The sequence below is a fragment of the Candidatus Zixiibacteriota bacterium genome, from assembly GCA_034003725.1.
GTDB lineage: Bacteria > Zixibacteria > MSB-5A5 > GN15 > FEB-12 > WJMS01.
The window spans coordinates 57,672-288,357 of the sequence record JAVEYB010000004.1 but is presented as its reverse complement, the minus strand read 5'-3'; the positions used below and the strand labels follow the sequence as shown (position 1 = coordinate 288,357).

Here is a 230,686-nt window from a genome sequence, read left to right as displayed (position 1 = left end):
TCGCGAGGTGAGCGGCAGGGGGATTGAAGGGGTGGTCGACGGCCGGACAATCCGTCTCGGGAGTGCGGCCTGGACCGGACACGCAGACGAAGGCGGCAGGGGTGATCTGCTGCCGTCGGAAATGCGCGTCTACGTTGCGATCGACGGGCGTCCGCTCGGCTGGTTCCGGTATACGAGTACTATCAGGGAGGGGCTTCGCGAGATAATCTCGTCGCTGGGGGAACGCTACCGTTTGGGCATGTTGTCCGGCGACACGGAGAGCGAGCGCGCCCGGTTGGCGCCGATTTTCGGCGAAGGGGTGGAGCTTCGATTCCGCCAGTCGCCGCATGACAAACGCGATTATATCGAGAAGCTCACGGCTCGGGGAGCGAAGACGCTGATGGTGGGGGACGGTTTGAACGACGCCGGTGCACTGAGCGTCGCCCAGGTTGGAATTGCCGTGACCGAGGACGACGCGGCTTTCTCGCCGGCATCGGACGGTATCGTGAGGGCCAACGCGCTGCCCCGGCTGCCGTCGGCACTTCGGCTCGCCCGGCGGAGTGTCGGCGTGATAAAGGTGTGTTTTGGCGTTTCGCTTCTGTACAACGCGATCGGGTTGTATTTCGCGGTACAGGGTCTGTTGTCGCCGGTGCTCGCGGCGATCCTGATGCCGGTGAGTTCGGTGACGGTCGTGGCGCTCTCGACGGTCGCGATCAGCAGGATGGCGCGCAGGGAGGGGTTGGCGTAACGATGGACGTCATGTACGTATTGATCGGGTTTTCGCTGGTGGTCGCGCTGGGGTTTCTGGCGGCCTTTTTCTGGGCGGTCCGGAGCGGGCAGTTCGACGACGTGTTCACGCCGGCGATCCGGATGCTGTTTGAACATCAGAGAACAAAAAAGAAAGAACATAGAGAATCGTGACGGAGGAACGGTATGGCGGTTGAGTCATTTTCGTATGACAACAGGATCGTCCGCAATTTCGCCATTGCAACGGCCGTGTGGGGGGCGGTCGGGATGCTGGTGGGGTTGCTCGCCGCATTGCAGTTGTTTTTGCCGGAGTTGAATTTCGGGATCGGGCATACGACGTTCAGCCGGATCCGCCCGGTCCATACGAACGGCGTGATATTCGCCTTTGTGGGCAACGGCATATTCATGGGCGTGTACTATTCGCTGCAGCGGCTGTGCAAGGCACGGATGTACAGCGATACGCTCAGCGCGATCAATTTCTGGGGGTGGCAGCTGATAATCCTGGCCGCCGTGCTGACGCTGACCTCGGGCTACACGACCGGCAAGGAGTACGCGGAACTGGAATGGCCGATCGATATCGCGATTGCGATCGTGTGGATCGTGTTCGGATGGAACATGATCGGCACGATCATGCGGCGCCGGGAGCGGCATATGTATGTCGCGATCTGGTTTTACATCGCGACGTTCGTGACGGTGACAGTCCTGCATGTGGTCAATTCGATTGAATTACCGGTGACGTTTCTCAAGAGTTACCCGGTCTATGCCGGCGTGCAGGATGCGCTCGTGCAGTGGTGGTACGGGCACAACGCGGTGGCGTTCTTCCTGACCACGCCGTATCTGGGGTTGATGTATTACTTTTTGCCGAAGGCGGCCAACCGGCCGGTCTTCTCGTACCGGTTGTCGATCGTGCACTTCTGGTCGCTCATTTTCATCTACATATGGGCCGGTCCGCATCATCTGTTGTATTCCTCGCTGCCGGACTGGGCGCAGTCGCTGGGGATGGTGTTTTCGCTGATGTTGATCGCTCCGTCGTGGGGCGGAATGCTCAACGGTCTGCTGACGCTTCGAGGCGCCTGGGACAAGGTGCGCGACGATCCCGTGTTGAAGTTCATGGTGGTGGCGGTGACGGCATACGGGATGGCGACGTTTGAGGGGCCGATGCTGTCGATCAAGTCGGTCAACGCCATTTCTCATTTCACCGACTGGACGATTGCCCATGTCCATGTCGGCGCGCTGGGGTGGAACGGCTTTTTGACCTTTGGGATTCTCTACTGGCTGATACCGAAGCTGTACCGGACACAGTTGTTTTCCCGGAAGCTGGCCGAATATCACTTCTGGATAGGTTTTCTGGGGATTCTGTTGTACGCGGTGCCGCTGTATTTCGCCGGCATCACCCAGAGCCTGATGTGGAAGCAGTTCACGGCCGACGGCGTGCTGCAGTACGGCAACTTTCTCGAGACGGTGCTGCAGATCGTCCCGATGTACGTCACCAGGGCGGTCGGCGGCGGTTTGTACTTGATCGGTGTGCTGTTGATGGCGTACAACCTTCGCATGACGGTCAAGCAGGGATCGCTGCTGCAGAATGAAGAGGCGCAGGCGCCCGCACTGGTCGATCTGACGCATGAAGAAGAAGGACATCCGTACCGGCATCGCTGGTTGGAGCGCAAGCCGGTCCAGTTTACGATCCTGTCGCTGATCGCGATCCTGATCGGCGGGATTATCGAATTTGTTCCGACGTTCCTGGTCAAGTCGAACATTCCGACGATTGCGAGCGTGCGACCGTACACGCCGCTCGAGCTGGAGGGGCGGGACATTTATGTCGCCGAGGGTTGCTACAATTGCCACTCCCAAATGGTGCGGCCCTTCCGCTCCGAGACCGAACGGTACGGCGAATATTCAAAAGCGGGCGAATATGTGTACGATCATCCGTTCCAGTGGGGATCCAAGCGGACCGGGCCGGACCTGCACCGGGTGGGCGGCAAGTACCCGGACGCCTGGCATTACAATCACATGATCGACCCGACATCGACGTCGTACGGATCGCTGATGCCGCCGTTCCCGTGGCTGGCGACCGATATGATCGACGTGCGTGTCATACCGTCGAAGATACGGGTGATGCAGCAACTGGGCGTGCCGTATCCCGAGGGGTACGACGCCGACGCGATCGATGATTTGAACCGGCAGGCGGAGACGATTGCCGAGGGGATCGTGACGGCGCTTCGAAGCCAGGATCCCGATATAACGGTGGACAGGCACGCGAAGATTGTCGCCTTGATTGCCTACCTGCAGCGTCTCGGCACGGATATCAAGGCGCAGTCCGCCGCACAGGCGGGGATGTAGGAGGGCGCGATGTATAAAGACGTTTTGCAGTCGATAGCGGGCGTGGAGCAGTATCCTGTTGTGGCGCTGGTCCTGTTCCTTGCGGCGGCTGTCATGATCGGTATCCGGGTAGTCCGTCTGCGTAAGGAAGACATTGCTTTTTTCAGCAGGCTGCCGCTGGAGGACGGGACGGAGCGCACCGGTGATCACACTGAACAGGCAGGGAGTAAGTAGTCATGGCTGAACATGTCGACGGGCTGCTGGATCACGAGTACGACGGGATCAGGGAATTGGACAACAATCTCCCGCGCTGGTGGCTGGGGTTGTTTTACCTGACAATCGTTTATGCCGTGCTTTACATGCTGTATTACCACGTTACGGGAATCGGGTATTCGCAGGCGGAGCAGTATCTGGCCGAGGTCGATCCCACGTTCGTGCGGATTTCATCGGCGGACAGTCGCGTGCTGGGGGTGTTGCCGGAGTACCGTTCGCCGTGGTTCGCTCCGCGACGGGACCAGACGCCGTACCGCGCGCTTTTCGCCTCGGGCGAAGTCAAGCCGTATGTCGAGTTGACGCCGGAGACGGACACCACGCAGTACGTTGCGTTGACGGAGCCGGAGCGTCTGGCCGCCGGCCAGGTGATTTACACGCGCAACTGCGCCCAGTGTCACGGTGCGCGGGGGGAAGGAGGAATAGGGCCGAACCTCACCGACGACTACTGGCTGCACGGCGGGACCTTCTCCGGCATCACCAAGTCGGTCATCTACGGATGGCCGTCGCAAGGCATGATTGCATGGCGCGGGCAGTTGAGCCCGGACCAGATTCTCGAAGTGGCAAGTTTCGTGCAGTCGTTGCGTGGTACGACTCCACCGAATCCGAAGCCGCCGCAGGGCGAATTGATCGTACAGTAAGCGAGGCGGGATGGTGCAGCATTCAACCGAACAGAACAGTTTTCGGGACACGATCGCGACCGCGGAGAAGTCCGGGCGACGTATCTGGATATTCCCCGCAAAGCCGAAAGGGCGGCTGTATTCGGCTCGGACGGTCGTCGCGGTGTTTCTGCTGGCGTTTCTGTTCGGCGCTCCGTTTGTCAGGGTTAACGGTGAACCGCTGGTTCTTCTGAACGTCCTCGATCGCAAGTTCATCATTTTCGGCCTGGTCTTCTGGCCGCAGGACTTTTACCTGTTCGGGCTCGCACTCATTACGTTCCTCGTGTTTGTCGTCCTGTTCACGGCGGTGTTCGGTCGGTTGTTCTGCGGGTGGATCTGTCCCCAGACGGTGTTTCTCGAAATGGTCTTTCGCCGGATCGAGTACTGGATCGAAGGCGGGCCCGCCCGACAGCGCAAGCTGGCGGCGCAGGCATGGAATACCGAGAAGGTTTTCAAGCGTAGTGTCAAGGCCGTGCTGTTTTTCGGCATTTCGTTTCTGATCGGCAACACTTTCCTCGCATACATCATAGGAACGGATCAATTGTTTCGGATCGTGACAGCTTCCCCGACCGAGCACTTGGCCGGGTTTGTGGCGGTGTTGTCTTTCAGTTTCTTGTTCTACTTCGTGTTTGCGTGGTTCCGCGAGCAGGCCTGCACGCTGGTGTGTCCGTACGGGCGGCTCCAGGGTGTGCTGATCGACGCCAACTCCATCGTGGTCGCGTATGACCGCACGCGAGGCGAGCCGCGCGCCCCGATGGAACGCGGATCGCGCGCAGCCGAGCTCGGCGACTGCGTCGACTGCCTGGCCTGCGTGCACGTCTGTCCGACCGGTATTGACATTCGCAACGGCACGCAGCTCGAGTGTGTCAACTGCACGGCCTGTATCGATGCGTGCAATCGGACGATGCGTAAGGTGGGGCTTCCCGAGGGGCTGATACGGTACTCGTCGGAGGCGGCAATCACCCACGGTCGGCGATTCCGCATTACCGGACGAGTCGCCCTGTACACGGTGGTGTTTGTCCTGCTGTCGTCACTGCTGACATACCTTCTGGTGACCCGTTCCTCGGTGGAGACCACGGTGCTTCGAACACCGGGGTCGATGTATACGGAGACCGAGGACGGCAGGATACGCAACCTGTATACGGTGAAGATTATCAATAAGTCATTCGAGCGCGTGCCGGTGGAGCTGCGCGCGGCCGCGCCGCGCTCGGCGACTGTACAGATGGTGGGTACGGGGCTGGTGGTGGAGCCCGACGGCATGGTGGAGTCGGCCTTTTTTGTCGATATCCCACGCGACCAGATTTTCAGTCAATCGACCCTTGTCACGATCGAGGTGTACTCGGCGGGCGAAGTGGTAGAAACCGTTCGTACGTCGTTTATGGGGCCGGGAAGGAGAGCTGAGCCGTGAGCAAACAAAACGTCAACGCCGGCTGGGGTACCGGCGTGTGGGCTTTGTACGGCGTGTTTGTGGTATTCGTGCTGGCGCTGGTGGTGTTTGCTTCGGTTCAGAGCATGGATCTCGTAGAACCGGATTACTACCAGAAGGGGCAGCGCTACCAACAGCGGATAGACCGCATGAACCGGGCAGAGAGTCTCGAGAAGTCGCCGACGATACTATACGAACGCCTCCAGCAGCAGATCACGGTGACATTCCCCGCGTCCGACGCGGCCGTGCCCGGCGGGACAATTACGCTATTCCGGCCGTCGGACGCCGGCAAGGATGTGGTCGTTCCGATTCAAACCGACGAGAGGTCTCGGCAGTATGTGTCGACCGCGAGCCTGGCGCGGGGGCTGTGGCGGGTGAAGGTGGAGTGGCGCCTGGGTGATGCGGACTATTACCATGAAAACGTTGTGTTTGTCGATTAGGTAAGGAGTGACGGTGGAACTGTGGACGGCATTGGTGATCGGGTTGGCGGGTAGCCTGCATTGTGTCGGGATGTGCGGCCCAATCGTGCTGGCGTTGCCCGCAGCCGAGGATTCCGTACTCCGGAACGCGCTCGGACGACTGGGTTACAATCTCGGCCGGGTGCTTACGTATTCGTTTCTGGGGCTGCTGTGCGGATTTGTCGGAAAAACGGTCCGGATGGCGGGGTATCAGCAGGTCCTGTCGATTGTCCTGGGAGTCGTTTTGCTCCTGGCGGTGGTTTTGCCATCGAAGTACGGTCAGTACCTGACCGGGGCGCGTCTGCACGGCGTCATTCTCGGCACCTTTCGGCGATTGTGGCGGGCGCTGCAGGCACGCCGATCGGTGGTCGCGCTGTTCGGGATCGGGGTGCTGAACGGGTTTCTTCCGTGCGGACTGGTATACGTGGCGCTGGCCGGAGCGCTGGCGACCGCGGCGCCGCTGAAGAGCGCGGCGTATATGGCGATGTTCGGACTGGGGACCATTCCGGCGCTGCTGGCGACGGCGATCTTCGGCACGCTGATCGGCGTGTCAATCAAGCGCCGGTTATACAAGCTGGTCCCGGCGGGGATCGTGGTGCTGGCGGCGTTGTTTATCCTGCGCGGACTGTCGCTGGGGATTCCCATGATCAGTCCGAAGATGGTGGCGACGCCGGAGCACGAGGTCACGATGGAGTGCTGTCACCCGTCGCAGCCGGCGGCGGATTCGTCGGGTCAGTGAGATCCGGACACGGCCGGCGGCATGCGGCCGACTGCGCCGATCCGTCCGGCGGTTAATAGTCAATGTGGACCGATAAATTCTTTCTTGTGCCCCGGTCAGGCGCGATGGTATGTTGTGCGGGTCAGGCCGGAGAAGCACACACGAAAGCGTCCGTATGGAACACGTCACTGTCCTGTTGAACAAAATATCGGAAGGCAACGAATCGGCGGTGAATACGCTTTTGCCGCTGGTGTACGACGAGCTTCGCAAGCTGGCGCAGTGGCAGTTGCGGGGGGAGCGGTCGGATCACACGCTCAACGCGACGGCTATCGTCCACGAGGCGTATCTCAAGCTGGTCGACCAGCGGAACGTCACGTGGCAGAACCGGGCACATTTTATGGCGATTGCGGCGCAGGCGATGCGGCGCATCCTGATCGACTATGCCCGGACCCGGCAGGCCGAAAAGCGCGGCGGGGGACAGCCGGTGGTCACCCTCAATGAAGAACTGATGCAGCGCGAGGCGAGGGCGGAGGAGCTGATTCTGCTCGACCAGGCGCTCGACAAACTGCGCGAACACGACGAACGTCAGAGCAAGGTTGTCGAGTATCATTTCTTCGCAGGCCTGACGCACGAAGAGGTGGCCGAGGTGCTGAAAGTGTCGGTGGCGACCGTGCGTCGCGACTGGCGCCTCGCGCGCGCCTGGTTGAGCGTGCAGTTGGGCGAGGGGTGACCCGGGCGGTGTCCATTCGGTTGCACCATGCGAGCACGCGGCCGGACGTATCAATATGACCATGCCGGCATCTGACGCACAGTCTGACGCGATCCGCGGCGTGCCGCGGCAGTTCAAGTACTACGACTTCATCATGGCGGTCTTCGTGACCGTCCTGCTGTCCGCGAACCTGATCGGTCCGTCGAAAATCTGGTCGTTTTACGGATTCGATTTCGGCGCGGGTATTCTCTTTTTCCCGATCAGCTATGTGTTCGGCGACGTTCTCACCGAAGTGTACGGGTATGCGCGCGCCCGCAAAGTCGTGTGGGCGGGATTCGGCGCGCTGGTGTTTGCGTCGGCGATGTCGTGGGTGGTGTTGTCGCTGCCGGCGGCCGAGGACTGGCCCCACCAGCAGGCGCTGGAGACGGTATTCAAAACCACGCCCCGGATCGTGCTGGCATCGATCCTCGCATACTGGGTGGGGGAGTTCGCGAATTCGTATGTGATGGCGAAGATGAAAGTTCTCACCAGGGGGAGATTTCTCTGGGTACGAACGATCGGTTCGACCGTGGTCGGCACGGGGATAGACTCGGCGATTTTCTATCCGGTCGCGTTCCTGGGAGTGTGGAGCAATGAGCAGGTGATCGGTGTGATGCTCGGCAATTACGCGCTGAAGGTATTGTGGGAAGCGGTCGCGACGCCGTTGACGTACCGGGTCGTGGCGTTTCTCAAACGGGCGGAGCGCGAGGATTACTTCGATTACGATACCGATTTCACGCCGTTTTCGATTCGGACGTAGGGGATGACATCGGGATACGGGCGGGAAGCGTAGACAATCGGCACTATTTTGTTGACATCGGGCGGGAGAAAAGTTATATAATCTCCAACAAACTCTTTTTTTGCGAGGGCTTGTGAAATAAATCACAATATCTGCCTATGAAGACCAAGCCGACAGTTTCAATCCTCGCGGCCGGTGAGTTTCCGAAGCTCTTCGACGTCCTCCACGAGTTGGGATACCAGATTATCGGGCCGACGGTTCGAGACAACGCGGTTGTTTACGAGCCGATCGACACGGCAGACGAATTGCCGGAAGGGTGGACGGACGAGCAGAGTAACGGCCGTTACCGGCTGACCCACGGGAAGCGTAAGTCGTATTTTGGGTACGTGCACGGTCCGTTCAGTTGGAAGACGTACCTGTACCCGCCGTCACGACCGCTGTACCGGGCCCAGCGGGAGGGGAACCGATTTGATATTGCAGCCGAGAACGGGGGAGCGCCGAAGCAGGCGTTTCTGGGGGTGCGCTCCTGCGAGCTGGCGGCGATTCGCATTCAGGACCGCGTTTTGCTGAAAGGACCGTTTGTCGATACGGCATATCGCGAGCGTCGGCAAAACGCGCTCATCATTGCGGTTAATTGCACCCGTGCCGGTGGCACGTGTTTTTGCGCGTCGATGAAGACGGGGCCGCGGGTGAGCGACGGGTATGATTTGGCGCTGACCGAGTTTGCGGAGGGAAAGCAGCATTATTTCGTCATGGAGAGCGGTTCCGAGCAGGGTTCGGCGCTGCTGAGTCGTTTGCCGGTGTCGCCGGCGAGTGCGGAGCAGATTGCGGATGTCGCCAAGGCGGTCGATAAGGCGACCCGGCAGATGGGGCGGACCCTTGATGTCGAGGGGTTGAAGGAGTCTCTGTACAAGGGCTTCGACAGCACCCAGTGGGAGAAGGTGGCGGGTCGCTGTCTGACGTGCGGGAACTGCACGCTGGTGTGTCCAACCTGTTTTTGCGTTACGGTAGAAGAGGGCACGGCGCTGACGGGGGAACAGGCATTCCGGGTGCGTCGCTGGGACTCGTGTTTCACGGCAGACTTTTCCTATATCCACGGCGGCAGTATCCGTGCCAGCGACTATTCCCGGTATCGCCAGTGGCTGATGCACAAGCTGGCCTACTGGCAGGACCAGTTCGGGGAGATCGGCTGTGTCGGATGCGGGCGCTGCATCACCTGGTGTCCGGTGGGGATCGACCTTACCGAAGAGGCGCGCGCGGTGCAGACGCAGCGCTAAGGTGTCGGCAAACCGAAAGATAAGGATGACGAGTATGGAGAATCTGGAGCGAATCCTGCAGGAACATCCGTTCCTCGAGGGACTCGAAAAACGGCATCTCTCGCTGCTGGTCGGGTGCGCGTCGAACGTCGTATTCAAAGAGGGGCAGTGGGTATTTCGAGAAGGCGAGCCGGCGGATAATTTCTATTTCATTCGTGAGGGCCGGGTGCACGTGCAGACACACGCCCCGCATACCGGGCCGGTGATCATTCGGTCCCGTGAGGCCGGGGAGATTTTCGGCTGGTCCTGGCTGGTTCCGCCGTACAAGTGGCACTTTGACGCCCGGGCGGTCGAGTTGACGCGGGCGATAGCGCTCGACGGCAAGTGTCTGCGCACGAAGTGTGAGGAAGATCACGATCTCGGCTATGAAATCATGAAGCGGTTTGCGCTGGTCATCGCCGAGCGACTGGAAGCTACCCGACTGCAACTGCTGGATGTATATGGCAACCAAAACAAAAAGTGAACTGCCGGCCCTGCACGGTGACGCGGATCCGATGCTGACGCGGCCGTTTCTTATCCGGCGATTCTATACGGAGTCGCACGACACGTTTTCGCTGGAGCTGGAGCCGCTCGGCGGGGACCGGGAATTCCGTTTTGCCCCCGGGCAGTTCAACATGTTGTACGTGTACGGGGTCGGCGAGGTCCCGATTTCGATATCGGGAGATCCAACGAAACCCCGGGCGCTCGTTCACACGACGCGCGAGGTGGGGACGGTAACGCGGGCGATGCGCCAGTTGAGGGCCGGCGAGACCATCGGCGTGCGAGGACCGTACGGCTCAAGCTGGCCGGTGGATGAGGCGAAGGGGCGCGATGTCGTTCTGGTGACCGGCGGGATCGGGCTGGCACCGCTTCGCCCGGTCATTTATTACCTCCTTGCCAACCGGGAGAAGTACGAGAAAGTGGTGTTGTTGTACGGCGCCCGGACGCCGGAGGATATCCTGTTCCGCAAGGATCTCGAGCACTGGCGTTCGCGGTTCGACGTTGAAACACACCTGACGGTGGACCGGGCGTCCGGTTCATGGCGGGGCAACGTGGGCGTGGTGACCCAGTTGATCAAGCGGTCGCCGTTCGATCCGCTGCATTGTCTTGCGATGGTGTGCGGCCCGGAGATCATGATGCGTTTCACGGTCAGCGAGTTCGAGAAGCGCGGCGTGACGGCGGACTGCATGTACCTGTCGATGGAGCGTAACATGAAATGCGGAATCGGCCTGTGCGGCCATTGCCAGATAGGTCCGACGTTCGTGTGCAAGGACGGGCCGGTGTATCGCTACGACCGCCTCGCTGACATCTTCATCAAGAGGGAGATGTAATATGGCGCAACCGAAGAAACCATCGCTGGCCGTCTGGAAGTTCGCGTCGTGCGACGGGTGTCAGCTGTCGCTTCTGGACTGCGAGGACGAGTTGCTTGCGATAACGGAGGTGATTCAGATCGCCAATTTCCCGGAAGCGTCGCGCGCCGTCAAGAAGGGTCCCTACGACATATCGCTGGTGGAGGGGTCGATAACGACGCCGCATGACGCCGAGCGTATCCATAAGATCCGCCGGTCATCGAAGGTTTTGATTGTTATCGGCGCCTGCGCCACGGCCGGCGGGATCCAGGCGCTCCGCAATTTTGACGACGTTCGCCGGTACATTCCAATGGTGTACGCGCATCCCGAATATATCGAGACGCTGAACAAGTCGACCCCGATCGCCGACCACGTTTTCGTGGATTTCGAGCTGCGCGGCTGTCCGATAAACAAGTACCACCTGGTCGAGGTGGTGAACGCGTTCCTCAACGGCCGGAAGCCGAACATTCCCAACTACAGCGTTTGTGTCGAGTGCAAGCGCACGGGCAATGTGTGCGTGATGGTGTCGACCGGCGTCCCGTGCCTCGGTCCGGTGACACAGGCCGGTTGCGGTGCGCTATGTCCGGGTTTCGATCGCGGCTGTTACGGCTGCTTTGGCCCCAAGGAAACACCCAACACGGACGCGATGGCCAACTGGCTGTTTACCCTCGATCGTCAACCCGCCGACGTTATGCGGGCGTTCCGGGGATTCAACGCCTTCGCGGAACCGTTCCGAAAGCAGAGCGAAGCCTATGATAAGTAAGACGATAAAAGTCGATTACCTGGCGCGTGTCGAGGGCGAGGGGAAGCTGCTGGTCAGGATCAAGAACGGCAAGGTTGTGGAGGCCAAGCTGGGGATATTCGAGCCGCCCCGCTTTTTCGAGGCTTTTATGCGGGGACGCTATTTCACCGAGGCTCCCGACATCACCGCGCGCATCTGCGGCATCTGTCCGGTGGCATACCAGATGAGTTCGTCGTATGCGATGGAGGATGCCTGCGGTGCGACCGTTGACGGTCAACTCCGCGCGCTTCGCCGCCTCATCTATTGCGGCGAATACATCGAGTCGCACGCGCTGCACGTGTACATGCTTCACGCCCCGGACTTTCTCGGCTACGAGGACGCCATCCAGATGGCGAAAGATCATGCGGAGACGGTCAAACAGGGGCTCCAGCTCAAGAAGATCGGCAACGACCTGATGATCGCGCTCGGCGGCCGCGAGATTCATCCCATCAACACCCGGGTGGGAGGATTTTACAAGGCGCCGACCAAAAAGCAGTTGCAGAAGTTTGTCGATCCGCTGAAATGGGCGCTGGAGACGTCGCTTGCAACGGTCGGCTGGACTGCGCAGTTGCCGTTTCCCGACTTCGAGCGGGACTATGAATTCGTCTCGATGCGACATCCCGACGAATATCCGTTCACCGAGGGGCATGTCGTTTCCTCGAAGGGGATTGACATACCGATAAGCCGGTTTCTGGATACATTCGAAGAGATTCATGTTGAACATTCGACCTCACTCCAGGCGAAGGTAATCGAGCGGGGCGACTATCTGGCCGGCCCCATGGCTCGTTACGCCAACAATTTCGACAAACTTCCCGAGGTCGCCCGACAGGCGGCGCGCGAGGCCGGGTTAGGGGAGGTGTGTCGCAATCCGTTCAAGAGCATCATCGTTCGCTCGGTTGAACTGGTGTTTGCGTGTCACGAGGCGCTCCGGCTGATAGAGCAGTACGAGCCGCCCGACCGTCCGTTTGTCGAAGTCGTTCCACGGACTGGAGTCGGACACGGTTGCAGCGAGGCGCCGCGCGGATTGCTGTATCATCGATACCGCATTGGCGCCGACGGCTTGATTCAGGAGGCGCGGATTATCCCGCCGACCAGCCAGAATCAGCAGGCGATCGAGGAGGACTTGCGCCGATTCGTCGAAAAGAATCTGCACCTGTCGACTGAGAAGCTGACATGGCAGTGCGAGCAGGCTGTTCGGAACTACGATCCGTGCATTTCGTGCTCGTGCCACTTTTTGAAATTGCAGATCGAGAAAGACTGAGAAACGTCATCATATGGCGGATCGCCACAAGACAGTGCTGATAGCGATCGGCAATTCGTATCGGCATGACGACGGGGTCGGGCCGGTGGTGGGGGAGCAGGTTGCCGCGTTGGGTCGTGATGATATCGAGGTAGTGACCGATATAGGTGACGGCACCCGTGCGGTTGAGGCGTGGGACGGCGCAATGCGGGCGATTTTGGTCGACAGCACCGTTTCCGGGCGGGAGCCGGGGCACATATGCTCGTACGACGGGTTACGGGACGAAATCCCCGAGCATTTGTTTCGAGCCTGTTCGACTCACTGCTTCGGCGTGACCACATCGATTGCGCTCGGTCGCGCCCTCGGTCGTCTTCCCCGTCAATTGACGGTATACGGGATCGAAGGTCAGGACTTTTCGATGGGGCCAGGTCTCAGTCCTGCGGTCGTCGAATCGGCCCGTCGCGTGACCGAGGAGATCCTGCGGACGATCGGGCCGCAATCGCGCTGAGTGCGCTCGCGGTCGCCTTCGCGCAACAGTGGGAGGTGAGGTGCCCACGGTAACAGACGGCACCAAAGTATACCCTGTCGATGAGTCCGGCTTTCTGCTGGATTCTTCCCAGTGGGACGAGTCATTCGCCAGGATATCGGCGCCACGGGCCGGTCTGTCCGAGGGGTTGACGGAGGCACACTGGCAGATCATCCGGTTCATTCGGGAGACGACTGCGGAGTTGGGCCGCTGTCCGCTGGTGTATCAGACGTGCAAGATGAACGACCTCCGCCTGACCGATCTTCGTCTGCTATTCCCTGCGGGATATTTGCGCGGCGCGTGTCTGCTGGCCGGTATCACGTATCGCCAGGCGCCGCCGGGAGCCGGCGACCGACTCGACGAGTTGCCGGGACCGAGAGATCATCGGCAAGCGTACGAGGTGGACGCGCTTGGCTTTCTGATTGATCCGAACAGCTGGGACGAGAGCTACGCGGTGGGAAAAGCCGCGGAGCTTGGCATGGGGATGCTGTCGGATTCATGCTGGAAGATCCTGTTCTGGCTCCGGCAGCAATACAAGCTTTCCGGTCGGGTCCCGACCATATACGAGACGTGCGAGGCGAACAGCCTGGAGTTCGATGAACTGGAGCAGTTGTTTCCCACCGGTTATCACCGCGGAGCGGTCAAGCTGGCCGGTCTTCGAGTTCACTAACCGACCGGGTCGGCGATGTCGAACTAGCGTGCCTCCCGATCGCGCGCCGGTCGCTGCATCAAACCGGCCCGAGGTATGCAACGGCCGGAGTTGACCCGACGGTAATATCCTGTTACATTGATAATCCGGGATGTGACCGTTTCAATAGCGGCGGCAACGGACGCGGGTTTAACCGTGCCGTCGGACATACACGGGGGAGTTGTCTGCGGTATCCGGCGTGGATGGGAGGAGCGATCTTTGCCGGACAGCCTGCATGCGACGAGCGCCGGAGCCGGTGTTGTCCTGTCCGTCGAAAATCGCGTATTGAGACGAAACCGACCGAAGTCTCAGAGGGACGTCGTGCAGGAGTATGGAGCAGCGCGTAACCGTCACGGACTATGATCTGATCGAGCGTCTGTCGGAGACGCCGATCAGCGAGGCGTGGCTGGCGGTACACCGGTCGACCGGCCGAAAGTGTTTTCTCAAACTCTCGCGGCCCGACTCGCCGCTGGGCGGGCAGGTGGCCGCCGAGCGCTTGTATCATTCCTATCAGCAGCAGCGAATACTCCGCTCGCGGCTGCTCATCACTGCGAAGAGCCGCGGGTTCTTCGAAGGCCGGGAATTCGCGGAGTATCCCTGGCTTGACGATGCGCACCGGCAGGTGCTCACGACGGCGACATTCTGGCGTCGATTCCCGGAGAGCCTGACGGGCATCTGTGCGGCGGTCGATCTGCTCCACAGCCTGGGTCTGGTCCATTGCGATCTCAAACTATCGAATTTTCTCGTTTCGTCCGATGACAATGCGGCGTCGGTGCGTCTGATCGATTTTGACTTTCTGATGCCGGCGTATGCCGATCTCGAGCGGCGGATTGTGGGAACGTACGAATACATGGCGCCCGAGATCACGGCCGGAGAACGGGTGAGTCCGGAATCCGACAACTACTCGATCGGGGTTCTTGTGCGCCGCTGTCTTGCCGACGCACCGCCGGATCATCCGCGCGTTCAGGCGCTGGCGACGCTGTCCGAGCAGCTTACGCAGCCGGATGCGCTGGACCGCCCGACATGGCTGCTGGGGGCGGTGGAACGGTCCGGGGCTGTGGATGCCGCAGCCGTTCGGTCGGCAGAGAAGTGCGTGCTGGCGTCGGGGCTGATCATGCGGCTGTACGAAGTCCGGAGTCGATTGGCGGCCGGGTTGATGCGACCGTCGGAATTCCTGAAGGGGCAGAGATGCCTGGGCCTTCCCGACGAGCTGCTGCAGGAGTTGGATCGTGCGTTTGGCCGTTCGCGCCGCAGGACGATTGTCGCCGCCCGGCGGTTCGTTGGCGAGTCGGAAGTTCGCCACCTGGCGGATTCGTGGCATATCTCCGCCCCGGATAAGGCGTACGAGCGGCTCTACGGCGCCCTTGAAGCGGTGGCGTCGCACGACGGACAACACCTGGAACTGCAGAAGTCGGTTGACCTCTCCGATGCGCTTCAGGACGCGCGGAAACTGAGAGCAGAAAACAAACCACTTCGCGCCTATCTGCGCCTGAGTCCGGCGCTCGACCACGCTCGCGGAACAAACGTCGCAGTGTCGGCAGAACTGCGTGCCGACGGACTAATCGAGGCCGGTGAACTGTGTCTTCTGCTCACGCGGTCCGGAGACGCGCTGGCGTGTTTCCGGGAAGCGTCGGGCGTGCTGGCGGCCGGGTCCGACCGGTACTACCGGGCGTGCAGGGCAATGGTGCAAATTGCGGCGACGGTCGGCGAGTCGGCCGGCGCATCGCAACTGGTCGACCGCGTATTAGGGGAGTTTGGTCCGGGGGAACGAACGGCCTGGAAGCTGGAGTTTCGACGGCTGCGGGCGTTCCTGGACGGTTCGCTCGGTCAGCCGCAGAAGGCCGACAAAGACCTTAGTCTGCTGCTGGAGGAGGCGGAAAAGATCGGCGATCTCGAGCTGGTGGCGAAAGTGCATCTCACGTGCTCTGCCGTTAAAAGCCACATGGGCAAGCACGAGGAGGCACGCTTGCATGCCATTCTGTCGGCGGTGACAGCGAGACGGGCGGGATCCACCGACGTGTTATTTAGCGCGTACACGAGTCTGTGTATTCTCGGGCTGGACGCAGCCCGGTACGGGAAGGCCATTCGCTACGGAGAGCGCGCGCTTCGACTTGCCGTCACACCGCTCACCCGGCTGTTTCTCGGGACCCTGCATCTTTCGCTGACGGCCCTGTATGCACGGTTGTCTGAATTCGAGCGTGGCGAGGCGTCACTGAGCGACCTCCGCTCGCTGTTCGCGACTGAGGTGACCAGCGGTCGTCTTGCGCAGTACTATTGGTCGAGGGGCTGTCTGTTGTTGTTCTGGGGGAAACTCCGGGAGGCGGAGACGCATCTCCGTCACGCGCTCTCGATACTGTCGCCGGCGGGATCGTTTCGCGAGTGGAACAACACGCTGACAAACCTCTCCGATCTCGAGTTGTACCGGGGGCGCCATGATCGGTGCCGACGCATGTCCGAGCAGGCGGTGGCGCTTGCCGAGCAATGCGAAGATGTTCCGGCGCGCGCGGAGGCGTACTACCGCCAACTCGTCGTAGCGCTGGTGGAGCACAAGCAGGGGAGCGACGAGGATTACCTCGCGACGCTGTCGCTGCTACTCCGCACGGGGTGTTATGCCAACGGTGCGGTGCTGCTGCTGTTTATGATTCTGTACTGCGATCGTTCGACCGTGCGGCAGGCGCTGAGTATCGCGGCGGACGCGTTTCCCGTGATGGAGTCTTCCGGTGAACCGGTCATGAAGGCGACCGCGCTCTTGCGTGGGATATGCGAAGTTCCGGAGGAAACGCCGACGGACGCCATCCCGGATCTGAAGCGCGCGTACCAGATCCTGATGGCGAACGGGCGGCGGTTTGCGGCGATGCATATTTGCCGCCGTATCGCCGATCTGTACGCGGCGGGGGCGGAATCGAAGGTGGCGCACAAGTTCTATCTGCAGGCCAGGCACCTGGCGGACGCGATGGACAACAGGGTGTTTACGGCTGCGATCGAGCCTGACCTGACCCGGACGAGCGAGCGCGACACACTGGCGGCGGGTCGCCTGCAGGCGTTTTTGAATATATCCCGCATCCTGCGTCGGATCGACAATTACGAGCGGGCGCTGCAGGAAGTTGTACGATTTGCCGCAACCGAGACCGGCGCGGAACGCGGCGTGTTGTTGCTGCAGGCAGCCGGAACGGGCGAGTTCCGGATCAAAACCTCCCTCAACTGCGATCTGCAGAGCCTTCAGGACATAACGGACTTCAGCCGTTCGATACCGGCTTTTGTCGCGCAGCAGAGATCGCCGCTGTTGATCGACGATGCGATGCGCGATGAACGAACGCGCGACTACCGCAGCATAATCGCCCACAATATCCGATCCGTGCTGTGCGTGCCGGTGTGGTCGGACGAAGAACTGGTGGGAGCGCTGTATCTGGACCACCACACGATTCCGGCAATGTTCGACGAATCCGATTTCACATTTGTCACCGCGCTGAGCAACTTTTTGTCGGTGATTCTGGGGGCGGTCGAAAAAGTGCGGACGGTATCGGTGAAAGCGGCGCAGTTGACGGAGGATCTCGTGAGGACGGGCGCAGGCCCGGAGATCATCACGAAAAGCCCGAAAGTCCGCGCGCTGCTGGAGGGGCTGCAGACGCTGGCGCGGACCGGGTCGCCGCTGTTGTTCCAGGGCGAAAGCGGAACCGGCAAGGAATTGTTCTGCGATCTGGTGCACCGGCTCAGCCGCCGCGCCGACCGGCCGTTCGTCAAACTCAATTGTTCGGCGGTGACGGAAACGATGTACGAAGCGGAGTTATTCGGAGTCGCCCGGCGGTCGGTAACGGAGGTTGATGGTCGGCTCGGGAGATTCGAGATGGCCGACGGCGGCACACTGCTGCTCGACGAAGTCGGTGACATGTCGAAAGCGATGCAGGCAAAGGTACTCCGCGTGCTCGAGACCGGGGAGTACGAACGGGTCGGGAATCCGAGAACACATTACTGCGATGTACGCATCATATGTGCAACCAACCGCGATCTGGAGAAGATGGTCGCGACCGGGGAATTCCGCCTGGATTTGCTGTATCGGATCAACCAGATGACCATCGTCCTGCCGCCGCTCCGAGAACGCACGGAAGACATCGCTCCGTTGACCGCGTATTTTCTCGAGAAGTTCTCGCCGACGCCGTCGCACCGGCCGCGAATCGGCGAGGGGATCATGAACCTGTTCATGAGATACCAGTGGCCGGGCAATGTCCGCGAATTGAGAAACGTCATCGAACGGTGCTGCTTGATGCGGCCCGGCAAGGACGTTCGCCTCGAAGACCTGCCGACAGCGCTGCAGGATTTCCGCCGTCCCGAGGTGGTCGACGCGCCGAAGCGTTCGCGGAAGGTGATGCTTGACGCGCTGCGGTCGGCCGACTGGGATGTTGCGGTCGCCAGCCATCGTGCGGGCATACCTTCGAAGGAGCTTCAGGGTCTGGACGAGGTCCAGGAACGCACGTTCATTCGACATCGTCTGGAAACGCACCGGGGCAATATCTCCCGCGCCGCCCGCGCTGCCGGTATTCCGTTGACGACATTTCGCCGCCGCATGAAGCGGTATCACCTGTAGCCGGCGCGAGTGGCTAGCCACAATCGCTCCCGCACCGGCCAAAGTGGTCAGGCGCGGTTTCTTTAAGTACTACCCGCACAACACACGCTTCTTCACGCTGACCACAAGCGGTCAGTTTCCCGGTCAGGGACGGCAGCGTCCGGGACCATATCCTCATGCATATCCTCTTATACCGCACGGCGTTACGCGACCTATCGAATTGTGACGGCTTGGGCACGCTGCGTGACATGGCAGTCAACGAGACGCCAAACCATGTCACACGCGGCATAGGAGGTCGCCATGTACGACCGTTCAATCGCATCACGCATCATCGGCTACGCCATGGTTCTGCTGGTCGCCTGGATGATCGGCAACACGCTCGCGCCGGTCTCGTCATTCGCCGACGGCCATAGGCCGGAGCCACCAATCGGAACCGACACGCTCAGACAGCCGGATACGTTGACCTTAGCTAACTACGAGGATTCGGAGCTGGACACCTGGGATCTGCTGCTGATCATGGCCGGGCAGTTGGCACTGTAGCACAGACGCCCGCAGGGAAACTCCGATGGCCGTCACGGGAGGACACATGAAAAAGCTCGACAAACTACTGATACTGCTCAACCTGTTCTACTCGCGCAAGCGAGTATCGATGGAAACCATTCGGCGGGTGTGTGAGATTCCGGAAAGAACCGCCTACCGGTATCTCAACACATTGTCCGAGGCGAACATCCCCATCTACTACGACCGGGAGAGCCGGGCTTATCAGCTCAACCGGCAAGACGATGTGGAGATGGGGAATCTCGACATTAACGAGCAGGTACTGATGGTGCTTGCCCTGCGCGTGCTCGGCAGCACGCTTCCCGAGGCATACCAGGAGGCGCTGACCCAGCTATCGCGGAAAGTCTTCTCGCGCTTGAGCCTGCCATTGGAGGAGGTGTGGCACGCGATGGACAAGACGATCCGGGCCGACGAACTAGATCGCGAGCAGGTACATCGGCTCGCAACAACGGCGCTGATTCTCGCCGCCATACAGGCGAATCGCCCGATCCGTCTGCTTCGGTCGGAGGGCGGCAGCGGCGATCAGTGGCACACAATTGAGAAACCATCGATACAGTTCGGCGACGGCTGGTGCCTGATAGACCGCAACCCGGACGGCCGACCGTCGGCGGTGGCGCTGGAATCGATCGCCACCGTGACCATCGAATAGACGCGGCCGTTCGGTTTTAGAAGGCGTGCCCCATGCTGAAATACACCTGACCGGCGGGTTCGCCCGACTTCCGATCGAGATTTATCCCCCAGTCGAGGCGGAGAATCCCGATCGGCGTGCCGGCACGAAGGCCCGGACCGGCCGAGGCCCGCAGGTCGCCGATCGAGAAGTCGGTGATCGCGGGGAAGACATTGCCGACATCGAGAAACAGCGCTGCACCGAGCACCTTGTAAATGATTCGGCGCACCTCAATCACATTCCAGACAAAGATGAATTTGCCCCCGAGCGGGTTTCCGAGGTTGTCGACGGGCCCGGCTCTCTGGTACTCGAGGCCGCGCAGGGCAGTGGGTCCCCCGGCAAAGAACCGCTCGCTGATGGGAATGTCGCCCGACGATCCAAACGCATCCTGCCATCCGACGCGTGCGGCGCTGGCGAATGTCGTGTAGCGGCCGGCGGGCCAGTAGCGCTTGGCATTCATCTCGGTTCGGGCAAAACTGTTCGTTCCCCGAAGAAAGCCGCCCGCCAGCTCCGCACGAATATCGACAAGACTGCCCCTCCGGGGATCAAACGGATCGTCGCGCGTATCGTTCGCGAACGAGACCGACAAACTCCGAATCCGCGGATCGATATCATCGGGGTAGTCAAGCGCCTCGACTTTGGTCAACGAGGTGTTTTCGAATCGATAGGTAAACGTGAGCGTGCCGTTCTGCAGCACGGAACGGCCTATTGCCGCCCGCCAGCCGTACCGCGTGAGATCGTAGCTGGGTTCCTGCTGCAGTTCGAACAACGCGTTTATGTCGGTGCGCCACCGGGAGCCGATAGTCCGTGGTTCGGTGAACGAGGCGGTGATACCCTGTTTGATGAAGCTGGCGTCGATACGGCCGCCGAGCTGACGCGCGGTTCCAGCGAGGTTTCGATGTGAAATCTCGATGCGGACTCGCGGCTTCTCCACCGAGCCGTAACCGGCGGCCACGTTGAATTCTCCATACATTGACTCAGTCACCTCGACGACGACATTGCGTCGGTTGGCGGCCCCCGGCGCCGCTCCGTCGGGCCGTACGAAAACGCTCTCGAACAGCCCGGTGAGGTAGAGCCGTCGCTGCGCCTGCAGCAATTTGCCGTACGACAGGATGTCGCCGGCCCCGAATTCCAGTTCGCGAAGCACCACGTGTTCGTTCGTCATGTCCAGCCCCGCGATCAGGACGCTGTCGATCGTCACCTGCCGATTCTCTGAGACGACCAGATCAATGACCGCCCGGTGTGTGGACTCGTTCACTTTCATTGCCGGTTCGACGCGCGCATCGAGATAGCCCGTGTCCGCGTACATGCGAAGCACCGCGAGCGTTCCGTTTTGCAGCGCGACCGGGCTGCACGGATCACCCGGCTTCAGCGGGATACGGGCGAGGACCGTCGAGTCAGCGAATACGGTGTTGCCGAAGACGGCGAATGCCTCGACTGTCGTCTGCGGGCCTTCGTCGAGCGCAAACCGGATGTCAACCGTGTTGGTCGCACTGTCGAGGGTCACGGATGTATCGCTGATAAACGCATCGAGGTGCCCGTGGCCCCGATAAAACGCGAGGACATTGTCGAGATCGTCATTGAACAGCGCCTCGTGATAACGGGTGGAGGAGAGGAAGCCGGGAGGGCGGGTGGCCATGAGTTTCAGCAGCCGGTCGTCCGTGAACAACGAGTTTCCGTCGATCGAGACGATTCGCACTTTCGGGCGGTCCTGCCGCTGCGGCGCCGCCGATACACCGGATGAAACGCCGGCGACAATCACTCCGATGATGCACAACAGCCGCGTCATTTGAACCTCAGTCCATACTTGATATTCAGGACCGCTTCGCCGGTCTGGCTGGTCTCCCCTTCGACCGACCAGCGATCGGACAGGCGGTAGTCGAGCCTGATTGTCTGGTCATTTCGTCCGCCGACTCTCGTGGAATAGGTGACCTTGACGCGCTGGGACAGACGTTTGGACACCAGTACCTGAGCCCCGCCGTCGCGCTCCGAATCGAACAGATTCCCCTGTACCGACACTTCACTGAGTCCAAATGCTTCCTCGATCTGTCGCGAGGCGTATCCGGCGATGCGACGGCTGACCAGCTCACCGGCGCGGTCGACCAAAACATCCTGCTGGCTCCGACCGGTAAGCTGCTCGCGCGTGGCGCCGACCGTCAGCAGGGAAATGATGTCCGACCGGGAGAGGTTCGGGTGGGACGGCGACGTAAGACGCAGTTGGTACTGATCGAGCGGCCCCGTGACTTCGAGCGCGATCACGTAAGTGATGGCTGACGTTCCGGAATACCCGGTCACTTCGGCGGTGGCGGCGAAATCGAGATCGGGGTTGATAGCCGCGGGGTCCGAGAACAGCGCCACTCCCCGTACGATATTGAATTCACGATCCAGGTACAGGATGTAGCCTTCCTCGATCCTGATGCGCCCGGTGAGGTTTGGATCAGCCACCGAGCCCACAATGCCGACACCCGTGCTCAGGCGGATATGAGCAAGGTTGTTGTCGATCCAGAGCGGACCGGAGTTACGAAGGCGGATATCGAGCGTGGTGTTGCGCTGCCAGGGTGACGCCGTGCGCTCGACCTGTTCGACTGACTTCAGCCACGCCACCACGTCGGTAAGGTCGAAGCTACGGACAAACCGCGTCTCCGCCAGCGCGACCGGTCCCCCCAGCGTGAATGAGCCCGCGGATCCCGCGTACTGGATATCTGCGGAGTCGACGCCAAAAGCGAAGAGTTTTTCGCTCGAAGCGGTAATGCCTCGTGCATATGCGCGGACGTCGGCCGATGTAAGGGAGCTGTCGTCGAAACGAAGCCAGCCGCTCATCCACATGCGTCCGGCCCCGACGTGCGCGGAGAGCGTGTCTATCACGACCTGGTCGCGTGTGAACGTGATGTCGGCCGTCCCGTCGGTTATGGCGCTATCCAGCAGTGCGGCTTTGACCGCAAGATCGCGGATCGAGAGGAACCCGTTCAGGGCCGGTCGGTCGAGGGAGCCCGACGCCGTTATCCGGCAGATCAGGTACCCTCCGATCGTATCGATCTCCGGAAGGAAAGAGCGGAAGGGTTCAAGGCGAAGGGTATCGGACTGGGCAAGAAGTTCCAGGCTGTTCCGTGCGACTGAGCCGTTGAGCGTCAGGCCGCCATACTGCTCGGTTTCAAACGACAGGGAAAGGTCCAGCGTGGTATCGCTTCGAAGCATCAGTGACCCGCTCAGAGCCACCGGGGAGCGGCGGATGTGCGCCCGGGCCTGTTCGACCAGGAGTATCGAATCAGCCAGTTGGAGGTTCACCTGTATGTCGGACAGCGTATCCATCCCCGGCGCAGCGACCAGTGAGGCGTCCTGCACGCCGACCGTACCTGAGACGTGAGGATGGTCGATGCTACCGTCAACCGCAAGATCAATCGACATGCGGCCATCAAGGGCGCGTCCTTCGCCGATGAACGGCGTGAGCGCATTCAGATCGAAGTCACGGGTTGATATCTCGGCGCGGATAGCTCCGGACTGGTCGATTGACGGCATACCGTCGCGATCGCGCTTGAGCGGGACGGACGCTTCCAGGGTCAACCGTTTGCCGAGGCCGTCGACAATACATGAGTCAATCGTGAGCGCTTCCGGTGAGAGGGTGCTGCGAAACGTGACTGAGTCGAGTGACAGCGCATCGTACCGGGGTTGATGAACAGAAACGAGAAGTTCCACATCGGGTCGCTGCAGTGATCCGCGGAAGGCTCCTTCGAAACTGAGCGTGCCGTCGATGGGGAGAGAGTCACTGACGACGGCGAGCGCACCTAATGAGATCCTCTCACCACGGGCAACGACAGCAATCGCGGCGGAATCGGCCAGATTGAAGTCGATTACGACCCACCCGGCATCGATAGTTTTGACAGTCACGCCGTCGTCTGAATCTGCACCATCATCCCGGGGACGGCTGTCTGCCAGCCGGAGATCAACCGCGCCGACGAGGCTGTCCAGATCGCAGAAACCAGACAACGAGAGGCTGAGAGACCGCGCGAAAACGGCGGCCGTGTCCAGCACTGCGGTGCGGTTGTCCAGTCGCACGGCCATAATCGCCGAATCCAAGGAGTAAGAGCCGTAGTGAAACGATTTGAGTACGGCCCGCGCTCGTGCCGTCGGGCGGTCGACCGTGCCCTGGGCCGTGGCCGAATACGCCACACTCCCGTGAAGGGAGTCGATACCAAAGGGCGGGGAGCTTTCATCGATCGAGTCGATCACGCCCTCAACAAAAAAGGACCGAACAGTCAGTCCGCTGTCGCCGTACGTGAGATCGGCGGCGAGCGTGTCGACCGGGAATGATCGGTAAGAAAGCCGCGAGCCATGGATGTCGGCCGTCAGTTGCGGATGGTCGGTTGTACCGGCGATCGTTCCGGAGCCGCCCAGTTTTCCGCGCACCTCGGCAAGATTTGCCAGTCCGGCAACGATATCCAGTCGCGGCACGTTCCATGCGAAGCGGCCGTCCAGGGTTTGGTCGCGGATGGTAGTCTGAGCTGTCAGCGACAGCTCGTCCAGCTCGATTGCCACAGAGAGATTGCCCTCTCGAAGATCGACCGTTCCGTTCAGGTCCGGCAACGCCGTTTCACGGAACGCGAGTTCGCGGCCCCCGATATGCGCCTGCACCGTCATATCGGTGAGGCCGTCACCGGTACGCGATGCCGTGATGGACCCGTCGAGCCGCCCACGGTATGGTGAAGGACCGTCATACAGGGCTCCCCACAGCTCGGCGGCGTCGATCGAGACGAACGAGAGGCCCGCATCGGCGCGCACGACGCTGTCCAGCACAATCGTCATGCGGCCGGCAACCGTCCCTCCCAGTGTCGGCACGTGAATCGTATCAATCGTCAGGGTGTCGGACGCATATGACAGGCGGAGATTCGACTGCCGAATCCCCACCGGACCTGCGGTGACCGCCGGCAGGCTTACTACGGCGTCGCTTTTGGGCGAGTGCAGATCGCCACCGGCCTGAACAACAACATCAAGATCACCGGACGGCTGCACGGTCGGGAGACCGAAGTACCGTGTGAGCGGCTGGAGCAGCGAATCGGTGCGGCCGCGAACGGTCATCGATGCGGCAAACGACGTATCCGCAGCGAGCAGCAGCGTGCCCGATGCGTCGACATTCAAGCCACCGATAGATGCATGCAGCGTGTCCAACAGCACGGAATCAGGGGACACTATCATCCGAGTAAACGCGGCGACCGATGGTAGCGCGATACTGTCGATACCGGCAGTGATGATCGGTAGCTCGATTTCACACAGATAGCTGTCGGCTTCGTCATAGACGACGGAAAGCGAACCGAAGCGCAGTTCACAGTCGACAGCCATCGGTATGTCTCGGTAGCGAATCGTGAGCGCCGACACTGTCGCTTGTTCAACGATGACCGGAAGCTTCAGGGCGCCGGCATCGTCTTCGGGCGGTGCAGGGGCAGCGGTCGAATCTTCGACGCTTTCGAACGGAAGAATAAGCGTACCGCCGCTGTCTCGAAGGAGTTCGACATGGACGGAATCGATGATAATCGATGAGAGTGTAAACCTGCCGGATAAAACGCTGAGGATTCGGTACTGGAGGTCGATCCGTCCCACCGATAGAGAGCCGAAGCGGTCGTCATTGCCGCGTCCGTCGATTCGCACGTCGCGCAGTACGGTCGACGAGAAAACGTCAGTCTCGAGCGAACCGATAGCGACGGATCGACCGAGCGCCGTCTCGAGCTGGTTCGCTGCGAAAGACTTCAACCATCGCTCCCCCGGCGGAAGCGACAGGAATACGGTGACAGCAACTGCCATCACCAGCAGTGCACCGGCTCCGAGTGCCGCGTATTTTGCAAGCTTTTTGAGCATTAACCGGGGGACCGGATTAACCGGACTCTCTTTCGACGTATCCCTGTATCACATGACTGAGACTTACGCGCGTTTCACCGCTTTTTATCATTATACCGGACGAGGTGTGCCCCGCCGAGTATGGCTTGACAGAACCGCCCGTGTCGACCATGATTATAGCATGAAGAAGCGCTCGGTACAATATGTCGCGTGCATTCTGGCATCTTTGGCGGTAGGCGTACAAGCGGGCATCACCGCCGAGGCGCAGGCCGACTCAACGATGGCGCGCTTGCGAAAGGATATGATCGAGTCGCACCTGGCGCCTCGCGGAATCTCGAATGAACGGGTGCTTGGCGCATTCGAGCGAGTCGAGCGGCACCTGTTTGTCGACAGCGCCTTTCGCATTCACGCGTACGAGGACTATCCGCTGCCGATCGGCGCCGGACAGACGATTTCTCAGCCTTACATTGTCGCGCTCATGACGCAGCTGGTCGATCCCCGTCCCGACGACACTGTTCTGGAAATAGGCACCGGCTCAGGGTATCAGGCCGCGATCCTCGGAGAGCTGGCCGCACATGTCTACACGATCGAAATAGTCGATTCGCTCGCGCTCGTCGCGGCATCGCGGCTCGACAGCCTCGGTTATGACAATATCACGGTGCGAAGCGGCGACGGCTATGCCGGTTGGCCGGACCACGCTCCTTTTGATGTGATCGTGGTCACTGCTGCACCTGCAGAAATCCCCCAGCCGTTGCTGGACCAACTGGCCGAGGGGGGGCGACTCGTGATCCCGGTGGGCGAGGATTGGCAGGAACTGCTGCTGGTGACAAGGGTCGACGGAAAGCTCGTCACGCGGAAGATAACCGACGTGCTCTTTGTCCCGATGACCGGAGAAGCCCAGAAAAAAACAAAGTAGTCGGCGGAAGGTCCCGAGTTCGCCGGGAGACGCAATGGAAACGTTTCGATTTGATCTGTTCGGCAAGGAGATTCCTCGCATCGGGCTCGGTACATGGGCTATCGGCGGCTGGATGTGGGGCGGCACGGATGAGCAAGAGTCGATTCGCACCATTCACGCCGCGATAGACAAGGGCATCACGCTCATCGATACGGCGCCGGTGTATGGATTCGGCCGTGCCGAGGAGATTGTCGGCAAGGCGCTCGAAGAGCCCGGAGGAAGGGACAGAGTCATACTGGCGACCAAGGCCACCCTCGAGTGGAAGGATGGGAAAGTCACTCGAAACGGATCGAGCGAGAGAATACGGCACGAGATCGATGAATCTCTTCGTCGCCTCAAGACCGACTACATCGACATTTATCAGGTGCACTGGCCGGACGGGCTGGTTCCAGTTGAGGAGACGGCCCGGACCATGCGCGAGCTTCTGGAATCGGGCCGAATCCGTGCCATTGGCGTGAGCAACTACTCATCGGAGTTGATGGCCGAATTCTCGCAATACGCCCCACTGCATTTCTGTCAGCCGCCGTACAACCTGTTCGAGCGGGGGATCGAAGACGACGAGCTGCCGTGGTGCCGGAACAACGACGTTGTCCTGCTTACCTACGGTGCGCTCTGCCGGGGATTGTTGTCCGGCCGGATGAGAGCCGATACGGCGTTTGTCGGAGACGATTTGCGCCGGTACGATCCCAAGTTCAGGAAGCCTCGCTACGGGCAGTATCTTCAGGCCGTTGAGCGGCTGGATCAACTCGCCCGAGATCGACTCGGCAAACGGGTCATACATCTGGCGGTGCGGTGGATTCTCGATCGTGGCGCCCATGTGGCGCTCTGGGGTGCGCGTCGGCCCGAACAGCTCGCCCCGATCGACGACATTATCGGGTGGTCGCTCGACTCCGACACTCTACGCGCGGCGGAACAAATCGTGGAGGAGACTATATCGAACCCGGTCGGTCCGGAGTTCATGGCGCCGCCCACTCGTCGAAAGCCCGCCCTGTAGAGCGGCTCATCATCATGGCCGCCGAGGCACACCGATGAAAACGCAGTACGACGCCGCCGTGATCGGTTCCGGCCCCAACGCACTTGCCGCTGCGATTTATCTGGCCCAACAGGGCCTGTCTGTCATCGTGCTCGAAGCCGCCGCGACGCTCGGGGGAGGTGCGCGAACAGGCGAACTGACGCTTCCCGGATTCCATCATGACATCTGCTCGGCAGTGCACCCGTTGGCGGTTGGTTCGCCGTTTTTCCGGACGCTGCCGCTGGAGCAACACGGGTTATCATGGGTCTATCCGGAGATCAACTGCGCGCATCCGGTCGACGACTCGACCTGTGCGGTTCTTGTCGGAGATGTCATGCAAACGGCGGTGCAGCTCGGCAATGATGCCGAGTCGTACCGACAGCTCATGGTGCCGATAGTCGCACAGTGGGACGGGCTGGTCGATGATTTGCTTGCGCCGCTCCATGTCCCCGGAAGACTTCTCCCTGTATTACGGTTCGCGCGTTTGGCGGTGCAATCCGCCACCGGCTTAGCGGCCCGGCGCTTTCGAGGCACGCAGGCGCGCGCCCTCGTGGCCGGATTGGCGGCCCACTCCATGCTTCCGCTCGACGCTCCCATCAGCGCCGCCGTGGCGATCGTGCTCGCCGCAGCCGGGCACACCGCAGGCTGGCCGTTCCCGCGCGGTGGCGCGCAAGCCATCACTGACTCTCTTGCCGCCTATGCGCGCACCTTGTCCGTGGACTTTGAAACCGGCCGACAGATCCGCTCACTTGCAGAGATTCCCCGCGCCCGCATCGTCTTGCTCGATTGTACGCCGAGGCAGTTTTTGTCGATCGCCGGTGAGCGACTGCCATCGCGGTATCGACGGGCCCTCGAGGGATATCGCTACGGTCCCGGCGCGTTCAAAATTGACTGGGCGCTCTCGGAACCTGTGCCGTTTGCCGATGAAAGGTGCCGGCGCGCCGGGACCGTTCACATCGGCGGGACACTGGAGGAGATCGCCGAATCCGAGCAATCGGTGTGGAACGGCAAAACACCGGAGCGGCCGTTCGTATTGCTCGCACAACCGTCGGTTTTTGACTCAACCCGCGCTCCGGTCGGCAGGCACACCGCGTGGGCATACTGCCACGTCCCCAACGGGTCGACTGAGGACATGACGACCCGGATCGAGCGCCGGATAGAGCGGTTCGCCCCGGGATTCTGCGACACGATACTGGCACGGCACACGATGAAGGCGACGGATCTCGAGGCGCATAACGCCAACTATGTCGGCGGCGATATAAACGGCGGGATTCAGGACATTCGGCAGTTGTTCGCCCGCCCGGTTTCGCTGTTCGATCCGTACCAAACGCCGCTGGACGGCGTGTTCCTCTGTTCGTCCTCGACGCCGCCGGGGGGCGGGGTCCACGGGATGTGCGGATATCACGCGGCCCGGTCGGCCCTGCGTCATCTCGCCGGTCGATAGTTGCTGATCTCCCGCAAAAAAGGTGCAATTGATCCGCGATTTTGGCGTATATTGGAACTTCGCCGACGGGAAGTCTCCCGGAATCGACGCTGGTACCGGCTGAAGGGTGGAAAGGACGAACGATGAGTCTTTTGGTACTCGAGAATCTCAAGCTGTCGCTGGGCGGCAAGCCGATATTGAACAACGTATCTGTCGACTTCTGGGATGGTCACGTTCACGCGGTGGTTGGTCCCAACGGCGCCGGAAAGTCAACGCTGGCCGCCACGATAGTCGGGCTAAGCGGATACACGGATATCGAGGGGGACATTAAATTCGACGGGCATTCTATCCGGGAGCTTGGTATCGACCAGCGCGCCCGCAAGGGCATCACGCTGGCCTGGCAGGAACCGGCACGATTCGAGGGACTCCGGATCGCCGACTTCATAAAAGCGTCGGCGCACGGAAACGGAGTCGATGTCGATGCAATCCTTACTCAGGTCGGCCTGAACCCGGACAATTACCGGAGGCGGGCGGTCGACAAGACCCTTTCCGGCGGCGAGCGCAAGAAGGTCGAACTGGGATCGATTCTCGCCATGAAGCCGAAAGTGGCGTTGCTCGATGAACCGGACTCGGGGATAGATATCGAGTCGATCGAGCGAATTTTCGACGCCGTGCGGTTGCTCAAAGAGCAGGGGACGACGGTTATTCTGATCACACACAGTCTGGCCGTCCTCAATCAGGCCGATCACGCGTTTCTGATGTGCCACGGCCAGGTGGTCGATAAAGGGACGGTCGGCAAAATCCGCCATTATTTCGAAGACAAATGCATTCCCTGCGACCACCAGAATGTCCCGGAGCTCTATGGTCTGGGAGAACGCCCATGAGCAGCCAACTGAATGTCATCAACGACCTGTACGTGCACTCGGGCCGCGATCCTCATGAACTGGACGATCCCGAGGTTGCCCACCTAGTGGTTAACGAAAACCGCGTCATGGGACTACATGCGGTTCCGGGGCTGCAGGTCGATGTGGAGGAGCTGAGCGACGGGATTTCGGCGGTCATCACACTGGCGGCGGGAACGATCGTCGCCAAGCCGGTGCACCTGTGTTTCGGGATGACTCCCGAACGTGGCGTCCAGCGAATCAACATGGACGTGTCAGTCGAACGCGGGGCAAAAATATCCCTTCTGGCCCACTGTGTGTTTCCGTTCGCCGTCGACGTGCAGCACATCATGGAGGCGCGGATACGAATCGGCGAAGGCGCCGAGTACCGATATTTCGAGAAACACGTTCACAGTCCGGCGGGTGGAGTGAAGGTGTACCCGAAAGCCAGGGTGGAGGTTGCTCCGGACGGGTTGTTCCAGACGGAGTTCGAGTTGATACAGGGGCGGGTCGGGCTTATCGATATCGATTATGAAGCCGTTTGTGAGGCGCGCAGCCTGCTCGATATGTCAGCGCGCATCAGCGGCCGCGCGGACGACGTGATCAAGATAAGCGAGACGGCCAGCCTCGTCGGCGAAAAGGCCAAAGGCGTGCTGACGTCAAAGATCGCGGTACGACAAAAAGCACGGGCGGAGGTGTACAACAAGCTGATTGCCAACGCCGCGTATGCGCGCGGTCATGTCGACTGTAAGGAAATCGTCCAGGACGACGGCATCGCCACCGCCGTACCGATTGTCGATGTTCGTCACCCCAAAGCGCACGTCACGCACGAGGCTGCGATCGGCAGTGTCGACAGCAAACAACTCGAGACGCTGATGTCGCGGGGGTTGTCGGAGGACGACGCGGTGGAGATTATTATCAACGGGCTGCTGAGCCGGTAGTAAATGAAACGGCCGGCGGGCAGTGACGCCGCCGGCCGCAGCTTATGTTCGGTTTTGTAAGGCGTTATTCCTCGCCGGGACGATTGGACACCCACCATACCAGGCGGGCAAGCACAGCGAGCGCCGCACCCAGCAGGACGATTGTCAGAACCATACGAAGTCTCATCTCCTTTCGACCGGCCATGTGCGCGTAGTGCCGGTCTCGACATACCAGCCTCGAACACCCGGATTCGAGAAAAAGTTTCCCAAGTATCGTCGATTCCCGGAATTCGTCAAGGGGTCTGCGCAACAAAAAACTTCGCTATCGAATGATTTTTTGCGACAGTTTGGCACGGTCTGCCGTCTATCTAGTGAAATCCCCTCAAGGCATTATTAATCAACATGTTGCCGGGGAGGTGAAACATGTGTGGCAAAGTCCTGTTGGTAGTAGTGGTGGCCGCCTTTTCGGCAGTACCTGCCACAATGGCCGGGGATGCCGGAGGTCGACTCAACGGAGTTCTGACTCAGAAGGACAATGGGCTACCCGTTGCCAATGTCGCGCTACGACTCGTCGGTACCGACTTCCGTGCCGTCAGCGATCAATCCGGCTACTACGAGTTCACCAACCTCAAGCCCGGCAGCTATTGCGTGGTCATACGACATTGGGAATTCGACACGGTTGATATGATCGATATCCCGATAACCGCCGGATCAACGACTACGCGCGACATCAGCATGGTGAAGCAAAAAGGGAGTCTTCCGTTCCTCCTTAAAATCGATGAGGATACTACCTCGGGAGGGATACAGAGCGTTGATGAACTTCTGGCTCAGGTGACCGGCGTACAGACTTATGTTGAAGCGCCAGTGTGGATCCGAGTTGCCTGCGCACCGGAAATCCCATGTACCGTTGCCGGCATTCCGCCCACTCCCGAACCTCCGCCCGCCTGCGAAGACGCTGCGGTCGATACCGTCCGGTCAATCACAGAAGCTACGCCGCAACTCCCCGTGGTCGTTGAACTGGCCCAGAATTACCCCAACCCCTGCAATCCGACCACGACTATTCGTTTCGGGCTGCCATCGCCGGGTGAAGTTCGGATCGACATTATCAATATCCTCGGACAGGTGGTGAAGCGGCTCGTGCGGGCGGACATGCCGGCAGGCTACCACGACGTGGAGTGGAACGGTCGGAATGACGGAGGCGGCGCGGTTGCGTCGGGAGTCTACTTCTACCGGTTGATTGCAGGCAAGACGACGCTCAGCAAAAAGATGATACTATTGAAGTAGGGGGGCGGGACTACCCGCGATTCGCCGGGGCGGGCCCTCGCACGAGGATTTCCGCCCTGGCGGTATTCTCGCGCGATCCGAGCATATACAGCGTGTCGCCTTCGGCGAGCCGGTCCGACCCGGCGGGGGACGAGATCACCTCGTCGCCGCGACCGATTGCTACGAGCGTGACGCCACATTGGGCGCGGATGTTCAACTCGCCGAGACTTTTTCCGACAACCGGCGATCCGGAGGGGACGCGCACCGTTTCAATCCGCAGTTCCGGGAGATTCAGCTGGAGGTCGCGCAGCGTAGCGGTCCCCTTCGAGAGAGACCGAAGCATCTCGTAGCTGTGCGACCGGATTTCGTTTGTGAACTTGACGATTTCGTCGCGCGGGACGAGGTACCGGGTCAACACGCGGGTGAAAATCTCGACCGAGGTTTCGAACTCTTCCGGAATAACTTCGTCGGCGCCCAGTTCCATGAGCGGCCCGACCTCGGCCACGAACCGCGTGCGGACAATCAGGTGCAGTCGGTCGGACTGACGGCGGATGGTGCCGGTGATGTTGCGGGTAGCGACAGGATCGGAGATCGCGACCACCACAACCCTCGCCTCGCTGATGCGGGCCTGATTCAGCACGGCGATACTGGTGGCGTCGCCATACGAAATCGGCTCGCCCTGTTTGCGGCTGCGTTTTACGGTGTCGGGATTGGTTTCGATAATCACGTACGGAATGCGGGCGCTTCGGGCGGCGCGGGCGATATTCTGGCCGTTGACGCCGAAACCGATAATGACGAGGTGATCCTTCAGGGAGTGCAATCCGTTGGCGGTTTCTCCAGCCAGCGACCGGTACGCCCCGTCGCGCAGCTGACGAAGGCCGGGCCACTCGGCAACCGAGTCGGCGATACGGGGGGCGAGATTGGTCAGCAGCGGGGTCGCAGCCATCGTGATAATGGTGACCGCAATGAAAGTCTGGTATACCTCACCCTTGATGACGCCGTATTCAACGCCGACCTGAGAGAGAACAAAGGCGAACTCGCCGATCTGCCCAAGGGCGATACCCGCGATGAGGGCGGATCGGACCGACAGTCCCAATGCCAGGGCGGCGCCGCCGACTATGAGGGTCTTCACTACGTAGATCCCGGCTGCGATAGCGATAATGGCGACGGGCTCCTGGATCAGGAACCCCGTATCCAGAAGCATGCCGACGGACACGAAAAAGAAGCTGTTGAAGACGTCCTTAAAAGGGACGACCCCCTCGAGCGCCTGATGACTGTACTCGGAGTCCGAGATGATGAGGCCCGCGAGGAAGGCTCCGATACCGATAGAGAGCCCGAGTTCGTTGGTCGCCCACGCGATCGTCATGCAGATTACGACCACACTCAGCAGAAACAGCTCTCGACTTCGAGTCCGGGCTATGAAAAACAAGACGTTTGGTACGATATAGCGCGCCCCAACATACACCAGGGCCATGATCACCAGCAGCTTGACGATCAATCCGCCCAGTTCCCCGGCGATGCCTCCGGCTCCCGCTACCAGAAGCGGGGTGAAAATCATGGCCGGGATCGTCGCGACGTCGTTGAAGATCGATATCGAGAGCGTCACCGATCCGTGCGGCGTTGTCAACTCGGCGCGATCCTGAAGCGCGCGCATCGGGATGGCGGTGCTACTGCAGGCGATCAAAAACCCCATAAACACCGACTCGCCCTGGCTGAGGCCCAAATACCGCGAGACGATCCAGGTCACGACGATAGTGGTGACTACCTGCAGCGAGCCGCCCAGCAGGACGGCCCGGCGCATGCGGATGAATTGCTGGAACGAAAACTCCAGGCCGATCGTAAACACCAGCAGGATCACGCCCACACTTGCAAGCTGTTCGACGGCGCTGATCGAACTCACGAACCTGAGCCCCGACGGTCCTATCAGCACGCCGGTGACGAGATATCCCACAATCGGTGGAATGCGGAGGCGGTGACAGAGTATGAGCACGGCGATTGCCGCGCCGAAGATAACCAGAATGTCCTGCAAAAGGGGAATTTGCGTCACTGACTTCTCCAACCGATGGTCAAATGTACTGCCGGAATCATGTGCATGGAATAAACCTACTCCGCGGTCGACAGACAATAAAAAAGGCGGCCCTTCATTGTCGGGCCGCCTCAATTTGGGTGCACTTTGCGATCAGAAGGCCGAAATGAACCCGATCAGGAACTGGTTTTCTTCCTCTTCGATGTCATACGTGTTTTCGACGATAAGTCGAAGGTTCGTACGAAGCACCCATCCAAGGTGGCCGGTGATTCGTTCGTAGTCCTGATTGTCGTCGTCGGAGTCGACCCAGTTGTAGAGCGCGGTCGCGTACCAGCGGCTGCGGTCGCCGTCGGGCCAGTACAGCAGTTCCGCGAGCCCGCCGTCGGTATCGATAAGCCTCGACGGCTTGTCGGCGGTAAACCATGGGTTGTCGTCGCGCCGGCGCAGGTATTGGCCGTTCAGCTCGAACTTGTCAACGGCGAGAGTCCCGTTCGGTCCCAAAAGCCACAGCTCGTTTCGTACGGATACGTACCCGGCTCCGGGGCGCCGCCTGCGATTGGTGCGGACGCAAGCCCTGCGACCAGCATCGTCGCCAGAACCGCGCCACGGAATGCCGATTTTGCCCTAAAATGAATCGTCCACAACGTGTCTACAGTGAATACATGTGCCATGGCGGGGTCTCCTTCCCGGTGGAACGGTGGCATCCTCAACCTGTCCGCGGCTGACACGGCCGAACGGTGTGCTCAATACGCCGGTATCATAGGCTGATTGATCCATACTGTCACGCGGTGCTCTTTCCAAAAGAGATACTGCGGGCGACTTTTGACACCGAAAAAAAGGCATTGATCTGCGGGTCGGCGACGAGTTACGTAGGGGAGACGAAAAGGAGATTCCCAGCTATGATTGATGACATAGACCGCCAGATCCTCAGCCTGCTGCAGCAAAACGCCCGAATCCCGAGTTCGTCGATTGCCCGGAAAGTCGGCATGGCGACATCGGCGATCGGCGAACGCATGCGCAAACTGGAGGAGCGGGGCATTCTGACGGGTTATGAGGCACGGATAAGCGCGGACGCGGTCGAACTCGGTCTGACCGCGTACATTTACGTGCAGACGAACGAGCCGGTGGGAAGCGATGAAACCGCGGAACAGCTCGTCGAGATACCGGAGGTACAGGAAGTGCATAATATCGCCGGCGAGGACTGCTACCTCATCAAAGTGCGGGTGAAAGACACGCCGGCGCTGTCGCACCTGCTTCGCGACCCGATCGGCTTGATCAAAACCATCACGTCGACGCGAACAACTATTGTTCTGGAAACGTATAAGGAGACGTCGCGTTTGCCGCTGGGAAATATCGACGTCACCAAACGAAAGCGAAAGTAGGAAGGACCATATGGCGCCAGACTATCCGCCCATTCGCCGTCAGGACCGGGCCAAAGAGGACACGTGGGTCGTACAGCACATCACCGAGGCGCCATATCTGGCTTTAGCCCTTATTCGCGACGGGCGGCCCCATATAAACACGAACACGTTTGTCTACCTCTCCGAACCGCATGCGATTTACTTCCACACGGCCCCCAACGGCACGCTTCGCACAATCGTCGAGAGTACGCCCGATTGCCCGGTGAGCGCGACCGCGGCCGCCATGGGGCGGCTGTTGCCGGCGGAGGAGGCGCGCGAGTTCAGTGTCGAGTTTTCGTCGGTCGTGCTTTTCGGCACGATTTCGATCGTGGACGATATGGCGGAGCGCCGCCGGGGGATGGAAGCGCTGAACCGGAAGTACTTCCCGCACCTCGAGCCGGGCCGGCATTATCGCCCGGTGACCGATAAGGAACTGTCGCAGATCACGGTGTACCGAATCTCGATCGAACACTGGACCGGCAAGCAGAAGGCGGTTGCCGCCGACTTCCCCGGCGCATTCCTCTACGGCTCCCCGCCGACGGACTAACCCGCAGGATTGCCGCACTTTCAAACCGACGAGTATTTCGAAACATTTATGTAAGCGCTTACGTAAATGTCCGCAAACAGGTGACCAAGAAGGGATTTGCCTCGATGTCCGATCTGGTTCGTCGACTCGGCCCGCTGGCGTTTGCCAGCCGTTTGAAACGGCTGAGCGACCGGTTATATCGGGACATGTCACGAGTATACGCCGAACTCGACACCGATTTCGAGTCGCGCTGGTTTCTGGTCTTGTACCTGCTGGCGGAACAGTCGCCGCTGGGTGTGACCGATGTGGCCGACCGGCTGGGGCTGACGCATCCGGCGGTCAATCAGATTGTGGGGGCGATGTCGCGGCACCGACTGGTGCACTCGCGGCGCGATCCGACCGACGAGCGCCGCCGCCTGCTGTCGCTGACACCGGGCGGACGGCGCCTGTTCGAGCGCCTCCGGCCCGTGTGGCAGATCGTCTCCGAGAAATCAAGGGACGCGATGACGGAAAGCGGGCTGGATTGGATTGAGGCGCTCGACCGGCTTGAGGCGGTCCTGGACGAGCGAAGCATGTATGAACGGGTTTCGACAGCGCTGCGGCGGGATGCGAAGGCAAATCCGGCACGCAGGCGGTCATCGAGATAGTCAGACCAACATGCAGTGGAGGTAAAAACGACGATGGAAGTTTACGTGAGGCGGGGAGCAGGTGCTCTGCGTACGGGGCTGGTTGTGGTCGCCGCGATTGTGGCCGTGCTCGTTTTTGCGGACACCGCCCGGTCGCAGGCCGTACTGCAAGGGCAGGGTGAAGAAGTAAGGCGGTGCGATGACGCCCTTCGCGCCGAGATCATAGATTCCATCGCTTTGGCCCTGAATGAATATTACGTGTTTCCCGAGATGGCCAAAGAGATGGAAAAGACGATGCGAAAGAACCTCAAGCAGGGAAAATACAAGGACCTGAGTACCGTTCCCGAATTTACGTTTGCGCTGACTGAGGATCTGCGCGGAGTCTGCCACGATCGACACCTGGGAATTCGCTACCTCTCCGACGAGGACCTGGCGCAGATGACGTCCGACGAGCCGACGGACGAGCAGAAGGCGCAGAGGCTGGAGGAGATGCGGAAACGGCTGGCCAAACAGAATTTCATGTACAAGAAGATTGAGATACTCGAAGGCAATGTCGGGTACCTGAAATTCAACCAGTTTGTCGATGCATCGATGGCCGGACCGACGGCAGTGGCGGCGATGAACTTTCTGGCCGGCTGCGACGCCTTGATTATCGACCTTCGCGATAACGGGGGCGGCTCGCCGTCGCTGATCCAACTGATAACCAGTTACTTCTTTGACGAGCCCGTGCACCTGAACAGCTTCTACATCCGAAGGACGGACTCGATCAAGCAATTCTGGACGGCGGCCTCGGTTGACGGACCGAGGCTCAGTCATGTCGACATCTATGTTCTGACCAGCAATCGCACGTTTTCGGGAGCCGAAGAGTTCAGCTACAATCTCAAAAACCTCAAACGAGCGACTCTTATCGGTGAGACCACGGGTGGCGGGGCTCATCCGGTGGAAAGCCACTTTTTTGCCAGCCTGAACGTGGGGGCGGGTATTCCGTTCGGACGCGCGATCAACCCGATCACGGGCACGAACTGGGAGGGCACCGGTGTCGCGCCCGATATCGAGGTCCCGGCGGCTCAGGCGCTGGACCGCGCCTATATCGAGGCGCTGGGAAAGCTCAAAGAGAGAGCGACCGATCCGGAAATCAAACTCCGGTACGATTGGGTGATCGCCGGCCTCGAGGCCGCGTACAAGCCGGTTGTCATCGATTCTGAGAAGCTGGCGTCCTACGCGGGCGTTTATGAGGACCGCCGGTTGTGGGTCGAGGGCGGCGCGTTGTGGTATCAGCGCGGCGACCGGCCCAAAATGAAGGCCGTGCCGATGACGGAAACCTTGTTCCGGTTTGACGATGTGGATTACTTCCGTATCGAGATCGTCACCGACGTGACCGGCAACCCGGTCAAGGTGGTTGGCCACTATGACAACGGACAGACCGATGAATCGATGAGAACTGCTGAAGGTTGATGTTGCCCTGTCCTCCAGTGCATTCTTAGTGTCTCTCCCGCGGACGGCCCGTCGTTCCCAGTAGCGGCGGGCCGTTCTTTCATCCGCGATTCGGTCAAACAAACAGGGAGTATCTTCGTCTATCATGTGCGCACGTGCGCGCGGGATCGCACGGCGGCGGTTCCCTCAGTGCCGTCGCCGAAAGCCCGATATCGGCCTCCTCCTTGGCCGAAAACGCCGCGTGCGAGATGCCGGCAGTCGGCGCGTTCTGGCCGCGAAGCCAGGGAAATCGGAGCGTGTCGGCGCCGCAAACCCAATGCCCGGCTGTCCGCGGCCGACAGTTCGCGACAGCGCGCAGCAGCATTGAAGCAGCGACCGGGGAGGCGGATGTCGGTTGGTGTGCCCTTGGGTTCCGTTCCCCGATACGGATTGACCGATGTCGGCGGCGGAGCAGCGCGATCAGTTCCGTCGCGCCCCCCGGTCGTCAAAGAAAAGCCCCCGCGCGTTGCAGGGGCGTTCGATCGAGCTCGCGTGGCTTCGATCAGTATTCTTTGACGGCGGCCATGATATCCAGCACAGCCTTCTTTCCGTCGGCGAAATACATCACCGTATTGTCCGCAGCAAACAGCGGGTTGGGGATCCCGGCAAAACCGGGAGAGAGACTCCGCTTCACCACCACTACCGTGCGGGCCTTGTCGACGTCGAGAATGGGCATTCCCGCGATAGGTGATTTCGGATCGGTCCGTGCGACCGGGTTGACAACGTCGTTGGCGCCGATCACGATCGCGACATCGGTCTGCGCAAAGGTCGGGTTGACCTCGTCCATTTCCTTGAGCTTGTCGTACGGCACATTGGCCTCGGCCAGCAGTATGTTCATATGTCCGGGCATCCTCCCGGCCACCGGATGGATGGCAAACTCCACTTCAATGCCGCGCGACTCCAGCAGGGTCGACAGGTCCCAGACAGCGTGCTGCGCCTGCGCCACGGCCATGCCGTAACCGGGAACGATCACGACGCGCGACACGCCGTCGAAAAGCATCGCGATCTCCTCGGCGGACGTCGCCTTGACCTTGCCCGCGTAGACTTCGTCGGCCGACGCCGTTTCGCTGGTCGGGCCGAGCACGCCGAACAGGACGTTGGTCAACGAGCGGTTCATCGCCTTGCACATGATGTTGGTGAGGATGATCCCCGAGGCTCCGACCAGCGACCCGGAAATGATCAGAACGTTGTTGTTCAATACGAAACCGGTCGCGGCGGCGGCGATGCCCGAATAGGAGTTGAGCAGGGCAATCACGACCGGCATGTCGGCGCCGCCGATCGGGATAACGAGCGTAACTCCGAGAATCGACGCCACGCCGATCAGGACCCAGAATGCCGTGGTCATCGACGGGTCGATCACAATCCAGACGCCCAGCGCGACGCTGGCTGTCGCGAGGACCGCGTTGAGGTATTTCTGACCCGGGAAGAGCACGGCGGCATCGCCGATCAGTCCCTGCAACTTGGCAAAGGCGACCAGCGAGCCCCAGAAGGTCACGGCGCCGACGACTGCGGTGGCGACGGTGGCGATGGAGAACTGCAAATCGACTGAGGCGCCGATATGTCCGCCGAGCGTTTCGACCAACGCGGCGGATGCAACCAGCACTGAGGCTATCCCGCCGAAGCCATTATACAGCGCCACCAGCTGCGGCATCGCCGTCATCTCGATTTTCACCGCCAGAATCGCGCCGATCGCCGAACCGACCGCGACCCCGATGATAATCATTTCATAACTGACGATATGGCGGTCGAGCAGCGTCACGACCACGGCGATAAACATGCCGAGCGAACCGAGGATGTTTCCCCGAACCGCCTTGCGCGGGTGTGCCAGGCCTTTGAGTCCGAAGATGAACAGCACCGAGGCGAGCAGGTATGCCAGATTGACCAGTGACAGCATGGATCAGTCTTTCCTCTTGAACATCCTGAGCATGCGATGCGTGACGAGAAAGCCGCCGACCACATTGATGGTTGCGAAGATCACCGCTGCCAGGCCGAGCCATGTTGTCAGGGTCGAGTATTGCGTTCCTGCCGAGATCATGGCTCCGATCAGCGTAATGCCCGAAATCGCATTCGAACCGGACATGAGCGGCGTGTGCAGGGTCGGCGGGACCTTGGTGATGATCTCAAATCCGACAAAGACGGACAGCACGAATATCGTCAGCAGGATGACAAACAGTTCCATCAGTTAACGCTCCTTTCTGCGTCCGAACCGGGTCCGTTGAGCAACTGATTCACGCGGTCGTTGACGACCGAACCGTCGCGGGTCAGCAGCGTATCGCGGATGATCTCATCGTCCGTATTGACAGTCAGGGCGCCGTCTTTGACCAGCGTTCGCACAAAGGCCAGCAGGTTTCGGCCATATAACTGGCTGGCGTGTCTGGGTACGGTGGACGGCAGGTTGGATGGTCCCATGATGACGACCCCGTGTTTTTCGACGGTCCTGTCGACTTCAGTCAGTTCGCAGTTACCGCCGCGCTCAGCGGCAAGATCTATGATAACCGAGCCCGCGGTCATGTTGCGAACCATGTCTTCAGTGATGAGGATCGGAGATTTCTTGCCGGGTATAGCGGCGGTCGTGATAACGACGTTGACGTCCTTAACGACGCGCGCCATCAACTCGCGCTGCTTTTTATAAAAGTCTTCACCAAGCTCACGCGCATAACCGCCTTTGTCTTCTGCGTCGGCGGTCTCGATTTCCATCTCGACGAAGCGGGCGCCGAGTGAGAGTACGTGCTCTTTCGCGGCGGGTCGTACGTCGTATGCCTGGACGAGGGCGCCCAGCCGCCTCGCGGTGGCAATGGCCTGCAGTCCGGCAACTCCCGCCCCGATCACGAATACGCGCGCCGGAGAGATCGTGCCGGCCGCTGTCATCAACAACGGAAACATGAGGTTCAGGTGATCGGCGGCCATCAGGACGGCCTTATAACCGGCAACGGTAGCCATTGACGACAGCGCATCCATGCTTTGCGCCCTCGTGATGCGCGGAAGCAGCTCGATAGCGAACGCCGTGGCGCGCGTACCGGCCAGTTCGCGAATCGCCCGAAACGATGCCAGCGGGTCATGGTGACCGATCAGGAATTGGCCCGGCTGCAGACGCGACAAATCATCCCGACCGGCCTCGACATTGGCCCCGTACCCTCGTACCTGCACGATGATCCGGCTCCGGCGAAACAGCTCATCGCGCGAGTTCACGATGTCGGCGCCCCGGGACGTGAAATCGGAGTCGCCGAATCCCGCGGCGGCTCCTGCAGAGCTTTCGACGATCACGGAAAATCCGAGCTTGGCGAACGATGGCACGAGATCAGGAATCAGGGCGACCCGGCGTTCACCCGGAAACGTCTCTCGGGGAACACCGAGGATAAGAGTCGGTTTGGCGTCAGCCATCTGTCCGTGGCACCTCCTTGCCTGAGAACCACCCGCCGCGGTCCCGGTCCGCCCGGTCGCGACCGGCTGGTTTGGTGAGGGACAAGAAAGGCGCGAGGGCCAACCGCGTCAAGCCTTAAACAGGGGTAAAACGGACCATTGTTGCCCAATATTCGCACACCCCGCCACGACCGTCGATCCGGCTCTGCAACGAAGGTAAGTTTCGGTCTCGCGATTTGTCCTCAACTGCACTCCTGTTCCGCCGATGTTATTCATAGACACGCCAAGACATCATCGATCAGAGACCATGACAACCGTACTGAGGTGTTTGATTCCACATCCGGTGGGTCGCTCCAGACTGGGTGGGAGGAAGTATTCATGTCGATACTCGTGATCGGACAAGACGAAGAGACCGTCAAAGCCATATCGTCGGCGCTGGACGATTCTGAGTGCCCGGTGCAGCGGGCCGCCGACGGGACCGAGGGATTCGCGCGGCTTTCTTCGCGCGCACAGTACAAGCTGATCATCACCGATCTGGCGATGCCGGGGATGGATGGTTTTCAGTTGCTGAAAGTGGTGCGCGGTAATCCCCGGCTCCGCGGGACACCGGTGCTCGTCTGCAGCGCATCCTGCGACGCGCCGACCGTGCTCAAGGCAATCGAAGCGGGAGCCGAAGATTTCATCGCGAAGCCGGTCGAATCCGACTCATTGCGAGACAAACTGCATCGTCTGGTCTCCGACGCATACGCGGATGTGCTGATCGTCGACGACGATCCGGTAATACGTGATTTACTGATGAAGATACTTCACCGCGAAGGCTTTTCCGCGGTGGCCGCCGCCGGTGTCGATGCAGCGATTGAAGTACTGAAAACCACTCGTGTCAGTATTGTCATTTCCGACATCGAAATGCCGGAGCGCAGCGGACTGGACCTGCTGAAACATATTCGGGAGAACCTTCCGCGCCTTCCGGTGCTGATGATCACGGGCAAATCGGAAAAGTACGGGCAGGGAAAGATCCTCAGCGCGGGGGCTTCCGGATTTATCGCCAAGCCGTTCAAAAACACGGAGATCGTCGAGAAACTGATTTCCCTCCTGTGAGCCGGGTCCGGGTGATATCCCCGTCATTCCGGCGTTGCTTTTCCAGTCGATTACCGTATTTTCCCGACACATGACAACGAGCCGTGACATGGTGTCGGGATGAAGCACTTCCCCTACGAATTTGAAAGCCGCAAACCGATCCTCTTTCATCCGGAGCCGCTGGAGAAGATCGCGGGCGACTTCCTTGAAATCGGCCCCGGTCGCGGTGACTTTCTCATGGCCCTTGCCGAGAGCTACCCGGATCGTCACGTCGTAGCGGTCGAGCTTGCCCGGAAGCGGTACTACCGACTCGTCCCTCGAATCACGAAGCGTGGGATCGGCAACATCACGCTGATTGGTGCGGCTGCGCAGATCGCCATTCCCCGGCTTTTTATCCCGAAGTCCTTCGAGCGGGTCTACGTCCTGTTCCCCGATCCCTGGCCGAAGGATCGACATGCACCGCATCGGCTGCTTACTGCCGAGTTTCTCACCATGCTGGGCGGACTGCTTACGAGTACCGGGTCGTTTTTTTTCGCGACCGATTTCGAGCCCTACGCCCGGTGGGTGGTCGAGAACCTCGAAGCGGTGCCGGTGCTCAGGAATGTCGGCGATCCCTTCGCCCGACAGGGGCAAATCGAGGACTACTTTCCCTCGTTTTTCGAGCAGAAATGGCGCGAGGAGGGGAGGAAGATATTTTATCTGCGCTGCGAGCGTCTCACGCCAGCCGGATGAACTTCGGCGTCACGACCACCAGCCCGTCCTTCTGGAGCGTCAGGGCGGCCTCGCGGACATCATCGACCGACCGCGCTGTCTGAGCCGCAATCTTCGATATCGACACCCGTTTTGCAGTCGTGAGCGCCCGGACGATCGCGCCGCGAATCTGGCGGCGGGAGCCCTCAAACCTGTTTTGTGTCGTGAGTGGCGCAATGTAATCGAGGTCTTTTCGGAGCGCGACCCGCGCATAGTCCATCAGCGCATTATGCCAGTCGCGCGCACGGCGTGGCGGGAGGAGCCGGCGCGCCAGTTCTTCCAGATCGGAGCGCGGCGTATTCGGATCAAGCCCAAACTCGTGGACGAGCACTTTGCGGATGTTAGTGTCGATCGTGACACACGGGCTGTTGAAGGCGAAAATGGCGATCGCATTCGCGGTATAGTCGCCGATACCGGGCAGGGTTTTGAGCACGGCCGGGCTCGACGGCGTTTTGCCGCCGAACCGTTCCACTATCTGACACGCCATCTGACCGAGGTAAATCGCGCGCCGATTATAGCCTAATCCCGACCACGCTTCGAGCAATTCCTGCCGAGAGGCGTGTGCCAGCGCCTCCCATGTCGGCCAGCGGCGAAGCCAGCGCTGATACTTGTCCACCACCCGTTCCACCTGGGTTTGCTGAAGCATGAGTTCGGCTACCGTGATGGCGTACGGGTCGCGTGTCTCGCGAAACGGAAGGCTGCGGCCGTGCTGCCGGTAGAATGCGAGAATCTTCCGCCGGAACGCAGTTACTTTCTGATGACTGATGCGCACGGGTTCCACTAGTCGGTAACGTTGTAGTCCGGGTCAAGCTGTTTCAGTTTTTTGTACAGGTGGGAGCGTTCCAGTCCCAGCTCGCGCGCCGCCTGCAGCATGTTGCCGTCGCACCGTGCGATGGTGTTTCGAATATAGTCGAGTTCGAATTGCCGACTGGCCTCTTTCAACGTAAGGCGAGTCTCGGTTGCAGCGGGAGTCGTCATCAACGGTTTGACATCCTCTGCGCGAACCGGATCGTGATCGCAATAGATGTTCACGCGCTCCATGAGATTTTTCAGCTCCCGCACGTTGCCGGGAAACGGGCAGTGTCGGAGGTACTCGACCGCTTCGGTGGAGAGCTGCCGTGGTTTTGCGCCGGTTTCTTCGGCGAACCGCGCAAGGAAGTACTCGCCGAGGATGCGGATGTCGTCGGGCCGCTCGCGCAGAGGCGGCACATGAAGGGCAACCACGTTGAGACGGTGAAACAGATCGGCGCGAAATCTCCCGGCCGACGTTTCCGCTTCGAGATCACGGTTGGAAGCCGCGATTACGTTGCCGTCGAACCGCTGGTCGGTGTCCCCGCCGACCGGCGTGTACTGGTGTGTCTCCAGGACGCGAAGAAGCTTTGCCTGCGTTTCGGGCGGCATTTCCGAGATCTCATCGAGGAAGATCGAACCGCCCGTCGCTTCGGCGAACCGTCCGGCACGACGGCGCGCGGCTCCGGTAAAGGCGCCGGGGAGGTGGCCGAACAGCTCGGACTCGACCAGTTCCGACGGCAGGGCGGCGCAGTTGAGCGCGACAAAAGGGCCCTCGGCGAATCGACTGCTGCGATGGATGAGGTGCGCCACCAGTTCCTTGCCCGTTCCGTTTTCGCCGGTGATCAGGAACCGACCGGCCATGGCCGCGACGCGGACGACGTTTTCGCGAAGTTTGCGGATCGAAGACGAGACCCCGATCATGTCGCCGTACACGCGCGAGCTGAGCCGGTCCTTTTCGGATCTCAGGCGGCGGGTCCGGGTGACGTTGTCGATTAAGACAAGCACCCTGTCCAGCGAAATCGGTTTTTCGAGAAAGTCATGGGCGCCTTTTTTGATCGCGGCCACCGCGACATCGATATCGGCCTGCCCGGAGATCATGACGACCGGCGGTGGAGAGACCACGCCGACAATCTCACCGAGTACCTCCACGCCGTTGCCATCCGGCAGCAGTACATCGAGAAGTACCAGATCGAAATCCGCCGGCAGGAAACGACGGGCCTCGGCGCAGGTCGACGCCGTGACCACATGGTGGTCGCGCCGCTCCAGTGCCGACTTCAACGAACGACGGATATTCTCTTCGTCGTCAATGACCAGAATGCGGGCCATGTGTCCTCGGAAGTGTGATGGTGATTACTGCGCCCGACGAGTCGTTAGCCAACTGCATCAGACCGCCGTGGTCGTAGACGATTCGCTGGCAAATGACCAGCCCCAGCCCGAAACCGCCGCTCTTCATCGATACGCCGGGTTCCGCCCGGCCCGCGAGAATCGCCTCAGGAAAACCGGGACCGGTATCCCGGACGGTGAACAGCAGTTCATCTGGTGTCGCTTCCGCCGTCACGGTAACGGTGACGTGCGGACCGGTTTCGAGAGCGTTCTTTATCGCATTCACCAATAACTGGCGGATTTGATCCGGGTCAACGGTGACCGGATCATCCGGAGTTGTCGTGGTGCACGTGAGGCGTCCGTCGGCAATTTCGTGCCGGTAGAGCGTTGTCAGCGGCTGGAGCAGGTGATCGACCGGTACGGTTGCGAACTCGGGCGCCGGCATTCGCGCGAACGCAACGAACCCGTCGAGCAGCTTTATCAGGCGGCCCAGTTCGCTTTTTATGGTTTGAGTCGTTTCTGCGAGGGTCCGGCCGAAATCAGGCAGTCTGTCTTCGTACGACAAGCGAAGGTCATCGACCGCGATTGCGATGGGCGTCAACGGGTTCTTGACTTCATGGGCGATTTTGCGCCCGACCGCTTCCCAGGCCGCGATTTTCTCCGCGGTAGCCAGATCCTCGCGGGCGCGCCGCAGGCGAAACATCATGTCGGTAAAAGAATCGGCCAGCTTGGCAAATTCGCCTTCTTCGTACGCCATGACCGGTGTGGAAAAATCGCCGGCGGCCACCCGTTCCGAGGCCTCGATCAGGTTTTTGATTTCGCGCGTGGCCCTGCCCGTAAGGTACCAGCCGATCGCAAGCGCGCCCGCAACCGAACAGAGCAACACGAGACCGATAACTGTCACCAGCGAACCCGCTTGCGGTTCAACCGCAGACGGGGGAAAACCAGCCACAACATAATAGCCGCCATCGGCGCTGCCGCTGAGCACGGCCTCGATCGAATCACCCCGGTCGTACAGCGTGAGCGGCGTCATACGCGCGAACGTGTCGTCTCGCGACCGGGCAAATACGATAGATACTGATCCATCGATAATGCCTTCAAGCATGCGGCGGTCGGCTTCGTCGAAAAACACTCCCCCGTACAGCAACAAACGGTCGCTCAATTCGAGGCACGCCGCGTCGGCTGCATGAGCGCCGGAGAGATCATACTCAACCGTCGGAAAAACGTCGGCACGATCATTCGGGACGGTGACCTGCCGGTCGATCAGGCCCGGTCGACCTGCCGAGGCCCGCACCCTGCCGGTGCGATCGATTATTTCGAGAAAATCGAGTATCGACGAAATCGATTGAATCGACGTGACCAGCGACTCGTCGGCGGTCAATTGCAGTACCGCACGGCGGATCGACGGGTCATCCGCCGCCGTTTGTAGGGCAGCACGAAGTTGTGCCTGCCGCGATGACTGGAACGGACGAAACGTCTGCAGCGAGCGATCGGCGCGACGAATCTCCGCCTGCCGCGCCTGGTGGGACGTGTAGACGTACATCACCGCCACCGCAACAATCGGCGGTACCAGCGCCACCAGCAGCAGCGATAGTCGCAGGCGACCGGAAAAGCTCACCGCGCTCCTCCGCTAGAATCTGCCGGAGGCGCCAACCGGTACGCGCGAGACAGGTTGATGCGCCCGGTCGCATCGGCCGCGAGGCCGCCGATATCGCGTGCGCTCAGGACATGAATGACCGGGCGAAACAACGGAAATACCCCCACGTCCTCGATGATCCGGCTCTCGGCGAGCCGAAGATACGCGTATCGCTCCCCGATTCCAACGCTTCGTGCGCGATCGAGATGAGCGCGAACCACGGCCAACGACTCCCGCAACCCCGGCGTTTCGACGTCGGATTCCTCCAGCCGCGCCAGGACGTACCGCAGCGTGTAGCCGTCGTCATACAAGTCAACCGGCGCAAACATGAAATAGCAGTCGCTGACCGTCCGGTCGGTGACTATCTGCGAGGTCACCCGTTCGCGGGCGAGGATGTCGGCAAAATAGGCGGCTGTAGACCGAAGCGAGGGATCGGTGATGCCAATTACAATATCGCGGCGGTCACCGAGCGCGGCGTGTAGCAGCTCGCGCGCGCGGTTCGGATCGCAGGCAAACGGTCGCGACTTGCTGTCAAGGGCGGGAACGAATGTCGATGTCCCGACCGGATTGTCGCCGCTGAACATGAGGCCCAGCCGGGAAGAGTCATACGCATAGTAGAGTGCGGTCGTTAACAGCCCGCCCGAATTGACAGGTCGATCCGGATTCGGCATGAGCACCACAATCCACGGCGCGGCCACACGCAGTGCGCCTGCTCCCGTGCGCGCGACCGGTTCTTGATAGCTGAAATATCCGTCGAGCATACCGCTCTCGAAGTCGAAAAGCATCTGGTCGCGCGCCCGATCACCCCAGCCATAGGCCTTCACCTTCACTCGGTCGGCGGCCGGCAGCGTGAGCGTGTCATTCACGAGAAACAGGTCAAACCACGGTCCGATCGCCTGTCCGAACACGAGGGGGGATGTCGTATCGACCGAGTAAGTCTCGATTTGAATTTCCATCAGTGGGGCCATCAGGCTGTCGCACGACAGCCCCATCTGGTGCGTCACGGCAATCCCCGGAACCGAGAATTCGATTTGCCCCTCAATGACGGGTTGTCCGTCACGGAGCGCGAGGTAACGGCAACCGGGATACACGAAAGACTCCGTGCCAACCGGGAAGTAGAGGCGATTCAGTGTGCACTGCACAATGTGCGTCACGATGGTATCAGCGCGTGTAACCGGGCCGCTCATTGCGGCGAGGGCCACTATCAACACGACGCGGGCGAGATTCCTCATTGGTAGTTCTCCCAATGAGTTATACACGCATGCGAAGACGTCCGCGACAACAAGTTTTTTTCTGTGCACAAGTGTGTCAAGGTTGACACGCGTATCCTGCTGTCCCACATAAGGTCACTTCCCGCTACGTTCATAGTGTGTCAGCAGTGACACGTTTTGGTGGGTTGCGGCTCCCGCCCGGCAAGCCCAACGCATTACGCTGCAACATGTTACGATTTCCGGCATCACGTGTGCAAGGTCTCCGGTCGCAACCAACCCGAAACCCAAAGGAGTAGATTATGAATACCACAGTTCGCACCAAAATGATTGCGATCGCAGCGCTGGTGGCGGTCGCAGGGCTGATCGGATGCTCAGATGAAAAACCCACCACTCAGCCTACACCCATGCAGAAGCTCTCGCAGACGATTTCGAGCACGGTCGCCGAGAGTCTCATTCACGCCGTCAAGGCCGGGTCCGACTCGACTGCAGCCGGCGATATCCATCAGCCCGGGCTCGCCCTCGATGGCGCGGCGGCCCCGACCGACATCCGTCCCGGCAAAGACATGATCGTGATCGGCACAAATATCTTCGCCGTGACTGACGATGGCATCATGGTGTACGATTTCGTGTCTCACGAACGTCGGTTGATCCCAACGGAGTACCGCCTCGCCACACTTGCCTCGCACGCGGGAACGCTGTACGCGGGAGGGGACGGACTGTTTGTGGTCCAGGACTCGACCGTGCAGCCGGTGGACATTGATCTCGCCGGTGAGGTCACCGCGCTGGCGGGATTCAGCTATCGCCTGCTGATCGGCACGACTGACGGTTTGTACTCCCGGAGCATTTTCGGCGATGAAGTGATGCTCGAAGACATGTCGATCACGGCAATCGTGGCGGCGGGCGATAATGTCTGGATCGGGACCGACGGCGCCGGACTGTACCAGTTCGACGGCGTCGATTTCCGGCAGCGCTATCTGCAAAGAGACCCGTCGCTGCTTGATTTCGTCACCACCGTCGATTTCAACCACGATCATTTGTACGTGGGCACGACCGTGGGGCTGTTCGTATTCGACGGTGGACGCTGGACTCAATACGGCGTTGCCGACGGCCTGCCGAGCGAACGGATATCATCGATCGATGCATCCGACTGGGTGGTAATCGTCGGGACCAATCAGGGCGTCGGCACGCTGTACGACGGTGAGTGGACGACAATTGACAAGCTGGCTTCGGTCAACGCCGTGTCGGTTGTCCGGTACGGTCGAAAGATACTGGTCGCGACGGGGGAAGGCGATGTGCTGGTGAAATCCGGCCCGGCGGTGAGACCCTTGCTCCAAAGGTCGGATACCGCGACCATCGATGTCTTTTCCGCGTTGAAGTAGCGCTCCCGGGGGGAGGGTAACCGCACCCGCCCGGCTCCGAATACTCCACGGGGCCGGGCTTTTTTTGCGTCACACGTCTTACTGCGCGACCGCGTAGACACGCGGGGTCAGGGTATCTCCCCGCCGCTCGTGCACCGGATGCGGCTGGCCGTCGGCAGGAATCAAATCGTCGAGCCAGAACGCGCAGTCATTGCGATAGAACATCATGAATCGCCCTTCGTCCTCCTGATAGCGGGCGCGGTGAAACTTGAGGAAGAAATAGTCGTGGTTCAGACCCACGATTTCGATTTTTCCAAGCGCATGCGACATGACATACCGCGCTCTCTTGGCGAGCCCGGACACCCGTTTTTTGGCGGCCTCGATCGTCGCGTACGCCTCGGCGATCGGCACGGTGTACGGACGATTGCCGGCGGTCGGACGACACTGGAAAAAGTAATACGGCGGTACGCCGACAAACGACAGCCTGGCCATCAGCTTCACGAGCGCATCCGGCGTATCGTTGGCCCCCCGGATGATCGGTGTCTGGTTGGCCATGACCACTCCGGCACGGTGCAGAATCTCCAGCCCCAGGCAGGCGGCGTCCGTCAGCTCCTGGACGACGTCAAAATGCGTGATGACATAAATGCGCTTTCGGCGCGTGGAATAGCGCGCCAGCACCGCCGGCAAATCGGGATCATCGATGATCCGATACGGGTTGAATGCCGGGGTTTTGCTTCCGATTCTGATGACGCCCACGTGATCGATCGTACGCAGCTCCCGAATAATCGTCTCGAGCCGTCGTGTCGACAGGGTAAGCGGGTCGCCGCCGGTGAGCAGGACGTTGGTGATCGCTTTGTGTTCGCGGATGTAGTTGATGCTCTCCGTGAAATCCGTGATGCGCTCTTCGCCGGCGTTCATGAAAAGTCGCTTCCGGAAGCAGTACCGGCAGTACCCCGCACAGTTTTCGGCGCAGATCAGCAGCGCCGTGTGCGGATACTTGTGCTGACATCCGGGGGCGACATAGTTGGCGTGCTCGTTGCACGCGTCCAGCTCTCCGTCGACTTCAAGTTCGGTCGGATCGGGAATGATTATGCGCCGGATCGGATCGTCGGGGTCGTTCCAGTCGATCAGGGAGAGATAGTAGTCGTTGGCCCGAAAGCGGTACGCGTCGGTCACGTGGTGAAGCTGCTGTCGTGCCCGCTCATCGAGCCGGTCGACCTGATCGATATCCGTGAAATACCTGATATCTTTCATGGCAACCTCCTTTTCGGCCAGGCGTGAGAATGACACGATGTCTTGCCGCACAGTGTTGGGTTCCGGCGGCCGAATCATTCCGGAACAACGGGGGACAACAAGCAAGTCGTCTAGCGCAGGTACCTTATTATACGTCACGATTGACGCGACACCAAGATTTTTCGACTAAGAAATCCACTATTGTTTGTCTCTTTTTCCGGGCAACAACACAACGAGCCGTATAAGTTACTGAAAATCAGCATGTTTCGACGAAGAGTGACATCCTGCCGTGACACGGTCGTCAGAGTGAAAGATGGTAATGTGTATCGGAATAGCTACGAAGGAGGCGGCGATTGCTCGCTCGGCGCCCCCGTCGCTGCACTGCTCGGGCACCGCAACCTCGCCGTGCGAATGTGGATATCGTTGCTAAAGTCGGTTCATTATTGAGTTTTCCCGGCGAAATTGATATCCTGATGCTGTTGTCCGAAACACTGCGGGCCGGGCAACATTCTCTATATAGAATCTCGAACGCACAATCGTCTGATCATACCTGTACCAAAAGAGGAGTACGCCTATGGCGGCAGAACGCCTGCGCAGCAAGTATGGACTTGATACGCACAACATTCTGAACGTTCGCAAGGAGCACTGGAACCACAACACGCCGCTTCTGTACGAAGACATCATCAAAAACGGTGAAGGATACCTGACGCACCTGGGGCCGATCGTAGTGCGGACGGGACTGCACACCGGACGAGCCGCCAGGGACAAGTTCATTGTCGAGGAGCCGAGCAGCAAGGACCACGTGTGGTGGGGAAAGGTGAACAAGCCGATTTCTCAGCAGGTCTTCGACAACATGTTTCGCCGCTTCCAGGCGTACCTGCAGGATCGCGACGTCTGGATACAGGATTGTTTCGCCGGGTATGATTCGCGCTACCGGCTGCCTATTCGGGTGGTGACGATCCGGGCCTGGCATTCGCTGTTTGCGCGCAACCTGTTCATTCAGGCGAAACCGGAGGAACTCGTCGATCACAAGCCCGAATTCACCATCCTCCACGCTCCGAATTTCCAGGCGATCCCGGAGATCGACGGCACGAACTCCGAAGCGTTCATTCTGTTGAACCTCGCCAAAAAGCTGGTCCTGATCGGTGGAACCAGCTATGCCGGCGAAATCAAAAAATCGATCTTCACCGTGCTGAACTACCTGCTGCCGCTCGACAACGTGCTATCCATGCACTGCAGTGCCAATGTCGGCGAGAAGGGAGATGTCGCGGTTTTCTTCGGTCTGTCCGGCACCGGCAAGACGACCCTTTCCGCGGACCCGAAGCGAAAGCTCATCGGCGACGACGAACACGGATGGAGCAAGGAGGGTGTGTTCAATTTCGAGGGCGGCTGCTACGCGAAAGTGATCCGTCTGTCGAAAGAATCCGAACCGGAAATCTACGAGACGACGCGGAAGTTCGGTACCATCCTCGAAAACGTGGGTTACGATATGATTACCCGCCGGCTCGACCTGGACGATGACAGTCTGACCGAGAACACCCGTGCGGCGTATCCGCTGTCGCATATTCCCAACGCGCTGAAAGAATCCATGGGCGGTCATCCGAAAAACATCGTCATGCTCACGGCCGATGCGTTCGGGGTGTTGCCGCCGATATCGAAGCTGACCCCGGAGCAGGCCATGTACCACTTCATATCGGGATACACGGCCAAGGTAGCGGGGACGGAACGAGGCGTCAGCGAGCCGACAGCGACCTTCTCGGCGTGTTTCGGCGCGCCGTTTATGGTGCTGCACCCGTCGCGGTATGCGGAATTGCTGGCGCAGAAGATCCGCGAACACAAGGTCAACTGCTGGTTGGTCAACACCGGATGGACCGGCGGACCGTACGGCGAAGGACACCGGATGCCGATCAAGCATACGCGCGCACTGCTCAACGCGGCCCTCGAGGGAGCGCTGGATTCGGTCGAGTACCGGACCGACGAATTGTTCGGTCTTCGCGTGCCGACCCGTTGCGAAGGCGTGCCGTCCGACGAGCTCTGGCCCCGGAACACATGGAAGGACAAAAGCGCCTACGACGAGAAGGCGCGCAAGGTGGCGGCCATGTTTGTCGAGAATTTCAAGCAGTTCGAGTCGGAATCCTCGGATCAGATCAAACAGGCCGGTCCCCGGCTCTGATACCGTACGGGGAATTTCATTCCTCAAAGAGAAAGCAGGCCGGTCGAATCGACCGGCCCGCTGTTTTGTGTGGGCTCGTGGCGATTACTTCAGCAGAAGCATCTTTCGAGTCTCCGAGAATTCATTCGACTCGAGGCGATAGAAATAGACGCCGCTGGACAAACTCCGGCCACTCTGGTCGGTCCCCCGCCAGACAAGTCGATGCGTCCCGGCCGGCCAGGTGCGATCGGTGAGCGTGCGAACGGCCTCACCGAGAATGTTGTAGACCACCAGGCGTACCGGGCCGCTGACCGGCAGTGAAAACTCGATCGTCGTGGACGGGTTGAAGGGATTCGGGTAGTTTTGCGCCAGCGCATACTCCATCGGCAGCGCCGGTTCATCCGGATCGCCCGCGCCAAGCGCCGGGAATACGTAAACCTCGCAGCTGTCTTCGTCGCCGAGCGCACCCGGATCGGTCACCTCCAGCCGCAGCCAGCAAACGCCGGCGTAATCGACATCGGCGGTCAGCGTCAGAACCCCGGTGGCGCTGTCGAACGCGACAAAGAGCGAGTCGTTGGTTACACTGAACGTGTAGGTCAGCAGCGTGTCGTCGCTGTCGTCGGTCACCAGCGCAAAAATGTCAAGTGTGGCCGAGTCGTTGGCGTCAAACCCGACGCTGTCCGGAAGATCAACCACCGGCGGAACGGCGGGCAACGCCGTTACCGTGACTGAGACAGTGTCGAGAGCCGAACCGCCGTCGCCGTCCTCCACATCGATCACCAGATCCGCGCTTCCGACAAATCCTCCGGTTGCTGACATGGTAACGATACCCGTGGCGAGTGTCCACGACGCGACCAGAGAATCGTTGCCGGTCGTGAACGTGTACGTCAGCAGGGAATCATCGGTCTCGGCGTCGGATACCGCCGCGAATATGTCAAGCTCGTAGGTCGAATCGGTTCTGAACTCCACGTCTGCCGGCAGACCGGTGATCGCCGGCGGCGTGTTGGAGGCAGTGACGGTAACGGTGGTGGTGTCGGTCGCCGACGCACCGTGCTCGTCGGTTGCCGTCAGGACCAGTTCAACCGCGCCCGTGAAACCGCTCTCGGCGGTCAGCACCAGCACGCCGGCTGCGTTCAGGTCGTACAACAGCGAGTCGTTTGAGACCACGAAATCATACGTCATGTTGGTGTCGCTGGTCCAGTCGTCGCTGACATAGTTCCAGATCAGCAGATATCCGGTTGTGTCGTTTGCGAATTCAAGGGTCGACGGCATGGCGGAGATGACCGGCGCTTCGTTGTCGATCGAATCGGTCACGATCCACAGCCCGTCGGCCGTGAAGTTCGTGTCAAAGATCACGCCGTGCTGTGACAGTCCGAGGATACCGAGGAAGTTGCCCGTCCGGGCGTTGTACGCGCAGACCTTGAAGCTGTCGCCCACACTCGGGATGTATCCGTCGATCAGGTCGATGTCAAGGACTCCGCCGAATCCGGCATTCTCGGTGATATACAGCTGGTCATGCTCGGTGGTTGCGGTCAACCCGGCAATTTCGATATTCAGCTGGGCGTCGGTGTCCATATCGAAATTGTTCGTCTGCATATTGATCCGGCCGGGCGACTCGCCCGGTTCGATGTAACCGTCGAAAGACAACGTGGTCGTATACAGGTTCATCGAACCGGTCCCCGTGACGCGCCCGACTATCGTATTGGTGAACGATCCCTGGTCGATTGTCAGCGTCGCCAGGTTATTCAGGTTGATCTCGCCTGAGTTCGACAGCGTGCCGCCGCCCGCCAGCGTGAACTCCATGGCCGCGTCGCCGACCTCGAGCGTTCCGCTGTTGCTGTGCGCGGCCGCGGACTTGTTTACCACCAGCTTGAGCCCGCTCGATCGAATCGTGCCCTGATTGACGACCTGCGCCGTCAGGTAACGCTCACCGCCGGTAGACTGACCGGCATCCGAGACGATAACGCCGCTGGTGCTGTTGGTGAGTGAACCCGACGAAACCGCCAGCGTGGCTGTCGTGACGTCATTGGCAGCCTCGGAGGTCAACAGGATCGTGCCGTAGTTCGAAAGTCCATTCGAAATAGTCAGCGTCGCGGAACCGAGCGAATTGCCCAGCACGACCGTCGTGTCGCCGATACCGTTGCTGAACGTCCCGCCGATCGTGTTGGTCAGTTCGGCCACGAGCATCCCTTCGTTGACGACGCCGAAACCGACGCTGGAGCCGCCGGCGAAATTCAAATCGCCGCGATTCAGTATCGCTCCGCTGCCCGTTCCATCGGTGCCGCCGAAATACAGCATATTGTCGTTCGTGAGCGTATCGTCAATCAGCAGCGTCGCCTCCCCGAGGTACATGCGCGCCGCGTTGCTGACCGGTCCGGTAACATGAATGGTATCGTTGTCATTGTCGAACCTGCCGGTTCCCGTGATGGAACCGCCCGCGAGCGTCGCCCTCGTGCCGTTAAAAACAAACTGGTACGTGGTATCGATCGCGATGTCGCCGGTGTGTGCGAATTTGTCGCTGACCGTGACATTGCCGCCGGTAAGGGTGATCGAGCCGGCGTTCTCGTGCACCGCGCCGCTCTGCGATATATACAGCGATGCTCCGGTGACGTTTATAGCTCCCGCATTGATCAGCTGGGCCGAGATGTATCGCGACCCCGCCGGAGAACCGGTTCCTGCCGCAGCGGTGATGACGCCGTCGGCGGCGTTGACGAGCGTGTCAGCCAGGTTCAGAAGGCTTACGTACGACGCCTGCCAGCCGGACTGCGTCAGTTCGATCTCGCCGTGGTTCACCCATGAATGGTCGAATGCGACTATGCACCAGTTCGAGGCCGTCGCTTCAGACACCACTTTCGATCCCGGCATCGACACGAATTCGCCCGCAAACTCTCCGTTGATCGTGGCGTGCACTACGCCGTCGTTGATGCACTTCACGTCCACGTCGGAGTTCACCAGTTTGAGCGAATCCAGGTTGACGATCGGTGCGGAGCCGATCAGGTTGGCGTTGACCATGTACAACGTGCCGTCGTTGTATAGCGTATCGGCCAGCGACAGGTTCGTATTCGCGCCGGTGAGTTCGATTCGCCCGTCATTGAGAAACGCCGCATCGAAATATACCTCGGCACTCTGGAATGTGAGCGTCCCCCCGTTGGCAACTCCCGCGGTCGAGATCCAACAGGTATCGCCCGCGAACGCGAGCCCCGCACCGGGATCGGTCGTAATGTCTCCCGTGCTCTCGAACGTCTGGTCGCTGGCGAGCTGGCTGAAACCGATTGTGCCGCCCTGCGCGTACATCATGCCGGAGTTGGTATGCGCGGCGCCGTATGCCATGATGCTCATACCTGTCGACACCGCCGTGATCGTCCCGGCGTTCTGAATCTCCGCTTCAAGCTGGCGGATTGACGCCGAGGAGAAGCTGGCTCCGAGCAGAGCGTTTATCCGGCCCGTCGGTTCGTTTACCAGCGGCTCGTTGGGAACCGTCAGTATGGCGGTTGTCGTGGTAACCGGCCATGACGACGTCATGTCGATCGTGCCTCGGTTGGTGAAAGTACCGGCGACCGTCAGGTCGGCGCTGGCAGTCGGGTTGCCTTCGAGCGTCAGCGTCCCGGTGGTGTCGTTGAGAAACGTCCGGGCGAACGAACACGTGTTGGTCACCAGCATGGTCGCAGCATTGGTGATCTTCAGTTCGATATCGGAATTATCGCAGCTGATAGTTCCGTCGTTCGTGAGAATGAAATCGCCGCTGGTGTGAACGGCGGAACTCTGAAGATCGAGAGCGCCGTTGCTGTCGATATTCAGCGATCCGTTGACCGTCAGCTCCCAGCTGTTGCACAGCAAAGTCTGCGTTCCGCTGTAACCGCCGAGATTGAGACCCTGCACGGTTGCGTTGGTATTCAGCGTGACGAAAAACGTGCCGTCGTAGTTGATGTAGGCAATGTCCGTCGCCGTAGGCGGCGTGCCGGTGTTCCAGTTGGAGCCGACATTCCAAAGGCCTCCCGAAGGATTCATCCAGTAAACGTGGTCCGCCTGAACCGAACCGCCCGTTGCCAGCAGCAGGCAGAGCAGTCCACAGAGCCCGACAATCGAATTTTTAGACAGAAGCATAATCCCGCTCCTCAAGGGTAGCAAATAGGGTTGTTTACACATTGTATGGAGTATATCGGAACATGGAGTCAGTGCTTGACAATAACCGGTCAAAAAAGGAGTCGCGGGCAGACGATACCACGTTGATCGGGTGACTGCGGCCGGATTGGCGCGCAACGGAATATCGGGGCAAATCCGGCGACCGCCAGCGTGCATTATTCCCTTTGCGTACGGACCGGGGAGCGTTATCCTCCCGCCATGTCGTTGTCCGCGAAGCATCCCGGAATCCCGCCGCTTGCCACGCTCGTCCTCGGAGCCGTGCTGATAAGTTTCGCCCCGGTGTTCGTCAAGATGATCGACACCGTCTCGATGGGGCCGACTGCAATTGCTTTCTGGCGAACCCTGATCGGCGGCCTGGCGCTGGTGCCGCTCGCGGCCGCGGCCGGCCGTTCGCTGATCCTCCCGAAAGGACTGTGGAAATTCTCCCTTCTGGCGGGGTTCGTCTTTTTCATCGATCTGTTCGTCTGGCACAAGTCCATACTGTACACTGGCGCCGGAATGGCGACCATTCTGGGCAACACACAGGTCTTTGCGACCTCGCTGCTCGGTGTCCTCATCTTCCACGAACGGCTTACCGCTACCTTCGTCTTTGCCGCTCTGAGCGCCATGGCCGGAGTGGTCCTGCTGGTCGGGGTCGGGGGGGAAGTGGCACTCACGACCCGATATCTCGAGGGTGTGGCCTTCGGCCTCGCGACCGGGATCGCCTATGCGAGCTACCTTATCACGCTGAAGCGCGCGTCGCACCAGCCCCAGCGCCTCGAACCGATCGCCTTCATGGCGTGGACGTCGTTGATATCCTCGGTCTTTCTCGGCGTCGCGGGGGTCATCGAAGGTGATCCTATGATGCCGCCGACCGTGCGCGATTTCGCGGTCGTGAGCGTGCTTGGTATCGTGGTACAGGCAGCCGCGTGGATGATTATCGTCCGGTCGATGGCGCGCCTCGAAGCGTCCCGGACCGGTCTCGTGCTTCTGCTGCAGCCGACCCTGGCCACGGTGTGGGGGATGCTGTTTTTCGCCGAGCGGCTGGGACCGACTCAGCTATTGGGGGCCGCAATCACGCTGGTGGCGATCTATGTCGGCGCCCAGCGGGCCGCGAAAGTGGGCCTGCCCGAGGACAATCGATAAGTCTGCTGCCCTAACAACCATCGTCGGCCATGTTCACCTTCGGACGTGCCGCGATAAGCAATACGGAGAATCCGATGAAAACCCTGCAATTGAAGCCTGCTCGTGGCTACGACCCCAAAACCCAGGGGAAAATCGGCCTGCTGGCCGCCCAGTTGGATGATCAGTTGAGGTCGCTTAAAGTCGACATCAAGCAGATGACCGTCGAGCACCTCGAGTGGCAGATGCGGCCCGGCATGAACACCATTGGCATGCTGCTGGCGCATCTCGCGCTGGCGGAGGTCTGGTGGGTGGCGGTCGCGGCAAACGAGATTCCGTGGGAGCCGAAAGGCAAAAAGATCGTTGTCGACGTGTGCGGGTTCGAAGACGATGGTCTGCCGCTGGCAGCCGATGGCACGCACCCGGAATACCTTCGCGGCTACACGCTCGAACGGTATCTCGCGGTCCTGACCAAAGCCCGCCGGAGAGTGCATCGCGAGCTGAAAACATGGCGCGACCGCGATCTGGACGCCTGTTATGTCACCCCAAAAAAATCGAAGATCTCCTACGGGTGGACGCTGTATCACGTGCTGGAACACTTCTCCGGCCACTACGGTCAGATTCTGCTTCTGAAACATCTCATGCGCGACGCCGGCGTACTCCCCGGGTAGTCGCGAGACGCTCCGGCCTGACACGGAGCCGAGGGTCAGCTCTTTGAGCAATTCACCCGACCCGACGGTTTCTGCGGCAACCTGACCGCACGCGCTGCTGACACGCACCGGCTAAGGATCGTGCGTGGTGTACGTCCTCGTGCACCACGGTTCTCTCCGGAATGCCACGGATCGTGCGTGGTGTATGTCCTCGTGCACCGCGGTTCCCCCCGGATGCCACGGTACGTGCGTGGTGTACGTCCTCGTGCACCACGGTCCCCCTCGGACGCCACGGTACGTTTCACAATCGTTCGCATTAACCTCCTCTCCCTGTTGACAGAATAGATTGAATTGTCGATCATTGACACTGTGCATTGGCTCTCTTGGCCGACAACCCCGTATCCGATCGACCGCGCACCGACAACGTAATCGTTTCGCATGTTGGAGGAATCGTGAAATCAATCGCCGCATTGATCCCGCTGGCACTTCTGATTAGTGCTACGGCGCAGGCCGACCAGTACGTCCCCGGCGTCACCGGCTACGGCGTCAAAATGGGCCTCGACTTTGCCACCATCGGCACCAATATCTCCGAGTTTGAAGGCTACGACAGTTTCGTAGGAGGGGTGATCGGTGTCTTCGTAAACTACGGTCTTTCACCCAAAGTCGCCCTTCAACCCGAGTTGTATTTTACCGGGAAGGGCGCCGGAGGGGAAATCATCGGTGGGCGCAACTGGAGACACCAGTACTTCGAGTTGCCGGTGCTGTTGAAATACTGCTTCTCACCGGACCGAACCGTGAAACCGCATCTGTTCTGCGGACCAGCTATCGCTTTGTTGACCTCGGCCGAATTCCAGTCGAGTATCATTTCTGACGTCCGGGACATGGGCGATGCCTCGAACTCCTTTGATCTTGGCTTTGCGTTTGGCGGCGATTTGACCTATAAGCGATTGGTCTTCGATCTCCGCTACACGATCGGCATGGTCAAAGTGTATGATCCCGACGAGTGGAACGAGATCATGGATTCCGAGAGTCCGTCCGACCTGTACCACATGGCGAGCGACGAACACATCAAAAACCGCAACGTCGCCCTGACTATCGGCTTCCGCCTTTAGTGCCGTCGGGTTTGCGCGCGGTCCGGTGTGATGCTGTCCGGTTGAGGTGCTGTCGGGCGACCCGCCTGACGGCACTGTCGGCCGAGTAGCCCACCCGTCTGGGCTTGTTGAAAAAGCCTATGCGAGTGCTGTCAGGCGACCCCGCCTGACGGCACCGGTTTGCCTGTCTGTAGGTCGCCAAAGCGACACGTCATGACGTTTCGGACTGGTTCCCGCGCGCGAGTGTTCTATAAAAGCCGGCATTTTTCGGATCACCATCGAAGTTGCGGGGAAAGTGCGGGAAAAAACACTCAAAGTGATTGAAAGCGGTAGCGAGTCATAGTAGCTTTGGCATAGCCGATCAAAAGCCACGAATAGCCGAGTAGCCCACCCGTCTCGGGTGGGATTGCTTTTCACTGACCGGCGCTGTCAGTCTGACGTGCTATAATCCGACATGACCAACCTGCGTCACTTCGACAACCTCGGTACGGCCAGATTCGTAACCTTCTCTTGTTTCCGAAACTATCCGTACTTAAGTGATAGTTTTGCGCGCGATATCCTGATTCGAAGCCTGGACCATCTTCGCGTCAAACGCGGCGTGCGGATCATCGCATGGGTCCTGATGCCGGACCACGTTCACCTCGTACTGCTCCCCTCAGATGACACGCGCCTGGGTCATGTGATCGGGTTACTCAAGAGCTGGACATCGCAGCAGATTATGCGCTCACCCGAATCAAGGATACCGGTGCTGAGACGAAACGACGGGAGTCCGGCCGTCTGGGAACGCCGGTGCTTTGATCACAACTGTCGCAATGAGCTGGTCGTGCGGACGAAGGTCGAGTATTGCCACAGTAATCCGGTCAGGCGGGGATTGGTCGAGCATTCGTCGGAATGGCCCTGGTCGAGTTATAATTGGTATCGGGGAGAGGGGCAGATACTGCTTGAGATCGATGGGATGTAGTTGCCATGTACCCACCCCGGAGGGGTGGGCGACTCGATCGGACGAGTGACTCGATTGGGTCTGCGACTCGATTGGGCGAGTGTCTGATGAACCCACCCCGGAGGGGTGGGCGACTCGATCCGAACCTTAGGCTGGAATGTGCATCCTCGGTCTGTTTGAACCAACAAAAAGGCGGCCCCGCTTTTTGCAGGGCCGCCTTTGTGATTCGAGCGTCGTAAATCGCGCTTATCCCACCAGCACCTTTTCCAGCCGTTCGGCCAGGTAGTCGATGTCGGCGTCGGTCAGGACCAGCGGCGGAGAGATGCGGATCGTCTTGCCGTACGAATCGTTCGCCAGCACGCCGATCTCCAGCAGCTTCCGGCAATACTTCATCGCGTCGCCGTCGTTGACCTCGATCCCGATAAACAGCCCGAGCCCGCGCACTTCCTTCACCTTGTCCGAGCGCGAGGCGATCTCGTCGATCCGGGCTTTGAGCTTTTTGCCCATCTCGGCGGCGCGCTGGGGGAGATGCTCGTTTTCGAGCACGTCAAGCGCGGCGTTGCCCGCGACACAGGCCAGCGGATACCCGCCATAGGTGGAACCATCGCGACCGGGCTGAAAGACCAGATCCATCAGCTTGCTGTTGGCCACCGTACACGACAGCGGCACCAGCCCGCCGGAAATCGCCTTGCCGAGCGTGATCGCATCGGGGATGACGTTTTCATGCTCGAAACAGAACATCTTGCCGGTCCGTCCGAGCCCGACCTGGATTTCATCGAAAATGAGAATGATGTCGTTTTTGTCGGCGAGTTCGCGCAGCCCTTTCAGGAAACCCTTTGGCGGAAGATACATGCCGCCTTCGCCCTGACCCGGCTCGATCAGGATACCGCAGGTGTTGGGCGTGATCAGCTTCTCTACCGCGGCCAGATCGCCGTACGGGGCGGTCTTGAATCCGGGCGTCAGCGGCCCGAAACCTTCTTTGTATTTTTTGGTCGGTGAGAAGGAGACCGTCGTGATCATGCGTCCGTGGAAGTTGCGCTCGAAGACGATAATCTCCTGCTTGCCGTCCTCGATGCCCTTCTCTTTCCAACCGTAGTAGCGGGCCAGTTTGACCGCCGTTTCAACCGATTCCACCCCGCCGTTTTTCGGCAGGACTTTGTTGCCGTTGGCGCCGAAACGCGGGCCAAGCTGCGGAACCATGGTGGCCAGACGCTTCAGGAATACGCCGAGACTGTCGGTATAGACCACGTTGGAAATCACCGAGGCATAGTGCCCCTGCAGGGCCTGTACAAGCGCGTTGACAATGTGCGGATGGTGGTGACCCTGGTTGGCCGCCGAGTAGGCCGCAAGGCAATCAAAGAACTTCTTTTCTTCCTGGTTGGTCAACCAGCAGCCTTCGGCCTTGCGCACGACCAGATCAATACGACCGTAATGGTGCGCCCCGAAATTTTTCTCGGCATGAAAGATATCGGAATCGGGCAGCGCCGAAAAACCAAACGGCGCTTTGGTCATGGTGTTGATCGTAGCCATGTCGTCACCCCATTTCAGTCTAAGAGTTCATCGATCAGCAAACCAGCAATCATATATACAATAATCGGCAGGATTGTCAAGTGTTCTCTCTATCGCAGGTGACACCGTAATATTTTCGGTATATAGCATTATATACGAAAAATATTCTGTTCCGTTTCACGGGAAATCGTTGAAAAATCGAGCGTCCGGTCTAATAAAAACCCGTTTTGTCCCGATATATCCGAGTGACCGGGCAGTTCCGACAATTGCTTATGCCGGAGAGTCTTACGTCGCCGTCCGGGGAGTTGTCCACACGACCGATCGGCCCAAAAACAGGCGTGAATTGATCGTTTTGAACAAAAATGGACAAAATAACCTTGCTTTTTCGTCCTGTATGCGTATGTTCCGCGCAAACGGTCTGGACAACACAACGAGGGTGTATGCCGAGGGTTGTTGATAACGTGCAGCTGGGGCCGATGATCTGGAAAATGCGGGTCGAGGTCCCTCGACTGGTCTCGAAAGCCAAAGCCGGACAATTCGTTATCCTGCGCGTCAACGAACAGGGGGAGAGGGTCCCGATGTCTATCGCGGGGCTCGATCGTGACGAAGGACTGCTCACCATCATTTATCAGGTAGTAGGGAAAACCTCGGCCCTGATGACCACCGTTGGGGCCGGCGGAACCATCTCCGACTGCGTCGGACCGCTCGGGATTGCCTCACATGTGGAAAATTGGGGAACCGCGTGCGTGGTCGGCGGCGGGATCGGAATCGCGCCCGTCTATCCGATCGCACAGGCCTACAAAGAAGCCGGTAACCGGGTCATCAGCATAATCGGCGCACGCACGAAAGATCTGCTGTTCTACGAGAAAGAACATCGCGCGGTTGCTGACGAGCTGCACGTGTGCACCGATGACGGTTCGTACGGTCACAAAGGATTCGTTTCCGACGTTCTCGGTTCGATGCTTCGCGACGGGGTGAAAATCGGCATGGTGATGGCGATCGGTCCGGTCCCGATGATGCGCGTGGTCACGAACGTGACGAAAGAATTCGAGGTTCCTACGTGGGTATCGTTGAATCCGCTGATGGTCGACGGTACGGGCATGTGCGGCGGTTGCCGCGTGACTGTCGGCGGTGAAACAAGATTCGCGTGTGTCGACGGTCCGGATTTCGACGGCCACCTCGTGGATTTCGACGTTCTCACGAGCCGGTTGAGCGCATACAAGGACCACGAACGCCGGGCGATGAAAAAGCTCCTCGAAGACCCCAATTGTCGACTGACTAAGGCGGTACGGCAGTTTACATATCCGGGTGAGAAAAAGGCGTGATGACAAGGGTGGATGTGTAATGGTTGACAAGATCGACAAAAAAGAGCGGATGAGAATCCCACGGGCCCAGATGCCCGCGCAGAAGCCTGAGGATCGGGTCCGCAATTTCAACGAAGTACCGTTCGGGCTGACCGAAGAGCAGGCGCTGGTAGAGGCCTCCCGCTGTCTCGAGTGCAAAAAAGCGCCGTGTATCGACGGCTGTCCGGTTGAGGTCGATATTCCGGGGTTCATCAACTTGGTTCTCCAGAAAGACTACGCGGCAGCCGCGCGCAAAATCAAAGAGACCAATTCCCTTCCGGCGGTGTGCGGGCGCGTCTGTCCGCAGGAAGAGCAGTGCGAGATCAAGTGCGTGCTGACGAAAAAATTCAAGCCCGTGGCGATCGGCCATCTGGAACGCTTTGTCGCCGACTACGAGCGCGAACACGACCTCGTGCAAATCCCGGCAGTGGCCGCGCCGACCGGGAAAAGAGTCGCCGTGGTCGGATCCGGTCCAGCCGGGCTGACGGTGGCGGGCGACCTGATCAAGCTCGGTCACGATGTGACCGTGTTCGAGGCCCTGCACAAACCGGGCGGCGTGCTGGTGTACGGCATCCCCGAATTCCGTCTGCCGAAACATATCGTGCAGGCCGAGTGTGACGTATTGAAAGACACCGGGGTCAAGTTCGAGAACTCGACCGTGATCGGGAAGATGGAGACGATCGACGAGCTGTTCGAGATGGGTTTCGATGCAATCTTCATCGGGACCGGCGCCGGTCTGCCGAATTTCATGGGCATTCCCGGCGAGCAGTTGATCGGTATCTATTCGGCCAACGAATACCTGACGCGCTCGAATTTGATGCGGGCGTTTGACGAAGACGATTATGACACGCCGATCATCCGGGGCAAAAATGTCGCGGTGCTGGGCGGTGGTAATACGGCCATGGACGCCGTGCGGACATCGAAACGGCTAGGGGCGGATCATTCGTACATCGTCTACCGTCGCTCCGAGGCCGAGATGCCGGCGCGTGCCGAAGAGATTCATCACGCCATGGAAGAAGGGATCGAGTTCCACATGCTCACGACCCCGATCCGGTTTATCGGCGACGAGCACGGACGGGTCAGGCAGATGGAGTGTCTCCGGATGGAACTGGGTCCGCCCGATGATTCGGGTCGACGCCGCCCGGTGCCGATCGAGGGCTCGAATTTCACCATGGATGTGGATCTGGTCGTGGTGGCGATCGGCAACAGCTCGAACCCGCTGATCCAGTCGACCACGCCCGGCCTGGAGACGAACCGCTGGGGGAACATCACGGTGAACCCGGACACGATGCAGACCTCGCGGCCGGGCGTCTACGCCGGCGGTGATATCGTGACCGGCGGTGCGACCGTGATTCTCGCCGCGGGCGCCGGTAAAAAAGCCGCCCGGGCAATTCATCAGTACCTGATGAGCGGCGCGCCGAAGTGAGCGCGGTTGATTGATGACGATTGAAAGGCGGGCCCGAAGGGCCCGCCTTTTTTTGTGGGGGTGTGGTTTCCTTCGATGGAACAGAACGGAGTTCTGTCACTCCTGCGAAGGCAGGAGTCTATCTTCTCCGTGCTGTCAGGCGACCTCACATCACCCACAACGTTTTTCCTTTCCCGATCCTGCGACGTTTGTATAAATTGGTACAATCACACGATCACCATCGAGTTGGTGGGGACAACGAAGGGAAGGCTCAGTTGGCAGCATCGGAACAGGTACTATCGCGCGTTTGGTGGGACCGATGGTGGAGAGTCGGCGGTGTACTCCTGGTTTTCCTGGCCTCGTTGATTTCCATTAGCTGCTACTCCTTCCACCACTATGAGACCGGCTATGAGAGCCGTGAGGCGCAGCACGGTGCACTTGAGATCAGCGTGGTGTCGGAGGAATACCTGGTCGAACGCCACGGTGATCCGGCGCGTCTCAGTCGCGCCGCTGCGACCGAGGAACAGAAGGCCTACTATCAGAACTTCCAGCCGGCCGACAGCAACATCGACTATGTGGCCCTGGACGTAGTCTACTATTTCGATGGAGAGTTGTCCTCATTGGCTGAGCAGGACGGCCGGTATTTCGATTTTTCGATCAAGTCTATTCAGGTGGAGCAGGATGGGACCGTGACTCAACTTGGAGTTGACTCCTTACTTGTCGAGAATGAGCGATACGGCGGGCGGGATATACTGAGTATCGCGCCCTTGCCGTTTCACAAGTCAGTCAAAGAAGCGACGATCACGATCGATTTCGAGATAGTCGGCATTATTGACAAAATCGTGTACGAGGATGTTGCCCTCTCTATCCCTGTCACGCGCAAGAAGGGCCGGAGAATCGACAAGTACTAGTCCTCGTAGGGCGGGTCCGTCTTCGAACCCGCCATGCCGTCACCCTTCGACAGGCTCAGGGTGACGGGGTGTTGGCTCAGGGTGACGTTGGGGAGGGCACGCGGTGATGTCACCCACCCCAGAGGGGTGGGTTACTCGGATACTCAGTCAACTTCTTCTTCTTCTTCGGACCGGCTGGTTTGTGCGATGCAAGGGCAGCGAAGCGATAAGGAACGGGACCGATGGCGTACAGACGCTTCAATCTAAATGAATCGGCGAACGAGTATATCTTCGAGCAGCTCCACTGGGGAGGTTCTGTGGCGCGAGCCTTGCTTGGAAGGATTACCCCCAGCGAGGGGCGCGTGCACACTTACCTTCCTCACAATTACGATGACAAAGCACTCTACGAATTCGACCGATTACAGATAGTGAGTTCGGAGAACGTGGACCGGTTTCTGATGTCGGCCATCCGATCACATTTGAGCCTGGACTCGACCAAGGTCGCAGTAGCGGAAAACGCAGGATTCAACCGTGGCGATCCTGTGGTTGAGAAGTTCACGTCACGTATGTGCTTCGAAGGAGATAACATTTACCATCTCTTGCTTCCGACGGACTCCGACGAAATGATTGTGAGGGACCTAAACGAGTCTGGAGGCAACTGGCTTGATCTGATTTTTCTGTCGAGTCTACCAACTGGTCTCAGTCTGGAGCCTCAGGCCGAAATCGGATCAGTGGTCTTTAGTCATCTTGCCCGATCCACTCTCACAATCATCTGTAGGGCATATGATGCGGACAGTTATCTATTCTGGGAACTGGGAGACGAAGCAGGGTAGACAAAGTCCTCGTAGCCGTCACCCTTCGACAGGCTGGGTCGCCCACAGCAAGTTGTGGGGGACTCTTGCCTCGAGCGGACCGGAATGACACATCGTTGATGTGTCTTCCGAGAAGATAGATTCCCTCTTTCGAGGGAATGACATGTCTGCGGCCTGTTCGGTCGTCACCCTTCGACAGGCGCAGGGTGACGTTGTGGTGGTTCAGGGTGACGGTGGGTGAGTCAGAGTGATGTTGTCAGGGTCACGCGGCGCACGAGGACGTACGCCAGGCGCGTCGGGTCATGCTTCGACTCCGCTCAGCATGATGGCGTATACCGATGCCGGGCTGCAAGCAGCCTCGGCCTACTCGCTTTCACATCTAATCTGGTTAGGCGGGGTCGGTCGAGAGGACCGGTTGGCGCTCGCCGCGCTGGACCAACACGATCGCCACGAGAATTACCGCCGTCGCAACCAGCACCCGCCAGTCGAGCTGTTCCGCCGCCCACCACCACCCCACCAGCACCGCCACCAGCGGATTCACGAAACTGTGTGTCGCGACCAGCGTGGGCGAAACCCGCTGAAGTAGCCAGATGTAGGCTGCAAACGCCACGATCGACCCGAACGAGATCAGATAGGCCAGTCCGAGCACCGATTTTAACGAAATATCCTCCCAGCGCAACGCTCCGAACTCCCCGGTGAACCCGGCCGTGCAAGTCAACATCACCCCTCCGCACAACATAGGCAGCGCCGCACGCGCCATCGCTGTTTCGGGGAGTCGGAGCCTCGGCGACAGGCAGACCCCGAGCGCCCACGATGCGGAACTCACCAGCACTCCCACGGTTGCCCACGCCGTGGTGGACACCGAATCCAGTTCAGGGATAGACAGGACCGCCACCCCGGCTACGCCGAAAAGCAAGCCCGTCCCGTTCAATCCGTTGATTCGTTGTTGCCCCATCGCGGCTCCGATAGCCAGGATCCACATCGGCTCGCTGGCGATCAGCAACGCGGCCAGACCGGATGAAATATACTGCTCGGCCCAGTGAAGGATGCCGTGGCCGATCAGGAAAAACAAACCGCCCAAAACACAGCCCGCCACCCAGTGCTCACGGCGCGGTCGGTACCCGCGCGACCAGGCGATCGCCATGAGAATAGCCCCGGCCGTGAGGTGCCGGACGGCGGCAGTCAGAAACGGGGGAATGGTTTCGACCGCGTAACGGATAGCGAGGTAAGTCGTCCCCCACACGACATAGATGGCGACAAAGGCCAGCGCCAGCGCGAGCATGCTCGCGGGCTTGATGGAGCCGGTCGGCGTTTCGAGTTCAGGCATTGAGATACTCTCCTCTGTCCGGGCGGCTGAACACTAACGTTTCGGGACATGATCAGTCAATTCGTTTTTTCGCTGGGCCGGGTCGCCCGCCCGCCGCGGCGGGTTTCGGACAAATCACGCTCTGTGCGCCACGTACACTGCTTCCACCTGTGGCCCACCCGGGGTTCGCCCCCACAATCAACGTGCGTGGCGTACGTCCTCGTGCGCCACGCCACAGAACAAACACCGCCACCAGTCCGCCCGTCCCTTCCGCTTGAAACCTCAATCCGCCGCCCCTACCTGCGCCCATACCTACATTTTCCCTACCAACTCGATGGAGAAAATGGTCCGCCTGCTATAGCAGAGAGGAGGCCTTATGCTGTTTCCCAAAACACTACCGTATTTACATCGCAGGGGTTGCCCCGCATCTCGGTCCAACCCCCTGTCCTGCGTGCGCTTGGGAGAAAAGAAAAAATGGGGCCCCATTAAAAATGACAAAACAAACCCATTTCGCTGTAACCGCCGCTCACGCATTTCGATACGGCAGACTTTTGCCCTTTCATTACTCCCCCCGTAGATTTTGGGCACGCTCTGCCGCGGTCACGGGTTCGTTTGACTGGCGGTCGTCCTGTGCTCTTGGTGAACAGAATGAATTGCACCGGTACGGTCCATGCCTCGCGATGATCGCGGCGCGTTGACTAATTCCGGCTTTGCGCTATATTATGGTCCCTGACAATAACCGACTACATGGACCTTACACAATGGCACGCACACCGAAGACTACATCCCGTCCGTTTGTCGTTCGACGCTCGGGCATCCAGGGCAAAGGTGCCTTCGCAACCCGGCGAATCCGCAAGGGACAGCGCATTATCGAGTATACCGGCAAACGCTTGACGACTGCCGAAGTCGACGCGCTGTACGATGACACGGCTATGGAGCGCCATCATACCTTTCTGTTCAGCGTCGATGAGAACACGACCATTGACGCCGCGCAGGGCGGCAACGAGGCCCGGTTCATCAACCACTCCTGCGACCCCAACTGCGAGGCGGTGGATGAAGACGGCAGGATCTATATCGAGGCGATCAAAAACATTCAACCGGGAGTCGAGTTGACCTACGATTACAATTTTGAACTCGACGAGCCGTACACCAGGGAACTGCGCGACTTCTACGTCTGCCGATGCATGACGCGCAGTTGTCGGGGCACGATCCTCAACGTGACTCCGAACCAACAGAAGAGACTGGAAGCGGCCCGGAATAAAAGGAACAGTCGCAACAACGGCTCGCGGCCCGGCGGCAAAGACACCAAACGCCGGCGGTCGGGCGGCTAGCGGCGGTGGTTCCACTGCCTCGCCCCATGATTTCGTCAGAAGACATCAAACGGCTGGCCCGGGAGGCCGGGTTCGACTTGTGCGGCATCACGACGCCCGATGTCATTCCGGAGGCCAGGCAGGCGTACGACCGCTGGCTTTCCGAGAAGTACCACGGCGAGTTGACCTATATGGAACGCGATCCGGATCGCCGCAGCGATCCATCGCGCCTGATGCCCACTGTCCGCTCCATCGTTATGCTGGCCCTCAATTACTATCAGCCCGACTCTGATACCGTCCCCGAAGGGTACGGGCGGGTATCGAAATACGCGCGGGGAAAGGACTATCACAAAGTCATCGAAAAAAAGACGCGCCGCCTGATACGGTCGATCGAGACTGCGGCCGGGCAGGACGACATGCCGCAGTGCAAGTGGTTCGTGGATTACGGCCCCATGCTGGAGCGCGCGTACGCACAGAAAGCGGGGCTGGGATATATCGGCAAAAACGGTATGCTGATCAACCGCCGCTACGGCTCGTGGTTGTTCTTGTCGGAAATCATCACCTCGCTGGAACTGACTCCGGACAATCCGCACGGCATCGATCACGGCAAGTGCGGCAAGTGCCGGGCCTGCCTGGTGCAGTGTCCCACGAAGGCGATTGTCGCCGACGGAGTGGTTGACGCCCGGCGATGCATTTCCTATCTGACAATCGAGCGCCCCTCGGACATCGCGGAAGAACTCCGGCGCGGGATTGGCGACCGGATATTCGGCTGCGATGTCTGTCAGACGTCGTGCCCGCACAACAACCGACGGTCTCGGGTGAGCGAGCACGCGGAATTCGCGGCGTCGGCCGGGGTGGGAGAGTTTGTCGACACGCGGCGCGTGCTGAAGATGAGCACCCGCGAGGAATTTCTGGAACTGACAGCAGGGACGCCGCTGACCCGTCCGGGGTTGGAAGGCCTGCGGCGCAACGCAGAAATCGTGGTAGAAAACCGGCGGCGGGCGCAGTAGCACACGGGAGCGCTCCGGCGCGGCCCGCCCGGCCAGTCAATGGGGCTGAGTGCAGCGGACACTCGGGCCTCGCTCGGGCACGGAATTCGGCCGGGGGCACGGGAAAAACTTCGGCCCCGGACTTGCGAAACGCCGGCAAATCGCGCACATTATCGCCATGGCAACTATCGCCCCCTCGATTCTGGGAGCCGATTTCGCCCGGCTCGGCGACGAGATTCACAGCGCCGAGGCGGCCGGTGTCACGTTTTTCCACCTCGATATCATGGACGGCCACTTTGTGCCGAACATCTCCTACGGTCCGGATATCGTGCGCACGATCAACCGCCTCACCGACGGGTATCTGGATGCGCACCTGATGCTTACGGAGCCGGAGAAGTATTTCGAAGCGTTCGCGCGGGCCGGAGCCGACGCAATCACGTTTCACCTTGAGGTGCATCCCAACCCAATACCGTACGCACGCCAGCTGCGCCAGATGGATCTGCAGCCGGGCCTGTCGGTAAATCCGGACATGCCGATTGAAAAGGCGCTGCCGTTCCTGGAGCACTTCGACTTGCTGTTGATCATGTCGGTATTCCCCGGGTTCGGGGGACAGTCGTTTATCGAGGATTCGATCGCCCGGGTGCGCACGGCGCGGGAGTATATCGATGCGCACGGTCTAACCACGCGCATCTCGGTGGACGGAGGAATCGATCGCTCCAATGCCTCACGGGTCGTGGCCGCCGGAGCGGATATTCTGGTCATGGGTACCGCATTCTTCGGCAGTGATGACCGTCAGGGACTGGTCAATCTCGTACACTCACTCACGTACAGCAAAAGTCATATATCATGAAACACGGACTGTTTCGTATTCACACGGCGGGTGTCCACGCGGCGCACGGTCGTGCGCTGGCGCGCGCCACTCGAGACGATGTCGTCCGCCGGCTGATGTCCCGCGATCCGTCGCCCTTGGCGTCAGACGCAAAAGTGCGCGCTCTCATCAAAAACCGTCTGGGCTGGGTTGACAGTGCGTCGATGATGAAGCGCGCGGTGCCCGCGATCGAGCGGTTCACGGACGGTGTGTTCCGGGATGGGATATGTCATGTCATTCTGATGGGTATGGGAGGATCGTCGCTCTGTCCGGAGGTCTTTTCACTGACCTTTGGTCGGCACGACCGGGTGAAGACGTTCCACGTGCTGGACAGCACCGACCCGGCTGCGGTCAAAAAGGTGCTGCGGTCGATCGATCCGAGGAAGTCGCTGGGAATTGTCGCGTCCAAGTCGGGCGGCACGGTGGAGACGCGGTCACAGGAAGCCATCCTGCTTCAGGCGTTTCGCGATGCAGGAGTGGCAAACCCCGGGCGCCACATGGCGGCGATAACGGACAAAGGCAGTTCGCTGGAGTCGTGGGCGAAAAAAAATGCATATCGGGCAGTATTCATCAATCCGAGCGATATCGGAGGAAGGTTTTCTGCGCTTTCATATTTCGGTCTGGTTCCGGGTGCTTTTACGGGGCTGGACCTGCGGGCGCTGCTCGATTACGCGCTCACCATGCAGCAGGTTCTGATCGAGCGGGATGGAGAAACCAATCCCGCCCTCGTACTCGGGACGATCATGGCGGCGTCCGCAAAAGCAGGTCGCGACAAGCTGACTTTCCTGGCTTCACGAGCATGCACGCCGTTTGTACCGTGGCTTGAACAGTTGATCGCAGAGTCGACCGGCAAGAAGAAAAAGGGCGTGGTTCCGATCGAGGGGGAGCCGGTGTACGCTGCCTCGCGCTATGGAGCCGATCGCCTGTTCGTCACACTGCGACTGAACTCGGAGCGACCGGTGATCAGCGCCGCACAGGAGAAGGCACTGAGTCGCTCAGGTGCGCCCGTCGTTGAGATCGTGCTCCGCGACCGGCACGAACTGGGCGGGCAGTTCCTGCTGTGGGAGGCGGCGACGGCAGTCGCCGGGTATCATTTTGGAATCAATCCGTTTGACGAGCCAAATGTAACCGAGAGCAAAGACAACACGAATCAGCTCCTCGCCGAGTACGTGCAATCGGGTGCGTTACCCTTTCCCGATCCGGTTGGATCATTTGGGAAATTCAGCGTACTTCTGTGTGACGGCAAGAAGCGAACTCGGCCTTCGGGCAAGTCAAACATGCGGACGATGGTGCGGCGTTTTCTCGACGGGATCGCTGCGCCGGAATACGTGTCGATCCTTGCCTATATGTCGTCGAGCCGGTCAAGCGAGAAGGCACTCAGCGAATTAAGAAGAAAAATCACGGGCACGTATCGAGTGGCCACGCTTCGCGGTTACGGGCCTCGATATTTGCATTCGATTGGCCAGTTGTACAAAGGCGGGCCGTTGGCGGGCCGTTTCATCATTCTGGTGCGCGCGCGCTACCAGAGACTGCGCATTCCGGGTGCGCCGTACGATCTCGGGACGCTGATTTCGGCACAGGCGCTTGGCGACATACAGGCGCTTCGAGCGCGAAGACTCCCGGTGCTCGTGATCGCCGTGGAGGGTGATCTCGGCGGTGCACTGGCGGAATTGACACGAAGCATTTGATCGGACTTCCATAACTGCAGGATGGGAAAGCGAGCATGTTCGATTCGTGGCGAGGATTCACGGAGGAGAAGTTGTCGGCCACGTGGCGCGACACACTGACGGAACAGGCCCGGAAGGCGCGCGGGCACATACTGACCATGACGACGCTGGCCGGATCGGGACATCCGGGCGGCTCAATGTCGTCGCTGGAGACGTTTCTCACGGTCTACAATTTCGCCCGGGTCGATCCGTCCGATCCATACCGGGACGATCGCGACCGGGTTATCGTATCGCACGGACACACCTCGCCGGGAGCGTACGCATCGCTGGCGGCGGTGGGGTTCTTTGCTATTGAGCCTGCGCTGCACGGTTTTCGACAGGGAGGCTCACCATTCGAAGGACATGTCGAGCAATCAGTGCCGGGAATCGAATGGGATACGGGGAACCTTGGGCAGGGGCTGTCGGTGGGCGTCGGCAAAGCAATGTATGCGCGGCTTTCCGGATTGAGTTTTCACACGTACGTGATGATGGGCGACGGGGAGCAGCAGAAGGGGCAGGTGTCTGAAGCGCGGCGAGTGGCGGTGAAGTTCGGGTTGACCAACCTGACGGCATGGGTGGACTGCAACCGCCTTCAGATTTCCGGCGCGACGAGCGCAGTATTGCCGGTCGATATCCGCGCCTCGTGGGAAGCGGACGGTTGGCGGGTGATCGAGGTGGACGGACACGATCTTGACGCGGTGTACGACGCTTTTTATCGCGCAACGCACTCAGAGGACGTGCCGACGATGATACTTGCGCACACGGTGATGGGTAAGGGCGTATCGTTTATGGAGAATAGGGAGGCCTACCACGGCGCGGCGATAAAAGAAGAGCAGTTGCCTGCGGCGCTCGCGGAGTTGGGATTGCCGCCGGTAGACCTCGCTGTGCTTCGGGCCAAACGGCGCGAGGGGCCGCCCCCTCTTTTTGAGCGGTCCGCTCGCCGATTTCTCGAAGTCAACCCCGGCGAGCCAATCACACTGAACGTGGGCGAGCGAAGCGACAACCGCTCGGCGTGGGGCCGCGCGCTGCTGTCGGTGGCGGATGCAAATATGGATCGAGACGACTTCGTGATGGCCGTTTTCGACTGCGATCTTGCCGGGTCGGTGAAAACGGCGGCGTTCGAAAAGAAATATCCCGACAGCTTCTTTCAATGCGGGATCACCGAGCACTCAACAGCGACGATTGCAGGTTCGTTGTCGGCGGAACGAGCGTTGTCGATATGGGCGGATTTCGCCATGTTTGGAGTGGCCGAGAGCTACAATCAGGCCCGCCTGAACGATATCAACCATACCAACCTGAAGCTCATCTGCACGCACACGGGAATCAACGTGGGCGAGGACGGCAAGACGCACCAATCGATCGACTTCTTCGGACTGCTCAATTCGACGTTTGGCTGGAGAGTGATTACTCCGGCGGATCCGAACCAGACCGATCGCATCGCCCGCTACGTGCTGACACATCCGGGAAACTTCGGCGTGTTTATGGGTCGCGCGACGATGGATATCATTCCGGATGAGAACGGGCGGCCGTTTTTCGGCGATCACTACACGTATCGGTACGGCCGGATGGATGTCGTGCGGACCGGAGAAGATTTGGTGCTGGTCACGGCGGGCAATATGATGGCCGAAGCGTTCGCGGCGTGGTCGGCGCTCGACAAGAAGGGTGCCCGGATTGCGCTCGTAAACGTGAGCGATTGGTCGGACTTCCACGCGGATGATATCGCGATGATTGGCGAGTACACGCGGGTGGTCACGCTGGAAGATCACAACGTGAAGACGGGTTTGGGTGCTGCTCTCACCGTGGCGCTGCACGATGCGGGGTTCACTCCGGCCGTGACGCGGCTCGGCGTGACGCAGTACGGATCATCCGGGACGCCCTCCGAGCTGTATAAGATGCTGAAACTCGACAGCGGTTCGGTGGCAGTGACGATACAGAGAATTCTCGACCGCGAGCCGGTTCGCCGGTGAGAACGGATAGATGGGCGACGGGGCGGGCGACGTTCGCCGATATAATAGGAACTAACGATGCTGATAACGACGACGAACCTGATTGACGGCAAAACAATTACCGCGTACCACGGCCTGGTGAGCGGGGAGGCGATCCTGGGCACCAATATCTTCAAGGACATCTTCGCGTCGATCCGCGATATCGTCGGGGGGCGGTCGCAGGCGTACGAGCAGGAGCTGGGCAAGGCCAAACAGATCGCGCTTGACGAAATGACGGCAAAGGCGAAGGCTATGGGTGCAAACGCGGTGATTGGTGTCGATATAGACTATGAATCAATCAGCATGGGCTCAAGCAACATGCTGATGGTGGCCGCATCGGGAACCGCGGTCACGTACAAATAAGGCCAGAAGCGGCGGTTGAACCGGGCTCCCTCGAACGGCCCTGTGACCGCCCGGGCAAAGGAAGCCTATGTTAGCCGGGTATGTCAGCGCCAACCGGGTTGACCTGGCTCGGGTAAACCGGCAGGCCAGCGTGGTGTCGCTGTACGAAGAGTCGCGGTTTGTCAGCCGTGACTACAAGAGTCTTGAATCAATTCTCTCCCTGTATCTGAAGAGGCAGAAGCCGGAGATATCCACCATATGTTTTGGTGTGGCGGGCCCGGTCATTGGCGACGAGGTGCGGCCCACCAATCTTTCGTGGAGAATCATCGGGGAGGAACTGCGACAGCAGTTCGGCTTCAAGTACGTCACGCTGATAAACGACATTGTGGCAACGGCTCACGGCCTGGCGCATCTCGGCGCTGACGACTTTTTCGCGCTTAACCACGGGCATGGTTCGCGTACGGGCAATATGGGATTGATCGCCGCCAGTTCCGGATTGGGTGAAGCGATCATATACAACAACGGCGGTCCGCCGGTCCCTCAGGCGTCCGAGGGCGGCCATGCCGACTTTGCGCCCGGCAGCCAGCTCGAAGCCGAGCTGTGGGAGTACGTGTACGCCGATAAGGGTTATGTCGAGGCCGAGGATATTGTTTCGTGGACCGGTCTCGAGTTGATTTACAATTTCCTGACCGAAACTCAGGGGATGCACCGTTCAGAATGGTTCGACAGTGCCCAGTACCGGGCATCGGCGGTGATCGAGCAGGCCCTGTCCGGGCAGGACGAAACAGCCAATCGCGCACTCGAGATTTTCATAGACTGCTATGCATCGGAGGCGGCCAATCTGGCGCTGAAAGGGATGACACTGGGGGGAATCTATGTCGGCGGGCAGATTGCGCCGAGAATCCTCACGGCGCTCGACCAGGGGCGGTTCATGCAACGGTTCGTTAAGCCCGGGAAGATGGAAAGCCTATTGGCCGACATTCCGGTGCGGGTGATTATCGAGGACCGGGCAGCGCTGATTGGCGCTGCGGCAATTGCCCGGGGGCTGTAGGGCAGGTGATGCGAGCGGCGGCGCTTTTCCTTCACGGACGTTATCTGCGGCGCGATCTCGGGTTTTACCGCACGCTGGCTCAGGGGCGGTTCACCGTTGCGGTCGACGGCGGTTACCGATTCTTCCACGCCGCCGGGATCTTTCCGAATATGCTGGTCGGTGACTTCGATTCCCTTCGACGTGTTCCCTCCAATCTCCCGGAACGAACGGTGGTGGCGCGCATGCCGATCCGCAAGGACGCCACGGATGCCGAGCTGGCTGTGGAATATTGCTTGGGCGAGGGTTTTCAATCCATCGATATCGTGCAGCCTTCGTTTGGCGAGCCGGATCACTATCTCGGCAACGTGATGTTGCTTCGGCTTGTCGACCGGTGGAGTCGGCGCGGGAGGGCTCGAGTTCGAGCGCGCCTGGTTGGACGCGCCGAGGAGATCCTTTTGATTCACGATTCCCGCGTGACTTTGCGTTCGTGTTCCGGGGACCGTGTCTCGCTCATACCGTTGTCATCGCGGGTCCGGTACTCCTGTACCGGTACGGACTACGCAGCGCACAATGTGCTGGTTCGGCCGGGGCAGACGGTGGGGTTGAGAAACGTAATCACGGCCGCCGTGGCCAGGTTCAACGTTGTCGGAGAAGCACTTCTGATCCACCGGTGGGAGGTGAGATGACGCGCCATGCTGACGGCAGCGAGATTCAGAGCGGTCAAAAACGGCCGACGATCAAGCTTGACATCCGACCCTGACCGCATATATTCGTGTTTCCCAAGAGGCTGTACCGTTCAGGCGGTGTGGCCGATACAGAAGAAAACTGGGAGATAGTCCAATGGTAGGGCATACGGCTCTGGACCGTAGAATCTGGGTTCGAATCCCAGTCTCCCAGCTTTTTTTATGCCTGATCCGATCGGATCTCTGACCTTTCCTTCACCGGTAAGCCCGGCACTCCGTGGTCCTTCGACGAACTCACACGCAGTACTCGGCGCAATTTCAGAATGTTACCGTTACTCCACGGGCCTGGAGGGCGGGAATGTGCGTGTTGATCGACTCTTGTGACAGGTTATTGTTATCCAGCGCCACCTGATCCCCGTTTCCCAGTCCATAGTTGCTTACAAGCGCTCCTATATCCTCCACCTGGTTGTTCACGAGGGACAAGATCGCCAGATTCTGGAGTCCGCCGAGCGGCTCGATGTCCACGATGTCGTTGTAGCCGAGATAGAGGTACTGCAATCGAGTACAGGAAGCCAGCGGGGAGAGGTCGACGGTGTGATTCCCCATCAGGAACGCGAATTCCAACTGCCCAAGCGACTCCAGCGGCGTCAGATCCGCCGTACCGATAAAACTGGCAGCAAGCAGATGCACGTTTGACAGTGACGCCAGGGGTGACAGATCGGTAATCGGATTGTTCGATAACTGCAGTTGGGTCATTGCGACCAACGAACTCAACGGCGATATGTCGGCGATACTATTGTGCTGCACGTTGAGATTCCACAGCGAGTTGAGACCGGAGAGAGGGGAGATATCGGTTATCGTGTTGTTATTCAGGTGAAGGTACTCCAGTCCGACGCAGTGTTCGAGTCCGCTCAGATCGGAAATTCCCCGGTTGGCCGCCGTGAGTGAGTCGATGAACATAAGCTCGGACCGATAGATGTCGCCGACGGGTTTGGCAATGGCGGTGCGAATGGCCGTCTCCAGTGCCACATCAGGGAACGACACCACGATGTCGGTGTATGGCCGAGCCCATGGGATGTTCGATACGGGAGACCAGTTTTCAGAGTTGTCCTGCGTCTTCACTGCGAAGTAATAAGTGGTCCCTTCGCTCAGTGCGGATACCACGGCCGATTGCCGCGCACCGGCCGAGTCCGGATCGGGCATGTCCGAGACAACGCTTCCCCCTGACCATGTCTCAAGGTCAGTCCGTTCGGTCGAGTAACGCAGTTCATATCGGTACGCGATGCCGGTATAGAAGTCCTCTCCCGGAGCAATCCAACTGAGCGAGACGGAATTCGCCGTTACACTGTCGACGGTGAGATCCGTCACCGCGCCGGGCGGCACGATGTTGTCGATCCACTGGACGGATACGCCGCGCGACCTGAGGGTTGGAATGTGAGACACAATCGATTCATGTCCCAGCGGATTCAGAGACAACGCGACAACGTCGCCGTCGCTGACCCCGGTATTTGCAGTCAGCGGACTGATGTCGTGGACGCCGTTCGCCGCGAGATTCAGACTGTTCAGTTGGCTCAGTCCCGCCAGAGCGGCGATGTCGGTTACGGCGTTGCCCTGGAGATTGAGGTCGGTCAGAAGAGTTAGATTGGACAACGGTGAGATGTCAACCACGTCATTGGAACTGAGGTTCAGTGCCGTGAGCACGGTGAGCGAAGCAAGCGGCCCGATGTCGGTTATGGTGTTCTGGCCGGCACCGAGCTGGGTGAGACCAAGCAGGGTACTCAGAGCCGAGAGGTCGGAGATGTCATTGTTGGTGAGGTTCAGCGAGGTCAGTTTGTCACAGTGCTCGAGGCCGGTGAGGTCCGCGATCGCGAGGTCGGCGGCGAACAGGTCGGTAACTTCGAGGAGATCCGACTTGAGGATGTCTCCGGACGGTTTGGCAATTCGGTTGCGGATGGCCGTCTGCAGCGATGGATCCGGGAAGGTGACGACGTAGTCGGTGAAGCACGTGGCCCTGACACAACTGGAGAGCCCGTCGTCATTGCCGTTCTCGTCGAAAACGCGGAGTATGAAGAAGTATGTGGAGTCAGTCAGGAGGCCGCGTACTTCGAATATCTCAGTCTCACCCGCCGGTTTTGGAGCGGGCAGCCCGGTTATGTGCACGGCGGAATCGTAATTGCCCCAGTGGATAGCCGTTGACGACATCCTGAGATCATAGCCCGTGGCGGTGCCGGTGGTGCCGTCGTCACCGGTCGCAGTCCACGTGAGCGTAACCGAGGAGTCGGTGAAACCGGCAATTATCAAATCGGCTACTACCGCCGGTGCGACACTGTCATCACCCTCGTCGTCTCCCGACGCGTTCTTGGAACAGCCCGACGCCATCATGATGATGCATGCGGCATAGACGCTAACCGAGGCAGTAAGGTACCGCGGTAACATAGTAAGGTCTCCTCACTCGACGTACCCTTGCGTGCAGGGGCACCAATATGTGGACAGCCACTTGTGGGCCATATGAGCCACGATCAGGGGGATTGATTGCTGCGTTGGTATGAGCTGAATATATGGAGTTAGTGGCCCATTTTGCAAGAGCTTCCGGGGCCATTGGGGAGGCGGCGGGTCGACAGGCAACAGAACACCCGCGCCGCGGCTGGCGGTTTCGGAGTAAGCTCAATTTTGCAACTGAAATTACCCGCGCGGGTGTCCCCCGGTCAGGCGCCCCCTTTTGCGTCGCCTGACATCTCCTCGAGACGGACTGTCGCTCCTTGCATACGACAGGCACAGAGTGCCCCCTGGAATCTGTCCCGATAGCATAATCGCACTTTTTCAGATAAGCACAACGGGGCATGACAAGGTGTTAACTGGGTATAAAAGCCCCCCAAAAAGCTTGCTATCCGGCTGAACTGCAGTATATTGCCGTTGTGGATATCAGGGGGACCAAGGCAGGCTGAGACGTGCATTTAAGTAGGAAACGTGTCCGGATGTGCGCGCAGCTATTGCGCTTCCGGTAGATGCCTGAGAGTCTGCTGAGGGATCGGGGAAGTCAGGTCACCCAAAGGGGCATCTCATGTCGGACGACAGTCGCAAATCCACAAAGGTATCCTTTTCTGAGAGTGCGGTTGAGTCCGGCTGCGGCGACGTGTCGACGGTTGGCGGACGCGGGCCGGGCCGACGGGCGCTTCAACTGCGGCGTTCGGCGCCTGAGGAATCACTGGAGATCGCAGCTGCTTCGGCCGAGGAGAGTGTCGACTGGCACATGTGGGTGGGGGCCGACGGGAAGGCGCGGTGGATGAACCGGGCAGTGGAGCGGATTACCGGGTACACGGTCTCAGAGTGCCTATCCACGCCTGAGTTTCCGATTCCGGTTATCCACGAAGAAGATCGCTTCCGGGTATCACCGGCGTTTACCCCCGAATCCGGGTTACCGTCGGGGCACGACCGGGAGTTCCGGATACGCCGCAAGGACGGGACAATCGCGTGGGGGGCGGTGTCATGGCAGATGATCTGCGATCAGTCGGGGCGCACACTGGGGATCTGCACAAGTATTCGTGACATCACTGAGCGCAAGCGGGCAGAGGAAGTGCTTCAGGGGACGAAAGCGCGGCTTGACGTACTGCTCGCGTCAAGTCCCGCCGTAATCTACACGTGCGGGCCGCCGCCTGCGTATCCAACGACTTTTATCAGCGACAACATCAACGGAAGGTTCGGTTACCGGCCGGATGACTTTTACAAGGACGAGATGTTCTGGAACAAGCGGGTTCATCCGGAGGATCTGGAGCATGTTCGGACACAGCTCGAGAGGATTCAGCGCGGTGAGTCGGTATCGTACGAGTACCGCTTTCAGCATAGAAACGGTGCGTACATCTGGCTTCGCGACGACATGACGCCTCTGCATGACGACGACGGTCGCGTGGTCGGGCTGATCGGCAGCTGGTTCGACATTACGGAGCGCAAGTGGGCCGAAGCGATGCTGCAACGCGCACACGACGAACTGGAACACCGGGTGCGCGAACGGACCGTACAGCTGGCCGACGCAAACCAGGAACTTCTGGTTGAGCGTGAGAATCTCCAGAAGAAAAACCTCGCGCTGAAGGAGATTCTCAGTCAGTTCGAGACCGGAAAGCGGGAGATCGCGGAACAGATTCAGAGCAACATTTATCAGATCGCCATCCCGTTGATCGACCACCTCCACGGGCAGACCATGCCCGGCGCAGAACACTACCTGACACTGCTCAAGAGCAGTCTTGTGGATATTATCTCGCCCTTTGTGGGTCGTCTCGAAGAGCACTCGACCCGGTTAACACCGCGGGAGCTGGAAATCTGCAACATGATCAAAAACGGACTTACCAGCAAAGAGATTGCGGCGGCACTCCATAACTCAATCGAAACGGTATTCAAGCAGCGAAAGATCATTCGCAAGAAGCTCGGTATCGCCAATCGCAAACGCAACCTGACGTCGTATCTGCGCTCTCTGGAACGCAAGGGAGTGACAAGATAGGTCAATGCGTCATGACGTGACGCAGTCTCCCGCTTCAAATCTGCACACTGCACTGAGATTCTTACCAAACCCTCGGATTACTCCTAAATGTTTTCGCTAATTGAACGATATGTTCTCTAAGGCGCGACAGAACCACCGATAGAACGATACTCGCGGCCATTACCTCACCGGGGCCGGTGGCTGTCCAATACAAAGACAAAGATAACGCTACTAAAAGCGAGCATGGTTCGGGCTTGTCCAATGGTCGAGTCCGACTTTGATGGAAAAGGACGGTTTGGTCCCCCGGGGACCAAACCTGACGCACACTCCCCCTCTTCCCTGAACCGGACGGTCGGTCGGATCGACTCTCCGCAGGGTTTGACCCGACCGATCCGTTCGGTCCGGTAGAAACGGGAAAGGGGGAAAGAAAAGGGGCAAGAGTCATAGAGTCGCGGGGCTAGGACCGACCGACAGTCTTCCACGCTTCATACGTACAGAAAAATCCTGCCGCTTCAGGCAGGGGGCACACTCCACTCGCCACTCACTCCGTAAGAGTACCTCTCGGCCCGCTCCGCCGAGGGGTATTCCTTTTGTCTACGGTCTATGAGGAGGGGTCGAAAACGGCGGCAAAGGCTGAAATCGCTAATCGGATTTCTGCACTTTGGCCCAGCTGTCGCGCAGAGAGACCGTGCGATTGAAGACAAGCCGCCCCGATCGCGAATCGACCGTGTCGACGCAGAAGTAGCCCTGCCGAAGGAACTGGAAGCGGTCGCCGGGGGTCGCATCCGCCAGTCCCGGTTCCAGCTTGCAGCCGGTAAGAACGGTCAGCGAATCGGGATTGAGGTTATCGGTAAAATCGCGGCCTTCGGGGGCGTCTTCCGGATCGGGTGTAGAGAAGAGATGGCTGTACAGCCGCACTTCGGCATCAATCGCATGCGCAGCCGATACCCAGTGCAACGTTCCTTTGACTTTTCTGCCGTCGGGCGTTTCGCCTCCCCTTGAGGCCGGATCATAGCTACAGTGCAATTCGGTGATTTTCCCCGTGCGATCCTTGACGATATCCGTGCAGGTGATGAAATACGCTCCCTTGAGCCGGACTTCGCGCCCCGGAGCCAGGCGGAAAAACTTCTTATGAGGCACTTCCTGAAAATCTTCTCGTTCGATGAAAATCTCGCGGCTAAACGGCACGTGTCGGGTGCCCATGGAGGCATCTTCGGGGTTGTTTTCGTGCTCAAACTCCTCGGTTTGCCCTTCGGGGTAGTTGTCGATTACGACCTTCAGCGGATCGAGGACGGCCATTGCCCGTAACGCGCGGCGGTTGAGATCTTCGCGGACGCAATCCTCGAGGAAGGATATTTCGACCGTAGCATCTTTGCGTTTGGCGACGCCGATCCGGTCGCAGAAAGTGCGGATGGCCTCCGGTGTATAGCCTCGACGGCGGAGACCGGAGACCGTGGGCATACGTGGGTCGTTCCAACCGGACACGTGGCCGTCCTTGACCAGTGTCAGCAGCTTGCGTTTGCTCATGACTGTATAGGTCAATTCGAGTCGGGCGAATTCAATCTGCCGTGGATGACTGGTGACCGGGAGATTCTCGATGAACCAGTTGTAGAGGGGGCGATGGTCCTCGAATTCGAGGGTGCAGATCGAGTGAGTAATGCCCTCGATAGAGTCCGACTGACCGTGGGCCCAGTCATAGGTCGGGTAGATGCACCAGGCATCGCCGGTGCGATGATGGTGGGCGTGGAGGATACGGTACATGACCGGGTCGCGAAGGTTGATGTTCGGAGACGCCATGTCGATTTTTGCGCGCAGCACTCTGGCGCCATCGGGAAATTCGCCGTCGCGCATGCGGGTAAACAGGCCCAAATTCTCGTCGACGGAACGTTCCCGGAAGGGGCTGTTGGTGCCGGGACGGGTCAGGGTGCCTCGATACTCACGGATCTGATCGGCGGAGAGATCGTCGACATACGCCTTGCCGGCTCTGATCAAGTGCACCGCGTACTGGAACAGCTGTTCAAAATAATCCGAGGCGTACAAATCGCGTTCCCCCCACGAGAAACCGAGCCACCGGACATCTTCTTTGATCGAATCGACATATTCCTGCTCTTCTTTGGTCGGGTTGGTATCGTCGAATCGGAGGTTGCATCGGCCATTGTAGCTGAGTGCGAGCCCGAAATTAAGGCAGATTGACTTGGCGTGCCCGATATGCAGATAGCCGTTCGGTTCCGGGGGGAAACGGGTGACGATCGATTCATGTTTACCGCTCTTGAGGTCGGCGTCAATGATTTCCCGGATGAAATTGCCGGTGACAGCGTTTTTTTCGGTATCCATATTCGCATTACTCTCCGTCTCGAAATCGCACTTCCCACAGCCGATATCGGCAGCAGTTCGGGGAATGTAATCAATTTGAGCCCCGAACCAACCAAAATGTCGAATGCCGGCAGGGGGGTGGTGAGGCGAAAAATGTACTAAAGGTGAAATATTGTGTATTTTTTCGGCCCGGCGAGCGCTCACTGATATAGACAGCGTGTGGTCACCCCGCACTGGGCCACGCGCTCACGGTTCGACTTCAGTCGAATCAGGTAAGGTACCCCAATAGGGCGTAGACGCTCCTGATACGCGAGTCAAGCCCGACGCACAGAAAGGTGGGTCTTCCTCACAGACCCACCTTTCATTTTAGGCGCCTGGGCCAGTGGTGCAAGACTATCGTAACCGTATGTGCCGGGCTCAAAAAGATATATATTCCGGCAGGATCTGGACTACGGAGTACGCATGAATCGATTTGATCAGGACAGTCGGGACGCCATTGCACAGAAGGGCACGATGCCCGAGGCAGAGCGGTTACGGCGAGCCTTTGATCTGGTCTGGGATAACCAGATGGAGGAATTCCCGGAGCAGGCGACCGGGGCGGGGTACGGTCGCTACCAGGATCGGTGGACGGACTGGGCGGACAGCGCCATCGAGCGGCGCCGTCAAAGGCCCGTCATCATCAAAGCGCTTCTTGGATCGTTTGACCGCGACAGCTTGTCGGAGGGAGATCAACTCAGCTACGATTTGTTGATGCGACAGGCGGAGATAGCCGAGCAGGAATCGCGGCATGACGACATCCTCTTGCCAATCAGTCAGATGCACGGCCCGCAGCAAGAGGTGCCTCGTATCCTCGAGCTTATGCCGATGCGGCGAGGCGAAGATCGCGCGGCGGTATTGGCGCGGCTGGAGCGAGTCCCGGCACTGATCGACCAGACGATCGTGCTGTTGGAGCGCGGACTGGGCAAAGGGGTGACATTTCCAAAAGTTTGTCTTCGCGACCTGCCGTCGCAGGTAGCGGCGCTCTTGACGGCTGCACCGGGGGAATCTGCCCTTCTTGCGTTTCTGTCGCGCAGGCCTTCCGGTGTCGGCGAGCAGGTGTGGAGGGAGTTTTCCCGATCGTGCGAATCGCTGTGTCTGCAGGTCGTAATGCCGGCATTCAAGCGATTGCAGGCGTTTCTCACCGAGCGGTACATTCCCGGCTGCACGGAGCGAACCGGCTGGCTGCACATGCCGAACGGGGCCGAATGGTATCGGTTTATCGTGCAGCGGGAGACCACGACGGATCTGTCACCCGATGACATTTTCGGGATCGGTATGACCGAAGTGGCTCGCATACGGGCGGAGATGGAGCGGGTCATGCGACAGACCGGATTTGCGGGGACGTTCGACCAGTTCTGCGAGCACCTGCGAACGGATTCGAAGTTCTTTTTCACCTCGGCCGATGATCTGGTGAGGGCGTACCGTGATATCGCAAAGCGTGCTGATCCTGAGTTGGTGAAGTTGTTCGGGACACTTCCGCGCCTCCCGTACGGGGTCGTGCCGATCCCGCCGCATGCAGAGAAATCTCAAACGACGGCGTATTACCAGCCGGGGGCTCCAGCGGCCGGCCGCCCCGGCTATTACTACGTCAACACGTACGATCTGCCATCGCGGCCGAAGTGGGAAATGGAGGCCCTGAGCCTTCACGAGGCCGTGCCGGGACATCATCTCCAGATCGCGCGAATGCAGGAGTTGACCGATCTGCCCGAGTTCCGTCGTCAGAGCTGGATCACCGCATACGGGGAAGGCTGGGCGCTGTACGCAGAGAGTCTCGGAGCCGACATGGGGTTCTATAGCGATCCGTTCGCTCTGTTCGGCGCGTTGACCTATGACATGTGGCGGGCCATCCGGCTGGTCGTCGATCCGGGAATGCACCACCGCGGCTGGTCCCGGGAGCAGGCGATCACGTTTTTCCGACAGAACTCCAGCAAGAGTCTGCATGACATTACGGTGGAAATCGACCGTTACCTGGTGTGGCCCGGACAGGCGCTGTCGTACAAGATCGGGCAGTTGAGGATTCAGGCGATGCGGGCTGATGCCGAGGCGACTCTCGGTGAACGGTTTGACCTCAGGGCATTTCACGACACGCTGTTGGGGTCCGGGTGTGTACCTCTCGACGTACTGGAGTCGCTGGTGCGGAGGTGGGTCGCGGCACAGCGGGAGCGCTGATGGTTCGCTTATGGCAGTTAAGTGATTGGATGAAGCCAGACGGTACGATACGCAAGAGCGGGTGATGGCAGGCGGGCAGGACGACAGCACCAACAGAACGAGTATGCTCGGCGGTTTGGTTGGCCGCTGCCGGGCCAATGATCCGGCGGCGTGGCAGGAGCTGATAGATCTGGTCACGCCGGTGATTCTCTCGGTTTGCCGCAGAATGCACCTGAGCCAGGAGGAGAGTCTCGACATTTTTGGTCAGGTGTGCTTTCTACTACTGAGCAATATTGACCGGCTGCGATCGTCGGAGAAGCTGTTCGGCTTCGTGGCCAGTATTACGCGCCACGAGGTGTACTCGCAGGTACGGCGGCGGCGGATATTCGTGGACGGCACCAGCGATCAGGCGCAGGACAGTCTGGTCTATGAGGAGTCCGGGCACGACGAGAGGTTGGTGGAGGCGGACCGGACGCGAATCCTCATGGAAGCGCTTGGCCGCCTCACCCGTCGCGAATTTGAACTCGTGAAGGCGCTGTTCCTTGACGAGGCGGAGCCGACGTACCAGGAGATTTCAACGCGGCTCGGGATACCCATTGCGTCGATCGGCCCAACGCGGGCCCGGGCGCTGGCGAAGCTGAGGAGGTTCTTACAGCGGAGTAACAAGGACTTATGAAATCGACGTATCAAACACGCAGGAATACGACTCCTCGTTAGTGGTGACGCCATGGAGATTAATCAGGACATCGTACGTCAACTTCTCGCTTACCATCGCGGTGAGCTTGACGAAGAAACGCGTTCAGAGTTGAAAGGCCGGATCGAGACAGATCACGAGCTGGCCCAGCTACTGGCAGTGGTGGTCGAACTCACGGCAGCGACGCGGACATCGGATGACTCGTTGAGTCAGTCCGCGCGGAGCCTTTCCGCGTTGATAATCCGGGACTATCTACGAAAGAAGGCGTCGCCGGGTTCAATTCAGGGGGTGGTCGTCTTTGACTCATCGGTGGTGCCTCTTCCCGACGGGGTGCGTCCGGCCGCGGTCGACACGCGCCAGCTTCGATTCAAACTGGATGTCGGAGATCTCAGTCTGGCGTTGTACCCGCTGACGATGAATTCGTTTGAGATGGTTGGCCAGCTGGCAGGACAACCGGCGGGGGATCGCCTGACGATTGTGCTGCGTCAGGGGAGAAAGCTGCAATCAGTAGATGCTGACGAGCATCATCTCTTTCGTTTTGCGCGAGTTGCGGGTGGTGATTCGCGACTGGCCGTTGTTCGATCCGGCGAGGAAATCGCCTTCATTCAAATTGACATATGATCACGCTGGCTGAGTTATCGACGCTGCGATCCCGTTCCGCGGTTGAGTCTTTTCTCACGACACGGTATTCGGAAGACAGCGAGGCGGCCGTCAGGGCACTTGACGCCGGGTTAAACGCTGTTCTGCGGAACGACCTCAAAGACGCCAGGCTTTATGTCAGGCGGGCGGCGCGGGTGTTTGCCTGTCTGCCGGACCGGTACCGGCCACGGTTGCTGGCGATGGAAGCACGACTATTCCACTTTTCCGGTCGGCACCAGGAAGCCCTTCGCAAGTACCTGGCAGCGCAGTCGGCGTATCGGTCGCAGCGGGAGTCAGTGAATGTCGCCCGTCTGAACCGGGTGTTGGCCGAGGTATATATGTATCTCGGTCAGTATCGTGAGGCCCTCCTGTCGGGGCGAAAGGCGATCCGGTATTTCGAGTCCCACGAGCTTTTATCCGATGCCGCACAGGCGATGACCAATGTCGGCAACGTCTATCACCGCATGGACAACAACAGGCTGGCTTTGCACTACTACGACAAGGCCCGGGCTATATTCGCCGGACAGGGCGGCGTACCGGTGGCGATTGTGGACTACAATCGCGCGAACGTCCTGACGAACCTCTTCCGCCTTTCCGAGGCACGCACGTTATATGAAGGCGCGTCAGCCATATATGCGTCGGCGGGGTTGACGATTCCGGAGACACTTTGCCGGTACTCGATCGCGTACCTGTGCTTTCTCGATGGTCGGTATACCGAAGCGTTGTCGCTGTTCGAACGGGTACTGGACCGGTTCGAACAGGTTGGTGATATGCGGTCGGCGGCGGTCACAAGACTTGATCTGGCGGAGCTGCATCTGCAATTGAACCAGTACGGGTCAGCAATAACGCTGGCGGACGAAGTGGCCGGGCAGTTTCGATCGCTCAAAATGGGATACGAAGAGGGGAAGGCCCGGTATTTCGCAGCGTCGGGGCAGCTCTCGCTCGGTGATAATGCGGAGGCGGCGGCCCGCTTACGGGCGGCGGAGCGGATTTTCATTCGTGAAGGAAACGAACTGTGGCAGGGAATGGTGCACTTCGCACGTTGTCGGCTGTTGATGGCGCGGGGGCGGTACCGCGACGCGGCCGATGAGTCGACCCGGGCCCGTCGGCTGTTCCGGCGGAGCCGGGACGAACGCCGAGCGGTAGACGCCGACATCGCGCAGTTGGGAGCCCTGCTCATGTCGCGGCGGGGTGTCGCCCCGATGCGGGTGGCCCGGAACCTGCTGGACATGACCCTGACGCAGTATCAGCAGTATAGCGTCCAGAGGCTGCTGGGAGATTTCCATTACCGCCGGGGGGATTATGTCACTGCGCTCAATCACCTGCGACCGGCCATTGAGGCGGTCGAATCCATGGCGTCACGACTGAACTATGACGACGTTCGCCATTTCTTTGTCGCCGACAAGCTCGATAGCTATCGACATCTGGTTCACAGCCTGCTCGAGTTAAAGCAGACCGATGACGCTTTCGTGCACAGTCTGGGGGCGCTGTCGCTGGTCAACCGGCCGTCGGCAGTGACCCGACAGCTTCGAGCAGAGATACCACGATCCGTAGCCGACGAGATCGATAAACTGAGGCTGACGTTGCGGCGGTATCAGCAGTTTCCCCGAACAGGACAGAGGTCGGGATCGACTCTCGTCAACGTACGAGCGACTGAGCAGCGTCTGTGGGCGCTGGAGCGGAAAGCGAGGGCCTCGGTCTCGACGACTGTAACCCGCGAGCGGGTGCACGGAGGTGATGCTTTCGATGTTCATTCGGCGTTGCGGCCGGATGAGACGCTGGTGCACTACACAATGCGGGGCGGGCGGATCGGGGCTTTTGTAGCGGCGGCCGGGGACACCACATTTGTGCCCATGGAAGTTGACAGCGACCGACTGTACGCTGATGTGAGAAAGCTGCATTTCCTGTTCGAGACCGCTGTACGCGGTCGGAGCGAAGGGCCGGTACGCACGGGGACCGCGGTCGAGAGTCTTCTCAGCAGCCTGCACAGCAGTCTCGTCGCTCCGTTCGGAGGGCTCCTGCGCACACCTCGTTTAGTTGTGCTGGCCGATGGGGTGTTTGTGGAGGTTCCGTTCGGGGCGCTCGGCAGTACGAGTAATCCGCTCGGTCGGCAGTTCGATCTTCGATTGATAGTCGACCCGGGGCAGGTGACCCGTCGGAGCCCCGAACCAAGCGACTGGAGTACGCTGAGCCACGCCGTGTTTTCCGTGTCGTCGCCGACATTACCGTCGGCCGATGATGAGGCGAGGGAGATTGCGGGCCTCTTTCCGCGGGCGCGGTTATACTCGGGGGAGGCGGCAACGTGCGATGTTCTGAGGCGAGAGTTGATGGAGGCGAACGGACTGGTGCATATTGCGACTCATGCCTCGCGCTCGTCCGAGAATCCGTTGTTTTCGCGGATGCTGATGTACGACGGTCCGTTTTTCCCGTTTGATTTGTTCGGGACCGGGGTAAGGGCCCAAATGACAACGCTTTCTGGTTGCCAAACGGCGGCTCCGGGGTTAAATTACGGTAACTCGTTCAGTCTGGCCAGGGCCTTCTATCAGGCGGGGAGCCGATACGTGTTGGCATCGCTCTGGCCGGTCAGCGACAGTCTGACCCGCGTCTTTATGGTTGAGTTGTATCGGTCGCTGCAACGGGGGAAAACTGTACCGCAGGCTTACACCGCAGCCGTCGACACGCTTCGAGCACTTGCGCCGTCGGTTGCTTACTGGGGTTCCTTTGTATTGCTCGGGTTGTGAGGACTCGGGCCAAGTGAGGGTGACATGATTCCGTCATGGCTGATCCGCAGCACCGCTGTCGGGTTCCTGCTGCTTTTATGTTTGGTTTCGACAGGCATCACAGAGACGATTGTTCCGGGAGAAGCGATTGTCAAATTCAAGGTCGGGGGTACTCCGAAGAGTATTCTGAATCATCCGGGTATTACGATCGCCGACAGTATACCGGACGAGCAGACATACTTGCTGGAATTCGATACCACGCGTCAGGTGGGCGGGATTATCAAGATGCTTCTCAAGAACCCCCACATCCAGTTTGCGCAACCAAATCATCACTACGTTTTACCGGAAGTGCAGCAGATCTCGATCGGATTTCCCGATCAGGAGCGTCCGGTGTTTTCGTTTGGTACGAACCCGCCGACGTATTATGACCAGACCGGGGTGTACGCGACGGGGCTTGATTCCGCTCAGGTCCTGGCGAGCGGGGCAGGCGTGACGGTCGCAGTGATCGACAACGGAATTTCGTTCGATCACCCCCTTATGCAGTCAAGCCGCGTCCTGGGAGGACACGACTTCATTGATAACGACAACGATCCGAGCGAGGAGCCGGGGACGATGTACGGTCACGGGACTTTCGTCACCGGTTTGATTCTTCTGGCGGCTCCGGATTGCCAGATCGTACCGATTCGGGCCTTTGACGGCGACGGGGTTGGCAGTGAGTTCAACACCGCGAAGTCGATTCGGAAAGCGATAGAACTCGGCGCCCAGGTGATAAACATGAGTTTCGGGACGTTTGAGCAGTACCCGGTACTCGCGAGCGTTGTGGACCGGGCGTTGTCGGCGGGTGTGGTACTTGTGGCGGCCTCGGGCAACTACGGGACGACCGTTCCGTTGTATCCAGCGGCATTTGGATCCGTGATTTCCGTGGGGGCGGTAGACACACAGGACCAGAGGGCTCTTTTCTCGAGCTACGGCCCGACGCTTGATCTGGTTGCGCCGGGAGTGAACGTGTACAGCAGCCTGGCCGGGGAATACGAGTGGGGGACCTGGAGCGGGACCTCCTTTTCGGCTCCGTTCGTGACGGGAACGGTGGCCCTGGTACTCGAGCGGACTGGTCCGTTGTCGTCGGCCGCGATCCAGAATCATCTACGACTCACCGCGCGAAGCACACTGCTCTGGGGTGAGCTTGATGTCCCTGACTCTTATTTTGGGTGGGGCGCACTGGACGCGTATGCGGCGGTTGCCGACGCGGCCAAAGGTGATCTGGACAATTCAGGGGTTGTGGATGCCACCGATCTTCGCATTCTGTCCAGACTCGTGTTTGCCGGGGGCCAGGGACACCACGGACGCCCGGTGAGCGTGCGCCAATGTGACTTGAACTGTAACAACGGTCTTGATGCCGGCGATGTGGATCGGCTGGCTGCCTATTTGTTCCGCGGCGGCCCCGCGCCTCATCGGTGCACTGAATGACGCTCGAGATACTAATCAAAGCAGCGATTTTCACAGGCCCGCCGCACGGCGGGCCTTTTTTTGTGATCCAAAGTCCACATCGTCACAATTCGTGGTATTTTTTTGCGCTCCGGTCACTCATCCCTATAGCGTGACAACAAGGTCTCGGTCGGTCACACTTGTTTGCTCACGTCAGATGAAAACGGGGCAGAGCCGCGTTTACCGCGGCTCTGTTGCCGTTTTTGTCCCTGGGAGGCTGCGCTCAATCAGTTCACGCACATGGGAACGTTAATACGCGTGTCGGCAACCCCAGACCCTCAGGAGGAGCAATGAAGCGTCTCCTCACCGTCACGCTGCTGTGTTTGCTTGTGACATCGCCGCTGCAATCGGAACAGATCCTGCCGGTCGATCCGGGTAAGTACCTGAATCAGCCCTCCCTCATCGGATACGTCCCCAATGAGTTTGTGGTTATTCGGGACGACAACGCTGCGGTCGACCACAGCAGAGACCGGCAATCTCGCGTAGCTACGATGGGACTGTCCGACTTCGATCAACTGGCCGATCGGTATTCGGTCACAACCCTTCGACCGCAGTCTCCGGGATCGGATCGCGCCGATCGGGGTGGGGATGTGGCCACCCGGTCGCTGGCACGGCACTACAAGGTACGGTTCGATTCCGGGAATCTCGACGAGGTCACGGCTGCGTACGCAGCGCTGCCGACGGTGAAGCGCGTAGAACCCATCGGTATCCACGCGCTGTATGCAACACCGAATGATACCTATTACGATAATCCGCCGGCGGAATTTCCGTATGACCAGTTGCATTATTGGGATACGTACGGCTATGTGGACCACATGTACATAGCCTACAGCACCGAGCCGTCAGCTCGGGTCGCGAATTTCTCTGAGTCCCCCACCTCGGGGACCTATCCACTGACGGTGCAGTTTACCGATCGGTCAACCGGCGCCCCGACTTCATGGAACTGGGATTCTGGCGATGGCGGAACATCGACGTCGCAAAATCCGTCGCACCAGTATCAGGCCGCGGGCACTTACACGGTGTCGTTAACGGTCTCCAGTGAGTACGGATCGGACGTTGAAACCAAGTCGAACTACATCACGGTTAGCGAGCCGCCGGTTGGTGGCACGATGCACGTGCAGAATATGGTAGCAGGACGAACCAATGCGGGTGTCAAATGCAGTGGTACTGCTACGATCACCGTGTTTGATAGCAATGGTCAACCCGTTTCGGGGGCCACGGTCAATGCGAACGCCACCGGTCCCGTGGGCGGTTCATTCAGTGGCACTACTGGGACTGACGGCAACGTGCAATTCACAACCGGCAAGACAAAGTGCTGCACCGGCGAATGGTGTTTTGAGGTTACCGCTGTACCCCATGCGTCGCTGACCTATGAACCATCCTCAAACCTGGTCACCAAAGCCTGTGAGAGCGGATGGGTGTACGGGGAGGGCGCAGGTATGTCCGCCTCGCTGCCCCACGAGTTCGGATTGATGCAGAATTACCCGAATCCGTTCAATCCGATCACCGAGATCAGCTTCGCGATACCGTCGACGTCGCACGCAACATTGAAAGTATACAATATCACCGGTCAGCATATCGAGACATTGGTTGACGGCGTGATCAGCGCCGGGTTCCATACAGTAACCTGGGACGCCGCAGAATATTCAAGCGGTGTGTATTTGTACCGGCTGAGTACGGCGGAAAGAAACGAAACGAAGAAGATGATCCTGCTGAAGTAAGAGAGCCGTTAGTTTTACATTCAGCGATCATCGTTTTCGCCAGCAACCCCGGCCCGGCGGTCTAACAGCCGCCGGGCTGCTGGCTTTTGGGCGGTTTTATCGAATCAGATCTTCCACAGGTTTCCTCTGCGACGGATCGGGCAGTTCTCCGGCAGGATATCCGAGGGGTGTGACGGTGGCGATGTAATGATCGTGAGGGATGCCGAGCGTGACTTTGACGTCATCTCGATCCATCGCTGCGATCCAGCACGTTCCGAGTCCGTGGTTGAAGGCGGCCAGCAGAAAGTGGTACGCCATGATGCAGGCGTCCTGTATGTGGCGCTTTGATAGGGCGGGGTCGGCGCATATTGCTACAGCCATCGGGGCGCGCGAGATCGGTGCACTACTGTCGCCGCGGGTCTTGGCCAGTGCGGCAAGGACGGTCAGGTCGGTTATGAACTTGAAATAACAGGGCTGTGAGTTGCGGGATGAGGGAGCATAGCGGCAACTATCAACAATCTGCGTCAGTACCTGCCGGTCTATGGCACGATCCTCAAACGAGCGAATGCTGCGGCGGCGGCGCAGCATCTCATCGCCGATGTTATGCGGAGGAATCTCGTGGTCAAAGTGCTGGAATTCCAGCGCGCGGCCTTCGGGGTCCCTGGCAAAGAACTGGTAGATCCGATACCTGTCGTTGTATGCCGGCGCGGATTCCGCTTGAGGGGCGAGGAGATTGTACATGCGATCGACGTCGCGACGATTCGCAAAGAAGAAGGTGAGCATGAGATCGCATTGCGGCGTATCGCGCTCACAGAAACCGAACAGTAGATTGCCGTGCCGGAGAATTATGCAATCGCGTTGGTCCAGCCAGACTGAACAGCCGACGATCGAGCAATAGAAGTCCCGGACTGCTGCCAGCTGTCCGGTCTTCAGGAAGACGATACCGGACATCAATCCCTCCTGACGGCCTCCGTAGAGGCCCGTGTCGTTCCAGTCCCTTATTAATGCCATTGTAACGACGGTTCTGGTGAGCATGCAAGTGCAGGATGCATGGGCCATTACGGATTTCGAAACTCACTGCGCCCCGGACTTGTTGAAGTTTGGAGGACCAGAAAAAGAACGATAAGAAGGTCCTATTTTTCTCTCAGTTCTTTAAGAGAGATTACCGAAAATATGTGGTAACCTCCACGTCACTTGCCAAATATCTGACCCGGGCAGGTCACTGGCGTGGATTCAGTGGCCTAATATGAGGAGAAAGCCATGCTTAAGTTCTTGGTAATTGCGGTTGTAGGGATGGGGTTGCTGTTTTGCCCGGTTTGGGCCAAGGGCCAGGCACCGGACGGACCGAGGTCAGAGTTTTCCGTCGGTCTTTCACTGGGATACCACTACGGGGTATCGGGACAGATACACGGCATGGTTCGAGGGTTCGCAGAGGACTTTCCGCTGTCAGCGCGACTGGCGATCGGTTACAGCAAAGCAGGACCCGGCAGTGCGCTCGATTCTCGGCGCATATTCATCAATGACGCCACCAACGGTTTCCCGGAGAAGTCGGGCCGAGTTTGGGAGTTCCGAGGGGACCTGTTGTACCCGGTGCGTCTTCTGAATTTGGAGCGGGCCTATATATTCGGAGGGCCACGCTATGCGATGTTCACAGGCAATTTCAAATTCGTAGGAGGGAACGAGGACTTCGATGTTCGCAGCGACCAGTGGGGCCTCGGGACGGGTCTGCAGGGCTTCTTTCGAATGAATCCGCGCGTCGATCTGGTCTTGACTCTTGGAATCGACTACTTCTTCGAAAGTACATTGACCGGTCATGATACGTCGTACAGTCCGGACGGGGAGGACGTCAACCCACGCGACGATTACACGTTTGATGACGCCGATGCGGCAGTGAATCAGCCGGAGCTGGAATTCCAGGCGATGTTCGGGTTCAGCTATAGCCTCTGAGAAGCACCACCGGGACCGGTCCATTCCCCGGTCCCGGTACGTCATGACCGGACCGACTTATCGGCGGTTATTCCTGAACGACTTGTCGGGGTACCGGGGAGGTGAAGGCACAACCACTGGTTCGTCGGCGATTTTTTTCATGAGGAACGTTATCGCCGAGTCGAGCTGAGCGTCAGAGCCCCTGAACGTGGCATGCGGCAGGTTGTCGACCTCGATATCGGGCACAACGCCCACACCCTCAATCATCCATTCGCCTTCCGGTCCATAGACGCCGGATTCGGCCGCCGTGGCGATCCCGCGATCTACCAGCACGTTGCTGCTGGACAGCCAGATCTCGCCGCCGAGCGTACGCGTGCCTATAATTGTGCCCAGGCCGAGGCGGCGAATGCCTTCGGTGAACATCTCGCCATCGGAAACCGTTTGTTGATCGCAAAGCACGACAATGTGTCCCGCAAAGGAACTCTGCATATTCGGGTACGGCTCTCCGACCCGCCCGACCCAGTAGAGCCAGGGATGCCGGAGCAGGGTGGTAAGGATCCAGCTGTCGATATTGCCGCCGTGGTTGTGGCGGGCATCGATGATGAGGCCCTGCCTCTCGATCACCGGATAGAAGTCACGCGCCCACCGGCTATAATCGCCTTTGCCCATCGCGCGAAGATGGACGTAGCCGATCTGCCGATCCGATTTCTCTTCGACGCGGAGCCGGCGAGTGAATTCCCAATCACGGTAGCGGAGATCACCCGCGCTCGATAGGCTGAGCGGTTCCACTATGACGGACCGTGGATCGTCCGATCCGCGAGGGCGGACGGTCAGCAGTACCTGCTTGCCGGCTTGTTCGCGCAGCAACAATTCGTGGCCCGGCACGGAGAGGGTCGCGACACCGTTGATGTGGGTAATCACGTCACCGGGGGAGACGTTGACGGACGGCCGGGCCAGCGGGGCGACGCCGGATGGTTCGTCGGGATCGGACCGATAGACATAGTCGACGCGGTAACCGCCCGCCGATTCGTCGCGGATCAAAATCGCGCCGAGCGACGCAACGGAGATATTGTCGGTTCCCTCGCGCATGTCGCCGCCGTAGACGTACATGTGAAGTGACGAGAGTTCGCCGATCATTTCGCCGAGCAGGTCGCTCAACTCCCAGCGATCGGTGACTCGTTCCACCAGGGGGAGGTATTTGTCGCGCACTTTCGGCCAATCCACGCCGTGCATGCTTTTGTCGTAGAAGTAATCACGTTCCAGACGCCAGGCATCCATAAACATCTGCCGCCACTCCTGTGCGGGATCAAATGCGAAGGTCCAGTCTGCCACGGCGACTTTGTATTTCGCGAGATCCGACGGCGGAGCGGTGCCGGCATCGATCACGTAGGTATTGTCCCCTTTGCGGATCATGAGCTTTTTGCCGTCGGCGGACAATTCGTAAGTGGAGACGCCTTCCATCAGCGTCTTCACCTCAGGATCATCGTTTTTGATCTCGATTGTCTTGAGACTGCGACTGGATTCTCCGCCGCTCTCCCACGAGAGCCAGAAGAGTTGCTTTTCATTGACACTGAGTGAGCCGTAGTTTCCGGGCGGTACGGGTACGTCGAGCAGTCGTTCGACGATCCCGACAGAGTCGACCTCTACGACCTCCGTGCTATCGGCAGCCGAGTCGGCTTTTTGCCGGGCGGTCAGCTCGTTGGTCGGTTCGAAGGGGGACAAGAGACCGTCTTTCAACGGGATCATATAGATCCGGGTCTGTTTGTCGAGGAATGGGAACGGCTGGCGGCTCTCCCAGGGGTGTGATACCAGTGAGTTTTCGTGCCGGTTGGACAACAGGAATATCCACTTCCCATCGGGTGAGAACACCGGACTGCCGTCGTCATAGCGATCGCTGGTGACGGCAATGTTGCTGCCGGTTATGCGGTCGTAAATGCGAGCCTGCCACAGCATTGCGCCGCTTTCCCGCGAATAGCCTATCCAGCGGCTGTCCGGAGACCACGTGGGACTCGAGGGACTCCAGCGGGGAGAGCTGTCGATTACGGTGTGCCGGCCGGATTCAATATCGAAGAACCAGAGTCTGTTGTTCTTGTCGGTGTGGGCGACGTATTTGCCGTCGGGTGATGGGTAGCCTTCGAAACGAAGCACCTCACCGCCCGTCGTCATTTGTCGCGCGTCGCCGGTTCCGTAAGCCGGCAGCGACCAGAACTCAACCTCGCCCGACTCGTCGGAGAGGACCAGGACCGATTCGCCGTCGGGCATGAACCGGGCATCGCGGTAGCGAACGGCGTCGTTGTGTGTGACGCGCACAAGTCGTCCTTTATTGACGGGCGCCACGAAAACTTGTCCCCGGGCGGTGAATGCGACCCTGTCGCCGGTTGGGGAAACACTGCTCGATGTCACGTAGTCCATCGGTTTGTCCACCCACTGCTCGCGGAGCTGATCAAAGTCGGACGTCAGGTGAATGTCGAGCTTCGTGTCGCTTCCGGTTGCTATGTCCAGCACGTGGAGGTCTGCGCCGAGCTGGTACGCGATCCGCCCGTGGGAAAGTGAGGCGTACTTTGCATCGAAGTCGGCGTGGAACGTGTGTTGTTGGAGATCTTCGCCGGCCTCGGTCATGGACCAGACATTCATGACACCGTCGCGGTCCGAAAGGAAGTATACCCGGCCGTCGAAGTACATCGGGTTTCTACTGGTACCGTCGAAATCCGCCGTCACTTCCGAAGCCTCGGTGTCATCCGAGGCGAATCGCCAGATCGACTGCGCCATTCCGCCCCGGTAGCGTTTGGTGTAGCTTCCGCTGAAAGGGAATCGCGTGAAGAACAGAGTCCGTCCGTCAGGCGCGTATGTCCCTTCGGCAGCCTGGGCCAGTGGCAGGCGGACGATTTCGGAGTTCTCCGGATCTACCGCTGCGAGTTCCAGCTCGGGCAACGTGGAGAAGGCGCGGGTAGCGAACAGGACCTTGCCGTCGGGTGTCCAGCCGACGACATAAGAGCCCTCGCCGTTAAACGTGAGGCGACGGGGCAGTCCGCCCGCGATTGGCATAACGTATACCTCGGTCGGCCCCTCGTAACGTCCCGAGAAGGCCAGCAACCGTCCGTCCGGCGATATAGCGGGGCGGTATTCGAGATCGGGATGGGTGGTCAGACGTTGGGCATCGCCGCCCGCTGCAGACGCCAGCCAGAGGTCCCCCTCGGCAACAAAGACCAGGGCATCGCCGTGGATGGCCGGGTAACGCAGGTAGCCGGGCCGTCCCTGCGTCTGCGATTGGACAGTGGACAGGAGCATGAGAACGAGAACGGAAACCAGCAGAATATACCGCAGATGATTCATGTGATACTCCACTTCGGACATTAAGCATGCGGCCGATTATTTGTGCATTGGCGGAAGGTAGGAAAATCGCCAGGGCGCTGTCAATGACTGCGGCCGGGGGACTGCGGTCGGGTGGGCCCGATGGCCCCTTTTTCGCCCGGTGATGAGAGCTCTCGGACCCGTTTTTCGCGTAGTGAGAAGACCGAATCGGGGCGGCGTCCGACGGCGTCCCGGGGGTTGGTGAAAAGATGGGCTTGACGGGTCCATAAATACCAGGCAGCGAGAACCTTTACCCTGAGATGACCGTCTACGGGCGGTACCTTGACGTTCGCATGAATGATAACTTCATAGGTCACTATAGGATACTAAAGAAGATGGGCGCCGGCGGCATGGCCCGGGTGTATCTGGCCGTGCACCGCGACATTCCCAATCTTCGCGTGGTCCTCAAGATCCTGACCGATCACCAGCTGGCCGACCGGTTCAAGCAGGAGGCCGACAAGCTCGCGCTGGTCGACGGGCATCCAAACATCTGCCGTATCCGGCACTTTTTCGACCACGGCGAAGACCTGGTGATCGCCATGGACTACATCGACGGTCCGACGGTGGAGCAGCGGATCCGTACGACAGGTCCGCTGGGATACGACGAAGCGATAGCGATCATCAGCCAGGTGCTGGATGTGCTCGAGTTTGCGCACTCGCGGGGTATCTCACACCGGGACATCAAGCCCAGTAACATCATGATCGATGAGCATGGGCGCGTGAAGGTGATCGATTTCGGGATAGCCAAAGGGGAGCGGGACCCGTCGATGACGGCGGTCAACGCCTACGCGGGGACACCCGATTACATGGCCCCGGAGCAGTTCAGTCCGTCGCGAGATACGAATTACGCCCTGGCCGACATCTATGCGGTGGGCGTGACGTTTTATGAGATGCTGTGCGGGGAACTGCCTTTCGACGCAAAAGATCTGTTTGCAATTCGCGATGCGAAGATGTTTCAGGAGCCGAAAAACCCGCGACGGTACCGGCCCGATATGTCAAAGCATTTGGAACAGGTAATCCTCAAGGCGATGCACCGGGAGCCGGAGAACCGCTTCCAGTCTGCGCGGGAAATGAAGGAGTATCTGCTGGCGGGGGCCGCCCGAGATACGTCGCGGCGAACACCCCCACCGACGCCGGCTCCGGTTGCCGTCTCCAGGGAGCCGAGAAAGCGGCGACTTCCGGCGTTTCTGCTGGGAGCGGTGGTACTGGCGGGGTTGACAGCTGCGGGGTATTACGTCGTTCCTGGCATGCTTGCCGAGAAGTCAGCGTCCGTTGACCGCGATATGGACGTGCCGGGTCAGATGCAACCCGAGCAAACGCCGGAGCCGGCAACTGGAATCTCGTTGATATCGCCAATCGAGGGGGCGGAATTTTCCGACGGAGACCGTCCCGAGTTTCTCTGGTCATCGACCGAGGGGGTTCCGGAATTCGCCGTAGAGTTCTCCACTGACTCGATGTTCTCGCACGACGAGTTCACGTTTGTGACTGCCGAATCGAGACTTGTCCGGGTCGAGCCCCTGGCATCCGGGCGCTATTACTGGCGAGTGCGGGCTGCCGGGGCGGCCCTGCGCGGCGACATCATCTCTGAGGCGCGATCGTTCACGGTGTTGGAAGACTCGGCATCGATCATCGAAAGCGAGGTCCAGCAGCGCGGCGAACTGGAAATCGTGACTAACCGACCAAGTACGATTCGGATCGACGGAAGAACGGTAGAGCAGGCCGCTCGGGAATACCAGACGGTGCTTGACGCGGGCGAGTATGACGTGCGAGTCGACAACGCAAGCTCGCGCGAAGGGACTCTTTCGGCGAGAGTGACGGTGGAACCGGGGAGATCGACCACGCATCGGTTTGAGTTCACCGATGGTGGGTCTGTTTCTGTCCGTGTGTCAAGCGATCCGCCGGGGGCGCGGATACTGATCAATGGGGAGATGCAAAACGGGGTAGGAACGCCGCACACGTTCACGTTGTCCACCGGGCAATATGTCATTAGTGCGATCAGTGACGAGTCGGGCAATCTGTCTCTGCAGCAGACGGTTGAGGTGAAATCCGGGGAGCTTTCGGAGGTCCGATTTGACTTTGTCGGTGCCCGGGCGCGGGCGGCGGCGTCGAAGCTGGCGGACAGCGTCTCGGCGGCGGTTGCGTTGCTTGACGATATCGCCCGTCGTTCGCCGGATTTCGCCTCGGCACAAGCCTCGCAACAGGCGGCCCAGAGTCTTATGGCGAACGGGCGATACGATGAGGCGATCGAGCAGTATCGGGACGCCCTGGCGTCTGTGTCCCGTGCGGCCGCCGCCAAAGACGTTGCTCGTCGAAAAGTCATGGAGGCTCTGGAACGGTTCGGGCAGGCGTATCAGTCGGGCGATATCAACGCCGTCCGCGCGATGTACCCGTCGATTCCCGGCGACGAAGCGTCCGGCTGGGAGCAGTTTTTCGAGTCGGCCCGAGGATTGAGCGTACGGATGACGGTAGACGAGATGACGGTGGAAGCCGCGAGCGCTCAGGTAACGGTCACCGTTCGCATGATGTTCTCGGACAGACAGGGGAAAAAAGACCAATCGTTTCGCTGGTTAATCCATTTTGAGGAGACCGGCAGCACATGGGTCGTGGCGAAACGACAAACTCTATAGCGTGTAACGAGGTATCAGGAGGATTATCGATGAAACCACGACACAGATTGTGCCCGGCGCTCCTGCTGTTCGCATCATTGGCGGGTGTCGGCGCGGGAGCGCAGACGCTCTCGGAGTCGGTGACGGGGATATTTGGCGATGTGCTTGGTATCCGGCTGTCCGGGCCGGGCGCTCACGGGAACCACTTTCTGCCGAGCAACGTGTCCACGAGCCAGGCGGTGATATCGTCGCTTGGCAATCTAATCGCCACGAGCGCCTCACAATACCCGCTCAGCTCGAGTTCGGTGGGACTCACGTTTGACTTGTCATCGGGCGTCCCGATCGCGACGCGCACGAGCGCAGGACCGATATTCGGCGAGCGGGCACAGACACTCGGAAAAGGGCGCCTCAATGCGGGGATGAACTACTCTATGCTGGATCTCGAGAAAATCCGCGGCCTGAATACCGACGAGATTCAGTTTGTCTTTCTTCACCAGAACATCGGTGATCTCTCCGTGTACGGCGACGATCCCAATGAACATGATTACATAGTGCTCGATGCCAATCTCGACCTCGACGCGACGGTAATCGCGTTCTACGGCACGTACGGGATATCCGACCGCTTTGACGTGGGAATCGCGGTGCCGTACGTTTCGGTCAGCCTCAGCGCGGAACCGTTCGCACGCATGAATTCGTACACTTATACGGCGAACGGCAGCGCCAATCACTACTTCGACGGCACATCGGTCAACCCGACACTCACGCTGAACGGCTCCACGGTAGACGAAACCAGTTCCGGCATAGGCGATGTGACGATTCGGGCCAAATGGCATGCTTATCGCGGTGAACGCTACGACCTCGGGTTTTTGGTACAGGCGACGCTGGCAACAGGCGACGAGGAGAACTTCCTCGGCCAGGGTGATCCAAGCTACAAATTGAACATGATCGCGTCGACGACGGCAGGTAACTTTTCGCCGTACGCGAATCTTGGATACCACATCAGAACCAGCGACCTCGCGCGCGATCGAATCGGCCTCGCCTTGGGCTACGACCAGCGGCTGTCGGATCGTTTCACCCTTGCGCTGGAGTGGAACGGAGAATTCGAGACGGGTGACCAGGTGAAAGAACTGGAGTTCCCGTCGTCGGTGGAGATCATGGGACCGGTGGGCCCGACCCCCAGCCGGGTTTCCCAGTCGGTGCAGCCGACCAACATACCGGCGTTCGAGAAGGACAACATCACGAATGCGTCTTTTGGCATCAAATGGACGCCGAGTGCGAAGTTTCTCGGATATGCGAATATTATCCTGCCGACCAACGACGGCGGACTTCGGTCCAACTCCATTACGACGCTCGGGGTGGAATTAAATTTCTAGGCGTAAGAAGGGCAGAAGACAGGCGTTTGGGCCGCTTTTGGATGGGGACTTTCGGGGTCCCCGTTTTTCTTTGCTCGGGGGGCGTCACGGGCTTTTCTTTTGTTGATCTGGAGACGCACGTCGGCGTTTTTGGGAGGAGTCGGTGGTCTCGCACGGGGCTGCGGGGCAGATTATTGAAGTTGCAGGCTGAAACCACGAAGCATATACTGTTGCGATGGAAGAGCGCTATATCGGCAATTACCGGGTTCTGGAGAAGATCGGCGCGGGGGGGATGGCGCAGGTCTTCCTGGCAGTTCACCGCGACGTTCCAAATCTCAAGGTCATATTGAAAATCGTTTCGGACGGGCAGCTGGCCGAGCGTTTCAAGCAGGAAGCGGACAAGTTGGCGCTGCTCGACGGGAATGCGTCGATCTGCCGCATTCGGCACTTTTTCAACGACGGTGACAATCTCGTCATTGCGATGGAGTATATCGAAGGCGTCACGCTGGACGAGCGTCTGAAACGTGAGGCTGTGCTCCCGATCGACGAGTCGCTTCGAATCACGGCAAAAGTATTGGAAGTGCTGGAATTCGCGCATCAGCGCAAGATTTTCCATCGCGACATCAAGCCGTCGAACATCATGATCGACAAGGCGGGCAATGTCAAAGTGATCGATTTCGGTATCGCGAAAAGCGAGACCGACCCGAACCTGACTCTGGCCGGGACCGCCTGCGGGACTCCGGCGTACATGGCGCCCGAGCAGTTCACTCCCACCGCTCAGACCAATTACGCCCTCGTGGACATATATGCGGCGGGGACAACACTGTATTACCTGCTGACGGGCGCGTTGCCGTTCAAAGGCGACAACGAGTTCGCGATGCGCGACGCCAAGCTGTTCAGCGAGCCTCCCCGTCCCCGGTCGATCAAGGCGTCGATCCCACGCGAAATCGAGGAAATCGTGCTCAAGGCGATCGATAAGGAGCCAAAGGCACGGTATCAAACAGCGGAGGAGATGCGGCGGGCCGTTGACGACGCGGCACGACGGCTGGGGGAGAAAGATGATGTCGCGACGAAGGCCGTCAGTACATCTAATTCCGTTGCCAAGCGTAAACGCGGTTCGCTCCGGTTTGTACTGCCGGTTGCGGGCGTTTTGATCTTGGCGGCGATAGCAGCGTATTTGTTCTGGCCGTCGTCGCCGCCAATCAAAACGGGCGCGCTCGCCTTGATCGGCCCTGTCTCCGGCGAGACACTGAATACGGGCCAGCCGACCCTGCGCTGGAGCGATCCGCAGGAACGGAATTCGTTTGTTCTTGAATATGCACTGGATTCCAGTTTCGCGGGGAGCAGAACGATAGCCGGCCTGTCGGGCGGGTCGTATACCTTTTCGAGCTCTTTGCCCAATGGTACGTATTACTGGAGGCTCTACCCTGTCACCGCGGCAGGGTCACCGGGAGATCCCTCGCCGTGGGCGTATTTTTCGGTCAATGCAACCTCTATCGGGGCCAGCGGTACAATCAGTATAGCCGTAACACCTTCGGGTGATATCTATCTGAACGATATACTGGCGGCGTCGGGGCAATCGTCCTTCGAGCGGCAGCTGGATACCGGGCGGTATGTACTGCGAATCGAGAACGAGAAATCGCGCGAGAAGCGGCTGGTGGACACGGCGGATATAGGCCCGGATGCGGTCGTCAGCCGCCGTTACAGTTTCACGATTCCCGCGCCCACTCCGACCCCTCCTTCGCCACCTCCGGTAACGGCGAAGTCGGGTGAAGTCCGGATCGGTTCACAGCCGCGCGGGGCGGACATCGTGATCGACGGCGAGTTGCAGCGACAGAAGACGAATTATACGTTCAAGCTCTCACCCGGTCGTCATGTCATCGTTGCGGCGCTGGAGGTCGACGGTGTGACGCGGCGGCTGGTTGACACGGTAGTGGTCGTCGCCGACAGCGTCCACAAGGTGGCGTTCGAATTCGAGCAATAAAAACTTGTTGAATAACCGCGTACGCGGGTCTACCTTTTAATCGGAAATCCGAACCATTTTTCTCAGACACAAAGGAGTTACCATGAGGTGGAATAGCACATCTCATCGGCTGTCCCGACTTTTGGTCACGCTGCTATCGTGTTGTCTTCTGTGCGGGGGAGCGACCCTGGCCCAGGAGGAGACGTCCGTTGCCGACCAGCTCGCCGAGGCGCTGGACCATTACAACGCCCTGGATTACGACAAGGGACTGGCTGTTACAGAAGCCTTGTTGCAGCGGACCGATCTCACGGCCGCCGACAGCGTGGCAGTTCTTGAAGTGATGGCCATCGTGACCTATGCCAAGGGGGAAACCTACCTGCAGCAGGCCATTCGATACCTGAACAAGATCTCTCAGATCGGGCCGTGCGTGGTTCCCATGCCCCGGGATCTTTGGCCGCAAGAACTTCGGGATACGTGGTACGGGATCGTAAAAGAGAAAAACGCCCTCACGTGCGAAGAGCCGAAGGAGGGGATCAAGACGATTGCGATCATGCAGTTCGACAATTATTCGGCAGGAGAGTACCAGGAGAAGCTGGGGCTGATCAGCAAGGGCCTGGCGGACTTTTTCGCGTATGACTTCGCCAAGATCAGCGATTTCCGCGTAATTGAGCGCGACAAGATCGACTATATCCTCAAGGAGATCGAATTGCAGCAGTCGGGGGCGGTCGACAAGGCCACGGCGGTCAGGGTCGGCAAGATTCTCGGCGCGCGGTATATGGTGTTCGGCAGCATCACCCAGCTCGATGCCAATACGGCGCGGATGGTGGTGCGGGCCGTGAGCGTGGAGACATCGGAAATCATCGCGCAGGTCGACCGCGAGGGCAAGCCTGAGTACAGCAAGATGGAGAAAGAGGCGGTCGAGGAACTTGCGAAGAAGCTCGATGTGACGCTGGGCGAAGAGACGCTGGGCAAGCTCAAGGAAGGCGGTACGGAGTCGCTCGACGCTACGACGTATTATGCGATGGGTCTCGATCACATGGACAAATACGAATACGGCAAGGCGTACGAGTACTTCAAGATGGCGTACGATTTGGATAGCAGCTTCACCGAAGCCAAGCGCAAGATGGAGATTTATCGTCCGCTGGCCGGCTGACAGTTACGAATACGGGACGTATCACTTACGAGGCCGCTATGACACGATTAGTGCTGGTATCAGCGGTGATGTTGCTGGTCGGGTGTTCCCAGTCGTTTTATTCGCAGGGCCGGAAGCTGGCCGACGAGGGGCATTATGACCAGGCGATCTCCGCTTTTTACCAGGAAATTGCCGCCAACCCCCAGAGCATGGAATCGTGGCGCGAGTTGGGGGTGGCATTCTATAACAGGGGTGATCTTGACAAAGCCGAAGATGCCTTTAAGCAGGCAGACCAGATTCGCCCCGACGCGCGCAGCAGCCTGTATCTGGGGCTGATTTATGAAAAACGGGAGATGACCGATCACGCGATCAGAGCATATGGCGCGGCGCTGAGCCTTGAACCGGGCGGTAAGACGGCCAATCTCATCCGCGCCAATCTGGACCGATTGCTCAGCGAACGGGCGAAACGCGAGGTCGACCTTGCGCTGCAGAACGAAGCATCAATCGACATCGACACCATACCCGACAATACGGTCGCGGTCGTGGATTTCGACGGTTCATTCCTGAATCCGGACATGGCGCCGCTGGCGACCGGTCTGGCCGAATTCACGGCGATTGACTTATCCAAAGTGCGTTCGCTTCGGGTGATCGAGCGTCTGAAAATCGACGCGATCATGGACGAACTGGAGTTAAGTGGGAGTTCTGCGGTTGATCGCGCGACGGCGCCTCGGCTCGGCCGCCTTCTGGGCGGCAAGCATCTGGTCACCGGTTCCGTACTCGGGCTGGGGGAGACCGGCGTCCGCGTGGACGGCGTGATCGTGAACACCGTAGACAGCTCGACCGTTGCGACTGAACCGACTGAGGCGCAGATTCGGGAAATCTTCAAAGCACAGAAGCAGTTCGTGTTCGCCGTGCTTGAAGATCTCGGTGTCGAATTGACGCAGGAGGAGCGGGACGCCATATCAGAGGTGCCGACTGAGTCGTATCTTGCGCTGCTGGCGTACGGCCGTGGCCTTGACTACCGCCGTCGGGGCATGTGGCGCGAGGCCGAGGCGTCGTTTACTGAAGCCACGACCATCGATCCCGGTTTCAGCGAGGCCGGTCGGGCTGCAAGTACGGTCGGGGCAGGGCTCTCACTGGGAGGACCAGGCTATTCCGGCACGAGTTTCGAGGCAGCAATCACCAGCATCTCGGCTCCGGCCCAGTCGACGGCCGGTCTTGACACGCGCCTGAGATCGACTGTGATCAATATCGGCCCGGTGACTGATCCGAACACACGTCGTCCGGTCACCCAGCCGCCGATTGTTGGGGGGACATCGACGGTCGTTATAGAGGGGGATCTCAATGGTGACTAAAGTCTTGATGTGTGCGCTGGCGGTGGCCGGCGCTCTGGTGTTGACGGCCGGCTCGACGACCGCGCAGGTTGTGTACGGCCAGCCGTTTTCGGGGGATCTCACCGCGACATTCAACTCATGGACGGTCACGGAAGGCGAGGAGGAGACCACGACCAGCCAGTTTGCAATACCGCTGGGCGTGTTTGTCCCCATGCGGGACAATTTTGATGTGTCGTTCTTCGCCGCGAACGCTTCGAGCAAGTTCGAGAATGCAACGCAGGAGTTCACCCTGGGTGGGATGAGCGACGTGCGCGTACAGGGCAATCATTCGTTTGCCAACGACCAGTTGCTCGTGAGTCTGGGTCTGAATCTCCCAACCGGGAAGCGGGCGCTCGACCTCACGGAGGAGTACTTCGTATTGCAGGCGCTGTCCGCCAACTACCTTGACTTTCCTATGAGGCGGTATGGCGAAGGGTTTGGCGTCAATCTGTTGTTTGCCGGGGCGACCGTGCTGGGCGATGGACTCCGGGGCGGGGCCGGCATCATGTATCAGTACGCCGGCGCCTATGAGCCGTATGACGGCTTCACCGACTACAACCCCGGGGATGTCGTGAGCGTGAATGCCGGGATAGATATTGACGGTGCGCCTCTGAATTGGACGGTCGATATTATCTACTCCGTATTCACCGCTGACCAGATCGACGATACCAAGACGTTTCGGCAGAGCCCTCAGCTCGACAGCCGACTCAGCGCGCGATACATCGACGAACGTCAGATGTTTGCCGCGCATGTCGGATATCTGGTGCGCGGTAACAACACGCAATACGCAGCCGACGGCGACGAACTCGATCCGTTCAAGTACTACGGTAACGAGTTTCTGCTCGCGGGCGCGTACGCCCGGCAGATTGGCGGCGTGTGGAGCGTCAGTCCGGCGGCGGACCTCCGGCTGATCGGCGGCAACGATCTGGATATGGGAAGCTCCACGGTGTTCGGAATCGGAGCGACCATTGGCCGCGAATTGGGCGCAAGCCTCACTTTAAGCGGCGGCATGAGGTACTACGCGGGAAGCGCCGATGGGGGCGATATCGACCTCAGCGGTTACCAGATAACCTTCGGCCTGACGGCCACGCGATAAGGAGGGACCCGATGAAACGAATGTACCTTATCGCGATAGCGGTCGCCGCCGTGTTGACGGTTGCGGTTGCCGGGATGTCGGGTTGTTCCAAGAAGCCGACCAACAGCGGAATTCCGGGCGAAGGGAACCTGGCGCTCACGGCGACGCTGACGACCCCGGAGTTTCAGCAGCAGATCGACCTGTTCCGTTTGCGGGTAATCGGTATCGATTTTGACACCACGTTCTTCCTCGACTTCGACGGTCGTTATATCACCGGTCGGGTCGATGTCCCCGCCGGGCAGCGACTCACGTTTATTCTGACGGCAGAAGAGCTGGTGATTCCTCCGGTCGGTGGACCGGCAACGGACACGATCGTGATTTATCGGGGAGTGACCGAGGCGTTTGTTGCGCCGGGAGTCGAGGTCGAAATCACGATCGCGCTCGAACCGACCGTTCCCATGATACGATTGTCCCCGAAGTTCAGCCAGATACGAGCGGGGGATCCGGTCGTGCTGGAGCTGACGGCGCACAATATACCGAATCTGGCGGGACTGCAGGTCGCGATCGACTTCGGCTACTTCAATGATCTCCGGTTGCAGCCGGTTCGAGCCGCGCTCTCGCGCACGCTCGATTCAAATCGGGTCGAGTTCTACGCCGAGCTTTTCAACGATGACACCCAATACTACGTGTTGGTCAACGACACGACCGGGGGGCGGATCGTTGACGCAGCCGGTAACGGCACGCTGGCGACTATTGAGTTCAGTTCGCAGGCTATGGTGGGGACTGTCGTCCGGACGGTCGAGTTGTCCTTCATTGATGTCTGGGCGACCGGGGTGGACGAAGATACCATCTCCTCCGCGAATCTGTTCCTCGAGACGTCGCAGGTGGAGTTGTTGCCGTTGGAAGAGATGATCGTTAACTTCGCCGACCCGGACCTGGAGGCGGCCGTGCGGACGCAAGTGGAGACGAACGGTGATATCTATCTTTCTGATGTACTGGGAATCACGTACCTCTATGCGAGTGAGTGGGGAATCACGTCGCTTGAAGGAATGGAGTACTTCGGGAACGTTGAGTACATCGACTTTGGCTACAACAACATCGCCGATCTGACACCCCTGCGGGGACTCGGCAATCTCCGGGAACTCAATCTCACGAGCAACAATCTCACGGATCTTTCCGTTCTCGGTGAGCTTCCGGCGCTGGAATACCTGGATGTATCGTCAAACGCACTGGGGAATTCGGCGATGGAGGGGTTAAGCGGCGCGACGGGGCTGCGGGGACTCACCGCGACGTACAACGACTTTTCCGACCTGTCGTTTGTGTCGGCGATGACGAAGCTGACGCAGCTGGACGTGTCGCAGTGTCTCGTGGGTGATCTCACGCCGCTGAGCGGCCTGTCGAATCTCATCTACCTGTACATGGACAACAACAATGTCACCGATGTGCAGCCGCTGGCCGATCTGCTCAATCTCTACCAGGTCCGGCTCGAGAACAACGGCATTCAGGACATCATGGGGCTGGTGCAGAATGCACGGGCGGGCGGTCTGGGTCAGTATGACTCGGTCTGGTTGACCGGCAACCCGCTCAGTCTGGATGCACAACAGAACCAGATCAAGGAGCTCGAAGGCAACGGCGTCACGGTATACTACGGAGTCAAGAGCGGTTCATAGAACTCGGCAGACGGGAATCCAGAAACAGAAACGGCCGGTGTTCAGGCACCGGCCGTTTTTCGTAATTCATGTACGGGCAGATCACTGCGGGCTTTGCAGTACCACGGTTTCCGCGGTTTTGGCGGTGTACACCTGGTCGACAGGAATCTCCCCCTGGCCGCCTTTGATGAGCACGATGCCGATGATCGTGATGAAGGCGAGCGTCTTCTTGCCCTTTCCTTCCCGGATAAGCGGCTCGTCGCTCAGTTTAATGGGAGAACCGTCGACAGTCGAGAACTCGCCCTTGGTTTGGATTTCCTGAAAGGTAACCTTAATCATGCCCGGCTTGCCGGGTGCGCCGGCCTTTTTGACCTCGGACACGATCGCCTTGCCTTCGGCGCCGGTCTCGACCAGGACACGGTCGCCGATTTTGATCGGCTCGGCGAGCGTGATGACGAGCGGCACGCCGCTTATCACGTTACCCGACGATATGGTCTGACTCCCGGCGAATTTCACTTTGACTTCGGTTCCTGCCGGCAATTGAAACGTGGCGGCACTCACTGATCCGGCGACGAGCGCGGCGGCGGCAACAAGCACTGCCATGCGGCCCAGTCGGCTTTCCCTGTACTTCATACCATCGATCCTTTTCTATACTGCTCGTTGTGTCTACTTTTCCGGCACGGGCATACGGTCTTTGGCGGACGGCGTGAATCTAATTGTCACCGTTTTACCCAGGTTGTCAAAGGTCACTTCGCCTTCCATGCTGAACAACGCGTACTTGCCGGTGAGGATTTTCTTATCACTGGCGGCGCGTCCCCACATTTCCGGGGCGCCCAGCGTGTCAAGTGCGATGTGAATGTCATCGCCGATCTTCCATTCCAGGCTGTACTCGAATCCCTGCAGAATCTGCGACTGGTCCGCCCATGAGGCGTCTCTGCCGCCCGCGGTCACTTCCACATGCAGGTGGCCCTGTCCGGGAATTGTTTCGGCCTTGAAAAAGAATTTGCGTCGTTTGTTCCACTGGTCCGCCTCGTTGAGATACTTGTCAATGGCACGGACACTGGCGGCGTCTACGCCGGGGTCGAGTTGGGATCGCAGGCGCTTGAGTTCTGTGACGGCGTCACCGAGTCTGTACGCCGGACTGGGATTGCCGTTGATTTTTTCGATGAGATCGTCGAGTTCCACACCGGCCCGCTGGGCTACCGCCTGCTTGACTTTGCGTTCCGTGGTCACTTTGAGACTGCTCAGCAGCGCCTGCCCGAGGGCCTGCTCCGCCCGGCTGAGGTCGCGGGCAAAGGTGCGTTCATTGAGCTGGACCTGTTCGACGATCACGGCGTAGGCGGCGGTATCGGCCCGGTTGGCAATGAATCGGGTGAAAATATCCCAGTACTGCAGAGTGCGGTCGGACCGCATGTACAACTCCGACTTCTCGTCGCCTTGGTGAAAGGCCTCCAAATCCGCCAGGACCGCGTTGTGCTCATCGGTCATGATGAGGGTGTTGTCGGCGGGGTTCAACTTCGGCCATAAGGTACTGTCGCTGACCACGGCCGAAAACCGTCCGATGACACGATCGAGTTGAGCCACGGCTTCCGCCAGGTTGAATCTGGCGTAAAAAGTCTGAATCCGATCCGTGGGCGGGATGAAACGCGGGAACAGCCACTTCACCGTCCAGGACTGCTCATAGCGATCGTAGGCGCTGGTAATGCGCCGGCGGTCTTCCTGCGACGTATTGAGGACATTTCCACCGTACTGCTCGATGACCGCCTGCTCCGTATCTGCCGCTTTCGGCAGCAGGTAGAGGAAGTGCCACAGGAAGGGGATGGAAAACACGACCATCCAAATAACGCTGAGCACGGCGGCGTAGCGTGCGACTTTGCGGAATGCAGAAATCTTGCGATTGCGCACGACCGCGTTCATGAGCCAGTAGAACGGTTCCTTGACACCGGTCGGCGTGATACGTTCCGGCGGTTTGTAGATCGAGCGGCCAACATCGGTTCCGATCTTCTGCGGCGGCCTGCCGGTACTCGAGACGAAAAAGACCTGGAAGTCGAGCGTGCGGCCGACGACCACTTTGAGAAACTCGCGCAATTTGACCAGCACGTTGCGCACGCTTCCCGCCCAGGCAGGGTTGCCCGCTATACGATTGCTGGAGAGGACAACATCCAGAAAGCGCTCGAAATCTTCGGCGAGAACGTGCTCCATTTCCGGCGGGACAAGAACCACCTGGTTGTCGCCGGTGAAGCCGTCTAGCAAATCCGCTTTCGTAATGACCAACCCAATCGGGATCGGCAGACGTGACGACAGGGGGGCGAGACGTTCAAGTTGTGCGACAAACGACGCGACATGCGCCTGAGTCTGCAACTCGGCCTGCAAAGTCTTCGGATCAAAGAAGAACAGGAGTCCGTCCGCGCCGGTCATGAAATCAAGGACTTTGTCAGTGATATCGGTGCGCTCGGAGATGGAGACGGAATTGCCGGGGTAGTCGTACGAAACGACCGATACCTTCTTCGACCGGTCGAGAATAGTGTTAAACTGGAGGATCTTGCCGCTCGCGGTCGGATCCGGGAAACGCTGCTCGCCGCGCTGGTCGACCATGGTGCCGACATCGCTGGTCACCCCCAGCCCCCAGATGGAGCGGAAATTGGCGAGGAATTCACCCGATGTGGCGTTGTCGGTGACCGATATCTGCAGGTCCTTGGCGATCTTGCATTCTTCGTTCAGGACCGTGAAATAGACGGTCTTGCCGGCGTTGGCGTGGCCGTAGACGCCGACCCGAATACCAGCCGGCCAGGCGATTGCGGATCCGCCGGCATCCTTGCCTTTTGGTTTGGAGGCGGCTTTGGCGCCCTTCTTGAAGATCTTGAAAACTTGTGCGAATCCCACGGTTTACTCGCTGCCTGTCGTGAAAGGCTACTTGCCGCCACTTTGGAGTGTGGTAGCCCGTTGCATGTACTCCTGTAAGCGATTATCGGAATAGTCCTGCCATGTCAGCGGCACGTACACGGCGAGGAAAATGAACAGCAGGATGATCAGGCCGTAGTACAGGTATGCCGGATTGCGCTGCGAGAGAATCAGTCGGAAATATCCGAAACTGGAGAAGGCGCCCCGCAGTTTGCCGAACAACTCGCCGAATACGCCTTTGAGGCGCGTCAGGAAACTGGTCGTTTTTATATAGTTCCAGTCGCGCAGGAATTGGTCGACCAGGCGATTGCGCGCGCCGAACTTGTTGAAAAACTCTATGCGCTGGAGGTGGAACTCAAGCGTTGTGCGGTCGGCGATCAGCTGCTCGCCCAGGTCGCGGCGCCGCCGTGCAAGCTCCAGCACCTTCATCGGGTCACTCATCGCCTGAAACTCTTCGGGCGTGACATTCGGCTGCAGCCGCCGGCCGAACTTGTTCATATAGCGCGCGATCTCGTTGAGCAGAAACGACCGCAGCCGGTAGTTGTTGTTCAGTCCCCCTTCAGCAAACAACAGCGGCACGAGATGATTCTCGAAGAAGGGGATATCCTGCTTGAGGCCGCGCAGGCCGCGAACATATCCATACGACTGTGCCGACTGACCGTCGGTATCCGCTTCCGACTCGAAGAAGGTGATCAGTACCTGCACGGTAAGCTGCCGGAGATCGGAACTGGTCAGCGGGCTCTGGCGGATTTTACCGAGGAAATACTGGTCGACCTCGACAGCCTCGTTGCGCTGCTGTCGCAGGGCCTGGAAAACGGCGATGATGCCGTTATAGGTTTGCAGGAACGCTTCGGTCTCGAATTGCGTGTAGGCGTTCTCGTAGCTGTCAAGGTAGCCGAACAGGTTGTCGATGTAGGTCTTTATTTCCATTGCCATGGCTGCAGTCCGATTCTATTAAACGGCATACACGAACAAGTCGGAGTGGGCGAGACTGACGAGCTTCTCGGCCTCCCGCGCTCCCCTGAATATCAGCGTGATTTTGGCCACGGAGGGCGATTGCAGCATGTCCATTGCATGCAGCGCGACCTTGTCGCCATAGGTGACCGCATCGACATCCACCGGATCGGTTTCGCCGAGCCCACGCGCTTCGTTCAGACCGATACGGACCTGCATGTTGTTCCACTCGGCGATCGAGAAAAGCTGTTTCGACATGAGGATGACGGTATCATTTATGGGTCTCGGCGCCTGGAACTTAACCATCAGGTAGCTCAATTCACCGACCCGCTCGGTTGCGGCGGAGTCATACGGGGCGATGCGGTAGGTCTTGCCGCCGTAGGTCAGGGCGTCGGTGGCGACTGCCTGTTCGCCGAGTTGCTCGCGCTTGAGCTGCGCCAAAAAGCCAAGGATGCTGCGCAGGGTCGTGACCGTTGCATCGATCATCTTCACCTGTGATCCGATATCGCGATGATTGTAGTCCGCCAGCAGAAAAGAATCCACGGAAGACATGAACCGCCCGACGTCGGATTTCTGCTCCTTGATGAAGAACCGCTCATTGAGGTAGTCCTTCAGTCCGGGCCGGAAGTTCAGCAACGTGGTGAACACGCGGAATAGGCGTTTGAAGAAGACGACCATCTCCAGCGGGTGGCCGGCATTGCGACCAACCGTGAACTGGTCGAGCGACGCAGCCAGGTGGTACCCGAAGTGGTACATGGTCTCCTTAAAGGCTACCTGAAGGCTGGTGCTCTGATCCGACAGGGCGCCGGCGGTTGCGATCGCGCTATAAGCGCGCGACGCGAGCGACAGGAGATTCTCCATGCGATTACGCAAATCAACCGCTTTGGCGGCAAGCTGCTCGTCGGCTGAAATCGTCAGACACGGCGGGTAATATCCCGCTGCCGGAGCAAGCTCACCACTCTCCTGCTGCAACTGCGCGATCTGAACCAGGTTTCCTTCCGGAACAGCGGGTTTCTTGCCGAGATGCAGCTCACAAGCCGACACCAGATACGGCATGCGGGGCACGGCCTCGTTGGGGTCAGGGTCGCCGACGGGTTTCCGGGACCCGGGGGAGACCACCAGCCACACCGGGATGACCGATTCGGTCAGGCTCGTCTCGGCAAAAAGCGCACTTCGATTGGATTCATTGATCTCGACATAGTGACAATCGGGCGTAAGCGCCTGGCAGCGTGTAATCTCCACCCTGACCCGCGAGCCAACCACCGAGAAGTTCATGGACAAAGACGGTTTGTCGGCTGCTTTCTTGACAAGGCCGAACTGATCGCCCACAGAAAGGGTGTGCCAGCGAACCAAATCGCGGAAATATGTTTCCTGATCCTTGAGATGCTGCTGGGAGATGAGCATCCCATCCTGCCAGTTGACAGAATATAAGTTTAAGTCACTCATTATCTTGCCTCGATGAAATCGTGATCAAGGTATCGTGCCTGCACGACAATGTCAACAATATTAGCGAAGTGGACTGCTCAGACATGGCAGGTGTAGCCCAGGTATCCGGGGTTGTGCTGTGCGCCGAGGTGGAAACCGCGCCGTCGAGCGAGGACTCGGATCCGATACTCGAGGTGACCCGGCATGCACACAGAGAGGATCGCCTCAAGCCGTTTGCGGAGTGTCTTTCCCGGCAGGAAGTCCGGCACCTGTTCCGGCGGGACGTTGGAAAGTGTCACGATATAGCAGGAATCCGCCTCCACAAAGGAATCGCCGAGGGTTGTCTGGCGTCCGAGATGTTTTCCCCCCTGCCCGAGCAGATACCGGCAATCCGGAGGAATGTCAAACCGGGCGGGCACATTCTCCGAGATGCGGCAGGGACATCCAAAGAAGTAAGAGACGGCTTGTTCGACGAACCCCGGGTTGCCGGCCCAAAAGTGAAACGTCGGCAACAACGCCGCCCACATGAGCCGGTCATCGAGTGAGTGCGCGGCGTCTCCGGGCGCAAAACCGAACAGCTCAAAATACCGCGACAGGTGGGAGGGATCGACAAATTCCATTCGGTACTGCATGGCCAGAAAACCGGTCAGCCCGTCGAAGCGCTCAACCGCGGCGTCGAAGGGGGCCATGAGCAGTCGCGCGTCTTCTTCCCATTGGTCGGAACGATTGGCCGCACCGCCGATACCGTAGAAGAACTGATAGGGCATGGTGTCAACGGCGCTGTCGGCTCCGACATGCAGTGTGATAGCCGTCTCCGGCGTCAGCGGCGTGCCGGGTCTCGGATCCTGGCCGTGCACCTCGCCGCGGTAATTCTCGTAGTGTCCAACGGCAAGCAGCCGCACGCGCTGGAGATTGATCCCCAGCTTCGCCAGCGTAACGAGCGCCGAAGTAATGTGGAACGGGTGACGCCGGCTGCAGAAGTCCGGCATCGTATATTCCGGGCCGGGTTTCATAGGGAGGTACTCGTAATCTCGAACTGAGTGTTTACCGGCGCCCGGGATTTCAGGAAGGCGGCCAGGCGGGTTTTCAGTAGATCGATTTCATCGTTCGAACAGAAATCTCTGCCGGGAATCTCGATGTTGACGACAATACACCGCCTGATGCCGTTTTCCGACAACTGGATGCCGTTGGAGCAGGCTGCCGTGCGAATGCGCGGATCGAAGGTCGTCGCCCACCGTGCGATTTCCTCAAAGCTGAGCGCCCGATCGCGTGCCCGCAGTCGAAGTGTGATTTCGTCGACGATCTCGCGCCGTGTCTTGGCCGGAATGGCGCCGGTCGTTGTGAGCAGATTGCGCGCTTCGGCAATCCCCGGATGGCTCTCATAGAGGTCGACAATCTCGCCCCGGTCGATGCCGTTGGCGTCGATGCCTCCGGTGACGGCGTACGTCACAGTCAGAGAATCGGGGGGAAGATCCATTCGGCTCGTATAGTCAAACCAGATAACCAGGTGCCCGTCACGCTCTTCCAAGGCATAGGATGCCTGGGTCGGATCGGCGTGTATTTCGTGCCGGGGGCGATACACAACACCGTCGGAGTCGACAATGTTGGTTATCCCAAGGATGCCGGAGAGGTCTTCCGGAATCTCGATTTCGACCAGCCGGTTGCCGCCGGTGTGCTTAAAAAGGGTCTGTTCGTTCCTGTTGGTGACCAGCACACACGAGAAGCTGGCGTCGATGGGTCCGGCAAGAGTCTGTTTGTTGCCTTCCGGAGGAAGGTCAACGCGAATCCAGTAGTAGCGGCCGGCTTCCGAGTCGAGCAGGATGCCGTGCGAGGCCAGCAGCCGAGCCAGATCGGGGGGCGGCGCGCCGAGCTGCCAGGTGCGGCAGAAGGCCTCGGGAAACGTGACAAAGTGGTCCTCGAGTTTGCCGAACAGCTCTGCCGAGGAGCGCAATCCCCCCCAATCGGTCCGTCCGTGCTCATCAGGAGACACCAGCCGTTCAAGCGAAAAGGTCGTCCCGGGGCAGAAGCCCGAGTCTTCGTAGAAGTTTCCATCGGCCGACGAGGGGTACCAGTATCCCCATCGAAGTTGGCGGAGTGCGTCGCGGTCGCCGTGAATGAATAAGTGTGTACCGGCAATATCGGATGGGTCACCCGCGTACTCGACAGCGAAGAAGACTCGCTCGGGAAGAGCAGTGCCGTGGGAACGGGCCGTTCCGGATTGCCCCTGCTCCGGTGACAGTTCAATCAACGACTCGCCCGCCTGCACAAGAATGCGGGCGACGGTCGCGTTCACAAGTCGCTCGGTGCGCTGCGGAGCGAAAAAGAAGGATTGACCGCCGTCGCGTTTCTCTCGATAGAAAAAAGTGGTGTGCCGATCGATCTCGACAAGTTCATCGGCAGGGGTGCAGTGCATGACGGTATACGCGGGAACCGGCCACCGGCGCGCTTCCGGATAGAGAGAGGTGACCAGAGCGTCGGTCGCTATTTCCCAGAGGTTGTCGACACGTTTGTCGATACGCGCCAACTGCCCGGCGTAGAGCTGGAGCATTATTTTCAGAATCGGGTCCAGCCGATCGGGAGATTCCGGGATGTCGGAGTTCCAGGAACGGAGTTCCCGATGCATGGCGGCGAATATCTCGTTTTGTGAGCGAGCCTTAGTGTCTTTCATCTCAGCCCAGACTGTAGGTTGCTTCGAATTTCTTCTCTTCGCCGTTGTCACGGTAATTTCCGGTGACCTTGACCGACATGCCAAGCACGTGGGAGGCGGAATCGGTTCGGCTGGTGAACGAGACGGTTACGTTGAAGAGACGGGGCTCAAACTTGTCGATGGCGTTGCGAAGGCTGGCGCGGACCTCGCCTTTGTTGGCGACCTCCAGATCGGAAAACTCCATCTGCCAGATGTCACAGCCGAACTCCGGCAGGAAATCCATCTGCCCGATGCGGGTAGACAGCAAAAGGCCGACAGCATGGAAGATGGATTCTTCCAGGCTGTCTGCCCTGTTCAGATAGCCGTTGCGCAGTGCGGCCGGGAGTGCGAGACGATCCATATGTACGATCAGTTCAGGTTAATCAGATTGCCCTTGATTTTTACCATCGCTCCTTCGGCCTGGTAGTTCATTCCGGCTTTGGTCTCCATGTTCATCTGGGCCTGGACCTTGAAATCACCGCCGGCCTTGATCTCAATATTCTTGTCGGCCTCAAGCGTAATAGCTTTGCCTTTGATGGAGATATCGCCCTTGCTCTCCACGGTGATACCCGGACCGTCCATTGTCAGCAACACGGTGTTTTGTCCGTCCTTGGTGGTCAGTAATATCTGTTCAGCGCCGGATTTGTCCGACAACAGTATCTTGTTGCCGCCTTTCGTGTAGAGCAGTTTGACCTCGGTCGGCTTCTGTACCGCTTCCGACGGGGGGACCGCTTTGCCGTTGTACAGTGACCCGAGGATAATCGGGTGTTCCGGATTACCGCGGTCAAATCCTACGATTACCTCGTCATCGATCTCGGGCAGCGTGACCCAGCCCCATTCGGGTCCGGCGTGCGGGAACGCGGGTCGCGCCCATACGGTCTCCATGCCCTGGCCCTGCCACTCGAATGCGACTTTCACCCGGCCGAGCTTATCGGGATCCTCAACGTCCGTGACTTTGCCGAGGTAGAGCGAGTCCACCGACGCCCGATGATCGATCAGGGTCGGATAGGCCATGTCCACCGGGATACATGTGAAGGTGTTGGAGTAACCGCCCTCTTCGACGACGTGATGTACCGACTCGATCATGTAGACACCGTCGAAGATTCCCATTTTCGCGACTTTGACACAATGGCCAACCTTCAGAGAGGGAATTTCGGAGCCGCCGGAACATTTGGCCATCCGGCCGACCGCACGGTTGGTGGCAGATTTGACGCCGGCTGTGAGCGTACTCTGGTCTGCGGCGTGCGTGAGGCCGAGCAGAAAGCTCTTGTCGGACTTGTTATAGACGCGCTCCGAGGCTTTTGGGGAGCGGGCGAGTTCCCCGGACAAAGCGCTGGCCGGTTTGTCCGAGTCCGCCGACAGGGTCTTGACCTGCCGGTAGTCGTACGTCCCCGCGGCGTACGCCATCGGCTGCGTGCCCAGGCCGAGTGAGAACCAGCCGAGATCTTTGCGCCACGTCAATTCGATCGCGGGGCTGGAGACCGGCTTGGTAACCAGGCGGAACTCGGAGCCGTCATAGAAGGAGAACGCGCCGTTGGCTGACGCCATCCGTTTGACGAATTCGAAGTCGGTCTCGTTGTGCTGCAGCAGGTACTCGATGTTGCTGCCGAAAGTATCGGTCTTTCCGACGGAGATACGGTAGTTTCTCAGGACCCCGGCCGCGATCTCGGAGGGCTTCATATTCTCGTAAATCCTCAGTCGCCGAGCCCCTTCGAGGGATATCGTAGGACTGGCAGCGTGGAAGACGATTTGATTGAGACCGTCGATGCCGTTGATTGATTCAACGTTGACGATCACGCCGACAAACTCGAGCTTCTGCGCTTCGTCAACACCGCCGCCGTAGGGAGTCAGGGAGATCGACAGGTCTTCGCCGAGCAGCTTGGTGAACGACGAGACATCCCGGAAGTCGTTGTTGTTTTCCGAGCCGCCGAGCAGCGCCCGCACCTCGAGGTCGTGGTGGCGGTCAATATGTTGCTTGAGTTCGATGCTGACGATTTCGACAGTCATTTTCGTTCCGGCGACGACCATTTCCACGGTCACCGGAACTCTTGGCGTGGCGTCATTCACCGGCATACGCGTTCATCCGTAGTTGTGCGTCGGCGATCCCGGGGCGGGGGCACACCCCACCCCGGATCGTGTACCGCGGTTATTCTTCCCACCGGTTGTCAATTTCAGCGTCGCCGATAACGAGCTTGCGGCAGGAGATATGGAACTCCTCGTAGACCTGTTCATCGGGACTATGCTTGATGTGCGGGATTGTCTCCACGTAGTGCGTGATAAATCCTTCTTCCCAGGTAAGTTCCTTCATCGTGGAGTCGTCCGGGCTTTTGAAGGTCACTTTGCCGGCTTTCCAGTTGGGTTTGGACGAGTCCATGGCCCAACGAGCGATGTCCGATTTTTCATCGGCTTCACGGATGATCTCGATCAGGCCGGCATGGGCGCGGTCCGACGGGCGGCCGGTTTCGTCCTTCGCCGTATACAGGGTGTACTTAACCGAGTAGACGTTTTTGTACGCAACGCCGTCGATTTCGACAATTGGTCTGCGAGCCATGGTTGGTCTCCTTACGACTTCTTTTCGGGTTCCAATGAAAACGTGTGTTTTAGGTTCAATTTCCCCGGCCGGGTCCGGGAGAGGCCCGGCGCACATCTGATCTCACTCCAACTACGCGCAAAAGCGGCGGCGCGGTGATCACCCGGTGCGCCGTCGATCGAAAAAAAACAGGGGGCGGAGGCAAGCGCACCCCGCCCCATCACGTACCATATAGACTACTTGTCTTTGACGTTGGTCTGTTCGCCTTCGCCCCACGCGACGAATTCGATGTTGAACGATTTCGCCGGGTATTTCGGGTTCAGGCTGACTTTGACGTCGACTTCCTGGCGCTTGCGCATCTCCTCGTCGGCGAAGATATCGATCTTGTAGTCCTGCAGAATATTGTCTGCGCCGGTAATCGCCTTCATGAAGGCGTCGATATCGCGGCGCATGGTATCGATGAACTTCTGATCGATGACCGTGAAGGTCTGCTTGTTGAGGTAGTTGCGCAGCGTCTTGTACACGTAATCGTATGTACGGCGTATGGAGTAGTTGTTGAACGTGTCCTTGGTGAACAGCGTCGACGAACCCATGGCAACCGGCGACCCCTTGAAATCGACGATGGGATTGACACCCTTCTCGTTGATCTTGCTGGCGTCGGGCTGGTTGGCCTTGAACCGGAGGTGCTTCGCCTCATTGATTTTGCCGTATTTGAAACCGGCCATCGGCTGCTGCATGCCCTGCGTCAGGTCGCCCTGGTACATCTTGCCGGCGATAGCCGCCGATGGCGGCACCCACATATCGTCGTCCTCGAACTGGTTCGCATTCCTCGCCAGTACGTAGTTTGCGAACACCGAAACATACTGCTTGTACGAATCAATACCGGCGAGATTGGCGTAGCTCGGATCCTCGAGCATGTCCATCACCTCCTCGAATTTCTCGAGGTTCGGCAAGTCGGTAAGCACCTGTACCTTGTTGGGCAGGCCAAGTTGCCGGGCGAACGTGTCGATCGTCTCTACCGAGCCGAGCCATCCCGGCACGACACACATGGAGAAGGCGTCGGTGATGTCCCATTCGCGGAAAAGGTCGGCCACTTCCTTACACAGCTTCTCGAACTTCTCGCGGTCGTCGGGATTCGCCAGTTCCTCCGCTCCGGCGTTGGCGAACCAGACATTCACCTTTTCATCGGGCTCCTGCTGCGCGTTCGCGAAAAACTGTGCGATTCCACGGTATGTCGCTTCGAGTTCGCGGCTGGCCCGGTGAACCTTTTTCATGTTTTTCTCGAGGTTGGTCTCTTTCGAGGTCGCTTTTTCCGTGAGATCCTTGCGGATCTTGTCGGGATTGTCATTCGCCGCAAGGGCGTCGATCCACACCTTGAGCCGCTGTCCCAGCAGCTTGCGCTGGGTGGCGAAGTTCTCCTTGGTAAGAAATTCCTTGCGCTGGAAGTCCTTCTTGGGATCGAGCCACTCGACACCGCGCACAAGGTCACCATCGGTCGTCTTGAAGGACGGCAGCAGCGAAGCCAGCTTGCTGAAATCGCCGAATTGGTCGCCCAGGATCGACGCGAATTCGTCGTCGGATATCTTCTCTACGACCTTCTCGGCGGACGCAGGAGCAGCCTCGGCGGCCTGCGGTTGCATTTCTCTTTTTTCTTCATCAGCCATGGGAGTTTACCTCATTGCTATTCACTGAGAAGGTCTACGTAATATTGCGCTACTTTCAGGAGCGCCGCTTTTTTCTCCTTGTCTTCGAGAATCTTCTGCAGCGCCTTGTTTTTCTTCAATTGTTTCTCCAGGTCGTTCATCATTTCCTTGGCGTAATAGGTCTCCTGGAGATAATCGTTCTGTTCGATCAATTCTTTGGAGGAGAAGTCTTTCATCGCCCGGATCTGGAAGTCGGCGTTGATCGGCTCACCCTGTTCGGTCTCCAGATCCACGTTGAACGACGGCTGGAATTTCTCGAAGACCTCCTTGAGGTTCGTGCACTTGGTCGGGGTCACGTCGGCGTCCTCATCGCTGTTGAGGCGGGCCGCGTACAGGATCTTGTTTGACGGCAGCAGTTCGACCGGGATCGAATCATCCTTCTTGACCCGTTCGACTGCGCCGAGCATGAATTTCGCCATGTCGTCCTCCGCGTATATCCCAATTTCTGTTATAGACGTTTCTCGGTTTTGAACACGTACGCATCACCATCGACGTCAACCTCCACGCGTGTGCCGGGTGTGACATCGCCGGTGATAATCTGTATCGATAGCTTGTTGATTATTTCTTTTTCAATGATACGCTGCAACGGCCGGGCGCCGAGTTCGAACGTATAGCCGTCGGCGGCAAGCTTTTTTCGCGCGCTGTCGGACAACTCGGCCGAGATGTTCTGGTCCTTCAGCAGCGCAGCGAGTTGCTTGAACTCAAGCCCCACGATCGTCTCGACCTGCTCCGGCGAGAAGGTATGGTAAATGATAATATCGTTGAGTCGATTGAGGAACTCGGGCCGGAACTTCGTGAAAAGGAAGGCGCGGACCTCGTCCATGTCAACATCGCGTTTGTCCCGATCGGCATCGAGAATGATGTCGGCGGCGTAGTTGGAGGTCAGGATGACGATAGTATTGGAGAAGTCAACCGTGCGGTTTTGCCCGTCGGTGAGTCGACCATCATCAAGCAACTGGAGCAGGATGTTGAAAATCTCAGGGTGGGCCTTTTCGACCTCGTCAAAGAGAATGATCGAGAACGGTTTGCGGCGCACGGCCTCGGTCAGGACGCCGCCGGCTTCATACCCGACATACCCGGGCGGGGCCCCGATCATCTTGGCCACCGAGTGGGACTCCATGAACTCGGACATATCCAGGCGCACCATGGCATTTTTATCATCGAACAGGAATTCGGCCAGAAGCTTCGGCAGGTAGGTTTTGCCGGTCCCGGTCGGTCCCAGAAAAAGGAACGAGCCGACCGGACGGTTGGCGGGTTTCAGCCCGGCACGCGCCTTGCGGATGGCGTTCGCGACTCCCCTGATGGCGTTCTCCTGCCCGACAATGCGAGCCGAGAGGTGAGCTTCCATATTGATAAGCCGGTCCTTCTCGGCCGTGAGCATCTTGGTGACGGGGATTCCGGTACGCCGGGCGATAACCGCCGCCACGTCGGCGTCGTCGATAAAGTGATTGTCCGGCAGCTTCTCGACCACCGCCTTGAGTGCCGTGAATTTCTGCTGTTGCGTCTCGAACTGCTTCTTCAGCTCAGACAAGGGGAGACGGTCGCTGCTCATTTGGCACCTCCGGCCGAGGCTTCGACCCGGTGACCCCAGAAGTCATGGAGCCGCCCGACGTTTCGTGAAAACTCGTCATACATCGTGTGAAGTTTGTCGAATGCGTCCGCTTCCTTCGCGGCATCCTTGCCGTCGCACAACGCGATCTGCGCCTGCAGTTCCGCGATCTGCTTCTCGATCGACGGCAGCGCTTCCCGGGCGAACTCCTCTTTCACGCTGAATTCCGATCCCGCCTCATCTACGATATCGAGCGCGATGTCCGGGAGGTTGCGTTCGCTGAGATATCGTTTGGCGAAACGAATCGCGCCGACGATAGCGTCTTCGGTATAGCTGATCTTATGATGCGACTCGTACTTCGAAATCACGCCCTTGACGATTCGTACACAGTCGTTGAAGGAAGGTTCCGCGACTTTGACTTTTTCGAACCGGCGATCCATGGCTTTGTCCTTCTCGAGGTACTTCGTGTACTCCTCTTCGGTAGTCGCGCCGATCATGCGAAGCTGCCCGCGGGCGAGAGCCGGCTTGACGAGGTTGGCCGCATCCATGCCGCCGGACACGTTGCCGGCGCCGACCAGCATGTGGATTTCGTCCACAAAAAGGATGATCTTGCCTGCCGACTTGACGACCTCGCCTATGAGGGCCTTGAACCTTTCTTCGAATTCGCCCTTATATTTTGCCCCGGCCACCATCGAACCCATATCGAGTTCCATCACCCGGACGTCTTCGAGATGCCTGGGGACGCGCTTGTCGATGACGGCCTGTGCGAAACCTTCGACAATGGCCGTTTTGCCGACACCGGCTCCCCCGACGAGCACGGGGCTGTTCTTGCGCCGGCGCAGCAGAATCTGAATAACCTGACGGACTTCCTCATCTCGACCGATGCACGGGTCGAACTCGCCCGCGGCGGCTCGGTTGGTGAGGTCTGTGCAGTACCGAAGAGTGCCCGACACTTCGCCCTTGGGACGCTCGTCCGATGGGGCTCCGGACCCCGTGGTCGGGGTGGACGCCATTTGCTGGAGGGACTGGCTTTCCGCGATGGCGTTGTATATGGCTTCGCGGCTTATGTCAAGTTTCTCGCGGAGGTATCCCGCGATTCTGGATTTTGGGTCAAATATCGCGATGAAGATGTGCTCCGGCTCAACAAGGGCATCGTAGAGCTTTGCCTTTTCTTCGGCCGCCCAGCCGAGGACCTCCTGCACGGCAGGCGAGATCATGAGATTCTCTTTGGCAGCGCCGCGTTTCGACTGCTGTTTGAGGTACTCCTCGACGGTCGATTCAATGAACGCGCGGCTTTTTCCGAGCTGGTTCATGATCGATTCCACCCGGGAGCCTTCGTGGCGAATGGTGGAGATCAGTAAGTGCTCCACGTCGATTTCAGGATGGCGAAAAGTAGCGGCAATTTCTCGCGCGTTTTTTATCACAGCACGCGCATCGGAGGAGTATTGTGCGATATCCATATCTTCCAATCAATTCGCGTTGAGGCGCTTACGTTCACACAGGAAGTCGAAACGGAATCATCGCCCCATGTAGGCGACTTACCTGAAAACAATACCATGGCGCCCCGGATGTGTCAAGATAATAACCCCGTACTTTTCCACATCGTCCGCGAGATCGCGTCATTATGGAGTCACGAATGCGGTATTCGACGAGCCCCGTACAGCGATAGTATCGGACACAAGTCGTTAAACCTTTTGGCCCCCGCGAACACTCGCTGCTACCGATCGGTCTGTCTGCCCAGTTTCGGGAAGGTCACACGATAGCGCCCGGGGGGCACGTCCTCCACCCGCGCCCGTCCGTCGCCGTCCAGCGTGCCGGAACGCTCCGAGCCATCCGGCAGGATCAGCTTATACTCAGCGTCGGCGACGGGCTTCCCGTCCACATCCATCAGCGTGATATCGACAAAGTCCTTGAAAACCAGCAGGCCCGACTCCTGCTTCCGGCCGTATTCGGCTCCACCGACTTTGATCGTGAAGAAGTACTCCGGCGGGTTGTAGGCCCGCCCGTAGCGTTGTCTCTCCTGCTCTGTGGGGATCTCATCGGTGTCTTCGTGGTACTCGTATTCCCAGGTGATTTCCACTTTGCCGTCTTTGACGGTGGCAGGGATTTCGGTAATGCGGTCATGACTGCCGTCGCTATCGTATTCGTAGATGGCGACCCGGACGTCTTTGCCGTCATCAATTCCGACAACACGGGCCGACAGTGTGACAATATCACCGCGCCGCGCCTCGGTCGCGCTCCACTTCATCTCCGTCACGCCGATAGGAGGGACGGCAGGGATCTTCTCGGACTTCGCCGAGAGGCCATGCTTCGATAACTTCACCTCGAAAAGTACGGATTCCCCGCGCTCGATGTCATCGGGGATGTCGAGGCAGCCAACACCACGGTTTGCGGTGACAGTCACCTTAGTTTTGCCCAGAGTTTTTCCGCTGCCGGTTTTGCCGACGATGTCCGCGGTGGCGCCGCTGCCGACGAATTCCGTCCGTACCTCAAACGGTGCCTTGGAGCCGCCGATCGCAAGCCCGGTGAGCCAGGAGGCCGACACGATGCTGGATTCCAGCTTCACCTTGTGCTGGCTGTCCGTGGCTTTACTGAACTTGGTCGACACCGTATGTGGCCCCTACGAGAGGATGGAAGTGATGAGACGGTCCATATCCAGGGCAACCGTCTTGATGGTCTTTTTCGTGAAATTCCCGGTAAATGTGTATCCGATGCCGTTTCGGACGACATAGACCATCTTGTGGAAGATGACCTGGTCGTCCACCGGCACCCACTTCAGCACCGCTTCGTATGCGGCCATTCCGTTGCTGAGGGTTATAGCTTCGTCCTTGACGGTCTCCGATGGCTGCAATGTTTCCAGGGCCGTGTCGATTCGGACGCGGGTGTACCGGTCAGCGGGCGTATCGCCTGCTTCTCTGTCTACGACCAGCGTGACAGCGTGTTCGGTGTCACCGTCATCGGGTCCCTTGAATCTGTAGACGGTCTGGTCCTGCCAGCCGCCGGGGAGGTCAAATGCGAGACGATCGTTCATACTATCAGGTCGTTTGTATTCATCGTTATTGATAGCAGTGGATGCCGCGTACGGTGGCAAGATAGAGGTCACCGTTCTCGGACGCAACCGCTGGTGCCACGACGGGCTCGGCAGGATCAAGGGTGATGGTGCACGCGGCATGCCCGTCTTTGTCAAAACGAACCGCGATGCTCGCTGATGTCACTAGCGCGGACCCATCGGCAAGGACGGTCACATAGCGCCGATCTGATCGGGCGACTTTGGTCTGCCAGGCTATCGTGCCCGAGTCGATGACGAGGAGGTCGTCGGCGTTGATATAGTACACGCGGTTGTCATATCCGATTGCCGGCGGCTGGTGGAAGACGTGACGTTCCGCCGTCTCGACCGGCAGCTGCCAGATGCGTTTGCCATTGAGATCATAGCAGGCCACAGCGGGCTGGCCGTCGGCGGAGACCAGTGCGGCGACCAGACGGTTCTCGTTATCGATGCTTGCCTGCAGGAATTCCGTGCCTGCCAGTTCGAACGCGCCTCGTTTTTCGCCGGTTTTAACATCATAGACAGTCACGCTGCCGATAGTGCTGAGCAACACGACCCGGTCGTGTTCGACGGTCAGCAGCGCAGGCAGACAGCCGCCTTCGAACTCATGTATCCAGTCCCAGTCGTCGTATTTCTCGGCGCCCATCAAGAGCACCTGGAAGTTGCTTGGCTGGGGGGGATCGCCCGGTTCCGGCTCCTCGGCGCGGTTAAACGTATGAAGCAGGATCCTGTCGCGAGTGACCGGCATCGCCACAAAGATAAATCCGCGATCGGTGGCGGTGGGAACAAAGAAATCCGAGACCACAGGCTTACCCGCGGCATCGACCGCATACAGATCTCCTTCTTTCCCCCGGTAATAAACGGCACTGTCCGCGTAGACGGCGGACATTCCTGAACCGTGCGACCGGGACCATGCCACGAAGCCGTCGGAACTAATCAGTGCGAGGCGGTCGACCGACTGAACGACCAGGCCGATCGGCGTGGCCAGCAGCACCGTCGGCGGGTTGGAGAAGCCGCTTTCGGCCAGCGGCGCAAACCAGCGTTCCCGCCCGGTCGCGTTTGATGTGACCGGAAGAAAAGAACGCTGCTGGAAATCAGCGTACAGCTTGCTGTACACAGCCATGTGGTTTTCCTTTACGCTCGGTTTCGGTTCTTCGGGGGGTCCGGCCTGACAGGCGGCGACCACGAGCAGCGCGGCCAGCGCGATACCGCCGCATCGGCCGCGACGCATGCCCGCTGGAGCGGATAGCCTGATCAGGTTACACCTCCTCAACCCGGAAGCCGCCCGTGCTGATGCTCGGCTGGTTGAACCAGTCGGAGACAAATCGGAAGTCCGCGGCGGACAGCGCCGCGGCATTGAGCGGCTTGTTGTAAAAATAGTTTACCAACTGTTTGCCGGTCGTGTGGTCTCCCAGCTTCAGAACCCGGTTGCTGTCCAGGGTGATCGGATCGGAGCTGGACTGCTTGACCTCGATGCGATAATTGAATCCACCATGTGTCGGGGGAGAGCCCGCCGCATAGAACTCAAATCCAGGGATGACCCGAATAATAGTGGGGTCAAGCGCTCCGCCACCGCCCACCAGCTTGAATCTGTTTTCGACGTTATAGTCTCCCTCGGACTTTGTCAACCATGTAAACAGTCGGGTTGCCCATGCCCGTTTTTGCGCCGGCGTCCAGGTCAGCGACCCGTTATCGATAAACGCAATCGACAGGAGGAAGCGGACGGCAACGATCGCTTTGACATCGGTCGGCGACGCCGTGTTGGACGGGTCGAGGCGCCTCGTCTCGTCGAGTACCGTGAACAGGGAAAGGGTGGCGGTGCGGTCTCCAGCGACCGTCCGGCGATCGTTGTTAATCCAGCGCCAGGGATCGACGGGATCCTGGCTCCTGCGGAAGTACCGCATGCCGGCCCGGGGATAAAAAATCTGGTGCTCTGCGCCGCCAAGAAACCGGTGCAACGAGCCGCCGCTCTTGGCTTTCTCGTTGAGCCAGTGGACGAATCTCCAGACGTGCCGCATGCGGATCGGACCGTTTTTGTCCATCATCGTGAGTTTGTCATGCGCGATGGAATAACCCTCACTGGACTGCACGCGCTGCGGGAAGTTGCTGTTGTTGCCGCTGATCCGATTGCCGCCGTTGGTGTAACCGAACTGTGCGAAGTTGGGCAGGTAGCCGTTGGTCGCCGGGCGGGGCACTTTCTCCATGTAGTCGTCGACCTGCCCCGTCGCGTGGCCCAGTTCGTGCGCCATCACCATGCAACCGTAGTCGCCGGGATCGCTGAACTCCTGGAACGGGAAACCGGCGAATCGGCCCGGGTCGTCCTCGCGTGTTTTGATTCGAAGGCTGAGAAGGCTGAAAGTATTGTCCTGTCGCCATGACATGACCCAGCTGCCCTTTTCTTCTTCGACGATAAATGACACGGAGTGCGGACGTCCGCCGCGGGTTTGTCGCAGAGCTGCGTTGAATTCAGCCTTGGAAAACAGGATTTCGTAATCGTTGTCGGTGAAGTCAAACGGCGACGGTGGATTGTACTCCAGGGTCTCATTTCCCTCAAAAAAGAAGGACGGGCGCACGATATGGTCCGCGCCGCCCGCGGTACTTTCGAATTCGTACTGCTTCTTGTTCCAGTGGTTCATGGAATTGACCATGCCGACGCTGAAAAACTCGGCTATTTCGGCATCAGTGGCCGGTCGCTGATCGCCGGTGCCGCCAACCGTGGGGTTGGTGTCCTTGCAGATGAACGTCGACCAGTACACCACCAGATAGGAGTACCGTCGAGTATCATCGGCTCCGCCGCCATGAAGGTAGTGAAGCGTAAAATCGCCTATCTTGAAGTTGTGAATCGTGACGAGCGGTGTGTCGTATTTGATTCGCTCCACGGCATGCCAGGCAGGATCGTTGAGTACGGCCGCGCGTGCACCCAGCACGTGCCCGGACGCAGCATTAAATGCTGCGGTTCTGGTCGTTCGCGTCGATGTCACGTCATAAAACTGACCGCAGAATACCACCGCGCGAAGGTTGCGCGACGGATTTGGCACGAAATTGATGTAAGAATCGCTCTCGTTCCTGGCGAACCTGATCAGGGTTTTTTCATGCTGGCCCGGAATATCTCCGGCCGACGCATCAACCGGGGGAAACACCTTCATCTGGTTATCGGCGGGATCGACAAACAGCAGCCGGACTCTGGACTTCTCAGACAGCGGCTTCGGCTCGCCCTGCGGATTGGCCGCGTTGATGAAAGCGGTGCGATCGTATAGAGTCTGATTGCCTGCCGTATCGATCAGCACGACGTCGTCTAGATTGAAGATGATCGGTGACGAAGCACTGGTTGAATCCTTGAGCAGGTTCTTGATCGGTTTGACGTCGCCGTCTTTGGACGCAATCCAGTTCTGCGAGTCGAATTCCACCGGAAGATCATAGTATGACAGCCGCTCGCGTGGCGAGAGTGCGGTCATCTGTTCCGGGGTTTTTGAAACGATTCGGGGTACGGCGTTTTTGTCCGCCGTGTATACAAACTGATCTTTGGCCTCAAAACGAAAGCGTACTTTGTCCGAGGAGGCGTCGGCCTTGGCCTGGGTAGGGAACTGGACTATCACCGTGTACTCCGACTCACTCTGCACAACTCGGCTCGGCAGGGGTTGGCCGTCGTCGGTCAGTGCCATAACACTCAGGCCGGTCGGCAGGGCCATCACTTCATCTCGCAGCCGATTGTAGTACTGAAATTTGAGATGATATGCGACAGCATACAGGTCTCCCGGTTGGATGTACGTGGGGCGGAAGTGGTAACGGCTCCAGAGCGGGCATTCCGCCTCTTCGTGCTTTCGGTCGAGGATCTCCGGGCAATTCATCACCGGGGCGTCTTTATCGGCGAAAAAGAGTATTTCTACCCGGCGGTTCTGCTGCGAGCGGTAATTGTCCCGTCCGCGTTCGTCGAGTGGAAATGATTCGCCGCATCCAACAACCTTCTTATCATCGGATACGAACTTCAGCGACGTCTGGCGCCGGTTATCAAGTTCCAGAGGCAGTATCTGGAGCGTGTCGCACAATATCTGCGAGTACAAGTCGTAGACCGCTTCCCAGTCGGCCTGAGGCCACGTGTGGCCGGGGCGATTGGCGATGATATCGCCGAGATTGTCCGGCAGCCTGCGTTTGCCGAACGGACCGGCATAGTCCCGGTTGAATCCCTGCGCAAAACCGTTAACGGCATTGCGGGTTTTATTGCCGAAGGCGTCGTCGAGCCCTTGCGGATCGCAGTTCCAATTCGACTTCTTCCATGGCGCCGTGAGATGGTGGAAGTACTCAACGATTTGCTGATAGTCTTCGACCTTATGCCGTGCAGCGCTCACCCGGCACCATTTCTCCTTCTCGCCATCCAGCAGATGGAGTACATTCGCGGCGCGCTGACGGGACAACTCGAAGTTCATACGGGCGCCACCTGACGTGTCGGTGTGCCCGGTAACGATCATTCGCAGACTCGGGTCAAACTCGAACTGGCGAAACACGAGAGCAAGTACCTTGAGTCCGGTGATCGCATCCTGGTCCTTGCTGGCGCCTGATCCGTCTGTAGATGATTTTCCGGCCGGACGCGAGGGCATGAGCACGGCGCTGTTGAGATGGAAGAGAACATCTTCCATTTCGAGAATCTGCACCGGCACCAGTTGATGCTGGAAGCGCGTGGTCTGACCGCTCACCCCGGCACATCCCGAGGAGAGAGCAGTTAAGCCTGCCGGCATGGTAGCGCTGTCGTTTGGGTCGGGCACGTCGCTGTCTCTTCGAACCGTTACTTCTTGGCTTTCAAATCGAAGGCCACCTGGGCCTTTCCGGGCGGGACCTTCTCGATTCTGGCTTTGCCGCCGCCATCGAGCTTCCCGGTCCGTACTTCGCCATTGGGGAGCGTCACTTTGTAGGGTACGCCTCCAATCGCCTTGCCGTCTTCGTCGGTCAATTCGATTTCGAGATAATCTTTCAGGTGCAGGATGCCCGAGCGCGCCAGGCACCCGCCGGCCTCGACGGTGAAGTAGAACGAGGGCGATGAGTAACCACCGGCCTGAGCCTTTTGATCCTGGGCTTTCAACAAAGATTCGTCAACCGCGAACGTCCAGTCGCACTCCACCTTGTCACCACTGACGCTTGTCTTGATATGGGCGATGCTCTTGTCCGAGGCGTTGATGTCTCTCATATAGACGGTCATCGTGGCCTCCGTGCCGGACTCGATACCGGCAGTCTTCGCTTTGAGGGAGAGCTTGTCGCCGACTTCGGCTTCGGACTTCGACCATTCGGCTTTGGAGATAGCTTTTATTTCGATTTCATAGCTGCCCTCTTTAACGCCCCCTTTTTTCACTCGGCCTGCGAGGGGACCGGACTCGATCACTTTTCCGTCAGGTCCGGTGAGGCTGTAGTTGGCGCCGCTGACGGGCAAACCGCCATTGTCTTCGAAGGCGACATCCAACGAATGTCCTTCCTTGCCCTCGGCGCTTTTGGCTTCGCCCTTCTTCGGACCCGCGCCCGCACCCGACAGTCCGCCACCACCACCGCCGCCCTGGCCGATCAGGACGGTCGTACAGCCTGCGACAATAGAGTCAGGGGGACCGGTACAGACGCAGGAATCACCGACAACGGCGGCGGGCATACCGCCGATCAAGACCGTCGGCGCACCGGGTCCGACGATCGGGCCGCCGACATGGGGGATTGGCGGGGTTCCGGGGGTCTGCATGGGGCAGGTGTGCATATCGGTTAACCGGGCCGCGGGTTTGCCGCCGATCAGGACATTCGGTTGACCTTTAACAATAACGCCGCCGTGCGCGGTCTGATCGCCCATGCGGGCGGCCGGTTTCCCCATGCCGTCTCCTTCCGAATGATACTGGTGCGGATATCGACTGGTATAGTATTATAGTCGAGCCGCCGGGTCAATGTTTAACTGACCCGTACTCAAGTACGCGAAAAAAAGGGCGTGGGGCGCTCATGACGCTACATGGACCGGCCGACCGCCGATGCAAGAGCCCGCAAGTCGGACATCAACTGCTCAAACTGGGACAACGTAAGCGACTGATCGCCATCGGAAAGGGCGTGATCCGGGTCTTGGTGGGTTTCGACGATGAGGCCGTCGGCTCCGGCCGCAATGGCCGCCCGCGCGACCGGGGCAACCAGGTCGCGACGCCCGGTGGCATGTGATGGATCCACCACCACCGGCAGGTGGCTCAGTTGTTTCAGTACGGGCACAGCGGCGATGTCCAGCGTATTACGTGTGTATTTCTCAAAGCTGCGGATCCCTCGCTCGCACAGGATGACGTTGGGATTGCCGCCGGCAAGTATGTACTCCGCCGACATGAGCAGTTCCTCGATCGTCGACATCAGTCCCCGTTTCAGCAGAATAGGTTTGGTCAGACGGCCAAGCTCGTCGAGGAGCGCAAAATTCTGCATGTTGCGGGCACCTATCTGGATGATGTCTGCATACTCGCACACCAGGTCGACATCGTGCGCCGATAGAACTTCAGTGACGATGGGCAATCCGGTTCGCTGTCGTGCCTCCGCAAGAATCTTCAGTCCCGCCTCCCCCAGGCCACGGAAACTGTACGGTGAGGTTCGCGGTTTGAAGGCGCCGCCGCGAAGGATATGACCACCCGAGCCGGCCACGGACTCGGCGATCATCATCGTCTGTTCACGCGATTCCACCGAGCATGGCCCGGCCATCATTATCACGCGGTCGCCGCCGATGACGACATCGCCAACCGCCACCTCGGTCGCGGTGTTGCGGAATTCCCGGCTGCCGAGCTTGAACGGCTTGGCGACCGGTGCGATCTCCGCCACGCCCGGCAGCGACAGTATGTCCTGCAGACTAAGCTCCGACCCGTTGCCGATAAGGCCGATTGCCGTCCGTCCGTTTCCCTGCGAAAGGTGGGGGCGGTAACCGAGCGACTCGACCTTCTTCAGAACCGAACTGATCTCACGTACGGTAGCCCCCGGTCTCATTACAACAACCGTCATATTCGCCTCGATGGTAGGGGTGATTGTGTTACGGGCGGAACAGCGTCGAGAGCATGACGAACTGCAGACGTAAACGCTTTCACTTCTGCACACGCCGCGTCGGACGAAGTGCTGTGTCGGACGATGTCTATGATGGCGCTTCCGATAACCACGCCGTCAGCTTCGCTCGCAACCCGGGCGGCCTGCTCGGGGGTGGAAATGCCGAAACCGACAACCACCGGCACCGGGCTTTGTGCCTTGATGTGCGCGATCCACTGGACAAGATCGTCGGCGAGCAACGGGCGGGCGCCGGTCACCCCGGCGACTGACACCAGGTACACAAAACCGCGCGTTCGCTGAAGGATCAGCTGCTGGCGCTCAGGGGGTGACGTTGGGGCGAGCAACTGGACCAGGTCGATTCCGCACGAGCGACAGATGCGTTCGAGCGGTGCAGTCTCTTCAACGATGGTGTCGGGGACGATCAACCCGCGTACGCCCACGCGGTGCGCCTCCCGCGCGAACCGCTCCAGCCCATATTGCAGGAGCGGGTTCAGATAACTCATGATCACGGCTGGTGTCGAGCTACTCGCACCGCACTCAGCGAGCATCGAGAGCGCCTGCGATACCGTGACTCCGTGAGCAAGCGCGCGTTCCGACGCATGCTGGATGGTCGGTCCGTCAGCCAGCGGATCAGAAAAAGGAATGCCGACTTCAACAATGTCTGCGCCGGCAACACATACGTCTCGAAAGAGCCTGCAAAACGTGTCGGGATCCGGGTACCCCGCCATGAGGTACGGGACAAACGCGCGGCGCACGGAAGAAAAACGACGAGTTGGAAGATTCATGAGGCCGCCTTTCGTTCGGCTGTGGGTTCGGATTCAGACACCTGGTTTGTGATAAGATCGGCGACCGTGCCGAGGTCTTTGTCGCCGCGTCCGGACAGGTTTACGACAAGAATCGCGTCTTGTCGCATTGTTGCCGCCACCTTCCGGGCGCCGGCGAGGGCGAATGACGACTCAAGGGCGGGGATGATGCCTTCGTATCGACTCAGTTCATTGAATGCATCGAGTGCCTCGCGATCGGTCGCGGTCACGTACTCGACTCGTCCCGATTCGCGAAGATAGCTGTGCTCCGGGCCGACACCGGGATAGTCCAATCCAGCGGAAATCGTGTGTGTTTCCTGTACCTGACCGTCGGTGCTCTGGAGCATGAAACTGAAACTGCCGTGGAGGACGCCCGGTTTGCCGCAGGAGAGAGTAGCCGCGTGACGGCCGGATGCGAGGCCGTCACCAGCCGACTCGACGCCCACCAACCGCACTTGCTTCTCGCGCACGAAGGGGTGGAACATACCCAGGGCGTTGCTGCCGCCGCCGACGCAGGCGACGATGACATCTGGAAACCGACCGGTTGACCGCAAGGCCTGCCGACGAGTCTCACGACCGATGACGGATTGGAAGTCGCGGACGATCATGGGGAAGGGATGCGGACCAACGGTTGATCCGATGATGTAATGGGTATGCTCGACGCTCGCCACCCAATCGCGCATCGCTTCGTTGGTGGCGTCCTTCAATGTACCGCTGCCTCCGGTAACAGGCACGACTTCGGCGCCGAGCAGGGTCATGCGGAGAACGTTGGGAGCCTGCCGTTTAATATCCTGGGCTCCCATGTAGACGGTACAGGAGAAGCCGAAGCGGGCTGCGACCGTTGCTACTGCGACGCCGTGCTGGCCGGCGCCGGTCTCCGCAATGACCCTCCGCTTTCCCATGCGGCGAGTCAGCAGGGCCTGGCCGATGCAGTTGTTGATTTTGTGCGCTCCCGTATGGTTGAGGTCTTCGCGTTTGAGGTATACGCGGGGCCCCATCCAACGGTCGGTCAGTCGTTCGGCGAAATACAGCGGCGTCCGCCGCCCTACAAAATCGCGCAGCAAGGCGTGCAATTCGCGGCGAAAGACCGGGTCTCGCCGCGCGGACCAGTACTCACGTTCCAGTTGCGTAAGCGCTGCCATCAGTGTCTCGGGGACAAACCGTCCCCCGAATTTCCCGAAATAGCCGCGCGCATTCGGCACTCCCATGAGCGTACCTCGTGTATGAAGTGTTGGATCTTTTTGTGATCTTTGCGGCCCGGCGCGTGTTCGACGCCACTAGACACGTCTACCGCATACGGCCGCACCTGTGATAGAGCCTCACCGACGTTTTCAGGTGTAAGCCCGCCCGCGAGAAATAAATCCTGCAGCCGCGCTATCCGGGAGGCAGCAGTCCAGTCGCAGACTCGTCCGGTCCCTCCGTGAAGGGACGGATGAGATCCGTCAAGCAACACATACCTCCAATTGGATAGTTGGATGCATTCGAGATCGGCCGGTCGGGAAACGGCACGGATGATCGGAATGTCTACGGTAGTGTCTCCGGAAACGGCGCCATGCAGCTGAAGCATATCGATGCCGCAGTCCTGCGAAATCAGGGCAGCGTGAGAGGCATCTTCGTTCGCAAACACGCCGACCGTAATCACCATGTGCGACAGCTCTCCGATGATCTCCTTCACGGCCGCCGGAGTGACTTGTCGGGGGCTCGGTGCGAATACGAACCCGATCATGTCGGCGCCGGCGTTGATAGCTGCAACGGCGTCGCCGGTGTTTGTGACACCGCATATCTTCACCCTGGTCATACGGCCGCCCTCAGAAGATTACCGATCATCGCAGCTGGGTCGGTCGCAGTCATAAGCGATTCACCTACGAGCGCGGCGTGCACTCCGGCGGTTCGCAGCCGCACAAGATCGTCGGCGTTCTTCACGCCGCTCTCGGAGACGATGGCTACGTTGTCGGGCAAGAAAGGAACGACCCGTTCCGTGACCGAGAGGTCCACCGTGAAGGTCCTGAGGTCACGATTGTTAATACCGATAACTCCTGCGCCGATTGCGCAGGCCGCGGCTGCTTCAGTCTCATCGTGCACCTCAACCAGCACTTCGAGTCCGATTGACAACGCCAGATGAAAGTACGACTCGAGTTCTTCCGGCCGGAGCGCCGCTACGATCAACAGGATTGCGTCGGCGCCGATGGCCCGGGACTCATAGACCTGATACTCCGAAAGGATGAAGTCTTTTCGCAGGATGGGGACAGAAACTCGGGAGCGGGCAAGCTTGAGATCATCAGCCGAACCATGAAAAAAGCGGCTGTCGGTAAGCACGGAAACCGCATGCGCGCCGGCCCGCTGGTACAATTCGGCGCGTTGCGCAACGTTGACCGATTGTGCTAACATACCCCGTGACGGAGAACGACGTTTGATTTCCGCGATCAGAGAGACACCCGGACCCCGAAGCAGGGCTTCCCGAAGACTTTTAACCGGGGGGAGACTGCCGACAATTTCGCGGAGGCCGACGATCCCCCGGCGCGAGAGTGCGGCAAGCTCGGCGCGTTTGTGTTTCACGATCTCATGCAGCACGATGCACCCGATTGGTGAAGGTTACGAATCTGTTCAGGGTTTCGCCGGCGGCTCCCGATTCAATTGTCTCTCGCGCGATGGCAATCCCCTCGGGGAGGCTGTCAGCGGCACCCGCGCAAAACAGTCCGAGGGCAGCGTTCAGCACGACAGTGTCAAGCGCCGGTCCCGGTTCGCCCGCAAGCACTCGCCGCGTGATCTCGGCGTTGTCAACCGCGTCGCCACCGCGCAGTGATTCGGCCGAGCAAGGCTGGAAGCCGAGTTGCCTCGGATCAATGTCAAACGTGCGCACCGTCCCGCATTCGAATGTCGAGACTCGATTTGTGCCGCAGGTGGCCAATTCATCGAGTCCATGTGAGTTATAAACGACGAACACCCTCTGCAAGCCCAGCGCTGATGCCGCTTGGGCCAGTAGTTCGGTGTACGCGGGATCGAAGACCCCGATGATTTGATGTGACGCTGCCGCCGGGTTGGTTAGCGGGCCCAGCAGGTTGAATACCGTGCGGAAGCCAAGCTCGCGACGAACCGGAGCGATAGCACGCATTGCCGGATGCAGGCTCGGCGCATAGAGAAATCCGATGCCGACCCGGTTGATACAGGCCGCTACCTGGTCGGGCGAGAGATCGAGCCGGGCGCCGAGCGCCTCGAGAACGTCCGCACTGCCCGAACGGCTTGAGATACTCCGATTGCCATGTTTGGCCACCCTGAGGCCCGCCGCGGCGAGAACGAACGCGACAGTCGTTGAAATGTTGAAGGTTCCCGTACCGTCACCGCCGGTCCCGCAGGTGTCTACTACGCGTGCGTGAGAATGCGGTATCGGTGTGACATGGCTGCGCATCACCCGGGCAGCGCCTACCAGTTCCTCCACAGACTCGCCCTTGATACGCAGGGCAGTGAGAAACGAAGCGGCCTGGACGGCGGTTACAGCGCCGTCGATAATACCCTCGATCGCTGCCTGCGTGTCTTCGCAGCTCAGGTCTTCACCCTCGAGCAGCCGCTTGATAGCCTCTGATATCATGAGTAGCTCCTCGTCAGGAAATTCTTCATCAAGAGCCGTCCGTGTTCGGTAAGAATCGACTCGGGATGGAATTGCACACCGAAGACCGGGCGGTCCTTGAGTTGCAGTCCCATGACTTCGCCATCAGACGTGTACGCGGTTACTTCGCAGTGCTCCGGGAGTGTCGACTCCTCGACAATCAGGGAGTGGTATCGGGTAGCGTCGAACGGGCTTGATAGACCCTGAAAAAGGCCTCGAGCATGGTGGTAGATCGGCGATACCTTGCCGTGCATGAGGCGGTCGGCGCGCCGCACCGTGCCGCCGTTGACTTGCGCGAGGCATTGGTGACCCAGGCAGACGCCGAGAATTGGGGTGGTCGCAGAGAAGTGCCGGATAGCATCCATTGAAATACCCGCACTGTCGGGATTGCCCGGGCCGGGTGAGACGATGAGGTAGCGGGGGGCGAGCGCTTCCAGGTCTTCGATAGACACACTGTCGTTGCGAACCACCGTCACTTCGGCGCCAAGTTCGCCTACATGCTGAACGAGGTTGTAGGTAAACGAATCGTAGTTATCAATCAGGACGACCATCAGAAACCCTCCTCTGCCGCCGCGATCGCACGTTGCAGGGCGGCCAGCTTGTGCCGTGTCTCGTCGAACTCGCGCTCGGGAACGGAGTCAGCGACTATGCCCGCCCCCGCCTGGAGATGATAAAGCGAGCCTTGCATGACTATCGTGCGTATCGCTATGCACCAGTCCATGTCTCCTGACAGAGAGAAGTATCCGACTGCCCCTGCGTAGGGTCCGCGCTGCTGCATCTCCAATTCCTCAATGAGTTGCATCGCCCTGATCTTCGGAGCGCCGGTGACAGTCCCGGCCGGGAATGCCGCGCGGAACAGGTCAAATTGGTCCAGCGAGTCGCGCAGCATACCTTTCACGGTTGAGGTCATGTGCATTACGTGGGAGAACCGCTCAATCTCCATGAACTCGCTGACCCGTACGGATCCGACCGTACAGCACCGGCCAAGATCGTTTCGACCGAGGTCAACCAGCATAACGTGTTCGGCGCGTTCTTTCTCGTCCGACAGGAGTTCCGCCGCCATGCGGTGGTCTTCTTCGGCGGATTCTCCGCGGGGCCGCGTTCCGGCAATCGGGCGGACAGTTGCTTCGCGTCCGGACAGCGTGACCAGCGCTTCCGGCGACGAGCCGATGAGCTTCGTGTCTCCAAAATCGAGATAAAACAGGTACGGAGACGGGTTGAGCATACGGAGAGCGCGGTAAATGGTAAACGAGTCGGCGTCGGTATGGCCGGTAAGCCGTCGGGACAGCACCAACTGATAAACCTCGCCCGCGCTTATGTACTCTTTTATGCGTTCCACGGCGGCACAAAATGCCGGTTTCGTGAATTCCGACTGCGGTTCGACCCCCGCGGCCACGCCGCGAATCGGAGAGTGGCTGAGCGGTTTGCGCAGGGCCGCTGCAAGACTTTCAAGGCGGGCCTGGGCTCTGTCGGATTCATCACATTCCGACAACGTTATAAGTCGAAGGCGATGCTGTACGTGATCGAATACGAGCAGCGTCTCGACCAAATACAGCATGGCACTCGGCAGCCCGAGATTATCAGGTCTGAGTTCGGGGATTCTTTCAATGGAACGGACCACATCATAGCCGATATAGCCTACCAGGCCGCCGAGCAGCGGAGGAAGGCTCTGATCGTCGCGCGGGGCATATGAACCGAGCAGAGATTTGAGACAGGCGAGTGGATCCTGTCGGACGACGTCGGCCGGGATGAGTGATACCCCCTGTGGCCGTTCAATAGCAGCGCCGGCGGTACTGATCGTGACTTTCGTGTCCGGCGCGATGCCGATAAACGAATACCTTCCGAGTTGAACGCCGCGTTCGACTGATTCGAGCAGGATTTTGGCCCCATGCCCCCTCAGCTTGAGAAACGCCGTGACGGGCGTCTCGAGATCAGCAGGCATATCCAGCGACCGGATGGACATTGGGCGCTTGCCGAGCGCCGAAGCGGCCGGATGTGGGTTTACCGTCATAATCGTCCTTTCAAAAAAAAGAGCCCGCTGTCAGGTGCCTGACAGCGGGCTCGTGTTGGTGTCTTTTGGTTTCGCGTTTAGCGCGTACTCAAGACGCACCCAGGGCCACGATCAGGCACACGGGTATCACGATACCACCACCAATAGCGGTTGATCTGTGAGTTGTATCGTGCCATGATCGTTCCGATGGATTACTTTCTCTTATGTGTCCTGCTTGATTGCTGATATAGTATACTGCAATAGTCCATTTTGTCAATACCCTAAGTTTAGCCCCAGAGTAGATTTTCGTCCCTGCGTGCAGCACAAAAGATCGACGACCGCCCTTCGGTAAAGGGCGGTCGTTCGACCGAGGTACCCTGTCATGCCGGTAGATCATACCGGTGACGAGGACGCGTTATTCGCAGGCCGGGTCGCAGGGGGCAGGTGATGGCCCGCCGAGGAAGAGGAAGTTCACAAGGTAAATCAAGTCGGAGAGATCGACGTTGCAGCCGACATCGCCGTTGGTGTTGGCGGATGCCACGCACGTTGGCGATGGTCCGCCGAGGAACAGAAAGTTCACCAGGTAAATGAGGTCCGACAAGTCAACCGCTCCGCCCGCGTCGTCATTGATGTTTCCGGTGTTTCCTGTGCAGCAGGCAGTGCCGGTCGCAGTTGCTATCTGTCCCCTGATCTCTCCGTCAGGAAACGTGGCCGACGTAACGGTTAGATTTAGTTCTCCCCTGAGGTAACCGCTGACATCTGAAGACGACAGATGAAGTACGTCCGCGATGCTCGACGACGCCCCGAGCGAGAAAAGGGCGGGACCGTCGATACACGGGAAGCCGAGTTCGACCGCCACATCGGTGGCGCCTCCGACATCGTGGGTCCCGACGACAGTGAGCTGCCGCCCCTCAGGTTTAAGTACCACCGAGACCGTTCCTGTGGCCGAGCTTCCAGTGCCCGCGCACAGGTTGGCCTGGGACTCATCGAGGCCCACGTTCAGTGAGGTCGGTGCCTGAAGGAGCTGCCCGCGAATCTCTCCCGACGGAAAGGCCGTGGAGTGGATATTAATGTAGAGGTCGCCCGCAAGCAGGTTGGCGATATCGGTCGGAGTCAGGGGCCAGGTTTCGTTGATGGGACTGATTGAACTGGAGAAGGCAAAGACGGGAGGTCCCTCGACTCCCGGCGCGCCCAGATGGACATGCCCGTCGATAGCCGAGGCAATGTCGTGCTCCACCAGAATCGACATCGATTCCTGATCCGCGCTCAAATCGCAGATCGCGTACCCCGTTGCGCTGCTGCCGGTCCCGGCTCCACCGTTGGCCTCCGACTCCGTGAGTCGGAATGCAAAGCGGGCAACTTCACGACGTACCTGCCCGCGGATTTCGCCGGTCAGAAACGTGTTGGAGTGGACATTGACGTAGAGTTCTTCGTTGAAGAGCTCCTTTATATGCGTAGTATCGAGCGTCCAGGTCCCGGTGATCGGGCTCGTGAAGCTAGTGAACCCAAACCGTACCGGCCCCTCGACCCCCGGGGCACCGATGTGAACGTGGGCATCAATCGGCGATGCAACGTCGTGCCCGATCACGAAAGACATCTCCGTGGCGTCCGCTGACAGCACCGCCTCGCCGAACCCCGTAGCGAAACTTCCCGTTCCGGAACCGCCGTCCGCCTGGCTCTCATCGAGGTTAAACAGGAAGCGGATGTCGTCCTGTATGATTTGCCCGCGAATCTCACCATCGCCGAATGTACTCGAGTGCACGTTGACGTACAGGTCCCCATCGAACAAGTCCTGAACGTCCGCGGGCGTCAAGCTCCAGGTGTCGCTTATTGGACTGGCCGGCGAAGAAAATCCAAATGCTACCGGCCCAGAGACACAAGGTGCGCCGCGATGGACGTGCGCCAGAGTAGGTGACGAAACGTCGTGAACAATATACAACGAAAGCTCGGTCGAGTCGGGGCTCAGAACCGCAAGTCCGTATCCGCGTGCCGTGCTGCCCGTTCCGGCACAGGCATCGGCCTGCGATTGGCCGAGAACAAACGCAAACCGAGTCGGCTCGGCGGGTACGGCCATGAAGATGGTATCGATCATGGTCGTTGGATGGACGCTGCACAGATACGGAAACGGTCCCGGACCGTCGCCGGCCGTGAACACGACGTCGAAGGACCCGGACAGAATCCCCGAGTCCCATTGTTTCGGGGAACTGGGCATCGATGTCGTCGTATGCACGCCGCTTACCAGTACCCACCGGACGGTGTCGCCCGGGTTCACTGTCGTTTTGGTGGGGTTGAAGAAAAAGTTGCCAACTTGAACGGTGTGAATGGTCGCCCGGACCGGTACGGATACACAGAGCAGCGCGGCTGCCGTCGCGAGAGCACGTAACCTTCGATTCATCGTCACTCCCTCCCATGGTTGTTGACTGGATGACAGGAGAATTTCAGAAGACAGAGAAACGGCAACCGTGTTTCGTGCAGAAAAAGTACATTATATGGATAGTTTGAATCCATAAATGCTCATGTATCCACGGATGGAATAGGGTGCGGGAAGCATATGTTGACATCGGCCGCAGGGGCGCAAGCCCTGCGCCAACGAAAAGTCCGGCGGCGCCGTACAAACGCAAAAAGCGAAATTGGCTGAGGTTCCCAATCCCGCTTTGCGTCCACCGCCGGAGCGCGTCGGTGGAATCCCCTTAGCGATTAACGGGGGAGGCTTTATGCGTGTAATCAATCAGGTCGCAGAAAGTTCCTTTTGCGGGTTCTGAACCGCACTTTGTGCTGCGATATCTACTGTTAGACGATCATTGCCGAATCTTTGATACAACAATCTGCGGTGCGCTCGAGGACCACAAAGTGACCCGGTGAGGTTCACCTGCTCTCTGGGCAGGCCGGGTCCGGACCTCCCAGAAACAGGTAGTTGATCAGGTAAACAGCGTCATTCAGATCAACCTCGGCGGTTCCGTCTACGTCCCCAATCGAAAGAGCGGTCGGTGATGGGCCGCCAAGGAACAAATAGTTGATGAAGGCCGTAAGGTCGGACAGGTCCGGCCCGTTCCCATCCTCGTTGAAGTCTCCACACATAGCGGGCGCGACCTCGAGAACCGCCGCCGGCGGGTTAATCAGGCCGCTGCCCAGCTCTCCAGCGTATTCGGGGTTGAGCGAGTCGAGCGAGACGGAGGTACCGACAATGGCATCACGGACTTCATTCCAGGTGGCGGCCGGGCGGGCAGCAAACAACAGCGCCGCCTGTCCCGAGACGAACGGGGCGGCGAAGCTCGTGCCGTTCCACCACGCGAACAACGAATCATCGTACGGAGCATAGACGTGCGCGCCCGGCGCGCAGACATCGACCTTGCCGCCATAGCTTGAAAACGCCGTTTTGAGATTGTTCGAATCGACAGCGGCCACTGACAACACATAAGAGTCACTGGCCGGGAACCGATCGACCTCTGTTGAGTCGTTGCCGGCCGCGGCGATGACCATTACCTCGTGGGCGCGGGCGTATTCGATGGCGTGGTCGACACTGCTATGAACTCCCGACATAACCATGCTCAGGTTGATGACCTTGCACTGTGCGTTAACGGCTGTCAAGATTGCCCGGGCGATCGTGAATCCGTCGCCTCGTCCGGCCGTATCGAGAACACGGTAAGATGCAATTCCCGCTTCCGGCGCCACGAGGCGGATAACGCCTGCGATGAACGTACCGTGGCCGCTGGCGCTCCCTCCGGGTTCGTCATGTGCTACCGGGTCCTCATCCACAAAATCAAAGCCGGTGACCGTTGCGCCCAGCAGCACGGGATGGTTGGCGTTCACGCCGACATCAACAACGGCGACCGTCACGCCTGCTCCCGAACTCAGGGAGTGGGCCGAGGCAAGATCAACCTGAGCGGCGGCAGTCTGACCATTGAAGGTCCCGGTTCTGTCAAAATCGATGAACGGTTGGCTCCCCTGAACGGGCTCCGGGGCCGCGAGGATGTAGTTTGGTTCACAGTAAACGACGTACGGTTCCGAGGCGATTACAGCCGCAAGACTTTCGGCATCCAGTTCGGGTGGGGCAAGGAGCAGGTAGCTGCTGATACCGGGCAGAAATGACTCCGACGTCGTACCGTACCCAACATTTATGGTGTCGATATATACGGAATTGGTGACTCTGCAAACCAGCTGGCCGGCCACATACTCCGTTTCTTCAGCTCCGACGTCCGACGACGAGATAATCAAGAGCACACATATACTGACGACAAATTGCAGCGTGCGGGCGGATAGCATCGATTCGGCTCCTTAGCAACCGGCTCCGAAGACGGAGAAGGCGGCCCAATGATAAACTGATGGGTATGCTTCCATAACAGCGTTGTTGGCAAAATGTGCCGACTCGGTAATTGGATGGCCGGTGAAATAGCGACTGTAGAAGGCCTCCATCCAGAGTGCAGTCGACCGGTCGGCTACCGGCCAGTGTCCGGCGACCACGTTGCGCGCTCCCATCTCCAGAAAGGAGCGCACCAGCCCGGTGGCTTCTTCCCCCGGCAGTGCCACGTGAGCGCCGGACTGACAGGCCGCGAGCGTTACCAAGCCCACCGCGGCGTTTCGGAGTCTCAAGTCGGCGGCGAATAACGGCCCGTCGGCCAGCCGAAGTGACGAGTAGAACGGATTTTCCCGATTCAGCACGGCGTGGCCGGAGTAGTGCCAGAGTTGGGCCCGTTCCGTCTCGGGCCAATCGGTCCGACGGCACGGGTCGTAGCGATAAACCTCCGTGCCGACAAGTCTCGACAGCCGGTCCAGCTCGTCCCGCGCCGCGGGAAGATCATCCGAGGGTCCCGCTAAAAGCAGGACGCGGGAGGATCGTGGGGAGACACCACGAGCCCGAACATGGTGGCGAAGGCTGGGAGAAAGAATGATCTCAAAACAGTCGCCAAGCGGGGCACTGTCCAATCTTACCGCTGCCCAGGGGATGTTCGACAACTCGCCTTCCGGCAACATCAAGAGACGGCGGTTGCCGTTAGGCAGCTGGAGTGGTCTGATCAGCCATTCGCCGAGCTCGTCGAGCATCCGATGTTCATCGCGGATGGGCGTGGAATCACCAAGCACGTCGGCGAGCGCCGCTGATTCAAGGACGAACCGCCATTGTGCCACCCATCGCTGCAAGCGAGTCCGCGCGCCGGGAAATCGAACGGAACGCACATTTGACGACTCGTGAATAAACGCGAGGATATCTCTTGAGCCGATATGCCACTGGACGATCGGCTGAAGTTGCGCGATTGCGCCGAACTGAACGGCGAGGTTGTTGAGGCTGCTGTCATCCGCGGAATCATCGCGCTCCACCTCCAGAAGATCCTGCCGGACTCGCCGTTGAAGTTCTTTCACCAGCGGCGAATTCTGAACTGAGGTCACGCTTCGTTCACCACTTCCCGGGATCTGTTGCGACAGTGCAGCCACCTGACCGGCAAGTTCGCTGAGGGACCGTGATACTCGTTCACGGGCTTCCGTCAGAGCGGACCCGTCCAGCGGCGGCGCCCAGATTCCGGCGGTCTTGAGACGTTCCGACCAGACAGCGGCTTCAAGCGGAGACGATGTCGCCTCGGCGTCGACCAGGCGCTTGTGCGGGCTGTCAATGTCCTTGCCGAACGATGTTCGCAGTTCGATTGGTGGAAGCTGTGCTCGTACAAGATCGAGCCGATCGGCGGCCCGGGTCCAGTGTTCTATGGCGCTGCCCGGCGAGTTTCTGGCTTTCAAATCACCCAGCGCCGTCTGCCAGGCCGCATAGAAGTGCGGAACCTGCTGGGCGGCTTTGTTTCGACTCAGCCGTCGCAAGGCGGATCGGGAACGCGGCGCATCCCGCAGGGACTGCAAATCGCAGACCGCCTGCCACAGGGGAAGTTGCGCGCGGGCAAACAGTCGCTGCGCCGTGCCGAGTTCCTGCCGGCGGACTTTCGGCGTTCGTGTCGCCTGTGCGCTCAACAGATGAACGGCACCGAGAAAACCGTGGTTGTTGTCCCTGCGAAACGCAGCGCGAGCCCGCCTCAGAGCGTGCCGGCTCTCGTCATTATTTCCCAGCACCAACGCCGCTCTCGCCCGATAGTAAGCAGCTTTGGCACGTTCATATCGAATGCCAAGGTCGGCGAACCGCTCTTCGGCGAGTTCAGCCATGTCGCGAGCGTCCTGGAACAGGTTGAGGTTCAGATAGACCTCCGCACGGTCGAGAATGCAGGAGGCGATGCGAAGTGGGACGCCGATTCGCTCGTAAGCGGTCTCGCACGTTTGCAGTTCCCGCAACGCGACATGAAACCGCCCCTGCAGCATGTGGAGCCAGGAGATACCCCACCGTGCGTCGACGGCATCAAGTTCATGATTGTGTCTGCGATAAATGCGCTCCGACTCTTCGTATAGCGACTCGGCATCGTGGAAAAGGAACAGTTGCACCAGCGTATTGGCGCGATTGAACAGACAGCGCGCAGCCGACAGCTCGTCGCTCTGATTCACGAAAAACTCGGCCGCCTCCTGGTACAGCCGACCCGCATCGCGATGACGATCCTGGCGGTGCAGCAGGTTTGCGTAGTTGACCTTGGTTTTTGCGACTTCTGCCTGCAAACCGAGGCTTCGAAACGTGCGCAGGGCCAGCCGGGCGCGCCGCCGCGACTCCTCAAACCGGCCCAGATACATGTACACGTCAATCAGTGTACGATCGATCCGCCCACGCGAGAGCGAATCGCGGACCGCCAGTGCTCGGGCGGCGAGATAGGCCCGTTCGGCCTCGGCATACCGCCCGCTCATCAGCGCCGCGCGGGCTCGTGCCCGGTGTGCAGACAGCAACAGCGAGCCGGGGCGACCTGAAGCTTTACGGACTATCGCCCGGGCGATTTCCAGGGCGGTTGGCAGCGAGCGTTGCACTTCCCCGAGGATGTAGCGATCAAGCGCCTCGGCGGCCGCTCGCTCCGTGGCCGAATCCGGAAGCGCTCCGGTGGTCACGAAATGCCGAAGGATCGGGTCTGCTATGACGAGGGCGGAGTCCACGAGAGTTGGGTTACCTCAACACGAAGAGATCCGGATTGCAGGACCAGTTGTTCGGGAGGCTGTGATGCTGCCCAAAGGAAGAACCCGTGGTCATCAGAGCTTACGATCTGCGTCCCCGCGACAAGCTTCCATGACTCGGGCCGTGCTTCAACGTCGGACACACGAGCAACAAACTGCCATCCCGAGGGGTCGCGTTCCGCACGGAGATCGAGACGGACTTCATCTGCCTCGAACCGCAACCGGCGTTCGTCTGCGGCCGCACCACGCACCTGTACGGCGGGAGTTGCCGTCCACGAATCGAAGGTCAGGCGGCCCGCCAGCCGACGAAGGGGAGATTGCTTTTCAGGCTGCTCGGCGATTGCGATCGCCCGTCGAGTCCACTCGGACGGCGGAAGGGGCAGCCTGAGCTCACCCGCCAGACGGAACTGCGTCAGCAATTCGTACAGCAGACGACAATCCTCGCACCCGCTAAAGTGGTCGGCGAGGCCGAGACTGCCGGACTTAACTGCTTCGATGATCTGTTTTCGACTCGGGTGTTTGTCGATGCTCATCCACTGGTTCCCAGGTTTCTGCTCATCTTTGACTTACAGTGTCCGATCGACGCCGTTTCGTGCATCGAGGTAGCCCAATTTTTCCAGAATCCTGCGGAGACGGTCGAGGCAGCGACGGCGGGCAGGACCGAGCGCATTGGTCGATAATCCAACCTGCCCGGCGATATCCTCGTAAGAAAGTCTTTCATCCGCGAAGAACATGAGATCCATAAGCCGGCGGCACCTCAAGTCAAGCTGCTCCAGCGCCGCCTCCAAATGGGCCTGCCGCTCGGTCCGTATCAGGGCGTCGTCGGCCAGATCCGCAGAATCGACCGGGTCGGAAACGGAGTCCATTGGCATGTCGCGGTCGGAACGGCGCTTTAAGCGAAGTGCCTCCCGCTTGGCCGTGGTGATCAGCCATGCGGAAAGGCGGGAGGGATCCTGAATGGAGTTCCGATTGCGGTGTAACAAGACCCAGGTCTGCTGGAAGCAGTCTGAAACGTCCGCCAGGGATAATCCCGCTCGATTTGCCACCGTGTAGACCAGTGTCTGGTACCGTCGCACCAGGATGTTCCACGCCGCCGTATTCCCGTCAAGGATTTGCTGCCAGAGTTCGGAGTCGGACAACGGCTCACGGTTGTCGGAGTCACCTTTGGCGTGGCAAATATCGGTCATCAAGTATTCCGTTTCGCGTGCTAGGGATTGGCAGCGCCTCGTCCGACGCAGGTCTGGCCAGGGGCTACGACATTATACAAGATGATCCTTTATTGGACAAGACCGGGCTCGTTTGTCCAATATCGCTTGCGAAAGTTCGCAAATTCTGTTGTAGAAGCCTCTCAAATGTACGTATCTTCATGCAGACAAGGTGGGGGCACCAGATCGCAGACGGGGGTTTGCTCTTTGGCAGCATGAACGCCCGTTTTTCTTTTGTGGCAGGTTCTTACGTGTCAAATATTGTTATTGACAAAATATGACACGACCCCATTTCTTGGATCCGTATGAGCCATTAAGACTTCGACCGGCCGGGTGGGTTACTTCGCTGGGTTTCTGCCCCCCTCCCAGCTTCCTGCCCGCCGGTCTTATTATTTCTGCCGTGAAAACACACCCGACTTGACCGGTTTTGACAGATTCTCTACACTGCGGTAATCGAATTATGAACGGCTGTCGGTGGGGGTGTTGTGTTCGATTCATCCAATTCGACAGGCTATTCCGTTGAGATAGAATCTCACTTTGCGGACCATCCGTCCAGCAAAGAGTCGGCGTGTGGGCTCTCGCGCCCGCGCGAGTCCCGACGAGATCACCGGCGGCACCTCTGCCGGCCTTGTGTCTGCATTCAGTATCTACATTGCGGTAATCTGAGGCCCTTCACGAAGGGTGACGTCCACAACACGCGCGATCGCAATCGATACAAACGGCCGGCTTTTCAACGCATGATTCCGCTCGTCGCAAGCTCATATACAATGACACGCGGTAGTGCTCGAAGCTGCCGGAGTTCCGAATTCTTTCGACACGTGTGGCTAACGCTCGATGAAAGGAGATGACCTGATGTTGCTGGAAGGGAGAAACGTTGTAGTAACTGGATCGAGCCGGGGGATAGGCGCAGCGACCGCCCGGCTTGCAGCCCGTCACGGCGCGCGGGTGGTGGTGAACTACCGAACCAATCGCGAGGCTGCCGAGAGGGTCGTGTCACAAATCATTGCCGATGGTGGTACCGCAGTGACAGTGCAGGCCGACGTCACGATTCCAGATGAAGTCGGACTCCTGGCGCGGACTGCTGCACAAAAACTGGGGCCGATCGACTCGCTGGTTATCAATGCCGCGATCCAGTTTCGCATCGCGCCGTTTCTGGACTATCCGTGGGAGGATTTTGCATCGAAACTGAACGGCGAGTTGTCGGCGGCCTTTCACTGTTTCAAGGAATTCGTCCCCTCGATGCTGGAGCTGGGGAGGGGATCAATCGTGGCCGTGTCCAGCGGTCTGTCCAAACATCCCGGGGAAGGGTTCTGCGCGCACAGCGCTGCGAAAGCCGGACTGAACGCCTTGGTCCGCGCGGTGGCCTCGGAATTGGCTCCGCGCGGCATTCGCGTGAATACCGTATCGCCCGGGCTGACGGACACCGATGCCACCGCGTTCATGCCGGCCGAACGCAAGAACATGATGGCTGCCATTACGCCCCTTCGGCGTATCGCACGACCGGACGATATCGCAGGAATGGTGATCGTGCTGCTGTCTGATTTGGCCGTGTTTAACACCGGTGCATACGTCCCGGTCGACGGCGGTATGACCATGCTCTGACCGATCGGGCGTCGCAATTTTATTGCAGGCGGACGCAAGTCAATTGCGTGACTAACCGAGCGGCGTAATGGAGGCGCCGGTGTCGAAAAAGGAACCATGCCACCGGGTGGTTCTGTTTCTAACATCACCGGTCTGCCGGTGAAAACCGGGCTTCCAACTGGGGAGGTCTGGGCGGGGCTATCGAAAAAGCCGCCGATTCCGATAGAGAACAGTGAGGTTATCCCATGCGATTCAACAACGTACTCGAAGCTATCGGCCGGACGCCGCTGATTCGTCTCAATCGACTCACCGGGCCGGAAGACGCCACTGTATATGCCAAGATGGAGGCGTTCAACCCCGGCGGCTCGGTTAAAGACCGGATAGGCGCCGCGATGATTACAGCGGCCGAGCGGTCCGGCGCGCTCAGGCCGGGGATGACAATTGTCGAACCGACCTCAGGCAATACCGGCATTGCGCTGGCGATGGCAGCTGCCGCGAGAGGATATCGCTGCGTCTTAATCATGCCCGAATCGATGAGCGTCGAGCGGCGAGCGCTCATGAAAATATTCGGCGCCGAACTGATTCTGACTCCCGCCGCGGAGGGTATGAAGGGGGCCATCGCCAAAGCGAACGAACTGTCGGCGAAGGACGACTGGTTTCAACCCTTCCAGTTTTCGAATCCGGCGAATCCCATGATCCACGCTCACACGACCGGACCTGAAATCGTCGCTGATCTTGGGGATATACATCTTGACGCATACGTGGCAGGTGTCGGCACCGGTGGAACGATCAGCGGCGGGGGGCGGATACTGAAAGATCGCTATGGCTGTCTTGTGGTGGCGGTGGAACCGGATGCGTCGCCGGTGTTATCCGGCGGTCAGCCCGGACCGCACCCGTTGCAGGGTATAGGAGCGGGGTTCGTTCCTGACAATTACGACCGCTCGATCGTTGACCGGATTATCCGGGTGCCGAACGAGGACGCCCTTCGGACCGCGAGAAAGCTGGCTTCTATGGAAGGCCTGCTGTCCGGGATCTCCTCCGGCGCGATCGTGTGGGCGGCGCTTCAGGTCGCCAGAGAGATGGGAAAGGGAAAGACGATCGTGACCTTTGTTTGTGATACCGGGGAGCGGTACGTATCTACGCCGCTCTTCACCGAATAGCCGCAACTTTCGCCGGGAGAGTGACAATACATCGTATGTGGGCGGTCCTGCAAGACATCAAGGCGACATACCGGAACGACCCGGCGTGCCGTAATATCGAATTCCTGCTGTATCCGGGATTCCACGCCGTCACGTTCCATCGTTTTATACATCTGTTATGGAAGCTCAAGATACCCTTTATTCCACGCCTCTTGTCGGAGATCAACCGCTTCCTGACCGGCCTGGAGATCCACCCCGGTGCGCAGATCGGGCCGGGTCTGTTCGTCGACCACGGCATGGGGGTTGTGATCGGTGAGACAACGGTGATCGGCCGCGATTGTGTCCTGTTTCACAACGTAACTCTCGGTGGTACGGGCAAGCACGTCGGTAAGCGTCACCCAACCATAGGTGACAACGTCTTCATCGGTACAGGAGCGATACTCCTGGGTCCCATCACCGTCGGCTCCAACGCCAAAATCGGAGCCAACAGCTTCATCGTCATGTGCGATGTCCCCCCGGATTGTACGGTCGCCGGTACGCCGGCACGGATAATCAAGCGCGACGGTTTTCGCACCGATGAGGAGTTGCCGCGCACGCGGTACCGCGAGCTTGCCGAGCCAAGCGACAACTGACCACCAGCCGCCTCCTGGACCCCCACCCTCGATACGCTCTAATGAAGCCGACATTGCCCGTCTGCAAAGAATTTGGAACAGAGTGCCCGCCTGACCGTTTAAGATAGCATTGACCGGGCTTATCCAACTTGCAGTTTAGAGAGCCAATTACTCTATGATTTTCCAGTCCCTGTCCGGATTGTTCGCCCCGTCTCTGCGCCTGTCCAACGGCGTCATAGCCGCTTCGCTTGTCGTACTGCTGATTGCAGCCGGTGCGGTGAATCTTCGCGGAGAGCCGATCCGCGTGGGGCACGTCAGGGCAGAGCTAATCAGTGAGACGGAGTCGATCCAACCGGGGCGCCCATTCTGGACTGGTCTGCGCCTGGTGATGGACGAGCACTGGCATGTTTATTGGCGCAATCCCGGTGACGCGGGTCTGCCTCCGACCATTTCCTGGAACCTGCCGGACGGGTTTGTCTCCGGTCCGATACAGTGGCCCTATCCGGAACGATTTGAAACCGGACCCCTCACAAGTTATGGCTACCACGGGGAGATCCTTCTGCCCGTGTTGATCACGCCGCCCGCTGATCTTCAGGCGGGACGTGAAGTGACGCTGCGAGCCACGGTCGACTGGCTGGTATGTCGTGAGGCCTGTATTCCCGGGGGGGCCGAGCTCAGTTTGACGATCCCGGTTGATCGTCAGACCCCACACGTGAATGCTTCGGTTGCCGAGTCGTTCAATCACACACGCGCATTGCTTCCCGTGGACTTGCCGGATTGGGGGATAAGCGGCACCGTCGATGACTCGCTCATCACGATCAGTCTGAGGCCACCTCAGTGGTACAACGATTCGCTGGCAGACGTCTATTTTTATCCGTTCGAAAAAGGGATTATCTACAACGCCGGACAGCAGGTGCTGCGCCGTACGAGCACAAACTACGAGCTGTCAGTTCCGCGTTTCCGCAATTCAACATCGGCGCCGGAACGTATTACCGGTATCTTGTTTACCGAGAGCGGATGGCGCGGCAGCGGTTCGGAGAAGGCGATCATTGTCGATTCTCCCGTCGGTAGTCCGCCTGCCACGGCGGCGGCGAAGTCGGAATCAGGCGGTGTCTGGAGGGCTCTGGTGTTCGCGTTTCTGGGGGGAATTATCCTGAACCTGATGCCGTGCGTTCTACCCGTGCTCTCGCTGAAGGTACTGGGGTTTGTCAATAAGGCCGGGAACAGCACGAGATCTGCATTCGGCCACGGACTGGTTTTCAGCGCGGGCGTACTCGTATCGTTCTGGATTCTGGCCGGGGCGCTTCTGATCCTCAGAGCGGGTGGCGAAAACCTTGGTTGGGGATTTCAGCTGCAGTCCCCGGTGTTTCTGGTTGTTCTCTCGTCATTCATCTTTTTGTTCGCATTGTCTCTTCTGGGAGTATTCGAGATCGGAACGTCGTTGACATCGGTCGCGACCGTCGGCAAATCCGGCGGATGGACCGGCTCATTTCTCAACGGCGTTACCGCCACCGTGGTAGCGACGCCCTGTACGGCGCCGTTTATGGGATCGGCGCTCGGCTTTTCTCTCTCACAGCCGGGTTGGGTCGCAATGCTCGTGTTTACGGCCCTCGCGGTCGGCATGGCCTCGCCGTACCTGATTCTATCCGCGTCACCTCGCTTGCTCAAATTCCTTCCGCGCCCGGGTCGTTGGATGGAAACCTTTAAACAGGTCATGGGATTCGTATTGTTGGCCACGGTCATATGGCTGGTATGGGTGCTCGGTCTACAAGCAGGAGCAAATGCGACCGCCGTGCTCATGCTCGCGTTGCTCTTGATAGGCGTGGGCGGATGGGTATTCGGGCGGTGGGGAACGATCGCCGTCCCGATGCCGCGTCGGGGAGTTGCGTATCTTTCGAGTGCGCTGCTGCTGGTCGGGGGCTTGGCTGTCGGCTTGACGGGTGTATCGCGATTCGCGGTGACACCGTCCCGGTCGCAGCTGGTCGAAATGGGCGAAGACTTCGTGTGGGAGCCGTACACGCCCGAGCGTTACCGTCAAGCGGTCGAGTCGGGCACCCCCGTATTTATCGATTTCACCGCTGCGTGGTGTCTGAGCTGCCAGGTAAACGAGAAAGTGGCCCTGGACGTCGAAGAAGTTCAGCGGACGTTCGCGGAGAAGGGCGTGGTGACACTGAAAGCCGACTGGACGTCGCGCGATGACAGCATCACGCAGGCGCTGGCCCGCTACGGGCGCAACAGCGTACCCCTGTATGTTCTGTACGAGGGAAACGGAAAGACCGAGCCTCGGATACTGCCGGAGATTATTACCCCCGGCATCGTTCTGGAGGCCTTGGCTGCGATAAAGATCAAAGGGTGACGCCGTCGATGATTGACTGCGAACCCGTGCGACAACCATATCAGACGGAGATGTGCGATTCATGAGAAAGACAACATGCTTGCTGTTCGGCGCCGTGGCGCTGAGTGCGTTGGTAGGGTGTTCGGCGGAGGCCGGTAAGAACGACGCGACAGAGAAGACGGCGGCGCCACAGGAGACGAGCGCGACCCCTGCGGTTGCGACAATCGACCAACCCGCACCGGCGTTTACGCTCACCGACACCGAAGGTACGGTGCACTCGCTGTCCGATTTCAAGGGGAAATACGTCGTCCTCGAGTGGATCAACTTCGACTGTCCCTTCGTGGTGAAACACTACTCGTCAGGCAACATGCAGTCTCTGCAGAAGAAGTACATGGAATCAGGCGTCGTATGGTTGACAATCTGTTCGTCGGCGCCGGGCAAGCAGGGATATTTCGAGGGGGAAGAGCTGGCCAGCCGGATGGAGGCAGAGGAGTGGATGGGTACGGCGTATCTGGCTGATCCCACCGGTGCAGTCGGCAAGGCGTACGGCGCCACGAACACGCCGCACATGTACGTAATCAGTCCGGAAGGAATGTTGATCTATGCCGGGGCAATCGACGACACGCCGTCGACCAAAACCGCCGACATCCCGACCTCTGCCAATTACGTTGTTGCAGCGCTCGACGCAGTTGTGGCCGGTCAGCCGGTGGCGACCAAGGCGACAGCCGCGTACGGCTGCGCGGTGAAGTACTAGTTCGCACACCGCGTGAAGATTGTGAGCCCGGCGAGTTACTCTCGCCGGGTTTTTTTTGCCTTTGGATGTAGAGGAGAATAGAGTCGTCACATTATTGACACCATGCGCTCAAGGACCTACCTTGTCGGTGACAGGGGATGTCGTTAGCCACCTTTCCGGGAGGGTGTGATGGCGCCGTTTATTCGATTGACAGTTGTGGTTCTGCTCGCCGGTACGGTCGGTTTCGCGCAGCCGGATAGCGGCGCCCGCCGCACAGCTACGTTTACGATTCTCACATCAGCAACCCGAGAGCATGAGCCCGAGCCGCAAGTGTACATGGTGGAGGCGGATGAGGGCGCGCGGCTGGTATGGTGGGAGATCATGGATACACTGCAGATCAAGAGCTATCGTCCCAGGTTGATCTTCAACGGGTATCTATCCGACGGATCGGTGGAGATTGAGATGAAAGTGTGGACGGAGCTGCAGATCATAGGTATTGATGGGGGAGACGTCCTTGATCAGAGTTGCGTCAATCCGCGAGTGGACACACTGGCTCCATTGGATACCGCACTTTTTCTATGTGCGGGAAACGTCTGGATTAAGGTCGTTCCTCAGTTGACACAGGAATACCGAGCCGACTGGCAGTGGTCGGACGGATGCTATTGGGTGAGAGTGACTGATACCCTTCCCCCGATCGACAGCATCATTACCAGAGCGCAATATGCGCCGGAAGGTTGGCTGCGCTCGCGGCAGAGCTTTCGCGTGATGCCGTTCGGTCGCCCGCAGCGAGAGGGAGTACACACGGAGTGGTCCGGTCCCGGCAGGCTGGAGTCGGAGGTCACCTATCATCACGATCAACCCGACGGGCGTATGGCCACCTATTGGCCCAACGGACAAATCAAGATCGAACAGTATGTGCGAGGTCAGGTTCGCGACGGCACTTATCGCTACTGGCACTACGACGGGTCGTTTGGAGGCGAGTCGATTTTCGACGATGGTACGGGAGTCCTTAAGCAGCACTACGCCGACGGCACACCGATGATCGAGCGGCCGTTCGTCGACGGTAACGAACACGGTCGGTTTCGAGAGTGGTATCCCAACGGTGTGCAGTCTATGGAGGGAGAACACGAGCACGGTACGTCGGTGGGTGTATATCGCAATTGGTTCCCCAACGGTCAGACCTATAACTTGGAGGTTTACGAGGGCGGCAAAACGGTTGCGGAGACGTTGTGGTACGACGACGGTCAGCTTCAATTCGCGTTCAGTAGCGTTCGCTTTCCCAACACCACCTGTGAGTGGTTTGAGAACGGTCAGATGAGGCTGTTGGAAGTCCGGGATTCATCGGGACACCGCACAAGCCGTTCCGAGTGGTACAGAAACGGCGATCCGAAGCTTGAGGCGACCTACGACGGAGGCATGTCTCCGGCAACGATGCGCGAATGGTACGAGGACGGTACCCTCAAAGAGATCAGGTCGATCGACGTCGATAGTCTTGCGCGATACCATGCGACCTACCACCCGGACGGCCGGATTCAGCGTGAGGAGATCGACAGCCTGCAAAGCCGCGTCATAGTTGTTCGGGGCTGGTTTTCCAACGGCAATCCCGACTTCTCATTTACGCACAATCTCCGCATCGGCGAAAACCGGGGTATCACCTATTATGAACGGGATGGCTCGATCCGCTGCGAAGGCGAGTGGCCGACCGACGACACCGGCGGGGCGGTGTACTATCTGCCGGACAATGCAGGAAGACTGGTCGGTCCTATCTCGAACTGGGAATGGTGGGAGGGGCATTGGGTTCGTCTGGACAGTACCGAACACGTTATCGGCCAAGCGTGGTATCGCGATGGGGAACTCACACGCGCCACAGATTCATCTCTGTTCACGCCGTATCTAAAGCCTCCTGTACGAGTGATTCCTCAGTAGTCGTTTGCGGCGACTGTATCACTTTCTCTATTTCCGGAGAACCTCGTTCGATTCTCGGCGTTACTACTCTTATAGCCGTGTATCTCGCTGCCGGGCACGGGCAGCGTGATTTCATCGCTTGATGGACAGCCGGCTCCCACCGGCTTGACATCGCCTCCGCAACATGTATATTAATGGTCTATGTTTCGGCAACAAATCCCGACTCTCAGGTTGGCCCGGTGACCGGATTGACGGGAGTGGAGAAGATCCCGTGAAAACTATCGAGAACCCGGCCGCCCTCAGTCGAAGCCAGTTGACCAGCCGCTATAATGCGGTTCGCCAGTTTACCGAGCAGTTGTGCCGACCGCTGGCAACTGAAGACTACGTCGTCCAGCCGATCGAAGATGTTTCGCCGCCCAAATGGCACCTCGCTCATACTACCTGGTTTTTCGAGCAGGTTGTACTCGAACGGTTTGTACCCGCCTACCGTCGGTATCACGATACATTTTACTTCATTTTCAATTCGTATTACCAGGCGTTTGGTGATCGCGCCAGTCGCGACCTGCGAGGGACCCTGTCGCGCCCGACAGTAGAGCAGGTATACGCCTACCGGGCCGCGATCGACCGACGGGTCCGGGACCTCATTGAGTCGATTCCAGAGGACAAGCTAAGCGATGTGGCTGCACTCATCGAACTCGGATTACACCACGAACAGCAGCATCAGGAACTGCTTGTGACTGACATCAAATACATTTTTGCGAGCAACCCACTGTTGCCGCTGTACACCGAGCGCCGACTTCCCACCGTCGGCTCCGCGCCGCCGGCCGAATACGTGGATTTTACCGGTGGCACCCGGGAAATAGGCTGCGACGGCGCTGACTTTGCCTACGATTGCGAGGGACCTCGCCATACGGTTTATGTCGCCCCGTTCTCATTAATGAATCGTCTGGTAACATGCGGCGAATATTTGGACTTCATGGAAGATGGGGGATATACCAATCCCGATCTCTGGCTGTCCAACGGCTGGGACGTCATCACGTCTCGGGGATGGAGAGCGCCGCTGTTCTGGGTGGAAGCAAACGGCGGTTGGCAGATCATAACGATGTCCGGTATTCGCGAGGTGTCGCCCGCCGAGCCGGTGTGCCACGTGTGCCATTATGAAGCGGAAGCCTACGCCCGGTGGGCGGGGAAGCGACTTCCCACTGAAGCGGAGTGGGAGGTCGCGGCGCAATCTATCGACGACAAGGCCTACATCGGGAATTTCGTCGAGGAGAAGTACTTCCACCCGGCCCCGGCCGGAACGTTCGCGGAGAATCACGCGCTTCGTCAAATGTTTGGTGATGTGTGGGAGTGGACGTCGTCGGCGTTTCTTCCGTATCCCGGCTATCGTCGGGAACCGGGAGCGCTCGGCGAATACAACGGCAAGTTCATGAACGATCAAACGGTGCTTCGGGGCGGTTCCTGTGCCACGTCGCGCAGCCACCTCCGACCGACCTACCGCAACTTCTTTCAATCGGACCGACGCTGGCAGTTTACGGGCTTCCGGCTGGCAGCCGACGCATAAATCCGAAACGCTATGGCAGCCGAATACAAGGTAATCAATGCGACCGACTACTCGGACTCCTTCGGAGAGCGTGATGCGTTCGCACTCGATGTTCTGGTCGGGCTCTCGGAGACGCGAAAGTTTATCCCGTCGAAATACCTGTACGATGCTCGCGGAAGCGAGCTGTTCCGATCGATCACGCAGCTTCCCGAATACTATCCGACCAATTGCGAGATCGAGGTGCTGGAAAAACGTGTCGGTGAACTGGCAAAATTCGTCTCCCGACAGCCGTTCAACCTCGTTGAGCTGGGCGCAGGATTCGGCCGCAAGACTCGGATATTGTTGCGGGCGTTCTCCGAAATGCGGCTGGACTATCGTTACGTCCCGATAGACATCTCCGAGTCGGCGATGGCGGGCCTCATTGCCGAGCTACGCGATAATCTGCCGCAGGTCGAAGCGCACGGTCTGGTGACGGACTACTTCAACGGACTGAAGTGGCTGAACAACCGAGGGGATCGGCACAATTTCGTGCTGTTTCTCGGCTCGTCGATCGGCAACTTCTCGCATAACGAATCCCGCGTCTTCCTTCGCAATTTGTGGAACTGTCTCAATCACCGCGATCACGTTCTGATCGGTTTCGATTTGAAGAAGGATATCGAAATGCTGCTGCACGCGTACAATGACTCACAGGGCGTGACCGCTGAGTTCAACCTCAACTTGCTCAGGCGCATCAATCGCGAACTCGGGGGGCATTTCGACGTCTCGCGGTTCCGGCACTTCGGAACGTACGACGTGTTTTCCGGCGGGATGGAAAGCTTCCTCGTGTCCTTGGAACGCCAAACCGTTTATATCGACATGATAGGGCGATCCTTTTCGTTTCTGCCGTGGGAACCGATTCACACCGAATACTCATATAAGTACCTCGTTCCGGAAATCGAACGTCTCGCCGGCGAGACCGGCTTCTCCGTGTCCGGCCACTATTTCGACTCCCGACGGTACTTCGCCGACTCGATGTGGCAGGTGGAGAAGCCGGCGGCCCTGCATATCACCGAATAATCTGTTTGCCTAAATCGACAATCCAGTGTACATAGGATCAGCACTTTCGGTTTCCGCGACGTGAACCGGCGCGCCTTTCGTTGATAATGCCGGTTGCCGATCGCGCGGATTGATGTTGAGAGGACTTCTGGATGATCCGCCTGGCGTTTCACGGCGCCGCAGGTATGGTGACCGGTTCCAAGTACCTGCTGTCGGTCAATGATGAGCATATTCTAGTCGATTGCGGCATGTTTCAGGGTCGTCGGGAGCTGCGTCAGAAAAACTGGCAGCCGCCGGCATTCGAGCCAACCTCGGTAAGCGCAGTCATTCTCACCCACGGACATATCGATCACATCGGATATCTGCCACGTCTCGTCCGGTTCGGTTACAATGGACCGGTGTACGCCACACACCCGACGGTCGACATAGCCAAGCTGTCCCTGCTCGACGCCGCGAACATCCAGATGGAAGACGCGGAATACCGCAACAAGAAGAAACTGACTCGCTACGAGAAGGCGCTGCCGCTATTCGATACCGATGACGTCGCCCTGATCGAGGGTCTGTATCGGGGCGTCCCGTTCGACTCCTGGACCAGCGTGTCCGACAACATTCGGTTTCGATACCACGCGGCGGGCCATATTCTCGGTGCAGGCAGCGCGGAACTGGAGTTGCATGACGGCGACCGTACGGTGTCGGTTCTCTTCTCCGGCGATCTCGGCCGGTACGGCAATCCGCTGACGCGAAACCCGGCCGAGCCCCCGACCACAGACTACCTTGTGTGCGAATCAACGTATGGCGGAAGGATTCATCCTCCCGAGGACGCGCACCAGGACTTCATGGAACTGGTACGCGATGCTGTCAAGCGGAAGAGCATCCTGTTGATTCCGGCGTTCGCAATCGGCCGGACACAACAGGTAACCTTCCTGATCGACCGGCTGATCGAACACGGCCTGGTGCCCGATGTCGACATTCACATCGACTCGCCGATGGCCATATCGGCTACCGACATTTACTGCAAGTACCCGTCCATGCACTCCATCGATCTCCACAAGCTTGGCGGCGCGGGTTGCGTCTTGCATGGCAAGCGCGTCCACCTGCACCGCAAGCGGAAGTCGTCCAAACAGCTGAACAAACTGAAGGGTCCCGCCATCATCCTGTCGTCGTCCGGCATGCTGACTGGAGGGCGAATCCTGCACCACCTGATCAACCGTCTGCCCGATCCAAGAACCACCGTCGCGCTGGTCGGATACATGGCCGAGGGGACGCTGGGGAGGCAGTTGATGGACGGTGCCACGAAAGTGTATATCCACAAACAACCGATTGAGGTCAAGGCGCGAGTGGTGACCTTGTCGGGGTTGTCGGGTCATGCCGACTACTATGAGATTCTCCACTGGGCTGAGCCGATCGCTTCGGCGCCGAAACGTGTGTTTATAACCCACGGGGAGCCGGATCAGGCCGAGGCGATGGCCGGACATTTCCGCGTCAAGCGCAGCTGGAATTGCCACCGTCCGGGGCTCGGCGAGACGGTGGAACTCTGAGCGAGAGTCCCCGGTCGACCGCGTCGGGCCGCTCCGCCCCGCCAATAGTGGGCTTACTGGGCCGATTTTTTCCATATTAATGTTGACTTTCCGTCCGCATCGGCTATCTTGTCGAGAACCCTCACCGAAGCCCGACCGATACGAATACGAACGTTGCTTATATCATCAAATCTTGTGGAGACTCAGATATGACAAGCGGCTCAACAGCCCGGGCGCTATTGGCTGCGGGCGTGACTCTTGGTGCGCTGCTCTGTGCACCGTCGGCAAGCGCCGTCCCGCCGGGGCACGATGTCGGCTTTGGCAATCAGAACGCCCCTGATGCGCCGGGCTCCGGTTCCCGGAACGCCTCGACCGCTGCGGCTGACTACACCGCCGCCGGCGACACCGTCTTCTCACTCTGTCCGATTGGGATTATCCAGTTCTCTCCGGCCGCCGGAGGAACCGACTGCTGGGGCTGGGAGGCCCCCGACGGTACCGAATACGCCATCATGGGGACGTACAACGGTATCACGTTTGTGAATGCCAATACAATGCAGGTTGCCGACGAAGTGCCCGGACCGACCGTGGGCTGTGGGAGTACGCGCTGGCGCGATATCAAAACCTATCAACACTACTGCTACGCCGTCTCCGAATGCTCCGGGGCTAATCAGGGCATCATGATCATGGATATGTCCTTTTTGCCGGATTCCGTGCGGCTGGTCGGCGCGTACTCCACCGCAAGCGATTTCACGTCGCATAATCTTGTCGTCGACACCGCCGAAGGGTACCTGTACGCCGTCAAGCGATTCTACACCGGAGTTCGCATCATAAGCCTGGCCAATCCAATCGCACCGGTCGAGTTGGGCTTCATCGCCACACCCGACTGCCATGATATGTACGCCCGCAACGACACGGTGTGGATTGCCGAAGGCTCGAACGGGACCTGGTCGGCATGGGATCTGGCCAACAAAGCGGCCCCGCAGCTGATCCAGCGTGTATCGGTGCCCGCCGCCGGGTACGTGCACAATATCTGGCCGTCCGGCGACGGACGTCACGTGGTTACGACCGAAGAGACAGGCTTCAAGACCATCAAATACTGGAATGTCGAAGACTATAGTGACGTCCAGCTTGTCGGACAGTACCTGGCGCCATCCAACCTGGCGCATAACGCGCACATGATCGGCGACACCGCATACATTTCCCACTATGAGAGTGGAGTGGCTATCGTCGATTTCTCCGTGCCGGGTTCGCCGGTGGAACTCGACTTGTACGACACGTATCAGTCCGGTGAAAGCTCGTCTTTCAACGGATGTTGGGGGACGTATCCGTTTACGACATCAGGCAAGGTGTACGGCTCGAATCTCGACAACCGCTTGTTCATCATGGAAGCACGCCCGGTCATCACGACCGACACCATTTTCGGAGACACGGTCCTGACAGCGCCCGGCAGCGACGTTCGTGTGGACGTGTCCATCAACAATCATTCGCCCCTGACCGGGATCAACGTGCCCTTCGCATGGGGCGGACCCTTCAATTTGACATTTGACTCCGTTTCGACGGCCGGGCTGCGAACCGACTACTTCTTCCAGAAAACATACACCGTGTTTGACCCGGTTAATCATCGGGCTGCCTACGCGGTTGTCACGGGTTCCGGTCAGCTTCCGCTTCCGCCGGGCAGCGGACCGGTCATGAGCCTGTATTTCAGCGTGCCGCCCGGCGCTTCCGGCGACTCAAACCTGGTGGATTTCAGTGCCTTCTCGTCCACCATTCCTGAGATCATGGCCGCATGCCTTCAATTCGAATTGGAGACGTCGCCTGCCGTCATCGAGCTTGGAGCGCCGCCGTGCTGCGCGGGGACGGCCGGCAATGTGAACCAGGATGCCGGCGGGGCGGTCGATCTCTCGGACCTCATTTATTTGGTGAACTATCTGTTTCTCGGAGGTCCGGACCCTGCATGCGAACAGGCGGCCAATGTGAATGGTGACGCCGGCGGCGCAATCGACCTCTCCGATCTGATCGCCCTGGTTAATTTCTTGTTTCTCGGAGGAGCCGGGCCGGCCGCGTGCCAGTAGCGAGTCGCCGCCTTCGCCGACGTAAAGATAACCTCGCGGTTAGCACATGTGGATGATGATCACCGTGCCGCGCCGGTCGCGCCGGCCGCCCGTCATTGTCGTCGAATGACTACACCTATTGCGGAGACACTATGAGAAAGTTCGCAGTCCGTACGCTGCTTGGCGTTGCTGCGGCGAGCGTATTGTGGTTTGCCTGCAGTGATGACAACCCGGTCAGTCCGGAACCGGCGGCGTTCGATATCCTGTATGTCCTCAACCAGGCCGACCAGACAATCTACAAGTACAACGCACAGACGCTGGTGCGGATAGACTCTCTTTCGACTCCGGTCGTCGAACCGCACTTCATCGAGTTCTCGCGCGACCATTCCTGCTACTACGTGATCGGTCGACAAGTGGGCGGTCAGATTGCAAAGTACCGTACCGCCGACGACTCACTGCTGCAGCTGGTAACGGTGCCGGGGACGGTGTTTCCAACCGCACTGGCCATCAGCCCGAATGACGACACCGTGTACGTGTGCGATTTCTCCGATACCAAAGGGCGTATCCATCGTTATGCTGCGTCCGGCAACAACTTCGCGTATCTCGATTCGTCCCTGCAGGCCGGCTATCAGACGCACGACCTGCATTTCGCCTCCAGCGGCGAATTCTTCGTCTCCGTGGGTTTCAACAGCGATGACATCACCATCGTGAATCTTGACTCCGGGTCCACTACGCCGCTGCTGGTTCAGGATGCATCCACCGGTTTCGGTACGCCGCCGGCTGGCTACGGCCCTTACGGCGTTCGTGTCGATAATGCCTCTGAGTTGGCGATCGTAGCATGTCGCAAAGGAGTCGATCAGATCCGTGTGATCGACCTTCTTACTCGTCAGCTTGTTGATTCCATCGTCATTCCCACCGCCGACCAGACGTCTTCAGCTATGGCCGGGCCCACGATGATGCACGTCGCCCCCGATAACGACATCGTCTATGTGACCGGATTTACGGACAACCGCGTCTGGGTGGTGCGTCTGTCGACAGCGAGTGTCGTCCAGACCATTCCCCTGGGGACTGCACGCCCGTTTATGGTTATGGCCGATCAGTCCGGTGACCGTGTGTATGTCTCCACTACCGGCTTTCGTCCGGACGACGGAACGCTATACGTCATCGACGGGCAGAGTTATCAGGTGATCGATTCGGTCGCGGCGGGGTCCGAGCCGTTCGGGTTCAGCATCCTGCACCATCAGGGCGGCCATCACTGAGGGAGTTCGATCGCCGCCCGCGTCAATTGCAGGGGGCAGGCGGCGGGCCGCCGAGAATGACAGCATTGATGAGGTAGATCGCATCACGCAGATCGACCACACCCATCGCGTCGCCGTCGACATTGGCCGCCGGGAGGCAGCTCAGATCGGAACCGCCGAGGAAAAGCCAATCGACTAGCCGCACGATATCGGCGATCTCCACGGCGCCGGAGGAATCGGCGTCGACATTGCCTGCGGTGCCGGAGCAACACGAACCATCGCGGCTCCAGTAATTCAATCCTCCGTTGCCTTCGCCCACGACAGCGTCATCATCGCCGTCACCGTCGAAATCGGCAAAGACGACGGCCGGAAACAACCCGTCATCGGTGCCCGGGATGACCGCGCTTTGCGGAATGAGTGTGAGCGAGTCGGGCATTTGTCCGGGAGCGGCGGCATTGCGCCACAGCGTTAGACCCAGCGCGGCAGTGCCGGCAATTACGTCCGGTCGCCCGTCGCCGTCCCCGTCATATATCTGCGCCGAGGCATAATCGCGCGGCGTGATGACCGGCAGCAAAGCTGCTGTCACCAGTGACAACGACGGGTTGCCTTCCGCCCCCGTGTTTTGGTAGAGGCGTATATTCGCCCTGCTGTTGAAATCCCATTCTCCTACGACCAGGTCAGTCAGCCCATCACCGTTGAGATCACCGCTCCGGGGAGTCGCATACTGGTCGACCTGAATGCCGGCCAGTTGATTTGATTCCTGTACGAGCTGGATCGAATCGGCGGTTCCGATATTGCGCCAGTATTCGATTCGACCTCCGCCGGTGCCGATCAGCAGGTCAAGGCGGCCGTCCGAATCCCAATCGACAAGCACCGGCGCTGCAAACGTCCCGACATCGATGGAGGCGAAGAAGTCTGTCCGATGACTCAGAACCGGGCGAAGCGGCGTACCGGTGTTTTCATACAAAGTCAGCCGGCCATCGAAACGCCCGATTATCATGTCCAGGTCACCGTCCGCGTCAATATCGCCGATTGCAGGAAAAGCGTTGCTTCCGACGTCTATGTTGTCGACGAAGTTCAGATTCTCGAGGACATAGGATGCGGATGAGGCGCTCCCGTTATTGCGATATAGTCTCAGGTTGTCGAGCGCCGAACCGTTGCCCACGCCGATCAGCAAATCCAGGTCGCCGTCGCCGTCGATATCGGCGGTCGTCGCATGATTGAACCCGACAGTATTACCCGGCAAGAACGTATCGGTTTCATACGTGAGATCGGAAACGTTCGGGGTGCCCAGATTCGCGAACAGGTAAAGATTGACATTATTGATATCTCCCCAGAACAGATCGCCGTCGCCGTCGTCGTTGATATCGGCGAAGTGAATGCACGAAAAGCCGTGTCTCTGGTCCGCGGTGCGCTTCGCGCCACCACCCGGAAATGCTGCGATACTATCATAGCTGTCGGTGATAAATGTGAATGACGGTGTGGTACTGTCGCCGTCATTGCGATAGAACGCAAGAGTGCCGGTTACCCCTCCCAGGAAGAAGTCGAGGTCTCCGTCGCTGTCGATGTCGAAGAGGACCGGCGTGTTGTTGACCCCCGTCATCAATCCATCATACGAAGAATCGACCAAGACGAAGTCAGGGGAGAGACCGGGCTGGTCATTGCGGTGAAACTCGACGCCCCCGTTTCGGTTGTCGCAGAATAGATCCATATCGCCGTCTGCGTCAATATCGACGGCTGCAAACCAGCTGCCCACATCGACGCCGCCCAGTCGGTTGGAGATAACCTCAAACGCCGGTTCGCCGGACGGAGCCGTGTTTCGGAGATAGAGGATTTTGCCGGATCGCTCGCCGATCAGCAGATCGAGCCGGTCGTCCCCGTCAAAGTCTACAAGCGACGGTTTGGCCTCGTTGATGCCACCGAGAAACGGGAGTGCCACCGGCTCGCCTTCGCGAGTGACCGGGAAAGGTGTTACTGAGCGCGTATAGGATTGCCCCGCTGCCGTTTGCACGACTATCAACAGGAAAAAGGAGACGGCGGCCAGGGCCCAGACCGGCTGTTTGGTCACACGGGTGTCCTCATTGCTACTGGTTGCTCTTCGGGACCGGCGGAGCCGGCTTCTCCTGCAACACCCTGTTTGCATATGTCGTTTCCGCGAAATCACCGATTGTAAGCCTATTAGTAGAGTCCCCAAAGCATCGCTTACCTGCATCGCCATCATAGGCGGTGCGCCTTCGGTGAGTGACAAGGCCCTCTGAGCGATCGGAATCGTTGCTCCGCCCCGTAAGTATCTCGTTAGTATCAGCTTAAGTCGATCTAAGTGATACTATATCTGCAATTCTCGTTGGACAAGGAGGCGTTGAGGAGTGCGAGTCATTGTACAGCATACCGTTTTGTGGGAAGAAAGACGAGCCGACAGCGTATAACTGATAGAATGTCATGTGAGTGTCATGAGAATTCTGTTGCTTCGGCGGGTGTCGGGGTGTATAAATAGCCGAGTAGGAAATGACAACTTGATTGATCGTCTTAGACTGAACTGGAGGAACGAATGGTCAAGAAGCTGATGCTGCCCATGGTAGCCCTCGTGGCACTAGCTCTGGTGAGCCCGATCCTGATCGCTCAGGAGGAGGCCAAAACAGGGGAAAAGGCTGCCGGTCATGAGTTTATCGGCGTGAAGAAGTGCTCGTTCTGCCACAAGAAGGACGGGACTTTCCCGAGTTGGGAAAAGACCCCCCACGCCACTGCTTTCGCGAGTCTGAAGACCGACGCAGAAAAGGCTGATCCCACCTGCCTGACCTGCCATGCCACGGGCAAGCTGGCTACCGGTGAAGTGCTTGAAGGCGTACAGTGCGAGTCCTGCCACGGCGCGGGCGGCGATTATTGGAAAAAGTCCGTTATGGAAGATCGGGAACTGGCCATCAAGAACGGCATGATTATCCCGACCGCCGAGACCTGCAAAACTTGCCACGAAGGCAAAGTCCCGGAAGGCCACAAGGAACTGCCGGCCTTTGACTTTGAGAAGATGAAGGCGACAGGCATCCATGACATGCCGGTAGCAGAGAAGACCGAAGGCTAATCAGCGCCCTTAAATCAGCGACTTAAAACACCCCCGGCGCGCCGGGGGTGTTTTTTTGACTGTCTCGGGGCCGTCTTTTTAGGTTTACACGCCACATCCAGATGGCTATCATAGACTGATTTGGTCGGCCACACCGGGACGAAACCCCTGTGGTCCCGGGTGACATTTCTATCCAGCAAGGAGGCTCAAGAGAGCATCGATGTATCCAGAAATAGCGGGGAAAAACGCCCTGGTTACTGGCGCGGCTCGTGGTTTCGGGCGCGCCATTGCGGTTCGATTGGCTGCCGAAGGAGCTCGTGTGGTCGTAAACTACCGGAGGAGCATGTCCGATGCGGCAGCAGTCGTTGAGGAAATCCAGCAGGCGGGAGGCCAAGCCGTTGCCATTCGTGGAGATGTCGGCAAGGAACAAAGCCTCGACAAGATGTTTCGGGCGATTGAGGAACAACTCGGGGCGCTCGATATCGTCGTCGCCAACGCGGCTTTTGGCGTTCCGGGAAACGTGCTGGAAGCTACCCCCCATCACTGGGAAGTGACGATGTCTGCGTCGGCGTGGTCTCTGATCGCCATGACCCAGAGAGCCCTCCCTCTCATGACAACCGGCTGGGGCCGAGTCATCTCCATCACCAGCGATGGAGGGCAGAAAGTTATCCCGGGGTATGGCGTCGTTGGCCCGGCAAAAGCCGCCCTGGAATCCATTACCCGTGGCCTGGCCTACGAACTGGCACGCCGCGGAGTCCTGGTAAACGGCATCCTTGCGGGGTTGGCGGATACCAAATCATCACGTTCCATTCCGGGCGCCAATGACGTTATCCAGCACGCCTCCCAGCATACCCCCAGAGGGCGAATTGTAACCGGCGACGACATCGCCCGGGTTGTGGCGTTCCTCTGCTCCAACGAAGCCGAAATGATCTGCGGTCAGTTTATCACGGTCGACGGCGGTCGGAATATTCTAGGATAGCGGCGGAGTCCAGTCTTTTGGGACCTAAGGCGAATGTTCGGCGGGCTCCGGTTTTTCCCCTCCTCAGATTTCGCAAGTTCCCCAGTACGGTTGGACTTGACAGAATCGCTTTTCGGTTATATATCAATCCTTGTGAATTTTGTAACAAATGGGAGGCGGCGCATATTTCGGCTTCGGAAAGTCGATTGGTCGGAGCGTTTCGGCCAGAAGACTGAATACTGTCGCCCGATTTAGGCTGCAGCCTTCGTTCGTATAAGATCCGAAACACGTGAACGATCATATCTGATGTCACAACCTAAGGGGTACTTTGATGAGTGCTTCGTCTTTTAACCCGTTTCAAATGGCACAGTCGCAGTTTGACAAGATTGCGCACATGTTGGAACTGGACTCAGCAGTCCGCGAATTTCTTCGCAATCCGGTTCGGGAATACAGCTTTCTGATCCCCGTGCGAATGGACGATGGATCGGTACAGGTTTTCCGGGGATTCCGGGTTCAACACAATGACTCGCGCGGTCCGAGCAAAGGCGGCATCCGGTTCCATCCGCAGGAGACGCTGGACACGGTGCGCGCCCTGGCGATGTGGATGACGTGGAAATGCGCGACCGTTGACATTCCGCTTGGCGGGGGCAAAGGTGGCGTGATCTGTGATCCGCACAACCTGAGCTCGCGCGAGCAGGAAGGACTCTGTCGCGGTTGGGTCCGTCAGTTGGCGCGCAATGTCGGTCCGTATCAGGATGTACCGGCTCCCGACGTCATGACATCGGCCCAGCACATGCTGTGGATGCTCGATGAGTATGAGATGATTCGCGGCGAAAAGGCGCCGGGATTCATCACCGGCAAGCCGGTCGGTATGGGCGGCTCCCTGGGACGAAAAGAAGCAACCGGGTTCGGCGTCATGTACACGGTTCGCGAGGCGCTGAAGGAACTCGGGATTCCACCCAGTAATACGACAGCGTCAGTGCAGGGATTCGGAAACGTGGCTCAACACGCCATCCGTTTGTATACCCAGATGGGCGGAACCTGCGTGTGCGTGTCGTGCTGGGATCAGAGGGACCAGACCTCATACGCTTTCCGCAAGTCCGACGGCGTGAAGGTCGACGAGCTGGCGGGGATTACCGACCGATTTGGCGGCATCGACAAGGCCAAAGCCAAGGACCTCGGCTATGAAATCCTGCCCGGAGATTCCTGGATTTCTCAGGATGTGGACATACTTGTACCGGCGGCCCTTGAGCATCAGATTACCGCGGACACCGTCAAGAAAATCAGCTCGAAGGTGAGAATCGTTGCCGAAGGAGCGAACGGTCCGACCACTCCGGAAGCCGACCAGGTACTCTTCGATCGGAAAGTGCTGCAAGTCCCCGACCTTCTCTGCAACGCCGGTGGCGTTACATGCAGCTATTTCGAACAGGTCCAGAGCAACATGAACTACTTCTGGGAAAAAGAGGAAGTCCTGAGCAAGCTGGATGTGAAGATGACGACCGCATATCTGGCGGTCAGCGAACTGGCGCAGCGCCGCAAACAGAACATGCGCAACGCCGCGTATCTCATCGCGGTAGACCGGGTCGCCCGGGCCTGTCGCGACCGCGGCTGGGTGTAACACCCACTTACACTTGTTGGCGATCTCATGCAGCGGCGACCGGATAGACCGGTCGCCGTTGCTGTTTGTACGACACCGGACGAGGCGACCTTTTCCGCTTGGATTTGCCGATACCGATAATATCTTCGTATGGAACGGCGCCGGACAAGCCCACGAGGCAGCCGCCGCTCGGCGATCGGCGGCAGTGACGGTGTGGTGACAACACGCGTCTTGGGACGGGAGACAGACACAGATGGACGACGGCAGGGATTCATCGACTGAACGACATGATGGACTTCGCGAGCGTGCCAAGGAGCTGAACTGCCTGTACGCGGTTGAAGAGCTGCTGGCCAACCCCCAAAATGAGCTCGACGACGTCATCCGGGGGCTGCTTGCCGCAATACCCACAGGGTGGCAGTATCCTGACGTTTGCCAGACGATGATCGTTTTGGACGGTGAAGAGTATTTTTCCACAGGGTTTGTCGAGACGCCCTGGAGTCAGTCCGCCGATATCGTCACCCCCGACCGAATTGTGGGTCGGATTGCCGTGTACTACACCGAGCAGATGCCCGCGGCCGATGATGGTCCGTTTCTGAAGGACGAGGCCAGGCTCATCAAGACGATCGCCGATCTGCTGGGCAATTTCGTTTCTCACTCCCGAATGCGCCAGGTGCTGCAGGACTGGGAAGTTGCCCGACGGGACCGTCAGGGGCGCGAGCCGGGCGACTGGCGGATTATACTCGACATGCTGGCGCGCACCGACAAAAATCTGTACACCCGCATATCACACAAGATGCTGAACCAGCTGTGCTGGAGCGGCAACAAAGAGGCTGAAGAGCTACTCCAGAAGTCAGACCTTTATCGCAAGGGCGACGCAGAAGACTTGATGGTCGACTCCAACCGACCGTACCAGAAGCGCTCATATCACTTCCCCATGGAACTCGGGGAGGCGACGTTCCGGCTCGCCTCAAAACATCTCAATGATCTTGAGATTCTCGCTCGCATCCAGAAGTGGATGCAGGAGGAGAAACTCGGCTTTCTGGTGAGGGCGGTGGAGCGCAACCTGTCGCTGCCCGAGGTGGCCGACGCTATTCGACGGTACCATCATATCTCGAGCCAGGAAGACGAGTTGTCGCGGCCTTCACGGGTGGGTGTGCGCGTGTCGCTGATTCGTCGATTCCTCTCAGACCAGCTTAATTATATCAGTATCGCAAAAGAATACCTCGGCATTCGTGATTTTTACGAACTACTCCAGTACATCATCTTTTCGTCGGAGAGCCATGGTCGGTTGGGCGGCAAGAGCGCGGGGCTGTACCTGGCGGCGCAAATTTTGAGGCAGGAAGCGTCGCATCGGCCCGAACTGGGGCGGATCAAAATCCCCAAAACCTGGCACATCACCTCCGACATGCAACTGAATTTCATGCATTACAACAACCTGGATGAAATCGTAGAACAAAAGTACAAGGAGATTTCGCAGATCCGATTTGAGTATCCCTATATCGTCCATACGTGCAAAAACTCCCGTTTTCCCCCGGAGTTGACCAAGGGGCTGTCGGTCGCCCTTGACGATTTCGGCGAAAGACCTCTTATCGTGAGGAGTTCCTCGGTACTCGAAGATCGTGTCGGGGCGGCCTTCTCCGGCAAATACAAGAGCTTGTTTCTGGCCAATCAGGGAACCAAACAACAGCGTCTGGAGGCGTTGCAGGATGCTATCGCCGAAGTCTATGCTTCGATGTTTGGTCCCGATCCGATTGAGTATCGATGCGAACGGGGTCTGCTGGATTTCGCCGAAGAAATGGGCATCATGATCCAGGAGGTTGTCGGTACTCGGGTCGGAAAGTACTTCCTGCCGTCGTTTGCCGGGGTGGCATTCAGCCGAAATGAATTCAGGTGGTCGCCACGGATCCAGCGGGAGGACGGGCTTATCAGGCTGGTTCCCGGACTGGGCACCCGGGCGGTTGACAGGCTCAGCAATGACTACCCGATCATGTTTTCACCCGGCCAGCCCGGGCTCCGCGTGAATGTATCGGTCGACGAGATGGTCCGCTACTCTCCGCGCTGGGTGGACGTTATTAATCTCGAGACGAATTCTTTCGAGACGGTTGATGCGGCCAGCCTGTTCGCCGAGTGGGGAGACACCATTCCCGGTGTCTCACAAATCATCTCGATTTTGCGTGATGGCGGTGTGCGGCGAATGTCGCTCGCCGAGACGGCGTACGGCCGGGAACACCTGATAGTGACCTTCGAGGGGCTGATGGAGAATCAGCAGTTCGTGCGGCAAATGCATGCAATCCTCAAAGTACTCGAGGAGCGGACGGGGTCCCCGGTCGATATCGAGTTCGCGCACGATGGCAAAGATCTGTATCTCCTGCAGTGCCGGCCGCAAAGTCATTCCGATAACAGCCAGCCGGTCGCCATTCCGCGTGACTTGCCCCGGGATCGCGTGTTGTTTACGGCGAATCGTTTCGTCTCCAACGGCGTTGTGCCCGATATCTCCCATATTGTGTACGTGGATCCCGGCCAGTATAGCCGATTACCCGACCGCGATCACCTCAACGCCGTCGGCAGGGCAGTTTCCCGTCTGAATAAGATCCTGCCCAAACGGCAGTTCATCTTGATGGGACCGGGACGCTGGGGCAGCCGTGGCGATATCAAGCTCGGCGTAAACGTCACCTACTCAGACATCAATAACACCGCTGTTCTCGTGGAGATAGCGCGCTCCCAGGGCAACTACACACCGGACCTGTCGTTTGGAACGCACTTCTTCCAGGACCTGGTTGAGGCGAGAATCCGCTATTTGCCCCTCTATCCCGATGAACCGGGGAACGTGTTCAACGAGAAGTTCCTGACCCAGTCACGGAGCATCTTCGCCGAATTGCTTCCCGAGTTCTCCCATCTTGAAGGTACCATTCGCGTGATTGATGTCGGGCAATCCACCAACGGAAGCGTATTGCGCGTTCTGCTGAATGCCGATCTCGACGAAGCGGTAGGGGTGTTTTCACGGCCGACGTCGGAACGTCCCATCGTCACGGAGCACGACCCGGCGGTACCGATGGCGACCGAATCACACTGGCACTGGCGACTGCATATGGCAGAAAGGATAGCCCGGCTGATTGACCCGAAGCGCTTCGGCGTGGTTGGTTTCTATGTCTATGGCAGCACCAAAAATGGCACGGCCGGACCGGGCAGCGATATCGACCTGATCGTGCACATCCGGGGATCCGAGCAACAGCGTGCCGATCTGTTGCAGTGGCTCGGCGGGTGGAGTTTCTGTCTCGACGAGATCAACTTTCTGCGGACAGGGTATCGCCGGGGCGGCCTGCTCGATATCCAGTTGGTTACTGACGATGACATTCGCGACAAATCCAGCTATGCGGTCAAGATTGGAGCCGTGACCGATGCCGCGAGGGAGTTGCCGCTTGGCGGGACGTCCGATTTTCACCAGAAGCAGCGCTCGCCCGAGCGTCCGTAGCCTGAATGACGCGGTGGCGGTAGCAAAATAACGTCGTTTCCGGCGCGGCGACGCGTGCGTCGGCACACCGCGTATCCTTCCGCCGACCCGCCGCTGTTTGTATTCCCCTCTATCGTTTCGATCGAATCGGAGTGCACCTCGGTTATTATCCCGCAATGGCTCCATCGGTTCTTTCCGGATCGGATGAGATACACCGAACCGGGCAGAGACGATTGCCTTACGCCGCTTTCGATCGTTTGGAGCATGTTTAGCTGCCGTGCTCGACCGGCCATCTGAGAGCATGACCTTGACAGGGGGATGGGAGTCGGGTTTCCTGTCTCCCCACACGCCTGCTGTACGACAGCGCAGACAAACCCGGCGCACCACGGGAGGGTTCGGCCGTCTTGTCCATTCATATAGAGTCGGACCCAGGGACCTCGGTTGACACCGCCGACCTCGCGGGCGGCAGCCTCAAGATGATGGCCCGCAATCGTGGTGATCGCTTCGGAAAGTGAGACCGGCGGTACGGACAGTGGGGCGAGTGCCTTGAGCATCGGTTCGATCAGTCGGATTAAAACACCGGAGTCGACCGGCCCGAGCGGGTCCATATCCTGCCCCCTCCTGAACTCGGACGCGGCCGCCTGGGTTTGAGGACCGAATTGTCCGTCTATCTCGACCGGCAATGAGTTTAGAGAGAGCCATTCCTGAACCAGTCTGACGTCGTCCCCAACACTGCCGAAGTCCACTGTATTATCGGTAAACAGATGCCATGATGGCGGAAACGCGCGCAGACGTTTGATGGCGGTGGCGAATGCTGCTGCGTCCATCCGTTTTTCCCTCCCATCGATGATAGACCCTATCGATATCTATCTCCATCTTGCCGGCGGCGGCCGCGTTGGCGACCCTCGAGAAGTCTGAAACAGGGGAAGGCACCATTTTTACCATCACTATTGTATTTAAAATGAGCAGGTTAGCGGCTTGGTATGCTGCCACCAGTGCCGCCGGCCGGATGGCATTGAGGGCCTGCCGATGGTGCCCGGATAGTGAGGTATTTAGTTACTTTTTTCACATAAGACCTTGACAATATGGACACGTGTGCCTTTACTGACGATATTGACACGTGGCGAATGTCCAATCAGGACGTTCCGCGAGCGCGTTTGCGCCGAGATGTTTGTTATAAATTTCACAAGCATCTCCTGCCCGAACCTGTCGATTCGGTCGGTTTGCATTATGGCTCACGGCAAATATGAAGGAGATGGGTATGGCGGAATTTGAGCCTCTCCAGAACGAAATATCAGCAAACACCCTGGTCGTCGGAGGCGGAATCAGCGGCATGACGGCTGCGATTGAGACCGCTGAGGTCGGTCGCAACGTCATTCTCATCGAACGAAAGCCTACGATCGGCGGGCGTGTTCTGGCGACCAATCAGTACTTCCCGAAGCTTTGTCCGCCATCGTGCGGGATTGAGATCAATCTCAAGCGACTTCGCGTAACAGACAAGGTTCGGGTTCTGACGCTCGCGGAGATTGTGTCCGTGACCGGACAACCCGGCCGTTACGAGGTAACCATTCGTCTTAACCCCCGATATGTGACCGACAAGTGCACGCTGTGCGGCGAATGCGAAAAAGTCTGCGACATCGAGCGGGACAACGACCTGAACTACGGCCTCGACAAGACAAAGGCGATTTATCTGCCGCATCTGATGGCTTACCCGCATCGCTATGTAGTCGATGCCGCACACGCAGCGGATGAGCGGATGAAGAAGGTGGCGCAGGCGTGTCCCCACGGCGCGATCGATCTTGAAATGCAGCCGCGAACGATCACAGCCACCGTGAAGGCGATCGTGTGGGCAACCGGGTGGCGACCTTACGACGCCACGAAAATCGACAATCTCGGCTTCGGACGTATTCCAAACGTCGTTACCAGCGTGATCATGGAACGACTTGCGTCGGAGTCCGGTCCCACGGGAGGCAGGATCCTGCGGCCGTCCGACAAGAAAGAAATCAAGAGTATTGGGTTCGTCCAATGCGCCGGGTCTCGCGACGAAAACCACCTGCCGTACTGCTCTGCAGTCTGTTGCCTGGCGTCAATGAAACAGGCGACCTACGTGCGGGAGCGGTATCCCGACGCCGACGTCCACATGTTCTACATAGACGTCCGGTCACCCGGACGGTATGAAGACTTCTATGTCGCCCGGCAGGCTGACACGAAAATGCATTTCCACCGCGGAAAGGTCGGCAAAATCGTGGAAAACCCGGCCACCGGCAACGTGATTCTCGAGGCCGAGAACACGATGACCGGACAGATAACCAAAGCCGAACTTGATATGGCCGTTCTCGCGATCGGTATGGTGCCGAATTCAGCTGATCAACCGCCGCCGCTCGATGTACCGATCGACGAGTTCGGATTTCTGGTTGCCGACGGAGATTGCGGCATCATCGGCGCCGGCTCGGCGCTGAGGCCGATGGATGTGGCAAGCTCGATTCAAGACGCCACCGGTGCTGCGCTCAAGGCAATGACGGCAGAAGCGAGGAGGTAGGCCATGGACACCAAGGTTGGCGTTTATATATGCAAGGGCTGCGAAATCGCGTCATCGATCGACGTCGACAAGCTGGTTACCGTCGCGACCGGCGAATACCACGTGCCTGTCTGCAAGACGCATGACGCGTGGTGCAGCGCCGAGGGAATACAAACCATCCGCAAAGATGTCGAAACTGAAGGGCTCAATCGGGTCGTTGTCGCGGCCTGCTCCCAGCGCGTATTTCCTGAGCTCTTCGTATTCGGCGACTCGGTACTGACCGAACGCGCGAATATCCGCGAGTACGGCGCGTGGGCGCACGAGCCGAATGACGAAGACACGCAGATGCTCGTCGAGGACTACCTGCGCATGGGTATCGTCAAAGTGCAGACCTCTGAACCGGCGGTGCCTCTTATCGAGGAAACCAGCAAGGACATTCTCGTCATCGGCGGCGGTATGACCGGATTGACCGCGGCCCGAGCCGCGGCCGACGCCGGTTACCGCGTGCATCTGGTCGAGAAGGAGCCGCAGCTGGGCGGTTGGGCACGGTCATTTTCCAGAGTGTTTCCGAAACGACCGCCGTATCGGCAACTGCAGGACTCCGGGTATCCTGAATTGGTCAAGGCTGTCGAGACGCACGACAACATTGTGGTTCATACGAACTCACAGATAAAATCGGCCAAGGGCGCACCGGGGAAATTCGACGTCACGCTCAGAAACGGCTCGGACGCACCGTCGTTCAAAGTTGGTGCGATGGTCGTCGCGACCGGGTGGACGCCATATCCGGCCGAAAAGCTATCCCATCTCGGTTACGGCTCCAGCCCGAACATCATCACCAACGTGAAGATGGAAGCGTTGGCGCTGTCGGGAGAGATGAAGCGTCCGTCCGACAACAAGCCGATTGGCTCAATCGCATTCATTCAGTGCGCCGGCTCCCGCGATCAGGACCACCTGCCCTACTGCTCGACAGTCTGCTGCCGTGTCTCCTTGAAGCAGGCGATGTACGTGCGCGAAAAGTACCCGGATGCCAGGATTTACGTGATTTACAAAGACATCCGCTCACCGCAGCAGTACGAGCTCTTCTACCAGCACGCGCAGACCGACGACGGTATGTTCCTGACCAAGGGAGAAATCGGCAGCGTCAGGCCGGATGGTGATCAGATTGCCATTGATGTGTCTGAGACCCTTCTCGGAGAAGACATCACCATAAAGGCGGACATGGTGGTTCTTGCCACCGGCATGGTGACAACCAACAAACCCGACGATATCCCTGTTGCAGCGGATGCGGCCGATGAGGCTCTGCTCGAAGACGGCAAGAAGGCCGCCGCCGGCGCCGAGAAAGGCGCCCATCTGATCAACCTCGGGTATCGCCAGGGCACCGACCTGCCGACCCTCAAGTACGGTTTCCCCGACAGCCACTTCATCTGCTTCCCGTACGAAACCCGTCGCACGGGCATATATGCGGCCGGCCCGGTGCGTTCCCCTATGGATTTTGCAGCGTCGGTCTCCGACGCCTACGGAGCGGCTCTGAAGGCCATCCAGGCGGTCGAGGCGATCTCACGGGGGAGTGCGGTCCACCCGAGGGCCGGTGATAGCAGCTTCCCCGACTTCTTCATGACCAAGTGCACGCAGTGCAAGCGCTGCACGGAAGAGTGTCCGTTCGGTGCGTTGGACGAGGACGAGAAAGGGACTCCGCTGCCGAATCCGACCCGCTGTCGTCGGTGCGGGGTCTGCCTCGGCGCCTGTCCGGAGCGAATCATTTCGTTTAAGAACTACTCGGTCAACATGATTTCCAAGATGATCAAGTCCATCAGCATGCCCGACGAGTTCGACGAGAAGCCGCGAATCCTGGCGTTTGTCTGCGAAAACGACGCCCTCCCATCGGTCGACATGGCCGGGATCAAACGGATGAAGTACTCGCCGTTTGTCAGGATTATCCCCCTGCGCTGCCTCGGATCGATGAACGCCGTGTGGGTGTCCGATGCGCTGGCGTCGGGATTCGACGGCATCATACTGATCGGGTGCAAGCGCGGCGACGACTACCAGTGCCACTTTATCCGCGGGTCGGAGTTAGCCAACTACCGGATGGATAACGTCCGTGAGAAGTTGACTCAGCTGGTGCTGGAAGAGGAGCGCGTGCAGATCGTGGAACTGGCCATTAACGAATACTACAAGCTCCCTAATATCTTCGATGATTTTGTGGAAGAGATAAGCGGGATCGGGTTCAATCCCTACAAAGGGATGTAACCGGCTGAAGCTGGTTCGCGGTATGGGCCCGCCGCAAAGGCGGGTCCGTTTCAGTTTGAAGACGGAAGAACTACTATACTAATTAGCATGGTAGAGTCCATGCCCGGTTACTTTTTGGACCGTATTGATCCACGGGCTATCTCCGTAGTTATTGCAGCATAACACTTTCAGTTGTTATCGTGTCGTTTCTTGCTACGCCGTGCAAAATGGGACGCTTGGCGGACTTAAAGAAAATTTTCACATTTTGGGCTTGACGCATTAACCGGAATTCATTAGATAGTATGGAGGGAAATGGACAAACCGATCCTCATTGGCCGTTGGAGTCGATATTGAGGCGTTTTGCCCACTGCACTTTGTGAAAAAAATAACGAGCCATGACGATAAAGATGGTACGGATAGATGCTGTAACAAACCGCGTTACTCTGTGGTAGCCGGGAGGAGAAATCATGGCGGAGACAACATACAAGACCCCGTTGCTCGATGAACTGGAAAAGGGTGCCTGGCCGAGTTTCGTCAAGGAAATCAAGATGGCGGCGAAGCGCTCTCCGATGGCCAACGATCTTCTGGGGCAGCTGGAGCAGTCGTATCACGAGAAAATCGGACACTGGAAACACGGCGGAATCGTCGGCGTCATGGGCTATGGCGGCGGCGTGATCGGTCGGTATTCCGACCTGCCCGACAAGTTTCCGGGAATCTCGCATTTTCACACGATGCGAATCAACCAGCCGGCCGGCTGGTTTTACACCAGCGAGGCCTTGCGCAAACTGTGCGACATCTGGGAACGCCATGGTTCCGGATTGACCAACATGCACGGTTCAACCGGCGACATCGTGTTCCTCGGTACCCGCACCGAACAACTGGAGCCGATATTCGAAGAGCTGGCCAAGATTGACTTCGACATCGGTGGTTCGGGATCGGACCTTCGGACCCCCAGCTGCTGTAACGGCATGGCGCGGTGCGAGTGGGCTTGCTACGACACCATGAAGGCATGCTACACACTCACCCAGGATTTCCAGGATGAGCTGCATCGCCCGGCGTTTCCCTACAAGTTCAAGTTCAAATTTTCGGGGTGTCCAAACGATTGCGTGGCCTCAATAGCGCGTGCCGACATGTCCTTCATCGGAACCTGGCGCGACGATATCCAGATGGATCAGGCCGAGGTGAAAAAGTACGTGGATACGGGCCTGAATATCCAGCAAGACGTAGTCGAGCACTGCCCCGGCAAGTGCATGGAATGGAACGGCAAAGAGCTGTCTATCGAAAACAGCTACTGCGTCAAGTGCATGCACTGCATCAACGTAATGCCCAAGGCGCTGCGCCCCGGCAAGGATCGAGGCTGCATGATCCTGATCGGTTCCAAAGCGCCGATCGTGGAGGGCGCTCAGCTGTCATCGGTTCTCGTTCCGTTCATGAAAATGGAACCGCCGTATGACGAGCTGAAGGACCTCATCGAGCGCATCTGGGATCTCTGGTGCGAAGAGGGCAAAAACCGCGAACGCGTCGGCGAGTTCATCCAGCGTGTCGGTCTGGGGAACTTCCTCGATGCGATCGGTGTCGAGCCCATCCCTGAGATGGTTGCTCATCCCCGTGAGAATCCCTACGTCTTCTATGAAGAATACTTCGAGGAAGACAGCGGCGACGAAGAGGAGACCGAGTCGTAATCGATTCTCCAGGGAGTCTGAAAACGAAAAACCAGTGGAACATAGAGGTTTGATATGGCAGTAGAAAGACGGACGGACTTCGGCCCGCCACACTATGAGAGGTTCTTGCCGCCGATTATCAAGCAGAATTACGGCAAGTGGAAATATCATGAGATCCTTAAGCCGGGTGTCATGGTACACGTCTCGGAAACCGGCGACAAGCTGTACACGGTTCGCGCGTCCTCTGGCCGTCTGCTCAGTATCGACAAAATCCGCATTTATGCGGACTTGGCCGACAAATACACCGGCGGCTATCTGCGATTCACCAGCCGGCACAATGTCGAGTTCCTGTTGACCGACCCGTCGAATATCGACCCGCTTATCGCCGATCTGCAGAAGATCGGTCACCCGGTTGGTGGCATCGGGAACGCGATCACTTCGATCGTACACACACAGGGCTGGGTGCACTGTCACTCGGCGGCCACCGATGCGTCGGGAATCGTGAAGTGCGTGATGGACGACCTGATTGAGTACTTCGATGGTCGGAAGAAGCTGCCGGGCAAGCTCCGTATCGCACTGGCGTGCTGTCTCAACATGTGCGGCGCGGTACACTGTTCGGATATCGCCATCCTGGGCATTCACCGCCGTCCTCCGAAAGTAAACCACGAGATGCTCAAGAAGCAGTGTGAGATCCCGAACGTGGTTGCCGCGTGCCCGACGGCCGCAATTCGACCGGCGATCGTCGATGGCAACCAGTCAGTGGAAGTGATCGAGGACAACTGCATGTTCTGCGCCAACTGCTACACCGTCTGTCCGTCGATGCCGTTGAACGATCCGCTGAATGATGGCGTGTCGATTTGGGTCGGAGGCAAGGTGTCCAACGCGCGTCACGAGCCGATGTTCTCGAAACTCGCTATTCCGTTTATTTCCAACAATCCGCCGCGCTGGCCGGAAGTGACCGATGCGGTCCGAAGGCTGGTGGAACTGTGGGCGGCGAACGCCCGCAACCACGAACGGATGGGCGAGTGGATTCAGCGAATCGGCTGGCCGAAGTTCTTCCGGATGGCCGACATCCCGTTCCAGAAAGAACATATCGACGACTTCAAGCATGCCGGGCTGACCTATAAGCGGTCAACCCACCTAACGTTCTAGAGGGTAATGCCATGGCAAAGACAGTCGAAGAGATCGCCGACGCGATGTTCAACATGGTCAAAGAGGCCCAGGGGCAGAAGAAGCTCAAACCCATGGACCTCACCAAGGCCATGATGGAACTCTACGGCGATGATATTGACAAGAAGGTCTGCAAGGCTGCGATCAAGCAGCTCGTGGACAGCGGTCGGTGTGTCTACACCTATTTCGGCGGGAGTTTCCTGGAACTGCCGCATCGAGAGGGTGCAGCCAACGATTGACCCGAGCGTGTGAGGAATAAGCCCATGCGCGGTACACCACGGTTGCTCATCGCGGGGCTCTCGGGTGATACGGGCAAGACGATTGTCTCGTTAAGCCTGCTGAGAGCACTGCGCTCGAGGGGCGTAAAGGTCGCTCCGTTCAAAAAAGGGCCGGATTATATCGATGCCGCCTGGCTCGGCTGGGCGGCCGATACCGCGTGCCGGAACCTCGACACCTTTATGGTGCCGGCGGAATCCGTGCGCCAACGGTTCGGCGCGTCCAGCACCGGCCGTGATCTGGCGCTCATCGAAGGCAACCGGGGACTCTTCGACGGTCAAGACCTGGAGGGCACTCACTCAAGTGCCTCCCTCGCCAGACTTCTGGCGGCACCGGTCATCCTCGTGGTCGATGCGACCAAGGCCACCCGGACGCTGGCCGCACTGGTGATGGGAGCGATGGTATTCGAACCCGGCGTTGCGATCGCCGGGGTTATTCTCAATCGCGTCGCGGGTACTCGACACGAGTCAATTGCCCGCGCCACCATTGAGCAAGGATGCGGTATTCCGGTGTTGGGCGCGCTGCCGAAGCTGGGAAGTGGCCGCGCGCTCATCCCGAGCCGCCATCTCGGCCTGGTGCCGCCGACCGAAACCGATGAATGCGCCGAGATCAAGACCCGCCTGACCGAACTCGCACTGCACCATCTTGATCTCGACGCGCTTATCGAAATCGCTCACCGGTTCGACCAACCCGTCAACACCGCCGAACCGGTGTCGCCGGCTCGCGCTACGTGCACGATCGGTGTCTTTCGGGATTCCGTGTTCACCTTTTACTATCCCGAAAACCTGGAGGCGCTCGAGCAGGCGGGCGCACGCCTGGTCGCGATCGATTCGCTGACGGATCAATCGCTTCCCGTCGGACTCGACGGGCTTTATATCGGCGGCGGATTTCCGGAAACACAACTCGACCGGCTGGCCGGAAATCGTGCGCTGATGCGATCCGTGCACCGGGCTGCCGACAGCGGATTGCCCGTTTATGCGGAGTGCGGTGGACTGATCTACCTTGCGAGGACGCTGTGCCGGGATGATCGAACGTACCAGCTCGCCGGTGTTTTCGACATAGACCTTACGATGCAGCACAAGCCCTGCGGTCACGGGTACGTCGACGCTACTGTCGACGTCGTCAACCCGTTTCTGGCACCCGGGACGCGTATCCGAGGGCACGAGTTTCATTATACCGGGGCATCCGGTTCAATGTCGACACAGACATGTCTGAAAATCGAAACAGGCGTCGGCCTCGGCGGCGGACGCGACGGTCTGCTCAAGAAGAACGTGATGGCCTCGTATGTTCATATCCATGCCGACGGCGTGTCGTGTTGGGCGCCGTCGTTCGTGAATGCGGCTGCACGATATCGGCAACAACGATCGTCGTCCACAGCATCGACTGACAGCTCTCCGGAGGAGGAACCTGAGCCGTCTGTGGCGAAGTCGCTGACGATGTGAACCAGATAGAGGAACGGACGGCCACGGGAATCCAAACGCCGGAGCCGTGTCCGACGACGAAAGAACGAATGGCCCCAGGGGAGTGGACCTTTTGTCCGGGCAGTCCACTCCCCGAGAGCGGGAGAGAAGCAGCATGGCAAAAGTAGTCAAGAAGGTAAAGAAACTTGGAGGTCTGGGCCGCTCTTCCGGTGGGGCATCGAGCCGGGAGACATCGGACCTTCGGCCATATCTTGTTGAAAAGATACCGCCGTGTATCAACACCTGTCCTAACCAGAACCAGATTCGCGAATGCCTGATGATCGTCCACAAGGCGGAAGCGTACGGCAAGACTCAGGAGCAGGCATTCGAAGAAGCCTGGCATCGGTGGACGGAGACATCGCCGTTCCCGTCGGTATGCGGCCGGGTCTGCCCGCACCCGTGCGAAACGGAATGCAACCGTGCGAAACTCGAGGGTGCGATCGCAATCAACGCCTTCGAGCGGGCGCTCGGAGACTTTGGACTACGCAAGGGACTGAAGCCGAAAAAGCTCACCGAGGAAAAGCGCCCGGAGAAAATAGCCATTATCGGATCGGGGCCTGCCGGCATGACCGCCGCATATCAACTGGCGCGACGCGGATATCCGGTGACGGTGTTCGAAGCGTTCCCCAAGTCCGGCGGCATGCTGCGCTACGGCATCCCGGATTATCGTCTGCCGCAAAACATTCTCGATGCCGAAATACAGCGCATCCTCGACATGGGCGTCGAACTCAAGCTGAATACGATAATTGGAAAAGATATCCCGTACGCTGATCTCAAGAAAGACTACAAGGCGATTTTCGTCGGTCTCGGCGCACACACCGGTTACTCGCTGAAGATCGACGGTGAAGATGCCGCCAACGTGTACACCGGTACCGATTTCCTGCACCGCATCAATGTCGGCGATATGATCGATGTGGGCAAGAAGGTGGTCGTCGTCGGCGGCGGTGACACGGCGATCGACGCCGCTCGGGTGTCGCGGCGATTGGGCGCCGAAGTTACCATCCTGTATCGCCGCACCCGCAACGAAATGCCGGCCATTGCCGAGGAAATCGAGGGGGCTCTTGCGGAGGGCGTGACTATCGAGTATCTGGCCGCGCCAATCGCCATTACCAGGAGCGGTGACCGGGCGACTTCGATCACCTGCCAGCGCATGCAGCTCGGCGAACCCGATTCGTCGGGTCGGCGTCGGCCGGTACCGATCGATGGCGATACCTACGAACTCGAGTGCACCGCACTGATCGCAGCGATCTCACAGCAGCCCGATTTCGCGGGTTTCGAAGATCTCATCGAGGGCCGGGACTGGATCAAGATCGACGAACATATGAAGACGAAAGTCGATGCGGTATTCGCGGGAGGCGATAATATCAACCTCGATATCGCCGTCACCGCCATATTCCACGGTCGTCGTGCGGCAGAGGAGATTCACGCCATGTTAACCGGCGAAGTCCCGTATAAGCCGGAGGAGCGTAAACTGATCAAGGCCGAGAACATGATGTTGGCCTACTACGAACAGCGGCCGCGGACCGCGACTAAGGAGCTTGCCCCGGATGAACGGCTGAAATCGCTTACGGCGGAGATTGCGTCTACCCTGACCCTGGACGAGGCAACCGCCGAATCGCTTCGATGCATGAGCTGCGGCAAGTGTTTCGACTGCGGCACGTGCTGGAGCTTCTGCCAGGACAGCGCTATTGTCAAACCGCTAATCAAGGGTCAGCCCTACAAGGTCAAAATGGAATACTGTATCGGCTGCAAGAAATGCGCGGAGAACTGTCCGTGCGGATATATCGAAATGCACTAGAACGCCAACGCATAGAGTAAAGTACGTGGAGGTTTGCTATGCCGACATTTGAATGGCAGGATGTGAAGATCCAGGTCGATGAAGACGGATTTATGGAAGAACCGGATCAGTGGAACGAGCGCGTGGCGCTTGCCCTCGCGAGCACCGAAGGTGTCGACAACTTGACCGACGAACACTGGAAGCTGGTCAACTACCTGCGCGATTACTATCAGAAATACGGTATCGCACCGATGATCCGGAAGCTGTGCAAGGAGACGGGTTTTCCGCTGAAGAAGGTCTACGAGCTGTTCCCGTCAGGTCCCGCAAAAGGCGCCTGCAAGGTTGCCGGTTTGGCGAAGCCGACGGGCTGTGTCTGATCAGACACGAATCTGAGGAGACGGAAAGAAACGAACAGCCCGGCGAGGATTCGTCCTTTCCGGGCTGTTTTCGCTGGTCGGTCACCTGTGCGGTATTCAACGTACACCCGAGACCGACGCGGACTCTGCTGCTGGGAGTGTGCCGATTATGTCCATCCGCGAGCATCTTCTGACTAACCGTGCGGACATCCTGTCCTCATGGATCGGGCGAACCTTCGCCACGTATCCGGCGGATTCCGTTCGCTTCTTCGCAACCCGAAGTGATCGGTTCGCCAATCCGGTCGGTGATACCATCAAAAGGGGCTTGTCGGCCGTCTTTGACAGTCTCGTCGCCGGCGCCGATCCCGAGCGGCTGCGTGAGGATATCGACGCCGTCATCAGGCTCCGGTCGGTGCAGAATTTCTCTGCGCAGGACGCGGTGGGGTTCGTGTTCGCGCTCAAGGAAATCGTGCACGCGTCTCTCAACGGCCATGCCGGCGAATCCGCACTGCGTGAGGACCTGTCTGCCTTTGACCGGCGGGTCGATCAACTCGCTCTTCTCGCGTTCGATCTCTATATGTCGTGTCGTGAGCAGGTCTATGACATCCGGGCGCGAGAGGAAAAAGCCCGGTCCGCCAAACTGCTCGCACGAGCACATCAGATCATCGAACGTCATGCAACCGGTCAAAAAATCACACGTGACGATATCACACCTCAGGTTGAGGGAGGAGAGAGGCAATGAGGGCCTTGTTTTCCCTGTCTGTGGTAGCGGTGGTGGTGCTGCTGACAATCGCGGCGGTCGCCACCTCGGGCGGTCGCTTCTTCGTTGGAACGATTCTGCCCTACGCCGCTATCGCCACCTTTCTCGTGGGGATGATCTACCGCGTTCTGCACTGGGCGCGCTCGCCGGTGCCGTTCAAGATCACGACCACGTGCGGGCAGCAGCGATCGTTGTCCTGGATTAAGCACGATAACCTGGAAAGCCCGCACAACCTCTGGGGCGTCCTCGGACGAATGGCGCTGGAAGTGCTGTTCTTCCGCTCCCTTTTCCGAAATACGAAGGCCGAGCTGAAAGATGGACCTCGTCTGGTCTACGGAGATGCGCGGTGGCTGTGGCTGGGGGGACTCGCGTTTCATTGGTCGTTTCTTGTCATCTTCGTTCGACACTTCAAGTTTTTCGTGGAGCCGGTACCGGGATGGGTCTCGGGTATACAGGAACTCGATGGCTTTTTCCAGATCGGACTGCCGATATTCTATATCACCGACGGCATCCTGCTGGCGGCGATCACGTATCTGTTCTTCCGAAGGGTGGTTAATCCGCAACTCCGCTACCTGTCACTCGCCGGCGATTACTTCCCGTTGCTTCTGATCGGCGGTCTTGCGACCAGCGGTGTCATTATGAGACACACGTCGCTGCGGGTCGATATCACCGACGTCAAACTCCTGGCAACCGGGCTGATCAGCCTCGATCCGGTCGTGCCTGAATCTCTGGGGGCCGTGTTTTTCGTTCACCTGACCATGCTCAGCGTGTTGCTGCTGTACTTCCCGTTCAGCAAGCTCGTGCACATGGCCGGGGTGTTTTTCAGCCCCACCCGGAATATGAGCAACAACAACCGAGAGCAGCGACATATCAACCCGTGGAACTACCCCGTGAAGGTGCACACCTACGAAGAATGGGAGGATGAGTTCCGCGACGTAATGAAGGCGGCCGACATGCCGCTCGAAAAAGACGTGGAGACGAAGTAACCATGGCGGGAGCAAAACCAAAACCGGAGAAACTGTCATCGGTTGATTACCATCCGCCGTCACAAAGCTGGATGGACGTCCCGCCCAACGTGCGTCCCGGGACATTCAACTGGGCCGCCAACCCGGCCAATGCAGCATATCTCGATCTGCCGCATGTTCGCAAGTGGCAGCCGACCGATGAAGACTGGAAACTTCCCGACAACTGGCAGCAGATTGTGCTCGAAGGACTGGCCGACCGGCTGCAGAAATACCGCTCGCTGAAGCTGTTCATGGACATCTGCGTGCGCTGTGGAGCCTGCGCGGACAAGTGCCACTTCTTTCTGGGATCGGGCGATCCGAAAAACATGCCGGTCCTGCGCGCCGAGCTGCTTCGCTCGGTGTATCGCCGGGACTTCACGACCGCCGGCAAAATTCTCGGCAAGCTGGCGGGCGCCCGACCCCTGACTCCACAGGTCATCAAAGAGTGGTTTCTGTACTTCTACCAGTGCACGGAATGTCGGCGCTGTTCGGTGTTCTGCCCCTACGGTATCGACACGGCCGAGATTACCATGATGGGGCGCGAATTGCTCAACTCCATCGGACTCGGTATCGACTGGATTACGACGCCCGCCGCCAACTGCTTTCGTACGGGCAACCACCTCGGCATTCAGCCGCACGGGTTCAAGGACTCCCTCGATTTTGCGGTGGACGAACTCGCCGAGATTACCGGCGTCCGGGTCGAAGCGCCCATCAACCGCAAAGGCGCCGAAATCTTGTTCGTATCGCCGTCGGCCGACTACTTTGCCAGCCCCCACTACTATACGTTGCTGGGGTACCTGGCCCTTTTCCACGAAATCGGACTGGATTACACGTGGTCGGCATATGCATCTGAGGGCGGCAATTTCGGGCTGTTTCACTCGTCTGATATGATGAAGCGGCTTAACGCGAAAATCTACGCTGAAGCCAGGCGCCTCGGTGTGAAGTGGATTCTGGGCGGTGAATGCGGCCACATGTGGCGTGTGCTGCACCAGTACATGGATACCATGAACGGACCTGCGGACTTTCTGGAAGAGCCGGTGTCCCCCATCACAGGGACCAAATTCGACCATGCCCGTGCGACGAAGATGGTACACATCTGCGAGTTTACGTCGGACCTGATCGCCAACGGGAAGCTCAAACTGGAGAAGAGCCGCAATGACAACGTGCGGGTGACGTTCCATGACTCCTGCAACCCGGCACGCGCAATGGGATTACTCGACGAACCGCGGTACTGCATCGACCACGCCTGCAACCACTTCTTCGAGATGCCCGAGAATACCATCCGCGAGCAAACATTCTGTTGCGGTTCGGGCTCCGGGATTGGAACCGATGAGAACTTCGAAATGCGGATGCGCGGCGGCTTCCCCCGTGCCAACGCCGTGAAATACGTTCACGAGATACACGGCGTGAACATGCTGGCATGTATCTGTGCGATCGACAAGGCCACGTTGCCGCCGCTTCTGGAGTTCTGGGTGCCGGGCGTGGAGGTCTGCGGCGTGCATGAGCTGATCGGTAACGCCCTCGTGATGAAGGGAGAGCACCGGGTCAGCGACCTGCGCGGAGAGCCACTTCCGGGACAAGCGGGGGCTGACGGCGAAGGCGCTGCCGACCAACCGGCCGAGAAGGAGGTGAGCAAGGATGTATAACTCCGGTACCGTAATAATCGGTGTGTTGGCGTTCCTCGTGTTGCTGCTGTTTCCGGTGTGGTACAACCTTGCCAGCGGCCAGATCGACCATGAGCCGGATCTCGCCAAACCCATTCGCGGCGAAGCCTGCGTGACCGAAACCGCGTACATGCGCGCAAACCACATGAATCTGCTCAATGATTGGCGCGACCGGGTCGTCCGCGAAGGAGAACGGGTGTACGTGGCTGCCGACGGCCAGCGCTATGAAATGAGTCTCACCAACACGTGTCTGGATTGTCATGCCGATAAGGTGAAATTCTGCGATGAATGTCACACGTATATGGCGGTCGATCCCTACTGCTGGGACTGTCATATCGTCCCGGAGACGCCGCTGAGTCAGGAGGTGGCTTATGGGAATTGACCGACGCAAATTCATGAAGGTGTCCGGCCTTACGGCACTGGCCCTCGCCGGAGGCCGTCAGATGAGCGTTCTCGGCCAGGATGATTCGACAAAGGTCGAACCGCCGCGCACGGGATCCTTCGACACCCCACTGACCGCAAAGCGCTGGGCAATGGTGTGCGATCTCAGCAAATGTCGCCGAAAGGAAGGCTGCGACGCGTGTATCAAGGCGTGTCATCTCGCCCACAATGTCCCCGACTTCGGCAACCCCAAAGACGAGGTCAAGTGGATATGGAAGGAGCGCTTCGAGCACGCCTTCCACGGGCAGGAGCATGAGTATATCACCGAAGAGATACGTCACAGCAACGTTCCGCTTCTGTGCAATCACTGCGACAACCCGCCGTGTACGCGGGTCTGTCCGACCGGTGCGACGTGGAAACGGGAATCGGACGGTATCGTCATGATGGACTGGCACCGCTGTATCGGATGTCGCTACTGCGTGGTGGCCTGTCCGTACGGCTCGCGGTCGTTCAACTGGCGGGAACCCCGCCCTCATATCGAAACGATCGACGAGAACTTCCCGACTCGCACCCGCGGTGTGGTGGAGAAGTGTACGTTTTGCGAAGAACGGCTGGTCCGTGGCCTGCTCCCGGTGTGTGTGGAGGTTTGTCCGGAAAAAGCGCTCGCCTTCGGCGATCTCGAGGACCCGGAGTCGGATATACGCGCGCTTCTTCGAGAGCATTTTACGATCCGGCGCCGACCGGAACTGGGAACGTCACCCGAGGTCTTCTACATAGTGTGAGGTTGTCATGATAGAGAAAGCATTATCCGGCAATAAACAATACTGGGCGTGGATCACTTTCCTCGTGGCAACCATAGCGGTGGCGGCGTACACGTATATACGTTTTCAGTACCAGATAGGTCTGGGGATTACGGGCCTCAGCCGCGACGTTACCTGGGGATTCTATATCGCCCAGTTCACGTTTATGGTTGGGGTGGCTGCCTCCGCCGTGATGGTCGTGTTGCCGTACTATCTCCACGACTATAAGGAGTTCGGCAAAATCACGATTCTCGGCGAGTTTATCGCCGTAGCCTCGGTGATCATGTGTATGACCTTCATTTTCGTCGATATGGGTCAGCCCTTCCGTATCATGAACGTATTCCTGCACCCCTCTCCGAATTCGTTGATGTTTTGGGACACGGTCGTGTTGAGCGGGTATCTCCTGTTGAACGTGCTCATTTCGCGGGTGACGCTCGATGCGGAGCGCAAGGGCATTGCACCGCCGAAATGGATCAAGCCGATCATTATCCTGTCGATTCCATGGGCGTTTTCGATTCATACGGTCACGGCCTTTCTCTATTCGGGCCTCGCCGCACGGCCATTCTGGCTCACTGCAATCCTCGCACCCCGGTTTCTCGCATCGGCGTTCGCCACCGGCCCGGCCCTGCTGATCCTTCTGGTACTGATTCTGAGAAAGCTGACGAAATTCGACGCCGGGCGCGAACCTGTCCAGAAGTTGGCGCTTATCACGACCTACGCGATGGCCGTCAACGTGTTCTTTGTGCTGATGGAGGTGTTCACCGCGGTGTACTCCGACATGCCGGAACACACGGCTCATTTCCAGTACCTGTTTGTCGGTATCGACGGACACGCGACGTATGTGGTGTGGATGTGGATTTCGTCGATCCTCGCCCTGTTGTCGCTGGTGCTCCTGTTTAATCCGAAGACTCGTCGCAGAGAGTCGGTTCTGGTGGTTGCGTGCATCGCAGTGGTGCTGTCGCTGTGGATCGACAAGGGTCTCGCGATGGTGATCGCCGGGTTCGTGCCGACCGTGCTTGGGCACGTCGTCGACTACATCCCCACCCTTCCTGAGTTGCTGATCTCTCTGGGAGTGTATGCGATGGGTTTGCTGCTTGTGACCGTCTTCTACAAGATGACGTTGTCGGTGCGGCACCAGCTGCGCACGGAAGGCTACAAATAGCTCGCGTTGATAGTAGCGGGGCGGCGCTGATACCGCGCCGCCCGGTGAGGGAAACACACGCGGCCGGTCGGTCAGCCTGACCTGACCGACCTGTTATTAGAGAGAAGATTATACCGTGGAAAGTTCCGATGTCGTGATTGTCGGAGGAATCGCGTGTGGTCCCAAAGCCGCGGCCGTGCTGGCGCGTCGCATGCCGGATGCGCGCATCACGCTCTTTCAAAAAGAGCCGTATCTGTCTTACGCCTCGTGCGGCATGCCGTGGCTGGCGTCGGGCGACCTTGAAGGACCCGACGTGCTGTGCGCGACCCAATATGGGGTCAAGCGGGATGCCTCGTTTTTCCGGGACACTAAAGGGGTCTTCGCCCTTCCGGAATCGGAAGTCCTGTCGATAAATCGTTCGGCGAAGACCGTGACAGTGCGGCTTGCCAATGGAGAGATGATCGAACATCAATACGGTAAACTGGTACTCGCAACGGGTGCGCTGCCTGCGTCTCCGCCGTTTCCCGTCCCGCAAGACTGCCCGTATGTCACGTCATTTCATTCGCTGGCCGAGGCGACGCAATTCCGCCGCCACGCGGAGCAGGGCAAGGCAGGGCGTGCCGTTGTCATCGGCGCCGGGTTCATCGGGGTCGAACTGCTCGGCGCCCTTGGTGATCTGTGGGGAATCGACACAACACTCGTTGAAGCCGAGAACCGCATTCTGCCGTACGCGTTGGACCCGGACATGTCGGCTATGGTGTACCGACACGTCCGTGCGCAGGGGGTTACAGTCCATTTGGGTACCCGGGTCGATTGCGTGAAAACGAATGCGACCGGTAGTCCAGTTGTGTCATTCGGAAACAATGAGATCGAGACCGACCATGTGTTTCTCTGCCTCGGTGTGCGTCCCAATACGGCTTTGGCTCAGGCATGCGGCCTCGAGCTGGGCGGCTCGGGTGGTCTCGTTGTCAATCAGCACATGCAGACGTCTGATCCCGACATCTACGCGGGCGGCGACTGCGTCGAATCGCACAACCGGATCACCGGCCACAAGTTCTATCTTCCCATGGGTTCACTGGCTAACCGTCATGGAAGAGTGATCGCCGAACATATCGCCGGAGGCTCGGCGGTCTTCAACGGCGCCGTGGGCGCCTTTGTCGTCAGAGTCGGCGAGTTGAACGTCTCGGCCGTCGGGCTGACTCAGGATCAGGCGAAGAAAGCCGGACTTGCTTCCGAGGCAGTATGGGGAACCTACACCGACCGCCCCGTCTATTTCATGGAGCACGCCGATATCACGTGCAAAATGGTGTATAGCCCGGATAATCTTCGCTTGCTGGGACTGCAGGCCGTCGGGCGCGGCGACGTCTGTCGTCGGACGGACGTCTTTTCCGCGTTTTTGTACCACTCCGGCACGATTCGCGACCTGCTCGATCATGAGCACGCTTATGCACCCCCATTCAGCGAAGCACTGGATCCGCTGTTCCATCTGGCCTGCCAGGCAACGGCCCAGGTTCGCGGCACGGTGTTTCTCCCGCCCGACCTCGGTTCAGACAGCAACCCGGTAGTGCAGTGGTTGGACGTTCGTGAAGCCGATGAGGCCGCTGCGGAGACGATCCCCGATGGTCCGGATGCGGAAACCCGGCCATGGATACTGATTCCAATGGGCGAACTAAGACATCGTCTCGCAGAACTGGACCCCGCCCGGCCGGTCCGAATATTGTGCGCCCGCGGGCCGCGCTCCTATCAGGCTGCCGTGATTCTCCGACATGCAGGATTTACCGATGTGGCGATCATCGGTGGAGGGTTGCACGCGCTAAAGGATTAGCGTATATTCGTCCGCGACGCCCGGGCGAGAAGAAAGGGTTCGTATGGCAGTGGCACCGTGGTATTTATACGTCTGTGGTGTCAATCACAAAACCGCCTCGCAGGACGAGCGACAGTCCCTGCAGATCGGACGGGAAGAACTGGCGGACTGCCAGGTCGCCTTCTCTGAAATTCCCGGGGTGATCGAATCCACCATCGTTTCCACCTGCAACCGCGTAGAATTCTACTTTGTCGCCGACCGGGTCAGCGAACCGCTTGAGGTCATTGGCGCGTTTTACCGCCGCATCGGGCGGCCTGATCCGCCGACCCCTCCGGGCCGGTTTTATTGCATGCGTGACCGGATGGCCGCCCGACACCTGTTTGATGTCGCGGCCGCGATCGACTCCATGGTCGTCGGCGAGTCCCAGATTCTCGGCCAATTGAAAGACGCATACAGCAGCGCCTGTACCGTCAAGACAGCCGGCAGAATCCTCCATCGACTCTTCCATCAGGCGTTCCGTGTCGGCAAGCAGGTGCGCACCGATACGGAAATGGGCAAGGGTGCCTGCAGCATTGCGTCCGCTGCCGCCGAGTACATCGCACGTCACTTAGATTCGCTCGCCGGTCGAAACGTGCTTTATATAGGAGCGAGCCCGATGGTTGCCCTGGCAGCCTCGAGCCTCTCACGGCTGGATGTTGGTGAGTTCATGTTTGCCAACCGGACGGTCGAGAAAGCCGACGGATTGGCCGCCCGGTTCGGTTTGCGCGGACATTCCCTGGCCGAGCTTCCGTCGCTGCTTGAGAGAGCCGATGTGATCGTCAGTTGTACGGGATCGCCGGATGCAGTCGTATCCCGTTCCCTGCTGGATGAGGCGCTTCGCCGACGAAACGGACGGCCACTGCTGGTGGTCGACATGGCTGTGCCACGCGATATCGACTACGACCCCGGGCTCGAACGGCCGGGACTCAATATCCTTGATCTTGATCGCTTGAAAGTATTTGTTGAGAACAACCGGCAGCACCGCGAAGACGCCGTGCCGCAGGCCGAGCAGATCATCGAGCAGCGGCTGTCGGAATTCATGTACTGGTACTCGCACGCGCACCAGGAACTTGCCAACGGCATGCTGGACCGGTCGTTTGAGCATATTCGCCGGCTCGAGTTGGCGCGGCTGATGATGAAGCTGCCCATTGAGTTGCGCGATGAACTGGATCATGCCAGCCGACATCTCGTCCAGAAGCTGCTGCACGTTCACAACCGCGTGAATGAAACGCCTGAAGGATAGGAGCCGGCTTTATGCCCAATCGATACATACCGATCAGCCTCACTGCCCGGGATCGCACCTGTCTCGTGGTGGGGGGAGGCACCGTGGCTTTGCGCAAGATCGATACGCTGTTGAATTACGCGGTCGCGGTGACGGTGGTCGCACCGGAACTCGATCCCAAGATCGAGTACTACGGGCAGCGCGACATGCTATCGGTCGTCAAACGACAGTATCTTTCCCCCGAGGCGGCTCGCTACAATATCGTGATCGCCGCGAGCGACAATGAAGTGGTCAACAAGCAGGTGTACGACGACACGCGCGATACGCCCTCCATCTGCAATGTCGTCGACAACCCGCCGCTGTGCGACTTCATCTTCCCGGCCGTGGTGCGGCGCGATACCCTTACGCTGGCTGTATCCACCGACGGCACTGCGCCGTTTCTGGCGGGACACCTCCGGCTGATCCTCGAGAACATCTTTCCGGAACACTGGGCAAAGCTCGTGGGTCTGGCCGGCATTTTCCGCAACCGGGTACAGCAGAAGTGGTCGTCGGATGTCGAAAAGAAGAACGCATGCTACGAACGGTTTCTCGAAGCGGACTGGAAGACGATGCTGAAGGAAAAGAACGAAGCTGAGGTCGAGTCGGAACTTGATCGGATGCTGACTTTTTGACCGAGTTGACCTGGTGCAGAAAAGGTGATCCATGGCTGTAGAATCTATCCGCGTAGGCACGCGCGCCAGCCGGTTGGCGGTGACCCAGGCGTTGTGGGTTACGGCCCACCTCCAGCAGATGCATCCCGCAATCGATTTTCGCCTTATACGGATCAGCACGAGCGGCGACGAGGAACGGCTGCAGCCGTTGGAGCAGATGGGCGGTATTGGAGTATTCACCAAGCGCATTGAGCAAGCCCTGATCGACAACGAAATCGACCTCGCCGTCCACAGCGCCAAGGACCTGCCATCGGTCATGACCAGCGGACTTGTTCTTGCCGCGGTGCCCGAGCGGGAAGAGCGCGCAGATGTCTGGCTCTCCCGTGACGCGCGTCGACTCGACGATACGCCACACGGAGCCGTCGTTGGAACCAGTTCGCCCCGCCGTCGTGCACTGCTGTTGTCAATGCGACCCGATCTGTCCGTGCGGGACATTCGCGGCAATGTCGAAACCCGACTGGAAAAACTGCACGCCGGAGACTACGACGCGCTCATCATGGCGGCGGCCGGGCTGAGCCGTCTCGACATGGAGCAGTTTGTCACGCATCGTCTGCCGACCGACAAGTTCGTGCCCGCCGGCGGCCAGGGAGCCCTTGCGGTACAGTGCCGGGCGAACGATCATGCCGTGATAGGCGTTGCACGCACTATCGACTGCGAGGCTGACCACCAGTGTGTGGATGCCGAGCGACGACTCATGGAGAAACTCGGCGCCGGCTGCAGCGCCGCGGTCGGCTGCACCGCCATGGTGTCGGGATCTGACATCCGAATGATCGCTGCCGTGCTCGACAAACGTGGGGTGAACCGGCTGCAGGTCAGTCAGACCGATACCGTCGCCAACCGGTTTGATCTCGCCGAGCGATTGGCGGGGGAGTTGATTGCACAGGGAGCGAAAGACCTCCTGGAGTGAAAGCGGAAGCGACAGCATGAATGGCATCGTCTATCTCATTGGCGCCGGTCCGGGCAACCCGGACCTGATAACCGTCCGGGGACGCCGGCTGCTTGAACAGTGTGACGTCGTCGTCTACGACAACCTCATCCCCGACGAATTGATTGTCACACTGCCGGAACGCGTGGAGCGTCGATATGTCGGAAAACTGTCCTCAGTACATACACTGCCCCAGGAAGAGATCAACGAACTGCTGGTGACACTCGCCCAACAGGGCAAGCGCGTCGCCCGCCTCAAAGGAGGGGACCCGTTTACATTCGGTCGCGGCGCCGAAGAAGCGTCGCTGTTACGGCGGCATGGCATTCCCTACGAGGTTGTCCCGGGCGTCACGTCGGCGTCGGCCGCGCTGGCATATGCCGGCATTCCCCCGACCGACCGCCGCAAGGCGTCGCTTGTCATGTACGTGACCGGCCACAAGGGAACGAAGTGTGAGTCGATGGTGCAGTGGGACTGGGTGGCCAGGGCCAGGTTTTCGACCATCGTCATTTACATGGGCGTCAGCGAATTGGAGCGACTGGCCGATGAATTGATTGCGCACGGCATGGCGGCCGACACTCCGGCAGCCGTGATCGAACGCGGCACCTTCAGCACCCAGCGGGTCTATACATCACCGTTGCGAGGGCTTGCTCATCTCGCGCGAGAAAAGGACGTCCGTCCGCCTGCCCTTATCGTCATCGGCGACGTTGTCGACCTGAAAGAGGAGATAGAATGGTTCTCAGGCCGGCCGCTGTTCGGTCACCGCGTGATGGTCACTCGCCCGGCTGACCAGGCCCGCGACGTATACCACGAGCTTCGCGATCTCGGAGCGGAAGTGCTCAGTTACCCGACGATTGCGACACGCGCGTACGTCGACGAGCAGGGATGGGCACAGTTTGACCGACTCCACGGCGGCGATCAGTGGCTGATCCTTACCAGTGAAAACGCGGTCAGGTATTTCATCGGCGGGTTCGTGACGCGGTACGGTGACGTCCGAAAGCTCTCGAAATTCCGGATCGCCGCTATCGGCTACGGCACCGCAAAAGCCATGCAGCACTATCATCTCGCTCCGGATTTCGTGCCCTCCAGAGCAACCGTCGACGTGCTCGCGGAGGAGATGACCACGAAGCTGTCGTTGACAGGAGCCGCCGTTGTGCGCGTCCGAGGCAATCTTGCGGATTCGACCGCGGAACAAGCACTGGAATCGGCTGGCGCTTCGGTGACTCAGCTCACCGTGTACGAAACATACATCCCGACCTGGCCGGAAAATCTGAAAGAAAAGTTGTTTCGGTATCCGCCGGACTTTATCGTATTCACCTCGGGTTCGTCCGTCGACGGCTTCGCGACTAATCTGACGCCCGACGAACGCGCCCGATTGTCCGAGGCAAAAGTGGTGTCTATCGGCCCTTCGACTACGCGAGTAATCGAACGGCTGGGAATGAGGGTCACGATAGAGGCAACGCACCATTCGCTGCCGGGCGTGATTGAGAAGATGATTCAATTCCTGAAAGCGCAGAGGTAACTGCCATGGCTTTTCCAGAATCGCGACCGCGGCGGCTGCGACGAACACGTGCGATACGTGACCTGGTTCGGGAGACGAAGCTTCATCCATCCGACTTCGTATTCCCGGTCTTTGTGAGCGATCTTGTGGAGTCGCCTGAACCGATTGCATCGATGCCCGGAATCGCCAATGTCCCGATAACCATGGTTGCGGAGCAGGCAGCGTGCGCCCGGCGGCTGGGACTCGGCGGGATCATTTTGTTCGGTACCCCGAAGCGAAAGGATGCGAGAGGCTCCGATTCGGTATCGGATGATGGCATCATTCAACGAGCGGTTCGAGAAATCAAGAACAAGGTGCCGGATGCTCTGGTCATCACCGACGTGTGTCTCTGCGAGTATACCGACCACGGCCACTGCGGTATCATCAAGAATCAGTGTGTGGACAACGACCTGACCATCGCCCAGCTCGCCCGGCAGGCGCTCAGCCACGCCAAAGCCGGCGCCGATATCGTCGCGCCGTCGGATATGATGGACGGTCGGGTGGAGGCCATCCGATCGCATCTCGACAGCGAGGGTTTCGAGCAGATCCCGATCATGTCGTATGCTGCCAAGTACTGCTCGGCCTTTTACGGACCGTTCCGCGAAGCGGTCGATTCAGCCCCTCAGTTCGACGATCGGTCAACCTACCAGATGGACCCGCCGAATTTCCGCGAAGCGATGCGCGAGATCGAAGAAGATGTCGATGAGGGCGCCGATATTGTGATGGTCAAGCCGGCTTTGGCCTATCTCGATATTATCCGGGAGGCGCGGACTCGTTTCGATCGGCCGCTGGCGGCTTACAACGTCAGCGGCGAATATGCGATGGTGAAGCAGATGGCGGCTGCGGGATTGGCCGAAGAGCGCCGGTTGGCGCTGGAAATCCTGACTTCTATCAAACGCGCCGGCGCTGACATCATCATTACCTATCACGCATGCGATGCCGCGCGCTGGCTTACCGAGTAGTCGTCGTCAGCAGCCGATTCATGGGCACTCGTCCGCGGCAGGGTTACACACCGTGCCCCTGGCAGTGCCGATAGCGTGGGGAGCCAGCGAATCACCGGGTTGCCTTAACAGAGAGTCAGACTGGCCGGCGCCGAGGGAATCCGCCGCACGCACACTGTCAGCGCATATGACAATGCTTGGATCAACTGAACTCCGTGTTCGATTTTCCAGTGACCGGGTATGAGTCGAATTCGAACTAACGATGATTGCAGCGACCGCCAGGGCCGTCACTGACAGCGCCGCTACGTGCCGATTGAACAGCTTCATGGTCCCGATCCCTCTCGCACAAAATCAATTAATCGCGCTTCTCGACCGTGCGTCAGAGTCCGCCGATCATGACCTCGGAAGGCGATTGATCTGACGGGCATAAACGAGAGCGAGCGTGCGATAAATCATATGTGCGAATTTCGAGTACGGCATATACCACAGCAGGAAAAACACGCTGACCATATGGATGAAGTAAACAGTGTATGCCGGTAGCGCCAGCCCCGCCCAGCGAACGAGCCACGAAAGCATACCGGTTAACCCGACAACGAACAAGACATACAGGAACAGGTAGTCGGTATAGCCGTTCGCGCCCACCCGGTCCCGCTCACTCCAGCGGCGGTATATGGCCATGGCCCCTCCGATTACGAGAGCCAACCCGCTTGCTGCCCCCAGGATCTTGACAGGGTGAGGCAATTCGATCGGCAGTCCGAAAAACGAACTCATGCTCTCGAGTCCCAGCAGATGCAGGTAATGCGGAATGAATACAAACACAAACACACAGCCGGTAGTGATCATCGCACCGACAAATCCGAACAACAACAACATGTGAGCGGTCGCGCGAGCGCGGTTGGCGTCGCACGAACGGAACCGACTGTGGGCGAAAATCTCTTTGACCGTCAAGACCAATCCCGAGACGAATGACATCCGCTCGCCCGGGTTGCCCGCCTGCAAACCATTCCAGAACCGTTTGAAGCCGATAGCCGCAAAGAGAAATACGAGGATGTTACCGAATACGAACAGGGCGTCCACCGAACTGTGCGGCAGGAAAATGTCAAAATCGACTACTGTGCTGTGCAGAAACGCAAAAGCACCATCAGGGGTTCTCGGTGCAAAAGCCAATACCGCCGCAGCGAGCAACAGGATTGGCGTGAGGATCAGCCAGCTCAACGCCGCCGGAGTCGCCAGGGCCTTGCCCATGAACCGTGGAAACGCAAAATACTCGTATACATACGAACGAACGGCCGCGAGCACATCGCCCGGACGGGCCCCACGCGGGCAACGCTGGGTGCAGTCGTTACACTGATGACATAACCAGATATCGGGATCGGCCACCAACTGATCCCGCTGTCCCCATTGCGCGAGAATCATCTCCTTGCGGGGAAAAGGGCGGTCGGCCGGTGACAGGGAACAGACCACCGAACAGGTCGCACACTGATAACAGCGTTTTACGGTGTCCCCGCCGACCCGTTTTACCTCCCGGATCAGAGCAAGATCCGGTTCCACCAATCGTCGGGCAGCCATGTCGCAACTCCTTTGTATGCTGCTGCTTGCTACGAAAGCCGGGTTGCCGAAGCCGGTCCGTTTCGGCACTGTATATAATAGACCGACGTATCTATGCTGTCAAGGGGAATTGTTATTTTTTTCACAATCTATATCAAGCCATCGGAAAATCTGACGAAGACGAATGAGGCTGAGGGGCGGACTCTTAACGCTTTGTGCGGCAGCATGATCGGGTTACTGCAGTGGGCGTCGGACTGGTCCGGAAAGCACACCGGGGCCCGGAAGATGCCCGGCTCGTGCCGGGAGTGGCCTGGGGGCCGGGCCCGGGGCTTCACGCACGAACATGGGCAAGTGTGTCCAGTGTCTCTCCTCACGTGTTGGTCAAAAACAGCGATTCGCCCGGGGCAGGGCTGTCACCCCGTAATGCCCGTGAAAGTTGATGGTTGTAGCCAATCATGGGCAAGATGGGACAGGTTCAATATTGCTAACTTACGGCAATCTGGTGGGTTCAGCGACTTGCACGACCAAAAAACTTGTGAAAAAAGGTACTTTTCGCTTGACACTCACTGGGACCGGCTTTAGATTCGAAGCAGTCCCTCAAAAGGGAGAAGGACGGATTGCAGCCTGTATTCCTTGTTGCGCCTTGTGAAAAAAGTCACATGGCTGCCGATCACTTCAATAAGAACCACGCTGATCATAGAGAAGGATAGGAAGAACACTATGGCAACTTCAATGCTGATCCCGCCGCATGGCAGTGACAAACTGAAGATCCTGCTGCTCGAAGGAGCGGAGAGGGCAGCCGAGTTAAAACGCGCCGAGAAGCTACCCAGAGTGGTGATGACATCGCGTGAAACCGGCGACCTCATCATGCTCGGAATCGGCGGCTTCACTCCGCTCGACGGCTTTATGGGCAAGGACGACTGGAAGGGTGTCTGCGAGCACATGAAGATGACCAACGGCATCTTCTGGCCCATTCCGGTCACGCTCTCTCACGACAGCAAGATCGACCCGGGAACGGAGATCACCCTCATCTCCGGCGAGACGCAGGAGATCATGGGTACGATGAAGGTGACCGAGTCTTATCAGATCGACAAGGCCTTCGAGTGCAAGCACGTGTTTTCGACAACCGATGAAGCGCACCCCGGCGTCAAGATGGTCATGGCCCAGAAGCCGTGGAACATCGCCGGCCCCGTGAAGGTGCTCTCCGAGAGCTATTTCCCCGAGCACTTCAAGGGCATCTATCAGCGCCCTGCCGAGAGCCGCAAGATCTTTGAGCAGAAAGGCTGGAAGTCCATCGCGGCCCTGCAGCTTCGCAACCCGATGCACCGGTCGCACGAGTATCTTGCGAAGATCGCAGTCGAAGTCTCCGACGGTCTGTACATTCATCAGCTGGTGGGCGGCCTGAAGCCCGGCGACATCCCGGCGGACGTGCGCGTTAAGTGCATCAATACCCTGGTTGAGAACTACTTCGTGAAGGATCGCGTGGTAACCGGCGGATACCCGCTCGACATGCGCTATGCCGGCCCGCGTGAGGGCCTCCTGCACGCCGTTTTCCGCCAGAACTTCGGCTGCACGCACATGATCATCGGCCGCGACCACGCCGGCGTCGGCGACTATTATGGCCCGTTCGATGCGCAGGAAATCTTCTTCAAGCTGTGGGACGGAGCCCTCTTGTGCAAGATGCTGCCGATCGACTGGACCTTCTGGTGCTTCAAGTGCGGCGGGATGTCTTCGATGAAGACCTGTCCGCACGGCAAGGAAGACCGCCTTTTCCTCTCCGGCACGGCACTGCGCAAAGCGCTGTCCGAGGGCGGAAGTGTTCCGGCAGAGTTCAGCCGTCCGGAAGTCCTCGAGATTCTGCGTCAGTATTACGCCGAGCTTGAGGAAGACGAGAAAGTGGAAGTGAAACTGCACGGTCATGCGACCGGCGACGCCAGGAAGAAATAACGTTAGGTACGCGAAGACCTTTCAGTCTTTATCCTGTGTAAGGAGGGTGTAATGCCTAGCTACGTAAACCCCGAGAAATGCGATGGGTGCAAGGCACTGGACAAGACCGCATGCCAGTACATTTGTCCCAACGACCTCATGGTGCTCGACAAGGAGGCCATGAAGGCCTGGAACCGGGAGCCTGAGATGTGTTGGGAATGCTACTCGTGCGTGAAGATCTGCCCGGTGCAGGCTATCGAAGTCCGCGGGTACGCAGACTTTGTTCCCATGGGCGCTAACGTCACGCCGATGCGCTCGACCGACAGCATCATGTGGACGGTCAAGTTCCGCAACGGCATGCTCAAACGCTTTAAGTTCCCGATCCGGACTACCCCGGAGGGTCAGGCTCAGCCGGCTGGCGGATACCCGCCGCACAACGACCTGAACTCCCAGGTGCTCGCGCAGGAACCGGCCGCCCTGAACATGTCAGAAGTGTACACGATCAAGTAGGAATCGGAAGGAACGAACACGATGGCTAAATTCGAAAAAGTGGAAGTCACCACTGACCTTCTGATCCTCGGTGGTGGCATGGCAGCCTGTGGCGCAGCGGTGGAAGCTGCCTACTGGGCGAAGAAAAACGGCCTCAAGGTGACGCTGGTTGACAAGGCGGCGATGGATCGCTCCGGAGCCGTGGCCATGGGCCTCTCCGCCATCAACCAGTACGTCGGCCTGCATGAAGGCAAAAACACCGTGAAGGACTACGTGGACTACGTCCGCATGGACCTCATGGGTATTATCCGCGAAGACCTGGTGGCCAATATCGCCCGCCACGTCGACTCGACCGTCCACCTCTTCGAGAAGTGGGGTCTGCCGATTTGGAAAGACGCGGAAGGCCGCTACGTGCACGAAGGTCGTTGGCAGCTGATGATCAACGGCGAATCGTACAAGGTGATCGTCGCCGAAGCCGCCAAGAACGCGCTCCAGGAAGCGGGCGGAGAGTACTTTGAACGCGTGTTCATCACCGAGCCGATTCTCGATGGTGACCGGATCGCCGGTGCGATCGGTTTTTCGACCCGTGAGAACAAGGCGTATGTGTTCCGCGCCAAGTCGGTGATCGTCGCCATGGGTGGTGCCGTGCACGTCTTCAAGCCGCGCAGCACCGGCGAAGGTCTCGGCCGTGCGTGGTATCCGCCGTGGAACTCCGGTTCATCGGCCTACTTCACGCTTCGCGCCGGCGCCGAAATGACGTCGCAGGAAGTCCGGTTCATCCCGGTGCGCTTCAAGGATGCCTACGGTCCGGTCGGCGCATGGTTCCTGCTGTTCAAGTCGGCTGCGACCAACGCCATGGGCGGCAACTACATGATCGAGCGCAAGGACGAGCTGGAGAGCTGGAAGCCCTACGGTTTGGTCAAGCCGATTCCGGCCAACCTGCGCAACTGGCTTGGCATGCTCGATGTGATGGAAGGCAAGGGCCCGATCTTCATGCGGACGGCCGAAGCCATCCAGAAGATCGCTGCCGATGCCGGCGACGAAAAGGCCGCCAAGAAGAAACTGAAAGAGCTCGAAGCCGAGGCCTGGGAAGACTTCCTCGATATGACGATTTCGCAGGCGATTCTGTGGGCCGCCAACAACGTCGAGCCCGAGAAGCGCTCGTCTGAGATCGCTGCCGCTGAGCCGTATTTCATCGGTTCACACTCCGGCGCCTCCGGCGCCTGGATCTCCGGTCCGGAAGACCTCCAGAACGGCCAGACCAAAAACGACTATTTCTGGGGTTACAGCCACATGTCGACCGTCAAGGGAATGTTCTGTGCTGGTGACGCCTCCGGTGCCTCCTCGCACAAGTTCTCCTCTGGCTCGCATGCCGAAGGTCGCATCTGCGGTAAGGCCGCGGTGAAGTTCGTCGTCGAGAACAACACCCTGCCGTCCATGGACACGGCCGCCGTCGACAAGATGATCGAAGCCCAGTTCAAGCCGCTGGATGTCTTTGCCGAATTCTCCGGCAAGACGACCGACCCGGAAATCAACCCGCACTACATCAAGCCGAAAATGTTCATGTTCCGCCTGCAGAAGATCATGGACGAGTACGTCGGAGGCGTCTCCGCGCAGTTCGCCACCAACAAGGCGTGTCTCGACCGTGCCCTCGAACTGCTGGCCTTCTTGAAGGAAGACTCTGCGAACCTCGCGGCTGCGGACCTGCACGAACTGCTCCGGTGCTGGGAAAACGTCCAGCGCCTGTGGCAGGCCGAGGCCCACACCCGCACGATTCTCTTCCGCGAAGAGACTCGCTGGCCGGGATACTACCGCCGCACTGACTTCCCGACGATGGACGAGGCCAATTGGCATTGCTTCGCCAACTGCCGCTGGATCCCCGGAAAGAACGAGTGGGAAATGATCAAGCGGCCGATGCTCCATCTGTATCCGAAGGCTCAGGAACACGAGCTGGTCGGCGGATAGCGACCGTACCGACGATTGCCGGCTCCCGCAGGGGACCGGCAGTCGCCTCGATAAACGACAGCATTGAGTCGATGGTCCTCCGGGCGGTCCATCCCCCGGAGGATTCTTTGTGGCCGCTTGTACCGGGCAATCGGACTGGGTATAAGTGGCCTCGACGGAACGGTATCGTGATTGGATGAATCTATCGAGTCAGAGAGTGGTGATGGCGGAAAAGAAATTCAGCGGTGCGGGCGACGACGTCTGTCCGTATTGCGGCAAGAAGATGCGGCGCTGGGTCGGTTCGCTCGAATCGGCGTGGGGATTCGTCCCCCAGTTCGTCTGCTTCAACGACGAATGCGCCTACTATATCGAGGGGTGGGAGTGGATGCGATCGCAATTCAAACAGAACGTGTCGTACCGATATCGCTTCAACCCTGACAACGGCGAGTCGGGACCGTTACCGGTATGGTCCGGGGACGCGCTCAAAGACGGTATCGTCGACTGACAGGAGCGGCTCATGAAAGAAATCGATGCCTTCAAAGAAAAAGTCCTGAAAGAATACCCGCGACTCAAACCCGACAGCGTCTTTCGGTTCGACTGCCATCACGGTGTTGCCTGTTTCAACCGTTGTTGCGGTGACGTCAATATCTTCCTGACCCCGTACGACATCATCCGCCTGAAGAACAACCTCGGTATCACTTCCGATGACTTCCTCGACCGTTACACGATTACTCCCTTCAGCAAAGACTCCAAATTCCCGGTCGTGCTGCTGCGCATGGAGGACGATGACCGCAAGTCCTGTCCTTTCAACCGCCCGGAAGGGTGTTCCGTCTATGCCGACCGTCCCTGGGCCTGCCGCATGTATCCGCTCGGCGTAGCCTCACCCGGCGAGGGGGCCGAAGCGATTGAGGAGGAATTCTACTTCCTCCTGCAGGAATCCGTATGCCGCGGATTCGACGACAAAAAGGAATGGACCATCGCCGACTACAAGCGCGCACAGGGTGTGGACGATTACGACCGCAACGGCGAGATGTTCAAGCATCTTACCACCCATCGTTACTTTGGCGAAGGGAAAATGCTTTCGCCTGAGAAGATGGATATGTTCTATACGGTGTGTTACGATATCGATAACTTCCGCCGATTTCTGTTCGGGAGCACGTTCTTCAGCAAGTTCGAAGTCGATGATACGACCAGAGAGAAGATCAAGGAAGACGATGTCGAGCTGCTGAAGTTCGGATACCGATGGCTCCGGTTCGCTCTTTTCGGTGAAAAGACTATGAGTGTGCGCTCCGACGCTCTGGCGGCCCGCCGGGAGAAACTGGGCGCAGAAGGCGGATCCGGTTCCGCATCGTAATACGTCGAGTATCGAGATTTCTCAAATTCCCGTCGGCCCTGCGTACTGCAGTAGTCCGCACGCGGGGTTCTTGTCCGCCCCGATATCCGCAGGCGAACTTACACGAGGAGGTCAATTACGTCCGACGTGTGCCGTAATAGGATCTCCTGACTTGCCGGTTCGACATGCGGAACATCTTCGCGCACGATCGTCGCTTCTGTAAATTCGTCGCCGAGCACGTTGTCCCGCAGGTGGTGTTCGAGTATGCGGTCGACGGCGTCGAAATCATCGGCATCGACAACAAACCGGACGATCGGAACGGTTGCGTTGGCTGTGCGGTGCCGGGCCGCGTACGCATCGAGCGTGCACCCCGGGACGTATATGCCATGGAAAAGTACGGCCGACCTTGATACGCGCCCCCGTGTACGGTTAAGGTATGACGGTGATCGAACTGCGCCGCCGCCCATGCCGTCTTCGCCGATCTTCTCGATCAGCCGGAAATGATCGATGGTGAAGCCGCCGACCAGGTCCGTGGGGGATATGTCGGGGTCACGTGTCATTTCGCAGCATTCCTTGTGTTGTTGAGGATGGTTCCAACCACGAAATATAGATTATTGTAGTCTACAAAGCAACAATGCGACCGCTCGCCGCTTCGAAGACTCAGGGCAGCAGGGAACGAACTTCGACAAACCGGAGTTCGCCCGAGTCGATGTCGTAGATATTCACGGATGTGGCGTCGTTGGCCAGCGTCGTGCGCATGTCGGTCGGGACCGGTTCGCCAAGCGCGGTCAATGCGAAAAGTGCCGTCGCGCGGACGGAAGCGTTGACGTTGTCGAGAGAAGCCACGATCGCGAAGCGCCTGTCCAACAGTGTCTGCAATTCGTCATCGCTGAGCCTGCCGGCACGTATCAGGCGCGCTATCCCCCAGCGGACACCCGCCTCGAATGGCTCTTCATCGAGAAACCCCAGCCACACGACCAGAAACTCATCCCGCAGCGACGGTACCCTCGTGAGAATCTCGGCGATTGCTTCGGCCGCAAACCAGCACAGGTTGCCGGACTCATCGTTCATACACCAGAGTAGTCTGCGAATCACCTCTCGGACTTCGTCGAGTCCGCCCGATTCCCGTGCGGCGGCCAGCTCACCGATGGCCTCGATCGCCCGCCAGACGACCAGCAGGTCGCTGTCCCACAGCAGCGATTGCAGCGTCCGAAATCCGTTTTTCTCATCGGCCTCCCAAACCGCCGGCGCCGCACGGTCACGCTTCAACAGCATGGCCTTGACTCGCGCCTTGCGGCGGCGGTTCCGTGAGTGACCGAAAGCTTCTATCCGTCGAGGCATTGTCTCCTGCCTATCCCAGGGCGACATCGAGCGTCATCATGACGGCGAATCCCAGAATTGCCCCCATCGTTGCGTAATCCGAATGTCCCTTGCTCTGCGATTCCGGGATGACTTCTTCCACCACGACAAAGATCATCGCGCCGGCCGCGAATGCAAGGGCGTACGGCAATATCGGTTGGGCTGCGAGCACCAGCGCGGCTCCCGCCACCCCGGCAACCGGTTCCACCATACCCGACAACTGCCCATACCAGAAACTCCGGCCCGCCGATATTCCTTCCCTCCGCAGCGGTACGGAAACGGCTGCACCTTCGGGGAAATTCTGGATGCCGATTCCGATCGCAAGGGCCACCGCTCCCGCGAACGTTGCCGAAGGCATCCCGGCCGCCACGGCGCCGAATGCTACCCCAACCGCCAGTCCTTCGGGAATGTTATGAAGCGTGATTGCCAGTACCAGCAAGGTCGTTCGTTTCCAGTGCGTATGAATCCCCTCGGCCTCCGAGGTCTTGAAGCCGATGTGAACGTGAGGTAGGACCATATCGACGCCCCTCAGGAAAATCGCCCCAAGCAAAAATCCCGTCACGGCGGGCACCCACACCGGCACCGATCCGCCTTCAGACATCTCGATAGCGGGTGCCAGCAGCGACCAATAACTGGCCGCAATCATTACCCCCGCAGCGAACCCGAGCATCATGTCGAGTGTGCGCCGACTGAACTCACGGGTAAGAAAAGTCATGGCTGCGCCAAGCCCGGTCATAAACCACGTGAAACACGTCGCGAGCAATGCTTGTGTGATCGGGTTGAGATTCTCTAAGGCTTCAAACATGACCTATCCGACTACTGTAAACGGTTCTCGGCGCGAATGGTCCTACGAACTGGCACTAGTGAACGCTTACGGCCCCTAAAATCAACAAATATCTTCTCGACCGCCGTCTTGCCGACCGGAAGGACCTTTGTTTCTTTGATTTTTACGACTGTCGTGTGTATTATTGCCCAATTCAGGCGCTCAATATGCCGGTTGGCGGACCGGCCGGGCGTACGGAGGATAGTGTGCTCAGATGTCACTTATAACCGTTTCGCGCGGCACCTACAGCGGGGGGCACGAACTCTCTCAGAAACTGGCCGATGAACTCGGCTGGCAGTATGTGAGTCGGGAGCAACTCGCCGAAGAGGCGAAGCGCTGTGGCGTGCCGGTAGACCTGCTGCAGGAAGCCATTCATAAACCCCCGCTCCTGTATGAGGAAATGGCACAGGAGCGCCTCGCCTACCTCGCCTGTGTGCGGGTTCAGCTCTGCGACAAAGTTCTACAGGGCGGGGTCGTCTACGACGGGCACGCCGGACACATGCTGCTGAGCGGCGTACCGAACATCCTGCGCGTCCGGGTTGTAGCCGACACCGACTTCCGTACCCATGTCGTCATGCACACCATGGGCAAATCCTACCGTGAGGCCAAAGAGTATATCGCCCATGTCGACCTCGACCGTGACCGCTGGTCGCGTTTCCTCTACCACGTAGACTGGCGTGATCTGTTTTACTACGACGTGCTCGTCAACATATCGCAGACCGGGATAAACCACGCCTTGGATAAAGTCAAGACCATGGCCGGCCTGCCCGAGTTCAAGTTCGGGGACGCCGCCCGTTCATCTTTGCTCAATCTCCGACTCGCGTCGTTGGCGCACTACCGCCTGCTGCACGACGACCGCACGCGTCACCTGTCCGTCAAGATCGGGGCCCATGCCGGCATCCTGACGGTAGTCGGGCGGCCGCAGGATGCCGAACAGATGCCGGCTGTTCGCGACGTCCTTGAATCGGTTCCGGGCGTTACCGATGTGCGTATCACGCTTGCCGCCGGTGTCATACTTTTCGTACAGGACCGATTCAAACGCGCCGACCCCAGCCTTCAGGACGTATGTACGCTCGCCGATCGGTCCGATAACGCCGTTCAGTTGTTGCGGCTCGCCGGACCCGATGCAACGCCGGGCGCGGACTTCTTCGACGCCTCCACGTCGCATGAGGAAGAGGTCGGTATCGAAGTGCACGATCTGATCCATCCGGAGCCACCCGACGGCGCCGTGATCGAAGCCGGCGACGATCTGGCCGAGTGCGCCGCCATTCTCTGCGAAAAGTGCCGCTCGGCCGGCGTGGCGACATTTTACGGATCCGCCGACTGGCTGTTGTCCCATCTCGAATCGTCACGAGTCGCATCGATGGTCGTGCTTGGCGAACTGTTTCTCAACCGCTCGGCGGCGATTCGCACCCGGCTGCGCGACCAACTTGCGCGCCGGTTCTCCTATCGGCTGCACGTTCCCGTCGTCACGACGGAGGAGATCTCCCAGAAGGTCAGGTTCTCAACGCTCGACACTCTTCGGCTCGCAGCGGTGGTGCTGCTCTCGACGGCCGTGGTCTGGCTCCTGCTCGCTCATCAGCAGGACCTGCTCCGCGTGCTGCGGACGAGCGACACGATGTGGTTTCGACCGCTGGCGGGCCTGTCTGTGGTTGTTTGTACGGCCGGCTATGCGTGGCTCTGGGGCTCGGCCGTGAAGGTGATCCTGAAACTCGCACGATTCGAATAGTCGACTGCTGGAGGAATCCCCGCGATCATGTCGCCCGATACCTATATAACCATCGACCTCATCACGGCCCTGCGCGTTATCATGCTCGGGTTTGTCGGCGGTGTGCTGAGCGGATTCATGGGTATCGGCGGCGCGTTTTTTATGACGCCCGGCATGATGAACCTCGGTGTACCCGGCGTCATCGCGGTGGGGACGAGTTTGACACAACGCTTCGGAAAAGCGTTGATCGGTTCGGGTAAGCATCGCGAGCTTGGCCATGTCGATCGCAAGCTCGGCATATATATGCTGTTCTCGGCGCTGATCGGTACCGGGCTTGCCGTCTGGCTCAATACCCGCTTCTATGCGAGTCAGGCGACTTCCGCAACCGGCACGGCGGCAAGCGACCTCTATATCAGCGTCGTGTATGTCGGCGTACTCGGTATCGTCTCGCTCGGTATGCTGAAAGATGCGTCGGCAAAAGACAACCGCGGACCGTCTACACGGATCGCCGAATTCCTCTCGCATCTGAAGATCCCTCCCATGATCTACTTCCCGACCGCCGACGTACGGATCTCTTTCTGGCTGGTGTCCGCCGTCGGCCTGATGACCGGGTTCCTGGCGGGAGCCATCGGTTCCGGCGGATTTGTCGGCGTTCCCGCCATGATCTACGCCTTCGGCGTCCCGACCGTCGTTGCCGCAGGCACTCAGCTGTTCCTGGCCATATTCATGCAGGCGGGCGGTGCTGTTGCGTACGCCTGGGACGGCATGGTCGACCTGCGGCTGGTCGCCCTGCTTCTGACAGGGTCCCTCATTGGAGTCTATTTTGGGACCTACGGCACCCGCATCCTCAAAGAACGGATTCTCCGCCTCACGACAGGACTGATTATCCTCGTGTGTGTCGTGAGCCGATCGTTCGAGCTGCCCGTCTATCTGTCCCGGCTGGGCAAACTACCCCTGACCAGTTTCACCGAGTCAGTGCTGTCGTGGGTGAGCCATGCCATTCTGTATACCGGCGGCCTGGCGGGAATGGTGATCATTCTCGGAGCGGTGCTGAGATCGTACCGACGCCGGCGGGCCGTTCAGGAATTGATGCGGCGGTAGGGGAGAGGATCGCTTGCAGGGGCCGTCCGGTCGCGCGCCGAGACTTCAGCGCGAAATTCCGGCGATGATTCGTTCCGCCGCGAGTACTTCCGCAGGCTCCGGCGCATCCACTCGCGTGCCGAAGTTGACGGCCTCTACCAGTTCCAGCGAATATGAGATGATCGTATCATGCCGGTATATATGAAGCGCCGTTTCGGACATGCAGTAACACGCCTTCCGATCGAGCGCGGGAAACACGTACTCGTGCGAATCACCATCCGCAAACATCACCGTCAGCACTCGTGCGACAACTGCCTCGGACCAATCCAGACGACCGCATGCCGGACAGGTCCTTCTGCCCGCGCTGTCATGCCGGTCATACTCAGCAAGACCAAACCCTGACCGTACGCGTGCTATCAGACGTGCCCCGCGACTGTGCATGCAGAAGATCCCTGAAGGGAGCGATTCGTCGACAAATGTCTCCTGGCATCGGTTCGGGCGCGCCATTCGTGGTTCGCGTCCACCGAGCCGATCAACAAACCTGGCTATCCAGTGATGACCGTGAGCGCCTACTATGCGATTTCTGTAGTCCATGTCTCTTCAACAGCACTACATCCCGTAAGGAATGTGGCGATCAATATTCACGTTGTCGTGGTTTGGTGTGTGCGCGCGGACAATAAAATCTAAACAATTCGGAGACATTCAGCAAGCTATTAGACACGTGCACGTCTGCACCGATCAATAGACTGCCGGAACCTCCATTCGTACAGGTACCCGTATAACATTGTGTGACAATGCATTGTGCGCTACGCCGCACTCGGCCTGTAGACCCACAATGTCCAGTTGAACCCGGCCCGTCGCCGACGGACCACCCCTCACTTCGCGCGAAGCGCCTCAATGATACGGACTTGTGACGCCTGCAGCGCCGGCAGGAAGCCCCCGACCACTCCCATGGCAACTGCAAAACAAAACCCGCCCACAACAATCCCCCACGACGTCTCGAAACCGAATGCCAGCTCCGCAAACGTGTCCCAATTGGTCGTGGATACTTCGAACTGACGCAGAAACGTCGCGGCAAGCACGCCGAACGAACCGCCGATAAGTCCCATGAATATGCTTTCAACGAGAAACGTGAGCAAAACCGTGAATCGCGAGAAGCCAAGCGCCCTCAGTGTTCCTATCTCCGTGGTCCGGCCCGCGACACTTGCATACATCGTGATCATGGCGCCAACTGTCGCACCCGCGGCAAAGATAACGGAGATGATCAGCCCCAGCACGTTGATATACGTGCGAGTGAAATTGGACTGCTCGGCGTAGTACTCCTTCTCGCGCTTGACGTCGACAGTCACGCGCGGGTCGTTCTCGAGTCGTTCTCTGAGAGCCGCAAACTTCGCTTCTCCGGGCACCCGAACGGTGATAGAGGAAAAGATGGGCCGCTGAAACGCCTGCGCCAGCTGCTCATAGTCTCCCCAGAGTTCCGACTCAAAACCGGATCCGTCGGTTTCAAATACACCCACCACCGTCCAGTCCCGCGACGCAAATCGTACGGATTCGCCGAGACCGCATCCCTGGAAGTTTCGTGCCACCTTCGCACCCGCGATGATCTCCGACGTCCCCGGCTTCCACATCCGTCCTTCCACAAGGCCAATATTGGGACGAATGGTCATGGAGTTGGGGCTGACGCCGCGTATCGGAACGTTACTCGGGTCGTTGCTTCCCCGCTTCGGCTGATTTATCAGTACCATCAGTTCCCCCGAGGCAAATGGACCGCCGTCCGGCGCCGGTGCAATTGCGGGATCAGCGCGAACGACGTTTGCCATGTCTCGGGGAAGAATTGACTGTATCTCGGTCTGAGACGCCTTGCGGATGATAATCGCGTTGTCATCGAAGCCGGTATCCACAAGCGTCTGCCTGAGCCCATGTGAAAGCATGAGTACGGCACAAAAAACAAACACCACCAGCGCCACGCCTATGATTGTCAGCGTCGATGTCAACCGACGCGCGATGACGTTGCGAAACGAATATGCCGCGAGCAAACGCATACTATGTCCTCAATCGACTATTCTCAGTCCGTCAACTATTGGTGTCCGGACCGCCTTAATCGCAGGGAAGACCGCCGCGAGCAGCCCGACCACAAACGCCGCGAGTGAAGCCAGGAGCACCGTAACGACCGCAATGTTGTACACCGGGAAAAAAGCACTCAAGGCGATTTGCACCAGCGCACCGAGCGGAAACGCAAGCAGAATGCCCAACCCTCCGCCGATGGCGGCGATAAACAGGGATTCCCCGAATATGAGCCCCACGATATGAATGGGCCGAAATCCCAGCGTTTTCATCACCGCGTACTCCGAAACCCGCTCCCGGGCCGTCATGGCCATCGTATTTCCGAGCACGAGCAGGATGATGCCGATCACCAGAATCGAGATGGCTTTCAGTCCGAGAACGATCGACCCCGCCATGGCTACGAAACTCAGGTTGAACGCCTCCTCGGTCTCTGTTTTCGTCTCAGCGATCGAATTCAGGAAAAGCGCGTCGATCTTCGACGAAATATCCGCCGCCCGCGAAGGGTCGTCGATACGCTCGATGAATGTCCCGACATAGCCGGCACGCCCCGGTGACTCGCTGCGCATCCGCTCGTCGACAAAATCCCATCGAAACAGCATGCTGCTTTCGTCGGTGTTTTCACGCGCGCCGGTGTAGATCCCCCGAATTACCAGCTCCCAGTCCCCCGGGAAAATAGTGCCCTGCAGCTGGACGCGGTCGCCCACCTGCCAGCCGAATCGATCCGCGAGCTTGCGCCCGACAACCGCCGCGTTGCGCTCGCTCATGAAGGCGGTGCGCTCCTCGTCGGACAACTGAAACTCCGGATACAAATCGAGGTACGTCGTATGATCGACCGCGAAATTCGCAAAGAAGTTCTTGGGCTCCACATAAATGCCGCCGAACCAGCTGGCATGCGACACCATATTCACTCCATCGACGTCCTCGATTCGGCTCGCATACGCAAGGGGAAGAAAGAACGTGAGTGAAACCGCATGCCTGGTTACCAGTCGGTCGGGCGATGCCGCTTCGGATTGCGCGTACCAGGCGTCGATCGTCGTCCTGATGACAATGAACGCCACCACGGCGATAGCCAGACCAAAAACCGTCAGCGATGTCCTCAGCCAGTGCCGCAGCGTGTTCCGATAAATGATCTTCAACAGCCTCATGCGTCGACCAGTTCACCTTTGTCGAGATGCTGGACCACCTGCGCGGCTTCCGCCGCGCGCGGGTCGTGCGTCACCATGATGATCGTTTTGCCGAATTCCCGGTTCAGGCGCGACAGCAGCTCCATGATGTCCTCGGCGGACTGCTTGTCCAGATCACCGGTCGGCTCGTCGGCCAGCAGCAAGCGCGGATCGGTGACCACTGCTCGGGCGATGGCGACCCGCTGTTCCTGTCCACCCGACAATTGGTTGGGGTAGTGGTCCATCCGGTCGCCGAGTCCGACGATGTTTAGCGCCGTCTCCACCTGCTGCCGGCGTTCAGACCGGCTCAGGCGGGTCAATAGCAGCGGCAACTCCACGTTTTCAAACGCATTCAGCACCGGCATGAGATTGTAGAACTGGAAAATGAAGCCGATATTCTCGGCCCGCCATCGCGCCATATCCGATTCCGATAGCCGGTCGATATCTTCTCCGGCGACCGTCACCTGGCCCGCCGACGGACGATCGATTCCCGCGATCAGATTCAACAAGGTCGTTTTGCCCGATCCGGACGGCCCCATGAGCGCGACGAACTGACCTTCGCGAAACGTGAGGCTTATGTCGTGGAGGACCGGGATTTCCAACCGTCCCCGGTAATAGGACTTGAATACGGAAGTGAGTTGAACGATCGGCTCTGCCATAGCGCTCCTTTGTGGTCATCCAAACTACGGTGATTCGGTGATCTTCTGCCCGTCGGTCAGTTTGCCCGGAGGCGACAGCACCACCCGGTCCCCCTCGCCCAGTCCGCTGAGTATCTCCGTGCGCGACCCAAGATCACGCCCGGTTTCCACGGTCACCTCGCTCACGACGTCGTTCACGATCCGAAATACCACCGTCTTGCCGTCTCTCGAAGTGACAGCCTCGTCCGGAACCGTGAGCGCCGTTGCCTGCGCATCGGGGCCGCCATTCTCGACAAAGAAGTTCACCCGCGCCGACATTTCCGGAAGAACTCGATCGTCGATTTCGGCAAACGCTACCCGCGTCAGGACAGTCGCGCGCGACCGATCGGCCGTCGGTACGATCTTTTTTACGTATCCCTTGTACCGTACCGACGGGTACGCATCTAGTACGATCTCACACCGCTGATTGGGAATCACTTTGTTGATATTTGACTCATTGACGTCGGCTTCAACCTCCAGCGACGTCATATCGGCAAGAGTTACCACGGAACCCTTCGATGACGCGGACGACGCGAAGGGTGCAACGATTTCGCCGACCTCGGCGTTCTTCGTCAGCACCGTGCCGTCGAACGGCGCCCGAATGATCGTGTTTTCGAGATCGACCTCAGCGATCCGCACCGTCGCCTCGGCCGCTTTCGCCGCGGCCAGCGACCCAAGATACGCGGACTCCGCCGATTCCATCATCTCCTGTGTCACGGCGCCTGAATCACGAAGAGCCACCTGTCGACGATACTGCCGTCCGAGGTTGAGCGTGTCCACGGTCGCTTGCGCCAGCCGGGCCCGCGCCAGGTCCAGGTTCGCCTTGATGTCCTCATTCTCGAGTCGGGCGATCACCTCGCCTTTGACGACCACGTCACCCTCGTCAAATCCGATAAAAGCCAGCCGACCCGTGCCCTTCGACGCAACTTCGGCCAGGCGCTGAGCTACAACATATCCGGTTGCCACCAACTCAGCCGCCGCATCGGAACCGGTCATTCGTGTCACCGAGGCTATCTGCACGCTTTGTGCCGGTGTCACCGACTCCCTGAGTGAGAAGTATGCCAGCACTGTCGCGGCGCCGATGACGGCCAGACCCCCCCAGAGCCAAATCCGGGATTTCGGGCGATCGTTGAATTTCTTGCTGCGATCGATTCGCAACGATGACAGATCGTAGTTGTTTTTCTCGTTTTCCATGAATGAATCCGACGCAGATTATCGTGTAGCCGCAGTGTCCATAAAACAACTCACGACTCGATAGGTTACTGATATACGCCGATCGGCCGCTGAAGGCAAACACATTCTTGGAGGTTTGTACGATAGGCCGCATTGTCCGGGCCGAGAAGGCGGACAAGACGCGCCGCCGGGCGCCTACCAGATGCCCAGTTGGTCCTTGGCAAGATCGGAACACATTTCCTTCGGATCCCACGGCGGATCCCAAACCAGGACGACCTCCACTTTGGAGATCCCGTCGAGATCTTCTACGGCCCGATGTACGTCCGTCATCAGCATCTCGCCGTACGGGCAGGCTGGAGTCGTCAGCGTCATCTTCACTGTCGCCTCTCCCTGTTGGTTTACGGCGACATCATAGATAAGGCCGAGATCGATGACACCGATCCGGATTTCGGGATCCTGCACCGGCCGGAGCGCTTCGATAATCTGGTTGGTAGTGGGTATAGGCATGCTTCTTCGACGCTACTCCGTCTTCTTTGAGTCGTGGTCGTGTTCCGACGTCACCACGATGGTGCCGTCCGGATGTCCGCCGGCGTATTTGTCCAACCCCTCGATGAGGGTCACCCAGGCCAGCAGGGCGCATTTGATTCGGACAGGGAACTGCCGTACGCCGGCCAGGGCGCCGAGATCCCCGATATCGCCCGGCGGGTCGTCAAGCTCGCCCTTGAGCATGAGTCGAATCATCCTGGCCAGTTCGGACACTTCGGCAAACGTCTTTCCCTTGACGGCTTCGGCGAGCATGGAACCCGATGCCACCGAGATAGCACAGCCTTTGCAGTCGACGTGGACGTCCTTGAGGATGTTGTCCTTCAGTTCGATCTCCAGACGTATATCGTCGCCGCACGACGGATTATGCCCCTCTGCCGTGAGAGTGGCGGCATCAAGCGGTTTACGCCCACGGGGCGACCGGTAGTGGTCGAGTATAATCTCGCGATACATCTCATCGAGCGGCATCATACGCCAAAGTATCTCCTCATGTCGCGAAGTGCGTCAACCAGGGCGTCAACATCAGCCCTGTCGTTATAAATGTAAAACGACGCCCGCGCTGTCGCAACCTTTCCGAGGAATTTCATCAACGGTTGCGCGCAATGGTGACCGGCTCGGATTGCGATCCCCTTGTAGTCCAGAAAAGTCGATATATCGTGCGGGTGAATGTCCGGGTCCGTGAACGAGATCGCCGAGCCGCGTTCCGATGTATCCTGCGGACCCTGGATTTCCAGCCCCTGAATCTCGGACAACCGGTCAAGCGCATAACGTGTGATCGCCGTCTCGTGCTCGTGAACCTTCTCCATCCCGATCCGCTCGAGATACGACAGCGCGGCGTCAAACGCGACCACATCGGCGATGTTGGGCGTACCGCCCTCGAATTTGTGCGGCAGATCCGCAAACGTCACCCGGTCAAATCCCACCTGGCTGATCATTTCTCCGCCGAAGTTGAACGGCGGCATCGATTCAAGCAGTTCGCGACGGCCGTATAACACGCCCACACCGGTGGGACCAAGCATCTTGTGTGAAGAAAACGCGTAGAAATCAACGTCGAGCGCCTTAACGTCAATCGGCAGATGAGGCGCCGCCTGCGCTCCGTCGGCAAGCACGAGCGCCCCTCGCTCATGCGCCAGTCGCGCGATCCGGCCGACCGGATTCACGGTGCCAAACACGTTTGACATGTGTGACACCGCCACCAGCTTCGTCCGCCCGTTGATCAGCGTGTCAATCGTGCTGAGGTCGAGATGACCGCACAGGGTAATCGGGAGTCTGCGGAAGACCGCCTTCCGGCGCCGGGCCAGTTCGAACCACGGGACGAAGTTTGCATGGTGCTCCATCTCGGAGACGAGAATCTCGTCGCCCTCACCGATATTCTGCTCGCCCCATGTATAGGCAACCAGGTTGATCGATTCGGTTGTCCCGCGCGTGAAAACGATCTCCTCCGGCTGCACGCCGCCAATGAAACGAGCCGTGTGCGAACGCGTCGCTTCGTATGCTTCGGTCGCTCGCTCGGCCAGCGTGTGGAGACCGCGATGTATGTTTGCATTCGTCTTGCGGTAGTACTCCAGCAAGGCGTTGATCACTTCACGCGGTTTCTGCGATGTCGCCGCGCTGTCCAGATAGACGAGCCGGTTGCCGTTTATCTCCTGGGCGAGGATCGGGAAATCCGCCTTGATCTGCTCGACGTCGATTCCCGGTACCGGCGGATGAACCGCCGCCGGGTCGTTGTGCGACTGCGATGTCATATCCGTCACCGTGTTACACCCTCTTACTCAGCCAGCCTGACGAAGATCTCGTCTCCTTCGACCTTCACCTCGTGCGTCTCCAGCGGGACGAGCGCCGGGGGACGGGTGACCGCCCCGCTGCGGACGTCAAACCGCGCTCCGTGGCGACTGCAGATCAGTTCATTACGCTTGAGGAACCCCGAACTGATCGGCTCCCCGTCGTGCGTGCACTCGTCGGCCAGGGCGAAATACCCGTCGGCCGTGTGAACGAGAACCAGACGCTCGAATTCAACTTCGATCTTCTTGAACGTTCCTTCCGGAACCTCTTCGACTGTCGCCACCTTCACGAACCCGGTCATCGATCAGAGGTCTCCCAATCGTTCGCTGATAACGCTGCTCAGCCGCTCCTGCAAATCGGCCGGGGCTGCCGTAATCGACGAGCGCACGAAGCCCGAAACCACCATCCGAACGGCCTCCTGATAGTGGATGCCGCGCGCCATGAGGTAGAAGACCTGCATGTCGTCGATCGGTCCGACTGTCGCACCGTGACTGCAGCTGACGTCCTCGTTGAGAATCTCCAGTTCCGGAATGGTCTCGGCTTTCGTGCCGCGATTCAGCAGGAGATTGCGATTCTCCTGATATGCCTCGCATGATTTGGCGTGATGATCGATCCTGATCAGACCCGTATACGCCGACCGGGACTTGCCTCGCAGCACCACCTTGAAATCGATGTCCGAAAACGTCTGCCCGACCGTGTGGTGATGCAGCGTGTGATTGTCAAAGTGCTGACGACCGTTACCGAACACGAGACCGACCATCTTGCTGGTGGCCCCCTCGCCGTTGAGGTCCACGCCGAAATTCTGCTTGGAAATCGACGCCCCGAACGCAAACGGGACAGTGAGCATACTGGCCCCCGTGCCGATCCGGGCACGGTGCGTCAGGTAAGAAATCGTGCCCTCAGCCTGACGCTGAAGCGAGATATAGCGCGTGCGACTGTCCGGCCCGCCGAATATCTCCACTGCGCCGTTCGTGTACGCAAGACCGTGTTCGGAAGTACGCTCTCCGCCCGCATATTCGTCGACCAATGTTACCTCGGCGTTGGCGCCGACCACGACCAGCAGGCGCGGAAACGATGCCGAACCCGCTCGGCCGGCCTCGCGAATGAGGTGAATCGGCCGCTCCACGGTCTTGTTATCAGGGATGAAAACGAATACGCCGTCGTTCCACAGCGCGCCGTTCATGGCCTCGAACTTCCCCGTGCGGGAGTTGACCGCCTGGTAGAGGTGTCGCTCCACCAGCTCGCGATGCGTCTCGATCGCGTCCGAAAGCGCCATGATCACGATTCCGTTACGCGCCGAATGGCCGGACAACCGGACGTCGATCCGACGCCCACCGTGGTCGATCACCAGGCCGTCGAGCGTTCCGTCTTCGAAGTGCTTCGTCTCGATTGACTCGGCCTCATCGAAATGGTCGCCGAACGCAGTGTCCATGACGTCGGACCTGATCAGGAAGGTCTCCGGATCGGTATACCGCCACAGCGCCAGCCCGCGGCGGGGGACAGGCGTCGAATTGAACGCCTCAAGTGACGCTCGGCGAATGTCGCGGATCCACAGCGGCCCGCGCTCGAGCGCCGGACTGGCTATTTCAGGAATCGTGTATCGAGTTTCCTGCGTGATGTTGCTTGCCATATCAGCCTATCGATCCTTCCATTTCAAGTTCGATCAGCCGGTTCAATTCCACCGCGTATTCCAGCGGCAGCTCTTTCGTGAACGGCTCCATGAAGCCGTTTACGATCAGCAGACGGGCGTCATCCTCGGTCAGGCCGCGGCTGGTCAGGTAGAACAGCTGCTCCTCCGCCACCTTGGAAACGCGCGCCTCGTGTTCCACCCGGACCTGATCGTTGTCGATCTCCATCGTCGGGTACGTATCGCTGCGGGCATCGTCGCCGATCAACAGCGCGTCGCACTCGACCGAGATCTTCGCGTTGGTCGCGTTCTTGTGTATCTTCGCCAGGCCGCGATACGAAGCCCGGCCGTTGTCTTTGGAGATCGATTTCGAGGTGATTCGCGACGACGTATTAGGCGCCGCATGAATCACTTTTGCGCCGGCGTCCTGATGCTGGTCCTGCCCGGCGAACGCGACCGACAATATCTCGCCGCGTGCACCTTCGCCGACAAGCTGGATACAGGGGTATTTCATCGTCAGGCGCGAACCGAGATTGCCGTCCACCCACTCCACCGTAGCGTTTTTGTGAGCGGTCGCCCGCTTGGTGACCAGATTGTAAATATTGCGAGCCCAGTTCTGAATCGTTGTGTATCGAATGGACGCATCCTCGAGCGCAATCAACTCGACCACTGCGGAGTGCAGCGAATCCGTCGAGTACACCGGCGCCGTGCACCCCTCGATATAATGAACGCGCGAGCCCTTGTCGGCGATGATCAGCGTCCGTTCGAATTGCCCCATGTTCTCGGCGTTGATGCGGAAATAGGCCTGCAGCGGAATTGCGACATCGACGCCCGGCGGTACGTAGATGAACGAACCGCCCGACCACACCGATGTGTTCAACGCCGCGTATTTGTTGTCGTCCGTGGGGATAACCGTCCCGAAATACTTCTGCACGATCTCAGGGTATTCCCGCAGCCCCGAGTCCATATCGAGGAAAACGACTCCGAGCTTCTTGAGATCCTCACGCATCGAATGGTAGACGACCTCGGATTCGTACTGCGCCGAAACCCCGCCGAGAAAGTTCTTCTCGGCCTCGGGAATACCCAGCCGGTCGAACGTCTTGCGGATATACTCCGGGACGTCGTCCCAGCTTTTGCCCTGCTGCTCGATGGGCTTCATGAAATAGAATATGTTCTCGAACACGATCTCATTGAGCAGCTTGCTGTTGCCCCACTGAGGGGTCGGCTTCGCGAGAAAGACGTCCAATGCGTGATGACGAATGTCCGACATCCAGCGCGGTTCTTTCTTCATCTGCGAGATCATCTCAACGACTTCGTGATTTATACCGCGGGCACCCTTGTGGAAATAGTCCACCGGGTCGCGGAACCCGTAGCGGGTGGCGTAGTCGTTGTTGAGCTGGGACAGATCTTCTCTCTGTCTCTGCGCTGCGTCACCCATGATATCTAGACCTCAACTTTCTGATTTGCCTCTGCGGCGACCCAATCGTAGCCCTGCTCTTCGAGCCGAAGCGCCAGCTCGGGCCCGCCCGACTTGACCAGATGACCGCCCATCATGACGTGCACGTAGTCCGGCTTGACGTAGTTCAACAAGCGCTGATAGTGGGTCACCAGCAGTATTCCGTTGCTGTCCGTGTGAAAGCGATTGATACCCTCGGCAACGGTCTTGAGGGCGTCAATATCGAGACCCGAATCGGTCTCATCGAGGATCGCGACTGTCGGCTGCAGCATCGCCATCTGCAAAATCTCGACCCGTTTCTTCTCGCCCCCGGAGAATCCCTCGTTTAGATAGCGAGTAGCAAACGAATGATCGATCCCCAACGCGTCCATTTCTCTTTTAAACAGGCTCCGGAAATCGGACATGTCGGCGTCCTTGCCGCGATGCGACTGCAGCGCCGACCGCATGAAATTGGCCACCGTGACACCCGGAATGGCCAGCGGGTACTGAAACGCAAGGAACAGCCCCGCCCGCGACCGCTCGTCAGGCTCCATCTCCAGCAGGGATTGGCCGCCCAAAAAGGCGTCGCCCTTGGTGATCGCATAAGACGGATGCCCCATGAGCGCCTGCGAAAGCGACGATTTCCCGGACCCGTTCGGGCCCATAATCGCATGCGTCTCGCCTGCGTTGATCGTCAGGGATACCCCTTTGACAACTTCCTTGCCTTCCACTTCGACGTGGATATCAGTAAACGAAAGCAAAGCGTGTTTCTCGGTCATCGAATCCTTCCTCTATCGTTACTACGACTCAATTCTCTGCATCCGGCTGGAAACTGTTCGCCTGACGGGCGACTTTCGGCGTCGCCGGGATCGCTCGCGCTTCGACCCGCTCACCGCGGGGCCGCAGCTCAATGATCGGCTCCGTAGCGATCAGGTCCGCCACTGTCGTCCGCGACAGAAACTCCTGTATGTACCCGGCGAGACCCCCGAGCACATCGTGGACTGTGCAGTTTTCGGCATGCACACACTCCTCACGCTGGCCCGAAAAGCGGCTGCAATGGTCCGGGTCGATGATCGGCCCGCCCAGCGCCGTTATCACCTCGTACAGGTCGATCTCGGCCGGGTCGCGCGCGATCGAAAACCCGCCGCCACGCCCGCGCTCTGCGGTCACCAGACCGGCCTTCCTGAGGATGGAGAGCAGCTTGGAAGTATAAGGCACGGACAGACCCTCGCGCTCTGCCATGTCGGCAATCGACAACATCCCCTTGGTCCCTTCGCGAGCCAGCGTGACGAGGCAGCGAAGTCCGTACTCTTCTATCGCAGATATTCTCATAATCTCTCGTTAATAGAGCCTTTCAATCCAATTCATCGTCAAAGTTATCTGCAATCTACAAATCTTTACCGGTTTGTAAAGTATTTTCTTAACGACTCCATGAAGAAAAAGTTCCCCGCCCCGAGGAGAAGTGAATCTTGTACCTAATATATTGCTTTATAGATGGTTAGGCAAAACAGGGGGAGCCCTTGGTGAGGTCGGATACGGATAAAACTAATCTACATTCCCATCTTCGACCGACGACGTGTCATGCTACTATTTTCACATGAGCCTCCCGGGTCCGCATGGTCGCGCCAATGCTCGCGGATACCTAAGGTCCAAAAAGGTATATATTTACGCCTCCGCCCAGGCGACATTCTCCTTGCCGTCTAGGAAACTCGAACCTACTTTCTAGATTGCTATGGCACATCCGGTCCTTTCGCTCGGCATCGACATTGGATCCGTTGCCGTTAAACTGGTTCTGCTGGCCGAGGGGCAGATCGTGCGGCGCGTCTACCGCCGGTTCGACGACGGGCCGTTCGAAACGCTCCGCCAACTTCTCGAAACCGAATTCGGCGATCTGGCAGGCGGAACCATCTACCTCGGGCACACCGGCATCGGGGCCAAGACGAGCCAATCTGTACTTCGGGGAAAAGCGTTCGGAGAAATCGCCGCGCTCGCGGCGGGCAATTTCCGTGTCGTGCCGCATGTCCGCACGGTCATTGAAATGGGGGGAGAAGACTCCAAACTGCTGTTGCTTGATCCCGAGTCCCGCACGATCGTCGATTTCGCCATGAACGCGCAGTGTGCCGCCGGAACGGGCTCGTTCCTCGATCAGCAGGCCGGTCGTCTCAAGATTGATATCGAGCACGAGTTTGGCGCCCTCGCCCTCAAATCGAGTAACCCGCCGAGAATCGCCGGACGATGCTCGGTTTTCGCCAAGACCGATATGATCCACCTCCAGCAGATCGCAACCCCCGATTATGACATAGTCGCCGGCCTGTGTTTTGCCGTGGCGAGAAATTTCAAATCGGCGATCGCGCGCGGCAAAAGACTGGAGAAACCGATCGCGTTCGAAGGGGGAGTGGCCGCCAACCCCGGTATGGTGCGCGCCTTCACCGATGTGCTTGAACTCGCCGACGGCGAGCTCGTTATCCCCGATGGCTTCAACGTGGTGGCGGCAATCGGAGCCGCGGCGCTGGCGAACGATCAGCGCGCGTTGGTGGACCCTTTTGACCCCGACCGGCTCGCCGCCTATCTCGAGTACCGCGAAGATGCCGAACGCGGTCGCGAGGCCCTGACTTACGATCACCCCGACTCCAAATTCTACGCCGTCACGACCGCTGATCCGCCGACCGGCTTCGACAAACTCGACGTCTTCCTCGGCGTCGATGTTGGTTCGCTGTCCACCAACCTCGTTTTGATCGATTCCGATCACCGGGTTATCGCCCGGCGCTATCTTATGACCGAGGGCCGGCCGATCGAAGCCGTTCGCAAGGGGCTGGCGGAAATCGGGCTGGAAGTGAACGGTCGCGTGAACGTCGCCGCCGTCGGCACCACCGGCTCCGGCCGATACCTCATCGGCGACTTTATAGGCGCCGACATCGTCCGCAATGAAATCACCGCCCAGGCCACCGCCGCGATCAACATAGATCCAACCGTCGATACCATCTTCGAGATAGGGGGCCAGGACTCCAAGTACATCTCAATCGAGAACAAAGCCGTCGTCGACTTTGAGATGAACAAGGCCTGCGCCGCCGGAACCGGCTCCTTCCTGCAGGAACAGGCCGAGAAGCTGAAAATCAACATCGAAACCGAATTCGGCGACCGCGCCCTCTGTGCGACATGCCCCGTCGGATGCGGGGAACGCTGCACGGTGTTCATGGAGTCCGATCTGGTCGCCCACATGCGGTCGGGTGCCAAAAAGGATGACCTCATTGCGGGGCTGGCATACTCGATCGCGAGCAACTATCTCAACAAAGTCGTCGGCGATCGCAAGATCGGCGAAAACATCTTCTTCCAGGGCGGCGTCGCCTGGAACAAAGGTGTCGTCGCCGCCTTCGAGAATCTGATCGGTCGGAAGATAACGGTGCCGCCGCACCACGACGTCACCGGCGCGATCGGCGCCGCCATCCTGGCTATCGAAAAGGTCGGGGAGACGGGTTTCCAAACCCGGTTCAAGGGTTTCGAGCTGTATAAGCGAAAGTACAACGTGGCCACGTTTCCGTGCGAAGAGTGCTCGAACCACTGCGAAATCCGCCGCGTGGAGATTGAAGGTGAACAACCCCTGTTCTACGGCGCCCGCTGCGAAAAATACGAGGTTAATCGCACCGCCGAACGAACCCTCCCGCGCGATTACTCCACCATGCGGCAGAAAGGGCTGTACCGCCGTCGCGGTCGGTACAAACAGCCACGGCAGCCTCTGAAACGAATCGGCATTCCGCGCGCGCTGCACTTCTACGAGTTCTACCCGTTCTGGATGGCCTTCTTCGAGGCGCTCGACTTCCGCATCGTGCTTTCCGACGTCAGTAACCACCGGATTGTCGAAGATTCGCTTGAGCTCTTTGCGGCGGAAACGTGTTATCCGGTCAAACTCGTCTATGGACACGTCAACAACCTGATCGCGAAAAAAGTCGATGTTATTTTTCTTCCGTCACTCATCAAAACTGCCGAAGAAAATGAGTCCAGCGACGAGGGAGCATACAGCTGTCCGTACGTGCAGTCCGTCGGATCGTCCATACGCGCTCGATTTGACTTTTCCAAACTCGGTATCCGGTTCGTCGACGCGCCGGTACAGCTCAGTTACGACCTCCCCGACACACGCCGGCGCCTTCGCGCGATCGCGAAAGAACTCAATATCGGCGAACGCGATTTAACCCGCGCCACTCGAGCCGGAATCAATGCCTACCGGGCGTTCAAAGAAGAACTGAGGGCGGAAGGAAAGAAAATACTTGAAGGGCTCCAAAGCGGGGAGAAGGTTCTGGTCATTGTCAGCCGCCCGTACAACGGCTTCGACCGCCGCCTCTCCATGGAACTGCCCGACAAAATTCGCGCCCTCGGCTACAAAGTCATTTCGATCGACTTTCTGCCCCTTCCGGAAGAGGAAGGCTCGCTCAATGACTCTATGTACTGGCGCTACGGACGCCGAATCATGTCGGCTGCGAGGTTCATCCGCACTCACCCAAACCTGTTTGCCGTGTACATCACCTCATTCGGGTGCGGTCCTGACTCCTTCATTACGCACTACTTCCGTCGGACCATGACAGGCAAGCCGTATCTGCAGCTCGAACTCGACGAACACTCAGCCGATGCAGGACTGATCACACGGTGCGAAGCGTTTCTGGACTCGCTGCGCTTTTACCGCTATCGGCCGCCCATCACCGAGTTCAGTATCTCGCAGGATGACTTTCGACCATTCGAAAAGACCATATACATTCCCAATATGTGCGACCAGGCCTACGCGCTGCGGGCGGCTTTCGACCGGTATGGACTGACTGCCGAAGTGCTCGAGGAACCGGATGACGCTACCCTCGCCTTCGGTCAGAAGTTTACCTCCGGTAAAGAATGTTTCCCCTGCGTCATCACCACGGGCGACATGATCAAGAAGATACGATCGACGGGATTCGACCCGAAGCGCTCCGTGTTTTTCATGCCCGGGGCTGATGGTCCGTGTCGGTTCGGGCAATACAGCCAGCTGCACAGGCTGATCCTCGATGAGCTCGGTTACCGGGATATTCCGATCTTCTCACCCAACTCGCGCGACGGATACTCGCAGTTTGGCCTCGATGGAACAGGCTTTCGCACGACGGCGTGGAAGGCCATGGTGCTGGTTGATTGCCTCATGAAAATGCTGCATCAGACCCGGCCGTATGAGGCCGTCGAAGGCGAGGCCGACCGGGTCTACGCCGAGTTTCTCGACCGCATGGACAGTGCCGTACGAGACGATACGCCGATGGAGGAAGTGGCCGAAGCCGCAGCCCGGGCATTTCTCGCGATCGAACGAAAGTCGACCACAAAGCCGCTGGTCGGCGTCGTCGGCGAGATCTATTTGCGAAGCAACCGCTTCTCCAATAACAATCTCATTCGCAAGCTCGAACGATTGGGGACGGAAGTCTGGCTCGCTACGTTCACCGAGTGGCCGCTTTACACGTCGACCACGTATCAGCGCGATGCAATCCAGGACTGGAATCTCAAGGCGCTGGCACACAGCAGCCTGCAGTTGATAACACAGCGCTGGCAGGAACACCGGATCATGCGCGCCGCCCACCGGGTGTTCCCGATTCGACCCGAAGGCTCGGTAAGCTCCGTCATGGACCTTGCGTCGAATTACCTGTCGAAAGATATCAAGGGAGAAGCCATCCTTTCAGTCGGCAAAGCTATCGAAATGGTGCGATCGGGCGCCTCCGGGATCGTCAACGCAATGCCGTTCAACTGTATGCCGGGCACAATCGTCAGCTCCCTGTCCCGAAAGCTCGCCGACGATCTGGGCGGCATACCGTGGCTCAATATCAGCTACGAAGGATTGCGCGACTCCGGCGAGGAGACCCGACTCGAAGCGTTTGCCGATCAGGTCATGAGTCGCGTGCGATGCACTCGCGTCGCGCTCTGATCACTCTCCCGTACCCGTTGCACCCTTCGCTAAGCGTTTGACAAATCCGCAAAACGTCAGGTATATTGGTCGCTGTTGCCCGGGCGTGCTTGAGATTCGACGGAACCTGGCCCCGCTCCGGCTGTTGTAGGCGTAAAGTCGTATGGTGAATCGAATAATATAGAGGAAACGGACATGAGCAAACCCGTCGAGATCACTGATGACTCCTTTGAAGCCGAAGTGCTTCAATCCGACAAGCCGGTAGTTGTGGACTTCTGGGCCACGTGGTGCGGTCCCTGCAAGATGATCGCCCCGATCCTCGAAGAAATCGCCGGCGAGATGGGTGAGAGAATCAAAATCACTAAGCTCGATGTCGATTCCAACGCCAAAACGGCGGGGAAGTACAACATCATGTCGATCCCGTCGCTCCTGTTCTTTAAGAACGGTGAGGTCGTGGATCAGGTCGTCGGCGCCGTGCCGAAATCTCAGCTGATGCAGCGCCTGGAAAAGGTCCTCGCGTAGCGTTCGCGCTATCAAACGAATAGCCTGGCCGGATCGCCCGCTCGTGCGGCGACCGGCCTTTGTTTTTCCCCAATGGCGGCCCGGCGCGGGAACTGATCCCTCTGCAAGACCATTTCAGAAGTGGACGCTGAACTCCTGTATGTGGATGCCCTGGAGAGAAAAGGCTGCGAGCAATGGATTGGTACGACCTCATTTTCATTGTCATTTTCGTCGGCGTATGGCTTTTTCTGGTTGCCAAGGTGTTCCCGAGGTATGGCGTCGGCTCGTGAATGGGACCGGCGTGCCGGCTTCCGGGTGAAGCCAACGACACCAAAAGGCCCGTAACCGACGGCGGTGCAGACGATTCCACGCCTGACCCGGCTGCGCCACCGGATAAACAAAAGTGAACAGTGTGCCGATAGCCTGACAAATGAACTTATCTGGCCGTAATCGTGGTTTTGGCGGAACCGGGCTAAGGATAGGCCCCGGTGGTCTTTCGCCTTTCATCCGCGTGATTATCATCTCATGCGCCGCCGTCTTTCTGTTGCAGATATTACTCAAGTCCGGCAACCTGGCGTACACATTTGGTCTGTCGCCGGCCCGATTCTTCGATGACTTCCCCAATCGTATTTATCAGCTCGTCACCTACATGTTTCTCCACGGCGGGTTCTGGCACATCTTTTTCAATATGTTCGGCCTGTGGATGTTTGGCACCGAGATCGAGTACGCGTGGGGTTCAAAACGATTCGGTCGCTTTTACTTTCTGTGCGGCCTGGCGGGTGCGGTCCTGACGCTGGCCGTCCAGAGTTCCCAGGTAGTCCCTATGATCGGGGCGTCCGCAGCCATCTATGGTGTCCTCGTCGCCTACTGGAAAATGTTCCCTGAGCGGGAAATCTATCTCTATTTCCTCTTTCCTGTGAAGGTCAAGTGGTTCGTTCCCGGCTTTATGCTTCTGGGTTTTCTCACGGCCGCACCCGGCATCGCTCACTGGGCACACCTCGGCGGAGCCGTTTTTGCCTTCATTTATGTCAAGGGCGACTGGCGTTGGATGTCCCTGGGCCGCAAACTTAAAAACTTGCGCTACAAGCGCCAGGAAGCTAAACTCGAAAAGAGACGGCAGGAAGCCGAGGATGTGATGAAACGAGTTGATGCGATTCTTGACAAAATCAACGAGGTCGGCATTGACAACATCTCCAGCGAAGACCGCAAGTTTCTCGAAGAAGCCTCGTCCCGTCTGTCCAGGAAAAACAACAACCAGTGAACCGCAGGGGATACCCCGGCATGCATAAACGAGTCCTGGTCGCCGAGTCTGCCGAAGCCATTCGCTCCGTGGCTGAAACCGTCCTCCGGCAAAACGGCTTCGAAGTTATCTCGCTGCCGACGGTCGAGAAAGCGCAGGAAGTGCTGCAGTTCTCTATCCCCGATGTGCTCATTATCGGCGCGGACCTGGTGTCTGCCGACGGCCGCCCCTTCTACGAGACCATTCAGGCGGATCCCCGCACGGCTTCCATTCCCTTGCTGCTGTTTGACTCCACCGAGTCGGAGGGGCTCCCGTTTCCCGATGAGGTGATCATCAGTCGCCCGTTCGACCCCAGAGACTTCATCCAACGAGTCCAGGTGTTTTCGGGTCAGGCGTCGGGGAGGAAAACGGCAACCGCTGGCTCGACACAGGCCGCCGATACCGACCTCGACGAAGAACTGCTGGACCATGCCCTCGGCCTCGATCAGATTCACGTCACCTCGTCGGAGGTGATGAATGCAACCACGCGGGTCGGCAAGAAGGCCGCCGCCGGAGAGTCGCACGAGAGTCTCGTCGGAATGGACCACCACGGTACCGAGGAACCCTCCTCCGAAACCGGCAAAGTCGAATCATTGATGATTCGCGACGATACGATCGCCCCGCCGGGCACCACACAGCAGCGGGCTGCTGCCCCTCAAAAACATGGCACGGGTCCGATCGAGATTCTGCACGACCAGTACGGCATATCCAAGTCTCCCGCACTGGAAAGTGAACCGATAGACGAAAACCACGATTACGACTGGTTCATCAACGCCATGCGCGACGAAGGCGTTTCCCCCGAGCATGCACCACGGACGGACCCCGGCGCACAGCATGAGCATCTTCCCATCGACAGTCCGTCTGCCGCAGTAGATCCGCACACACCGGTATCGGCTGCCGGCACCACGCAGGCCCGCGCGCCGCACAAACCGAAGACCGCCGGCGTCGAAAAGTTTATCGATGAGTTCCGTGAAGAGATGGAACGCATTCGAACCACCGAGGAACCGCCACAGGTCGTGACCGTGCGCGACGAACATCCGGCGGGACAGTCGGCCGAAGCAGGCGAGCCCGGGTGGCAGGAACAGGTAGAACGGCTTGGGCCGGCCGACCTCGCGATGTTCTCCCGCCAGTTTGCTTCCGAACTGGCCGCCAAAATCGCTGAGAAAATTGTCTCCAAGATCGACGGCGACAAACTGATGAAGCTCATTGCCGCGGAAATCGCCGCCCGCACGAAAAAAGGCTGATCTCCAGATGCCGGCCGCTTAACCCCCCTTGAACGGAGAAACTCCCTTGTTTGGACAAGCATCGGTCGAAATCCCTACCGCAATCCTCGCGGGGTTACTGTCCTTTGTATCGCCCTGCGTGCTGCCGCTCATTCCCGGTTACCTTTCGTTTATCTCGGGAGTGTCGGTCGAAGAGCTGATGTCGCGCGAACGGTCCGGCGGCAATTATCGCAAACTCCTGTTGAACACCCTGTTCTTCGTCATCGGGTTCTCCCTCGTGTTTGTGGTACTCGGGCTCGGCGCCAGCGGAATCGGCAACTTTCTCCAGCGACACATGGGCATCTTCAACAAAGTCGCCGGTGTGATCGTCTTCCTTTTCGGTCTGCACGTCACCGGCCTGCTTCGCATCAAGGCGCTCAATTACGAGAAACGCTTCAACCTCGCCGGTCAAAAGAAGAAACGCGGTGTCTTCGGCTCGGCCATTATCGGCATCGCCTTCGGCTTCGGGTGGACGCCGTGCATCGGACCGATCCTCGGCAGCATCCTGATTATCGCCGCCCAGCAGGGCTCGCTCACGGAGGGTGCCATGCTGCTGGTGGCGTACTCGGCCGGGCTCGGTGTGCCTTTCATCCTGACCGCGCTTTTGTTCAACTATCTCATTGGCACGTTCGGATTTATCAAACGACATTTCCACGCGGTCGAAATCATCTCCGGCGGTCTGCTGATGATTGTCGGGATACTGATCTTCTTTGACTTGTTGGGACGGCTTGCATCGTGGCTGCTCGAATTGTTTCCCGCATTGCAGAATGTCGGGTAGTGACAGTTTCGCCCCCGACATCTTTTTTCTGTGAGGGTCGCTTGACGGCCTTTCCCGGCCGTCCTATATTGACCACGACTGTTTCACATGACGCGGAAAGGTAGTATGTCTCCACGCAAGAAAAGCACCTCCGACCCGTGCAACAAACAGGTCGTTGTCGTCTGTGTCCAGGAACCGTTCGAAGAAGGGTCAGCGATGGACTTCGGCCTCATCAAGGGAGACGACATCCGCTTCCTGCACCAGGCCTTCATCACCGATACCATCATGCATGCACTCGAACTGGGCGATACCGACGTGCGTCTGTACTATCAGAACCAGCCCGACCGTGTCCGTCTCGTCAAAATCGTCATGGACTACCTGAAAAAGAAACTGTCAGGCGAGCTGGCCGAACGCTTTGAAAAACAGCTGTCCACCTTCCCTCAGAAAAAAGACCGCTGGGGGATCCGGATCGAACGGGCGTTCAAGGAGTGCTTTGATTCGGGGTACGACGCGGTCCTGCTGGTCGGTTCACGAACACCCACCGTGACGTCAAAAATGATGCGCTCGGCGTGGAACATGCTCTCGCAGTCCGACGTGATCTTCGGCCCGACTCCGGAAGGTCGCTATTACTCGATCGGCATGTCGGGAGCCTACCAGATCGAATTGTCCGCATTCGATTGGACGTCACCCTCGATCTACGCCGATATCGCCGGCGCCTTCACCGACAAGGGCCTCCACTGGTCGGAACTACCGATCTGGTACGCCGTGGAGTCCTCCGAAGAACTTGAAATCATGGCGCGTGACATCAATCAGTTCCGCTTCGAGGGCGATGAAACCACCGCCCGGGAAACCGAACTGGTCATGGAACGCATTCTCGCCAAACTGTCATAATGGAACGCCATCTCCAGAAACTGACCTGGCTCACCGTCCGCGACACGGTACCATCCAAAATCGATACCGTTATCCTGCCGGTAGGTACGGTCGAGGCCCACGGCTCGGCCTGTCTCGGCACCGACAACCTCATTCCCGAGGCTATCGCCGAGGATATCGCAGAACGCATCAAC

At 59.0% G+C, this 230,686-nt stretch carries 181 protein-coding genes, 1 tRNA gene and 2 pseudogenes (2 of these 184 only partly in view); 115 read left to right on the top strand and 69 right to left on the bottom strand.

The window, feature by feature from the left end; all coding sequences use genetic code 11:
* From RBT76_07300 to RBT76_07205, 20 genes are all read left to right on the top strand, one after another.
* Window positions 1–727, top strand: partial view of a heavy metal translocating P-type ATPase gene (locus RBT76_07300; GenBank protein ID MDX9857577.1) — the 3' end only. 1,688 nt of this gene lie to the left of the window's left edge; the window shows 727 of its 2,415 coding nt (coding positions 1,689–2,415); its start codon lies beyond the left edge, outside the window; it ends in the stop codon at window positions 725–727.
* A gap of 2 nt (window positions 728–729) precedes the next feature.
* Window positions 730–900, top strand: a complete 171-nt coding sequence (gene ccoS, locus RBT76_07295) for a cbb3-type cytochrome oxidase assembly protein CcoS (protein MDX9857576.1) — start codon at window positions 730–732, stop codon at window positions 898–900.
* Window positions 901–912: 12 nt separating this feature from the next.
* Window positions 913–3,066, top strand: a complete 2,154-nt coding sequence (ccoN, locus tag RBT76_07290; protein MDX9857575.1) for a cytochrome-c oxidase, cbb3-type subunit I — start codon at window positions 913–915, stop codon at window positions 3,064–3,066.
* Window positions 3,067–3,075: 9 nt separating this feature from the next.
* Window positions 3,076–3,279 carry a cbb3-type cytochrome c oxidase subunit 3 gene (locus RBT76_07285; GenBank protein ID MDX9857574.1) on the top strand — a complete coding sequence of 68 codons (204 nt, stop codon included), beginning with the start codon at window positions 3,076–3,078 and terminating at the stop codon, window positions 3,277–3,279.
* 2 nt (window positions 3,280–3,281) lie between these two features.
* Window positions 3,282–3,956 carry a cbb3-type cytochrome c oxidase N-terminal domain-containing protein gene (locus RBT76_07280; GenBank protein MDX9857573.1) on the top strand — a complete coding sequence of 225 codons (675 nt, stop codon included), beginning with the start codon at window positions 3,282–3,284 and terminating at the stop codon, window positions 3,954–3,956.
* A gap of 10 nt (window positions 3,957–3,966) precedes the next feature.
* Complete coding sequence (gene ccoG, locus RBT76_07275; protein MDX9857572.1) at window positions 3,967–5,382, top strand: cytochrome c oxidase accessory protein CcoG; 1,416 nt, start codon at window positions 3,967–3,969, stop codon at window positions 5,380–5,382.
* Window positions 5,379–5,840 (top strand): FixH family protein, encoded by a 462-nt coding sequence (locus RBT76_07270; GenBank protein ID MDX9857571.1) that lies wholly within the window; start codon window positions 5,379–5,381, stop codon window positions 5,838–5,840. The genes ccoG and RBT76_07270 overlap by 4 nt, the downstream gene beginning before the upstream one ends.
* Before the next feature lie 13 nt (window positions 5,841–5,853).
* Window positions 5,854–6,597 (top strand): sulfite exporter TauE/SafE family protein, encoded by a 744-nt coding sequence (locus RBT76_07265; protein ID MDX9857570.1) that lies wholly within the window; start codon window positions 5,854–5,856, stop codon window positions 6,595–6,597.
* A 154-nt stretch (window positions 6,598–6,751) separates the two neighbouring features.
* Window positions 6,752–7,306: a sigma-70 family RNA polymerase sigma factor gene (locus RBT76_07260; protein ID MDX9857569.1), complete on the top strand. Its 555-nt coding sequence runs from the start codon at window positions 6,752–6,754 to the stop codon at window positions 7,304–7,306.
* A 61-nt stretch (window positions 7,307–7,367) separates the two neighbouring features.
* On the top strand, window positions 7,368–8,084 hold the full coding sequence (locus RBT76_07255) for a queuosine precursor transporter (GenBank protein ID MDX9857568.1): 717 nt from the start codon (window positions 7,368–7,370) through the stop codon (window positions 8,082–8,084).
* Between the two features lie 137 nt (window positions 8,085–8,221).
* Entirely contained in the window at window positions 8,222–9,340 is a 1,119-nt protein-coding gene (locus RBT76_07250; GenBank protein ID MDX9857567.1) for a 4Fe-4S dicluster domain-containing protein, read from the top strand.
* 34 nt (window positions 9,341–9,374) lie between these two features.
* Window positions 9,375–9,842: a cyclic nucleotide-binding domain-containing protein gene (locus RBT76_07245; GenBank protein ID MDX9857566.1), complete on the top strand. Its 468-nt coding sequence runs from the start codon at window positions 9,375–9,377 to the stop codon at window positions 9,840–9,842.
* Window positions 9,820–10,689 carry an FAD/NAD(P)-binding protein gene (locus tag RBT76_07240; protein MDX9857565.1) on the top strand — a complete coding sequence of 290 codons (870 nt, stop codon included), beginning with the start codon at window positions 9,820–9,822 and terminating at the stop codon, window positions 10,687–10,689. The genes RBT76_07245 and RBT76_07240 overlap by 23 nt, the downstream gene beginning before the upstream one ends.
* A 1-nt stretch (window position 10,690) precedes the next feature.
* Window positions 10,691–11,470, top strand: coding sequence for an oxidoreductase (locus RBT76_07235; protein ID MDX9857564.1), 780 nt, complete (start codon window positions 10,691–10,693; stop codon window positions 11,468–11,470).
* Window positions 11,460–12,749 carry a Ni/Fe hydrogenase subunit alpha gene (locus RBT76_07230; protein MDX9857563.1) on the top strand — a complete coding sequence of 430 codons (1,290 nt, stop codon included), beginning with the start codon at window positions 11,460–11,462 and terminating at the stop codon, window positions 12,747–12,749. The genes RBT76_07235 and RBT76_07230 overlap by 11 nt, the downstream gene beginning before the upstream one ends.
* Window positions 12,750–12,762: 13 nt before the next feature.
* Entirely contained in the window at window positions 12,763–13,236 is a 474-nt protein-coding gene (locus RBT76_07225) for a hydrogenase maturation protease (GenBank protein ID MDX9857562.1), read from the top strand.
* 40 nt (window positions 13,237–13,276) lie between these two features.
* The gene (locus RBT76_07220; protein ID MDX9857561.1) at window positions 13,277–13,924 is read left to right on the top strand and encodes a TusE/DsrC/DsvC family sulfur relay protein; all 648 of its coding nucleotides are present in this window, start codon (window positions 13,277–13,279) and stop codon (window positions 13,922–13,924) included.
* 349 nt (window positions 13,925–14,273) lie between these two features.
* A complete protein-coding gene (locus tag RBT76_07215) occupies window positions 14,274–18,524 on the top strand; it encodes a sigma 54-interacting transcriptional regulator (GenBank protein ID MDX9857560.1) in 4,251 nt (1,416 codons plus the stop codon).
* Window positions 18,525–18,803: 279 nt separating this feature from the next.
* Window positions 18,804–19,043, top strand: a complete 240-nt coding sequence (locus RBT76_07210; GenBank protein ID MDX9857559.1) for a hypothetical protein — start codon at window positions 18,804–18,806, stop codon at window positions 19,041–19,043.
* Between the two features lie 46 nt (window positions 19,044–19,089).
* Window positions 19,090–19,710, top strand: coding sequence for a hypothetical protein (locus RBT76_07205; protein ID MDX9857558.1), 621 nt, complete (start codon window positions 19,090–19,092; stop codon window positions 19,708–19,710).
* 16 nt (window positions 19,711–19,726) lie between these two features.
* Here the strand turns inward: RBT76_07205 and bamA are convergent, their stop codons facing one another.
* Window positions 19,727–21,517 carry an outer membrane protein assembly factor BamA gene (gene bamA / locus RBT76_07200; protein ID MDX9857557.1) on the bottom strand — a complete coding sequence of 597 codons (1,791 nt, stop codon included), beginning with the start codon at window positions 21,515–21,517 and terminating at the stop codon, window positions 19,727–19,729.
* A complete protein-coding gene (locus RBT76_07195) occupies window positions 21,514–25,575 on the bottom strand; it encodes a translocation/assembly module TamB domain-containing protein (GenBank protein ID MDX9857556.1) in 4,062 nt (1,353 codons plus the stop codon). Before RBT76_07195 ends, bamA begins: the two co-directional genes overlap by 4 nt.
* Window positions 25,576–25,735: 160 nt before the next feature.
* Here RBT76_07195 and RBT76_07190 point away from each other — a divergent pair, with 160 nt between their 5' ends.
* From RBT76_07190 to RBT76_07165, 6 genes are all read left to right on the top strand, one after another.
* The gene (locus RBT76_07190; protein MDX9857555.1) at window positions 25,736–26,470 is read left to right on the top strand and encodes a protein-L-isoaspartate(D-aspartate) O-methyltransferase; all 735 of its coding nucleotides are present in this window, start codon (window positions 25,736–25,738) and stop codon (window positions 26,468–26,470) included.
* A gap of 34 nt (window positions 26,471–26,504) precedes the next feature.
* Window positions 26,505–27,503: an aldo/keto reductase gene (locus RBT76_07185; protein ID MDX9857554.1), complete on the top strand. Its 999-nt coding sequence runs from the start codon at window positions 26,505–26,507 to the stop codon at window positions 27,501–27,503.
* Between the two features lie 34 nt (window positions 27,504–27,537).
* Window positions 27,538–28,965, top strand: a complete 1,428-nt coding sequence (locus RBT76_07180; GenBank protein ID MDX9857553.1) for an NAD(P)/FAD-dependent oxidoreductase — start codon at window positions 27,538–27,540, stop codon at window positions 28,963–28,965.
* Between the two features lie 122 nt (window positions 28,966–29,087).
* The gene (locus RBT76_07175) at window positions 29,088–29,828 is read left to right on the top strand and encodes an ABC transporter ATP-binding protein (protein ID MDX9857552.1); all 741 of its coding nucleotides are present in this window, start codon (window positions 29,088–29,090) and stop codon (window positions 29,826–29,828) included.
* Window positions 29,825–30,766, top strand: coding sequence for a SufD family Fe-S cluster assembly protein (locus tag RBT76_07170; GenBank protein MDX9857551.1), 942 nt, complete (start codon window positions 29,825–29,827; stop codon window positions 30,764–30,766). Before RBT76_07175 ends, RBT76_07170 begins: the two co-directional genes overlap by 4 nt.
* Before the next feature lie 402 nt (window positions 30,767–31,168).
* A complete protein-coding gene (locus tag RBT76_07165; protein ID MDX9857550.1) occupies window positions 31,169–32,029 on the top strand; it encodes a carboxypeptidase regulatory-like domain-containing protein in 861 nt (286 codons plus the stop codon).
* A 10-nt stretch (window positions 32,030–32,039) separates the two neighbouring features.
* On the opposite strand, the gene RBT76_07160 is transcribed toward RBT76_07165, so the two are convergent.
* Together RBT76_07160 and RBT76_07155 are read right to left on the bottom strand one after the other, a co-directional pair.
* Complete coding sequence (locus tag RBT76_07160; protein ID MDX9857549.1) at window positions 32,040–34,055, bottom strand: cation:proton antiporter; 2,016 nt, start codon at window positions 34,053–34,055, stop codon at window positions 32,040–32,042.
* Window positions 34,056–34,187: 132 nt separating this feature from the next.
* Window positions 34,188–34,535 (bottom strand): hypothetical protein, encoded by a 348-nt coding sequence (locus tag RBT76_07155; GenBank protein ID MDX9857548.1) that lies wholly within the window; start codon window positions 34,533–34,535, stop codon window positions 34,188–34,190.
* Window positions 34,536–34,933: 398 nt separating this feature from the next.
* Between RBT76_07155 and RBT76_07150 the strand changes: the two genes are divergently transcribed.
* The 4 genes from RBT76_07150 (at window position 34,934) to RBT76_07135 (ending at window position 38,041) form a co-directional block, all read left to right on the top strand.
* Window positions 34,934–35,416, top strand: coding sequence for an Lrp/AsnC family transcriptional regulator (locus RBT76_07150; protein ID MDX9857547.1), 483 nt, complete (start codon window positions 34,934–34,936; stop codon window positions 35,414–35,416).
* Window positions 35,417–35,426: 10 nt separating this feature from the next.
* Complete coding sequence (locus tag RBT76_07145; protein MDX9857546.1) at window positions 35,427–35,981, top strand: pyridoxamine 5'-phosphate oxidase family protein; 555 nt, start codon at window positions 35,427–35,429, stop codon at window positions 35,979–35,981.
* Window positions 35,982–36,085: 104 nt separating this feature from the next.
* Window positions 36,086–36,607: a MarR family transcriptional regulator gene (locus tag RBT76_07140; GenBank protein MDX9857545.1), complete on the top strand. Its 522-nt coding sequence runs from the start codon at window positions 36,086–36,088 to the stop codon at window positions 36,605–36,607.
* Between the two features lie 33 nt (window positions 36,608–36,640).
* Window positions 36,641–38,041, top strand: a complete 1,401-nt coding sequence (locus tag RBT76_07135; GenBank protein ID MDX9857544.1) for a S41 family peptidase — start codon at window positions 36,641–36,643, stop codon at window positions 38,039–38,041.
* A gap of 520 nt (window positions 38,042–38,561) precedes the next feature.
* On the opposite strand, the gene RBT76_07130 is transcribed toward RBT76_07135, so the two are convergent.
* From RBT76_07130 to RBT76_07120, 3 genes are read right to left on the bottom strand one after another with little or no spacing between them, the layout of a single operon-like run.
* On the bottom strand, window positions 38,562–39,953 hold the full coding sequence (locus RBT76_07130; protein ID MDX9857543.1) for an NAD(P)(+) transhydrogenase (Re/Si-specific) subunit beta: 1,392 nt from the start codon (window positions 39,951–39,953) through the stop codon (window positions 38,562–38,564).
* 3 nt (window positions 39,954–39,956) lie between these two features.
* Complete coding sequence (locus tag RBT76_07125) at window positions 39,957–40,238, bottom strand: NAD(P) transhydrogenase subunit alpha (GenBank protein MDX9857542.1); 282 nt, start codon at window positions 40,236–40,238, stop codon at window positions 39,957–39,959.
* Entirely contained in the window at window positions 40,238–41,440 is a 1,203-nt protein-coding gene (locus RBT76_07120; GenBank protein ID MDX9857541.1) for a Re/Si-specific NAD(P)(+) transhydrogenase subunit alpha, read from the bottom strand. Before RBT76_07120 ends, RBT76_07125 begins: the two co-directional genes overlap by 1 nt.
* 357 nt (window positions 41,441–41,797) lie before the next feature.
* Between RBT76_07120 and RBT76_07115 the strand changes: the two genes are divergently transcribed.
* Both RBT76_07115 and RBT76_07110 read left to right on the top strand, forming a co-directional pair.
* On the top strand, window positions 41,798–42,517 hold the full coding sequence (locus RBT76_07115; protein ID MDX9857540.1) for a response regulator: 720 nt from the start codon (window positions 41,798–41,800) through the stop codon (window positions 42,515–42,517).
* Between the two features lie 99 nt (window positions 42,518–42,616).
* Window positions 42,617–43,228 (top strand): hypothetical protein, encoded by a 612-nt coding sequence (locus RBT76_07110; GenBank protein MDX9857539.1) that lies wholly within the window; start codon window positions 42,617–42,619, stop codon window positions 43,226–43,228.
* Here RBT76_07110 and RBT76_07105 read toward each other — a convergent pair.
* The 4 genes from RBT76_07105 to RBT76_07090 are packed head-to-tail and all read right to left on the bottom strand — an operon-like array spanning window position 43,212 to window position 48,229.
* On the bottom strand, window positions 43,212–44,018 hold the full coding sequence (locus RBT76_07105; GenBank protein MDX9857538.1) for a Fe-S cluster assembly protein HesB: 807 nt from the start codon (window positions 44,016–44,018) through the stop codon (window positions 43,212–43,214). The genes RBT76_07110 and RBT76_07105 overlap by 17 nt on opposite strands.
* Before the next feature lie 8 nt (window positions 44,019–44,026).
* Window positions 44,027–45,364 (bottom strand): sigma-54 dependent transcriptional regulator, encoded by a 1,338-nt coding sequence (locus tag RBT76_07100; GenBank protein MDX9857537.1) that lies wholly within the window; start codon window positions 45,362–45,364, stop codon window positions 44,027–44,029.
* Window positions 45,342–46,979 (bottom strand): ATP-binding protein, encoded by a 1,638-nt coding sequence (locus tag RBT76_07095; GenBank protein MDX9857536.1) that lies wholly within the window; start codon window positions 46,977–46,979, stop codon window positions 45,342–45,344. Before RBT76_07095 ends, RBT76_07100 begins: the two co-directional genes overlap by 23 nt.
* Window positions 46,976–48,229, bottom strand: coding sequence for a hypothetical protein (locus RBT76_07090; GenBank protein ID MDX9857535.1), 1,254 nt, complete (start codon window positions 48,227–48,229; stop codon window positions 46,976–46,978). Before RBT76_07090 ends, RBT76_07095 begins: the two co-directional genes overlap by 4 nt.
* A 278-nt stretch (window positions 48,230–48,507) precedes the next feature.
* On the opposite strand from RBT76_07090, the gene RBT76_07085 reads away from it, so the two are divergent.
* Complete coding sequence (locus RBT76_07085; protein ID MDX9857534.1) at window positions 48,508–49,587, top strand: hypothetical protein; 1,080 nt, start codon at window positions 48,508–48,510, stop codon at window positions 49,585–49,587.
* Window positions 49,588–49,665: 78 nt separating this feature from the next.
* On the opposite strand, the gene RBT76_07080 is transcribed toward RBT76_07085, so the two are convergent.
* Complete coding sequence (locus RBT76_07080) at window positions 49,666–50,820, bottom strand: KamA family radical SAM protein (protein MDX9857533.1); 1,155 nt, start codon at window positions 50,818–50,820, stop codon at window positions 49,666–49,668.
* Between the two features lie 553 nt (window positions 50,821–51,373).
* Between RBT76_07080 and RBT76_07075 the strand changes: the two genes are divergently transcribed.
* Window positions 51,374–52,972: a phosphoenolpyruvate carboxykinase gene (locus tag RBT76_07075; protein ID MDX9857532.1), complete on the top strand. Its 1,599-nt coding sequence runs from the start codon at window positions 51,374–51,376 to the stop codon at window positions 52,970–52,972.
* 84 nt (window positions 52,973–53,056) lie between these two features.
* Here RBT76_07075 and RBT76_07070 read toward each other — a convergent pair whose 3' ends face one another.
* On the bottom strand, window positions 53,057–57,055 hold the full coding sequence (locus RBT76_07070) for a FlgD immunoglobulin-like domain containing protein (protein MDX9857531.1): 3,999 nt from the start codon (window positions 57,053–57,055) through the stop codon (window positions 53,057–53,059).
* Window positions 57,056–57,292: 237 nt separating this feature from the next.
* Here RBT76_07070 and RBT76_07065 point away from each other — a divergent pair, with 237 nt between their 5' ends.
* From RBT76_07065 to RBT76_07050, 4 genes are all read left to right on the top strand, one after another.
* Window positions 57,293–58,219 carry a DMT family transporter gene (locus RBT76_07065; GenBank protein MDX9857530.1) on the top strand — a complete coding sequence of 309 codons (927 nt, stop codon included), beginning with the start codon at window positions 57,293–57,295 and terminating at the stop codon, window positions 58,217–58,219.
* Between the two features lie 74 nt (window positions 58,220–58,293).
* Complete coding sequence (locus tag RBT76_07060) at window positions 58,294–58,866, top strand: DinB family protein (protein ID MDX9857529.1); 573 nt, start codon at window positions 58,294–58,296, stop codon at window positions 58,864–58,866.
* Window positions 58,867–59,297: 431 nt separating this feature from the next.
* Window positions 59,298–59,957, top strand: a complete 660-nt coding sequence (locus tag RBT76_07055; GenBank protein ID MDX9857528.1) for a porin family protein — start codon at window positions 59,298–59,300, stop codon at window positions 59,955–59,957.
* Window positions 59,958–60,390: 433 nt separating this feature from the next.
* Complete coding sequence (locus RBT76_07050; protein MDX9857527.1) at window positions 60,391–60,897, top strand: transposase; 507 nt, start codon at window positions 60,391–60,393, stop codon at window positions 60,895–60,897.
* Between the two features lie 225 nt (window positions 60,898–61,122).
* Here RBT76_07050 and RBT76_07045 read toward each other — a convergent pair whose 3' ends face one another.
* A complete protein-coding gene (locus RBT76_07045) occupies window positions 61,123–62,406 on the bottom strand; it encodes an aspartate aminotransferase family protein (protein MDX9857526.1) in 1,284 nt (427 codons plus the stop codon).
* 419 nt (window positions 62,407–62,825) lie between these two features.
* On the opposite strand from RBT76_07045, the gene RBT76_07040 reads away from it, so the two are divergent.
* The 4 genes from RBT76_07040 (at window position 62,826) to RBT76_07025 (ending at window position 66,856) form a co-directional block, all read left to right on the top strand.
* Window positions 62,826–63,710 (top strand): sulfide/dihydroorotate dehydrogenase-like FAD/NAD-binding protein, encoded by an 885-nt coding sequence (locus RBT76_07040; protein ID MDX9857525.1) that lies wholly within the window; start codon window positions 62,826–62,828, stop codon window positions 63,708–63,710.
* Between the two features lie 19 nt (window positions 63,711–63,729).
* Window positions 63,730–65,154: an NADPH-dependent glutamate synthase gene (gene gltA, locus RBT76_07035; GenBank protein ID MDX9857524.1), complete on the top strand. Its 1,425-nt coding sequence runs from the start codon at window positions 63,730–63,732 to the stop codon at window positions 65,152–65,154.
* 254 nt (window positions 65,155–65,408) lie between these two features.
* Window positions 65,409–66,044, top strand: coding sequence for a hypothetical protein (locus RBT76_07030; protein MDX9857523.1), 636 nt, complete (start codon window positions 65,409–65,411; stop codon window positions 66,042–66,044).
* Window positions 66,045–66,265: 221 nt separating this feature from the next.
* Window positions 66,266–66,856: a hypothetical protein gene (locus tag RBT76_07025; protein MDX9857522.1), complete on the top strand. Its 591-nt coding sequence runs from the start codon at window positions 66,266–66,268 to the stop codon at window positions 66,854–66,856.
* Window positions 66,857–67,223: 367 nt separating this feature from the next.
* On the opposite strand, the gene RBT76_07020 is transcribed toward RBT76_07025, so the two are convergent.
* Window positions 67,224–68,162 (bottom strand): EamA family transporter, encoded by a 939-nt coding sequence (locus RBT76_07020; protein MDX9857521.1) that lies wholly within the window; start codon window positions 68,160–68,162, stop codon window positions 67,224–67,226.
* Window positions 68,163–68,902: 740 nt separating this feature from the next.
* Here RBT76_07020 and RBT76_07015 point away from each other — a divergent pair.
* The 9 genes from RBT76_07015 (at window position 68,903) to RBT76_06975 (ending at window position 77,268) form a co-directional block, all read left to right on the top strand.
* Window positions 68,903–69,472 (top strand): SET domain-containing protein-lysine N-methyltransferase, encoded by a 570-nt coding sequence (locus RBT76_07015; protein ID MDX9857520.1) that lies wholly within the window; start codon window positions 68,903–68,905, stop codon window positions 69,470–69,472.
* A 26-nt stretch (window positions 69,473–69,498) separates the two neighbouring features.
* Window positions 69,499–70,461 (top strand): tRNA epoxyqueuosine(34) reductase QueG, encoded by a 963-nt coding sequence (queG, locus tag RBT76_07010; GenBank protein MDX9857519.1) that lies wholly within the window; start codon window positions 69,499–69,501, stop codon window positions 70,459–70,461.
* Window positions 70,462–70,618: 157 nt separating this feature from the next.
* Entirely contained in the window at window positions 70,619–71,290 is a 672-nt protein-coding gene (gene rpe / locus RBT76_07005; protein ID MDX9857518.1) for a ribulose-phosphate 3-epimerase, read from the top strand.
* Complete coding sequence (locus tag RBT76_07000; protein ID MDX9857517.1) at window positions 71,287–72,996, top strand: glucose-6-phosphate isomerase; 1,710 nt, start codon at window positions 71,287–71,289, stop codon at window positions 72,994–72,996. The genes rpe and RBT76_07000 overlap by 4 nt, the downstream gene beginning before the upstream one ends.
* 35 nt (window positions 72,997–73,031) lie before the next feature.
* On the top strand, window positions 73,032–74,981 hold the full coding sequence (locus tag RBT76_06995; GenBank protein MDX9857516.1) for a transketolase: 1,950 nt from the start codon (window positions 73,032–73,034) through the stop codon (window positions 74,979–74,981).
* A 57-nt stretch (window positions 74,982–75,038) separates the two neighbouring features.
* The gene (locus RBT76_06990; protein ID MDX9857515.1) at window positions 75,039–75,362 is read left to right on the top strand and encodes a heavy metal-binding domain-containing protein; all 324 of its coding nucleotides are present in this window, start codon (window positions 75,039–75,041) and stop codon (window positions 75,360–75,362) included.
* A 67-nt stretch (window positions 75,363–75,429) separates the two neighbouring features.
* Window positions 75,430–76,392 carry a glucokinase gene (glk, locus tag RBT76_06985; protein MDX9857514.1) on the top strand — a complete coding sequence of 321 codons (963 nt, stop codon included), beginning with the start codon at window positions 75,430–75,432 and terminating at the stop codon, window positions 76,390–76,392.
* Between the two features lie 8 nt (window positions 76,393–76,400).
* Window positions 76,401–77,057 (top strand): thiamine diphosphokinase, encoded by a 657-nt coding sequence (locus RBT76_06980; protein ID MDX9857513.1) that lies wholly within the window; start codon window positions 76,401–76,403, stop codon window positions 77,055–77,057.
* 140 nt (window positions 77,058–77,197) lie between these two features.
* Window positions 77,198–77,268 (top strand) — tRNA-Gln (locus RBT76_06975).
* A 104-nt stretch (window positions 77,269–77,372) separates the two neighbouring features.
* Here the strand turns inward: RBT76_06975 and RBT76_06970 are convergent.
* Window positions 77,373–79,490 carry a fibronectin type III domain-containing protein gene (locus RBT76_06970; GenBank protein ID MDX9857512.1) on the bottom strand — a complete coding sequence of 706 codons (2,118 nt, stop codon included), beginning with the start codon at window positions 79,488–79,490 and terminating at the stop codon, window positions 77,373–77,375.
* Window positions 79,491–80,115: 625 nt separating this feature from the next.
* Here RBT76_06970 and RBT76_06965 point away from each other — a divergent pair.
* Window positions 80,116–81,546: a PAS domain-containing protein gene (locus tag RBT76_06965; protein MDX9857511.1), complete on the top strand. Its 1,431-nt coding sequence runs from the start codon at window positions 80,116–80,118 to the stop codon at window positions 81,544–81,546.
* A gap of 621 nt (window positions 81,547–82,167) precedes the next feature.
* Here the strand turns inward: RBT76_06965 and RBT76_06960 are convergent.
* Complete coding sequence (locus tag RBT76_06960) at window positions 82,168–83,859, bottom strand: glutamine--tRNA ligase/YqeY domain fusion protein (GenBank protein ID MDX9857510.1); 1,692 nt, start codon at window positions 83,857–83,859, stop codon at window positions 82,168–82,170.
* 441 nt (window positions 83,860–84,300) lie between these two features.
* Here RBT76_06960 and RBT76_06955 point away from each other — a divergent pair, with 441 nt between their 5' ends.
* The 6 genes from RBT76_06955 (at window position 84,301) to RBT76_06930 (ending at window position 93,284) form a co-directional block, all read left to right on the top strand.
* Window positions 84,301–86,046, top strand: a complete 1,746-nt coding sequence (locus RBT76_06955; GenBank protein MDX9857509.1) for a DUF885 domain-containing protein — start codon at window positions 84,301–84,303, stop codon at window positions 86,044–86,046.
* A 25-nt stretch (window positions 86,047–86,071) separates the two neighbouring features.
* The gene (locus RBT76_06950) at window positions 86,072–86,701 is read left to right on the top strand and encodes a sigma-70 family RNA polymerase sigma factor (GenBank protein ID MDX9857508.1); all 630 of its coding nucleotides are present in this window, start codon (window positions 86,072–86,074) and stop codon (window positions 86,699–86,701) included.
* A 51-nt stretch (window positions 86,702–86,752) separates the two neighbouring features.
* On the top strand, window positions 86,753–87,340 hold the full coding sequence (locus RBT76_06945; protein ID MDX9857507.1) for a hypothetical protein: 588 nt from the start codon (window positions 86,753–86,755) through the stop codon (window positions 87,338–87,340).
* Window positions 87,337–90,099: a CHAT domain-containing tetratricopeptide repeat protein gene (locus RBT76_06940; GenBank protein MDX9857506.1), complete on the top strand. Its 2,763-nt coding sequence runs from the start codon at window positions 87,337–87,339 to the stop codon at window positions 90,097–90,099. The genes RBT76_06945 and RBT76_06940 overlap by 4 nt, the downstream gene beginning before the upstream one ends.
* Window positions 90,100–90,123: 24 nt before the next feature.
* The gene (locus tag RBT76_06935) at window positions 90,124–91,545 is read left to right on the top strand and encodes a S8 family serine peptidase (GenBank protein MDX9857505.1); all 1,422 of its coding nucleotides are present in this window, start codon (window positions 90,124–90,126) and stop codon (window positions 91,543–91,545) included.
* A 308-nt stretch (window positions 91,546–91,853) separates the two neighbouring features.
* Window positions 91,854–93,284 (top strand): PKD domain-containing protein, encoded by a 1,431-nt coding sequence (locus tag RBT76_06930; protein ID MDX9857504.1) that lies wholly within the window; start codon window positions 91,854–91,856, stop codon window positions 93,282–93,284.
* A gap of 96 nt (window positions 93,285–93,380) precedes the next feature.
* Here the strand turns inward: RBT76_06930 and RBT76_06925 are convergent, their stop codons facing one another.
* A complete protein-coding gene (locus RBT76_06925; protein MDX9857503.1) occupies window positions 93,381–94,214 on the bottom strand; it encodes a nitroreductase family protein in 834 nt (277 codons plus the stop codon).
* A 309-nt stretch (window positions 94,215–94,523) separates the two neighbouring features.
* Between RBT76_06925 and RBT76_06920 the strand changes: the two genes are divergently transcribed.
* Entirely contained in the window at window positions 94,524–95,210 is a 687-nt protein-coding gene (locus RBT76_06920; GenBank protein ID MDX9857502.1) for a hypothetical protein, read from the top strand.
* Between the two features lie 57 nt (window positions 95,211–95,267).
* Here the strand turns inward: RBT76_06920 and RBT76_06915 are convergent, their stop codons facing one another.
* A complete protein-coding gene (locus tag RBT76_06915; GenBank protein ID MDX9857501.1) occupies window positions 95,268–98,522 on the bottom strand; it encodes a S41 family peptidase in 3,255 nt (1,084 codons plus the stop codon).
* Window positions 98,523–98,833: 311 nt separating this feature from the next.
* Between RBT76_06915 and RBT76_06910 the strand changes: the two genes are divergently transcribed.
* The 7 genes from RBT76_06910 (at window position 98,834) to RBT76_06880 (ending at window position 109,711) form a co-directional block, all read left to right on the top strand.
* Window positions 98,834–101,167, top strand: coding sequence for a serine/threonine-protein kinase (locus RBT76_06910; GenBank protein ID MDX9857500.1), 2,334 nt, complete (start codon window positions 98,834–98,836; stop codon window positions 101,165–101,167).
* A gap of 29 nt (window positions 101,168–101,196) precedes the next feature.
* Window positions 101,197–102,519: a hypothetical protein gene (locus RBT76_06905; protein MDX9857499.1), complete on the top strand. Its 1,323-nt coding sequence runs from the start codon at window positions 101,197–101,199 to the stop codon at window positions 102,517–102,519.
* A 214-nt stretch (window positions 102,520–102,733) separates the two neighbouring features.
* Window positions 102,734–104,482 carry a serine/threonine-protein kinase gene (locus tag RBT76_06900; protein MDX9857498.1) on the top strand — a complete coding sequence of 583 codons (1,749 nt, stop codon included), beginning with the start codon at window positions 102,734–102,736 and terminating at the stop codon, window positions 104,480–104,482.
* 82 nt (window positions 104,483–104,564) lie between these two features.
* On the top strand, window positions 104,565–105,614 hold the full coding sequence (locus RBT76_06895) for a CsgG/HfaB family protein (protein ID MDX9857497.1): 1,050 nt from the start codon (window positions 104,565–104,567) through the stop codon (window positions 105,612–105,614).
* Window positions 105,615–105,652: 38 nt separating this feature from the next.
* Window positions 105,653–106,948, top strand: a complete 1,296-nt coding sequence (locus tag RBT76_06890; GenBank protein MDX9857496.1) for a tetratricopeptide repeat protein — start codon at window positions 105,653–105,655, stop codon at window positions 106,946–106,948.
* The gene (locus RBT76_06885; GenBank protein ID MDX9857495.1) at window positions 106,938–108,062 is read left to right on the top strand and encodes a hypothetical protein; all 1,125 of its coding nucleotides are present in this window, start codon (window positions 106,938–106,940) and stop codon (window positions 108,060–108,062) included. The genes RBT76_06890 and RBT76_06885 overlap by 11 nt, the downstream gene beginning before the upstream one ends.
* 11 nt (window positions 108,063–108,073) lie before the next feature.
* Window positions 108,074–109,711, top strand: a complete 1,638-nt coding sequence (locus RBT76_06880; protein MDX9857494.1) for a leucine-rich repeat domain-containing protein — start codon at window positions 108,074–108,076, stop codon at window positions 109,709–109,711.
* An 81-nt stretch (window positions 109,712–109,792) separates the two neighbouring features.
* Here RBT76_06880 and RBT76_06875 read toward each other — a convergent pair whose 3' ends face one another.
* The 32 genes and pseudogenes from RBT76_06875 to RBT76_06720 all read right to left on the bottom strand — a co-directional run bounded on the left by RBT76_06875 (window position 109,793) and on the right by RBT76_06720 (window position 148,111).
* Window positions 109,793–110,323 (bottom strand): hypothetical protein, encoded by a 531-nt coding sequence (locus RBT76_06875; GenBank protein MDX9857493.1) that lies wholly within the window; start codon window positions 110,321–110,323, stop codon window positions 109,793–109,795.
* A gap of 33 nt (window positions 110,324–110,356) precedes the next feature.
* The gene (locus RBT76_06870) at window positions 110,357–112,573 is read right to left on the bottom strand and encodes a GTPase domain-containing protein (GenBank protein ID MDX9857492.1); all 2,217 of its coding nucleotides are present in this window, start codon (window positions 112,571–112,573) and stop codon (window positions 110,357–110,359) included.
* Between the two features lie 27 nt (window positions 112,574–112,600).
* Window positions 112,601–113,527, bottom strand: a complete 927-nt coding sequence (locus RBT76_06865; protein MDX9857491.1) for a hypothetical protein — start codon at window positions 113,525–113,527, stop codon at window positions 112,601–112,603.
* Window positions 113,528–113,545: 18 nt separating this feature from the next.
* A complete protein-coding gene (locus RBT76_06860; protein ID MDX9857490.1) occupies window positions 113,546–114,991 on the bottom strand; it encodes a hypothetical protein in 1,446 nt (481 codons plus the stop codon).
* Window positions 114,992–115,068: 77 nt separating this feature from the next.
* Window positions 115,069–115,983 (bottom strand): type VI secretion system baseplate subunit TssG, encoded by a 915-nt coding sequence (locus RBT76_06855; protein ID MDX9857489.1) that lies wholly within the window; start codon window positions 115,981–115,983, stop codon window positions 115,069–115,071.
* Window positions 115,980–117,638, bottom strand: a complete 1,659-nt coding sequence (locus RBT76_06850) for a hypothetical protein (GenBank protein ID MDX9857488.1) — start codon at window positions 117,636–117,638, stop codon at window positions 115,980–115,982. Before RBT76_06850 ends, RBT76_06855 begins: the two co-directional genes overlap by 4 nt.
* 1 nt (window position 117,639) lies before the next feature.
* Window positions 117,640–118,017, bottom strand: a complete 378-nt coding sequence (locus RBT76_06845; protein ID MDX9857487.1) for a GPW/gp25 family protein — start codon at window positions 118,015–118,017, stop codon at window positions 117,640–117,642.
* Window positions 118,018–118,025: 8 nt separating this feature from the next.
* Window positions 118,026–119,729 carry a phage baseplate assembly protein V gene (locus RBT76_06840; protein ID MDX9857486.1) on the bottom strand — a complete coding sequence of 568 codons (1,704 nt, stop codon included), beginning with the start codon at window positions 119,727–119,729 and terminating at the stop codon, window positions 118,026–118,028.
* A 73-nt stretch (window positions 119,730–119,802) separates the two neighbouring features.
* The gene (tssD, locus tag RBT76_06835) at window positions 119,803–120,207 is read right to left on the bottom strand and encodes a type VI secretion system tube protein TssD (GenBank protein ID MDX9857485.1); all 405 of its coding nucleotides are present in this window, start codon (window positions 120,205–120,207) and stop codon (window positions 119,803–119,805) included.
* Between the two features lie 215 nt (window positions 120,208–120,422).
* On the bottom strand, window positions 120,423–121,850 hold the full coding sequence (locus RBT76_06830) for a hypothetical protein (GenBank protein ID MDX9857484.1): 1,428 nt from the start codon (window positions 121,848–121,850) through the stop codon (window positions 120,423–120,425).
* Between the two features lie 17 nt (window positions 121,851–121,867).
* Complete coding sequence (locus RBT76_06825) at window positions 121,868–122,308, bottom strand: type VI secretion system contractile sheath small subunit (protein ID MDX9857483.1); 441 nt, start codon at window positions 122,306–122,308, stop codon at window positions 121,868–121,870.
* A gap of 29 nt (window positions 122,309–122,337) precedes the next feature.
* The gene (locus RBT76_06820; GenBank protein MDX9857482.1) at window positions 122,338–123,441 is read right to left on the bottom strand and encodes an AAA family ATPase; all 1,104 of its coding nucleotides are present in this window, start codon (window positions 123,439–123,441) and stop codon (window positions 122,338–122,340) included.
* Window positions 123,438–124,898: an ATP-dependent Clp protease ATP-binding subunit gene (locus RBT76_06815; GenBank protein MDX9857481.1), complete on the bottom strand. Its 1,461-nt coding sequence runs from the start codon at window positions 124,896–124,898 to the stop codon at window positions 123,438–123,440. Before RBT76_06815 ends, RBT76_06820 begins: the two co-directional genes overlap by 4 nt.
* 257 nt (window positions 124,899–125,155) lie before the next feature.
* Window positions 125,156–126,046 carry a carboxypeptidase-like regulatory domain-containing protein gene (locus tag RBT76_06810; protein ID MDX9857480.1) on the bottom strand — a complete coding sequence of 297 codons (891 nt, stop codon included), beginning with the start codon at window positions 126,044–126,046 and terminating at the stop codon, window positions 125,156–125,158.
* A gap of 12 nt (window positions 126,047–126,058) precedes the next feature.
* Window positions 126,059–126,469, bottom strand: coding sequence for a DcrB-related protein (locus RBT76_06805; protein ID MDX9857479.1), 411 nt, complete (start codon window positions 126,467–126,469; stop codon window positions 126,059–126,061).
* Between the two features lie 25 nt (window positions 126,470–126,494).
* A complete protein-coding gene (locus RBT76_06800) occupies window positions 126,495–127,715 on the bottom strand; it encodes a PQQ-binding-like beta-propeller repeat protein (protein MDX9857478.1) in 1,221 nt (406 codons plus the stop codon).
* Between the two features lie 28 nt (window positions 127,716–127,743).
* Window positions 127,744–131,244: a hypothetical protein gene (locus RBT76_06795; GenBank protein MDX9857477.1), complete on the bottom strand. Its 3,501-nt coding sequence runs from the start codon at window positions 131,242–131,244 to the stop codon at window positions 127,744–127,746.
* Window positions 131,245–132,026: 782 nt separating this feature from the next.
* A pseudogene (locus tag RBT76_06790) lies at window positions 132,027–132,212 on the bottom strand (PAAR domain-containing protein).
* Window positions 132,213–132,236: 24 nt separating this feature from the next.
* A pseudogene (locus tag RBT76_06785) lies at window positions 132,237–132,320 on the bottom strand (type VI secretion protein).
* A 131-nt stretch (window positions 132,321–132,451) separates the two neighbouring features.
* A complete protein-coding gene (gene aroF, locus RBT76_06780; protein ID MDX9857476.1) occupies window positions 132,452–133,468 on the bottom strand; it encodes a 3-deoxy-7-phosphoheptulonate synthase in 1,017 nt (338 codons plus the stop codon).
* A complete protein-coding gene (trpA, locus tag RBT76_06775; GenBank protein MDX9857475.1) occupies window positions 133,465–134,292 on the bottom strand; it encodes a tryptophan synthase subunit alpha in 828 nt (275 codons plus the stop codon). The genes aroF and trpA overlap by 4 nt, the downstream gene beginning before the upstream one ends.
* Window positions 134,289–135,518, bottom strand: coding sequence for a tryptophan synthase subunit beta (gene trpB / locus RBT76_06770; GenBank protein ID MDX9857474.1), 1,230 nt, complete (start codon window positions 135,516–135,518; stop codon window positions 134,289–134,291). Before trpB ends, trpA begins: the two co-directional genes overlap by 4 nt.
* Window positions 135,452–136,108 carry a phosphoribosylanthranilate isomerase gene (locus RBT76_06765; protein ID MDX9857473.1) on the bottom strand — a complete coding sequence of 219 codons (657 nt, stop codon included), beginning with the start codon at window positions 136,106–136,108 and terminating at the stop codon, window positions 135,452–135,454. The genes trpB and RBT76_06765 overlap by 67 nt, the downstream gene beginning before the upstream one ends.
* Window positions 136,105–136,866, bottom strand: coding sequence for an indole-3-glycerol phosphate synthase TrpC (gene trpC, locus RBT76_06760; protein ID MDX9857472.1), 762 nt, complete (start codon window positions 136,864–136,866; stop codon window positions 136,105–136,107). Before trpC ends, RBT76_06765 begins: the two co-directional genes overlap by 4 nt.
* Before the next feature lie 4 nt (window positions 136,867–136,870).
* A complete protein-coding gene (trpD, locus tag RBT76_06755) occupies window positions 136,871–137,896 on the bottom strand; it encodes an anthranilate phosphoribosyltransferase (GenBank protein MDX9857471.1) in 1,026 nt (341 codons plus the stop codon).
* Window positions 137,893–138,465, bottom strand: coding sequence for an aminodeoxychorismate/anthranilate synthase component II (locus RBT76_06750; GenBank protein ID MDX9857470.1), 573 nt, complete (start codon window positions 138,463–138,465; stop codon window positions 137,893–137,895). The genes trpD and RBT76_06750 overlap by 4 nt, the downstream gene beginning before the upstream one ends.
* A complete protein-coding gene (gene trpE / locus RBT76_06745; protein ID MDX9857469.1) occupies window positions 138,465–139,925 on the bottom strand; it encodes an anthranilate synthase component I in 1,461 nt (486 codons plus the stop codon). Before trpE ends, RBT76_06750 begins: the two co-directional genes overlap by 1 nt.
* A gap of 394 nt (window positions 139,926–140,319) precedes the next feature.
* Window positions 140,320–142,299, bottom strand: coding sequence for a CHRD domain-containing protein (locus RBT76_06740; GenBank protein MDX9857468.1), 1,980 nt, complete (start codon window positions 142,297–142,299; stop codon window positions 140,320–140,322).
* A 470-nt stretch (window positions 142,300–142,769) separates the two neighbouring features.
* Window positions 142,770–144,167, bottom strand: a complete 1,398-nt coding sequence (locus RBT76_06735) for a S8 family serine peptidase (GenBank protein MDX9857467.1) — start codon at window positions 144,165–144,167, stop codon at window positions 142,770–142,772.
* Window positions 144,168–144,179: 12 nt separating this feature from the next.
* The gene (locus tag RBT76_06730) at window positions 144,180–146,906 is read right to left on the bottom strand and encodes a CHAT domain-containing tetratricopeptide repeat protein (protein MDX9857466.1); all 2,727 of its coding nucleotides are present in this window, start codon (window positions 146,904–146,906) and stop codon (window positions 144,180–144,182) included.
* Window positions 146,885–147,457 (bottom strand): hypothetical protein, encoded by a 573-nt coding sequence (locus tag RBT76_06725; protein MDX9857465.1) that lies wholly within the window; start codon window positions 147,455–147,457, stop codon window positions 146,885–146,887. Before RBT76_06725 ends, RBT76_06730 begins: the two co-directional genes overlap by 22 nt.
* A 33-nt stretch (window positions 147,458–147,490) precedes the next feature.
* On the bottom strand, window positions 147,491–148,111 hold the full coding sequence (locus tag RBT76_06720; GenBank protein ID MDX9857464.1) for a sigma-70 family RNA polymerase sigma factor: 621 nt from the start codon (window positions 148,109–148,111) through the stop codon (window positions 147,491–147,493).
* Window positions 148,112–148,963: 852 nt separating this feature from the next.
* Between RBT76_06720 and RBT76_06715 the strand changes: the two genes are divergently transcribed.
* The 11 genes from RBT76_06715 (at window position 148,964) to RBT76_06665 (ending at window position 163,838) form a co-directional block, all read left to right on the top strand.
* The gene (locus RBT76_06715; protein ID MDX9857463.1) at window positions 148,964–149,731 is read left to right on the top strand and encodes an SDR family oxidoreductase; all 768 of its coding nucleotides are present in this window, start codon (window positions 148,964–148,966) and stop codon (window positions 149,729–149,731) included.
* Window positions 149,732–149,955: 224 nt separating this feature from the next.
* Window positions 149,956–150,870: a cysteine synthase A gene (cysK, locus tag RBT76_06710; GenBank protein ID MDX9857462.1), complete on the top strand. Its 915-nt coding sequence runs from the start codon at window positions 149,956–149,958 to the stop codon at window positions 150,868–150,870.
* 35 nt (window positions 150,871–150,905) lie between these two features.
* Window positions 150,906–151,481, top strand: coding sequence for a serine O-acetyltransferase EpsC (gene epsC / locus RBT76_06705; protein MDX9857461.1), 576 nt, complete (start codon window positions 150,906–150,908; stop codon window positions 151,479–151,481).
* A 154-nt stretch (window positions 151,482–151,635) separates the two neighbouring features.
* Window positions 151,636–153,816, top strand: a complete 2,181-nt coding sequence (locus tag RBT76_06700) for a protein-disulfide reductase DsbD family protein (protein ID MDX9857460.1) — start codon at window positions 151,636–151,638, stop codon at window positions 153,814–153,816.
* A 61-nt stretch (window positions 153,817–153,877) separates the two neighbouring features.
* On the top strand, window positions 153,878–154,549 hold the full coding sequence (locus RBT76_06695) for a thioredoxin family protein (GenBank protein MDX9857459.1): 672 nt from the start codon (window positions 153,878–153,880) through the stop codon (window positions 154,547–154,549).
* A 168-nt stretch (window positions 154,550–154,717) separates the two neighbouring features.
* A complete protein-coding gene (locus tag RBT76_06690; GenBank protein MDX9857458.1) occupies window positions 154,718–156,454 on the top strand; it encodes a hypothetical protein in 1,737 nt (578 codons plus the stop codon).
* Between the two features lie 250 nt (window positions 156,455–156,704).
* Window positions 156,705–157,997 (top strand): ergothioneine biosynthesis protein EgtB, encoded by a 1,293-nt coding sequence (egtB, locus tag RBT76_06685; GenBank protein ID MDX9857457.1) that lies wholly within the window; start codon window positions 156,705–156,707, stop codon window positions 157,995–157,997.
* Between the two features lie 12 nt (window positions 157,998–158,009).
* Window positions 158,010–159,032 (top strand): L-histidine N(alpha)-methyltransferase, encoded by a 1,023-nt coding sequence (gene egtD / locus RBT76_06680; GenBank protein ID MDX9857456.1) that lies wholly within the window; start codon window positions 158,010–158,012, stop codon window positions 159,030–159,032.
* A gap of 131 nt (window positions 159,033–159,163) precedes the next feature.
* A complete protein-coding gene (locus RBT76_06675; protein ID MDX9857455.1) occupies window positions 159,164–160,549 on the top strand; it encodes an MBL fold metallo-hydrolase in 1,386 nt (461 codons plus the stop codon).
* Between the two features lie 188 nt (window positions 160,550–160,737).
* Window positions 160,738–162,600 (top strand): choice-of-anchor B family protein, encoded by a 1,863-nt coding sequence (locus RBT76_06670; GenBank protein ID MDX9857454.1) that lies wholly within the window; start codon window positions 160,738–160,740, stop codon window positions 162,598–162,600.
* A 131-nt stretch (window positions 162,601–162,731) separates the two neighbouring features.
* Window positions 162,732–163,838 (top strand): YncE family protein, encoded by a 1,107-nt coding sequence (locus RBT76_06665; GenBank protein MDX9857453.1) that lies wholly within the window; start codon window positions 162,732–162,734, stop codon window positions 163,836–163,838.
* A gap of 22 nt (window positions 163,839–163,860) precedes the next feature.
* Here the strand turns inward: RBT76_06665 and RBT76_06660 are convergent, their stop codons facing one another.
* The gene (locus tag RBT76_06660) at window positions 163,861–165,885 is read right to left on the bottom strand and encodes a VCBS repeat-containing protein (protein MDX9857452.1); all 2,025 of its coding nucleotides are present in this window, start codon (window positions 165,883–165,885) and stop codon (window positions 163,861–163,863) included.
* Window positions 165,886–166,365: 480 nt separating this feature from the next.
* Between RBT76_06660 and RBT76_06655 the strand changes: the two genes are divergently transcribed.
* From RBT76_06655 to hemB, 24 genes are all read left to right on the top strand, one after another.
* Complete coding sequence (locus RBT76_06655; protein MDX9857451.1) at window positions 166,366–166,893, top strand: multiheme c-type cytochrome; 528 nt, start codon at window positions 166,366–166,368, stop codon at window positions 166,891–166,893.
* 199 nt (window positions 166,894–167,092) lie between these two features.
* Complete coding sequence (locus tag RBT76_06650) at window positions 167,093–167,851, top strand: SDR family oxidoreductase (protein MDX9857450.1); 759 nt, start codon at window positions 167,093–167,095, stop codon at window positions 167,849–167,851.
* A 310-nt stretch (window positions 167,852–168,161) separates the two neighbouring features.
* Entirely contained in the window at window positions 168,162–169,448 is a 1,287-nt protein-coding gene (locus RBT76_06645; GenBank protein MDX9857449.1) for a Glu/Leu/Phe/Val dehydrogenase, read from the top strand.
* A gap of 232 nt (window positions 169,449–169,680) precedes the next feature.
* The gene (locus RBT76_06640) at window positions 169,681–172,899 is read left to right on the top strand and encodes a PEP/pyruvate-binding domain-containing protein (GenBank protein MDX9857448.1); all 3,219 of its coding nucleotides are present in this window, start codon (window positions 169,681–169,683) and stop codon (window positions 172,897–172,899) included.
* A 1,240-nt stretch (window positions 172,900–174,139) separates the two neighbouring features.
* Complete coding sequence (locus RBT76_06635; protein MDX9857447.1) at window positions 174,140–175,417, top strand: CoB--CoM heterodisulfide reductase iron-sulfur subunit A family protein; 1,278 nt, start codon at window positions 174,140–174,142, stop codon at window positions 175,415–175,417.
* A gap of 3 nt (window positions 175,418–175,420) precedes the next feature.
* Complete coding sequence (locus RBT76_06630) at window positions 175,421–177,643, top strand: FAD-dependent oxidoreductase (GenBank protein MDX9857446.1); 2,223 nt, start codon at window positions 175,421–175,423, stop codon at window positions 177,641–177,643.
* A 446-nt stretch (window positions 177,644–178,089) separates the two neighbouring features.
* Window positions 178,090–179,304, top strand: a complete 1,215-nt coding sequence (dsrA, locus tag RBT76_06625) for a dissimilatory-type sulfite reductase subunit alpha (GenBank protein ID MDX9857445.1) — start codon at window positions 178,090–178,092, stop codon at window positions 179,302–179,304.
* A gap of 54 nt (window positions 179,305–179,358) precedes the next feature.
* Entirely contained in the window at window positions 179,359–180,435 is a 1,077-nt protein-coding gene (gene dsrB, locus RBT76_06620; GenBank protein ID MDX9857444.1) for a dissimilatory-type sulfite reductase subunit beta, read from the top strand.
* A gap of 11 nt (window positions 180,436–180,446) precedes the next feature.
* Window positions 180,447–180,692 (top strand): hypothetical protein, encoded by a 246-nt coding sequence (locus RBT76_06615; GenBank protein ID MDX9857443.1) that lies wholly within the window; start codon window positions 180,447–180,449, stop codon window positions 180,690–180,692.
* Between the two features lie 24 nt (window positions 180,693–180,716).
* Window positions 180,717–182,171: a cobyrinate a,c-diamide synthase gene (locus tag RBT76_06610; protein ID MDX9857442.1), complete on the top strand. Its 1,455-nt coding sequence runs from the start codon at window positions 180,717–180,719 to the stop codon at window positions 182,169–182,171.
* 133 nt (window positions 182,172–182,304) lie between these two features.
* Window positions 182,305–183,987 carry an NAD(P)-binding protein gene (locus tag RBT76_06605; GenBank protein MDX9857441.1) on the top strand — a complete coding sequence of 561 codons (1,683 nt, stop codon included), beginning with the start codon at window positions 182,305–182,307 and terminating at the stop codon, window positions 183,985–183,987.
* Between the two features lie 38 nt (window positions 183,988–184,025).
* A complete protein-coding gene (locus RBT76_06600) occupies window positions 184,026–184,343 on the top strand; it encodes a TusE/DsrC/DsvC family sulfur relay protein (protein MDX9857440.1) in 318 nt (105 codons plus the stop codon).
* Window positions 184,344–184,491: 148 nt separating this feature from the next.
* Window positions 184,492–185,064 (top strand): RsbRD N-terminal domain-containing protein, encoded by a 573-nt coding sequence (locus tag RBT76_06595; GenBank protein MDX9857439.1) that lies wholly within the window; start codon window positions 184,492–184,494, stop codon window positions 185,062–185,064.
* Window positions 185,061–186,068 carry a sulfate reduction electron transfer complex DsrMKJOP subunit DsrM gene (dsrM, locus tag RBT76_06590; protein ID MDX9857438.1) on the top strand — a complete coding sequence of 336 codons (1,008 nt, stop codon included), beginning with the start codon at window positions 185,061–185,063 and terminating at the stop codon, window positions 186,066–186,068. Before RBT76_06595 ends, dsrM begins: the two co-directional genes overlap by 4 nt.
* 2 nt (window positions 186,069–186,070) lie before the next feature.
* Complete coding sequence (locus RBT76_06585; GenBank protein ID MDX9857437.1) at window positions 186,071–187,732, top strand: (Fe-S)-binding protein; 1,662 nt, start codon at window positions 186,071–186,073, stop codon at window positions 187,730–187,732.
* On the top strand, window positions 187,725–188,132 hold the full coding sequence (gene dsrJ, locus RBT76_06580) for a sulfate reduction electron transfer complex DsrMKJOP subunit DsrJ (protein ID MDX9857436.1): 408 nt from the start codon (window positions 187,725–187,727) through the stop codon (window positions 188,130–188,132). The genes RBT76_06585 and dsrJ overlap by 8 nt, the downstream gene beginning before the upstream one ends.
* Window positions 188,122–188,913 carry a 4Fe-4S dicluster domain-containing protein gene (locus RBT76_06575; GenBank protein ID MDX9857435.1) on the top strand — a complete coding sequence of 264 codons (792 nt, stop codon included), beginning with the start codon at window positions 188,122–188,124 and terminating at the stop codon, window positions 188,911–188,913. Before dsrJ ends, RBT76_06575 begins: the two co-directional genes overlap by 11 nt.
* 7 nt (window positions 188,914–188,920) lie before the next feature.
* Window positions 188,921–190,093 (top strand): NrfD/PsrC family molybdoenzyme membrane anchor subunit, encoded by a 1,173-nt coding sequence (gene nrfD / locus RBT76_06570; protein MDX9857434.1) that lies wholly within the window; start codon window positions 188,921–188,923, stop codon window positions 190,091–190,093.
* 115 nt (window positions 190,094–190,208) lie between these two features.
* Window positions 190,209–191,897: an FAD-dependent oxidoreductase gene (locus RBT76_06565; GenBank protein ID MDX9857433.1), complete on the top strand. Its 1,689-nt coding sequence runs from the start codon at window positions 190,209–190,211 to the stop codon at window positions 191,895–191,897.
* A 43-nt stretch (window positions 191,898–191,940) separates the two neighbouring features.
* Window positions 191,941–193,158, top strand: a complete 1,218-nt coding sequence (hemA, locus tag RBT76_06560) for a glutamyl-tRNA reductase (protein ID MDX9857432.1) — start codon at window positions 191,941–191,943, stop codon at window positions 193,156–193,158.
* A gap of 11 nt (window positions 193,159–193,169) precedes the next feature.
* Window positions 193,170–193,808, top strand: a complete 639-nt coding sequence (locus RBT76_06555; protein ID MDX9857431.1) for a bifunctional precorrin-2 dehydrogenase/sirohydrochlorin ferrochelatase — start codon at window positions 193,170–193,172, stop codon at window positions 193,806–193,808.
* A gap of 31 nt (window positions 193,809–193,839) precedes the next feature.
* Window positions 193,840–194,754, top strand: a complete 915-nt coding sequence (gene hemC / locus RBT76_06550; protein MDX9857430.1) for a hydroxymethylbilane synthase — start codon at window positions 193,840–193,842, stop codon at window positions 194,752–194,754.
* A 16-nt stretch (window positions 194,755–194,770) separates the two neighbouring features.
* Entirely contained in the window at window positions 194,771–196,291 is a 1,521-nt protein-coding gene (gene cobA / locus RBT76_06545; GenBank protein ID MDX9857429.1) for a uroporphyrinogen-III C-methyltransferase, read from the top strand.
* A 5-nt stretch (window positions 196,292–196,296) separates the two neighbouring features.
* A complete protein-coding gene (gene hemB / locus RBT76_06540) occupies window positions 196,297–197,271 on the top strand; it encodes a porphobilinogen synthase (GenBank protein MDX9857428.1) in 975 nt (324 codons plus the stop codon).
* Between the two features lie 372 nt (window positions 197,272–197,643).
* Here hemB and qmoC read toward each other — a convergent pair whose 3' ends face one another.
* Window positions 197,644–198,819, bottom strand: a complete 1,176-nt coding sequence (qmoC, locus tag RBT76_06535) for a quinone-interacting membrane-bound oxidoreductase complex subunit QmoC (protein ID MDX9857427.1) — start codon at window positions 198,817–198,819, stop codon at window positions 197,644–197,646.
* 699 nt (window positions 198,820–199,518) lie between these two features.
* Here qmoC and sat point away from each other — a divergent pair.
* From sat to RBT76_06510, 5 genes are all read left to right on the top strand, one after another.
* Window positions 199,519–200,745 (top strand): sulfate adenylyltransferase, encoded by a 1,227-nt coding sequence (sat, locus tag RBT76_06530; GenBank protein MDX9857426.1) that lies wholly within the window; start codon window positions 199,519–199,521, stop codon window positions 200,743–200,745.
* Window positions 200,746–200,796: 51 nt separating this feature from the next.
* On the top strand, window positions 200,797–201,234 hold the full coding sequence (gene aprB, locus RBT76_06525; GenBank protein ID MDX9857425.1) for an adenylyl-sulfate reductase subunit beta: 438 nt from the start codon (window positions 200,797–200,799) through the stop codon (window positions 201,232–201,234).
* 21 nt (window positions 201,235–201,255) lie between these two features.
* On the top strand, window positions 201,256–203,178 hold the full coding sequence (aprA, locus tag RBT76_06520; GenBank protein ID MDX9857424.1) for an adenylyl-sulfate reductase subunit alpha: 1,923 nt from the start codon (window positions 201,256–201,258) through the stop codon (window positions 203,176–203,178).
* Between the two features lie 202 nt (window positions 203,179–203,380).
* On the top strand, window positions 203,381–203,662 hold the full coding sequence (locus RBT76_06515; protein ID MDX9857423.1) for a hypothetical protein: 282 nt from the start codon (window positions 203,381–203,383) through the stop codon (window positions 203,660–203,662).
* A gap of 12 nt (window positions 203,663–203,674) precedes the next feature.
* Window positions 203,675–204,511 carry a YkgJ family cysteine cluster protein gene (locus RBT76_06510; GenBank protein MDX9857422.1) on the top strand — a complete coding sequence of 279 codons (837 nt, stop codon included), beginning with the start codon at window positions 203,675–203,677 and terminating at the stop codon, window positions 204,509–204,511.
* A gap of 98 nt (window positions 204,512–204,609) precedes the next feature.
* Here the strand turns inward: RBT76_06510 and RBT76_06505 are convergent, their stop codons facing one another.
* The 3 genes from RBT76_06505 to RBT76_06495 form a co-directional block, all read right to left on the bottom strand.
* Window positions 204,610–205,050 carry a hypothetical protein gene (locus RBT76_06505; protein ID MDX9857421.1) on the bottom strand — a complete coding sequence of 147 codons (441 nt, stop codon included), beginning with the start codon at window positions 205,048–205,050 and terminating at the stop codon, window positions 204,610–204,612.
* A gap of 100 nt (window positions 205,051–205,150) precedes the next feature.
* Window positions 205,151–205,765 (bottom strand): hypothetical protein, encoded by a 615-nt coding sequence (locus RBT76_06500; protein MDX9857420.1) that lies wholly within the window; start codon window positions 205,763–205,765, stop codon window positions 205,151–205,153.
* A gap of 76 nt (window positions 205,766–205,841) precedes the next feature.
* Window positions 205,842–206,654, bottom strand: a complete 813-nt coding sequence (locus RBT76_06495; protein ID MDX9857419.1) for a ZIP family metal transporter — start codon at window positions 206,652–206,654, stop codon at window positions 205,842–205,844.
* A gap of 232 nt (window positions 206,655–206,886) precedes the next feature.
* On the opposite strand from RBT76_06495, the gene RBT76_06490 reads away from it, so the two are divergent.
* Window positions 206,887–208,401, top strand: coding sequence for a cytidylate kinase-like family protein (locus tag RBT76_06490; GenBank protein MDX9857418.1), 1,515 nt, complete (start codon window positions 206,887–206,889; stop codon window positions 208,399–208,401).
* A 27-nt stretch (window positions 208,402–208,428) separates the two neighbouring features.
* Window positions 208,429–209,481: a sulfite exporter TauE/SafE family protein gene (locus RBT76_06485; protein ID MDX9857417.1), complete on the top strand. Its 1,053-nt coding sequence runs from the start codon at window positions 208,429–208,431 to the stop codon at window positions 209,479–209,481.
* A 45-nt stretch (window positions 209,482–209,526) separates the two neighbouring features.
* Here RBT76_06485 and RBT76_06480 read toward each other — a convergent pair whose 3' ends face one another.
* The 13 genes from RBT76_06480 to RBT76_06420 form a co-directional block, all read right to left on the bottom strand.
* A complete protein-coding gene (locus tag RBT76_06480; GenBank protein ID MDX9857416.1) occupies window positions 209,527–210,054 on the bottom strand; it encodes a hypothetical protein in 528 nt (175 codons plus the stop codon).
* A 281-nt stretch (window positions 210,055–210,335) separates the two neighbouring features.
* Window positions 210,336–211,502, bottom strand: a complete 1,167-nt coding sequence (locus RBT76_06475) for an ABC transporter permease (GenBank protein MDX9857415.1) — start codon at window positions 211,500–211,502, stop codon at window positions 210,336–210,338.
* Between the two features lie 9 nt (window positions 211,503–211,511).
* Complete coding sequence (locus RBT76_06470; GenBank protein ID MDX9857414.1) at window positions 211,512–212,669, bottom strand: ABC transporter permease; 1,158 nt, start codon at window positions 212,667–212,669, stop codon at window positions 211,512–211,514.
* Window positions 212,666–213,346: an ABC transporter ATP-binding protein gene (locus tag RBT76_06465; protein ID MDX9857413.1), complete on the bottom strand. Its 681-nt coding sequence runs from the start codon at window positions 213,344–213,346 to the stop codon at window positions 212,666–212,668. The genes RBT76_06470 and RBT76_06465 overlap by 4 nt, the downstream gene beginning before the upstream one ends.
* A gap of 24 nt (window positions 213,347–213,370) precedes the next feature.
* Window positions 213,371–214,558, bottom strand: coding sequence for an efflux RND transporter periplasmic adaptor subunit (locus tag RBT76_06460; GenBank protein ID MDX9857412.1), 1,188 nt, complete (start codon window positions 214,556–214,558; stop codon window positions 213,371–213,373).
* Between the two features lie 174 nt (window positions 214,559–214,732).
* Entirely contained in the window at window positions 214,733–215,044 is a 312-nt protein-coding gene (locus tag RBT76_06455; protein MDX9857411.1) for an iron-sulfur cluster assembly protein, read from the bottom strand.
* A gap of 12 nt (window positions 215,045–215,056) precedes the next feature.
* Entirely contained in the window at window positions 215,057–215,551 is a 495-nt protein-coding gene (locus RBT76_06450) for an SUF system NifU family Fe-S cluster assembly protein (protein MDX9857410.1), read from the bottom strand.
* On the bottom strand, window positions 215,548–216,825 hold the full coding sequence (locus RBT76_06445; protein MDX9857409.1) for a cysteine desulfurase: 1,278 nt from the start codon (window positions 216,823–216,825) through the stop codon (window positions 215,548–215,550). Before RBT76_06445 ends, RBT76_06450 begins: the two co-directional genes overlap by 4 nt.
* Window positions 216,826–216,848: 23 nt before the next feature.
* Complete coding sequence (locus RBT76_06440) at window positions 216,849–217,163, bottom strand: non-heme iron oxygenase ferredoxin subunit (protein MDX9857408.1); 315 nt, start codon at window positions 217,161–217,163, stop codon at window positions 216,849–216,851.
* Between the two features lie 3 nt (window positions 217,164–217,166).
* Window positions 217,167–218,492 (bottom strand): Fe-S cluster assembly protein SufD, encoded by a 1,326-nt coding sequence (sufD, locus tag RBT76_06435; protein MDX9857407.1) that lies wholly within the window; start codon window positions 218,490–218,492, stop codon window positions 217,167–217,169.
* Between the two features lies 1 nt (window position 218,493).
* A complete protein-coding gene (gene sufB / locus RBT76_06430) occupies window positions 218,494–219,927 on the bottom strand; it encodes a Fe-S cluster assembly protein SufB (protein ID MDX9857406.1) in 1,434 nt (477 codons plus the stop codon).
* A 5-nt stretch (window positions 219,928–219,932) separates the two neighbouring features.
* Window positions 219,933–220,703: a Fe-S cluster assembly ATPase SufC gene (gene sufC, locus RBT76_06425; GenBank protein MDX9857405.1), complete on the bottom strand. Its 771-nt coding sequence runs from the start codon at window positions 220,701–220,703 to the stop codon at window positions 219,933–219,935.
* A 28-nt stretch (window positions 220,704–220,731) separates the two neighbouring features.
* Entirely contained in the window at window positions 220,732–221,256 is a 525-nt protein-coding gene (locus RBT76_06420; protein ID MDX9857404.1) for an Rrf2 family transcriptional regulator, read from the bottom strand.
* A gap of 400 nt (window positions 221,257–221,656) precedes the next feature.
* Here RBT76_06420 and RBT76_06415 point away from each other — a divergent pair, with 400 nt between their 5' ends.
* The 7 genes from RBT76_06415 to RBT76_06385 all read left to right on the top strand — a co-directional run.
* Window positions 221,657–225,844 carry an acyl-CoA dehydratase activase gene (locus tag RBT76_06415; protein MDX9857403.1) on the top strand — a complete coding sequence of 1,396 codons (4,188 nt, stop codon included), beginning with the start codon at window positions 221,657–221,659 and terminating at the stop codon, window positions 225,842–225,844.
* A 174-nt stretch (window positions 225,845–226,018) separates the two neighbouring features.
* Window positions 226,019–226,345 carry a thioredoxin gene (gene trxA, locus RBT76_06410; GenBank protein MDX9857402.1) on the top strand — a complete coding sequence of 109 codons (327 nt, stop codon included), beginning with the start codon at window positions 226,019–226,021 and terminating at the stop codon, window positions 226,343–226,345.
* A 409-nt stretch (window positions 226,346–226,754) separates the two neighbouring features.
* On the top strand, window positions 226,755–227,585 hold the full coding sequence (locus RBT76_06405; protein ID MDX9857401.1) for a rhomboid family intramembrane serine protease: 831 nt from the start codon (window positions 226,755–226,757) through the stop codon (window positions 227,583–227,585).
* Window positions 227,586–227,605: 20 nt separating this feature from the next.
* Window positions 227,606–228,847: a hypothetical protein gene (locus tag RBT76_06400; GenBank protein MDX9857400.1), complete on the top strand. Its 1,242-nt coding sequence runs from the start codon at window positions 227,606–227,608 to the stop codon at window positions 228,845–228,847.
* A 46-nt stretch (window positions 228,848–228,893) separates the two neighbouring features.
* Window positions 228,894–229,643, top strand: a complete 750-nt coding sequence (locus tag RBT76_06395; GenBank protein ID MDX9857399.1) for a cytochrome c biogenesis protein CcdA — start codon at window positions 228,894–228,896, stop codon at window positions 229,641–229,643.
* A gap of 105 nt (window positions 229,644–229,748) precedes the next feature.
* Window positions 229,749–230,513: a DUF2064 domain-containing protein gene (locus RBT76_06390; GenBank protein MDX9857398.1), complete on the top strand. Its 765-nt coding sequence runs from the start codon at window positions 229,749–229,751 to the stop codon at window positions 230,511–230,513.
* A protein-coding gene (locus RBT76_06385) for a creatininase family protein (GenBank protein MDX9857397.1) crosses the window boundary here: on the top strand, window positions 230,513–230,686 show its beginning. The gene runs 561 nt beyond the window's last position; 174 of the gene's 735 nt are visible here — the first part of the coding sequence; its start codon is at window positions 230,513–230,515; its stop codon lies beyond the right edge, outside the window. The genes RBT76_06390 and RBT76_06385 overlap by 1 nt, the downstream gene beginning before the upstream one ends.

Bases quoted from the DNA above. Each gene is read 5' to 3' on its own strand.
- RBT76_06830 (MDX9857484.1), bottom strand. From the start codon at position 121,850: ATGGCTGATGAAGAAAAAAGAGAAATGCAACCGCAGGCCGCCGAGGCT.
- RBT76_06990 (MDX9857515.1), top strand. From the start codon at position 75,039: ATGCTGATAACGACGACGAACCTGATTGACGGCAAAACAATTACCGCG.
- RBT76_07210 (MDX9857559.1), top strand. From the start codon at position 18,804: ATGTACGACCGTTCAATCGCATCACGCATCATCGGCTACGCCATGGTT.
- RBT76_06900 (MDX9857498.1), top strand. From the start codon at position 102,734: ATGGAAGAGCGCTATATCGGCAATTACCGGGTTCTGGAGAAGATCGGC.
- RBT76_06910 (MDX9857500.1), top strand. From the start codon at position 98,834: ATGAATGATAACTTCATAGGTCACTATAGGATACTAAAGAAGATGGGC.
- RBT76_07175 (MDX9857552.1), top strand. From the start codon at position 29,088: ATGAGTCTTTTGGTACTCGAGAATCTCAAGCTGTCGCTGGGCGGCAAG.
- RBT76_06895 (MDX9857497.1), top strand. From the start codon at position 104,565: ATGAGGTGGAATAGCACATCTCATCGGCTGTCCCGACTTTTGGTCACG.
- RBT76_06940 (MDX9857506.1), top strand. From the start codon at position 87,337: ATGATCACGCTGGCTGAGTTATCGACGCTGCGATCCCGTTCCGCGGTT.
- nrfD (MDX9857434.1), top strand. From the start codon at position 188,921: ATGATAGAGAAAGCATTATCCGGCAATAAACAATACTGGGCGTGGATC.
- RBT76_06585 (MDX9857437.1), top strand. From the start codon at position 186,071: ATGGCGGGAGCAAAACCAAAACCGGAGAAACTGTCATCGGTTGATTAC.
- rpe (MDX9857518.1), top strand. From the start codon at position 70,619: ATGGCAACTATCGCCCCCTCGATTCTGGGAGCCGATTTCGCCCGGCTC.
- RBT76_07280 (MDX9857573.1), top strand. From the start codon at position 3,282: ATGGCTGAACATGTCGACGGGCTGCTGGATCACGAGTACGACGGGATC.
- RBT76_07225 (MDX9857562.1), top strand. From the start codon at position 12,763: ATGGCGGATCGCCACAAGACAGTGCTGATAGCGATCGGCAATTCGTAT.
- gltA (MDX9857524.1), top strand. From the start codon at position 63,730: ATGGTTGACAAGATCGACAAAAAAGAGCGGATGAGAATCCCACGGGCC.
- RBT76_07165 (MDX9857550.1), top strand. From the start codon at position 31,169: ATGTGTGGCAAAGTCCTGTTGGTAGTAGTGGTGGCCGCCTTTTCGGCA.
- RBT76_06445 (MDX9857409.1), bottom strand. From the start codon at position 216,825: ATGACATCGCAGTCGCACAACGACCCGGCGGCGGTTCATCCGCCGGTA.
- RBT76_06935 (MDX9857505.1), top strand. From the start codon at position 90,124: ATGATTCCGTCATGGCTGATCCGCAGCACCGCTGTCGGGTTCCTGCTG.
- RBT76_07250 (MDX9857567.1), top strand. From the start codon at position 8,222: ATGAAGACCAAGCCGACAGTTTCAATCCTCGCGGCCGGTGAGTTTCCG.
- trpA (MDX9857475.1), bottom strand. From the start codon at position 134,292: ATGAATCTTCCAACTCGTCGTTTTTCTTCCGTGCGCCGCGCGTTTGTC.
- dsrJ (MDX9857436.1), top strand. From the start codon at position 187,725: ATGTATAACTCCGGTACCGTAATAATCGGTGTGTTGGCGTTCCTCGTG.
- RBT76_06875 (MDX9857493.1), bottom strand. From the start codon at position 110,323: ATGAAGTACAGGGAAAGCCGACTGGGCCGCATGGCAGTGCTTGTTGCC.
- RBT76_07245 (MDX9857566.1), top strand. From the start codon at position 9,375: ATGGAGAATCTGGAGCGAATCCTGCAGGAACATCCGTTCCTCGAGGGA.
- tssD (MDX9857485.1), bottom strand. From the start codon at position 120,207: ATGGCTCGCAGACCAATTGTCGAAATCGACGGCGTTGCGTACAAAAAC.
- RBT76_07190 (MDX9857555.1), top strand. From the start codon at position 25,736: ATGAAGAAGCGCTCGGTACAATATGTCGCGTGCATTCTGGCATCTTTG.
- RBT76_06690 (MDX9857458.1), top strand. From the start codon at position 154,718: ATGGCGCCGTTTATTCGATTGACAGTTGTGGTTCTGCTCGCCGGTACG.
- RBT76_06420 (MDX9857404.1), bottom strand. From the start codon at position 221,256: ATGAGAATATCTGCGATAGAAGAGTACGGACTTCGCTGCCTCGTCACG.
- RBT76_06695 (MDX9857459.1), top strand. From the start codon at position 153,878: ATGAGAAAGACAACATGCTTGCTGTTCGGCGCCGTGGCGCTGAGTGCG.
- dsrA (MDX9857445.1), top strand. From the start codon at position 178,090: ATGGCGGAGACAACATACAAGACCCCGTTGCTCGATGAACTGGAAAAG.
- RBT76_07180 (MDX9857553.1), top strand. From the start codon at position 27,538: ATGAAAACGCAGTACGACGCCGCCGTGATCGGTTCCGGCCCCAACGCA.
- egtD (MDX9857456.1), top strand. From the start codon at position 158,010: ATGGCAGCCGAATACAAGGTAATCAATGCGACCGACTACTCGGACTCC.
- RBT76_06635 (MDX9857447.1), top strand. From the start codon at position 174,140: ATGGCGGAATTTGAGCCTCTCCAGAACGAAATATCAGCAAACACCCTG.
- RBT76_06470 (MDX9857414.1), bottom strand. From the start codon at position 212,669: ATGAGGCTGTTGAAGATCATTTATCGGAACACGCTGCGGCACTGGCTG.
- RBT76_06455 (MDX9857411.1), bottom strand. From the start codon at position 215,044: ATGCCTATACCCACTACCAACCAGATTATCGAAGCGCTCCGGCCGGTG.
- RBT76_07090 (MDX9857535.1), bottom strand. From the start codon at position 48,229: ATGAGGAATCTCGCCCGCGTCGTGTTGATAGTGGCCCTCGCCGCAATG.
- RBT76_07050 (MDX9857527.1), top strand. From the start codon at position 60,391: ATGACCAACCTGCGTCACTTCGACAACCTCGGTACGGCCAGATTCGTA.
- RBT76_06945 (MDX9857507.1), top strand. From the start codon at position 86,753: ATGGAGATTAATCAGGACATCGTACGTCAACTTCTCGCTTACCATCGC.
- RBT76_07125 (MDX9857542.1), bottom strand. From the start codon at position 40,238: ATGGAACTGTTTGTCATCCTGCTGACGATATTCGTGCTGTCCGTCTTT.
- RBT76_06400 (MDX9857400.1), top strand. From the start codon at position 227,606: ATGCATAAACGAGTCCTGGTCGCCGAGTCTGCCGAAGCCATTCGCTCC.
- RBT76_07255 (MDX9857568.1), top strand. From the start codon at position 7,368: ATGCCGGCATCTGACGCACAGTCTGACGCGATCCGCGGCGTGCCGCGG.
- RBT76_06575 (MDX9857435.1), top strand. From the start codon at position 188,122: ATGGGAATTGACCGACGCAAATTCATGAAGGTGTCCGGCCTTACGGCA.
- RBT76_07060 (MDX9857529.1), top strand. From the start codon at position 58,294: ATGAAAACCCTGCAATTGAAGCCTGCTCGTGGCTACGACCCCAAAACC.
- RBT76_06915 (MDX9857501.1), bottom strand. From the start codon at position 98,522: ATGAATCATCTGCGGTATATTCTGCTGGTTTCCGTTCTCGTTCTCATG.
- RBT76_06920 (MDX9857502.1), top strand. From the start codon at position 94,524: ATGCTTAAGTTCTTGGTAATTGCGGTTGTAGGGATGGGGTTGCTGTTT.
- hemC (MDX9857430.1), top strand. From the start codon at position 193,840: ATGGCTGTAGAATCTATCCGCGTAGGCACGCGCGCCAGCCGGTTGGCG.
- RBT76_07185 (MDX9857554.1), top strand. From the start codon at position 26,505: ATGGAAACGTTTCGATTTGATCTGTTCGGCAAGGAGATTCCTCGCATC.
- RBT76_06665 (MDX9857453.1), top strand. From the start codon at position 162,732: ATGAGAAAGTTCGCAGTCCGTACGCTGCTTGGCGTTGCTGCGGCGAGC.
- RBT76_06630 (MDX9857446.1), top strand. From the start codon at position 175,421: ATGGACACCAAGGTTGGCGTTTATATATGCAAGGGCTGCGAAATCGCG.
- RBT76_06405 (MDX9857401.1), top strand. From the start codon at position 226,755: ATGAACTTATCTGGCCGTAATCGTGGTTTTGGCGGAACCGGGCTAAGG.
- ccoS (MDX9857576.1), top strand. From the start codon at position 730: ATGGACGTCATGTACGTATTGATCGGGTTTTCGCTGGTGGTCGCGCTG.
- bamA (MDX9857557.1), bottom strand. From the start codon at position 21,517: ATGACGCGGCTGTTGTGCATCATCGGAGTGATTGTCGCCGGCGTTTCA.
- RBT76_07205 (MDX9857558.1), top strand. From the start codon at position 19,090: ATGAAAAAGCTCGACAAACTACTGATACTGCTCAACCTGTTCTACTCG.
- aprA (MDX9857424.1), top strand. From the start codon at position 201,256: ATGGCTAAATTCGAAAAAGTGGAAGTCACCACTGACCTTCTGATCCTC.
- RBT76_06460 (MDX9857412.1), bottom strand. From the start codon at position 214,558: ATGGAAAACGAGAAAAACAACTACGATCTGTCATCGTTGCGAATCGAT.
- RBT76_06615 (MDX9857443.1), top strand. From the start codon at position 180,447: ATGGCAAAGACAGTCGAAGAGATCGCCGACGCGATGTTCAACATGGTC.
- dsrM (MDX9857438.1), top strand. From the start codon at position 185,061: ATGAGGGCCTTGTTTTCCCTGTCTGTGGTAGCGGTGGTGGTGCTGCTG.
- RBT76_07020 (MDX9857521.1), bottom strand. From the start codon at position 68,162: ATGCCTGAACTCGAAACGCCGACCGGCTCCATCAAGCCCGCGAGCATG.
- RBT76_07080 (MDX9857533.1), bottom strand. From the start codon at position 50,820: ATGAAAGATATCAGGTATTTCACGGATATCGATCAGGTCGACCGGCTC.
- RBT76_06415 (MDX9857403.1), top strand. From the start codon at position 221,657: ATGGCACATCCGGTCCTTTCGCTCGGCATCGACATTGGATCCGTTGCC.
- RBT76_06670 (MDX9857454.1), top strand. From the start codon at position 160,738: ATGACAAGCGGCTCAACAGCCCGGGCGCTATTGGCTGCGGGCGTGACT.
- RBT76_06555 (MDX9857431.1), top strand. From the start codon at position 193,170: ATGCCCAATCGATACATACCGATCAGCCTCACTGCCCGGGATCGCACC.
- sat (MDX9857426.1), top strand. From the start codon at position 199,519: ATGGCAACTTCAATGCTGATCCCGCCGCATGGCAGTGACAAACTGAAG.
- RBT76_06610 (MDX9857442.1), top strand. From the start codon at position 180,717: ATGCGCGGTACACCACGGTTGCTCATCGCGGGGCTCTCGGGTGATACG.
- RBT76_06840 (MDX9857486.1), bottom strand. From the start codon at position 119,729: ATGCCGGTGAATGACGCCACGCCAAGAGTTCCGGTGACCGTGGAAATG.
- RBT76_06995 (MDX9857516.1), top strand. From the start codon at position 73,032: ATGTTCGATTCGTGGCGAGGATTCACGGAGGAGAAGTTGTCGGCCACG.
- trpE (MDX9857469.1), bottom strand. From the start codon at position 139,925: ATGACGGTAAACCCACATCCGGCCGCTTCGGCGCTCGGCAAGCGCCCA.
- sufC (MDX9857405.1), bottom strand. From the start codon at position 220,703: ATGACCGAGAAACACGCTTTGCTTTCGTTTACTGATATCCACGTCGAA.
- RBT76_07235 (MDX9857564.1), top strand. From the start codon at position 10,691: ATGGCGCAACCGAAGAAACCATCGCTGGCCGTCTGGAAGTTCGCGTCG.
- RBT76_06925 (MDX9857503.1), bottom strand. From the start codon at position 94,214: ATGTCCGGTATCGTCTTCCTGAAGACCGGACAGCTGGCAGCAGTCCGG.
- RBT76_07140 (MDX9857545.1), top strand. From the start codon at position 36,086: ATGTCCGATCTGGTTCGTCGACTCGGCCCGCTGGCGTTTGCCAGCCGT.
- RBT76_06675 (MDX9857455.1), top strand. From the start codon at position 159,164: ATGATCCGCCTGGCGTTTCACGGCGCCGCAGGTATGGTGACCGGTTCC.
- RBT76_06765 (MDX9857473.1), bottom strand. From the start codon at position 136,108: ATGACCAGGGTGAAGATATGCGGTGTCACAAACACCGGCGACGCCGTT.
- RBT76_06510 (MDX9857422.1), top strand. From the start codon at position 203,675: ATGAAAGAAATCGATGCCTTCAAAGAAAAAGTCCTGAAAGAATACCCG.
- hemA (MDX9857432.1), top strand. From the start codon at position 191,941: ATGGCAGTGGCACCGTGGTATTTATACGTCTGTGGTGTCAATCACAAA.
- RBT76_06490 (MDX9857418.1), top strand. From the start codon at position 206,887: ATGTCACTTATAACCGTTTCGCGCGGCACCTACAGCGGGGGGCACGAA.
- RBT76_06465 (MDX9857413.1), bottom strand. From the start codon at position 213,346: ATGGCAGAGCCGATCGTTCAACTCACTTCCGTATTCAAGTCCTATTAC.
- cobA (MDX9857429.1), top strand. From the start codon at position 194,771: ATGAATGGCATCGTCTATCTCATTGGCGCCGGTCCGGGCAACCCGGAC.
- RBT76_06955 (MDX9857509.1), top strand. From the start codon at position 84,301: ATGAATCGATTTGATCAGGACAGTCGGGACGCCATTGCACAGAAGGGC.
- qmoC (MDX9857427.1), bottom strand. From the start codon at position 198,819: ATGGCTGCCCGACGATTGGTGGAACCGGATCTTGCTCTGATCCGGGAG.
- RBT76_06595 (MDX9857439.1), top strand. From the start codon at position 184,492: ATGTCCATCCGCGAGCATCTTCTGACTAACCGTGCGGACATCCTGTCC.
- RBT76_07000 (MDX9857517.1), top strand. From the start codon at position 71,287: ATGAAACACGGACTGTTTCGTATTCACACGGCGGGTGTCCACGCGGCG.
- RBT76_06515 (MDX9857423.1), top strand. From the start codon at position 203,381: ATGGCGGAAAAGAAATTCAGCGGTGCGGGCGACGACGTCTGTCCGTAT.
- RBT76_06860 (MDX9857490.1), bottom strand. From the start codon at position 114,991: ATGAGTGACTTAAACTTATATTCTGTCAACTGGCAGGATGGGATGCTC.
- epsC (MDX9857461.1), top strand. From the start codon at position 150,906: ATGTGGGCGGTCCTGCAAGACATCAAGGCGACATACCGGAACGACCCG.
- RBT76_07285 (MDX9857574.1), top strand. From the start codon at position 3,076: ATGTATAAAGACGTTTTGCAGTCGATAGCGGGCGTGGAGCAGTATCCT.
- RBT76_06930 (MDX9857504.1), top strand. From the start codon at position 91,854: ATGAAGCGTCTCCTCACCGTCACGCTGCTGTGTTTGCTTGTGACATCG.
- RBT76_07100 (MDX9857537.1), bottom strand. From the start codon at position 45,364: ATGGCCCGCATTCTGGTCATTGACGACGAAGAGAATATCCGTCGTTCG.
- RBT76_06890 (MDX9857496.1), top strand. From the start codon at position 105,653: ATGACACGATTAGTGCTGGTATCAGCGGTGATGTTGCTGGTCGGGTGT.
- RBT76_06450 (MDX9857410.1), bottom strand. From the start codon at position 215,551: ATGATGCCGCTCGATGAGATGTATCGCGAGATTATACTCGACCACTAC.
- RBT76_06880 (MDX9857494.1), top strand. From the start codon at position 108,074: ATGAAACGAATGTACCTTATCGCGATAGCGGTCGCCGCCGTGTTGACG.
- RBT76_07135 (MDX9857544.1), top strand. From the start codon at position 36,641: ATGGAAGTTTACGTGAGGCGGGGAGCAGGTGCTCTGCGTACGGGGCTG.
- RBT76_07115 (MDX9857540.1), top strand. From the start codon at position 41,798: ATGTCGATACTCGTGATCGGACAAGACGAAGAGACCGTCAAAGCCATA.
- trpD (MDX9857471.1), bottom strand. From the start codon at position 137,896: ATGATATCAGAGGCTATCAAGCGGCTGCTCGAGGGTGAAGACCTGAGC.
- RBT76_06475 (MDX9857415.1), bottom strand. From the start codon at position 211,502: ATGCGTTTGCTCGCGGCATATTCGTTTCGCAACGTCATCGCGCGTCGG.
- RBT76_06960 (MDX9857510.1), bottom strand. From the start codon at position 83,859: ATGGATACCGAAAAAAACGCTGTCACCGGCAATTTCATCCGGGAAATC.
- RBT76_06735 (MDX9857467.1), bottom strand. From the start codon at position 144,167: ATGCTATCCGCCCGCACGCTGCAATTTGTCGTCAGTATATGTGTGCTC.
- sufB (MDX9857406.1), bottom strand. From the start codon at position 219,927: ATGGGTGACGCAGCGCAGAGACAGAGAGAAGATCTGTCCCAGCTCAAC.
- RBT76_06480 (MDX9857416.1), bottom strand. From the start codon at position 210,054: ATGGACTACAGAAATCGCATAGTAGGCGCTCACGGTCATCACTGGATA.
- RBT76_06820 (MDX9857482.1), bottom strand. From the start codon at position 123,441: ATGAGCAGCGACCGTCTCCCCTTGTCTGAGCTGAAGAAGCAGTTCGAG.
- RBT76_06485 (MDX9857417.1), top strand. From the start codon at position 208,429: ATGTCGCCCGATACCTATATAACCATCGACCTCATCACGGCCCTGCGC.
- RBT76_06645 (MDX9857449.1), top strand. From the start codon at position 168,162: ATGAGTGCTTCGTCTTTTAACCCGTTTCAAATGGCACAGTCGCAGTTT.
- RBT76_06815 (MDX9857481.1), bottom strand. From the start codon at position 124,898: ATGGATATCGCACAATACTCCTCCGATGCGCGTGCTGTGATAAAAAAC.
- RBT76_07015 (MDX9857520.1), top strand. From the start codon at position 68,903: ATGGCACGCACACCGAAGACTACATCCCGTCCGTTTGTCGTTCGACGC.
- RBT76_07230 (MDX9857563.1), top strand. From the start codon at position 11,460: ATGATAAGTAAGACGATAAAAGTCGATTACCTGGCGCGTGTCGAGGGC.
- RBT76_07150 (MDX9857547.1), top strand. From the start codon at position 34,934: ATGATTGATGACATAGACCGCCAGATCCTCAGCCTGCTGCAGCAAAAC.
- aroF (MDX9857476.1), bottom strand. From the start codon at position 133,468: ATGACGGTTGTTGTAATGAGACCGGGGGCTACCGTACGTGAGATCAGT.
- RBT76_07170 (MDX9857551.1), top strand. From the start codon at position 29,825: ATGAGCAGCCAACTGAATGTCATCAACGACCTGTACGTGCACTCGGGC.
- hemB (MDX9857428.1), top strand. From the start codon at position 196,297: ATGGCTTTTCCAGAATCGCGACCGCGGCGGCTGCGACGAACACGTGCG.
- RBT76_07240 (MDX9857565.1), top strand. From the start codon at position 9,820: ATGGCAACCAAAACAAAAAGTGAACTGCCGGCCCTGCACGGTGACGCG.
- RBT76_06740 (MDX9857468.1), bottom strand. From the start codon at position 142,299: ATGAATCGAAGGTTACGTGCTCTCGCGACGGCAGCCGCGCTGCTCTGT.
- RBT76_06700 (MDX9857460.1), top strand. From the start codon at position 151,636: ATGATTTTCCAGTCCCTGTCCGGATTGTTCGCCCCGTCTCTGCGCCTG.
- RBT76_06885 (MDX9857495.1), top strand. From the start codon at position 106,938: ATGGTGACTAAAGTCTTGATGTGTGCGCTGGCGGTGGCCGGCGCTCTG.
- RBT76_06725 (MDX9857465.1), bottom strand. From the start codon at position 147,457: ATGAGCATCGACAAACACCCGAGTCGAAAACAGATCATCGAAGCAGTT.
- trxA (MDX9857402.1), top strand. From the start codon at position 226,019: ATGAGCAAACCCGTCGAGATCACTGATGACTCCTTTGAAGCCGAAGTG.
- RBT76_06720 (MDX9857464.1), bottom strand. From the start codon at position 148,111: ATGACCGATATTTGCCACGCCAAAGGTGACTCCGACAACCGTGAGCCG.
- RBT76_06845 (MDX9857487.1), bottom strand. From the start codon at position 118,017: ATGGATCGTCTCGCACTCCCGGCCGCACTGCGCAACGGCTATCTGAAC.
- RBT76_07045 (MDX9857526.1), bottom strand. From the start codon at position 62,406: ATGGCTACGATCAACACCATGACCAAAGCGCCGTTTGGTTTTTCGGCG.
- RBT76_07145 (MDX9857546.1), top strand. From the start codon at position 35,427: ATGGCGCCAGACTATCCGCCCATTCGCCGTCAGGACCGGGCCAAAGAG.
- RBT76_06865 (MDX9857491.1), bottom strand. From the start codon at position 113,527: ATGGCAATGGAAATAAAGACCTACATCGACAACCTGTTCGGCTACCTT.
- RBT76_06980 (MDX9857513.1), top strand. From the start codon at position 76,401: ATGCGAGCGGCGGCGCTTTTCCTTCACGGACGTTATCTGCGGCGCGAT.
- aprB (MDX9857425.1), top strand. From the start codon at position 200,797: ATGCCTAGCTACGTAAACCCCGAGAAATGCGATGGGTGCAAGGCACTG.
- RBT76_06855 (MDX9857489.1), bottom strand. From the start codon at position 115,983: ATGAAACCCGGCCCGGAATATACGATGCCGGACTTCTGCAGCCGGCGT.
- dsrB (MDX9857444.1), top strand. From the start codon at position 179,359: ATGGCAGTAGAAAGACGGACGGACTTCGGCCCGCCACACTATGAGAGG.
- RBT76_07085 (MDX9857534.1), top strand. From the start codon at position 48,508: ATGAATACCACAGTTCGCACCAAAATGATTGCGATCGCAGCGCTGGTG.
- sufD (MDX9857407.1), bottom strand. From the start codon at position 218,492: ATGGCAAGCAACATCACGCAGGAAACTCGATACACGATTCCTGAAATA.
- RBT76_07130 (MDX9857543.1), bottom strand. From the start codon at position 39,953: ATGCTGTCACTGGTCAATCTGGCATACCTGCTCGCCTCGGTGCTGTTC.
- ccoG (MDX9857572.1), top strand. From the start codon at position 3,967: ATGGTGCAGCATTCAACCGAACAGAACAGTTTTCGGGACACGATCGCG.
- RBT76_07110 (MDX9857539.1), top strand. From the start codon at position 42,617: ATGAAGCACTTCCCCTACGAATTTGAAAGCCGCAAACCGATCCTCTTT.
- RBT76_06640 (MDX9857448.1), top strand. From the start codon at position 169,681: ATGGACGACGGCAGGGATTCATCGACTGAACGACATGATGGACTTCGC.
- RBT76_06495 (MDX9857419.1), bottom strand. From the start codon at position 206,654: ATGTTTGAAGCCTTAGAGAATCTCAACCCGATCACACAAGCATTGCTC.
- RBT76_06750 (MDX9857470.1), bottom strand. From the start codon at position 138,465: ATGGTCGTCCTGATTGATAACTACGATTCGTTTACCTACAACCTCGTT.
- queG (MDX9857519.1), top strand. From the start codon at position 69,499: ATGATTTCGTCAGAAGACATCAAACGGCTGGCCCGGGAGGCCGGGTTC.
- RBT76_06850 (MDX9857488.1), bottom strand. From the start codon at position 117,638: ATGAAAGACACTAAGGCTCGCTCACAAAACGAGATATTCGCCGCCATG.
- RBT76_07075 (MDX9857532.1), top strand. From the start codon at position 51,374: ATGGCGGCAGAACGCCTGCGCAGCAAGTATGGACTTGATACGCACAAC.
- RBT76_06715 (MDX9857463.1), top strand. From the start codon at position 148,964: ATGAAAGGAGATGACCTGATGTTGCTGGAAGGGAGAAACGTTGTAGTA.
- RBT76_06825 (MDX9857483.1), bottom strand. From the start codon at position 122,308: ATGGCGAAATTCATGCTCGGCGCAGTCGAACGGGTCAAGAAGGATGAT.
- RBT76_06805 (MDX9857479.1), bottom strand. From the start codon at position 126,469: ATGAACGATCGTCTCGCATTTGACCTCCCCGGCGGCTGGCAGGACCAG.
- cysK (MDX9857462.1), top strand. From the start codon at position 149,956: ATGCGATTCAACAACGTACTCGAAGCTATCGGCCGGACGCCGCTGATT.
- RBT76_06965 (MDX9857511.1), top strand. From the start codon at position 80,116: ATGTCGGACGACAGTCGCAAATCCACAAAGGTATCCTTTTCTGAGAGT.
- RBT76_07120 (MDX9857541.1), bottom strand. From the start codon at position 41,440: ATGGCTGACGCCAAACCGACTCTTATCCTCGGTGTTCCCCGAGAGACG.
- RBT76_06800 (MDX9857478.1), bottom strand. From the start codon at position 127,715: ATGCGTCGCGGCCGATGCGGCGGTATCGCGCTGGCCGCGCTGCTCGTG.
- RBT76_06655 (MDX9857451.1), top strand. From the start codon at position 166,366: ATGGTCAAGAAGCTGATGCTGCCCATGGTAGCCCTCGTGGCACTAGCT.
- RBT76_07215 (MDX9857560.1), top strand. From the start codon at position 14,274: ATGGAGCAGCGCGTAACCGTCACGGACTATGATCTGATCGAGCGTCTG.
- RBT76_06970 (MDX9857512.1), bottom strand. From the start codon at position 79,490: ATGTTACCGCGGTACCTTACTGCCTCGGTTAGCGTCTATGCCGCATGC.
- RBT76_06605 (MDX9857441.1), top strand. From the start codon at position 182,305: ATGGCAAAAGTAGTCAAGAAGGTAAAGAAACTTGGAGGTCTGGGCCGC.
- RBT76_06650 (MDX9857450.1), top strand. From the start codon at position 167,093: ATGTATCCAGAAATAGCGGGGAAAAACGCCCTGGTTACTGGCGCGGCT.
- RBT76_06600 (MDX9857440.1), top strand. From the start codon at position 184,026: ATGCCGACATTTGAATGGCAGGATGTGAAGATCCAGGTCGATGAAGAC.
- RBT76_06505 (MDX9857421.1), bottom strand. From the start codon at position 205,050: ATGACACGTGACCCCGACATATCCCCCACGGACCTGGTCGGCGGCTTC.
- RBT76_06390 (MDX9857398.1), top strand. From the start codon at position 229,749: ATGTCTCCACGCAAGAAAAGCACCTCCGACCCGTGCAACAAACAGGTC.
- glk (MDX9857514.1), top strand. From the start codon at position 75,430: ATGTTAGCCGGGTATGTCAGCGCCAACCGGGTTGACCTGGCTCGGGTA.
- RBT76_07025 (MDX9857522.1), top strand. From the start codon at position 66,266: ATGGCGTACAGACGCTTCAATCTAAATGAATCGGCGAACGAGTATATC.
- RBT76_07260 (MDX9857569.1), top strand. From the start codon at position 6,752: ATGGAACACGTCACTGTCCTGTTGAACAAAATATCGGAAGGCAACGAA.
- RBT76_07195 (MDX9857556.1), bottom strand. From the start codon at position 25,575: ATGCTCAAAAAGCTTGCAAAATACGCGGCACTCGGAGCCGGTGCACTG.
- RBT76_07065 (MDX9857530.1), top strand. From the start codon at position 57,293: ATGTCGTTGTCCGCGAAGCATCCCGGAATCCCGCCGCTTGCCACGCTC.
- ccoN (MDX9857575.1), top strand. From the start codon at position 913: ATGGCGGTTGAGTCATTTTCGTATGACAACAGGATCGTCCGCAATTTC.
- trpB (MDX9857474.1), bottom strand. From the start codon at position 135,518: ATGGGAGTGCCGAATGCGCGCGGCTATTTCGGGAAATTCGGGGGACGG.
- RBT76_07040 (MDX9857525.1), top strand. From the start codon at position 62,826: ATGCCGAGGGTTGTTGATAACGTGCAGCTGGGGCCGATGATCTGGAAA.
- RBT76_06440 (MDX9857408.1), bottom strand. From the start codon at position 217,163: ATGACCGGGTTCGTGAAGGTGGCGACAGTCGAAGAGGTTCCGGAAGGA.
- RBT76_06905 (MDX9857499.1), top strand. From the start codon at position 101,197: ATGAAACCACGACACAGATTGTGCCCGGCGCTCCTGCTGTTCGCATCA.
- RBT76_06500 (MDX9857420.1), bottom strand. From the start codon at position 205,765: ATGCTGTTGAAGCGTGACCGTGCGGCGCCGGCGGTTTGGGAGGCCGAT.
- RBT76_07070 (MDX9857531.1), bottom strand. From the start codon at position 57,055: ATGCTTCTGTCTAAAAATTCGATTGTCGGGCTCTGTGGACTGCTCTGC.